Source organism: Janthinobacterium sp. TPC_1 (genome assembly GCF_056037845.1).
In genome coordinates, this window is the sequence record NZ_CP195157.1 from 4,850,244 (window position 1) to 5,079,071 (window position 228,828).

General features: G+C 62.8%; 199 protein-coding genes and 26 pseudogenes (2 of these 225 running past the window's edge). 121 read left to right on the top strand and 104 right to left on the bottom strand.

What is annotated here, in order from left to right; all coding sequences use genetic code 11:
* Both ACQVLG_RS23635 and ACQVLG_RS23640 read left to right on the top strand, forming a co-directional pair.
* Positions 1-463, top strand: partial view of an NADH:flavin oxidoreductase/NADH oxidase family protein gene (locus tag ACQVLG_RS23635; protein ID WP_474291238.1) — the 3' end only. The gene continues 788 nt to the left of window position 1, outside the view; only the last 463 of its 1,251 coding nucleotides appear in the window; its start codon lies off the left edge, out of view; its stop codon occupies positions 461-463.
* 28 nt (positions 464-491) lie between these two features.
* Positions 492-1,481, top strand: a complete 990-nt coding sequence (locus tag ACQVLG_RS23640) for an acetoacetate decarboxylase (ADC) (RefSeq protein WP_474291239.1) — start codon at positions 492-494, stop codon at positions 1,479-1,481.
* A gap of 67 nt (positions 1,482-1,548) precedes the next feature.
* On the opposite strand, the gene ACQVLG_RS23645 is transcribed toward ACQVLG_RS23640, so the two are convergent.
* The 8 genes and pseudogenes from ACQVLG_RS23645 to ACQVLG_RS23680 form a co-directional block, all read right to left on the bottom strand.
* On the bottom strand, positions 1,549-2,250 hold the full coding sequence (locus ACQVLG_RS23645) for a response regulator transcription factor (protein WP_474291240.1): 702 nt from the start codon (positions 2,248-2,250) through the stop codon (positions 1,549-1,551).
* Positions 2,251-2,257: 7 nt separating this feature from the next.
* Positions 2,258-3,655, bottom strand: coding sequence for a sensor histidine kinase (locus tag ACQVLG_RS23650; protein WP_474291241.1), 1,398 nt, complete (start codon positions 3,653-3,655; stop codon positions 2,258-2,260).
* A gap of 106 nt (positions 3,656-3,761) precedes the next feature.
* Positions 3,762-5,456 (bottom strand): ShlB/FhaC/HecB family hemolysin secretion/activation protein, encoded by a 1,695-nt coding sequence (locus tag ACQVLG_RS23655; RefSeq protein ID WP_474291242.1) that lies wholly within the window; start codon positions 5,454-5,456, stop codon positions 3,762-3,764.
* 7 nt (positions 5,457-5,463) lie between these two features.
* On the bottom strand, positions 5,464-6,864 hold the full coding sequence (locus tag ACQVLG_RS23660) for a YDG domain-containing protein (RefSeq protein WP_474291243.1): 1,401 nt from the start codon (positions 6,862-6,864) through the stop codon (positions 5,464-5,466).
* Positions 6,865-7,121: 257 nt separating this feature from the next.
* A pseudogene (locus tag ACQVLG_RS23665) lies at positions 7,122-13,490 on the bottom strand (YDG domain-containing protein); the annotation flags it as partial.
* Between the two features lie 60 nt (positions 13,491-13,550).
* Positions 13,551-14,489 carry a tetratricopeptide repeat protein gene (locus ACQVLG_RS23670; protein ID WP_474291244.1) on the bottom strand — a complete coding sequence of 313 codons (939 nt, stop codon included), beginning with the start codon at positions 14,487-14,489 and terminating at the stop codon, positions 13,551-13,553.
* Between the two features lie 28 nt (positions 14,490-14,517).
* Positions 14,518-15,363 (bottom strand): phage tail protein, encoded by an 846-nt coding sequence (locus ACQVLG_RS23675; RefSeq protein ID WP_474291245.1) that lies wholly within the window; start codon positions 15,361-15,363, stop codon positions 14,518-14,520.
* A 49-nt stretch (positions 15,364-15,412) separates the two neighbouring features.
* On the bottom strand, positions 15,413-16,678 hold the full coding sequence (locus ACQVLG_RS23680; protein WP_474291246.1) for a lipase family protein: 1,266 nt from the start codon (positions 16,676-16,678) through the stop codon (positions 15,413-15,415).
* A gap of 524 nt (positions 16,679-17,202) precedes the next feature.
* Between ACQVLG_RS23680 and ACQVLG_RS23685 the strand changes: the two genes are divergently transcribed.
* The 3 genes and pseudogenes from ACQVLG_RS23685 (at position 17,203) to ACQVLG_RS23695 (ending at position 21,196) form a co-directional block, all read left to right on the top strand.
* Positions 17,203-18,240, top strand: coding sequence for a zinc-dependent alcohol dehydrogenase (locus tag ACQVLG_RS23685; protein WP_474291247.1), 1,038 nt, complete (start codon positions 17,203-17,205; stop codon positions 18,238-18,240).
* An 83-nt stretch (positions 18,241-18,323) separates the two neighbouring features.
* Positions 18,324-19,016, top strand: coding sequence for a hypothetical protein (locus ACQVLG_RS23690; protein WP_474291248.1), 693 nt, complete (start codon positions 18,324-18,326; stop codon positions 19,014-19,016).
* A 234-nt stretch (positions 19,017-19,250) separates the two neighbouring features.
* Positions 19,251-21,196, top strand: a pseudogene (locus ACQVLG_RS23695) (FTR1 family protein).
* Between the two features lie 96 nt (positions 21,197-21,292).
* Here the strand turns inward: ACQVLG_RS23695 and ACQVLG_RS23700 are convergent.
* A complete protein-coding gene (locus ACQVLG_RS23700) occupies positions 21,293-22,945 on the bottom strand; it encodes an amidohydrolase (protein WP_474291249.1) in 1,653 nt (550 codons plus the stop codon).
* Positions 22,946-23,551: 606 nt separating this feature from the next.
* On the opposite strand from ACQVLG_RS23700, the gene ACQVLG_RS23705 reads away from it, so the two are divergent.
* Entirely contained in the window at positions 23,552-23,956 is a 405-nt protein-coding gene (locus ACQVLG_RS23705; protein WP_230537683.1) for a ribonuclease domain-containing protein, read from the top strand.
* A 114-nt stretch (positions 23,957-24,070) separates the two neighbouring features.
* Here the strand turns inward: ACQVLG_RS23705 and ACQVLG_RS23710 are convergent, their stop codons facing one another.
* Positions 24,071-24,454, bottom strand: coding sequence for a gamma-glutamylcyclotransferase family protein (locus ACQVLG_RS23710; RefSeq protein ID WP_474291250.1), 384 nt, complete (start codon positions 24,452-24,454; stop codon positions 24,071-24,073).
* Between the two features lie 84 nt (positions 24,455-24,538).
* On the opposite strand from ACQVLG_RS23710, the pseudogene ACQVLG_RS23715 reads away from it, so the two are divergent.
* From ACQVLG_RS23715 to ACQVLG_RS23760, 10 genes and pseudogenes are all read left to right on the top strand, one after another.
* A pseudogene (locus ACQVLG_RS23715) lies at positions 24,539-25,166 on the top strand (TetR/AcrR family transcriptional regulator).
* A gap of 92 nt (positions 25,167-25,258) precedes the next feature.
* Positions 25,259-26,069 (top strand): annotated as a pseudogene (locus tag ACQVLG_RS23720) (oxidoreductase).
* Positions 26,070-26,102: 33 nt separating this feature from the next.
* A complete protein-coding gene (locus ACQVLG_RS23725; RefSeq protein ID WP_474291251.1) occupies positions 26,103-27,110 on the top strand; it encodes an NADP-dependent oxidoreductase in 1,008 nt (335 codons plus the stop codon).
* A 124-nt stretch (positions 27,111-27,234) separates the two neighbouring features.
* Positions 27,235-28,392 (top strand): ABC transporter substrate-binding protein, encoded by a 1,158-nt coding sequence (locus ACQVLG_RS23730; RefSeq protein WP_474291252.1) that lies wholly within the window; start codon positions 27,235-27,237, stop codon positions 28,390-28,392.
* Positions 28,393-28,420: 28 nt separating this feature from the next.
* Positions 28,421-31,015 (top strand): ATP-binding protein, encoded by a 2,595-nt coding sequence (locus tag ACQVLG_RS23735; RefSeq protein ID WP_474291253.1) that lies wholly within the window; start codon positions 28,421-28,423, stop codon positions 31,013-31,015.
* A gap of 17 nt (positions 31,016-31,032) precedes the next feature.
* Positions 31,033-31,668, top strand: coding sequence for an Hpt domain-containing protein (locus ACQVLG_RS23740; RefSeq protein WP_474291254.1), 636 nt, complete (start codon positions 31,033-31,035; stop codon positions 31,666-31,668).
* Between the two features lie 50 nt (positions 31,669-31,718).
* Positions 31,719-32,879, top strand: a pseudogene (locus ACQVLG_RS23745) (diguanylate cyclase domain-containing protein); the annotation flags it as partial.
* An 88-nt stretch (positions 32,880-32,967) separates the two neighbouring features.
* Positions 32,968-34,218, top strand: coding sequence for an EAL domain-containing protein (locus ACQVLG_RS23750; protein WP_474291255.1), 1,251 nt, complete (start codon positions 32,968-32,970; stop codon positions 34,216-34,218).
* A gap of 20 nt (positions 34,219-34,238) precedes the next feature.
* On the top strand, positions 34,239-34,613 hold the full coding sequence (locus tag ACQVLG_RS23755; RefSeq protein WP_474291256.1) for a hypothetical protein: 375 nt from the start codon (positions 34,239-34,241) through the stop codon (positions 34,611-34,613).
* A gap of 63 nt (positions 34,614-34,676) precedes the next feature.
* Positions 34,677-35,324 (top strand): hypothetical protein, encoded by a 648-nt coding sequence (locus ACQVLG_RS23760; protein WP_474291257.1) that lies wholly within the window; start codon positions 34,677-34,679, stop codon positions 35,322-35,324.
* 9 nt (positions 35,325-35,333) lie between these two features.
* Here the strand turns inward: ACQVLG_RS23760 and ACQVLG_RS23765 are convergent, their stop codons facing one another.
* Positions 35,334-36,839: a DASS family sodium-coupled anion symporter gene (locus tag ACQVLG_RS23765; protein ID WP_474291258.1), complete on the bottom strand. Its 1,506-nt coding sequence runs from the start codon at positions 36,837-36,839 to the stop codon at positions 35,334-35,336.
* Between the two features lie 263 nt (positions 36,840-37,102).
* Between ACQVLG_RS23765 and ACQVLG_RS23770 the strand changes: the two genes are divergently transcribed.
* Both ACQVLG_RS23770 and ACQVLG_RS23775 read left to right on the top strand, forming a co-directional pair.
* Positions 37,103-38,257 carry an acyltransferase family protein gene (locus ACQVLG_RS23770; protein WP_474291259.1) on the top strand — a complete coding sequence of 385 codons (1,155 nt, stop codon included), beginning with the start codon at positions 37,103-37,105 and terminating at the stop codon, positions 38,255-38,257.
* A 225-nt stretch (positions 38,258-38,482) separates the two neighbouring features.
* Positions 38,483-39,256, top strand: a complete 774-nt coding sequence (locus tag ACQVLG_RS23775) for a ferredoxin--NADP reductase (protein WP_230537671.1) — start codon at positions 38,483-38,485, stop codon at positions 39,254-39,256.
* Between the two features lie 78 nt (positions 39,257-39,334).
* Here ACQVLG_RS23775 and ACQVLG_RS23780 read toward each other — a convergent pair whose 3' ends face one another.
* Complete coding sequence (locus ACQVLG_RS23780; RefSeq protein ID WP_474291260.1) at positions 39,335-40,981, bottom strand: phosphoethanolamine transferase; 1,647 nt, start codon at positions 40,979-40,981, stop codon at positions 39,335-39,337.
* Positions 40,982-41,191: 210 nt separating this feature from the next.
* Here ACQVLG_RS23780 and ACQVLG_RS23785 point away from each other — a divergent pair, with 210 nt between their 5' ends.
* Positions 41,192-41,767 (top strand): type 1 glutamine amidotransferase family protein, encoded by a 576-nt coding sequence (locus tag ACQVLG_RS23785; RefSeq protein WP_230537669.1) that lies wholly within the window; start codon positions 41,192-41,194, stop codon positions 41,765-41,767.
* Here ACQVLG_RS23785 and ACQVLG_RS23790 read toward each other — a convergent pair.
* From ACQVLG_RS23790 to ACQVLG_RS23810, 5 genes are all read right to left on the bottom strand, one after another.
* A complete protein-coding gene (locus ACQVLG_RS23790; RefSeq protein WP_474291262.1) occupies positions 41,764-43,239 on the bottom strand; it encodes a serine hydrolase domain-containing protein in 1,476 nt (491 codons plus the stop codon). The genes ACQVLG_RS23785 and ACQVLG_RS23790 overlap by 4 nt on opposite strands.
* A gap of 3,485 nt (positions 43,240-46,724) precedes the next feature.
* Entirely contained in the window at positions 46,725-49,946 is a 3,222-nt protein-coding gene (locus ACQVLG_RS23795) for a glycosyl hydrolase family 18 protein (RefSeq protein WP_474291263.1), read from the bottom strand.
* On the bottom strand, positions 49,919-51,028 hold the full coding sequence (locus tag ACQVLG_RS23800) for a hypothetical protein (RefSeq protein WP_474291264.1): 1,110 nt from the start codon (positions 51,026-51,028) through the stop codon (positions 49,919-49,921). Before ACQVLG_RS23800 ends, ACQVLG_RS23795 begins: the two co-directional genes overlap by 28 nt.
* Before the next feature lie 87 nt (positions 51,029-51,115).
* Positions 51,116-51,451 (bottom strand): immunity protein Imm33 domain-containing protein, encoded by a 336-nt coding sequence (locus ACQVLG_RS23805; protein WP_230537666.1) that lies wholly within the window; start codon positions 51,449-51,451, stop codon positions 51,116-51,118.
* A gap of 7 nt (positions 51,452-51,458) precedes the next feature.
* Positions 51,459-51,839 (bottom strand): hypothetical protein, encoded by a 381-nt coding sequence (locus ACQVLG_RS23810; RefSeq protein ID WP_474291265.1) that lies wholly within the window; start codon positions 51,837-51,839, stop codon positions 51,459-51,461.
* A 107-nt stretch (positions 51,840-51,946) separates the two neighbouring features.
* Between ACQVLG_RS23810 and ACQVLG_RS23815 the strand changes: the two genes are divergently transcribed.
* Entirely contained in the window at positions 51,947-52,348 is a 402-nt protein-coding gene (locus ACQVLG_RS23815) for a GFA family protein (protein ID WP_474291266.1), read from the top strand.
* A gap of 111 nt (positions 52,349-52,459) precedes the next feature.
* Entirely contained in the window at positions 52,460-52,711 is a 252-nt protein-coding gene (locus tag ACQVLG_RS23820) for a DUF3297 family protein (RefSeq protein ID WP_474291267.1), read from the top strand.
* An 87-nt stretch (positions 52,712-52,798) separates the two neighbouring features.
* On the opposite strand, the gene ACQVLG_RS23825 is transcribed toward ACQVLG_RS23820, so the two are convergent.
* From ACQVLG_RS23825 to ACQVLG_RS23860, 8 genes are all read right to left on the bottom strand, one after another.
* On the bottom strand, positions 52,799-53,668 hold the full coding sequence (locus tag ACQVLG_RS23825; protein ID WP_474291268.1) for an HvfC/BufC family peptide modification chaperone: 870 nt from the start codon (positions 53,666-53,668) through the stop codon (positions 52,799-52,801).
* Positions 53,658-54,593 carry an MNIO family bufferin maturase gene (gene bufB / locus ACQVLG_RS23830; RefSeq protein WP_474291269.1) on the bottom strand — a complete coding sequence of 312 codons (936 nt, stop codon included), beginning with the start codon at positions 54,591-54,593 and terminating at the stop codon, positions 53,658-53,660. The genes ACQVLG_RS23825 and bufB overlap by 11 nt, the downstream gene beginning before the upstream one ends.
* Positions 54,593-56,617 carry a ferritin-like domain-containing protein gene (locus ACQVLG_RS23835; protein WP_474291270.1) on the bottom strand — a complete coding sequence of 675 codons (2,025 nt, stop codon included), beginning with the start codon at positions 56,615-56,617 and terminating at the stop codon, positions 54,593-54,595. Before ACQVLG_RS23835 ends, bufB begins: the two co-directional genes overlap by 1 nt.
* A gap of 282 nt (positions 56,618-56,899) precedes the next feature.
* The gene (locus tag ACQVLG_RS23840) at positions 56,900-57,547 is read right to left on the bottom strand and encodes a hypothetical protein (RefSeq protein ID WP_474291271.1); all 648 of its coding nucleotides are present in this window, start codon (positions 57,545-57,547) and stop codon (positions 56,900-56,902) included.
* Entirely contained in the window at positions 57,544-57,888 is a 345-nt protein-coding gene (locus ACQVLG_RS23845; RefSeq protein WP_474291272.1) for a hypothetical protein, read from the bottom strand. The genes ACQVLG_RS23840 and ACQVLG_RS23845 overlap by 4 nt, the downstream gene beginning before the upstream one ends.
* Complete coding sequence (locus ACQVLG_RS23850) at positions 57,843-58,400, bottom strand: hypothetical protein (RefSeq protein ID WP_474291274.1); 558 nt, start codon at positions 58,398-58,400, stop codon at positions 57,843-57,845. Before ACQVLG_RS23850 ends, ACQVLG_RS23845 begins: the two co-directional genes overlap by 46 nt.
* An 80-nt stretch (positions 58,401-58,480) precedes the next feature.
* On the bottom strand, positions 58,481-59,299 hold the full coding sequence (locus ACQVLG_RS23855; protein ID WP_474291275.1) for a glutaminyl-peptide cyclotransferase: 819 nt from the start codon (positions 59,297-59,299) through the stop codon (positions 58,481-58,483).
* A gap of 25 nt (positions 59,300-59,324) precedes the next feature.
* Entirely contained in the window at positions 59,325-60,233 is a 909-nt protein-coding gene (locus tag ACQVLG_RS23860; RefSeq protein WP_474291276.1) for a LysR substrate-binding domain-containing protein, read from the bottom strand.
* Between the two features lie 103 nt (positions 60,234-60,336).
* Between ACQVLG_RS23860 and ACQVLG_RS23865 the strand changes: the two genes are divergently transcribed.
* Positions 60,337-60,795 (top strand): CidA/LrgA family protein, encoded by a 459-nt coding sequence (locus tag ACQVLG_RS23865; protein WP_474291277.1) that lies wholly within the window; start codon positions 60,337-60,339, stop codon positions 60,793-60,795.
* Positions 60,792-61,481, top strand: coding sequence for an LrgB family protein (locus ACQVLG_RS23870; RefSeq protein ID WP_070288450.1), 690 nt, complete (start codon positions 60,792-60,794; stop codon positions 61,479-61,481). The genes ACQVLG_RS23865 and ACQVLG_RS23870 overlap by 4 nt, the downstream gene beginning before the upstream one ends.
* On the opposite strand, the gene ACQVLG_RS23875 is transcribed toward ACQVLG_RS23870, so the two are convergent.
* A complete protein-coding gene (locus ACQVLG_RS23875; RefSeq protein WP_474291278.1) occupies positions 61,478-62,161 on the bottom strand; it encodes a TetR/AcrR family transcriptional regulator in 684 nt (227 codons plus the stop codon). The two genes, ACQVLG_RS23870 and ACQVLG_RS23875, sit on opposite strands and share 4 nt — an antisense overlap.
* Before the next feature lie 89 nt (positions 62,162-62,250).
* Between ACQVLG_RS23875 and ACQVLG_RS23880 the strand changes: the two genes are divergently transcribed.
* From ACQVLG_RS23880 to ACQVLG_RS23940, 13 genes and pseudogenes are all read left to right on the top strand, one after another.
* The gene (locus tag ACQVLG_RS23880) at positions 62,251-63,249 is read left to right on the top strand and encodes an FAD-dependent oxidoreductase (RefSeq protein WP_474291279.1); all 999 of its coding nucleotides are present in this window, start codon (positions 62,251-62,253) and stop codon (positions 63,247-63,249) included.
* Entirely contained in the window at positions 63,140-63,391 is a 252-nt protein-coding gene (locus ACQVLG_RS23885) for a hypothetical protein (protein WP_474291280.1), read from the top strand. Before ACQVLG_RS23880 ends, ACQVLG_RS23885 begins: the two co-directional genes overlap by 110 nt.
* Positions 63,392-63,470: 79 nt before the next feature.
* Positions 63,471-64,601, top strand: coding sequence for a tRNA 2-selenouridine(34) synthase MnmH (gene mnmH, locus ACQVLG_RS23890; protein WP_474291281.1), 1,131 nt, complete (start codon positions 63,471-63,473; stop codon positions 64,599-64,601).
* 5 nt (positions 64,602-64,606) lie between these two features.
* Positions 64,607-65,670: pseudogene (gene selD / locus ACQVLG_RS23895) on the top strand (selenide, water dikinase SelD).
* Between the two features lie 25 nt (positions 65,671-65,695).
* Positions 65,696-66,564, top strand: a pseudogene (locus tag ACQVLG_RS23900) (putative selenate ABC transporter substrate-binding protein).
* A 67-nt stretch (positions 66,565-66,631) separates the two neighbouring features.
* Positions 66,632-67,039, top strand: coding sequence for an ATP-binding cassette domain-containing protein (locus ACQVLG_RS23905; RefSeq protein WP_474291282.1), 408 nt, complete (start codon positions 66,632-66,634; stop codon positions 67,037-67,039).
* Positions 66,972-67,445, top strand: a complete 474-nt coding sequence (locus ACQVLG_RS23910) for an ATP-binding cassette domain-containing protein (RefSeq protein WP_474291283.1) — start codon at positions 66,972-66,974, stop codon at positions 67,443-67,445. Before ACQVLG_RS23905 ends, ACQVLG_RS23910 begins: the two co-directional genes overlap by 68 nt.
* Positions 67,446-67,456: 11 nt before the next feature.
* The gene (locus ACQVLG_RS23915) at positions 67,457-68,269 is read left to right on the top strand and encodes a PhnE/PtxC family ABC transporter permease (RefSeq protein ID WP_474295779.1); all 813 of its coding nucleotides are present in this window, start codon (positions 67,457-67,459) and stop codon (positions 68,267-68,269) included.
* A complete protein-coding gene (gene phnE, locus ACQVLG_RS23920) occupies positions 68,266-69,063 on the top strand; it encodes a phosphonate ABC transporter, permease protein PhnE (protein WP_474291284.1) in 798 nt (265 codons plus the stop codon). Before ACQVLG_RS23915 ends, phnE begins: the two co-directional genes overlap by 4 nt.
* A gap of 25 nt (positions 69,064-69,088) precedes the next feature.
* Entirely contained in the window at positions 69,089-69,454 is a 366-nt protein-coding gene (locus ACQVLG_RS23925; protein ID WP_474291285.1) for a hypothetical protein, read from the top strand.
* Between the two features lie 159 nt (positions 69,455-69,613).
* Complete coding sequence (locus ACQVLG_RS23930; protein ID WP_474291286.1) at positions 69,614-69,985, top strand: hypothetical protein; 372 nt, start codon at positions 69,614-69,616, stop codon at positions 69,983-69,985.
* Positions 69,982-70,476, top strand: a complete 495-nt coding sequence (locus ACQVLG_RS23935) for a GNAT family N-acetyltransferase (RefSeq protein WP_474291287.1) — start codon at positions 69,982-69,984, stop codon at positions 70,474-70,476. Before ACQVLG_RS23930 ends, ACQVLG_RS23935 begins: the two co-directional genes overlap by 4 nt.
* 274 nt (positions 70,477-70,750) lie before the next feature.
* Positions 70,751-71,422, top strand: a complete 672-nt coding sequence (locus ACQVLG_RS23940; RefSeq protein ID WP_474291288.1) for a hypothetical protein — start codon at positions 70,751-70,753, stop codon at positions 71,420-71,422.
* On the opposite strand, the gene ACQVLG_RS23945 is transcribed toward ACQVLG_RS23940, so the two are convergent.
* The 7 genes and pseudogenes from ACQVLG_RS23945 to cyoA form a co-directional block, all read right to left on the bottom strand.
* On the bottom strand, positions 71,423-71,959 hold the full coding sequence (locus ACQVLG_RS23945; protein WP_034788474.1) for a response regulator transcription factor: 537 nt from the start codon (positions 71,957-71,959) through the stop codon (positions 71,423-71,425). It abuts the gene before it with no gap.
* Entirely contained in the window at positions 71,935-73,299 is a 1,365-nt protein-coding gene (locus tag ACQVLG_RS23950) for an ATP-binding protein (protein ID WP_474291289.1), read from the bottom strand. The genes ACQVLG_RS23945 and ACQVLG_RS23950 overlap by 25 nt, the downstream gene beginning before the upstream one ends.
* Positions 73,283-73,996, bottom strand: a complete 714-nt coding sequence (locus tag ACQVLG_RS23955; RefSeq protein WP_474291290.1) for an SURF1 family protein — start codon at positions 73,994-73,996, stop codon at positions 73,283-73,285. Before ACQVLG_RS23955 ends, ACQVLG_RS23950 begins: the two co-directional genes overlap by 17 nt.
* Before the next feature lie 129 nt (positions 73,997-74,125).
* Positions 74,126-74,512 carry a cytochrome o ubiquinol oxidase subunit IV gene (cyoD, locus tag ACQVLG_RS23960; RefSeq protein ID WP_034748058.1) on the bottom strand — a complete coding sequence of 129 codons (387 nt, stop codon included), beginning with the start codon at positions 74,510-74,512 and terminating at the stop codon, positions 74,126-74,128.
* Entirely contained in the window at positions 74,509-75,147 is a 639-nt protein-coding gene (cyoC, locus tag ACQVLG_RS23965) for a cytochrome o ubiquinol oxidase subunit III (protein ID WP_034788486.1), read from the bottom strand. The genes cyoD and cyoC overlap by 4 nt, the downstream gene beginning before the upstream one ends.
* Positions 75,140-77,143: pseudogene (gene cyoB / locus ACQVLG_RS23970) on the bottom strand (cytochrome o ubiquinol oxidase subunit I). Before cyoB ends, cyoC begins: the two are co-directional and overlap by 8 nt.
* A 90-nt stretch (positions 77,144-77,233) precedes the next feature.
* Positions 77,234-78,217: a ubiquinol oxidase subunit II gene (gene cyoA / locus ACQVLG_RS23975; protein ID WP_230537640.1), complete on the bottom strand. Its 984-nt coding sequence runs from the start codon at positions 78,215-78,217 to the stop codon at positions 77,234-77,236.
* 217 nt (positions 78,218-78,434) lie between these two features.
* On the opposite strand from cyoA, the gene ACQVLG_RS23980 reads away from it, so the two are divergent.
* The gene (locus ACQVLG_RS23980) at positions 78,435-79,781 is read left to right on the top strand and encodes an MFS transporter (RefSeq protein ID WP_474291291.1); all 1,347 of its coding nucleotides are present in this window, start codon (positions 78,435-78,437) and stop codon (positions 79,779-79,781) included.
* Positions 79,782-79,859: 78 nt separating this feature from the next.
* On the opposite strand, the gene ACQVLG_RS23985 is transcribed toward ACQVLG_RS23980, so the two are convergent.
* Entirely contained in the window at positions 79,860-80,312 is a 453-nt protein-coding gene (locus ACQVLG_RS23985) for an Hsp20/alpha crystallin family protein (protein WP_230537638.1), read from the bottom strand.
* 282 nt (positions 80,313-80,594) lie between these two features.
* On the opposite strand from ACQVLG_RS23985, the pseudogene ACQVLG_RS23990 reads away from it, so the two are divergent.
* From ACQVLG_RS23990 to ACQVLG_RS24015, 6 genes and pseudogenes are all read left to right on the top strand, one after another.
* A pseudogene (locus tag ACQVLG_RS23990) lies at positions 80,595-84,076 on the top strand (response regulator).
* 13 nt (positions 84,077-84,089) lie between these two features.
* Complete coding sequence (locus ACQVLG_RS23995; protein WP_474291292.1) at positions 84,090-84,971, top strand: CheR family methyltransferase; 882 nt, start codon at positions 84,090-84,092, stop codon at positions 84,969-84,971.
* Positions 84,968-85,645, top strand: a complete 678-nt coding sequence (locus ACQVLG_RS24000; RefSeq protein ID WP_474291293.1) for a response regulator — start codon at positions 84,968-84,970, stop codon at positions 85,643-85,645. The genes ACQVLG_RS23995 and ACQVLG_RS24000 overlap by 4 nt, the downstream gene beginning before the upstream one ends.
* Positions 85,528-85,898, top strand: a pseudogene (locus tag ACQVLG_RS24005) (sensor histidine kinase); the annotation flags it as partial. The gene ACQVLG_RS24000 and the pseudogene ACQVLG_RS24005, both read left to right, overlap by 118 nt.
* 108 nt (positions 85,899-86,006) lie before the next feature.
* The gene (locus ACQVLG_RS24010; RefSeq protein ID WP_474295781.1) at positions 86,007-86,153 is read left to right on the top strand and encodes an ATP-binding protein; all 147 of its coding nucleotides are present in this window, start codon (positions 86,007-86,009) and stop codon (positions 86,151-86,153) included.
* A 115-nt stretch (positions 86,154-86,268) separates the two neighbouring features.
* Positions 86,269-89,043, top strand: a pseudogene (locus ACQVLG_RS24015) (hybrid sensor histidine kinase/response regulator); the annotation flags it as partial.
* Here ACQVLG_RS24015 and ACQVLG_RS24020 read toward each other — a convergent pair.
* The gene (locus ACQVLG_RS24020) at positions 89,037-92,282 is read right to left on the bottom strand and encodes a PAS domain-containing protein (protein WP_474291294.1); all 3,246 of its coding nucleotides are present in this window, start codon (positions 92,280-92,282) and stop codon (positions 89,037-89,039) included. The pseudogene ACQVLG_RS24015 and the gene ACQVLG_RS24020 overlap by 7 nt on opposite strands.
* A 100-nt stretch (positions 92,283-92,382) precedes the next feature.
* Between ACQVLG_RS24020 and ACQVLG_RS24025 the strand changes: the two genes are divergently transcribed.
* The gene (locus tag ACQVLG_RS24025; RefSeq protein WP_474291295.1) at positions 92,383-93,297 is read left to right on the top strand and encodes an alpha/beta hydrolase; all 915 of its coding nucleotides are present in this window, start codon (positions 92,383-92,385) and stop codon (positions 93,295-93,297) included.
* A gap of 146 nt (positions 93,298-93,443) precedes the next feature.
* On the opposite strand, the gene ACQVLG_RS24030 is transcribed toward ACQVLG_RS24025, so the two are convergent.
* The 4 genes from ACQVLG_RS24030 to ACQVLG_RS24045 all read right to left on the bottom strand — a co-directional run bounded on the left by ACQVLG_RS24030 (position 93,444) and on the right by ACQVLG_RS24045 (position 95,407).
* On the bottom strand, positions 93,444-93,578 hold the full coding sequence (locus ACQVLG_RS24030) for a hypothetical protein (protein ID WP_474291296.1): 135 nt from the start codon (positions 93,576-93,578) through the stop codon (positions 93,444-93,446).
* Positions 93,579-93,640: 62 nt separating this feature from the next.
* Positions 93,641-94,129, bottom strand: coding sequence for a hypothetical protein (locus ACQVLG_RS24035; protein ID WP_474291297.1), 489 nt, complete (start codon positions 94,127-94,129; stop codon positions 93,641-93,643).
* A gap of 15 nt (positions 94,130-94,144) precedes the next feature.
* Positions 94,145-94,609, bottom strand: a complete 465-nt coding sequence (locus tag ACQVLG_RS24040; protein ID WP_474291298.1) for a hypothetical protein — start codon at positions 94,607-94,609, stop codon at positions 94,145-94,147.
* A 267-nt stretch (positions 94,610-94,876) separates the two neighbouring features.
* Positions 94,877-95,407, bottom strand: coding sequence for an SRPBCC family protein (locus ACQVLG_RS24045; protein ID WP_474291300.1), 531 nt, complete (start codon positions 95,405-95,407; stop codon positions 94,877-94,879).
* Between the two features lie 130 nt (positions 95,408-95,537).
* Here ACQVLG_RS24045 and ACQVLG_RS24050 point away from each other — a divergent pair, with 130 nt between their 5' ends.
* The 4 genes and pseudogenes from ACQVLG_RS24050 (at position 95,538) to ACQVLG_RS24065 (ending at position 100,190) form a co-directional block, all read left to right on the top strand.
* Complete coding sequence (locus tag ACQVLG_RS24050; protein ID WP_230537629.1) at positions 95,538-95,972, top strand: MarR family winged helix-turn-helix transcriptional regulator; 435 nt, start codon at positions 95,538-95,540, stop codon at positions 95,970-95,972.
* A gap of 56 nt (positions 95,973-96,028) precedes the next feature.
* Positions 96,029-97,536: pseudogene (locus ACQVLG_RS24055) on the top strand (DHA2 family efflux MFS transporter permease subunit).
* 17 nt (positions 97,537-97,553) lie between these two features.
* On the top strand, positions 97,554-98,993 hold the full coding sequence (locus tag ACQVLG_RS24060) for an efflux transporter outer membrane subunit (protein ID WP_474291301.1): 1,440 nt from the start codon (positions 97,554-97,556) through the stop codon (positions 98,991-98,993).
* 21 nt (positions 98,994-99,014) lie between these two features.
* On the top strand, positions 99,015-100,190 hold the full coding sequence (locus ACQVLG_RS24065; RefSeq protein ID WP_474291303.1) for an EmrA/EmrK family multidrug efflux transporter periplasmic adaptor subunit: 1,176 nt from the start codon (positions 99,015-99,017) through the stop codon (positions 100,188-100,190).
* 73 nt (positions 100,191-100,263) lie between these two features.
* Here ACQVLG_RS24065 and fusA read toward each other — a convergent pair whose 3' ends face one another.
* Positions 100,264-102,372, bottom strand: a complete 2,109-nt coding sequence (gene fusA / locus ACQVLG_RS24070) for an elongation factor G (protein WP_474291304.1) — start codon at positions 102,370-102,372, stop codon at positions 100,264-100,266.
* A gap of 284 nt (positions 102,373-102,656) precedes the next feature.
* Here fusA and ACQVLG_RS24075 point away from each other — a divergent pair, with 284 nt between their 5' ends.
* Together ACQVLG_RS24075 and ACQVLG_RS24080 are read left to right on the top strand one after the other, a co-directional pair.
* Positions 102,657-103,022 (top strand): hypothetical protein, encoded by a 366-nt coding sequence (locus ACQVLG_RS24075; protein WP_474291306.1) that lies wholly within the window; start codon positions 102,657-102,659, stop codon positions 103,020-103,022.
* Positions 103,023-103,042: 20 nt separating this feature from the next.
* Positions 103,043-103,777: a phospholipase A gene (locus ACQVLG_RS24080; RefSeq protein ID WP_474295783.1), complete on the top strand. Its 735-nt coding sequence runs from the start codon at positions 103,043-103,045 to the stop codon at positions 103,775-103,777.
* Between the two features lie 64 nt (positions 103,778-103,841).
* On the opposite strand, the gene ACQVLG_RS24085 is transcribed toward ACQVLG_RS24080, so the two are convergent.
* From ACQVLG_RS24085 to ACQVLG_RS24105, 5 genes are all read right to left on the bottom strand, one after another.
* A complete protein-coding gene (locus ACQVLG_RS24085; protein ID WP_070218341.1) occupies positions 103,842-104,039 on the bottom strand; it encodes a hypothetical protein in 198 nt (65 codons plus the stop codon).
* Between the two features lie 152 nt (positions 104,040-104,191).
* Positions 104,192-104,440 (bottom strand): hypothetical protein, encoded by a 249-nt coding sequence (locus tag ACQVLG_RS24090; RefSeq protein ID WP_230537624.1) that lies wholly within the window; start codon positions 104,438-104,440, stop codon positions 104,192-104,194.
* 100 nt (positions 104,441-104,540) lie between these two features.
* Positions 104,541-105,464, bottom strand: a complete 924-nt coding sequence (locus ACQVLG_RS24095) for a class I SAM-dependent methyltransferase (RefSeq protein WP_474291308.1) — start codon at positions 105,462-105,464, stop codon at positions 104,541-104,543.
* A 254-nt stretch (positions 105,465-105,718) separates the two neighbouring features.
* Positions 105,719-106,369, bottom strand: coding sequence for an ankyrin repeat domain-containing protein (locus tag ACQVLG_RS24100; RefSeq protein ID WP_474291310.1), 651 nt, complete (start codon positions 106,367-106,369; stop codon positions 105,719-105,721).
* A 16-nt stretch (positions 106,370-106,385) separates the two neighbouring features.
* Positions 106,386-107,165 carry a TatD family hydrolase gene (locus tag ACQVLG_RS24105; protein ID WP_474291312.1) on the bottom strand — a complete coding sequence of 260 codons (780 nt, stop codon included), beginning with the start codon at positions 107,163-107,165 and terminating at the stop codon, positions 106,386-106,388.
* A gap of 316 nt (positions 107,166-107,481) precedes the next feature.
* On the opposite strand from ACQVLG_RS24105, the gene ACQVLG_RS24110 reads away from it, so the two are divergent.
* Positions 107,482-108,153, top strand: a complete 672-nt coding sequence (locus ACQVLG_RS24110) for a hypothetical protein (RefSeq protein ID WP_474291314.1) — start codon at positions 107,482-107,484, stop codon at positions 108,151-108,153.
* A 121-nt stretch (positions 108,154-108,274) separates the two neighbouring features.
* Here the strand turns inward: ACQVLG_RS24110 and ACQVLG_RS24115 are convergent, their stop codons facing one another.
* Together ACQVLG_RS24115 and ACQVLG_RS24120 are read right to left on the bottom strand one after the other, a co-directional pair.
* Positions 108,275-108,931, bottom strand: a complete 657-nt coding sequence (locus tag ACQVLG_RS24115) for a hypothetical protein (RefSeq protein ID WP_474291316.1) — start codon at positions 108,929-108,931, stop codon at positions 108,275-108,277.
* Positions 108,932-108,999: 68 nt separating this feature from the next.
* On the bottom strand, positions 109,000-109,386 hold the full coding sequence (locus ACQVLG_RS24120; protein ID WP_474291318.1) for a VOC family protein: 387 nt from the start codon (positions 109,384-109,386) through the stop codon (positions 109,000-109,002).
* A gap of 152 nt (positions 109,387-109,538) precedes the next feature.
* On the opposite strand from ACQVLG_RS24120, the gene ACQVLG_RS24125 reads away from it, so the two are divergent.
* Positions 109,539-109,898, top strand: a complete 360-nt coding sequence (locus tag ACQVLG_RS24125; RefSeq protein WP_230537619.1) for a hypothetical protein — start codon at positions 109,539-109,541, stop codon at positions 109,896-109,898.
* A 60-nt stretch (positions 109,899-109,958) separates the two neighbouring features.
* On the opposite strand, the pseudogene ACQVLG_RS24130 reads toward ACQVLG_RS24125, so the two are convergent.
* The 3 genes and pseudogenes from ACQVLG_RS24130 to mltG form a co-directional block, all read right to left on the bottom strand.
* A pseudogene (locus ACQVLG_RS24130) lies at positions 109,959-110,989 on the bottom strand (DNA polymerase III subunit delta').
* 15 nt (positions 110,990-111,004) lie between these two features.
* Positions 111,005-111,646, bottom strand: a complete 642-nt coding sequence (gene tmk, locus ACQVLG_RS24135) for a dTMP kinase (RefSeq protein WP_474291321.1) — start codon at positions 111,644-111,646, stop codon at positions 111,005-111,007.
* A gap of 26 nt (positions 111,647-111,672) precedes the next feature.
* Entirely contained in the window at positions 111,673-112,659 is a 987-nt protein-coding gene (gene mltG, locus ACQVLG_RS24140) for an endolytic transglycosylase MltG (RefSeq protein WP_230537616.1), read from the bottom strand.
* Positions 112,660-112,969: 310 nt separating this feature from the next.
* Here mltG and ygfZ point away from each other — a divergent pair, with 310 nt between their 5' ends.
* The 9 genes and pseudogenes from ygfZ to ACQVLG_RS24185 all read left to right on the top strand — a co-directional run bounded on the left by ygfZ (position 112,970) and on the right by ACQVLG_RS24185 (position 122,415).
* Complete coding sequence (ygfZ, locus tag ACQVLG_RS24145) at positions 112,970-113,953, top strand: CAF17-like 4Fe-4S cluster assembly/insertion protein YgfZ (protein ID WP_474291323.1); 984 nt, start codon at positions 112,970-112,972, stop codon at positions 113,951-113,953.
* A 7-nt stretch (positions 113,954-113,960) separates the two neighbouring features.
* Positions 113,961-114,251, top strand: coding sequence for a DUF4936 family protein (locus ACQVLG_RS24150; protein ID WP_474291325.1), 291 nt, complete (start codon positions 113,961-113,963; stop codon positions 114,249-114,251).
* Positions 114,242-114,978, top strand: a pseudogene (locus tag ACQVLG_RS24155) (NRDE family protein). The gene ACQVLG_RS24150 and the pseudogene ACQVLG_RS24155 overlap by 10 nt, the downstream one beginning before the upstream one ends.
* Positions 114,979-115,191: 213 nt before the next feature.
* Entirely contained in the window at positions 115,192-116,199 is a 1,008-nt protein-coding gene (locus tag ACQVLG_RS24160; protein WP_474291327.1) for a LacI family DNA-binding transcriptional regulator, read from the top strand.
* Positions 116,200-116,230: 31 nt separating this feature from the next.
* Positions 116,231-117,714 (top strand): annotated as a pseudogene (xylB, locus tag ACQVLG_RS24165) (xylulokinase).
* A gap of 2 nt (positions 117,715-117,716) precedes the next feature.
* Positions 117,717-118,667 (top strand): transaldolase, encoded by a 951-nt coding sequence (gene tal / locus ACQVLG_RS24170; RefSeq protein WP_474291329.1) that lies wholly within the window; start codon positions 117,717-117,719, stop codon positions 118,665-118,667.
* 65 nt (positions 118,668-118,732) lie between these two features.
* Complete coding sequence (locus ACQVLG_RS24175) at positions 118,733-119,668, top strand: ABC transporter substrate-binding protein (RefSeq protein ID WP_121669532.1); 936 nt, start codon at positions 118,733-118,735, stop codon at positions 119,666-119,668.
* A gap of 77 nt (positions 119,669-119,745) precedes the next feature.
* Positions 119,746-121,244: pseudogene (locus ACQVLG_RS24180) on the top strand (sugar ABC transporter ATP-binding protein).
* Positions 121,245-121,404: 160 nt separating this feature from the next.
* Entirely contained in the window at positions 121,405-122,415 is a 1,011-nt protein-coding gene (locus tag ACQVLG_RS24185; protein WP_099408562.1) for an ABC transporter permease subunit, read from the top strand.
* A 72-nt stretch (positions 122,416-122,487) separates the two neighbouring features.
* On the opposite strand, the gene ACQVLG_RS24190 is transcribed toward ACQVLG_RS24185, so the two are convergent.
* From ACQVLG_RS24190 to ACQVLG_RS24205, 4 genes and pseudogenes are all read right to left on the bottom strand, one after another.
* Positions 122,488-122,913, bottom strand: coding sequence for a GNAT family N-acetyltransferase (locus tag ACQVLG_RS24190; protein WP_474291332.1), 426 nt, complete (start codon positions 122,911-122,913; stop codon positions 122,488-122,490).
* A gap of 58 nt (positions 122,914-122,971) precedes the next feature.
* Positions 122,972-123,982: pseudogene (locus tag ACQVLG_RS24195) on the bottom strand (NADP-dependent oxidoreductase).
* Between the two features lie 62 nt (positions 123,983-124,044).
* A complete protein-coding gene (locus ACQVLG_RS24200; protein ID WP_474291334.1) occupies positions 124,045-124,347 on the bottom strand; it encodes a Dabb family protein in 303 nt (100 codons plus the stop codon).
* A gap of 127 nt (positions 124,348-124,474) precedes the next feature.
* Positions 124,475-125,656 (bottom strand): acetyl-CoA C-acyltransferase, encoded by a 1,182-nt coding sequence (locus ACQVLG_RS24205; protein WP_474291336.1) that lies wholly within the window; start codon positions 125,654-125,656, stop codon positions 124,475-124,477.
* 232 nt (positions 125,657-125,888) lie between these two features.
* Between ACQVLG_RS24205 and ACQVLG_RS24210 the strand changes: the two genes are divergently transcribed.
* Complete coding sequence (locus ACQVLG_RS24210; RefSeq protein ID WP_230537605.1) at positions 125,889-127,589, top strand: MFS transporter; 1,701 nt, start codon at positions 125,889-125,891, stop codon at positions 127,587-127,589.
* 109 nt (positions 127,590-127,698) lie between these two features.
* On the opposite strand, the gene ACQVLG_RS24215 is transcribed toward ACQVLG_RS24210, so the two are convergent.
* Positions 127,699-127,902: a hypothetical protein gene (locus ACQVLG_RS24215; protein WP_230537604.1), complete on the bottom strand. Its 204-nt coding sequence runs from the start codon at positions 127,900-127,902 to the stop codon at positions 127,699-127,701.
* Positions 127,903-128,048: 146 nt separating this feature from the next.
* On the bottom strand, positions 128,049-128,957 hold the full coding sequence (locus tag ACQVLG_RS24220) for a LysR family transcriptional regulator (RefSeq protein WP_474291340.1): 909 nt from the start codon (positions 128,955-128,957) through the stop codon (positions 128,049-128,051).
* A 98-nt stretch (positions 128,958-129,055) separates the two neighbouring features.
* Between ACQVLG_RS24220 and ACQVLG_RS24225 the strand changes: the two genes are divergently transcribed.
* The 3 genes from ACQVLG_RS24225 to ACQVLG_RS24235 all read left to right on the top strand — a co-directional run bounded on the left by ACQVLG_RS24225 (position 129,056) and on the right by ACQVLG_RS24235 (position 130,748).
* Positions 129,056-129,295: a DUF2798 domain-containing protein gene (locus ACQVLG_RS24225; RefSeq protein ID WP_474291342.1), complete on the top strand. Its 240-nt coding sequence runs from the start codon at positions 129,056-129,058 to the stop codon at positions 129,293-129,295.
* Positions 129,296-129,396: 101 nt separating this feature from the next.
* Entirely contained in the window at positions 129,397-129,795 is a 399-nt protein-coding gene (locus tag ACQVLG_RS24230) for a VOC family protein (RefSeq protein ID WP_474291344.1), read from the top strand.
* Positions 129,796-129,896: 101 nt separating this feature from the next.
* Complete coding sequence (locus tag ACQVLG_RS24235) at positions 129,897-130,748, top strand: alpha/beta fold hydrolase (RefSeq protein ID WP_474291345.1); 852 nt, start codon at positions 129,897-129,899, stop codon at positions 130,746-130,748.
* A 45-nt stretch (positions 130,749-130,793) separates the two neighbouring features.
* On the opposite strand, the gene ACQVLG_RS24240 is transcribed toward ACQVLG_RS24235, so the two are convergent.
* The gene (locus ACQVLG_RS24240; RefSeq protein ID WP_474291346.1) at positions 130,794-132,884 is read right to left on the bottom strand and encodes a 3-hydroxyacyl-CoA dehydrogenase NAD-binding domain-containing protein; all 2,091 of its coding nucleotides are present in this window, start codon (positions 132,882-132,884) and stop codon (positions 130,794-130,796) included.
* 555 nt (positions 132,885-133,439) lie between these two features.
* On the opposite strand from ACQVLG_RS24240, the gene ACQVLG_RS24245 reads away from it, so the two are divergent.
* From ACQVLG_RS24245 to ACQVLG_RS24265, 5 genes are read left to right on the top strand one after another with little or no spacing between them, the layout of a single operon-like run.
* Positions 133,440-135,137: a methyl-accepting chemotaxis protein gene (locus tag ACQVLG_RS24245; RefSeq protein WP_230537598.1), complete on the top strand. Its 1,698-nt coding sequence runs from the start codon at positions 133,440-133,442 to the stop codon at positions 135,135-135,137.
* Positions 135,138-135,140: 3 nt separating this feature from the next.
* Positions 135,141-135,965: a CheR family methyltransferase gene (locus tag ACQVLG_RS24250; protein WP_230537597.1), complete on the top strand. Its 825-nt coding sequence runs from the start codon at positions 135,141-135,143 to the stop codon at positions 135,963-135,965.
* Positions 135,962-136,492, top strand: coding sequence for a chemotaxis protein CheD (locus tag ACQVLG_RS24255; RefSeq protein ID WP_230537596.1), 531 nt, complete (start codon positions 135,962-135,964; stop codon positions 136,490-136,492). The genes ACQVLG_RS24250 and ACQVLG_RS24255 overlap by 4 nt, the downstream gene beginning before the upstream one ends.
* A complete protein-coding gene (locus ACQVLG_RS24260) occupies positions 136,479-137,084 on the top strand; it encodes a chemotaxis protein CheW (protein ID WP_474291351.1) in 606 nt (201 codons plus the stop codon). The genes ACQVLG_RS24255 and ACQVLG_RS24260 overlap by 14 nt, the downstream gene beginning before the upstream one ends.
* Complete coding sequence (locus tag ACQVLG_RS24265) at positions 136,966-138,009, top strand: chemotaxis protein CheW (RefSeq protein WP_474291353.1); 1,044 nt, start codon at positions 136,966-136,968, stop codon at positions 138,007-138,009. Before ACQVLG_RS24260 ends, ACQVLG_RS24265 begins: the two co-directional genes overlap by 119 nt.
* 6 nt (positions 138,010-138,015) lie before the next feature.
* Here the strand turns inward: ACQVLG_RS24265 and ACQVLG_RS24270 are convergent, their stop codons facing one another.
* The gene (locus ACQVLG_RS24270) at positions 138,016-139,668 is read right to left on the bottom strand and encodes a 3-(methylthio)propionyl-CoA ligase (RefSeq protein WP_268993672.1); all 1,653 of its coding nucleotides are present in this window, start codon (positions 139,666-139,668) and stop codon (positions 138,016-138,018) included.
* A 136-nt stretch (positions 139,669-139,804) separates the two neighbouring features.
* On the opposite strand from ACQVLG_RS24270, the gene ACQVLG_RS24275 reads away from it, so the two are divergent.
* The 7 genes from ACQVLG_RS24275 (at position 139,805) to ACQVLG_RS24305 (ending at position 145,290) form a co-directional block, all read left to right on the top strand.
* On the top strand, positions 139,805-141,361 hold the full coding sequence (locus ACQVLG_RS24275; RefSeq protein ID WP_474291356.1) for a protein adenylyltransferase SelO: 1,557 nt from the start codon (positions 139,805-139,807) through the stop codon (positions 141,359-141,361).
* A gap of 9 nt (positions 141,362-141,370) precedes the next feature.
* Complete coding sequence (gene msrB, locus ACQVLG_RS24280; RefSeq protein WP_099393747.1) at positions 141,371-141,772, top strand: peptide-methionine (R)-S-oxide reductase MsrB; 402 nt, start codon at positions 141,371-141,373, stop codon at positions 141,770-141,772.
* An 83-nt stretch (positions 141,773-141,855) separates the two neighbouring features.
* A complete protein-coding gene (locus ACQVLG_RS24285; RefSeq protein ID WP_474291358.1) occupies positions 141,856-142,485 on the top strand; it encodes a septation protein A in 630 nt (209 codons plus the stop codon).
* Positions 142,482-142,787, top strand: a complete 306-nt coding sequence (locus ACQVLG_RS24290) for a BolA family protein (RefSeq protein ID WP_474291360.1) — start codon at positions 142,482-142,484, stop codon at positions 142,785-142,787. The genes ACQVLG_RS24285 and ACQVLG_RS24290 overlap by 4 nt, the downstream gene beginning before the upstream one ends.
* Before the next feature lie 84 nt (positions 142,788-142,871).
* On the top strand, positions 142,872-143,654 hold the full coding sequence (locus ACQVLG_RS24295) for a peptidylprolyl isomerase (RefSeq protein WP_474291362.1): 783 nt from the start codon (positions 142,872-142,874) through the stop codon (positions 143,652-143,654).
* 110 nt (positions 143,655-143,764) lie between these two features.
* Positions 143,765-144,541, top strand: a complete 777-nt coding sequence (locus ACQVLG_RS24300) for a peptidylprolyl isomerase (protein ID WP_034756072.1) — start codon at positions 143,765-143,767, stop codon at positions 144,539-144,541.
* A gap of 68 nt (positions 144,542-144,609) precedes the next feature.
* Entirely contained in the window at positions 144,610-145,290 is a 681-nt protein-coding gene (locus ACQVLG_RS24305) for a DNA alkylation repair protein (protein ID WP_474291365.1), read from the top strand.
* On the opposite strand, the gene ACQVLG_RS24310 is transcribed toward ACQVLG_RS24305, so the two are convergent.
* Positions 145,253-145,927: a TetR/AcrR family transcriptional regulator gene (locus tag ACQVLG_RS24310; RefSeq protein ID WP_474291367.1), complete on the bottom strand. Its 675-nt coding sequence runs from the start codon at positions 145,925-145,927 to the stop codon at positions 145,253-145,255. The two genes, ACQVLG_RS24305 and ACQVLG_RS24310, sit on opposite strands and share 38 nt — an antisense overlap.
* A gap of 107 nt (positions 145,928-146,034) precedes the next feature.
* Between ACQVLG_RS24310 and ACQVLG_RS24315 the strand changes: the two genes are divergently transcribed.
* Positions 146,035-146,739 carry a DAPG hydrolase family protein gene (locus ACQVLG_RS24315; protein ID WP_230537590.1) on the top strand — a complete coding sequence of 235 codons (705 nt, stop codon included), beginning with the start codon at positions 146,035-146,037 and terminating at the stop codon, positions 146,737-146,739.
* A gap of 6 nt (positions 146,740-146,745) precedes the next feature.
* Here ACQVLG_RS24315 and ACQVLG_RS24320 read toward each other — a convergent pair whose 3' ends face one another.
* Together ACQVLG_RS24320 and ACQVLG_RS24325 are read right to left on the bottom strand one after the other, a co-directional pair.
* Complete coding sequence (locus tag ACQVLG_RS24320; protein WP_474291369.1) at positions 146,746-146,928, bottom strand: GNAT family N-acetyltransferase; 183 nt, start codon at positions 146,926-146,928, stop codon at positions 146,746-146,748.
* On the bottom strand, positions 146,922-147,641 hold the full coding sequence (locus tag ACQVLG_RS24325) for a nuclear transport factor 2 family protein (protein ID WP_474291371.1): 720 nt from the start codon (positions 147,639-147,641) through the stop codon (positions 146,922-146,924). Before ACQVLG_RS24325 ends, ACQVLG_RS24320 begins: the two co-directional genes overlap by 7 nt.
* Before the next feature lie 154 nt (positions 147,642-147,795).
* On the opposite strand from ACQVLG_RS24325, the gene ypfJ reads away from it, so the two are divergent.
* Entirely contained in the window at positions 147,796-148,686 is an 891-nt protein-coding gene (ypfJ, locus tag ACQVLG_RS24330; protein ID WP_474291373.1) for a KPN_02809 family neutral zinc metallopeptidase, read from the top strand.
* Positions 148,687-148,727: 41 nt separating this feature from the next.
* On the opposite strand, the gene ACQVLG_RS24335 is transcribed toward ypfJ, so the two are convergent.
* The 5 genes from ACQVLG_RS24335 to ACQVLG_RS24355 all read right to left on the bottom strand — a co-directional run bounded on the left by ACQVLG_RS24335 (position 148,728) and on the right by ACQVLG_RS24355 (position 154,126).
* On the bottom strand, positions 148,728-149,483 hold the full coding sequence (locus ACQVLG_RS24335; protein WP_474291375.1) for a TIGR03118 family protein: 756 nt from the start codon (positions 149,481-149,483) through the stop codon (positions 148,728-148,730).
* A gap of 139 nt (positions 149,484-149,622) precedes the next feature.
* Complete coding sequence (locus ACQVLG_RS24340; protein WP_230537585.1) at positions 149,623-150,387, bottom strand: substrate-binding periplasmic protein; 765 nt, start codon at positions 150,385-150,387, stop codon at positions 149,623-149,625.
* The gene (gene nadC, locus ACQVLG_RS24345; protein ID WP_474291377.1) at positions 150,387-151,253 is read right to left on the bottom strand and encodes a carboxylating nicotinate-nucleotide diphosphorylase; all 867 of its coding nucleotides are present in this window, start codon (positions 151,251-151,253) and stop codon (positions 150,387-150,389) included. Before nadC ends, ACQVLG_RS24340 begins: the two co-directional genes overlap by 1 nt.
* Complete coding sequence (gene nadA, locus ACQVLG_RS24350) at positions 151,250-152,383, bottom strand: quinolinate synthase NadA (protein ID WP_230537583.1); 1,134 nt, start codon at positions 152,381-152,383, stop codon at positions 151,250-151,252. The genes nadC and nadA overlap by 4 nt, the downstream gene beginning before the upstream one ends.
* A 144-nt stretch (positions 152,384-152,527) precedes the next feature.
* Entirely contained in the window at positions 152,528-154,126 is a 1,599-nt protein-coding gene (locus tag ACQVLG_RS24355) for an ABC-F family ATPase (RefSeq protein ID WP_034756044.1), read from the bottom strand.
* 298 nt (positions 154,127-154,424) lie between these two features.
* Here ACQVLG_RS24355 and ACQVLG_RS24360 point away from each other — a divergent pair, with 298 nt between their 5' ends.
* The 5 genes from ACQVLG_RS24360 to ACQVLG_RS24380 all read left to right on the top strand — a co-directional run bounded on the left by ACQVLG_RS24360 (position 154,425) and on the right by ACQVLG_RS24380 (position 158,252).
* Positions 154,425-154,673, top strand: a complete 249-nt coding sequence (locus ACQVLG_RS24360) for a hypothetical protein (protein ID WP_230537582.1) — start codon at positions 154,425-154,427, stop codon at positions 154,671-154,673.
* Between the two features lie 194 nt (positions 154,674-154,867).
* Complete coding sequence (locus ACQVLG_RS24365; RefSeq protein WP_474291380.1) at positions 154,868-155,410, top strand: DUF2939 domain-containing protein; 543 nt, start codon at positions 154,868-154,870, stop codon at positions 155,408-155,410.
* A gap of 308 nt (positions 155,411-155,718) precedes the next feature.
* Positions 155,719-156,852: a hypothetical protein gene (locus ACQVLG_RS24370; RefSeq protein WP_474291382.1), complete on the top strand. Its 1,134-nt coding sequence runs from the start codon at positions 155,719-155,721 to the stop codon at positions 156,850-156,852.
* 207 nt (positions 156,853-157,059) lie between these two features.
* Positions 157,060-157,758: a hypothetical protein gene (locus tag ACQVLG_RS24375; protein ID WP_474291384.1), complete on the top strand. Its 699-nt coding sequence runs from the start codon at positions 157,060-157,062 to the stop codon at positions 157,756-157,758.
* Between the two features lie 47 nt (positions 157,759-157,805).
* Positions 157,806-158,252 carry a GNAT family N-acetyltransferase gene (locus ACQVLG_RS24380; protein WP_474291386.1) on the top strand — a complete coding sequence of 149 codons (447 nt, stop codon included), beginning with the start codon at positions 157,806-157,808 and terminating at the stop codon, positions 158,250-158,252.
* 59 nt (positions 158,253-158,311) lie between these two features.
* Here ACQVLG_RS24380 and ACQVLG_RS24385 read toward each other — a convergent pair whose 3' ends face one another.
* A complete protein-coding gene (locus tag ACQVLG_RS24385) occupies positions 158,312-158,959 on the bottom strand; it encodes a DUF3334 family protein (RefSeq protein ID WP_474291388.1) in 648 nt (215 codons plus the stop codon).
* A gap of 481 nt (positions 158,960-159,440) precedes the next feature.
* Here ACQVLG_RS24385 and ACQVLG_RS24390 point away from each other — a divergent pair, with 481 nt between their 5' ends.
* The 5 genes from ACQVLG_RS24390 (at position 159,441) to ACQVLG_RS24410 (ending at position 163,930) form a co-directional block, all read left to right on the top strand.
* Complete coding sequence (locus tag ACQVLG_RS24390) at positions 159,441-161,111, top strand: DUF6138 family protein (RefSeq protein ID WP_474291390.1); 1,671 nt, start codon at positions 159,441-159,443, stop codon at positions 161,109-161,111.
* A 97-nt stretch (positions 161,112-161,208) separates the two neighbouring features.
* Complete coding sequence (locus tag ACQVLG_RS24395; protein WP_474291392.1) at positions 161,209-161,895, top strand: hypothetical protein; 687 nt, start codon at positions 161,209-161,211, stop codon at positions 161,893-161,895.
* 25 nt (positions 161,896-161,920) lie between these two features.
* On the top strand, positions 161,921-162,253 hold the full coding sequence (locus ACQVLG_RS24400) for a hypothetical protein (protein WP_474291394.1): 333 nt from the start codon (positions 161,921-161,923) through the stop codon (positions 162,251-162,253).
* An 84-nt stretch (positions 162,254-162,337) separates the two neighbouring features.
* Positions 162,338-162,979, top strand: coding sequence for a hypothetical protein (locus ACQVLG_RS24405; protein WP_474291396.1), 642 nt, complete (start codon positions 162,338-162,340; stop codon positions 162,977-162,979).
* An 87-nt stretch (positions 162,980-163,066) separates the two neighbouring features.
* Complete coding sequence (locus tag ACQVLG_RS24410; protein WP_474291398.1) at positions 163,067-163,930, top strand: alpha/beta hydrolase; 864 nt, start codon at positions 163,067-163,069, stop codon at positions 163,928-163,930.
* On the opposite strand, the gene ACQVLG_RS24415 is transcribed toward ACQVLG_RS24410, so the two are convergent.
* A complete protein-coding gene (locus ACQVLG_RS24415) occupies positions 163,905-164,831 on the bottom strand; it encodes a LysR substrate-binding domain-containing protein (protein WP_474291400.1) in 927 nt (308 codons plus the stop codon). The genes ACQVLG_RS24410 and ACQVLG_RS24415 overlap by 26 nt on opposite strands.
* Before the next feature lie 168 nt (positions 164,832-164,999).
* On the opposite strand from ACQVLG_RS24415, the gene ACQVLG_RS24420 reads away from it, so the two are divergent.
* From ACQVLG_RS24420 to ACQVLG_RS24445, 6 genes and pseudogenes are all read left to right on the top strand, one after another.
* A complete protein-coding gene (locus ACQVLG_RS24420; RefSeq protein WP_474291402.1) occupies positions 165,000-165,620 on the top strand; it encodes a LysE family translocator in 621 nt (206 codons plus the stop codon).
* A gap of 75 nt (positions 165,621-165,695) precedes the next feature.
* A pseudogene (locus ACQVLG_RS24425) lies at positions 165,696-166,552 on the top strand (undecaprenyl-diphosphate phosphatase).
* Between the two features lie 58 nt (positions 166,553-166,610).
* Entirely contained in the window at positions 166,611-167,180 is a 570-nt protein-coding gene (mntP, locus tag ACQVLG_RS24430; protein WP_230537569.1) for a manganese efflux pump MntP, read from the top strand.
* A 106-nt stretch (positions 167,181-167,286) separates the two neighbouring features.
* Positions 167,287-167,493 carry a hypothetical protein gene (locus ACQVLG_RS24435; RefSeq protein ID WP_070259409.1) on the top strand — a complete coding sequence of 69 codons (207 nt, stop codon included), beginning with the start codon at positions 167,287-167,289 and terminating at the stop codon, positions 167,491-167,493.
* A 247-nt stretch (positions 167,494-167,740) separates the two neighbouring features.
* Complete coding sequence (locus ACQVLG_RS24440) at positions 167,741-168,097, top strand: hypothetical protein (RefSeq protein WP_474291405.1); 357 nt, start codon at positions 167,741-167,743, stop codon at positions 168,095-168,097.
* 16 nt (positions 168,098-168,113) lie between these two features.
* Positions 168,114-168,374 (top strand): hypothetical protein, encoded by a 261-nt coding sequence (locus tag ACQVLG_RS24445; protein WP_474291407.1) that lies wholly within the window; start codon positions 168,114-168,116, stop codon positions 168,372-168,374.
* A gap of 13 nt (positions 168,375-168,387) precedes the next feature.
* Here ACQVLG_RS24445 and ACQVLG_RS24450 read toward each other — a convergent pair whose 3' ends face one another.
* Positions 168,388-168,609 carry a hypothetical protein gene (locus tag ACQVLG_RS24450; RefSeq protein WP_230537566.1) on the bottom strand — a complete coding sequence of 74 codons (222 nt, stop codon included), beginning with the start codon at positions 168,607-168,609 and terminating at the stop codon, positions 168,388-168,390.
* A gap of 146 nt (positions 168,610-168,755) precedes the next feature.
* Here ACQVLG_RS24450 and ACQVLG_RS24455 point away from each other — a divergent pair, with 146 nt between their 5' ends.
* Positions 168,756-169,472, top strand: a complete 717-nt coding sequence (locus tag ACQVLG_RS24455; protein WP_474291409.1) for an SOS response-associated peptidase — start codon at positions 168,756-168,758, stop codon at positions 169,470-169,472.
* Here ACQVLG_RS24455 and ACQVLG_RS24460 read toward each other — a convergent pair.
* The 8 genes and pseudogenes from ACQVLG_RS24460 to queE all read right to left on the bottom strand — a co-directional run bounded on the left by ACQVLG_RS24460 (position 169,469) and on the right by queE (position 178,209).
* Complete coding sequence (locus ACQVLG_RS24460) at positions 169,469-170,647, bottom strand: DUF418 domain-containing protein (RefSeq protein WP_474291411.1); 1,179 nt, start codon at positions 170,645-170,647, stop codon at positions 169,469-169,471. The two genes, ACQVLG_RS24455 and ACQVLG_RS24460, sit on opposite strands and share 4 nt — an antisense overlap.
* Before the next feature lie 14 nt (positions 170,648-170,661).
* Entirely contained in the window at positions 170,662-171,579 is a 918-nt protein-coding gene (gene ldcA / locus ACQVLG_RS24465) for a muramoyltetrapeptide carboxypeptidase (RefSeq protein WP_474291413.1), read from the bottom strand.
* A gap of 32 nt (positions 171,580-171,611) precedes the next feature.
* Entirely contained in the window at positions 171,612-172,529 is a 918-nt protein-coding gene (locus ACQVLG_RS24470; RefSeq protein WP_474291415.1) for an alpha/beta fold hydrolase, read from the bottom strand.
* Positions 172,530-172,797: 268 nt separating this feature from the next.
* Positions 172,798-173,952, bottom strand: a complete 1,155-nt coding sequence (locus tag ACQVLG_RS24475) for a hemin-degrading factor (RefSeq protein WP_474291417.1) — start codon at positions 173,950-173,952, stop codon at positions 172,798-172,800.
* Positions 173,953-174,015: 63 nt separating this feature from the next.
* Positions 174,016-176,373, bottom strand: coding sequence for a TonB-dependent hemoglobin/transferrin/lactoferrin family receptor (locus ACQVLG_RS24480; RefSeq protein ID WP_474291419.1), 2,358 nt, complete (start codon positions 176,371-176,373; stop codon positions 174,016-174,018).
* A gap of 240 nt (positions 176,374-176,613) precedes the next feature.
* Positions 176,614-177,125, bottom strand: a pseudogene (gene tadA, locus ACQVLG_RS24485) (tRNA adenosine(34) deaminase TadA).
* Entirely contained in the window at positions 177,118-177,564 is a 447-nt protein-coding gene (queD, locus tag ACQVLG_RS24490) for a 6-carboxytetrahydropterin synthase QueD (RefSeq protein ID WP_034755997.1), read from the bottom strand. Before queD ends, tadA begins: the two are co-directional and overlap by 8 nt.
* A gap of 9 nt (positions 177,565-177,573) precedes the next feature.
* A complete protein-coding gene (gene queE, locus ACQVLG_RS24495; protein ID WP_474291422.1) occupies positions 177,574-178,209 on the bottom strand; it encodes a 7-carboxy-7-deazaguanine synthase in 636 nt (211 codons plus the stop codon).
* A 291-nt stretch (positions 178,210-178,500) separates the two neighbouring features.
* Here queE and ACQVLG_RS24500 point away from each other — a divergent pair, with 291 nt between their 5' ends.
* The 8 genes from ACQVLG_RS24500 (at position 178,501) to ACQVLG_RS24535 (ending at position 186,700) form a co-directional block, all read left to right on the top strand.
* Entirely contained in the window at positions 178,501-179,400 is a 900-nt protein-coding gene (locus tag ACQVLG_RS24500) for a sensor histidine kinase (protein ID WP_474291424.1), read from the top strand.
* A gap of 89 nt (positions 179,401-179,489) precedes the next feature.
* Entirely contained in the window at positions 179,490-179,900 is a 411-nt protein-coding gene (locus ACQVLG_RS24505; protein ID WP_474291426.1) for a PAS domain-containing protein, read from the top strand.
* Positions 179,819-180,478, top strand: a complete 660-nt coding sequence (locus ACQVLG_RS24510; RefSeq protein WP_474291428.1) for a GGDEF domain-containing protein — start codon at positions 179,819-179,821, stop codon at positions 180,476-180,478. Before ACQVLG_RS24505 ends, ACQVLG_RS24510 begins: the two co-directional genes overlap by 82 nt.
* 90 nt (positions 180,479-180,568) lie before the next feature.
* Positions 180,569-180,856, top strand: a complete 288-nt coding sequence (locus ACQVLG_RS24515; RefSeq protein ID WP_474291430.1) for a type II toxin-antitoxin system Phd/YefM family antitoxin — start codon at positions 180,569-180,571, stop codon at positions 180,854-180,856.
* Position 180,857: 1 nt separating this feature from the next.
* Positions 180,858-181,190 carry a type II toxin-antitoxin system RelE/ParE family toxin gene (locus tag ACQVLG_RS24520; protein WP_474291432.1) on the top strand — a complete coding sequence of 111 codons (333 nt, stop codon included), beginning with the start codon at positions 180,858-180,860 and terminating at the stop codon, positions 181,188-181,190.
* 100 nt (positions 181,191-181,290) lie between these two features.
* Complete coding sequence (locus tag ACQVLG_RS24525) at positions 181,291-184,167, top strand: M16 family metallopeptidase (RefSeq protein ID WP_474291434.1); 2,877 nt, start codon at positions 181,291-181,293, stop codon at positions 184,165-184,167.
* Between the two features lie 185 nt (positions 184,168-184,352).
* Entirely contained in the window at positions 184,353-185,033 is a 681-nt protein-coding gene (locus ACQVLG_RS24530) for a hypothetical protein (RefSeq protein WP_474291436.1), read from the top strand.
* Positions 185,034-185,494: 461 nt separating this feature from the next.
* Positions 185,495-186,700 (top strand): M28 family metallopeptidase, encoded by a 1,206-nt coding sequence (locus ACQVLG_RS24535; protein WP_474291438.1) that lies wholly within the window; start codon positions 185,495-185,497, stop codon positions 186,698-186,700.
* A 15-nt stretch (positions 186,701-186,715) separates the two neighbouring features.
* Here ACQVLG_RS24535 and ACQVLG_RS24540 read toward each other — a convergent pair whose 3' ends face one another.
* Together ACQVLG_RS24540 and ACQVLG_RS24545 are read right to left on the bottom strand one after the other, a co-directional pair.
* Complete coding sequence (locus ACQVLG_RS24540) at positions 186,716-186,970, bottom strand: hypothetical protein (RefSeq protein WP_474291440.1); 255 nt, start codon at positions 186,968-186,970, stop codon at positions 186,716-186,718.
* Between the two features lie 24 nt (positions 186,971-186,994).
* A pseudogene (locus ACQVLG_RS24545) lies at positions 186,995-187,779 on the bottom strand (DNA/RNA non-specific endonuclease).
* A gap of 195 nt (positions 187,780-187,974) precedes the next feature.
* On the opposite strand from ACQVLG_RS24545, the gene ACQVLG_RS24550 reads away from it, so the two are divergent.
* On the top strand, positions 187,975-188,502 hold the full coding sequence (locus ACQVLG_RS24550; RefSeq protein WP_474291441.1) for an SRPBCC family protein: 528 nt from the start codon (positions 187,975-187,977) through the stop codon (positions 188,500-188,502).
* Between the two features lie 71 nt (positions 188,503-188,573).
* Positions 188,574-188,981, top strand: coding sequence for an energy transducer TonB (locus tag ACQVLG_RS24555; protein WP_474291443.1), 408 nt, complete (start codon positions 188,574-188,576; stop codon positions 188,979-188,981).
* Between the two features lie 11 nt (positions 188,982-188,992).
* Here ACQVLG_RS24555 and ACQVLG_RS24560 read toward each other — a convergent pair whose 3' ends face one another.
* From ACQVLG_RS24560 to ACQVLG_RS24585, 6 genes and pseudogenes are all read right to left on the bottom strand, one after another.
* The gene (locus tag ACQVLG_RS24560; RefSeq protein WP_474291445.1) at positions 188,993-189,955 is read right to left on the bottom strand and encodes a response regulator; all 963 of its coding nucleotides are present in this window, start codon (positions 189,953-189,955) and stop codon (positions 188,993-188,995) included.
* 45 nt (positions 189,956-190,000) lie between these two features.
* Positions 190,001-191,104 carry a hybrid sensor histidine kinase/response regulator gene (locus ACQVLG_RS24565; protein ID WP_474291447.1) on the bottom strand — a complete coding sequence of 368 codons (1,104 nt, stop codon included), beginning with the start codon at positions 191,102-191,104 and terminating at the stop codon, positions 190,001-190,003.
* Positions 191,104-192,450, bottom strand: coding sequence for a sensor histidine kinase (locus tag ACQVLG_RS24570; protein ID WP_474295785.1), 1,347 nt, complete (start codon positions 192,448-192,450; stop codon positions 191,104-191,106). The genes ACQVLG_RS24565 and ACQVLG_RS24570 overlap by 1 nt, the downstream gene beginning before the upstream one ends.
* Before the next feature lie 2 nt (positions 192,451-192,452).
* A pseudogene (locus tag ACQVLG_RS24575) lies at positions 192,453-193,856 on the bottom strand (class I SAM-dependent methyltransferase).
* A gap of 264 nt (positions 193,857-194,120) precedes the next feature.
* Positions 194,121-195,146, bottom strand: coding sequence for an AraC family transcriptional regulator (locus ACQVLG_RS24580; protein WP_474291449.1), 1,026 nt, complete (start codon positions 195,144-195,146; stop codon positions 194,121-194,123).
* Positions 195,146-196,042 carry a GGDEF domain-containing protein gene (locus tag ACQVLG_RS24585; protein ID WP_474291451.1) on the bottom strand — a complete coding sequence of 299 codons (897 nt, stop codon included), beginning with the start codon at positions 196,040-196,042 and terminating at the stop codon, positions 195,146-195,148. Before ACQVLG_RS24585 ends, ACQVLG_RS24580 begins: the two co-directional genes overlap by 1 nt.
* Positions 196,043-196,347: 305 nt before the next feature.
* Here ACQVLG_RS24585 and ACQVLG_RS24590 point away from each other — a divergent pair, with 305 nt between their 5' ends.
* Complete coding sequence (locus ACQVLG_RS24590) at positions 196,348-198,885, top strand: TonB-dependent receptor (protein ID WP_474291453.1); 2,538 nt, start codon at positions 196,348-196,350, stop codon at positions 198,883-198,885.
* A complete protein-coding gene (locus ACQVLG_RS24595; protein ID WP_474291455.1) occupies positions 198,885-200,762 on the top strand; it encodes a phytase in 1,878 nt (625 codons plus the stop codon). The genes ACQVLG_RS24590 and ACQVLG_RS24595 overlap by 1 nt, the downstream gene beginning before the upstream one ends.
* An 82-nt stretch (positions 200,763-200,844) precedes the next feature.
* On the opposite strand, the gene ACQVLG_RS24600 is transcribed toward ACQVLG_RS24595, so the two are convergent.
* From ACQVLG_RS24600 to ACQVLG_RS24610, 3 genes are all read right to left on the bottom strand, one after another.
* Positions 200,845-201,249, bottom strand: a complete 405-nt coding sequence (locus ACQVLG_RS24600) for a hypothetical protein (protein ID WP_474291457.1) — start codon at positions 201,247-201,249, stop codon at positions 200,845-200,847.
* Positions 201,250-201,743: 494 nt separating this feature from the next.
* The gene (locus tag ACQVLG_RS24605; RefSeq protein WP_474291459.1) at positions 201,744-202,664 is read right to left on the bottom strand and encodes an HNH endonuclease family protein; all 921 of its coding nucleotides are present in this window, start codon (positions 202,662-202,664) and stop codon (positions 201,744-201,746) included.
* On the bottom strand, positions 202,651-203,817 hold the full coding sequence (locus ACQVLG_RS24610; RefSeq protein ID WP_474291461.1) for an AAA family ATPase: 1,167 nt from the start codon (positions 203,815-203,817) through the stop codon (positions 202,651-202,653). The genes ACQVLG_RS24605 and ACQVLG_RS24610 overlap by 14 nt, the downstream gene beginning before the upstream one ends.
* Positions 203,818-204,288: 471 nt before the next feature.
* Between ACQVLG_RS24610 and ACQVLG_RS24615 the strand changes: the two genes are divergently transcribed.
* A complete protein-coding gene (locus ACQVLG_RS24615) occupies positions 204,289-205,167 on the top strand; it encodes an EamA family transporter (protein ID WP_474291463.1) in 879 nt (292 codons plus the stop codon).
* 156 nt (positions 205,168-205,323) lie between these two features.
* Positions 205,324-205,731, top strand: a complete 408-nt coding sequence (locus tag ACQVLG_RS24620) for a c-type cytochrome (protein ID WP_474291465.1) — start codon at positions 205,324-205,326, stop codon at positions 205,729-205,731.
* A gap of 72 nt (positions 205,732-205,803) precedes the next feature.
* Here the strand turns inward: ACQVLG_RS24620 and ACQVLG_RS24625 are convergent, their stop codons facing one another.
* A complete protein-coding gene (locus ACQVLG_RS24625) occupies positions 205,804-206,157 on the bottom strand; it encodes a hypothetical protein (protein WP_474291467.1) in 354 nt (117 codons plus the stop codon).
* 9 nt (positions 206,158-206,166) lie between these two features.
* Complete coding sequence (locus ACQVLG_RS24630) at positions 206,167-206,430, bottom strand: DUF378 domain-containing protein (protein ID WP_077404942.1); 264 nt, start codon at positions 206,428-206,430, stop codon at positions 206,167-206,169.
* Between the two features lie 319 nt (positions 206,431-206,749).
* Here ACQVLG_RS24630 and ACQVLG_RS24635 point away from each other — a divergent pair, with 319 nt between their 5' ends.
* On the top strand, positions 206,750-208,138 hold the full coding sequence (locus tag ACQVLG_RS24635; protein WP_474291469.1) for a methyl-accepting chemotaxis protein: 1,389 nt from the start codon (positions 206,750-206,752) through the stop codon (positions 208,136-208,138).
* Between the two features lie 21 nt (positions 208,139-208,159).
* Here the strand turns inward: ACQVLG_RS24635 and ACQVLG_RS24640 are convergent, their stop codons facing one another.
* From ACQVLG_RS24640 to ACQVLG_RS24650, 3 genes and pseudogenes are all read right to left on the bottom strand, one after another.
* Complete coding sequence (locus tag ACQVLG_RS24640; protein WP_474291471.1) at positions 208,160-208,684, bottom strand: N-acetyltransferase family protein; 525 nt, start codon at positions 208,682-208,684, stop codon at positions 208,160-208,162.
* Between the two features lie 7 nt (positions 208,685-208,691).
* Positions 208,692-209,266: pseudogene (locus tag ACQVLG_RS24645) on the bottom strand (helix-turn-helix domain-containing protein).
* Positions 209,267-209,298: 32 nt separating this feature from the next.
* Positions 209,299-210,198: a LysR family transcriptional regulator gene (locus tag ACQVLG_RS24650; RefSeq protein WP_474291473.1), complete on the bottom strand. Its 900-nt coding sequence runs from the start codon at positions 210,196-210,198 to the stop codon at positions 209,299-209,301.
* Positions 210,199-210,305: 107 nt separating this feature from the next.
* On the opposite strand from ACQVLG_RS24650, the pseudogene ACQVLG_RS24655 reads away from it, so the two are divergent.
* Together ACQVLG_RS24655 and ACQVLG_RS24660 are read left to right on the top strand one after the other, a co-directional pair.
* A pseudogene (locus tag ACQVLG_RS24655) lies at positions 210,306-211,389 on the top strand (YeiH family protein).
* Positions 211,390-211,495: 106 nt separating this feature from the next.
* Complete coding sequence (locus ACQVLG_RS24660) at positions 211,496-212,026, top strand: LysE family translocator (RefSeq protein ID WP_474291475.1); 531 nt, start codon at positions 211,496-211,498, stop codon at positions 212,024-212,026.
* A 112-nt stretch (positions 212,027-212,138) separates the two neighbouring features.
* Here the strand turns inward: ACQVLG_RS24660 and ACQVLG_RS24665 are convergent, their stop codons facing one another.
* Positions 212,139-212,903 carry an alpha/beta fold hydrolase gene (locus tag ACQVLG_RS24665; RefSeq protein WP_474291477.1) on the bottom strand — a complete coding sequence of 255 codons (765 nt, stop codon included), beginning with the start codon at positions 212,901-212,903 and terminating at the stop codon, positions 212,139-212,141.
* Positions 212,904-212,992: 89 nt separating this feature from the next.
* Here ACQVLG_RS24665 and ACQVLG_RS24670 point away from each other — a divergent pair, with 89 nt between their 5' ends.
* Positions 212,993-213,796, top strand: a complete 804-nt coding sequence (locus ACQVLG_RS24670) for an AraC family ligand binding domain-containing protein (protein ID WP_474291479.1) — start codon at positions 212,993-212,995, stop codon at positions 213,794-213,796.
* Positions 213,797-213,956: 160 nt separating this feature from the next.
* Entirely contained in the window at positions 213,957-216,431 is a 2,475-nt protein-coding gene (locus tag ACQVLG_RS24675; RefSeq protein WP_474291481.1) for a UvrD-helicase domain-containing protein, read from the top strand.
* A 25-nt stretch (positions 216,432-216,456) separates the two neighbouring features.
* Here ACQVLG_RS24675 and ACQVLG_RS24680 read toward each other — a convergent pair whose 3' ends face one another.
* From ACQVLG_RS24680 to ACQVLG_RS24725, 10 genes and pseudogenes are all read right to left on the bottom strand, one after another.
* On the bottom strand, positions 216,457-217,101 hold the full coding sequence (locus ACQVLG_RS24680) for a CatA-like O-acetyltransferase (protein ID WP_230537531.1): 645 nt from the start codon (positions 217,099-217,101) through the stop codon (positions 216,457-216,459).
* A gap of 37 nt (positions 217,102-217,138) precedes the next feature.
* Positions 217,139-217,339: a DUF6714 family protein gene (locus tag ACQVLG_RS24685; protein WP_474291483.1), complete on the bottom strand. Its 201-nt coding sequence runs from the start codon at positions 217,337-217,339 to the stop codon at positions 217,139-217,141.
* Positions 217,340-217,356: 17 nt separating this feature from the next.
* A complete protein-coding gene (locus ACQVLG_RS24690; protein WP_474291485.1) occupies positions 217,357-217,683 on the bottom strand; it encodes a hypothetical protein in 327 nt (108 codons plus the stop codon).
* A gap of 81 nt (positions 217,684-217,764) precedes the next feature.
* Positions 217,765-218,466, bottom strand: a complete 702-nt coding sequence (locus tag ACQVLG_RS24695; protein ID WP_474291487.1) for a hypothetical protein — start codon at positions 218,464-218,466, stop codon at positions 217,765-217,767.
* A 310-nt stretch (positions 218,467-218,776) separates the two neighbouring features.
* Positions 218,777-219,172, bottom strand: coding sequence for a DUF5071 domain-containing protein (locus ACQVLG_RS24700; RefSeq protein ID WP_474291489.1), 396 nt, complete (start codon positions 219,170-219,172; stop codon positions 218,777-218,779).
* 13 nt (positions 219,173-219,185) lie between these two features.
* A pseudogene (locus tag ACQVLG_RS24705) lies at positions 219,186-220,413 on the bottom strand (MFS transporter).
* A gap of 134 nt (positions 220,414-220,547) precedes the next feature.
* Positions 220,548-220,850, bottom strand: a complete 303-nt coding sequence (locus ACQVLG_RS24710) for a pentapeptide MXKDX repeat protein (protein ID WP_474291491.1) — start codon at positions 220,848-220,850, stop codon at positions 220,548-220,550.
* A 191-nt stretch (positions 220,851-221,041) separates the two neighbouring features.
* Complete coding sequence (locus ACQVLG_RS24715) at positions 221,042-221,818, bottom strand: molybdopterin-dependent oxidoreductase (RefSeq protein WP_474291493.1); 777 nt, start codon at positions 221,816-221,818, stop codon at positions 221,042-221,044.
* Positions 221,819-221,822: 4 nt separating this feature from the next.
* Positions 221,823-222,419, bottom strand: coding sequence for a cytochrome b/b6 domain-containing protein (locus ACQVLG_RS24720; protein WP_474291495.1), 597 nt, complete (start codon positions 222,417-222,419; stop codon positions 221,823-221,825).
* The gene (locus ACQVLG_RS24725; RefSeq protein WP_474291497.1) at positions 222,419-223,225 is read right to left on the bottom strand and encodes a DUF1223 domain-containing protein; all 807 of its coding nucleotides are present in this window, start codon (positions 223,223-223,225) and stop codon (positions 222,419-222,421) included. Before ACQVLG_RS24725 ends, ACQVLG_RS24720 begins: the two co-directional genes overlap by 1 nt.
* Positions 223,226-223,369: 144 nt before the next feature.
* Between ACQVLG_RS24725 and ACQVLG_RS24730 the strand changes: the two genes are divergently transcribed.
* The 6 genes and pseudogenes from ACQVLG_RS24730 to ACQVLG_RS24755 all read left to right on the top strand — a co-directional run.
* Entirely contained in the window at positions 223,370-223,960 is a 591-nt protein-coding gene (locus ACQVLG_RS24730; RefSeq protein ID WP_474291499.1) for a sigma-70 family RNA polymerase sigma factor, read from the top strand.
* Positions 223,957-224,604 (top strand): NrsF family protein, encoded by a 648-nt coding sequence (locus tag ACQVLG_RS24735; RefSeq protein ID WP_474291501.1) that lies wholly within the window; start codon positions 223,957-223,959, stop codon positions 224,602-224,604. Before ACQVLG_RS24730 ends, ACQVLG_RS24735 begins: the two co-directional genes overlap by 4 nt.
* Positions 224,605-224,723: 119 nt before the next feature.
* A pseudogene (locus ACQVLG_RS24740) lies at positions 224,724-226,231 on the top strand (DUF4331 domain-containing protein).
* 18 nt (positions 226,232-226,249) lie between these two features.
* Entirely contained in the window at positions 226,250-226,510 is a 261-nt protein-coding gene (locus ACQVLG_RS24745; RefSeq protein ID WP_230537518.1) for a hypothetical protein, read from the top strand.
* A gap of 66 nt (positions 226,511-226,576) precedes the next feature.
* Entirely contained in the window at positions 226,577-227,788 is a 1,212-nt protein-coding gene (locus tag ACQVLG_RS24750; RefSeq protein ID WP_474291503.1) for a tetratricopeptide repeat protein, read from the top strand.
* Positions 227,788-228,828, top strand: a pseudogene (locus tag ACQVLG_RS24755) (HupE/UreJ family protein); it runs 88 nt beyond the window's last position. Before ACQVLG_RS24750 ends, ACQVLG_RS24755 begins: the two are co-directional and overlap by 1 nt.

Consider the following 228,828-nt stretch of genomic DNA (forward strand, 5'->3'; position numbering starts at 1 on the left):
CGCCATGCACGGCCAGACCCGCGACGGCCGCACCCTGGCCCGCGAAGCGTATTTCCTGGAATTCGCCAAAGACATCGCCACCGTGGCCACGATGCCCCTCATGGTGACGGGCGGCATACGCCGCTACCAGGTGGTCGAGCAAGTGCTGGGCAGCGGCATTGCCATGGCGGGCATGGGGACGGCGCTGGCCATCGATCCGCAGCTGCCGAAAGCATGGCTTTCCGACCGGTCGGCCAGCCCCATGCTCAGGGCCATCACCTGGAAAAACAAGGTGCTGTCGTCGATCGGCTATATGGCGATGGTGAAGTATCAGCTGCGGCGTTTGAGCCAGGGCAAGCAAACCAGGCCCGATGTGGCCCCTGCCCCGGCGCTGCTGATGCAGCAACTGGAAACCAAAGTCAGGAATTGGCAGTATCGCCGCCGGATGAGCAGGCTGGCGCCCGGCGGCTTGTCGCTGAATTGATTCCAATCCAACACGAAAGGTGCAAGAAATGAACATGAAAATTGCCGTGGCTGTATCCGCATTGCTATGGAGTACCGCCGCAGCCCCGTCGTGGGCTGACAATCCTGCCGAAAACAAGCAAGTCGTCATTGATATCGCCGGCCATGACGTGCCGGTGGCGGCCGGCGGCCTGTACGACCGCTTTCGCTCGAATCCGCCGTTATCGGTGATTGCGGCGGAAGCGCCGGAGCTGGACCTGAGCTGGTTCAAGGGGATTCAAAAAGAAAAGGTCGCCATCGGCTTCGAATCGTATTCGCCGAATTTTTATTATAAAAACAGCAAAATCACGGCTGTCTTTACGGCAGACCTGGCGAGACTGAAGGAGCTGATGCCGGAAGAAATTTTGCGGGAAGTCCAGCCCCTGCAAGTGTGGCCGGGCCGGGGCGCGGTGGCGTTGACGGCCTACGCCTATGAATACTGTGACAACGACAGCTACAATGAAATTTCATTGGCGATCGTGACGACGAACAAGCCCGGCACCACCAGTTTCGGCCCTTTCACCTTGCTGGGGCAATCGCTGTCCAACGATTTCTGGGGCTATGTGCTTAAGCTGCCCGTGAACACGGAACTGGCCAGGGTGCGCGGCATCGTTGGCTACAATCTGCCCAAGTGGCTGACCGGTATCGAGCGCAAGGATACTGAAGGTCACGTTGCCTTCGAGGTCATGGACAGCGCAACGGGCAAGCTCGATTTTGTTTTTGCGGGCAAAAAACTGGGCGGCCTGTCGCACCAGGCCGAGCTGGTAACGAACAGCTTCACCAACAAGGATGGCGCCGGCAAGCTCACTTACGGCTATGCCGTTTCCCGCCAGCTCAGCCACGCATCGAGCACGAGCGCGGAAGCGGTCGACCTGAAACTGGGCGACGGCAGCTTTTCCAGCTATATCAAATCATTAAAGCTGGGGAAGCTGATGAAATATGAATACGTACCGGAATTTCAGGGCGCGCTGTATGCCCCGAAGCCACTCATGGGACATTAATCGGCCAAGAATCGGCTATTAATCGGCGAATAATCGGTCATTAATGGCCCACGGTGCCGCATTCCGGCTATGAGCATTGCGCGGGTTCCCCCTCCACCAGGGCGATCTCGCCAGCGAAGCAGTATCCGACTGAATGCACGGTACGGATGGGGATATCGACGCCGGTCCGGCTGACGATTTTGGCACGCAGACGGCGCACCAATGAATCGAGCGAGCGGCCGCTATGGTAGTCATCGCGCTGATACAGCTTGCTCAAAATCGTCTTTTTTTGTACCGGCAGACCAGGCCTGCTTGCCAGCAATTCGAGAAACATCAATTCCTTCAGACTCAGCGCCACCTGAACATCCTGGGCCAGATGCAGTTCCCACTGCGTAGAAAAGACAGTCCACCGGTCCGGGATTTCCGGCACTTCCACGCCCGCTTTCTTGACCCGCTGCGCCATGCTGGCGATTACCGCCGACAATTCGCGGCAATCCACGGGCTTGACCAGGTAATGGTCTGCGCCAGAGCGATAACCTTTGAGCTTGTCGTCTATCGCGCTGCGGGCGGTCAGGATGATGATGCCCATATTGGTATTGGCTCGCACATATTCGGCCAGCACGTAACCATCCTGATCCGGCAGGCCGACATCGATCACGGCTATCTGACAATCGCATTTCGGCAAAGCCTGATAAAACTCGGCCGCATTGCGGACGGCGATGATATGCATGCCATTCAGTTCCAGCCATTCCACCACGCTATCGCGCAAATCCTCATCATCTTCGACCAATAACACTCTAATATTCGATGGCACCGCTTTGCGCCTCCTCTATCGGCAATGGTAAGGTGATCGTCGCTGAAGTGCCGCCGCCAGGACGATTCGCCAGAAATATGCTGCCCGCATGTTGCGCAATGATGCGCCGTACCAGATACAGGCCGATGCCGCTGCCGGCGATGAAACCGGTGCGGCTGCCACGGAAATACTTGCCATAGACCAGATCGAGCTCATGTTCTGGAATACCGGTGCCATTGTCGTCTACCGTGAGGAACAATGCAGCATTATTTTTCCGCAATTGAATACTGACCAGCCCCTGTTTCGGCCCATATTTGATCGCATTATCGAGCAGATTCAACAGTGCAGTCTTCAGCAGCTTGCGGTCTCCATGAAAAACGATCGCTTGCGCATACGTCAATTCCAGTTGCGGCGCACGCTCGCTCCAGAAGTCGCTGGCTTCTTCGATGACACTGCGCAGAAAGTCCGGCATGAGAATCGGTTCGCAGACGATATCCGCTTTCCCGTCATGATGCTGATCCCTTTGCAGTGCGGTTTCTGCCACTTCCAGCAGCCGCAATACCGCGCGCTGCATTTTTTCGAGGTTGGCAGCGAAGTGCCGGCCGCTGGACTGATCTTTATTTTGCAGAATATCCAGATTGGTGCGGATGACAGCCAGCGGCGTACGGTATTCGTGCGAAAACATCTGCACGAAGCGTGTCTGATTTTCCAGCGCTTCCTGCTTGGCTTCCAATGACAGCAATAGTTGATGCTTGATGCGCTCAAAATACAGCAGCAGCAAGGCCGGGAAAAATAACAAGGTGCCGGCGAGCGGTACCAGATAAACGGTGATGATATTAATCTGGGACAGCAATGCGGCACTGACGGTTGCAGGTTTGCAGAGTAAAACGCCGAGGCGCAATACATGCGCAGCAATCAGCATCAATAAACCGGCAATTGCCATTTCGCGGGCATAGCCAAGCTTGCCGGAAGCGGCTTCAGGATTACGTGCCAATAACGTTTGCAGGCACAGTATAAAAACCAGAACCAGGCTGGCGCTGCTGAGGCAGGCACGGGAGGAAAACTCCGCTTTATTTTCTATTAATAGAAAATATAAACATGCAAACAAGGCGACAAGAAAATATGCCCAGCGGCTGATGGGTTTCCCAAAAAAAGCTCTCAGCCCGACCCACACGACGACACAGCCAGAAAACAATGCAGTATTTCCCACCATTAACAGCAAGCCTGGCGGGCGGAAAGCGTTGAGTATGATGATGGTCATTCCTGCAGCGGTCAGCACCCCGGACAGGGCCCACAGCCGCGTATAACGCTCGGTGGGTGCGGCAAAATAGACGCCTATCATCGTCGCCGAAATGCATAACTGTGTAAGGGACAAGGCAATGCTGGCTGTTTGATGATCCATGGGGACAGTTTGTTCGGGGAGCGTAAGAAGGCCGCCGGATGAATCCGCCGGCCCAGGCGGCGGCCATTAGCTTGCCTATCTTACCAGATCGGCAAGGCCCAAAAAATCAGAAACCCTTGCCCGCGACCAGCCACGCGCGCACCGACGACGGCCTGGCCAGCATGGACGGCACCGCCCCCAGGCGCGTTGCCACGGAAACGCTGGCGCGCCACTGGCCGGGGCCGGCCCAGTTCAGGCCGACACCGGCGCCGGACAGGGTCGCGCTATTCTCCGCCCGGGTCCAGGGATGGCGGTTGACCTTGACATGGGCACTGTCAACAAACGCCAGCACTTGCCATTTCCCGAACGGCATCGCCCCCAGGTCATGGCGCATTTCCACCGTGCCCACATAGCCGGTGTCGCCGGATAGTGCGCCGCTGTCATAGGCGCGGACAGTGTACGGGCCGCCGGCAGTCATTTTTTCGGCAGAATCAAGATTGCCATCGGCCCATTGCCCACTGAAGTTGAGGTACAGCGAGTCGCGCGGCGTCAGCCACTGCAAACGGGCGATATTCGCATTCCACTTGGAAAAGCCGCCGCCGGTGCGGGCGGTAGCGGCATCGGCTGCCGCCGCCGATCCATTATCGAAGCCGCCACGCCCGCTGGTCCAGCCCAGACTGGCAATGCTCATGCCGCCGCCCAGCAGGCCGTCGCGCAGATCGCCGTTCACGCTCGCGATCCAGTTATGCAAATGCCGGTCGGTACGCAGGCCGCTGACATCGATATGATCGCGCAGATTTTTGGCATCGTATTGCAATTGCGCATAAACGTTGAATTGCTTGCTGCGTATCAATGGCTGTTTCGCCCACAGGCTGGCCACCCTGGCAGTACCATTCGCATCGAGCGCCCTGGCGGTGCTGCCCAGCTTGTAATGCAATGCCGAATACGCGCCACCGATCCGGGTTCCCTGGCCGTTGAGCAAGGTGTCGTATCCCAGCCGGCCATAGTTCATGCCCTCGCCCGTGCTGACGAGGTTAGCGCTCAGGATATCGCCATGATGAAACGGGTTGACGATATTAAAGTTGCCGCTCAGGCGAGTGCGCCCGATGTAGCGGCTGCCGTAATTGTCCAGCGAAATGTTCGCCAGGGGAACCCTGACGTAGCGGGCCTCGACATCCATATCGGCCGTACCGACCGCCGAGCCCGGTTTGAGAACCGCATTCACGCCCACGCCCGGCACATCGGACAGCAGCAGCAAGGCATGATCGAGGTCGGCATCGGCGATCAATTGCCCGCCGCTGAGCGGCGCCAGGCTGGCCTGGAGCAAGGCGTCGCCGACTTCGCTGCGGTTGTTGAGCCGGACTTTGCCGTAGTGCGCCTCGACGACCTGAATCAAGATGACGCCGCCGGTAATCGACTGGACGGGAATGATGGCGCGCGACAGTGGAAATCCACGCTCCTGGTAATAGGCCGTGATGCGCCCGGCCAGCTCGTCGAGTTGTGGCAAGGTCAGGCTTTTACCTTCCTGGTCGGCAAGCAGCGCATGCAGCGTCTCGGTGGAAAACGCGGTATGGCCGGTGATGCGCAGCGCCGTCACCTGAATCGGCGGCGACGGCGGCAAGCCGGCATCGCTCTTCGGTTTTACCTCGAGCGTCGGCGCATTCGGCTTCGCGGCGGCAGGAAGCGCCGGTTGCAATTGTTGCAAGATGGATCCCGCATTCGGCGTCGTTTGCGGATCGGCGGCATAGGCATCGAGTGGCACCAGCAACAAGGCGGCGTACAGGGGCTTCATCAACATGGGTTGCTTGAATAGGGTGGTCATGTGGTTCTTATTCTGTGATGCTGGTGGCGACGAGCGGCAACTGTATGCCGCCATTTTGAATGTGCAGCATCGGCGCAGGCGTGCCGAATCCTGTCGTGGTGTTGAGCAGCGGCGCGCCGGCCGCTTCTTGCGCACGCCCGGCTTCGCCGCTCCGCTGCACCACGAGTGTCGTGGACAGGTTCAATGCCTGCGGCTGCGCCAATGCCTGCGGCGGCAAGACGGACGACTGCACTTGCGTTACCGCGCTCTGGATCTGCTGCAGCTGCGTGGCGTTGACCTTCACGTCCGGCGTGACGGGCGTGACGACAGGCGCGGCCTTGATGCTGGCAAAGGCGCGCGCTTGTCCGGTAATGATGTAATTGCCGGCATCGGCCCCGCCATAAACAGTGTGCAGATCAACGGCCTTGCCGTCGCCGGCGGCCGCGTCAGCGAACTGGCCGGTCGCGGCCAGCGTGATCACATCCGAAGCGAACTTGCCCGCCAGCATGGCATTGCCCGTATAGACCGTGGCCCCCGTGGTGGTGGCGTCATACACCTTGTCGGCCGCCGTGATGCCGCTGACCGTCATCGATGCGGGCGTAATGCTGGCGGTCAGCACCTTGCCATCGACGATATGGTAGTTGCCGGCGTCCGCGCCGCTCAGCGCGTAGCCGCTGATGGTCACGGATTTGTTGGCGCCGACATGTTTATCGGCGAACCTGGCAGTGCGCGTGCCACTCAGCGAGACGCTGTCGCCCAGCATGACACCGGAAAGACTGGCGGTGCCGTTCATCGCCGCCGCAGTCGTGGCATCGTAGACCTTGTCTGCGATAGATAAGCCCGCCAGCGACAGCTCGGCCTTGCTGATGGTGGCGCTCAAGCCTGTCGGCTGCGTGACGACGTAGTTGCCGGCGTCAGCCCCGCCCAAACTGAAACCGGAGACGCTGACCGCCTTGTTCGCACCGGCATCCTTGCTGGCAAAGCTGCCGATACCCCGCCCTGCCAAAGCGAGCTGATCCCCTGCCATCATGCCGGAATACGCCACATTGGCCGTATTCAGGGCCGCCGTCGTCGTCGCGTCATAGGTTTTGTCCATGGCGCCGATGCCGGTCAAAGTGATGCCTTTGGCCGTCACCGTATAGCTGCTGCCGGCCGTGCCGAGCGCATTGTAGTTGCCAGACAAGCCGCCATTGCCGCTGCTGCCCAGCACGAGGCCGGTGGTGCTGTCCAGCGCCGAACCCGTTTGCACGTTCTTGCTGGCCAGATTGCTGGCATCGCCGGCGCCGCCGACGCTGAAGGTCTGTCCCGCGACGCCCGTGGCCGTCAGCGTGCCGCCCGCCACCGCAGTGCTGCCGTCATAGGTCTTGCCGCCGGACAGAATCAGGTCGGCCTTGTGGATGGTGGCCGTCACGCTGCCCGGCTGCACCACGTTGTAATTGCTTGCATCCGTACCCGTCAGCGCATAGCCGCTGACGGCGACGTGCTTGCCGCTGCCGGCGTTGGCGTCGGCAAAGCTGCCGCTGCCCGTGCCGACGACGAAACGTTATCATTAAGAAAACCACTGACCGTGGCCGTGCCGCTCAAGGTCGCGCCGGTGCCCGCGTCATAGGATTTGTTCAAGGCGCTGACGCCGGACACCGCCAGGTCGGCCTTGCCGATCGATGCTGTCACGCCGGTCGGCTGCGTGACGACGTAGTTGCCAGCGTCCAGTCCGCCCAAGGTGAAACCGGAAACGCTGACCGTTTTATTCGCGCCCGCATCCTTGCTGGCAAAATGGCCGATACCGTGCCCTGCCAAAGCGAGCTGATCCCCTGCCATCATGCCGGAATACACCACATTGGCCGTGTTCAGGGCCGCCGTCGTCGTCGCGTCATAGGTTTTATCCGCTGCGCTGATGCCGGACAGCACCAATTCTGCCTTGTTGATCGTCGCCGTCACGTTTGTCGGCTGCGTGACGACGTAATTGCCGGCATCAATCCCGCTCAAGGTGAAACCGGAGACGCTGACGGTTTTATTCGCGCCCGCATCCTTGCTGGCAAAATGGCCGATACCCTGGCCGCCCAGGCTCAGGCTATCCCCCGCGATCATGCCTGAATACGCCACATTGGCCGTATTCAGGGCCGCCGTCGTCGTCGCGTCATAGGTCTTGTCCACGGCGCCGATGCCGGTCAAAGTGATGCCCTTGGCCGTCACCGTATAGCTGCTGCCGGCCGTGCCGAGCGCATTGTAGTTGCCGGACAAGCCGCCGTTGCCGCTGCTGCCCAGGACGAGGCCGGTGGTGCTGCCCAGCGCCGCGCCCGTTTGCACGTTCTTGCTGGCAAGATTGCTGGCATCGCCGGCGCCGCCGACGCTGAAGGTCTGCCCCGCCACGCCCGTGGCCGTCAGCGTGCCGCCCGCCACCGCAGTGCTGCCGTCATAGGTCTTGCCGCCGGACAGAATCAGGTCGGCCTTGTGGATGGTGGCCGTCACGCTGCCCGGCTGCACCACGTTGTAGTTGGCCGCATCCGTGCCCGTCAGCGTGTAGCCGTTGACGGCAACGCTCTTGTTGCCGCCCGCGTTGGCGTCGGCAAAGCTGCCTGTCCCCGTGCCGACGACGGAAACGTTGTCATTAAGAAAACCGCTCACCGTGGCCGTGCCGCTCAAGGTCGCGCCGGTGCCTGCGTCATAGGTTTTGTTCAAGGCGCTGACGCCGGACACCGCCAGGTCAGCCTTGCTGATTGTCGCACTCAAGCCTGTCGGTTGCGTGACGACGTAATTGCCGGCATCAATCCCGCTCAAGGTGAAACCGGAGATGCTGACCGTCTTGTTGGCGCCGGCATCCTTGGTCACAAAGCTGCCGACACCCTGGCCGCTCAGGCTCAGGCTGTCGCCCGCGATCATGCCGGAATACGCCACGTTCGCCGTATTCAGGGCGGCCGTCGTCGTCGCATCATAGGTTTTGTCCACGGCGCCGATGCCGGTCAAAGTGATGCCCTTGGCCGTCACCGTATAGCTGCTGCCGGCCGTACCCAGCGCATTGTAGTTGCCGGACAAGCCGCCGTTGCCGCTGCTGCCCAGGACCAGGCCCGTGGTGCTGCCCAGCGCCGTGCCGGCCTGCACGTTCTTGCTGGCAAGATTCGACACATCGCCAGAGCCGCCGACGCTGAAAGTCTGTCCCGCGACGCCCGTGGCCGTCAGCGTGCCGCCCGCCACCGCAGTGCTGCCGTCATAGGTCTTGCCGCCAGAGAGAATCAGGTCGGCCTTGTGGATGGTGGCCGTCACGCTGCCCGGCTGGACCACGTTGTAGTTGCTGGCATCCGCGCCCGTCAGCGCATAGCCGCTGACGGCGACGTTCTTGTTGCCGCCGGCGTTGGCGTCGGCAAAGCTGCCTGTCCCCGTGCCGACGACGGAAACGTTATCATTAAGGAAACCGCTCACCGTGGCCGTGCCGCTCAAGGTCGCGCCGGTGCCCGCGTCATAGGTTTTGTTCAAGGCGCTGACGCCGGATACCGCCAGGTCAGCCTTGTTGATCGTCGCGCTCAAGCCGGTCGGCTGTGTGACGACGTAATTGCCGGCATCGATCCCGCTCAAGGTGAAACCGGAAACACTGACGGACTTGTTCGCGCCGGCATCCTTGGTCACAAAGCTGCCGACACCCTGGCCGCTCAGGCTCAGGCTATCCCCCGCGACCATGCCGGAATACGCCACATTCGCCGTATTCAGGGCCGCCGTCGTCGTCGCGTCATAGGTTTTGTCCACGGCGCCGATGCCGGTCAAAGTGATGCCCTTGGCCGTCACCGTATAGCTGCTGCCGGCCGTGCCGAGCGCATTGTAGTTGCCGGACAAGCCGCCGTTGCCGCTGCTGCCCAGCACGAGGCCCGTGGTGCTGCCCAGCGCCGCGCCCGTTTGCACGTTCTTGCTGGCAAGATTGCTGGCATCGCCGGTGCCTGTGACGCTGAAAGTCTGTCCCGCCACACCCGTGGCCGTCAGCGTGCCGCCCGCCACCGCTGTGCTGCCGTCATAGGTCTTGCCGCCGGACAAGACCAGATCGGCCTTGTGGATGGTGGCCGTCACGCTGCCCGGCTGCACCACGTTGTAATTGCTTGCATCCGTACCCGTCAGCGCATAGCCGCTGATGGCGACGTTCTTGCCGCTGCCGGCGTTGGCGTCGGCAAAGCTGCCGCTGCCCGTGCCGACGACGGAAACGTTATCATTAAGAAAACCACTGACCGTGGCCGTGCCGCTCAAGGTCGCACCGGTGCCTGCGTCATAGGTTTTGTTCAAGGCGCTGACGCCGGACACCGCCAGGTCAGCCTTGCTGATCGTCGCGCTCAAGCCGGTCGGCTGTGTGACGACGTAGTTGCCGGCATCGATCCCGCTCAAGGTGAAACCGGAAACGCTGACCGTTTTATTCGCGCCCGCATCCTTGGTCGCAAAGCTGCCGACACCCTGGCCGCTCAGGCTCAGGCTGTCCCCCGCGATCATGCCGGAATACGCCACGTTCGCCGTATTCAGGGTGGCCGTCGTCGTCGCGTCATAGGTTTTGTCCATGGCGCCGATGCCGGTCAAAGTGATGCCCTTGGCCGTCACCGTATAGCTGCTGCCGGCCGTGCCCAGCGCATTGTAGTTACCGGACAAGCCGCCGTTGCCGCTGCTGCCCAGGACGAGGCCCGTGGTGCTGCCCAGCGCCGCGCCCGTTTGCACGTTCTTGCTGGCAAGATTGCTGGCATCGCCGGCGCCGCCGACGCTGAAGGTCTGCCCAGCCACACCGGTGGCCGTCAGCGTGCCGCCCGCCACCGCAGTGCTGCCGTCATAGGTCTTGCCGCCGGACAAGACCAGATCAGCCTTGTGGATGGTGGCCGTCACGCTGCCCGGCTGCACCACGTTGTAGTTGGCCGCATCCGTGCCCGTCAGCGTGTAGCCGTTGACGGCAACGCTCTTGTTGCCGCCCGCGTTGGCGTCGGCAAAGCTGCCTGTCCCCGTGCCGACGACGGAAACGTTATCATTAAGAAAACCGCTGACCGTGGCCGTGCCGCTCAAGGTCGCGCCGGTGCCCGCGTCATAGGTTTTGCTCAAGGCGCTGACGCCCGATACCGCCAGGTCGGCCTTGTGGATCGTCGCGCTCAAGCCGGTCGGTTGCGTGACGACGTAGTTGCCTGCGTCCAGCCCGCTCAAGGTGAAACCGGAAACGCTGACGGTCTTGTTCGCGCCCGCATCCTTGGTTGCAAAGCTGCCGACACCTTGGCCGGCCAGGCTCAGGCTATCGCCTGCAACCATGCCTGAATACGCCACGTTTGCCGTATTCAGGGCGGCCGTCGTCGTCGCGTCATAGGTTTTGTCCACGGCGCCGATGCCGGTCAAAGTGATGCCCTTGGCCGTCACCGTATAGCTGCTGCCGGCCGTGCCCAGCGCGTTGTAGTTGCCGGACAAGCCGCCGTTGCCGCTGCTGCCCAGGACGAGGCCGGTCGTGCTGCCCAGCGCCGCGCCCGTTTGCACGTTCTTGCTGGCAAGATTGCTGGCATCGCCGGCGCCGACGACGCTGAAAGTCTGTCCCGCGACACCCGTGGCCGTCAGCGTGCCGCCCGCCACCGCAGTGCTGCCATCGTAGGTCTTGCCGCCGGACAAGACCAGATCGGCCTTGTGGATGGTGGCCGTCACGCTGCCCGGCTGGACCAGGTTGTAGTTGGCCGCATCCGTGCCCGTCAGCGCATAGCCGCTGACGGCAACGCTCTTGTTGCCGCCGGCGTTGGCGTCGGCAAACGTCCCCGTGGCGGAGCCGCCTGCCAGCGAAACGATATCGCCGCCGACCAGGTCCGACGACGAAATGCCTGCCCCCGTGAGCGTGGCGGTGGTCGTGCCATCGTAGGTCTTGTCGCTGGCGGAAACGCCGCTGACGTTGATGCTCTTGGGCGTGATCGTCCCCGTCTTGCTGTCGAGGCCGTTCAGGTAGTAGTGCTGGCCATTATAGGCAACCGTGGTGCCGCCGCCAGTGAACCTGACGCCGGTGATGGTCACGGCCTTGTCGGTGCCGGCATTCTTGTCGGCAAAGCTAGCCGCCTGGCCGGCGGCAGTATCGAGCGTCAGGCCGGTGGGCATGGCCAGCAGGCTGCTGACCCCGGCCAATCCGGCGGTCGTCGTGCCGTCATAGACCTTGGGAGCAATCGAAGCGTTCAGATTGACGGCCATATAGGCGGTCAGCTGAGCTGGATTATTGATGTACGGGGTAAAGTCCGCCGGGGTGCTGTAGCTGCCGGGGTTGTAATAGATGCTGACAGTGCCGGCATTATTTGCAAGGAAAATATTGCTATCAATGGCGGAAAGGTCGTCAAAAAAGACTGTGCCCGTGCCCCTGGCGCCATTGTCGGCCTTCAGCACGATATTCACCGCCCCTTCAGCCACGATGCCTCCGCCAAGATTGCCGATTGCTCCCCCATAAGAAACATTATTCGTCAATTTGAACTGCACATTGCGATAGGCACTGAGCGTCAGCGTCGTGTTGCTGGTCCAGTTAGGGATGGTGGGATATCCAATGACGGAGTAGTCATTGCCGTAACCGATACCGTCGAGGATGATGATATCGCCATTGCCGGGCTTGCCAGGGGTACACGTCGTGCCCGTGCAACTGGCGGAAGCGCCTGTGGTCTTGATGGTCACATTGCCGTTATTGAGCGCCGTCGACAGGACGCGCGTATCGACATTGATGCCGTAGTCATTTCCCCAGATGCTGGCATTGCCGATCAGGATATCATCGGGGTCCAGCAGCCATTCCCCCGCCGCGCCATGCGGCGCCGCCGTACTGACGGAGGCGCTGGCGTTGACCTTCAAGGCCTTGCCCGAGGTCTCCACCTTGCCGCCATTGCCCGACACCGCGCCGCCACGCGCCGTGATGCTGCCATTGAATTGCGTGCTGTTATCGGACCAGACGGCGACATTGCCGCCATTGCCGCGGCTGATGGCATCGGCCTTGATCGAGGCGCCGGCGTCGACGATGGCCGTGTGCGCGCGTTGCTCGCTGCCGCTGCCAAGAAAATTGCCGCCGATCAAAGCCGTGCCGCCGCCCTCGCCTGACACATCAATCGCGCTGCCCGCCGCCAGCTTGACCGTGCCGCCAAGCACCTTCACGCTGCCGCCGCCCGCGCCGCCGCTGCCGGAAGCATCGAGCGTGCCGCCATTGCTTGCGGTGCCGGCATTGCCAGCCGTCAGCACAATGGAACCGTTGACGTTCTGCACGCTGCGCGCCTGAATAATGCCGGTGTTATTGATCACGCTGGCCACCAGCGCATCCCTGGCACCGGCCGAGAGCCAGACCGCGCCACCGTCGGCTTTGATGAGGCCGCCGTTTTCGGCCAGGTTGTTCAGCGTGCTCTGCTTGACCTGCAGATTGACCAGGCTATCGCCGGAAAACGACAGCGTGACGTCGCTGCCCGCGCCCAGCGCCGCCGCACCCGCTGCGGCGTTGATGGTGCCCGTATTGCTGACCGTATTGCCGATGAAGGCAACATAGCCGCCCTTGGCGGCATTGATCGTGCCCTGGTTGACGATGCTGCCCGTGCCGCTGCCGCTGAAATGGCGCGTCGCGCCGCCCAGGCCGGCATCGCTGATGTCGAGCGTCGAGGCCACCAGGCCGCCCACGTTGATTTGCGATCCGGCGCCGAACAGCACGCCATTCGGATTGATCAGGTAGACCTGTCCATTGGCGTTGAGCTGGCCAAAGAAGCGGGTGGCATTCGTGTCGGCGATGCGGTTGACGGCAATGGCGCTGGCCGACGGCTGGACGAAATTGACGGTTTCCTGGCTCGTGGTGTTGAAAGACTGCCAATTCAATGACAGGTTCTGGCTCGCTTGCGTCACCGTGGTGGTGGCGCCGCTCTGGCTGATGGTGCCGTTACCGGCTGTCACCTGGCCGCCTGTCGGCCCCGCCATGGCAACTGGGGTGGCCGCCAGCAAGGCGCTGAACACGAGGCTGCGATTCGCCGCCTTGCCCCGGCCCTTCGTGCGTTCCGGGACGATGACCCATGCATGGTGCACATGGCTCCAGATGAGTCGATAGATTCTGTTCATAGAGGCATGACGCATGATGGTTTTCTCTGGTTGGCGGCGCCATGCGCGGATGGCATGCCGCTTGTTATATATGTATTAATTTGCGGAAAATCGGCCCAGGTGCTCGGCGACCCGGCGGTCCAGCGCAGGCTTCCACTGTGCCGGCATGACTTGATTGACCAGTTGCGCAATCCGTTCGATCTCGGCCAGTTCCGCGGTATTTTTCGTGGTGGCTTGGGCAGCGCTGTTCCACATGTAAATCTTTGCCAGGCTGGCCGGCGTCAGCGCGCCAGTGGCCGGGTCGGGCGCGCTGTTGGCGTACAGGATGGCCACCGGCAAATAGGCCGGCGCATAGCCTTCGGAGGCCGCATACTCCAGCCATGACAGGGCCAGCGCCAGGTTGACATCGCCGCCCTCGCCCTGCCCCAGCATCACGCCCAGGCGGTATTGCGCCGGATGGTTGCGGTGTTCCGCCGCCTGGCGATACCAATGACGCGCGGCCGCCAGGTCTTGCGGCACGTCCGTGCCATCCTTGTAATAGTCGGCGATGCGCAGCATGGCCGGCACCGACCCGGCCTGCGCCGCTTGCGCGCACAGCCCCAGGCCGTGCCAGACATCCTTGCCGACGACCTGCCCGCCGATATACAGTTGACCAGCCGAACAGAGCGCATAGGCGATGCCCGCTTGCGCCGCCTTGCGGTACCACGCTTCGGCCGCCTTGCCGTCGGCCGCCTGGCCGATGCCCGCAGCCAGGCAATCGCCAAAAAACTGTTGTGCAGCGGGAATGTTGCCCTGCGCCGCCTTGCCGAACCAGCCGCAGGCGGCTGCCCCATTGCGCGCACGCCCCCATCCTTCGCGTTCGATCAAGCCCAGATTGAATTGCGCCAGGGGATTGCGGGCGGCGACGCGCGCATACTCCTTGTAGGCGAGTCCGTAGTCCTGGGTGGCCAGCGCCTTGTCGGCGCGCTTCAGCTCAGTGCTGAGGTCGCGCGGCGCGGCGCCGGCCTGTGGCGCGGCAAGCAGCAGCGCGGCCATTGTTGTAACGGCAAGAATACGCAAAGTGCTAATCCCTGTTTGGATACAGGCCATTGGAGGCCGCGATGTAATACGTCAAGGCGATAAAAGATGGCCGGATATCGATTGCATCGCCACTTCCGACGGGAAGCGTCTGGCCGCTGGCCGTTGCGGTGCCGCCGATGACGCCGTCCAGCGCCTGACCAACCGTAGTCACGGTTCCCGCCATGCCAGGCAGCGTGACCGAAACGGTGCCGCCGGTGATAGCACCGGCATTCAGTGTCGCATCGGGTGCCGCCGAGGAATAAATGTTGGAGGACGCAGAGATTGCCTTGCCCAGATAGGCGCCCGATGGCGAGGAGCCACCATTGGCGCTACCGGACACATTCATTTTCAAGTCCGCTACCGTGCCTGTCGCAACGGTACTGGGAATGAGTGCCGTGCCCGTCAGCGCAGGCAAGGCCACGCCGACCTTCAGCTTGCTCAGGTCGACGGGAACCGCGGCCAGCGCGAACGTGTGGGGCGGCAGTTGTGCAACCTTCAATTTGATCGCATTTGCACCGCCCTTGTCGCCAGCCATGTAGTCCTCGCCGTTGGCGCCGATGATGAACTTGCCGCGCAGGTCAGGCAGCTTGAACGTCGTCTGGGTAACGACGCCATAAGCGTTACCAATCAGGGAATACAGTGCCACATTGGTATTGATATACATATCGCGTCCGTCAGCCAGCACATACTGCCGATTGAAACTGCCGAAATTGTATGGCACGGCCATGATGCAGATGCTCGCCAGGACAGGGCTGTCGGAACAGGCAAAACTGTTGGGCGCCCAGGCTGCCGATACGATGCCGGCGATCAGTGCGGCGCGAGAAAAGTGTTTCTTGACTACCGATTTCATTTTTTATTTCCCCTTGATGTGAAGCAAACGTAGATGTGCAAGGCGGGCCTCAGGCTTCCTGCCCCGTCGCCAGTGGCGCCGCTGGCCGCAGCCCGCTGCCCGCATCCGGGTGAGGGATCTTTTCCAGTATTTCGACGATCTCCGCGATACGGCGCGTGACATCCTTGAATTCGCTAACGCCAGGAACAGTTGGCCCGTGCTCGATTGCCAGAAAATCCGGGCCGAGTATCTCTTCGATGTACGTCTTGACATGCTGCACCCCGGCCATGGTCAGGTACGCCGCGGCGGTGGCAGGGGCAGGCCCCGGGGGGGCGCCTGAAAATACGGCGCCCGGCAGAGCGGCGTAGAGCGTTTTCGAGGCGGTGGAATCGGCCAGGGCAAGCAGCACCACGCCATATATCTGTTCCGGCAGCTTTACCCCGCCTTCGGCATCGGAATTGCCGTAAAGGGTAGGCAATTGCAGCAGCGTGCCCAGGGCCCAGGCATGCGGCACGATATCGTACTGATTGTGGATCAGGACATTCCAGCTCTGCCAGGCTTTGCCGCCCGCGGCCTGGCGCGGAAAGGCATCGGCAAAGCGCCTGGAAAAGCTGGTATTGCCGGGAGAGGCGCCCGCGGTCGGATAAACCCGTACCCGCTCGAATCTGGACAAGGCGCCGTGTTCCTTCAGGTACAGGGCAAAAGTCGGCGCCAGCGCGCCGGCAAGGCTATGCCCGGTGAAGATCATGCGCGTCCCGGCGCTTGCCGTGCCATTGAGCTGCCCGATAAAATCGGCAAGGCTGCTTGTTCCATGGGCGGGATCGGTCGGCGTCAATGCGGCAATGTGCCGCACGCCAGTCGCCGTGCCTTTGGAAATGAGCGGCATGGCGGAATTGGGCGCAGCGGCAACGGCAAACGGCATGGCCGGATCATATTGCGCCCAGCTGACGGTGGACGACACCGTAAAATCCTCCACGATCCAGTCGTAGCCGGAGATGAAATTGGTGGCCGCAATGGCAACCACATAGGCTGCGGCTGTCGTTCCATCCTCGAACGCGACTTCCGGATTGTAAAAGACAACGGCGGCATTCTCTGCCACCCGGGACTTCGCGCCGCGCCAGACCGCCGGCCCCCAGACGATTTCCCAGCCAGTCCCCAGGCCTGCCGAGACCACCGGCTCAGGCAAGGCGGCCTGGATATTGGCCGCCAGCTGGGCTTCCAGCGGGTCGCCATGCGTGCCCGGAACATAGCGGTCCCTGGCGATATAGTTGGAAGCCAGATTCGATAATAAGGACAGGGCAAACGTCTGTTGAAAAACATCAAAATGTGCTGACATGGTCTCTTTCTATGCCAAGAACTTCGTGAATAAGACGGTATTCGCCGGGTAAAAAATCATGCTGTTTTTATATGCGGCTTTCATTGCGGTGCCCAGCGAGTTCTTTTGATTTATTTTTATCGCCAGCCAGGGATGGAAAATCGGCTTGAATAATGTACTTTTTATCTTTCCATTATCTTTCCGTCCCTGATTTGCTTAGTATAGTGACTCCGTTACTTAAATAACAAACCACCAATACCCACCAGAAGTGACCAATTGTGACGGTGGCCGCCTCCTTCCCATTGGCAGCCGCGCGGTGCCGTCCCTTGGTCGGCGCCATCCGCTCGGCGGCATAGTGCGTACGCTGTTTTAAATAAGGGGAATTTATCCGAAACCGCATTCGGGGCATTGAATGTGGCGCGTTTTAATATATTGATGTAGATCAATCTATTTTCGAATTGCATGCAGCAAAATGTGACCATACGCAAATGTCTGTTGAACAGACTATGGCAGCACTATGCATGATCAACTTGATAAGGAATGATATGACACCCACAACCATGAAAGCCGCCGTTGTCGAGCAACTGGGCCAGCCGCTGGTGCTGCGCGAGGTTCCGGTGCCGGTGCCCGGTCCCGGCCAGATCCTGGTCAAGACGGAAGCGTGCGGCGTGTGCCACACGGACTTGCATGCGGCGCGCGGCGACTGGCCCGTCAAGCCGACGCCGCCGTTCATTCCCGGCCACGAAGGCATCGGCCTGGTGGTGGCCGTGGGCGCGGGCGTGACGGAAGTGCAGCTGGGCGACCGGGTCGGCGTGCCCTGGCTGTACTCGGCTTGCGGCCATTGCGAACATTGCCTGGCAGCCTGGGAAACCGTGTGCGCCGAGGCGCAGTTCGGCGGCTACACGAAGAACGGCGGCTTTGCCGAGTACATCCTGGCCGATCCGCGCTACGTCGCGCACATTCCGGCCGGTCTTTCCGCCGTGCAAGCGGCACCCATCATCTGCGCCGGCGTCACCAGCTACAAGGGCATCAAGGAAACGGGCGCGCGGCCCGGCGAATGGCTGGCCGTGTCCGGCATCGGCGGCCTGGGCCACCTGGCCATCGAATACGCGCTGGCCATGGGCTTGCGCGTGGCGGCCGTCGACATCGATGAAGGCAAGCTGGAGCACGCGCGCGCCCTCGGCGCCGAAGTCACCATCAACGCCCGCCAGGGCGACCCCGTGGCGGCCTTGCGCGAAGCGACGGGCGGCGGCGCGCACGGCGTGCTGATCACGGCACCGTCGCTCGACGCCTTCCAGCAAGGCGTGGCGATGACGCGCAAGCGCGGCACCTGCGTATTGGTCGGCTTGCCGCCGGGCGACTTCCCGACGCCGCTGTTCGACGTCGTCGCCAATTGCGTGACGATACGCGGCTCTTTTGTGGGCACGCGCCAGGACATGGCCGAGGCGCTCGCCTTCGCCGCGAATGGCAAGGTCAAGGCCGACGTAGAATTGCAGCCGCTGTCGGCCATCAACGAGGTCTTCAGCCGGCTGGAACATGGCAAGGTCGCCGCGCGCGTGGTGCTCGATTTCAGCGCCAACTGAGCGGCACGCCAACTGCGCCGGTGTGTCGTGCGACGGCAATTAAATTTTTGTTACTATAATTGCATATCATAAAGGACACACCGATGAAAATATCTCTTGCTGGCTTGCTGGCCTGCGCCGCCCTCGCCTTCTCCGCCCCCGCCAGCGCGGCCGAACCGGCCGCGTCCTCCCTGCCCGGGCATTATTACCTGCAAGGCGTCATGGAAGTAGGTTCCGAACTGCTGCTGAAAAAGGACGGCAAGTTCGAATGGATGCTCAGTTACGGCAATACCGACGAGCAAGCCAGCGGCGAGTGGCGCGTTGCCGGCGACCTGGTGACCCTGGTGGCGGGCAACGGCGGCCAGGAGCCGCAGTTCCGCCTGTTCGAGGAAAACGAAATGCGCATCCAGAAACCCGCCGAAGCGGGCCTGTGGGTAGCCATCGTCGGCTTTCCCCAGCTGGGGCCGATGGCCGGCGTGGAAGTGAAGTTCGAGGCGCAAAGCGGCAAGACGGCCACGGCCGTCAGCGTGGCGAACGGCGACGCCATCGTGCGCATGCCGGCGTCGGAGCGCTGGGCGCGCGCCGGCTTGCGCCGCCAGGGTTCGAAGGCCGGCTATCAATGGCTGGCCGTGCCGCCCGAACGCGCCAGGGACCGCCTCGCCGCCTTCGCCGTCACCGACGCCAAGTGGCTCCAGGGCCAGGCTTTCCAGAAGCTGGCCTTGCGCGTCGTCAAGGGCGGCCTGAAAGTCGACGATGCGGACAATGGCCTGGCCAGGGGCCTGTACACCAAGCAGTAGCCTGAAACGGCAATCCCGGCCAGACCGCCACGGCAACTGGCCGCGCACGTCCACCACGACCTTCATCCTCTCCTCCCTGCCGGCCGGCGCCAGGCCGGCGCCAGGCCGGCGCGCCGCACGGCCGGAATCGACCATTTCCACGCGCAATTCAGTCCGCGCGCACCCGCGCGCCGTTGACACTGCGCACCGTCTGTCCTATAGTCGCCGGGTTAACAAGAAATGAGAATGAGAATCATGTTCATTAAAATACGGAAATGGCTCGCCTGCTATCCCCTGGTGGCCGCTACCCTGCTGCTGGGCGCAAACGCGCAGGCGCAGGCGACGGATCCTGGCGCCGGCGCCAAGCAATTGTGGCAATTGATCGATTATGTTGCCGTCGATTACAGCGGTGCCGTCGAGCACGGCAAGGTGGTCAGCGAAGCGGAATACGCGGAAATGCTCGACTTTACCGATAACGCGCGGCAACGCAGATCGCCGCCCTGCCCGCCCACGCTTCACAGGCGGCCATCGCCGCCGCCATCGCGGACCTGCGCAAAGCCGTCGTCGCCAAGGCGGACGGCGTGGAAGTCAAGCGCCTGGCGCACCACGCGAACGGCTTGCTGATTGCCGCCTACCCGATCCCCGTGGCGCCGAAAGTACTGCCCAACCTGATGCGCGGCGCGGCCCTGTATGCGGCCCAGTGCGCCTCCTGCCACGGCGTGGCCGGCGGCGGCGATGGTCCGCTGGCGGCCAGCCTGGAGCCGAAGCCGATCGCCTTCACGGATGCCGAGCGTGCCCAGTCGCGCAGCGTGATGGCGCTGTACCAGGTCATTTCGCAAGGCGTGGCCGGCACCTCGATGGCCAGTTTCGGCCAGCTGTCCGAGAACGAACGCTGGGACCTGGCCTTCTTTGTGGGCGGCATGTCGCACGACGCGGCGGCGCACAGCCACGGCGAAAAGCTGTGGCAAGACGATCCACGGGCCAAACAACTGTACGCGGACCTGGCCGCCGTGACGACCGTGACGCAGGAAGCGGCGGCCGCCAAGCTGGGCGCGGATGAGGCGCATGCGCTGACGGCGTACCTGCGCAGCCACCCGGACAAGGCCGAGGCGCACAAGCCCGCGGGCCTGGCCCTGTCGCGCCTGCGCCTGGCCGAAAGCCTGGCCGCCATGCGCGCGGGCGACCGCGCGGGCGCCACGCGCCTGGGCCTGTCGGCCTACCTGGACGGTTTCGAGCCGATCGAACCGATGGTGGGCGCGCGCAACAAATCCCTGCTGCTGGCCGTGGAAAACGCCATGCTGGCCTACCGTTCCGCCGTTGCCAAGGGCACGGTGGCCGACGCCGAGGCGGCCGGTGAAACGCTGCAGCAACTGTTCAGCCACGTGGAAGCGGAACTGGGCGACGCCAAGGCCGACCCGATGACGACTTTTGTCGGCGCCCTGACGATTCTGCTGCGCGAAGGCGTGGAAGCGCTGCTGATCGTGATCGGCATCATCGCCTTCCTGCGCAAGGCCAAGCGCAGCGACGTCATGCCCTACGTGCATGGCGGCTGGATCAGCGCGCTGGTGGCGGGCGCCCTGACGTGGGTGGCGGCAACCTATCTGGTGACCATCAGCGGCGCCAGCCGCGAGGTGAGCGAAGGGCTCGGTTCCGTGTTTGCCGCCCTGGTCCTGCTCAGCGTGGGCCTGTGGATGCACCAGAAGAGCAGCGCCGGGCGCTGGCAGGAATATTTGCACGAGAAACTCACGGCGGCCATGACGCGGCGCTCCGCCTGGGGCCTGTTCGCCCTGGCCTTCATCGCCGTCTACCGCGAAGTGTTTGAAACCGTGCTGTTCTATTCCGCCCTGGCGGCGGACGGCAACGGCGGCGCCCTGCTGGGCGGTTTCCTGGCGGCCATCGTGCTGCTGGTGGTGATCGCCTGGGCCTTGCTGCGCACCAGCGCCCGCATGCCGATTGGCAAGTTCTTCTCGTGGACGTCCGCCTTCGTGGCCGTGCTGGCCGTGATCCTGATGGGCAAAGGCGTGGCCGCGCTGCAGGAAGCGGGCTGGGTCGGCGTCACCCCCGTCGATTTCATGCGCATCGACTTGCTGGGCATCCTGCCCACGGCGGAAACCCTGCTGGCGCAGGCGGCCATCCTGGCCATCATCGCCACCGGCTACGGCTGGAACCGCTACTCGGCAGGCAAGCACAAGCTGGCCTGAGCTTGAAGCTTCATCCCTGAAACGCGCCGGCACGGGCGTTTCCGCCAGCCCCCGATCGCTGCCTGCAGCCATCGGGGGCTGTTGCATTGCGGCCGCTTACTGCGCCATGGCGCCCGACGACTTGTTGTTGCCGTGTACTTTCACTCCCGCCAGCCAGGTCTCCTCCACCGCGATGTCGCGCAGCTTGCGCACGCTTTCGTCCAGCGGGTCTTGCGCCAGAATCACCAGGTCGGCCCGCTTGCCGGCTTCCAGCGAGCCAACCAGGTGATCGAGGTGGGAGTGCCAGGCGGCATCGAGCGTGACGGCGCGCAAGGCCGCCATGCGGCTCAGGCACTCGTCCTGGTTCAGCACCTCTTTCCCTGGTGCGGCTTCCATGGTGCGGAACACGGCCTGCTCCATCATGCGCAAGGGCCCCAGCGGCGAGACGAAATGGTCCGAATGCAGGCTGATGCGCATCCCGGCATTCAATGCCGACTGGCAGCGGTCCAGCATCTGGACCCGCTCCTGGCCAAAAATGGTGCGCTGGAAGGTGTGTCCCCAGTAGCCGACGTGACCGATGAGGAAACTGGGGTTCAGTTGCAGTTCCGCCATCTTGTCGATTGCCGCGTCATCCAGCAGCGATGCGTGTTCCACGCGCAGCCGCAGCTGGCGCCGCTTTTGCGCCTCCTCTTCGCTGAGGATGCCCGGCCGTGGCGTCAAGACCTGCCGGTAGCTGTCCAGCACATAGTCCACCGCCTTGTCGCCGTTGGCGTGCACCAGCACGGGCCAGCCGTGCCCCACCGCCTTGTCCAGCATGCTGGTGAACACGGATGTCACGGGATAGTTGCTCAGGCCAGTGTCCGGCACCCCGGGCACGGAGTGCTCATGCGCACAGGCATAGGGTTCGTTCTGGTAGCCCGTCAAGCCCTGGTTCGAGCCATCCGCGATCAGCTTGATCGCCTTGATGCTGAAACGCTGGTCGCCGTGGCTGTCCAGGTCCGGCGTGTAGTGCTGCAGCCACTCGTCCAGCGCCTGTTCTTCGGGTTTGGTAAACAGCGCGGCGCCGATGCGCACGGGCCCGAGGAGGGCCGCCAGTTTCAGCAGGCCGATTTCCAGCTGCGGGTGCTCGGTGGCACCCAGGCCGGCATCGAATACGGTGGTAAGGCCCATGGCGGAAGCGCTGTCCAGCACCTGCTTCAGGCTGGCCACGAATTCCAGCAGCCTCGGTTGCGGCGCGGCCTGCAGCGCCTTGGCGATGTTGATCTCGGTCAGCACCCCGGAAGGGGTGTCCGTGATGCCAGCCGCGTTCAGCGCAGCGGTATTCAGATAGGCAAGGTGGCCGGACGAGTTCATCAGCAGGATGGGCACCGTGCTGCTGAGCGGGTCCAGTTGCGTGACGGTGATGTCTTCCCAATCGAGCATCAGCGACGGATCGACGCCGAAACCGAGCACCCAGGGCTTGCCACCCTTGTCTTTCGGCAGCGTGTCCGGCTGGTCCAGCGCTTTGCCGATCTGCCGGCTGATGCTGTGGAAACTGTACTCCGGATCCAGCTCCTGTTGCCGCGGGGGCTGCTGGAAGGGCGTGAGCGGCAGCCAGCTCCTGTACAGCGCGCTGGGCAGGACGTGCATGTGGGGTTCGACGAAGCCAGGCAGCAAGGTGCGGCCATCCAGATCCACCTCGCGCAACGCATGCGCCTGCATGGCCTGGCGCACGTCGTGCAGCGTGCCCGTGGCAATGATGGTGCCGCCGGCGATACCCAGGGCCGCCACCCGCTCGCTGCCGCCGCCGGCCAGGGGTGTGAATGATACCGTTATGGAAGATGGTGGCGTGCGGCGCCAGTGTCAGGGCGTGCCGGGAATACGCTTGTTGAAACGCCGCATCCAGTTCGCTACCGGGTGCGGTGTCCGGCAACAGGCCGGCGGTCCATGCCGGCAGGTGAGGCAGGTTGCAGCAGGCGCAACCGAGGTGCTCATGGCTCATGCAGATTCCTATCAGAAGTAAATGATTAACGAGAAAAGAATGAATGCATTCTTGATTCAAAATCTCTATAACTTCCTCATAGAATAACGAATTGACAATCAAAAAAACTCAAACTTTGTCACGCCCATGGAAATAACCACCGCTGACTTCGTCAATCTCCCCGCACCTTATTTATTTTTCTCCGCATTTTCCATGCCACCTGTTTTACCATTCGCTCCGCTCCCGTCCAGTTTCTAGCAAGCGGAAATGAAAATATTTTTCAGCACGTGACAATTGGATAGTAATATTTTCAAAAATTTAACTATATTCGATATTGCGGCGATGCTGCCGTTCGCCGGACACTGGCTGTATCACGAACTATTTCCATTGCATGCACCACTAACGAAAGTTTATCGATGAACGCTCAACGCACAACAATCTGGTCGCTGGGTCTTATTGTGGCAGGCGCCCTGTTATCTTCCCATGCCTATGCGGCGAAAATCCCCGACTGCGGCAAACGGGAACCGAGCAAAACCCTGCCCACCCCGAAAAACAGCGAATATGACGCCTACCGCAATGCGAAGGCGAGCGCGGTGGCCGGTGGTGCGGGCAATACCGTCTTCAATAACAATGAAGGCCGCCTTCCCGCCGCCGGCAAGGACGAGGTTTATTATGAATACTATCTGGGTATCGGCGGCGATGGCGGGGCCGGCTCGCATCGCGCCGTATTGCTCGTGCAAACACCGGCGGGCAAACGCAAGCTGGTCGAACGCTATTACACGCAGGACCACTATGCTTCCTTCTGCAGCCTGAAAAGCTAATCTGTTGATTTAAAAATCAGCGGCGCGCCGGAAAAATAGCGGCTGCCGCTTGATTCTCCGGCGCATTAAAATTGAGCCATTCGACTGCCTGCATGATTCCCCCCCTGCACTGCCTCACCGCGGCGCATCGCGCGCATCCACATAGGCCCAGGCTTGCATGCCCGACGCCAGGGTGACGCGCTCGCGCCGGTAATCGGCCACCTCGTAGCCGTCCGCCTGCCGCAATTCCTCAAGCGAGACAGCCAGCACGGCGCCCGGCACGCCATCCGTCGCTGCGCCGCGCGAGGCGATCGGATGATGCGTCTTGCCGCTGGTCGCCACCACCTGCGCATCAGAGATGGCCAGCAATGCCAGACGGTAGCCGGGCAAGCGGTCGGGCCGGCTGTCCAGCAATCGGCCGAAGGTGGCCAGTTGCACCTCGGGCTGCTGCAAGGTGCCGTAGGAAAACAGCTGTTCCGTCGCTGCCGCTGGAATAGTTGCCATTTGAATAGTTGCCATCTGTCGCTCCTGGTCGCATGTCGATAGCGTCTATCGTAGCGCCTTTTGCCGGCACAGGTCCTGCGCGGTTTTGAAAACTGCGATATGATGACCATCATGCAGAAATCATCCAACAAATCATCTGACAAGAAACCTTCGGCGCAAAGCCGCAAGGAAGCCACCCATGAACGCATCGTCGAGGTGGCCACGCGCGCCATCCGCCGCAGCGGCTATGCGGGCACGGGCGTGGCCGACATCATGAAGGAAGCGGGCCTGACGCACGGCGGCTTCTATGCGCACTTCGCCTCGCGCGACGCGCTGCTGGCCGAAGCGGGCGACCGCGCTGGCGCCGAAGCGGTGGCGCTGGCGGCCAGGGTGGCGGCTGCCGCCCCGCCCGGCCAGGCGCTGCAGGCCATGCTGGCCGCGTACCTGTCGCCCGCACACATCGCCGCCATCGAGCTGGGTTGCCCCGTGTCGGCGCTGGGTTCGGAAATGCCGCGCCAGGCGCCCGAGGTGCGGCGCGCCGCCACCATCCACATCAAGAATGATGATCGACCTGTTCGCGCGCCAGTTGCCGAACTGGGGCCAGCCCGAAGCGCACGCGCAAGCGATGGCGACGGTGTGCGCCATGATCGGCACCACCATCCTGGCGCGCGCCGTCGACGAGCCGGCCCTGTCGGACGCCCTGTGCGCCGCCACCCTGGCGCAGTTTCAAGATGCAAACCAGCCGTAACGCCCATGGCCCGGGTTCGCCCCGGGCTTTTTTTTCAAACTACAATATGACGATCATCATATTTTGTACTCTCCACCAGTGAAGGAACTGCCATGAACAACAAGAAGATTGCCCTGGTCACCGGCGCCTCGTCCGGCATCGGCGCCGCCTCGGCCCAAGGCCTGGCGCAAGCGGGCTACACGGTGTACGGCACCAGCCGCCGCGGCGACCAGGCGGCCGCATCCGGCCATGCGATGCTGGCGCTTGACGTCACCAGCGATGCCTCGGTCGCCGCCGCCGTGGCCGAGGTAATACGGCGCGAAGGCCGCATCGACCTGCTGGTGAATAACGCCGGCTTCGGCGTGGCCCCGGCGGGCGCCGAGGAAAGCAGCATGGCGCAGGCGCAAGCCATCTTTGACACGAATTTCCATGGCGTCGTGCGCATGACCCTGGCCGTGCTGCCGCACATGCGGGCCCAGGGCGGCGGGCGCATCCTCAATATCGGTTCCGTCGTGGGCTTCCTGCCCATGCCCTACGGCGCGCTGTATGCGGCCACCAAGCACGCCATCGAGGGCTACACGGAATCGCTCGATCACGAAATACGGGGCTGGGGCATCCGCGCCAGCGTCATCGAACCGGCCTATACGAAAACCACGTTCGAAGCCAATCTGCTGGCGCCCGATAGCCCGCTGTCCGCCTACCGGCAAGTGCGCGCGGACGTCACGCGCCGTCTGCAAGCGCTGATGGCCGGCGCCGATGGCCCTGGCGTCGTGGCCGATACCGTCCTGGCGGCGGCGCGGGCAAGCCGGCCGAAATTGCGCTACACGGCCGGGCCCGCTGGCGGCGCGCCTGCGCCTGATGCGCCGCTTCCTGCCCGCCGCGCTGATGGACGCGGGCTTGCGCAAGGACCTGCGCCTGGCCTGAGCGCCGCGCCTTTCACTATCCGAAGAGAACATCATGCGAGCATTGCAACTCAAACAATACGGCGGCCTCGATCACGTGGCGTTTGCCGACCTGCCCCGCCCCGCGCCCGGCCCCGGCGAACTGCTGGTGCGCGTGCACGCCGTGGGCCTCAATCCCATCGATAACCTGATTCCCAGGGGCGACTTCAAGCCGATCTTGAAAATGCGGCTGCCGGCCACCCTGGGCAGCGACCTGGCCGGCGTGGTGATGGAAGTCGGCAGCGGCGTCACGCGTTTTCAAGCGGGCGACGCCGTGTATGCGAGTATTTTCGACACGCCGCACGGCAGCCTGGCCGAATTTGCCGTCGTGCCGGAGCAGGCGGCCGCGCTGAAACCGGCCAGCCTCGATTTCGTGCAGGCGGCGTCGATTCCGATGGTGGGCTTGACGGCGTGGCAAGCGATGCACGAGCGCATGCAGCTGCGGCCGGGCCAGAAAGTGTTCATCCCGGCCGGTTCCGGCGGCATCGGCACGTTTGCCATCCAGCTGGCCCGGCACCTGGGCGCCCGCGTGGGCACGACCACCAGCACGGCCAACGTGGAACTGGTGCGCGGCCTGGGCGCCGATGAGGTGGTCGACTACACGCAGCAGCCGTTCGAGGAAGTGCTGCGCGATTACGACGCCGTGCTGGGCACGGTGCGCGGCGACGGCCTGGAAAAGGCCTTGCGCATCGTCAAGCCTGGCAGCCGCGTCGTCTCGCTGATCGGCCCGCCGGACGCCGCTTTCGCCCGCGCGCGCGGCATGAATGTGGTGCTGAAACTGGTGTTCGGTTTACTCAGCCGCAAGATCATCGGCCAGGCGCGGCGGCGCGGCGCCAGCTACGCCTTCCACTTCGTGCGTCCCGACGGCGGCCAGCTGGCGCAGATCGCCGCCCTGCTCGACGCGGGCACCATTCGCCCCGTCATCGACAAGGTGTTTACTTTTATTGAGGCGAAACAGGCGCTGGCCTACCTGGCGCAGGGCCGCGCACGGGGCAAGGTGGTGGTGCGGCTGCCCGTGCCTTGAACGCGCTGCGCCGCAATGGCATTGGGCGCCGTGATTATGTGTGAGTTTTGCGTTGGCAATTTCGGCCATACTCGTTGTCAACCCTTTACCTATTGATACCGGTCAACTTCAATAAAGGTAGCTCATGCGCTGTTTCCGGGAATGCTGCTGGTTCGCTATCGCCCTCGCCGCCGGCTCCGGCCATGCCGCCGAACCGGGCGTGACCGATACGCACATCCGGCTCGGCATGGTCAACGCACAGACGGGCGCCGCCTCGGGACTGGGGCGGGCCATGCTCGACGGCGCGACGGCCGTGTTCCAGGAAGCGAACCGGGGCGGCGGCATCCATGGCCGCAGCATCGAGCTGGTGGTGGCCGACGATGGCTATGATCCGGACCGCGCCATCAGCGAAACGCTCCGGCTGGTCGAGGAAAAACAGGTATTCGCCCTGTTCGGCAACGTGGGCACGCCCACCACCAACGCCGTCATCCCGATCATCGAGGAAATGAAGGTGCCGCTGGTGGGCGCATTTACGGGCGCGATGACCCTGCGCCGCCCCGTGGTGCATGAAATTATCAACTTCCGCGCCAGTTACGACGATGAGTCCGATGCCCTGGTGCAGTATTTCACCAGCCGGGGCATCCAGCGCTTCGGCGTGCTGTACCAGGACGACGGTTTCGGCAATGCCGTGCTCGACGGCACGGTGCGCGCCCTGCAGCGGCGCGGCATGGAACTCGTTGCCAAGGGCTCGTTCCAGCGCGGCACGACGGCCGTCAAGGCGGGCCTGGCGGCCCTGATCGGCCACGACCTGCAGGCGGTGGTCATGGCCGGTCCCTACACGCCGGTGGCCGCCTTCGTGCGCGAGGCAAGGCAGGCCGGGCTGAAGGCGGCGCTGGCCACCGTCTCCTTCGTCGGCACCGACAGCCTGCTGCAGCTGCTGGGCACGGAAGGCAACAACATTGTGATTTCGCAAGTGGTGCCCCTGCCGGAAGACCGCACGCTGCCGATTGCCGCCGACTGCGCCGCGCTGCTGGCCCGGCACGTGCCGGCGGCCAGGCTGTCTTTCGTCAGTTTCGAAGGCTGCATCTCGGCCACCCTGATGGTGGCGGCGCTGCGCCGCGCGGGCGCGGGCCTCACGCGCGAGCGCCTGATCCAGAGTTTCGAAACGTTCGACCGGCTCGATCTGGGCGGCTTGCGGGTCACGCTGCAACCCGGCGACCACCAGGCGTCGACGGCCGTTTTCCTGACCCGCATCGCCGACGGCAGGATCGTCCCGGCGAACCTGGCGCCTGCCGCGAAGTGATGCGCGCCCCCCTGCCCTGGAACCCGGCATGAAAATCAGGACCAAGCTCATCATCAGTACCAGCGTCCTGCTGGCGGGCGTGGCGGCCATGGCGGCGGCCGGCCTGCTGCTGGTGAAAGGCATCGAAACCCATGTCCACGGTTTGACCGACGAGACGGTGCCGCTGTACACGGACGTGTTGCGCCTGCGCTATACCGTGCAGGACATGGCCTCGGACTTTTTCGAGCTGGGCAAGGCGGAAGACCTGGCGCAGCTGGAGCAGGTGTCGAACAAGATCGGCGCCAATATCCAGGCCGCCGAGCGCCTCAGCGACGATTTGCGGCGCCATGGCGAATCGCAGGCGCCGCGCTACCACGCGGCCTTCGAACGGGAATTCCAGCGCATGCGCGTCGCCGTGCGCAAGCGCCTGGAAAACGAGGCCTATTACAAGGCGCAGGCGACGGAGATGCGGCAAGTGCTGGCGCAGATCAAGGCCGCCGCCAAGGGCGCGCGCGGCAAGATCCGCCTGGTCGACAGCCAGGCCCAGGCCACGGCCGCCGAGGTGCAGCTGCAAAGCCAGCGCCTGAACCAGAATGCCCGCTACCTGACGGATTTGCGCAAGAGCATCCACGACATGCAGATCGCGCTGGCCGAGACGGAAGCCGTGAAGAACCGTTTCCGCATCGCCCCCCTGCGCGAGCGGCTGACGGCGGCCGTCGCGCACCTGGCGGGCACCAGCGAGCGCGACATCAGCCCGTCCCAGCTGGCGCTGCGGGCGAAACTGCTGGCCACGGCGCGCCAGATGCTCGATCCCGCCGCCGGCTTGCTGGCCCTGCGCGCCGGCCTGCTGGCCGAAGGCGGCGCCGGCGCGGCGCGGCAGGCCGCCTATCTTGCGCTCAAGGAGCAAACCAGCGCCGCCCTGGCCACTGCCCACCTGCGCCTGGCCGAGGAGCTCGACCCCATCGAACTGCAGCTGGCCATCGGACGCGACCGGCTGGCCGAGGCCGGCCGCTACATGCACACCTCGGCCCGCATCGAGGATGCCAGCGGCGAAATCAACCTGGCCGTCGACGCCATCAGCATCGACGTGGGCGAAGTCATGCTGGCCACGGCCGCCGCCGACGTCGCGCGCCTGGGCCGCGATATCGACCGGCGCATCAGCGCCCTGCACCGCGACATGGCGACCATGCAGACCTTGCTGCAAAGCATAGGCCAGCTGGGCTTGCTGGCCGAAACGCGGACCGTCAACACCTACCTGGACGCCGTGGAGCGCTCGGGACGGCGGCTGGTGCAGGCCAAGGGCAGCGTGCTCGACAGCCAGACGGCGCTGAACGACGTGATCGACCATGTGCGTGCCTTCGAGCGCGAACAGGCCGCCTATTCCGCGCAGCAGGTGGCGCGCATCACGGGGCAGCAGCAGGAGGCGGTGGCCAAGGTGCGCGATGGCGTGCGGCATGCCTTCATGCTGATCCTCGGCATCGCGCTGGTCCTGCTGCTGGCCTGCGTGGCCATCACGGGCCTGATCAGCGCGTCGATCGCCAGGCCGCTGGCGCGCCTGTCCTACGCCATCGCGCATATCCGCGACGGCAAGGCGCTGTCGGTGCGCGTGGCGCAGCATGGCAGCGATGAACTGGGACAGCTGATCATGGGCTTCAACGGTATGCTTGAACACGTGGAACAGCGCGACCTGGCGCTGACGCAGGCCAAGGCCGAGGCCGATGCCGCCAACCGGGCGAAATCCGAGTTCCTGGCCAAGATGAGCCACGAAATCCGCACGCCGATGAATGGCGTGCTGGGCATGACGGAACTGCTGCAGCGCACGGAACTGAGTCCCACGCAGCAGCGTTTCGTGCACACGGTGCACCGCTCGGGCGAAAGCCTGCTCAGCATCATCGACGACATCCTCGATTTTTCCAAGATCGAGGCAGGCAAGCTGGTGCTCGAACACATCCCCTTCGACCTGCGCCAGGTGATCGACGACGTGGTGGCGCTGTTTGCCAACGGCATCGAACGCAAGGCCATCGCATTTACCTGCCGCATCGCGCCCGACGTGCCGCAGCACGTGCGCGGCGACCCCGTGCGCCTGCGCCAGATCCTGACCAACCTGCTCAATAACGCCACCAAGTTCACGGAACGGGGCGAAATTGCCGTCGACGTCAGCTGCCCCGCCGCCGGCCAGCTCCGGCTGGAAGTGCGCGACACGGGCATCGGCATGACGCCGGAAGCGGCGGCGGCCGTCTTCCAGCCCTTCCAGCCCTTCCGCCAGGCCGACAGCACCACCTCGCGCAAATACGGCGGCACGGGGCTGGGCCTGGCCATCATCAAGCAGCTGGCGGAAATGATGGGCGGCAATATCGTGCTCGAATCCGTGGCGGGCCAGGGCTCCAGCTTCGCCGTCACCGTCGTCGTGGGCGCGGTGGCGCCCGGGGACGCGCCGGCGGCGCCGATGAAGCCCGCCCTGCCCGCCGCGCCGGACGGCGCTGGCGCAGCGCCGGCGCCGCTGCGCATGCTGCTGGTGGAAGACAACGCGATCAACCAGGAAATCGCCCTGGCCATGCTGGAAGATACCGCTTACCAGGCCACGCCGGCCGACAACGGCGGGCGCGCGCGCTGGCCCTGTGGGAGCGCTACCCCTTCGATGTGATCCTGATGGATTGCCAGATGCCGGAAATGGACGGCTTCGAGGCGACGCGGCGCCTGCGCCGCATGGAAAGCGAGCAAGGCCGCAGCCGCACGCCCATCATTGCCCTGACGGCCAATGCCATCTTGGGCGACCGCGAACTGTGCCTGGACGCGGGCATGGACGACTACCTCGCCAAGCCGTACACGCGCGCCGCCCTGCTGGCCGTGCTGGCCCGCTGGCGCCCCGCATCTTCCGTACCGGCGGCAGCGGAGACGCCGGCGGCGCCGGCGCAGGCCGCCCCGGCGGCGGCGAGCGATGCAAGCCCCATCCTCGACGCGGCCGCCCTGCAAAACCTGCGCGCCATGCGGCGCCCGGGCCGTCCCGACGTGCTGGGCCGCATCATCGACCTGTTCTACAGCGACGCCCCGCGCCTGCTGGGGCAGCTGGAAATGGCCGCCGGGGCCAGCGATGCCGCGGCCCTGCAGCTGGCGGCGCATACCTTCAAGTCCAGCTGCGCCAACATTGGCGCGCTGGGCTTGTCCGCCACTTGCCGTGAAATCGAACAATACGCGCGCAGCAACGACGTCGGCAGCGCGCTGCGCCATATCCGCGGCATCCAGCAAGAACTCGACCGTGTCCTCGCCGCCCTGGCCCTTGAAAAGGAAGCCCTATGAATACCGCACTCCCTCCGCACGCCCTGATCCTGGTGGTCGATGACGACGCCATGACGCGCCTCCTGGTGACCGAAGCGCTGGAGCCGGAAGGCTTCCGCATCGAGGAAGCGGCCAGCGGCCTCGATGCGCTGGCCGCCTTCCAGCGCGGCGTGCCCGACCTGGTCCTGCTCGACGTCGCCATGCCCGGCATGAGCGGCTTCGAATGCTGCGCCCAGCTGCGCCGGCTGCCCGGCGGCGCGCACGTGCCCATTGTCGTTCTTACCGGCAACGACGACGATGACTCCATCAAACAGGCGCTGGAAGCGGGCGCCAGCGACTTTATCTCCAAGCCGATGCAATGGCGGCTGCTGGCGCACCGGCTGCGCTACCTGCTGCGCGCCAGCAGCGCGCTCACCGAGTTGAGCCGCATCCAGGAAAGCCTCAGCCACGCGCAGGCGCTGGCCCGCCTGGGCAACTGGGAGTACCGGCTCGCCGACGGCGACGGCTACTGGTCGCCGGAACTGTTGCGCATCCTGGGCCTCGATGCCGATTCCGGCCCCACCAGCTTCGAGCGCCTGCTGCAATGCCTGCCGGAAGACCAGCGGCCCCTGCTGCTCGACGCCTTCATGGAACTGCATGCCAGCGGCACCGGCTACAGCCTGGAACACAAGGTGCTGCAGCCGGGCGGCGGCGAGTGCATCGTCTTCCACCAGGCCGAGGCCGTGCGCCAAGGCCGGCAGGTGCTGCTGATGCGCGGCACGGTGCAGGACATCACGGAACGCAAGCTGCAGGAATGGCGCATCGAATACCTGGCCAACCACGATGCGCTGACGGACTTGCCCAACCGCCAGCTGCTGAACGACCGCATCGGCCAGGCCATCGCCCACGCCCGCCGCACCCGGCTGCACCTGGCGACCCTGATGCTGGACCTCGACCGTTTCAAGTTCGTCAACGACAGCTATGGCCACCCCGTGGGCGATGCGCTGCTGCAGGAAGTGGCGCGGCGTCTGCAGCACGCGGTGCGCGAAGGCGACACGGTGGCCCGCCAGGGCGGCGACGAGTTCGTCATCCTGCTGACGGACTTGCCCGATAGCGACACGGCCGAGGAGATCGCCAAAAAGGTGCTGGCCGTGTTCGCCGAGCCCTTTTTGCTGGGCGAACATACCTTGCACGTCAGCACCAGTATCGGCGCCAGCCTGTTTCCCTGCGACGGCGACAGCGCCGACATCCTGTTGAAGACGGCCGACGCGGCCCTCTACAGCGCCAAGGACAAGGGCCGCAACGCTTACCAGTTCTACAACCACAAGATGGGCGTGCTGCTTGGAAGAGCGGGCCGAGATCGAACACGCCTTGCACCAGGCGCTGGCGCAGGGCGAGCTGGAATTGCACTACCAGCCCAAGGTCAACCTGGTCAGTGGAAAAGTCTATGGCATGGAAGCGCTGCTGCGCTGGCGCCGGCCCGGCATCGGCATGGTGCCGCCGGACCGCTTCATTCCCCTGGCCGAGGAAGCGGGCATGATCATTGCTATCGGCGAATGGGTGCTGCGCACGGCCTGCGCGCAGCTCGGCGTCTGGCATGCCTACGGCTTTACGCACCTGACGATGGCCGTCAACGTTTCGGCGCGCCAGTTCCGCCAGGTCGACATGCCGCAACTGGTGCGCGAAGTGCTGGCCGACAGCGGCGTGCCGGCCGACTGCCTGGAGCTGGAGCTGACGGAGAGCGTGCTGATGCAAAACCGCGACCTCGTGGTGAAGGCGCTGGAACAGTTGAAGGAAATCGGCGTCACCCTGGCGCTGGACGACTTCGGCACCGGCTATTCCAGCTTGTCCTATCTCAAGCAATTCCCCATCGACGTGGTGAAGATCGACCAGTCGTTCATCCGCGACGTGACCGACAGCGAGGACGGCGCTTCGCTGACCCGTTCCATCATCGCCATGGCCAAGTCGCTCAACATGAGCACGGTGGCCGAGGGCGTGGAAACGGAAGGACAATTGGCATTTCTCAATACCAATCACTGCGACGCCATGCAAGGCTATTACTTCAGCCGCCCCCTGCCGGGCGCCGAGATGGACAAGCTGCTGTATGCGGGTACCCATTTGCCGCCCGACAACTGCCATGCGGAAGTGCCGCAGCGCGTGCTGCTGCTGGTCGACGACGAAGAGCATATGCTGTCCGCGCTGCGCCGCTCGCTGCGCAAGGAAGGCTACCAGATACTCAGCACCACCAATCCGCAGGAAGCGCTGGAACTGGTCGCCTCCAACGCGGTGGGCGTGATCCTCACGGATGCGCGCATGCCTGGCATGTCCGGCAACGAACTCTTGCGCCGCATCAAGGGCATCTATCCGGAAATCGTGCGCGTGATGCTGTCCGGCTATCCTGAATTGCATTCGGTCACGGCCGCCATCAACGAAGGCTCCGTGTACAAATTCATCACCAAGCCCTGGGACGAAACCTTGCTGAAGGAGCATTTGCAGGAAGCCTTCCTGCGCTTCGAATCGGGCGTGCAGCGGCCGCCGCTGGGGCCGCCGATGGGGCCGCGTATCGTCCAGATCAGCAACCGCGCCGCCTAGGCGCGCCGCCAGGAGCCATGATGCAGGAGCAACTGTTCTTCGCAGGCTTGCGCGCCCTGGCCGAAGCGGCCTTTCCCAAGCATTGCGCCTGCTGCGGCCGCGTCTTCGCCACGGCGGACGAGTTCATCGGGCAGACGCAAGCGATGCGGCAGGATGTCTCGGGGCTGAAACAAAGTTTCGATGACAACAACGTCGCCATCGTCGAGGTCTACCGCAATTGCCTGTGCGGCTCGACCCTGATGGATTTCTTTTCGGACCGGCGCGACACGTCCGAGGCATCCCGGCAGCGGCGCCAGTTATTCGAACAATTATTGCATCTATTGCAAGAAAAAGGCATGGAGCGGGCTGCGGCGCGCGCCTATCTGCTGGAAGTCGTGCGCGGGCGGTTGCCGTGACGGCGGTGCTTGCCTATATGATACCGCCTGTACACACTGACAGGGAAAGGCAGGCGGCGGAGAATGACAACGATCACCGGGCGATTGCGGGAAGCCGGCTTCGATGCCGGACAGGCCGATACATTGGCGCAGGATATTAAACAGAAGAAATATGGCCCCTTGCTGCAGCAGTTGCTGCTGCGCGGCCTGTGGGCCGACGTCGTCGACGACAGCTTGCCGCAGCCGCAGTGGATAGCACGCTGGCGCGACCTGGGCGAGTCGGATTTTCCCTTCATCAACGCCCCTGCCCTGCAGCGTTTGCTGGACGCGGGCGTCGACGTGCACGACTTGACGGACGTCGTGCGATCCGTGCAGGTGTTGACGATCTACAATATTGCCCAGCTGATCGACGAACCTTGCCGCGACCTGGGCTACGACCTGGAAGCAACACCGGACCTGGCGCTGGCGGCCGTCGACGACGGCGGCGCCCTGCACCGCTACGGCAGCCTGCACGACGCGCTGGAGGAAATGGACCCGGCGGGCCGCCACGGCCAGCCCCGCTCGCTTGAATTGCGCCGGTTCGGCGGCTTGCCGGACGATCTGCAGGCGCAGCTCAGGGACTTGCTGGCGAAACAGGCGTGGTCGCAGGCGGCCGTGCTGTGGAAGCGCGCCGTCGGCGGCGAGCTGGCGCACTGCCTGGCGGCCATGCGGCAGCTGGCGCGCCAGCTGTAGCAACCGGTATTACCAGTAGCCGAGCACCTTCCACCACGTCGTGCCGACGACGGCAAAGATCAGCAGTTCCACCACGCACATGATGAAACCGACTCTCCACCAGTTGCCCATCGTCACGAAGCCGCTGCCGAAGATGATGGGCGAGGTGCCCGTCGCGTAGTGGGTCAGCGTCATCATGATGGCCGAGCCGGCCGTCATCATCAGCATGAACGGCACGTGGTATTCGGCCGGGATCAGGTGCAGGCCCACCGTCAGGAAGGCCAGCAGCATGGCGCTGATGTGGGCCGTCGTGCTGGCAAAGAAGTAATGCGAAAAGACAAACACCAGCACCAGCACGCCGGCAATCGGCAGCCAGTCCATGCCGCTGGCGACGATGGCCGCCTTCATGCCGGCCGAAAACCAGGCGATCACGCCCGTCTTGTTCAGCTGCTCGGCCATCATGACGAGCGCGCCGAACCACACGAGGGTGTCCCAGGCGCTCTTTTCGGACAGCACGTCGTCCCAGTCGATGGTGCCCGTGATGATCAGCACGAACAGGCCGACAAAGGCGACCACCGTTGCATCGAGCGAAAACGCGGGGCCGAACAGCATGGCGGGAACGTTGGCCCACAGCAAGAGCAGCAAGCCGAAGGTGCCCAGCATGACTTTTTCCGGCGGCGACAGCGGCCCCATGCTTTTCAGTTCCGACTTGGCGTAGGTGACGGCGTCCGGCGTGGCCTTCAGTTCCGGCGGCGACAGCCAATAAATTACCAGCGGCATCAGCAGCAGGCAAACCAGGCCCGGCAGCAGCATGCACAGGGCCCAGGTGGTCCACGTCAGGTGAAAACTCTGGCCGCTGGCCTTGGCCACGAAATCGACCACCAGCGGGTTCGGCGCCGTCGCCGTGAGGAACATGGCCGAGGTGATCGGGTTGGCGTGGTAGTTGACGAGGGCCAGATACGTGCCCACTTTCTTTTCCGTGCCCTTGGCCGGATCCGAATCGAAGGCGTTGGCGATCGATTTCATGACGGGGTGGACGATGCCGCCGCCGCGCGCCGTGTTACTTGGCGTAAAGGGCGCCAGCACCAGTTCGCAAATCGCCAGGCCATAGCCGATGCCCATGGTGCGCTTGCCCAGCAGCGAGATGAAGAGCAGACCGATGCGGCTGCCCAGCCCCGTTTTCTTGAGGCCGCGCGAAATCAGGATCGCCACGACGATCAGCCAGATCAATGGATTCGAAAAACTGCTGAGCGCATCCGTGATGGCGCCCTTGGACGAGGTCGACGTCACTTGCGACAAGGACACGATGACGATGGCCATCATCGCCATCACGCCGATGGGCATCACTTTTAAAATGATCGCCAGAATCGTGGTGAGGAAGATCGCTACCAGGCCCCAGGCCTTGGGCGTCAAGCCTTCCGGTGCCGGCAGCAATAACATGCCGACCAGCAAGGCGGTGCAGATCAGGGCGGGGACGAGGCGGAATGGGACGGCTTCCTTGAAATGCAGGAACATGTCGCGCACTGTTTTATACATCTTTATGACCTTTCGCTGTGGGTCGGGCATCGTGGCGGCCGGAATCGTGCACGCAGATTCATGGGCTGGCAGGCACGAGAAACCGCGCCCGCAAGATGATAGATGCCCAACAATTCTGTTCGGCAATATCATACACGCAAGGCTGCGCCGTCCCTGCCCCATTGCCGCGTTCGCTACCGACTATCTGTAAAATCGTTGACCGGCAAGCGACATATGTCACATAATTGCCCCATTAGTCGCCAGACGGACGGACAAGGAACCCATTGATTACCCGCAACCACCATATCGACGCCTTGCGCGGCGCCGCCATCCTGTGCGTGCTGCTGCTGCACTTCGCCCTCGCCTACGGCCTGAAGAACAGCCCGCTTGAAATCCTGCCCGCCTGGCTGCTGCGCGCCGCCTACCAGGGCAATTACGGCGTGACCATGTTTTTCGTCATTTCCGGCTACCTGATCACCTCGACTTCGCTGCGCCGCTGGGGCGACCTGGCGCGCATCGACCTGGCCGCGTTCTATCTGTATCGCGTCGCCCGCCTGCTGCCAGCGCTGCTGCTGGCCCTGTCCCTGATCGTGCTGCTCGGTGTGCTGGACGTGCCCTTCTTTGCCAACTCGGACGACGGCAAGGACTTGCCAGCCAGCTATTTCGTCATCGCCATCGCTTCCGTGCTGACCTTCTGGCACAACGTGCTGATGCAAAGCGCCGGTTACTTCAATTACTGCCTGAACGTGTACTGGTCGCTGTCCGTCGAGGAAATGTTTTATCTGCTGCTGCCGCTGTCGTGCCGCTTCCTGCGCCGGCGCCAGGCGATCATGCTGCTGTGCGGCGCCGCCATCGTGGCCGGCCCCGTGTACCGCAGCCTGCACGCGGATAACGAGATTGACTTCATGTACGGCTACCTTGCCTGTTTCGACGCCATCGCCATCGGCTGCCTGACGGCCCTGCTGACACAACACTGGCAGCCGGGCGCGCGGGCCGGGCGGTTCCTGCGCTGGACCGCGGGCCTGGCCCTGGCGGTTCTGTACGTGCGCGGCATCGGCGGCCATGAAGTCTTCGGCTTCAGCGCAATCGCACTGGCCAGCGCCGCCTTCATCGCGGGCGCCACGGCGGTCCCGGCAGCCAGCCAGGGCCGCCACGGCCCGCTGCAATGGCTGGGACGCCGCAGCTATGAGCTGTACTTGTTCCATATCATCGTGCTGGCCGGCATGCGCAACGTGGTCGACAAGGCGGGCCTCGGCTACGCGGAACGGCTGCCGTGGCTGGCGCTGTTCCTGGCAGCGACGGCGCTGGCGGCCGCCCTCGTGGCCCGCCATGTGTCCGACCCGGCGAATGCCGCCCTGCGACGGCGCTTCGGGCGCCGCGCCACGGCCGCGCCGGCATGCGCTGGCGGCAGCCCTGGCGCGGCACCCCGAAAAAACTGAGCCAGGTCAAGAGAGCGCATGCCCGCGCCCCGTTTCGGGGCCAATTCCAGCCCCGCCTTGCCATTCGCACTATAATGTCGGCACCGCGTGCGGCAGCAATGGCGGCGATAGACGGTAACAATTTCGTGTGGAGGCCAGTACAATAGCGTCTGGGCCTACACAGGGTTTCACTTTTGCCAGCAGTTGCCAGCAACTAACCATTTTTTTGACCGCCCAACAAATACTATGAGTTCGATGAATGAAGAGCGCGTTTTAAGCGTGCACCACTGGACGGATACCCTGTTCTCCTTTACCACCACGCGCGACCCGTCGCTGCGTTTCTCGAATGGCCATTTCACCATGATCGGCCTGCGCGTCGATGGCAAGCCATTGCTGCGCGCCTACAGTATCGCCAGCGCCAATTATGAAGACCACCTGGAATTCTTCAGCATCAAGGTGCCGGGCGGCCCCCTGACGTCGCGTTTGCAGCACTTGCAAGTGGGCGACACCGTCATCGTCGGCCGCAAGCCGACGGGCACCCTGGTGTCCGACTACCTGCTGCCGGGCAAGCGCCTGTACATGCTGTCGACGGGCACGGGCCTGGCGCCTTTCCTCAGCATCGTGCGCGATCCGGACATCTACGAGCGCTTCGACGAATTGATCCTCGTGCACGGCGTGCGCCAGGTCGACGAGCTGGCTTACCACGACTTGCTGGAAGAGCACCTGCCGAAGCATGAATTCCTGGGCGAAATGGTCAGCGACAAGCTGCGCTACTACCCGACCGTGACGCGCGAAGACTTCCGCAACATGGGCCGCATCACGGAACTGATCGAGAACGGCAAGCTGGCCAAGGACCTGGGCGTGCCGGAACTCAATCCTGCCGAAGACCGCGTGATGATCTGCGGCAGCTCGGACATGCTGCGCGACCTGAAAGAAATGCTGGAAGCGCGTGGCTTCAAGGAAGGCAATACCTCGACGCCTGGCGACTTCGTGGTCGAGCGCGCATTCGCCGAGAAGTAATCGGCAAAGTATCGGCAACATCCCAGGGGCCCGGCCCCGCCGCTTCCCGCGGCGGCGCCGGGCCTTTTCATTGCGCGCTCAACGGGCCAGCGCTGCCCCGCGCTGGTACTGCAAGCCATTCATGAAGCGCTGCACGGGCGTAAAGGCGCTGCTGAGGATATCGTCCTGCGCCGCGTAATAGCGCGTCTCGATCTTCAGCAAGCCCAGCACGGTCGCGTCGAGCTTGTCCGTCTGGTAGGGACGGCTTTCCAGCGCGGCGCGCGCGGCCGCCGACTGCGGCGTTTGCTGGTTGTTCCAGATCAACATGGGAATTTCATAGCCGCTCTTGTCCGAGGCGGAATGGCCCGCGTGATTGCGGCTGTAGCCCACTTCCTGCCCGTGGTCGGAAACGAACAGCAGCGAGGCGGCGCGCCCGGCCTTGGCTTTGTCGGCCATGCCGATCAGGGTGCCCAGCACGTAATCGCCGTAGCGGATGGCGTTGTCGTACTCGTCGCGCTGGTTGCGTATCCAGCTGGACCTGCCCTGGCTGGCCATCTGCGCGCTGACGGCGTCGTGCGCCCGGTCGAAATGCGCGAAACGGCTCGGGTAGCGCATGTCATAGCTGGGATGCGCGCCCAGCAAGTGCACGACGATCAGCTTTTTCGGCGCCGCGTCGCGCAGCGCATGGGCAAACGGCTGGAACAGGTTGCCGTCAAAATTGTTTTCGCCGCGGCCAGTGCCGTAATTGATGAAATCGCTTTCATCGGCCTGGCCCGCCAGCAAACCTATCCAGCCATCGTTGCGCGTCTGGTTCGACACCCAGAACGTCTTGTAGCCGGCCGCCTCGGCCAGCATCAGCAGATTCGGCTTGGCCATCCACGCATCGGGGTTGCCGATATCGGCCGGCGTGAGCATGGTCATCATCGATTCCACCGTGCTGGACGCGGGCGAAATCACATCGTTAAAAACCAGCAGCTTAGCCCGCATGGCGTCGAGCTGGGGCGTGGTGGCGCGCGGGTAGCCATACAGCGACATCGAGGCGCGGTTGGTGCTCTCGCCGATCACCAGGATGACGGTGCGGGCATCCTCGCCCGCATAGCGCACATGCCAGTCGCGCGGCGCGGCCATGGCCGCCGTCAGCGCATGCTGCATCGATTTCATGGCGTCCAGCTGCGCGCTGTACTGCTGGTAGCGCAGCGGCCAGAACAGGGCCGGATTTTCGCGCCGCATGGTGGTATTGACGTGCAAGGACACGAGAAAGACGGCCATGAAGACGGCAAACCCTTTTTGCGGCCAGCCTGGAGCAGCATGCCCGCGCGCCGCCTGCCAGCGCTGCAGATAGCGGTCGCCCAGCAGCACGGCCGCCGTCACGAGCACAAACCAGGCGGCCGCTTGCGCCAGGGCGGCGCCGTTGTGCAGGAAAAACTCGCCCGTTTCGGCTTGATCTGTCGCAAACATGGCCTGCAAAACCGCATTCGGGTTCGGGCGCATGCCAAAATAGCCGCGCAAGAAGCCTTTTACGGCGGCGTCCAGGTAAAACACGGGCACGACGACGCGCACCAGCACGTTGATCGCACCGGCGCCGGCATTGCCGCGCCACGCCTGCAGCACGCCGCCCACGCCCAGCAGGAATGCCGCCAGCAAGGCGCTCAATTTCAGGCATTCATTCGCGCTCAATTGATCGAAGAGGAAGAAAAGCAGCAGGCCAGCAATGCTTAACAGGACACGGCAAAACAGAATCAGCATGGAGGCGTCAGAGAGTGAACATGGGACAGGGACAAGCCCGCGCGGACGGGCCAGCGATTGTAGCGTAGTCCCTTGCAACTTGTGCAATCATTTCATGCGCGCTCCTGACAGAAATTGTCAGTGCTTTTTATTATGATTTCGGCACCAGCTGGCCAGCCAGCCTGTATTACTGTATTCATATCGATATCTCCACCTGCGACAGGACTTTTCATGACACGTGCCATTACCATACTGACCGAAAACTTTGCCGATTGGGAAACCGCCCTGCTCAATTCCACGGCGCGCCTGTACTACGGCTTTTACACGCAGTTCGCCACGCCGGGCGGCTTGCCCGTCACTTCGTCCGGCGGCATGCTGGTCACGCCGCAACTGGCGCTGGAAGAGGTCAATCTCGATGAACTCGATTTGCTGATGGTGTGCGGCGGCAGCCATTGGCAAAGCGGCAAGGCGCCCGACCTGGGCCCTCTGCTGCGCGCCGCCCGCGACAAGGGCGTGGTGCTGGCCGGCATTTGCGACGGCACGCGCGTGCTGGCGCAGGCGGGCGTGCTCGACACCGTGCGCCATACGTCCAACAGTGCGGACAACCTGCTGCAAACGGGCTATGCGGGCGCGGCCCTGTACCAGGACGTGCCGTGGGCCGTGGCCGACCAGCGCATCGTCACGGCACCGGGCACGGCGCCCGTCAGTTTTACGCGCGAAGTGCTGCGCAGCCTTGGCATTCACGACGACAACCTGACGGCCTACCTGGCCATGCACGGGTCCGAGCACGGCCAGGCGGAACGCTAATCGGGGGCCAGCACGCGCAGGCGCGCCACAGCGTGGGCGTTGCCCGGGTCCAGCTCCAGCGAACGCCGGTAATGCGCGATGGCCGGCGCCGTGGCGCCATCGGCCTCGTACGCTTCGGCCAGGCTGTCGTGGCCATTCGCCCCTTGCGGGTACAGCCGCACGCCCAGCTGGAAGACGGCGAGCGCCTGTTTCGGCTGCTGCCGGCCCAGCAGGCGGTAGCCCCAGGCATTCAGGTCGTCTTCGGCGGGTTCAGGCAATCCATGCTGGCGCCGGATGGCCGCCAGTTTCTGTTCCAGCCCGTCAAAGCCGGTACTGGCCGCCTTGTTGCGCAACAAATGCGCGGCATACGCGCCGCCCCGCTGCTGGCGCAGGGCGGGAACATAAAAGCCGGCGACGGTGTCGATCAGCTGTTCCGGCTGGCCGCCTGCCAGGTTGCTGAGGATAATGATGGCCAGGCCATCGTCCGGATACACATAAAAGGCCGAGCGGCCGCCGCCGATGCCGGCCACGGCGCGGTGCGCAGCGCGGCCGATGCTGGGCCAGCCCAGCGCCCACGGCGCCGGCTTGCCGTCGTTCAGGCTGGTCGGCTGCCACAGCTTCTCCACGCTGGCGGGCGCCAGCAAGCGTCCCGACTGCAGCGCGATGAGCCAGTTCGCCAGTTCGCCCGCATTGCTGTTGATGCCGGCCCCGGCGCGCATGAACACGGGGAAATCCTCGATCACGTTGCGGTAACCGTTGCCGCCCCGCTCCAGCACGTAGGAACTGGCCTTGCCCACGACCACGTCCTTCGCGTCGCCGAAGCCGCTGTGCCGCATGCCGGCCACGTCGAACTGCCGGCGCTGGATGAAAGTGGTAAAGGGCTGGCCGCCCTGCTGCTCGATCAATTGCGCCAGCAACACGTAATTGGTCTGGTTGTAGCGGTAGCGCTGGCCTGGCGGCGCTTCCACGGGCAGCGCCTGCACGGCCGTCCACGCCGCAGCGGCGTCGTCCGGCTGCGGCCCCACCAGCTTGCCGCTGCGCTGGTCCAGCACATCGGGCAAGCCGGAGCTATGGTTGAGCAACTGCGTCACCGTCACGGCTTGCCAGGCTACGGGCAACCCCGTCAGGTACTGGCCGATGGGCGCCGCCAGGTCGATCTTGCCCTCCTGCACCAGTTGCATCACGGCCACGCCGGCAAACGCTTTCGTTGCCGAATTGATGGAAAACAGGCTGGCGTCCGTCACGGGCACCTGGTATTGCAGGCTGGCCAGGCCGAAATTGCGCTTCAGCACGACCTTGCCGCCCCGGATCACGGCCAGTTGCAGTCCTGGAATCTGGCGCTCCCGCATTTCGCTGCGCACAAAGGCGGCGATATCGCGCTGGACCTGGCCTTGCTGCTGCGCGGCGGTCAAGGCGCTGGCGCCCGTGGCGGCTGGCGGAAATGCCGTGGCGAGCGCCAGGACCAGGGCGGCGGATGAAAAATGGACACGCATCGGACGGCTCTCTCTCGTAATCTGGATCATGCTGGGCAAGCGGGCCTGCCGCGCTGGCGCGGCCCGGACGACAAAGCGCCGCATATCCGGCCAAGCCGGACATGCGGCGCATGGCGGCCCTGACGGGCCACTATTGCAAAATAGCACTATTGCAAATAAATGTATAGACGGGGATACGCCAGCCTGTCTACGTCAACGCTCCCTCCCCCTGCAGCCTGGGCGCCGGTTCGGGATCCAGCGCTCCCAGCAGTGGCGGCAGCACGCTGCGCTGCAGCATGGCGCGGTGCGCCAGCGCGCGTTCCAGCAAGGCATGCGTTTCCTGGCGCAGCCGGTCGACCAGGGGATCGCGCCCCACATCGTCGGCTTCGCGGCCGGCACGCGCCGCCAGGGTGGCGCGCAGGCGCGCGCGCGCCGTCTCGGCACTGGCCTGGCCCGCTTGCAGCATGGCCGCTACGGGCGGACTGAACTGGTTGCCTTGCGCGCTGCTCGCCAGGCTCGTCTGGCTGGCCAGATAGGCGCCCAGGCGGCCCGACGTCCAGATCAGGCTCAGCGTTTCCGACATGGCCGTCTCGGCCAGGCCCGCCAGCGCCATGAACTGGATCAGGCGCGCCACGCTGCCGTCGAGCGCCGCCAGTTCCGCCTTCGCATCGGCCGCGATGCGGCCGTTGTACTGCGCGATCCAGCGCTGCTGCACGGGCTGCACCGCGCGCTGTATCTGCACCAGCAGGCTATTACCGATGATCAACAACTGGCTGTCGACCACCTGTCCCGCCACCAGGCGCAGCTGCGCCACCGGCTGGCGCGCGCCGCGGAAGGCCACCCACAGCGTGACTTGCCCCTCGTCGCTGGCCAGCGACAGGTCGGCCACGCGCAGGACGTGGGCCACGGCCAGCACGCGCTGCAGCTTGACGGCGCGCCAGCCCAGGCTGGGACTGGTCAGGAAGCGCGACATGCTGCCCAGGTGGCTGGCGCGCTCGGCCAGTTGCGTTGCCGCAACACTCTCCACTTCCAGTTCGGCCAGGTCGAGCACGGGCACGGCGTCGAACATCAAGCCATGCAGCAAGGCCGCGTCGCCCAGCCGGCCTGGCGGCAGCCGCCAATCCTGGCTGCCCTGCACGGGAATGATGGCGCGGCAGCGCGCCGCCAGGCTCGCCAGCGCCTGCACATAGTCGTCGAGCAAGCCGTCGAGGAACGGTTGATTGTCGGCAAAATCGCTGAGAAAGCCCTGCAGCGTTTCCGACGGTGCCACGATCAGCTCGTCCAGGTCGGCAATCATGCCCTGCGGATGGTCGGAAAACTGCATCAGGTGTTCGGAGACCCATAACAGCCGGCTGGCCAGCGTCTTGCCATAGGCGGCAGAAAAATACACGCGCTGGCTGGCTTCCTCGGCCCCCGTACTGCGGCGCACATAAAAATCATGGCAGTCGCCGATGCGGTTGATGCTCACCTGCCCGGCCTGGCGCGATGCCACGCCCGCCGGCAGCGGCCAGGCTTGCAGCCAGCTGCTGTCGAGCGTGTCTTCCAGCTTCCGGCGCGGCAGGCCCAGCAGCTTGTTGCGCACGCCGTTCACCAGGCGGTTGCGGTAGTCGGCCAGGCGCGCGGGGTCGTCGGCCAGGCGCGGGCCGTCGGCCGCCGCTGCCGTCGCCCCGTGCAAGCTTTCCGTTTCGGCGTTGGCGATGGCGATATCCATCGTCGCATAGTCATCCATCAGGCTGACGGTCATCATTTCTTGCAGGTAATGCAAGTCGCTGCCCAGCCTGTCTTCGATCAGGTCGAAACGGCGCTCGACGCTGTCGAAGCCCCGCTGCATGGCCAGCAGCACCTGCGCCGTGGCTTGCCGCGTCTCGGCGCGGCCGGCGGCAAAGCCTTCGTCCATCTGCGCCGACAGTTCCGCCATCTGGCGCCCCAGTTCGCGCCCCAGGCCGTCGATCTTGTCCTCGATGCCGTCCAGGCGGTTGTAGATGCCGGCCTGCATCGATGCCAGCTGCTGCGACATGGCGGCCAGGCTTTCCTGCAAGGCCTTGCCCACCTCTTCGATCTGCTTGCTCAAGGCCTTGTACATTTCCTCCATCGGGTCGGGCGGCGGGCCGAAGATGGCGCACTGCACGATATTGAACGCGGCCATGCCGATGGAAAACATCATCGAGATGCCGCCGCCCTTGCCGATCGACCCGAGCCCCTGCATGGCGCGCATCTGTTTCCAGCCATAGGCGATGGTGGCCACGGCGATGCCGATCTGCACGATGCGGTTGGCCCACGTCAGTATGGTCTTGGCCACTTCCGCAAACTTGCCCGAGATCACGCCCTTGTCGTGCAGCCAGTCGAGCGCCGAGGCGCCATAGTGGGCGATGCTGTCGGCCAGCAGCGCGTAATCCTGCATCTTGCTGAGCTTGCGCTGGGCCGCCTCCAGCTGTCCCTTGAGCTTGGCCTGCTGCTCGAGCTGGCGCAGGCGCTGCGGGTCCATGTCGCGCTTGCGGCGCAGGCCGTCGACTTCGCCGATCGCCTTGCTGCGCGCCGCGAGCGCGTCCTTTTCCACGCCGTCGAGCCGCGCATGCTCGTGCTCGAGAGCGTCGTCATACAGGTCGTCGGGCAACAGCTGATCGTCGCGCATGCCCGCCGGCAACTTGACGTCGATACCCGCCTTGCGCAGCTCGGCCGCCGACATGCCGAACGGCTTGTTTTCCAGGTCCCGGACCAGCTCGCGGCGCGCGCGGGTATTGCTCAGGGTCGCATCGGCCTGCGCCGCATTGCGGGTCAGCTCGTCGATGCGCGCCGTGTACGGGCTTTTCAGCAGGCGCTCGTCTTCCTGCGCCTGCAGCTTGCTGTCGACCAGCATATTGTTTTGCCACGTCTGCACCATGAATTTCATCTGCGTGGCGCGCACGCTCTGTTCCAGGCGCCGCCTGCGGCTGGCTTCTTCGTCGACGTCGGGCGCGGGCGGCACGGCCGCCGCCCCGGCCGCCGCGAGCACGCGGCGCACGGGGGCATTGCTGCTGCGTGCCGGCAGCGGCGTGACGGCGTCCGTCTGCTCCGGCAGCGCCGTCGGGTCCTGCGCCAGATAGGGCGGATCTTCCGCCCAGCTGAACCACTGTTGCGCATACGCATTCACATCGCCTTGCGGTATCCAGGGCGCAGGCGCGCGCAGGGCCAGCAAGGCAGCGGCGGCGGGCAAGGCCAGGGCGGCGCCCTGCGGCGTCGTGCACGACCACAGCAGCAATTGCTGCATGGCCAGGCCGGCCATGGCCGCGCCGCCGGAAAATTCCCCCAGTGCCGTGTACGGATCCTGCACCGCCGCCAGGTCGGAAGCGACCAGCCGGCGGGCGTCCAGCTCCTGCTGGTGATAGTCGCGCACGACCACGCCCATGCCGCTGACCAGGGCATCGGCCGCGGCCCCCATGGGCGCGGCCATCCACGGCGCCATGTCCAGCAGGGCCGTCACCTCGTTGGGCAAGCCCTGCACGGCCAGCCCGGGGCGCAGCACGGGATCATCCCAGCCGTTCGGCGTCAGGGCGTCGCGTCCGGCCTGCATCAGCATGCGGTAGTGGGCCGGGGCGCGCCGGGACAGGGGTTCCTGCGGCGCACCAGCGGGCGCCGGCCAGCCCAGCTCCACCAGCGCGGCGTAATGCAGCAGCGCCAGGTCGCAGACGGCCGGTTCGCTGACGAGGCGGTAGGCGTCCGGACGCTTGGGACGCGCGGCGGCGGCCACCAGCTGGCGGCACTCCTGGCGGCGCAGGCCGCGCCTTGTCCGGCGCCGTCCAGACGGCATCGATGGCGGCGATGAAGGCGTCCGGGTCGGCATGGCGCTGGCCCAGCAGCTGCGCCAGCACCTGACGCAAATCCTCGCCCACGCCCTCGGCCTGCTTGCAATCGTCGGCCCGGGCGCCGTCCGGCACCAGCACGTGCATCAGGCAGGTATCGCCTTCCCCGCGCGCGGCCGCCAGCAAGGCAGCGTCGATGGCGTAATCCTGCACCAGGTGCTGCACTTGCCGCGCCGTTTCCGGCAGCACCGGCGCCAGCGCCGTGGCGATCAGGGTGGCGAGGCGCGGATTATCGCTCAGGAAGGCCGCCGTCGCGGGCGCGATCGGCGCGCCCGCCAGAGGCAGGTCGGGCAGCAGGTAAGGCGTGCTGGCCAGCAGTTCCGGCGGCAGCAAGGCGGCCAGCACGGGCTCGTTCAGCAAGGCGCTCGTGCGTTCGGCGTTGCCGCCGCTCCACAAAGGGGCGCCGGCGGCCGTCAGCTGGGGCACGATGGCGCAGTGCTGCGCGCGCAAGGCCGTTTCGGCCACGCTTTCCTGGGCGCCGCTGGCCGCATCGGTGGCCTGCAGGTCGGGCGGCGCGCCTTCCGCCAGCGCTTGCGCCATGCCGGCCTGGTTGCCGGCGGCCGCCAGATGGTGCAGCCAGGAACGGCCGTCGTCCCCGTCGCGCCAATTCCAGCTGGGCTGGAGACAAGCTTGCGCGCGCGGCCAGCTGCGTGCCGCCAGGTAGCGCAATTCGGCCCCCCTGGCGATCACCACGTCGCCGTTGTCCAGCACGGCAGCCGCGTCGGCCGAACGGCTACCGCTCAGTCTCTGCAGCATCACATAACCATCGCCGCGCCGGCCCCAGAACATGTACGCGCCGTCGCTGATGCTGAGAAAGCCGCCCTGCGGCAGCGGCAGCAGCGCCCGCCCAACCTGCTCGCCGTCGCTGAGCGCGCTCCACGCGGCGGGCTGCGGCCGCTCCGGCTGCAGCGCCGCCGGGCCATAGGCCTGGTAATTGCCGTACGCCGTCAGGGCCGCCACGGCGCCGTCGGACAAGACGCTCAGGAAGGCGATGGCGCCCCAGTCTTCCGGCTTGGAACGGGGCACGGCCGCCTGCAATGCCAGCTTGCCGCCCTCGATCTTCCACACGGCCACCGAAGGCATTTCATCGCTGCGCGTGCCGCCGCTCAGCAGCAAGCCGCCCGGCAGCGCGACGAGCGCGTTGGCCGCCAGCGGCATGGGCGGCGACACCTGCCATGCCTGCTCGCGCAGGACGGGCGCCGTGACGGTGCGCAGCGCCGTGCCGTCGAAGAGCAGCGCCTGCTCGCCCCAGCCAGCAAGCAAGCTCCCCGCCCGCGGCGCCAGCCCGGCAGCGAGGCGCAGGACGGGCGTCTTGCTGTCTTGTACGTCGATGCGTGCCAGGTCGCCATTTTGCTGCAGCACGAGCAGGCGCCCCGATGGCAAGGCCAGCAGCGAGACCGCGGGCGCGGCCAGATGCCAGGCGGATCTGGTTTCCCACTCCCACGGCGCGACGGCACGGTTGGGCGCCATGATCTGCACGGCGCCGTCCGCCAGGGCCAGCGCCAGGCGTCCTCCCGGCAGGGCCGCCATCGCCAGCACCCCGGCGCTGACCGTCATGTCGCGGCTTTCCAGCGAGGCGCCATAGTCGCACCCCACGTTCCACAGGGGCCGGGCCGGCAGCGCCGTGCCTTCTTTGGCCGCGCGCCGGTACAGGCTGAAATCGGGCAATTCCCGCAGCTCAGGCTGCGCGGGCGGGCGTTCCTGGCGCAGTTCGTCGCCGATGGCGCGCAGCAGCGAGCGCGGGTCGCTGGCCGGCAAGTCGCCCGACAAGTCCCAGGCCATGACGCCGCCCAGCGATTCCGTCTTGGCATAGCGGATCTTCTCGCGTATCGACGCGGGATCGTCATACGTCACGGAAATGGCCGGCTGGCCATCGCGCGCCGGCACGTACAGATACGGCGCCCTCGCCTTCGGATGCAGGCCGGGCGCCACGAAATTGGGAAACTTGTCGGAGCGGCTGCCCAGCTTCATCTGGCTGGCGATATGGCTGTACAGATAGGTGCCGGGCTGGTCGGCGAACTGCCCTTCAGCGGGGCCATCCGTGCGGCAATTGATGCCCAGGCGCGCGTCGGGGTCGCGCTGGCCGCCCGCTTCCGGCACCACTTTCACGCCGCGCCCGTAGATGGGCAGGCCCAGCGAGAGCTGCTGGCGCGTGAAGCACAGGCGGTCGGCATAGCCGAGCATGGTGGTGAGCGTCTCGCGCACGCCGCTCGGCTGTTCGCCCGCGCCCGCGTCCGAAGCGGGCAGCATGGGCGCGTTGAAATCGGAGTATTTCAGCCATGGCCCGCCGTAGTCGTACGTCATCATGTGGATGGTGTCGACCAGCCGTCCGATGGGGCGCCAGTAAGTGTCTGTGCCGGACGGCAACGTTCCGCTGTCGATCAGACGGATCTTGGGCGCCGCGGCCGGCGAGGCGATGCCCAGGTAAATCTTGCGGCGCTCGGGGTTCAAGCCGGGGTTGGCTTCGGCGGCGCGCAGCGCCTCGAGGATGCGCACGTAGGCGGGGCCGTCCTCCTTGCCCGGATACTCCCAGTCGATCTCGATGCCGTCAAAGCCCATCAGCACCACGCTTTGCACCATCGCCTCGGCAAAGCGCCGGGCCTTGGCCGGGTCGGTGCCGACCATGCTGAACAGCTCTGCCGACGGCTGGATTTTTTGCTGCAAGGCGGCCGCAAGCGCAAGCTGGATACGCACGCTGTATTCCGCCGGATAGTCCTGGCGCCTGCCGTTGCCGACAATCGCGCTGCCAAGCACCAGGGCGACATTCCCCCAGTACCCGCTCAGATACTGCGTCAAGAAGCCCTTGCCCCAGGCAAAGCGCGTGGCTGTCGCGCTGGGTTGCAGCACGCTGCCGTTCACCGTCAGCGGCTGCCACAGGCGGTAGTACATTTCGCTCCCGTCCTCGCCCTCCTGACGCGGTACAGGCTGATCGTGACACCGTCGTTGAGCGGCACATCGCGCGCCGCCGACTCCTGCATCTCGCGCAGGGTGACGCAGTCGCCCACGTCGAATTCCACCACCTTGGGCCAGCCGCCGACGATCAGGTGCACTTTCAGGTCGGGATTGAGCTGTTTCATGAACTGCAGCGACGACAGCTGCCAGTCGTCGCCCCAGGGATCGGAACTGGCCGGCGTGCCGTCCAGGTTGATCGTAAACATGCCGTATGACAGCTCGTTGATGTTCTGGAACGGCACGTCGCGGATGAAGACGTCGCGCTGATAGCCGAAATAGTTCGCGTAATAGCCGAGCGAGCGGCGCGAGAAAGCGGCGGCCGAGACGAGGCCGCGGCAGGACTGGTCGATCACGCGGCTGCGCTTGTCGCCCATGCTCGCTTGCAGCAGGTCGAGCGGCACTTCCAGCCAGTCGCTGCTACCGTCAAGCTGGACGCGGATCGATGGCAGGCGGGTCAGGCCATCGATCGAGGAGCGGCAGACCAGGTATTTGAAACTGCTGACATATGACAGGTCGCGGCCCAGGTTGGCCGGGATCACGGCCGGCTTGCGCAGATAGCGGACCTGGTAGACATATTCCGGCATGCCGCCCGGGTCCATGCGGCCCGCTGCTTCCGTGCCGACACTGACCACGGCCACATAGTCGCCGCCCTTGTAGCTCACCGCGCGCGAATATTCCGCCGGATGCTCTTCCGACGAGGCCAGCGCGCCCCATGGCGCAAAGAACACGTCCGTGGCGGCGATGGCCCGCTTGTCCAGCGGACCTTCGTGCTTGTTCATTTCCTCCAAGAAAAACTCTTGCTTCTTCGCCGGCCAGTCCTTCTCTTCTATCTTTTTCGCCGCCATGATGGCATCGAGGCTGTTTCCGCCCACGACCGTGCCGATGGCGATATTCAGGGTGATTTCCAGGCTGGAAATGTAGAGCTCCTGCTGGCTGGCGTTCAGCAACACGATCGTGTCGACACCGTTGCGCTTGTGGAACTGCCATTTCAATCCGACTTCCGCGGTAGACTTTTTCATCTCGGCTCCGTATCCAGGGAGATTAAGGAAATGAAAGTCTAGTCCACAAGAAATATTTATAACTGAGCAAAACTTACAGGCACAGGCCTAGTCCGCCGCCTCCAGCCACACATCCTCGTACCCTTCCCGGTCGAGGATGAACCTGGCGCCGCTGGGCAAGGCCAGGTAATCGAGCACCTGCGGCAGCATCTCGTGCAGGTGTTCCGCGTGCAGGGGCTGGTAAAAGCCGCTGGCGTCGTCGTGTTCGCCGCAGTGGATGAACCAGCTGATGGTGCCGTTTTCGGGCAGCGCGACGCGCGTGCCGTAGATGGGCGAATGGGCCAGGCTGCCGATGGCCAGGGCCACCATGGGTTCGGGCGCTTGCGCCGGCAAGCCGAATTTGTCGCAGATGCGCTGTTGTGTTTCGCTGATCGGTACGGTCATGGTGCTTTCAGGATCCAATATATCGGTAATGGAGGCGCAGCGCGCCCTCGTGGCCGGACATTTCCAGGTGCAAGATCGCTTCGCCCGGCTTGCCGTCGGCCAGCAAGCGGCATTCCAGGCCCAGCGGGCCGGCGTCGCTGGCATATGCGTCGACGGCGGGACGGCCGCCCTGGCCCGGCACGAACGCCTGCGCCAGCGGCGCCAGGGACAGCGCCTCGTTCGCCGCAAAATAGCTGTCGAGCATCTCGATGATTTCCCCGGCAACCGCCGGCGACAGGGCCCAGTCGCGTTGCAGCGCAAGCGGGTCGCGCCCGTCCAGCGTCCGCACGAAGGCCGCGGCCTGCGCGTAGGCCTGCTGGCGCAGGCTGTCGGTAACGGCCATTTCCATGCTGCGACTCCTTGTTCTTGAACAGGCGCCATTATAGTGCGCGGCCCTGCAGATGTCGCCATGCCGGCAGTTGCATGACAGTACGGCAACCCTGTACAGTAGGCGGAATGAAAAAAACCTACCATGGCAGTTGCCACTGCGGCGCCGTGCGTTTCGCGGCCGAAATCGACCTGACGGCCCCGAGCCTGCGCTGCAACTGTTCGTTCTGCCTGAAAGTGCGTTGCTGGGCTATCCTGGTGCCACCCACGGCCTTCCGCCTGCTGGCCGGTGAAGGGGACCTCAGCGAATACCGTTTCGGCGCACGCCGCGAGCGCCACTATTTTTGCCGCCACTGCGGCGTGCGCCCATTTGGCCACGGCGATTCTGCGCGCAGCGGTCCGTTTGTCGGCATCAGCGTCAGCTGCCTTGATGACTCTTCGGCGGCCGATCTGGCGCGGGTGCCCGTCACCTTTGTCGATGGCTGGCACGACGACTGGGACACGCCTCCGCAGGAAACGCGGCATTTGTAAGGGAGGTACGACGGCAGGGAAAAGAAATGTGGGCGTGCCATGTCGCATGGCGGCCAGATTAGCATGCGCTGCCCGTTGTCTGGATCGGCATTCTGGGCGATAATTACGCCCATGAACGATACCACTACTACCTTACCCCCATTGCCCGATCGCCTGTCGATCGACCCGAGCAGCCCTTACCACGTTGCAGCCGTGTTCGAAAACGACGTCGGCATCCGCTTCAACGACAAGGAACGCCTTGACGTGGAAGAATATTGCATCAGCGAACGCTGGATCAAGGTCGCTTCCACCAAGTCCCTCGACCGCCGCGGCCGTCCGCTGCAGATCAAGCTGAAGGGCAAAGTCGAAGCGTTTTACCGCTAAGCAACACTCAGCAACACCTGCGGTTATCGCTGCAGTTGTCATCGAGGCCGATTTGCATCGGCCTTTTTTGCGTCCGCCGCTTTCCGCTCACGCCTCGCCGCTGAAGACCAGCCCGGCCGCGGCCGCCATCGGCAGCCACAGCATGGCGTCGGCCAGCACCTCGTCCGGCGCCCTGCCGCTGGACTGCGCCGCCTGCTGCGCGCACTGCGCCAGCGTCGCGCCCCCGCCCAGCGCCTGCAGCCAGTGAAATTGCCAGGACTGCAACTCGTGCATGGCAAGCCGGTAATGCATGCGCGAAATGGCCACGTAGGCGGGACTGGCCTGCGGCTGGGCCGGCATGGCGTCATCCGCCGCGGCCTGTGCCTGTTGCCAGAATGCACACAAGGGAAACGACAGGGCCAGCAGCCGCGCGCACGGCGCCAGGCGCCATGTCTGTGTATTTCCCAGCAGCAAGTCCAGGCCGGAAGGCAGCATGGACGGCGCCAGCTTTTCCAGGCCCGGCGCCCTGCCCGCCTCGCTGCGCGCCCGCTCCAGCCGCGCCAGTTCGACGGGAAAGCGCAAGACCGGCCCCTGCGCGCCGGCCGCGCCCTGGCTGGCGGCGAGAAAATCGGCAAAGCCGCCGCCCAGGTCGTACAGGGTGGGCGACGCGGACGGGTGGCGCCAGACATAGGCGCGGGCAAAGAACGCGAACAACTCGTCGCCCATGACCTTGCGCAAGACGGGATAGTCGGCTTGCAGGCATTCGAGCAGGCGCTGCACATAGCCATCCGCATGGATGTGCAGCGGCGCCGGCCCGCCACGCGCCCGTTTCAGCACTTGCTCCTGCGTCAGGCCGTGGCGCTCGCTGGCCAGCTGCGCGCCGCGCGCCACGCCGCCCGGCGCCGTCATGGCCGTCAAAAACCACGCCTGCAATTGCGCCAGCGGGGCGCGGGCATCCCCATCGGCGCTACGGGGCATGGGCAGCCTCCAGGTGAAAGCCCAGCGGCGCCGACACGGCGGCGGCAATCTTGGCCGTGGCGGGCGCCGCGTCGGAAAACTCCCCCCGCCCGGCCGCGCGCGCCTTGTCCAGTTCAGCCAGCAGCTGCGGATAGGGCGGAATGTCCGCATCCCATTCCAGCAGGGCCGACACGCCGCCCGTCAGCTGCTGCACCAGCGCGTACAGGCGCCAGACGGCGGCCGGCACGGGCGCGTCGTGCGTGTCGATCAGCACTGCGCCGCAGACGGTGGGCCCGGCCAGGTGGATTTGCACGATGTGGTCGTGCGGCAACTGGCGGATGTAGGCGGCCGCGTCATAGCCGTGGTTATGCGCGGAAACGTGGACATTGTTGACGTCGAGCAAGATTCCGCAGCCCGTCTCCTCGGCCAGGCGGCCCAGGAATTCCCATTCCGGCATGCAGGACTGGGCAAACTCCACATAGGTGCTGGGGTTTTCCAGGATCAGGGGCCGGCCCAGGAATTCCTGCACTTGCCGCACTCTTCCCGCCACGTGGCGCAGGCTGGCCTCGTCCAGCGGCATGGGCAGCAAGTCGTGGCTGTTGAGCGAGGCGGCGCCCGTCCAGCACAGATGGTCGGAAATCCACGCGGGGCGGATCTCGGCGGCCAGCTGGCGCAGCTGGCGCAGGTAGGCCAGGCTCAGGGGATCGCTGCTGCCGATCGACAGCGACACGCCGTGCATGACGATGGGCACCTGCGCCGCCACCTGCTCCAGCACGTGGCGCGCATAGCCGTGGTTGCCGATGAAATTTTCGCTGATGATCTCGAACCAGTCCACCTGCGGACCGTGTTCCAGGATGTGCGCGTAATGGGGCGGACGCAGCCCCACGCCCAGGCCCAGGTTCGGCAGGCCCAGGCGCGGCTGCACCCCGTGCGGGACGCCCCGCATCAGGTCGACGGCGGCAAGGCCAGGCGCAGGTCCGTGGGCGCCGGCGGCGCGCCCACCGGCGTGCCGCGCGCGGCCATCACCTTGCCGTAGGCTTCCCAGGCCTTGTCGTAGACATTGTCGCCGAGCGCGAAGCTCATGCTCTGATCCAGCGGAATGCTGTGGTGGTCGGGCGCGGGACCGAAATCGTACAGGGTCATGGTGGCGGGCTCGGGCGGATCCTTCTTCGTGGTGTTCGGATACAGCTGCGAGGCCGAAATCGGCACGGCGCAGCCGCCGAAGCCGCCGCATTTGTTGTCGCTGGGCGCGCTGTAGACTTTATCGTCTTCCGGCGGCGGTGGCGGCACGTAGCACTCGGTGCCCGGCGCCGCGGCAGCCTTGACCGAGTGGCCGCAGGACGAGCCGCCCGTGTCGGGCTGGGCAAAGCCGCAGCCGCCCTGGGCGTGGCAGCCGTTGGAACCGCGGCAGGTGTGGTAGACGGCCAGCGCAGCGCAGGTGGACGACGCCTCGCCCTCCAGGTGCATGCCCTGGCAGGCGTGGTACAGCACGCCCTTCTCGACCAGCGGCACGCCCGTCGCCAGGTTCGGCGCCTGGCCCAGTACGGCCCAGCAGATGGCCATGCGGTCGCCCGCGCCCACCATCGACGGATACGGAAACTCCAGTTTCTGCTTCAGCCAGTACTGGTCCAGCACGGAAGTGATGCCATAGATGGCGCCCGTGGCCACCGTGCTGAGCATTTCCAGGGTGCCGCTGCTGTCCTTCAGGCGGTTCAGGGCGCCCGCCACGGCAGCGGGCGCGGGGATGTTCTTCGGCGCGGTGGCCGGGTTGTAGCGCTCGTTGGTCAGCATGGCCTCGCTCCAGCGCCCGCCTTCCTTGTGCCAGGCGGCCCAGGTTTTCACGGGCAGCATGGCCTTCACCTGGCCGAAGCGCTCGTAGTGGTCGTAGGCGGCGCTGTCGTGGCGCGCGGCCGCATCGCGCGATTCGGCGTCCTTGCCATTGTTCGCGTACGACGGATAATCGCACTTCAGGGCGGCCAGGTCTTCGCGGTAGTCGGGCTGCACGGCCTTCAGGCGCATGGCCGCGTCGCGGCGGTAGCGCTGGATGGACGTTGCGCTGCCCTCGCCCTGGTCCGTGATGGCCGCCATCATGTCGATGGCCTTGTTGAACGAGCCCGTCTGGCCGCCATCCTGGTCCTGCGGGCCGAAACAGGTGTCGAACTTGGGAAATTCCGCCCGTGCATGGCCCTGCACCTGGCTGTTGAACATGTCCTGCTGCACCGAGCCGTTGACGAACAGCTTTTGCCACAGGGTCTGGCCATCCATGTATTCGATGCTGATATAGCGCGCGTAGCACTCATACATATAGCCGATGGTGCCGAACAGGGGCAGATCATGCACGTGCTTGCCCGGCGTCCAGCCCACGAACGGCACCTCGGGGAAATATTTGGTGTGGTCGTGCGCGTCGAACTTCGCCAGGTGGGCCCGCGCCTGCTGTTCCGGCTGCTCGATGGCGAGGAACAGGTCGCACTGGTTGGCGTTCAGCTCTTCCAGGTTGACGCGCACGTGGCTGTAGTCGGCCGTATCGCGCAAGTCGACGATGTGCGGGATCAGCGTGCAGTCCTTGCCGTAGCAAGTCCAGCCGTGGTCTTGCGATTGCAGCTCCGAGCCCGTGAAGCATGGCGCCGTGCCGATGGCCGTGGCCAGGTTGGCCGCCATCTGCAGGTGCAGCATTTCCTGGATGAAGACGCTGAAGATGATATTGAAGGCCTTTTGCTCCGCCAGCTCGGGCCGCGCCGTGGTGCCCATGCCCGGCCACTGGCGGCCTTCATAATAGGTGATGCCTTTCGAGTTGATCTGGTGCGTGCCCTGGATCGAGTACATGGTGGCCATGTACAGGGGAATCGTGAACAGCTCGACGCTGACGGCCGCCTGGGCGATGGCGCGCACTGCCGCCGTATCGGTGGCCAGCATGTCGAGCGGACGGTTGCTGATGGCGGCCTGGGTGCTTCCTAAAACGGGCATTTTCATTCTGTATCTCCACAGGAAGGATGCGTTTCGGATATCGGGCCGGATCCGCGCCATCTGCGTGCGCGGGTCCCGGCACAGAAATCATACGCCTGAGAAAGATATTTTTGCGACAAGATTTATGCGCTGGCCGCGGTATTGATCTGCGTCAATTCAGCCGGGTTTTCAGCGTACAAATAAGCGTTTTACGCCGTCATTCGATGACAATTGAATAGAATCGGCAAAACGCGCGCGTGTATAAGCGCCGCACCGTCCAACGCCGGCGCGTGGCTTGCATGGTGATAGTCAGGCGGCCGGCGGCGGCTGGTAAGCGCAAAAGCCGGGCCACTGGTCGCGGCTGTCGCACACTTTCAGGCAGCCTTTATTGTCCTTGAAGGTGGCGACCACCTTGATGGGGAAGCCGTATTTTGGCGTGGTGGCCAGGAAGGCGGACGGGCAGCTTTGCTCGTTGCTGAAACGGAAAGTGATTTCTTCGCGGCGGCCTTTGCGCTCAAAGCCCAGCATGAAGGTTTCATTGCTGTTCCACTGCGCCTTGCCCGGCACGCGGAAGCGGTAGCGCGGGCTGCCCGGCTGCTGGCCGTCAAGTTTCTGGCCGAAGACGCGGCTGCTGGCCGTGGCCGTCTCGACCTTGGCGATCGGATACGGCACGGCAAACATGTAGGTGCCGGCAAAACCCTGGTCGAAGCCGAGGCCCTTCTGGTAGAACGGCACGACGATATGCGGCGCGCCCCCGTATTCCACGGTATTGCGGGCCGTCACGCGCGACGTCAGCTTGTCATCGGGCGCTTGCCCGAAGACGACGTCCACTTCCACCAGCGCCTGGCTCTTGTCGATGTCTTGCGCCAGATAGTCCCTGGGGGCGATTTCGCTGTGCACGCAGCCGGCCAGCAAGGTGGCGGCGAGGCAGCCGGCGATCAGTCTAGGTATGCTCATGGCTGTTTTCCTTCCGGCGGCGCGGAAGCGAGGCCCAGTCCCGTCACTTGCCAGCCGCCCTTGCCTTGTTTCCATTGAAATTGCTGGCCGAACCAGGCCAGCTCCAGCTCGCGCCGGATGCGGTTCGAATCCGTGCGGCCCTGGCGCGCCTTGATGGCGGCGCCCGCCTGCGCGGAAGCCGTTTCCGAGATCGGTTTCAGCCAGCGTTGATAGGTGTCTGGCGGCAAGGCCAGCACGCCGGCCACGCCGTCGTCGCGCGTGGCGACGATGATCCCCACCTTCGTCAGCGCATTCGTCAGATACGCGCCGCGCCGCCCGTCGGGCGAGACGGAGACCAGCATGGCGGGCGCGTAATCGCCCGTGACGCCGCCCGGCACGTCAAACCACAGCAGCTCGCCCGTGTCCGTATCGAGCGCGCGCGGCCGTCGCGGGCAAACAGCAGCATCTCGGGACGGCCCGGCTGCGGCACGCCCCATTCGGGGTCGCGCTCCGTGCGCACCATGCTGTCGCGCTGCAGGGGGCTGATGGGACGCATCAGCGGTTCGCCATTCTGCACGCCGATGAGGATGGTACCCTGCCCCGTATAGCCCTTGGTAAACGCCAGCAGCATGGGCTGGCCTTCGCGCCTGGCCTTGAGGGGCCGTACTTCCACCACTTCGCGCGCGCCGCCGGGCCAATAGCCGTGCTTGCGGAAAGTCAAGGTGACAAGCGGGTCGTGGCGGTCGTGCGTGACGACAAAGTCGCCGTATTGCTGCATCACCGGCACGTATGGCGTTTGCGCCTGCGCGGCGGGCAACATGGCGGCAGCCAGGGTGGCGGCAGCCGCCAGGCGGTGTAAAGGAAAGAACAGCATGGCATCCTGTGAAGGTCGCACTGGGCGAAGGACGCCATCATAGACGATTCCTCGCCAGCAACACTGTCCGATAGGAAACATCAGCGGCGCTGGATTTCGATCAGCTCGATCTCGAACAGCTTGGGCCACAGCTTGCCCGTGACAAACAAACGCTTGCCCCGCGCATCCCAGGCGATGCCGTTGAGCACGGCGTCGGGATTGGCCGTGCCCCGCTGTTCGGGCGGCAGCAAGCCCGTCAGGTCGATCCAGCCGACGACTTTACCGCTGGCCGGGTCGATGCGGGCGATTACGTCCGCGCCCCACACATTGGCAAACAGTTGCCCGTCGACCATTTCCAGCTCGTTCAGCCGGTCGATGGGGCGGCCCTCGGCCTTCACTTCGAAGCGGCGCACCTCGGCCATGGTTTTCGGATTCAGCACGCGGATGGCCGAGGTGCCATCGCTCATGTAGACGAACTTGCCATCGCTGGCCAGGCCCCAGCCTTCGCCCTGGTAGCTGAATTTGCGCTTGAGTTTGAACGTTTTCAGGTCGAACACATAGCCGGTCTGCGAAATCCACGTCAGGCCCAGGATTTCATCGCCCACGTCCGTGATGCCTTCGCCGAACACATTCTTGTCGAGCATGCTTTTCTGCAAGACCTTGCCCGTCGTCAATTCCACCTTGCGCAAGGAGGACTGGCCATTCTGGCCCGTGCTTTCATACAGATGCCCATCCTTGAACAGCAAGCCCTGCGTGAACGCCTGAGGATCGTGCGGATAGGTATTCTTGACGAAATAGCCATACACGGGAATGGCGGCCTGGGCGTAGCCCATTTCACTCATCAGGCCCACGGTGCATAACAATCCCAGCAGCAATGAGCCGGCCGTGCGTTTGAGTCTGGTTTTACCTACGTTCTTCATATGCTTGGCGGTGATTGGCGAGCGCCTATTGTAATCGCCCGGGCTGCTCCATGTGCGCCCTGACGAGCTCCAGCCAGGCGCGCGCCGCGAACGACAGCCGCCCGCCCCGGCGCCAGGCCAGCATCAAATTCCACTCCACGGGCGGGCCATCCAGGGGGATGACGTCAAATTGCGCGGCATCGAGCGTGTCGCAATACATCTTTGGCAGCAGGCAGATGCCCACGCCCAGCCGCACCAGCGAGGCAATAAAATCCCACTGGCCGCTGCGGCCCGTGATGCGGGGCGCGAAACCGGCCCGCTGGCAGGCGTCCAGCACAATGTCGTTGAGGGCAAACGCGGCGCCATAGAAGATGAAGGGGCTGTCGGCCAGCTCGGCCAGGGCGACGGCAGAGCGGCCCTGCCACGGCGAGCCGGGCGCGGCCAGCAGACACAGCGGCGAGCGCACGAGGGGCAAGGCTTCGAAATCCTGCCAGGTGGCCGCATTGCCCGGGTAGTCGAGCATGGTGCCCAGTTCCACCGTGCCGGTGCGCAAGTCGCGCTCGATGGCCTGCGTGCCGCTTTCATACATTTTCAGCTCGATGCCCGGATAGCGCTGGTGGTATTCGGCCAGCCACGGCGCCAGGGTCGAGTGCGTCTGCGGCGACACGCCGACCCGCAATTCTCCCCGCTCAAGGTGTTGCAAGTCGCGCAACTCCACCTTCAGTTCCGCGTGCAGGGCCAGCAGTTCATGCGCGCGCGACAGCACCACCTTGCCCGCGTCCGTCAACGTAAAGCGTTTCCCGGCGCGGTCGAGCAAGGCCAGGTCCAGCGACTGTTCCAATTGCTGGATCATCTTGCTGACGGTGGGCTGCGTCACGTGCAGCTTGCTGGCTGCGCGCGTAAAACTGTTCTGTTCGACCACTTCGACGAAGTAGCGCAGGGAGCGGATATCCATGATGCATTCCAAAATCGAATGATAATCATGAGTTTAAGTCATTTTATCTTTTGATGTTGGGTCTCTACAATGAAACCTTCCTCCTGCCGCTTGAAAGCCCGCCGTGAAAGCCGTCCCTTGTTCCACCACCGCCCCACTCTCCATCCCTGCCTGGCGCCAGCCCGCGCAGACCTTGTGGCAAGTGGGCGTGCTGATCGCCGCCTGGTGGCTGGCCGACGCGGCCGCATCCGCCCTGCACTTGCCGTTTTCCGGCGGCGTCGTGGGCCTGTTCGTGCTGGTAGCCCTGCTGCTGGCGGGCTGGGTGCGCCCAGGCGCCATCGAACTGGGCGCGAACTGGCTGCTGGCCAACATGCTGCTGTTCTTTATTCCGCTGGTCGTATCCGTGGTGCAATTTACGCAACTGTTGAAGTCGCAGGGCTTGATGCTGTTCGTAAATATCGGCCTGGGCTTTGCCAGCGTGATGCTGGCCACGGCGTTGACGGTGGAATGGGTGTGCCGCTATGAACGCAAGTTGCGCCTGAACAAGCTGCTGCGCCAGAGAAAAGCCCGGGGGCAGGCATGAGCACCCTGCTGCTGTCGCTGCTGTTCTTGCTGCTGACCCTGGTGCTGTTCTATGCCAACCAGGCCGTGCACCGCCGCCATCCGCATTTTCTGCTGACGCCCGCCATCTGTACCTCGGCGATATTGATCGTCATCGTGCAGGCGACCTCGACGCCGTTCGCCACGTATTTCGGCGAGACGCGCTGGCTGCCGTGGCTGCTGGGCCCGGCCACCATCGCGTTTGCGCTGCCAATCTTCCAGGAGCGCAAGCTGATCCGCAAGCATTGGCTGGCCTTGTCACTGGGCAGCTGCGCCGGCATCGTCGCGTCCGTGGCCGCCACCCTGCTGCTGGACCGGGTATTTGGCGTGCACGGCGACATGGCGCGCAGCCTGCTGGCCCGTTCCGTCTCGACGCCGTTCGCGCTGGAAGCGTCGCGCCACATGGGCGGCTCGGCGCAGCTGACGGGCATCTTCGTGGTGATGACGGGTTTGTTCGGCTTGATGCTGGGCAAACCGTTATTAAAACTGCTGCCCTTGCGCATGCGCATCGCCCGTGGCGCCCCGTATGGCGCGGCCGCGCACGGTTTTGGACTCTCCGTGGCGCGCCGCGTGGGCACGGAAGAAGGCGCCGTGGCCAGCCTGACGATGATCTTTTCCGGCGTCGTGACGGTGCTGCTGGCGCCGCTGCTGGGACATTTGCTGGGCTAGCGGCCCGCTTGCAGCGCCTGCAAGCCATGCACGATCAGGTCGATGCCCGCCAAAAAATCCGCGCGGTCGTCGTGCGCGCGCAGCTGGCCCGCCACCTTGCGGGCAAACGGAAACGCCTGCGCGTCGAGGCGTGACCAGGCGCCCGCCAGGGTGTCGAGGAAATGCGCGCGCTCCAGGCCCTTTTCACGGGCGATGACGGCATTGGCCGCATTCTGCCCGCTTACGCCCAGCAGATAATTGAGCAAGGCGCATGCCGCCATCCACTGCCGATCCTGCGGCACGCCCAGCGCCTCGACCTGCCGGCCCAGGCGCTCCAGGATGCGCACGGTGGGCAGCTGGCCCGGCGCGCGCGACAGGGCCGAGCCCAGCCACGGATGCGCATCCATGGCCTCAAACATGGCCAGCGCCACGGCGCGGATGCCCGCCTGCGGCGTATCGCCAGACGGGGCGGCCTGCATGGCGCGGGCGACGATGGCGTCGCTGGCGGCCGTGAACAAATCATCCTTGTCGGCCACGTGCCAGTAGATGGCGCCCGCCCCCGTCGCCAGGCGCGCGGCCAGGGCGCGGAACGTCAGGCCGCCCTCGCCCGCTGTGTCGAGCAGGGCAATGGCGGCGTCGATGATGGTGTCGCGCGTCAGCGAGTCGGCGCGTCGTGGTGGGGTCGCTACGGTATGGGGCATCGCCTATCTTGACACAGATGGCGGCTTGCCGCAAAATTCCTATGGAACATCGTTCCATTGTTATTTTGAAAACCATCTAAAGGATCACCATGCATATCGCCATCATCGGCGCAGGCCTGGGCGGGCTGATGCTCGCCCGCGTGCTGCACGTCCACGGCATCGCCGCCACCGTGTATGAAGCGGACGCGTCGCCTCAGGCGCGCCGCCAGGGCGGCATGCTCGACATCCACGAAGATACGGGCCAGCAAGCGCTGCGGGCGGCCGGCCTGCACGACGCCTTCCGCGCCCTCATCCACGCGGGCGGCGAAGCGAGCCGCGTGCTCGACCAGCATGGCACGGTCTTGCACGACGAGAGCGACGATGGCACGGGCGGGCGTCCCGAAGTGCCACGCGGGGAACTGCGCCGCATCCTGCTCGAAGCCTTGCCTGAAGGCTGCGTGCGCTGGGGCCACAAATTGACCAGCATCACAACGCTGGGCGGCGGCCGGCACCTTTTACAGTTTGCGCATGGCGCCACGGCGGCCAGCGACCTGCTGGTGGGCGCGGACGGCGCCTGGTCCCGGGTGCGGCCGCTGCTCTCCAGCGCGCAGCCGGCCTACAGCGGCATTGCCTTCATTGAAACGTATCTGTTCGACAGCGACCGCCGCCACCGGGCCAGCGCGCACGCCGTGGGCGCAGGCGCCCTGTTCGCGCTGGCGCCGGGCAAGGGCATCCAGGCCCACCGCGAAGCCGATGGCGTGCTGCATGCGTATGTGGCCCTGAGTAAATCCGAAGAATGGCTGGCCGGCATCGATTTTGCCGCCCCCGCCCGCCCGGGCAGCCATCGCCGCCCAGTTTGCCGGCTGGGCGCCGGCCCTCACGGCCCTGATCACGGAGGCGGACACGCCGCCCGTGCCCCGTCCCGTGCACCTGCTGCCCGCCGGTCACCGCTGGCAGCCAGTGGCGGGCGTGACCTTGCTGGGCGACGCGGCCCATCTAATGGCGCCGGCCGGCGAAGGCGCCAATCTGGCCATGTTCGATGGCGCCGAGCTGGCGCAGGCGCTTGCCGCGCAGCCGGGCGACGTGGCGGCGGCCCTGCTGGCGTATGAAACGGCGCTGTTTGCGCGCAGCAGCGTGGCCGCGGCGGAGTCCGAGCGCATCCTGCGCCTGTGCTTTGACGACGACGCCCCGCACAGCCTGGTGCGGTTCTTTACGGCCATGCAAGATGGCGGCCCGGCACCCGAAGGGTGAACGGCGGCGCCAAAGCCCCACGCCAGCGGCCTTTATCGGGGATAATACGTCTTTCCCCATTCCAAGCAGCCGCGCCACGATGAAATACCCCGCAGTCCTTCCCTTCAGCGACATCCTGCCACGCCTGCATGAATTCGACGCCATCATCGACGTGCGCAGCCCGTCCGAATTCGCGGAAGACCACTTGCCGGGCGCCATCAACCTGCCCGTGCTCGACGACGAGCAGCGCGTGCGCGTCGGCACCCTGTATAAACAGACCAGTGCCTTCGAAGCGAAGAAGCTGGGCGCGGCGCTGGTGGCGAAGAATATCGCGCGGCATATCGAAGATGGCTTCCTCGGCCATCCGCACGAATGGAAGCCCCTCGTCTACTGCTGGCGCGGCGGCAACCGCAGCGGCGCCATGGCGCACATCCTGGCGCGCATCGGCTGGCCCGTCACGCAGCTCGACGGCGGCTACAAGGATTACCGGCGCCACGTGAACGCCGAGCTGGCCACCCTGCCCGAGCGTTTCGACTTCATCAACGTGCTGTGCGGCCCCACGGGCAGCGGCAAGAGCCGCTTGCTGCAAGTGCTGGACAAGCAAGGCGCGCAGGTGGTCGACCTGGAACAACTGGCGGCGCACCGCGGCTCCGTGCTGGGCGGCTTGCCCGAAGAAGACCAGCCATCGCAAAAGGCGTTTGAGAGCGCGCTGTGGCAGCAATTGCGCCAGTTCGACCCGGCATTGCCCGTGTTCATCGAATCGGAAAGCAAGAAAGTGGGCCGGCTGCGCGTGCCTGACGCCCTGATGGACAAGATGCGCGCGGCCGCCTGCACGGACGTGCGGCTCGATACGGCACAGCGCGTGCAATTGCTGATGCAGGACTATGCGCATTTCGTCGGCGACGCCGCGCAGCTGAACGTGCAGCTGGCCCTGTTGACGCAGCTGCACGGCAAGGAGAAAATTGCACACTGGCAGCAACTGGCGACGGCGGGCCAGATGGCCGAACTGGTGGAAGAGCTGCTGGTCCAGCATTACGACCCCGTCTACCGGCAATCGATCGCCCGCAACTTCAGCCGCTACGCCCAGGCGACGCCGCGGTCTTGCCCGATATTTCAGAACATGCCTTTGAGCAAGCCGCGCGCGCGTTGTGTGCTATCGTCGGCGAACCCCGTACCGCCAGCGCCGCGTGATGCCTGGCTTGCCACCCAATTACTTATTTCAGCAGGATGACGACCATGTCCGATAGCGCAGCAACATCCAATACCCCCATCCGATTGACCGAATTTGCCCATGGCGGCGGCTGCGGCTGCAAAATTGCGCCCGGCGTGCTGGCCGACATCTTAAAGGGCAGCGGCGGCTTTCCCCTGCCGAAGGAATTACTGGTCGGCATAGAAACCTCCGATGACGCGGCCGTCTACCAGCTCAACGACGAGCAGGCGCTGATCGCCACGACGGATTTCTTCATGCCCATCGTCGACGACCCGTTCGACTTCGGCCGCATCGCCGCCACCAACGCCATTTCCGACGTGTACGCCATGGGCGGCACGCCCATCATGGCGCTTGCCCTGGTGGGCATGCCGATCAACAAGTTGCCGGGGAAACCATCGGCCTCATCTTAAAGGGCGGCGAAACCATCTGCGCCCAGGCCGGCATCCCCATCGCGGGCGGCCACACCATCGATTCCGTCGAACCGATCTACGGCCTCGTCGTGCTGGGCCTCGTGCACCCGTCGCAGGTGAAGCGCAACGCGGGCGCGCGCGCCGGCGACAAGCTGGTATTGGGCAAACCGATCGGCGTGGGCATCTTGTCGGCTGCGCTGAAGAAAAATGCGCTCGATGCGGATGGCTACGCTTCCTTGATCGGCAACACCACCAAATTGAATACCCCGGGCAAGAAACTGGCCCTGCTAGACGGCGTGCATGCGCTGACGGACGTGACGGGCTTCGGCTTGCTGGGCCACACGCTGGAACTGGCGCGCGGCGCCAAGTTGCAGGCGCGCATCGCCATGGCTGACGTGCCGCTGCTGCCGCAAGTGCAGCAACTGGCGCAGAATGGCAACATCACGGGCGCCTCGGGCCGCAACTGGCAGGGCTACGGCGCGCAAGTGGCGCTGGCCGACAGTCTAACTGCCATCGACAAGGCGATCCTGACGGACCCACAGACGGCAGGCCCCCTGCTGGTGGCGTGCGCGCCGGAAGCCGTCGAGCAAGTGCTGGCGATTTTCCGCGCCGAAGGCTTTGGCGACGCCGTCGTCATCGGCGAGATGCAGGATGGCAATACCGGGGTTTCCGTATATTAATGAACAATCTTTCAAAGGCAGTCCCATGACCACATTCTCCAACAAGTTCCCCGCCATCCTGGCCACCGTCGCCGCCACGCTGGCCATCCACAGCGGCCTGGCGCAGGCGCAGCAAGTGCTGCGCGTATCCGCCATCCCCGACGAAGCGCCGACGGAATTGCAGCGCAAGTTCAAGCCGCTGGGCAATTACCTGGAGAAAAAGCTGGGCATGAAGGTGGAATTTACGCCCGTCACCGATTACGCGGCGTCCGTGGAAGGCTTGATCAATCACAAGCTCGACATGGTCTGGTTCGGCGGTTCACGTTTGTACAAGCGAACGTGCGCAGCGGCGGCAAGATCGTGCCGCTGGTGCAGCGCGAGGAAGACACGAAATTCCGCTCCGTGTTCGTGACCACCAGCAAGGACATCAATCAATTGTCTGACCTGAAAGGCAAGAACTTCACGTTCGGCTCGGAATCGTCGACCTCGGGCCATTTGATGCCGCGCTATTACTTGCTGGCCGCCAAGATCAACCCGGACACGGACATGAAGCGCATCGCGTTTTCCGGCGCGCATGACGCCACCGTGGCGGCCGTGGCCGGCGGCAAGGTCGATGCGGGCACCTTGAACATTTCCGTGTGGGAAAAGCTTGTCGAAGCGAAAAAGGTCGATCCAGCCAAGGTGCGCGTGTTCTACACGACACCGGGCTACTACGATTACAACTGGAGCGTGCGCGCCGACATGAATCCCGTCGTGCGCAAGAAGCTGACGGACGCCTTCCTGGCGCTGGACCCTTCCACGCCTGAAGGCAAGGAAATCCTCGAACTGCAGCGCGCCACCAAGTTCATCCCGACCAAGGCCGAGAACTACAAGGATATCGAAGCGGCCGCGCGCGATGCGAAGCTGTTGAAGTAATTGCTGAAACTTGCCGGATGACGTCCTGCGGACGCATCCGGCACACTCCCCCATACCGAAACATCGCATGACATTCCAACTTCACAAGGTCTGCGTCCACCACGCGGGCGCCGCCGGCAATGCGCTGGCCCTGCGCGAGCTGGACCTGGACGTGGCCCAGGGCGAACAGATCGCCCTGATCGGCCCTTCCGGCGCCGGCAAGACCAGTTTGCTGCACACGCTGGCATGCGCGCTGCGTCCCGAATCCGGCACCTTGGACATCCTGGGCATTTCTCCTTGGCAAATCGGCAGCGCCGAGCGCCACGCCTTGCGCGCGCGCCTGTTTTTGGCGCCGCAAACGCCGCCGCTGCCGCCGCGCCAACGCGTCGTCAACGCCGTGCTGGCGGGCCGCTTGCCGCAATGGAGTTGTGTGGACGGCCATCCGTTCGCTGGTCGCGCCCGTCGACCCGCGCGCCGCATGGGAAGCGCTGGGTAAATTCAACCTGCAGGATAAACTGTACGCCAGGGTCGACCGCCTGTCCGGCGGCGAACGCCAGCGCTGCGGCATGGCGCGCGCGCTCGTGTCGGATGCGCAAGTCTTTCTCGTCGACGAACCGCTGTCCGCGCTCGACCCCACCCTGGCTTTGCAAACGATCCATGTGCTGCAGGCGGAAGCGACGGCGCGCAACGCCACCCTGATCTGCAGCCTGCACCAGGTGGAGATCGCGCGCGCCTGCTTTACGCGCATCGTCGCCTTGCGCGACGGCAAGATCGTCTTCGACTTGCCCGGCGCCGAGGTCAGCAACGCCATGATCGCCGAACTGTACCGCAACAAGGCCGATCCTGCGCCCCAGTTCGAATCGGTGGCAGCGAAACTGGACGCCGCGAGGCCCCTTTGCTGAAGAATACCGCCATGCCGCGCGACCCCGCCTGGCGCGGCCGCCTGGCCATCACGGTCGTGGCCCTGCTCGTGCTGTGGCCGATGCTGGTGCAGGCCGAATTCAAGCCGTGGATACTCTGGGATGCGCAAAGCCTGGCAGCCACCTGGCAATTCATCGCCAGCTTCGTGCCGCCCGCCCACTCGCCGGAATTTTTGCAACTGGTGGCCACGTCCGCCTGGGAAACCATCGCCATGGCCACGGCCGGCATGGCGCTGGCCATGCTGGGGGCCATTCCCCTGACCTTGCTGGTGACGGAGCGATTGTCGATTTCGCGCATCGGCAGCGGCACCGTGTCGCCGCTGGCCGCCAGCGTGCGCCATGGCGTGCGCGCGCTGCTGGTGCTGCTGCGCAGCGTGCCGGAACTGGTGTGGGCATTACTATTAGTACGCATCGTGGGACTGGGACCGACGGCGGGCGTGATCGCCATCGCGCTTACCTATTGCGGCATGCTGGGCAAGGTGTACTCGGAAATCCTCGAATCGTCGGATGCCGCCGCCTGCAACGCGCTATTGAACAACGGCAGCGGCAGATTAAAGGCCTTGCTGTACGGCGCACTGCCCGAATCGGCCGCGGAACTGGTGTCGTACACGATCTACCGCTGGGAATGCGCGATCCGCGGCTCCGTCGTCATGGGTTTTGTCGGTGCGGGCGGCCTGGGCCAGCGCATGGATGAATCGATGAAGATGATGGCCGGCAATGAATTGGCCACCATGCTGATGGTGTTCGTGCTGCTGGTGGCGGGCGCCGACGCCGTGTCCGCCATGCTGCGCCGGAGGCTGGCATGAAGACGGAACCGATGTTGCCCGTCCCTGCTCCCGTGCGCTGGTCGACCTGGGCCTTGCTGGCCGGTTTGCTGCTGCTGATCATCGCCAGCTTTGCCACCCTGCCCCTGAAATGGGGAGAATTCTTCAGCGCCGACGCCGTGCGCACGACAGCAGACTTCCTGCACGGCTTCGCCCCGCCCGAGCTGGCCAGCCCTTTCCTGATAAAAGTGGGCATTGCCACCTTTGAAACCCTGGCCATGTCGGCCATCGGCACGGTCATCGCAGCCGTATTGGGCGCACTGCTGGCCCTGCCTGCCAGCGGCCGTTTTGGTCACTTGGCGCGCAACGCCACGCGTGGCGTGCTCAACGTGCTGCGCTCGATCCCGGAGCTGGTGTGGGCCTCGATTTTGCTGATCGCCGCCGGCCTGGGGCCATTCGCGGGCACCCTGGCCCTTGCCCTGCATACGGTGGGCGTGCTGGGCCGATTGTTTGCCGACGCGTTTGAAAATTGCCCGCCCTTGCCGGCGGCCACCTTGCGCATCAATGGCGCCCGCCCCGCCGTGGCCTTTTTGTACGCGACCTTGCCGCAGTGTAGCCCGCAAATGATGTCGTATACGCTATACCGCTGGGAAAACAATATCCGCGCCGCCGCCATCCTCGGCGTCGTCGGCGCGGGCGGCCTGGGGCAGATGCTGAAATACCATTTGTCGCTGTTCCAGATGCAGAACGCCGCCACCGTCATCGTCGCCATGCTGCTGATGGTGGCCGCCGTCGATGGCCTCAGCTATCTGCTGCGCCGCGCCATGACCCGTTAATTTTCACTTTTTACAAGGAATGCCCATGTCAGGCTGGTGGACGATTATCTCGACAGAAACGCCGGAGCAAATGGCCGATATGACGAAAATCAACAAGGACGCGTTTCTCGCCAGCTGGGAAGCGGGCCTGTTCGGCGCGGACTGGATCGCGCAATTGTGCCTGCAAGGCAAGGCGAGCCAGCTGACGTTCAACGGCTTTCCCAACCGCTACACGGCCTCGGCGGACGTCATCGCGCCCCTGCTGATGGCGGGCATCGCCGAAGCGCAGGAGGGCGAGTTTCCGCAAGATACGCTGACGGGCTGGCCCGGCAGCATCACCGTGCATCCGCAGCGTATTGCCGCGTGCGCGCCCGGGCAACTGCTGAGCATTGAAGTGTGGGACCAGTCTTAGATCGCACGCAAAAAATACGAATGCGCAAGCCCGCGTACCTGTTAATATTGCCAAATACTTAAATGGCGGGCGACGCATGGAGCGTAGCGCCACGCCATTCAAGCATATGTGACGTATTTTCCTGCACCGCAGGCCACTTTTGCATAGGCTGTCAACACCATGAAAAAACTGCTCCTGGGCGCCCTCGCCGCCTGCTGCTCGCTGCACGCCGCCGCCGCCGCCCCCGTCGAAGACTTCATCGGCACCTGGAAACTGGAACGCACCACCGTGCCCAATTATGTCGTCATCAGGCAGGAAGGCGAGCGGCTCGTGGTGCTGCGCTATGCGCGCAATGTCCTCACCAACAAGATCACCGAGCGGCGCTTTCCCGCCAGCTATGCGAACGGCGACATCACCATCGCGGCGGGCGAGACAGTCATCGAGGCGCGCAGCGTGAACGACGTGGCGACCGTCAAGATGCTGGCGGAAGCGTACAAGAAGATTTCCTCGTCCACGGCCATGCCCACCAGTGAAGAAATGTCACAGATTTGAACCGTATCGTCATCCGCCCCACCAGCGCCGCCGATTGGCCGGCGCTGAAATCCACGCGCCTGGCCGCCCTGTTTGACGCCCCCACGGCCTTTGGCGCCAGCCACGCCAGCGCGGCCGCTTTTTCGGACGCCGACTGGCAGCAGCGCGCCGTCAGCACGCCGCAGCGCACCTTTTTCCTCGCCTTTGACGGAGAACAGCCCATCGGCCTGGCCGCGCAGGTCGTGGCTGGCAATGGCGAGTGCCATCTGATCGCCATGTGGGTACATCCGGAATACCGGGGCCTGGCCGTGGCGCAAGGCCTGGTCGACGCCGTGAAACGATGCGCGGTCGGTAACGGCCACGCGCGGCTGGTGCTCGACGTGGCACCGGAAAATGCCCGCGCCGCCGCGTTTTACCTGAAACAGGGCTTTGTCTTCTTGCCGGAATGGGAAGCGCTGGAAAGCCATCCGCATATCCAGGTGCAGAAGATGGAATGGCGGGCGCCAGCATAATGGCGTTATTGTCGGCCGGAATTTGCTATGTATCCGGCCAGTCTGCGGCCTGGACATATCTTGCCATCGAATCCGGGAAAACAGCGGTTTCAAGCACTTCATTCATCCCAATTGACGCTCTGTCTTAAAAACCTGCTCATGCCGGTGTTTTTTTCTACACTCGCGTTTTCATTCATGAATAGAAAGATCAGGTATGCGTGCCATTAAAAGAGCGGGGCTTTTGCTGTGTTTGTGCGGTGCTGCGGCGCAAGCTTGCGCTGATACGGAACCAGCCGTGGAACAGGCCGGGCAGGATGCGGCGGCGTCCGTCAACGTGAAAGGCATCCGCGACCCGGACTGGAAGCCTTACAGTGCCATGCTCAAGGGCGTCAAACGCTTCGAGGAAAAACATGCGCTGGCGCCCGGCGCCGAATTGCGTTTCATCCTCGAGCCGCGCCGTCCCGACGTCGACATGCACGCCATCGCGCTGCGGCTGGAAAGCGACGAGGCGGGCATGGCGATACCGCTGGGCGAGCGCAACATCTTCAGCTTGCCCGTCGAGCAGGGTCCGCTGTATGACAAGGCCGAGCTGACCGTGAACCGCAAGGCGGGCTCGGTCAGGTGGATACCCTACGTCAGGAGCGCGGCGACCAGCGACACCATCCGCCGCCTGGGCGACCTGCGGCTGGCCTGCGAAGTCCATTGGGCCATCGACAAGGAAACCTTGCCTTTCGCCATGCGCACGGCGATGGGCGCATTGGGCGGGCCGTGCAATTTCGTGTCGCAAAAGGGAACCTACAGCTTTTCGGAACCACGGCGCATCACGGCGGCAACGATCAGTTTTAATGGCAAGAGCGCGCCCGTGCCCTTTAGCGGCACGTCGTTCACGCCGCCGTTGCGGGAGCAGGACTGGAGCGACGACAGTATGATCGAATTGGCATTCGACAACGACCAAACTGCGCAGTGACTATTTCACCCGCTGCTTTTCCAGCTTGCGCGCCAGGGTGCGCCGGTGCATGCCCAGCCTTCTCGCCGTTTCCGAGATATTGAAATCCGTCTCGGCCAGCATTTCGTGGATGCGTTCCCATTCCAGGGTCTTGATGTTGGTGGCGCGATTGGTCAGTTCGATGTCGGCGTTGCCGGCCACGTGGCCGAAGGCCGCTTCGATGTCGTCCGTGTTCGATGGTTTCGCCAGGTACTGGCAAGCGCCCAGTTTGATGGCTTCGACGGCCGTGCCGATGCTGGCGTAGCCCGTCAGCACGACGATCAGCATTTCCGGGTCGTGCTGGTGCAGCATCTGCACGCAGGCCAGGCCCGAGGTATTGCCGTTGAGCTTCAAATCGACCACGGCGTAGTCGGGGCAATGCTGCTCCAGCAAGGCGCTTGCCTCGTCGAAATTGGTGGCCAGGATGACCTGGTAGCCGCGCCGCTCGAACGAGCGGCCCAGGGTGCGGGCAAACGCGGCGTCGTCTTCCACGATCAGTAACAGACGGTCATCCTGCATGGTGGTCGTTTTTCTCTTTCCAGTTTGATGGCCGCCAGCGGCAAGGCCAGGTGCACCACCGCCCCGCCCTGCACCCGGTTGCGGGCAGTCACCGTACCACCCAGGGTACGCGCAACATTCACCACCAGGAACAGCCCGAGGCCGCCGCCGGGCTTGCCCTTGCTGCTTTGATACGGTTTGCCCAGGTGCGTCAGCATCGACGGCTCGAAGCCGGGGCCCGCATCGGTAATGACCAGATGCAGGGCGTCCGCTTCGCGCGTCGCTTCGAAGCGCAGCCACTCGGGCGACGCTTCCAGCGCATTGTCGAGCACATTGCAGATGGTTTGTTTCAGGGTCGAATCGAAGACGACGGGTACGTCGTGCTCGATGCGGTTATCGTACTCGAAACCCTGGATCGGGCGGCTGCTGCGCCACTCGTCCACCAGGTCGTTGAGGAAGGTATTGATCGTCGTTTTCACGGAAGATTCCCCGCGCGCCTCGCCCGCCGACAATAAAATGCCGCTGACGATGCTCTTGCAGCGCTGCAACTGTGCCTGCATTTCCGTGATTTCTTCCAGCAATTCGCTGTTCTTGCTCAGTTCCGGCATGCGGCGCCAGTCGCCGAGGATCACGGACAGTGTCGCCAGCGGCGTGCCCAGCTCGTGCGCGGCGCCCGAGGCCAGCAAGCCCATGCGGATGATGTGCTCTTCTTCCGCCGCGCGCTGGCGCAAGTCGGCCACCTTGGCGTCGCCGGCGCGCTGGTTGCGGTTGATGCGCGTAATAAACAGCACCAGCAAGGCGGCGTTCAGCGCAAAGCAGATCAGCAAGCCCTGCACGTACAGGCTGGAAAAGCCCCGCTCCGGGTCGATCGGCAGGATCAGGGGGCCGGGCAGCAAGGCCAGGCCCGCCAGGCACAGGCTGGTAATGGCCACCATGATCCAGGTCGACCACACTTCCAGCAGCACGGCGCTGAGGATGACTTGCAATAAGTACAGGAAGGCAAACGGGTTGCTGATGCCGCCGCTCAGGTAGAGCTGGGCCGTCAGCACGGTCACGTCGACCAGCAGGGCGAGGAACAGGGCCGTGTTGGAGACGGGCTGGCGTTCGTGCCAGCGCAGCAGGCTGGCCAGATTGAAGGCGATCAGGCAGGACAGCACTTCGAGCATGTAGGGCACGGGCAAGGCGATGCCCAGTCCCACGCCCACGCCGAAAATCGTGCTGATCTGGCCGATCACGGCCAGCCAGCGCAGCTGGATCAGCAGCTTCATGTTCTGGTGGCCGGCCGGATGTTCCATCTCGGCCGCCACGGTGCCGCGTTCTAAGACCTCGCGGTTGGGCAGGATCTCAATCCTGCCCGGCATGGTCGCTTTCTTGCGATGGATCAAGCTTCTTGCCACGTGCGCGGCGGCGTTTGTCCTCGCGCACGATCCACCACGTGATACCGGCTACCATCAAGGCAAGCGCGAACCACGTCAGCGCATACACGAGGTGGCTGTTGTGGAACGAAATCACGGTCAGGCCGCCGACGGGGGCGTCGTCACTGGCCGTTTCCGACTTTTCTTTCGCGTCAACAAAATATGGCGCCACGTTGGCGAGCATGTGCGAGGCGGCGATGGCGGCCACGTCGCGCGAATACCAGTGCTGCGTGGCAGGACTGTTTTCACGCAGGAAACCGCCGCCCGTCTCGCTGATGCGCAGCAAGCCGTCGACCTCGACGATGCCGGGCGGCGTGCCGGCGCCGATGCTGGCGCGCTTGGCCACGAAGCCGCGGTTGACGAGTACGGTGCTGCCGTCGGCCAGGCGCAAGGGCGTGATTAACCAATAGCCGCTGCCCAGTGCCGTCGTTGCCTGCACCAGGGTATTGAAAATGGGGAGATAGGTACCGGAGAGTCGCACATGGCGGTATTCATCCGTTTGAGGCGTGATACTGGCCCAGGCTGCGGGTCCAGGTGCGTCCGTTGCGGGCGCATGTACGCGTTGTTCGACGCGCTCGATCAGGTCAAGCTTCCAGAAGAGGCGCTTGACTTGCCAGGTTTCCCAGGGCACAGAAACCGGCAAACAAGATCCCCGCCAGCAAGGCTAGCGCAATTTTTGAATAATGCACAGCCATGCCGCGTGGGCCTGGCGCGGCATCTTGCGATGCGGCGCCAGGGGCGCGCCCGGTGCTGTCTGGGCGCGTTTGACTCATCATGGAGCCGTTTTCGTATGCATGTACTCAGGCATCAGATCCGGCATCATGTTGTGGTTCATGTGGTACATGACCCACAGGGAACCGGCCATGGCGATGCCCACGATCATGATCGTGAAGATCAGCGCCATCATGTTCCAGCCGCCTTCCGACTTGGTGTTCATGTGCAGGAAGTACACCATGTGCACCACTACTTGAACGGCCGCGAACGCCAGCAGGACCAGGCCCATGGTGCCCGAGTTGGTGATGGCTTTCGTCATCACCAGCCAGAAAGGAATGGCCGTCAGGATCACCGACAGGATGAAGCCGATGGTGTAGCTTTTCAGGCTGCCATGATCGTGGTTGTCATGGTGGTGGCTATCGCCGTGTGTGTGGTGGTCGCTCATGGCAGCACTCCCATCAGGTAGACAAAGGTGAAGACGCCGATCCAGATGACGTCCAGGAAATGCCAGAACAGCGACAGGCACATCATGCGGCGGCCGTTTTCCGGGGTCAGGCCATGCTTGTTCAACTGGAACATCAGGGTCACGAGCCAGATCACGCCGAACGTCACGTGCAAGCCGTGGGTACCGACCAGGGCGAAGAACGACGACAGGAACGCGCTGCGCTGCGGACCGGCGCCTTCGTGGATCAGATGAATGAATTCATACATTTCCAGCGACAGGAAGGCCAGGCCGAACAGGCCCGTGATGCCCAGCCAGACCAGGGTGCTGCGCAATTGCTTGCGCTGCATGGCCAGCATGGCGAAGCCGTAGGTGATCGACGACAGCAGCAGCATGGCCGTGTTGACGGCCACCAGCGGCAGGTCGAACAGCGCGGCGCCCGTCGGGCCGTCCGCATAGCTGCGGCCGACCACGGCGTACGTGGCGAACAGACAGGCGAAGATCAGGCAATCGCTCATCAGGTAGAGCCAGAAACCCAGCAAGCTGCCGTTTTCCGGGTGGTGCTCGCGCACAAAGTAGCTGCGCGTGCTTGGTGCGGCGCCAGCGGCGCCGGTGTTATGGGCGATGGTATCAGACATGGCTGCTCAGCAATTTAGTATAAGCGTCTTCGGTACGGATGACTTCTTCCGCAGGAATGTAGTAATCGCGCTTGTAGTTAAAGGTATGGACGATGATGGCAATCATCATGATCACGAAGCCGGCGGCGGCGACGAGCCACATTTGCCAGATCAGGCCAAAACCGACCAGTGCGGACAGTGCGGCGATCACGAAACCAGCCCAGGTGTTCTTCGGCATGTGGATCTTCGTGAAACCGGACGTCGGACGCTGGTAACCGTGTTTCTTCATGTCAGTCCATGCATCGAGTTCGTGCACTTGCGGCGTGAAGGCGAAATTATAGTCTGGCGGGTGGCGACGACGTCGACCATTCCAGCGTGCGGCCGCCCCATGGGTCACCGGTCACGTCGCGCAGGGCGTGACGGTTGCGGTAGCTGACGAAGAACTGGATCAGCATGGAAGCGATACCCAGGGCAATCGAGACGGCGCCAAACCAGGCGATGATGGTCCAGATTTGCAGCGATGGATCTTCAAAGTGGTTGACACGGCGGGTCACGCCCATCAGGCCCAGCACGTACAGCGGCATGAAGGCCAGGTAGAAGCCGACGAACCAGAACCAGAACGAGCACTTGCCCCAGAACGCGTCGAGCTTGTAGCCGAAGGCTTTCGGGTACCAGTAGTTAATTGCAGCAAATACACCGAACACCACGCCGCCGATAATCACGTTGTGGAAGTGGGCAATCAGGAACAGGCTGTTGTGCAGCACGAAGTCCGCTGGAGGTACGGCCAGCAAGACGCCGGTCATGCCGCCGATGGTGAAGGTGACCATGAAGCCGATCGTCCACAGCATCGGCAGTTCAAAGCGGATGCGGCCGCGGTACATGGTAAACAGCCAGTTGAAGATCTTCGCGCCCGTCGGGATCGAAATGATCATCGTCGTGATGCCGAAGAAGGAGTTGACGCTGGCGCCCGAACCCATGGTGAAGAAGTGATGCAGCCATACCAGGTACGACAGGATCATGATGACGCAGGTGGCGTACACCATCGAGGCGTAGCCGAACAGGCGCTTGCTGCTGAACGTGGCGACCACTTCCGAGAACACGCCGAACAGCGGCAGGATCAGAATGTAGACTTCCGGGTGACCCCAGATCCAGATCAGGTTGACGTACATCATGGCGTTGCCGCCCAGTTCCGTCGTGAAGAAGTTAAAGCCGGCAACGCGGTCCAGCGACAGCATGGCCAGAACAGCCGTCAGCACCGGGAAGGCGGCGACGATCAGGATGTTGGTGCACAGAGCGGTCCAGGTGAAGACGGGCATTTTCATCCAGGTCATGCCAGGCGCGCGCATCTTGACGATGGTGGCGATCAGGTTGACACCGGACAATAGCGTCCCGACCCCGGCAATCTGCAAGGACCAGATGTAATAGTCTACCCCCACGTCCGGACTGCCGACGATGCCCGACAGCGGCGGATACGCCAGCCAGCCCGTGCGGGCGAATTCGCCGACGAACAGCGAAGCCATGACCAGGGCGGCGCCCATGGTGGTCATCCAGAAGCTGAAGTTGTTCAGGAATGGGAAAGCCACGTCGCGCGCGCCGATTTGCAGCGGCACCACGTAGTTCATCAGACCCGTCACGAAAGGCATCGCGACGAAGAAGATCATGATCACGCCGTGGGCGGTGAAGATCTGGTCGTAGTGATGCGGTGGCAGGAAGCCGGCATTGTCGCCGAAGGCGATCGCCTGCTGGGTACGCATCATGAGCGCGTCGGCAAAGCCGCGCAGCAGCATGACCAGGCCCAGGATCATGTACATGATACCGATTTTTTTATGGTCGATACTGGTGATCCGTCGCGCCACAGGGTACCCCAGACGCGGAAATACGTCAGTGCCGCAACGAGTGCGATACCGCCCAGGGCGACCATTGCAAAGGTCGCCAGCAGGATAGGTTCGTGAAATGGAATTGCATCCCAAGTCAGACGGCCGAATATAAGCTTCGTCAGATCAATATGGTCTAGCATTGTTACTCTCAGAGAAAAAAGGGAGGCGCCAGGCAAGCGGCGCCAGTATCTGCAGCGCCACTACGATGCGCTGCGGGATTCATGCAGTGGTTACTTGGCTTGAACGCCCTTTTCCACGACTGCATCGCTAGCGACTACTGCCGTTACGGCCGCTACCGGGCTTTTTGCCATCGTCAATTTGTATGGCTCGACCGGCGTCACGCACAGGGCGTCGGAAACGATGGTGCGGTTCAGAATTGCCTTGTACAGATCGTTAGGCACGGCGCTGTAGCGGCGCACCGGATCGCGTTCGCTAGGCTGGGCCAGCGACAGGTAGTCGTCGCGGTTCAGCGCGCCGCCACCGGCACGTGCCGATTCCACCCATTTGTCGAAGTCCGCATCATTCACGCCGTGGAACTTGAAGCGCATGCCCGAGAAACCGGCACCGCTGTAGTTCGCGGAGAAGCCCTTGTAGACACCAGGCTTGTTGATGACGGCATTCAACTGCGTTTCCATGCCCGGCATGGCGTAGATCTGACCTGCCAGTGCGGGGATGAAGAACGAGTTCATGACGGACGAGGCGGTGATCTTGAAGCGGATCGGGCGGTCGACGGGCGCGTACAGTTCATTCACGGAAGCGATGCCTTGCTCCGGGTAGATGAACAGCCATTTCCAGTCCAGCGCCACGACTTCGACGATCATCGGTTTGTGGCTGGCAGGAATCGGGCGGTTGGCGTCGATACGGCTCAATGGGCGGTATGGATCGAGGGTGTGGGTACTGATCCAGGTCAGCAGGCCCAGCACGATGATGATCAGCAGGGGCGCGCCCCAGATGATCAGCTCGAGGCGAGTCGAGTGGTCCCAGTCCGGCTCGTATTTGGCCGCGGTATTGTTTTTTCTATAGCGCCATGCAAACAGCAGGGTCAGGGCGATTACCGGAACGATAATCAACAGCATCAGCAATGTCGAGATGACAATCAGATTGCCTTGCTGAACTGCGATGTCGCCAGACGGATTCAGTACCACCGTATTGCAACCAGCCAACAATGCGAGAGGTAAAAGAAGCAGTCCGCGACGAACTTTTAATGAAAACATACAGGAAAGTCCAGTACAGGGGATGAAGATATGGTACTGTATTCTCACTGGAGCGCGTTGGCAATTGGACGTTTTGTCCTACCCCTTGCTCGGATTTTCACTTGGTGGTTGAGGAGTTTTCCTACAGCTATCTATTGAATAGTCCTACTCCGGGCGTGAGACACCCGGGGTAAGTTACGCGTTGGCCGAACTCGAAACTATATTGGAGACGATCATCATGTCCAGCACGCGCACACACAGCGGGGACGTACCCGCCGACTTTTCCCCCCACTCCCTGCGCGACGCACGCGGGGCCGGCACGGTCGAATCGCATATCGACCCCGGTGAGATCGCCGTCGGCGTGATCATCGGCCGCGCTTCCGAATACTTTGACTTCTTTGTCTACGCCATCGCTTCGGTGCTGGTGTTTCCGCGCGTCTTCTTCCCGTTCGAAGAACGCCTGGAGGGCACATTATATGCTTTCCTGATCTTCTCGTTCGCCTTCATCGCCCGTCCGTTCGGCACCGTGATCTTCATGGAGATCCAGCGCCGCATGGGACGCAGCGCCAAGCTGACGTTCGCCCTCTTCCTGCTGGGCGTGTCGACGGCCGGCATCGCCTTCCTGCCGACCTACGCCCACCTGGGCTTTGCCGCCATCGTCTGGCTGTCCGTGCTGCGCATCGGCCAGGGCGTGGCGCTCGGTGGTTCCTGGGATGGCTTGCCGTCGCTGCTGGCCCTGAACGCGCCGGAAAACAAGCGCGGCTGGTACGCCATGCTGGGCCAGCTGGGCGCGCCCGCCGGCTTCCTGATCGCCGCCGGCCTGTTCTGGTTCATGCTGACCACCCTGACGGATGAGGAATTCCTCGACTGGGGCTGGCGCTATCCCTTCTATGTGGCCTTCGCCATCAACGTGGTGGCCCTGTTTGCCCGCTTGCGCCTGGTGTCGACAAATGAATATGCGCGCCTGCTCGACGAACGCGAACTGCAGCCCGTGAGCGTGTTTGAAATGGGCCGCGGCCAGGGCCGCAACGTGCTGATCGGCGCCCTCGCCGCGCTGGCCAGCTACGCCCTGTTCCACCTGGTGACCGTGTTCCCGCTGTCATGGATTTCCGTCTACCAGACGCGTTCCGCTTCGGACTTCCTGCAGATCCAGATGCTGGGCGCCATGCTGGCCGCCGTCGGCGTGGTAATTTCCGGCTTGCTGGCCGATAAAGTGGGCCGCCGCACCACCCTGGGCGTGCTGGCCGTGCTGATCGCCATCTTCAGCGCCTTCGTGCCGACCCTGATGGGCGGCGGCAATACGGGCCAGGACGTGTTCATCCTCGTCGGCTTCAGCCTGCTGGGCTTATCCTACGGCCAGGCAGCCGGCGCCGTGACGGCCAACTTCCCTGCCCGCTTCCGCTACACGGGCGCGGCCCTGACGTCCGACCTGGCCTGGCTGGTCGGTGCCGGCTTCGCTCCGCTGGTGGCGTTGGGCCTGTCGGCCAACTTCGGCCTCGCCTATGTCAGCTTCTACCTGCTGTCGGGCGCCGTCGCCTCGCTGGCCGCGCTGAGCCTGAACCGGGCGCTGGAAATCCGCGACTGACATATATATAGTGGGTAGCGCACACCGCACTGAAAAAACGCCGGCACCGTCCGGCGTTTTTTCATACCTTGGCCAGGCTTACTGTATCGCCAGCTGCCGGCCGCCCGTGCCCTCTTTCTTCGGCAAGTCCAGCAGCAGCACGCCGTTTTCGTAGCGGGCCTGCGCACCGGCCTCGTCCACCTCGTGCGGCAGCACGAAGCTGCGGTAGTGCTGGCCGTACTCGCGTTCGCTGCGCACGGTCTTGCCGCCGCCGTCGCGCGTCACTCTTTCATCCTTGAGTTCGGCACTGATGGAGACGCGGTTGCCGTCGATGGAGACCTTGATATCGTCCTTGTTGACGCCTGGAATGTCCGCCTGCACCTGATAGGCTTGCTCGGTTTCGGAAATGTCGACGCGCATGCGCGACGTGCCCCCTTCACGCAGGCGCAAGGCGGGCGCAAAAAAGTCATGCATGAATTCTTCCATGTCGCTGAACGGGTCGAAACGTGCCAGCGGGTTTTGCGTATCGCGACGGATCAATTGATTAGCCATGATGTCCTCCTGCAAAGGCTGGTTTGCACACGGCGGCCGTCCGCGGGGACGCCGCCACCTCCTGCATCTTAGGATGCGAAGCGCCAATCTCGTTGATCTGCCTCAATCGTGGCAAGCTTGATTTTTTCGCTACTTTGCTCTGTGCGTTGCCGCGCTTTGCACAGCCTTGCAAGTCGGCAATTGAGCGCAAGGCTGTTATGCTAGCGCACACTATGCTTGACCACCAGAAAACTTGCATTTCAATTAAAATTGATTTTTTCGCGACAGCCTTACACGGACATGATGAATACCAAGACCCCGATCGACTCCTTCAGCTTTCGCCGCATCCTCGCCCGCAACGTCACCTTGCCGCTGGTCATCGGGGTCGTCACCGCCCTCGTGTTTGTCGGCCTGATCGCCTACCTGCTGTCGGCCCTGCGCTCGGTCGAGCATTCCGAACGGGTGATCGGCAACGCCAACGAAGTCATGAAGCTGTCCGTCGACCTGGAAACAGGGATGCGCGGCTATCTGCTGACGGGCGATGAAACGTTTTTGGCGCCATATAAGTCGGGCAAGGCAAAGATCGCCGTGGAAATGAGCACCCTGCTCGAACTCGTGTCCGACAGCCCCATCCAGGTGGACCGCTTGCGCCGCATCCGCGCGCTGCAAGGCCAGTGGATGGAGTAGTACGCGGAAGCAGTGATCGGCCAGCGCCGCAATAACCAGGAATTCCTCGCGCGCGTGCGCCAGGGCGAAGGCAAGCTGGAATTCGATGAAATCCGCCGCGAATTCCTCACTTTCCTGTCCATGGAGCAACGGCTGCGCCAGGAACGGGCCGACACGGCCGAAGGCCGCACCATGCTGGCCGTGGCGGTATTCCTCGTCCTCAGCCTGGGCATGTCGGGCTTGCTTGCCTATCTGGGACGGCGCGAACTGCTGCGCCTGTCCGATATCTACAATGAAGCGCTGGAACAGCGGAGCAAGGACAACGACGTGCTGCAGGAACAGGCGTGGCTGCGCACGGGACAGACGGAGCTGGCGGCCCACACGAGCGGCCAGCTGGGCCTGCCGCAGCTGGGACGGCACGTGCTCGATTTCCTGGCCCACCGGCTGGAAGTGGCCGTGGCCACCCTGTACGTCGTCGATGAAGACGGCAGCCTGCGCCGCACGGCCGTGTACGGCTTCAACGAACAGGGCGTGAAGGAAAAACAGGTGTTCAAGCTGGGCGAAGGCCTGGTGGGCGAGACGGCGCGCGAAAAGCGCCTCAAGCATGTGCAGCAAGTGCCCGAGAATTATCTGACCGTGACGTCGAGCCTGGGCAGCGGCGCACCGCTGGAACTGGTTTTGGCGCCCGTCAACAATGAAGGCGTCGTCAACGGCGTCATCGAACTGGGCTTTACGCATCCCGTCAGCGCCCGCGCCAAGGAATGGCTGAACCTGATTGGCGCGAATATCGGCACCTCGCTGGAAGCGGCCCTGTACCGCCAGCGCCTGCAAAACGTGCTGGAAGAAACCCAGCAATTGAACGAAGAGCTGGAAGTGCAGCAGGAAGAGCTGCGCACGGCCAATGAAGAGCTGGGCGAGCAGTCGCGCGTGCTGGAACAGTCGCAAGCACACCTGGAAGAGCAAAAGGCGGCGCTGGAGCAGTCGAACGAGCAGCTGGCCGTGCAAGCGCTGTCGCTGGACCAGAAAAACATGGCCATCGTCGAGGCGCACGCCCAGCTGGAAGCGCGCGCGGACGAGCTGCAGCGGGCCAGCCGCTACAAATCCGAATTCCTGGCGAACATGTCGCATGAGCTGCGCACGCCGCTGAACAGCTCGCTGATCCTGTCGAAGCTGCTGTCAGACAACAGCAGCGGCAACCTGACGCCGGAGCAAGTGACGTTTGCGCAAACCATTTATTCGGCCGGCAATGACCTGTTGACCCTCATCAACGATATCCTGGACATTTCCAAGGTCGAGGCGGGCAAGCTGGAATTGACGCCGGACGCCGTGCCCTTCGACGAGCTGCTCAGCAGCATGAAGATGCTGTTCGGCGCCCAGGCGCAGCAAAAGAAACTGGTATTTGACGTCAAGGTGGCGCCGGACACGCCGCCGTCCTTCGTCAGCGACCGCCAGCGCCTCGAGCAAATCCTGAAGAACCTGCTGTCGAACGCCATCAAGTTTACGGATGCGGGCACCGTGTCCCTGCACGTGAGCGCCGATGCGGCCGGCCAGGTGCGCTTCCAGGTGCAGGATTCGGGCATCGGCATCGCCGACGACCAGCAGCACAAGATTTTCGACGCCTTCCACCAGGCGGACGGCACCACCAGCCGCCGCTATGGCGGCACGGGCCTGGGCCTGTCGATTTCGCGCGACCTGGCCGCCTTGCTGGGCGGCAGCATCGAGCTGGCCAGCACGCCGGGCCACGGCAGCACGTTTACATTGGTGCTGCCGGCCATGATGCCGGAACGGGCGGTGGAAACAGCAAGCGCGCCCGCCGCCGCGCCGCAAGCGCCCGCAAAAACCGCCGCCGCGCCGAAGGCGGCGCCCGCCGCCAAGCCCGTGCCGCTGCCCACCTTCCAGGATGACCGCGACAGTGTGCCCGCCGTCAAGACGGGCCAGCGTTCCGTGCTGGTGATCGAGGATGAACCGTCGTTTGCCGGCATCCTGTTCGACCTCGCGCATGAAATGCAGTACCGCTGCCTGGTGGCGCACGGCGCCGATGAAGGCTTGCGCCTGGCGGAAGAATTCCTGCCCGACGCCATCCTGCTCGACATGGGCTTGCCCGACCGCCCGGGCTTGCTGGTCTTGCAGCAATTGAAGGAAAACCCGCTGACGCGCCACATTCCCGTGCACATCGTCTCCGGCAACGACCAGATCCAGGAAGCCATGCAGCTGGGCGCCATCGGCTACGCCACCAAGCCGCGCACGCGCGAACAGCTGAAGGAAGTGTTCCGCAAGCTCGAATCAAAATTCACGCAGCAGATGAAGCGCATCCTGCTGGTCGAGGACGACGAACGCCAGCGCGAAAGCGTGGTGCACCTGATCAGCGACGACGACGTGGAAATCACGGCCGTGGCGCTGGGCGAACAGGCGCTGGAATTGCTGAAGACACAGATTTTCGACTGCATGATCATCGACTTGAAGTTGCCTGATATCCAGGGCAACGAATTGCTCGAACGCATGGAGCATGAAGAGCTGTCTCGTTCCCGCCCGTCATCGTCTACACGGGCCGCAACCTGAGCCGCGAGGAAGAGGCGGATCTGATGAAGTATTCGCGCTCGATCATCATCAAGGGCGCCCGCTCGCCCGAACGCCTGCTCGACGAAGTCACCCTCTTCCTGCACAAGGTGGAATCGGAACTGTCGAGCGAACGCCAGGGCATGCTGCAGCAGGTGCGCAGCCGCGAGCGCGTGTTTGAAGGCCGCAAGATTTTGCTGGTGGACGACGACGTGCGCAACATCTTTGCCCTGACGAATGCGCTGGAACAGAAAGGCGTGGTGGTGGAAATCGGCCGCAACGGCTTCGAAGCCATCAGCAAGCTCAACAGCGTGGACGATATCGACCTGGTGTTGATGGATGTCATGATGCCGGGCATGGATGGCCTGGAAGCGACGCGCCTGATCCGCGCCGATGGCCGCTACAACAAGCTGCCCATCATTGCGATTACGGCCAAGGCCATGAAGAATGACCAGGAAGAATGCCTGCAGGCGGGCGCCTCCGACTACCTGGCCAAGCCGATCGACCTGGACCGCCTGTATTCACTGCTGCGCGTGTGGATGCCGAAGATGGAACGCATGTGATGGAGCGATACTGATGTCCCTGCGCACCACGGACGCGCAACTGCACGCGCTGATGGAAGCGATCTATCAGCGCTACAGCTATGATTTTCGCGACTACTCTTTGCCCTCGCAACGCCGGCGCCTGAATCAGGCGCTGGAGCGCTTCCATTGCGCCGACCTGCCCGCCTTGCAGCAGCTGGTGCTGGACGACGCGGCCGCCTTTGGCAAGCTGCTGCAGATTTTGACCGTGCCCGTCACGCAAATGTTCCGCGACCCGGCGTTTTTCCTCGCCCTGCGCGAACACGTCGTGCCCGTGCTGAAAACCTACCCGTCACCGACCATCTGGGTGGCCGGCTGCTGCACGGGCGAAGAAGCGCTGTCGCTGGCCATCATGCTGTACGAGGAAGGCTTGCTCGAACGCAGCACGATCTACGCCACCGACATCAATCCGCAAGCGCTGGCCACGGCCGCGCGCGGCGTATACCCGCTGCACCGCATGGCCGACTACGGCGACAACTACCTGGCCGCGGGCGGCCTGGGCCAGCTGGCCGAGTACTACACGGTCGAGCATGCCACGGCGCGTTTCCAGCAGCACTTGCTCGACAGGATCAACTTTGCCGACCACAGCCTGTCCACGGACAGCGTTTTTATTGAAACGCAATTGATTTGCTGCCGTAACGTGCTGATTTACTTCAACAAAACCTTGCAGGAACGGGCCCTGGGCCTGTTCCACGATTCACTGTGCCACCGGGGTTTCCTGGGCCTGGGCAGCAAGGAAAGCACGCATTTCACGCGCTTTGCCGCCGACTTCGAACCCTTGCCGGGTCCCGAAAAGCTCTACCGCAAGCGTGCGCCGTCGCACGCCGCTTCCCATTACGCTGGACGGCACATGCCAGGAATGAAACATGATGAATGAAACAAAGCACCAAACTGCTGATCGTCGACGACTTGCCGGAAAACTTGCGCGCGCTCAATGCGCTGATCCGCGAGAGCGACCGCAGCGTCTACCAGGCCTCCTCGGGCGAAGAAGCGCTGGCCCTGCTGCTGGAGCACGATTTCGCGCTGGCCATCCTCGACGTGCAGATGCCGGAAATGGATGGTTTTGAACTGGCGCAATTGATGCGCGGCACGGAAAAGACGCGCCACATCCCCATCGTCTTCGTCACGGCGGCCGGCAAGGAAATGAATTTTTCCTTCCAGGGCTATGAAAGCGGCGCCGTCGATTTCCTGCACAAGCCGCTCGACATCAATGCCGTGCAAAGCAAGGTCAACGTTTTTGTTGCCCTGCACCAGCAGCGCAGCGAGACGCGGCGCCAGGTGCAGGCGCTCGAGCACAGCCGCCAGCAACAGGAAGCGTTATTGAAAGAATTACGCGCCACGCAGGCAGAGCTGCAGCGTTCGCTGCGCCTGCGCGACGAATTATGTCCATGGTGGCGCACGAACTGCGCACGCCGCTCAATACGCTGTTCCTGGAGACGCAGATGCGCACCGTCAACCTCGAACGGGGCAACCTGGCCGCCTTCGAGCCGGAAAAACTGGGCAAGATGGTGGCGCGCGACGGGCGGCAAATCCGCAGCATGGTGCGCCTGATCGATGACATGCTCGACGTGTCGCGCATCACCAGCGGCAAGCTGTCGATCCGCCGCGAAGCCGTCGACCTGACCAGCCTGGTGCGCCGCGTGGCCGACGACCTGGCGCCGTGTGCGGCCGCCACGGGCAGCGTGCTGGAAGTGCTGGCCTTCGAAGCCATCCACGGTTACTGGGATGCCTTCCGCGTCGAGCAGATCGTTGTCAATCTGATCAGCAACGCCGTGCGCTACGGCCAGGGCCAGCCAGTGGAGATCAGCCTGGCGCACACGCAGAACAGCGCCGTCATCGAAGTGCGCGACCATGGCATCGGCATCAACGCGCGCGACCAGGAACGCGCATCTTCGACGCCTTCGAGCGCGTCATGCACCAGGACCGCACGGGCGGCCTGGGCCTGGGCCTGTTCATCACCAAGCAGCTGGTCGATGCGCATGGCGGCGCCATCACCCTGCAAAGCCAGCCCGGCAATGGCGCCCTGTTCAGCGTCACCCTGCCGCTGGCCGGCAGCTGAGGCCCCCATGAGCAGCACACCCGCCTCCAGCAGCCAGACCGGCGCCAGCGCCGTCGCCTTTCTGTTGCAGCTGGAACGCCGGCTGCGGCTGCTGCAAGACACGGGCGACATCCTTTCCCTGTCGGCGCAGCTGCTGGGACAGCGCCTGGGCGCCCAGCAAGTGGCCTGTTTCGATATCGACCAGACCCTGCAATGCCCTACCCTGCAGCATGCGTGGAGCGACGGCCTGGCGCCCGGTGCCGCCGGCGAATATTTCCTCGGCGATTATGCGGCCCGCCTGGCCGAGGCGCTGGCGGCCGGCCAGGCGCTCGCCGTCAGCGATGATGTGGCGAGCGACCCGCGCACGGCCATGCCGGCCGCGCTGGCCACGTTTGCGCGCCTGGGCATCCGCGCCTTCCTGAATATTCCCATTGCCAAGGAGGGCCGGCTGGCGGCCCTGTTCGTCGTGCACAGCCGCGCGGCGCGGCTGTGGCATGCGGACGAGATCGAACTGGCCGTGCAAGTGTCGGAACGGGTCTGGTCGACCATTTTGCGGGCGCAGGCGGAAGCGCGGCTGCGCGCCCTCAGTGCCAGCATGGAAACGCAGGTGGCCGAGCGCACGCGCGAATTCGGCCGCACCTGGAACGTCAGCCCCGATTTGCTGGGCGTGCTCAACCTGGACGGCTATTTCGAGCACTCGAACCCCGCCTGGCAAGCCACGCTGGGCTGGTCGGCGGAGGAAATCCGCACGACGCGCTTCCTGGAACTGATCCATCCCGAAGACTTGCCGCGCACCCATGCGGCCTGGGAAGCGGCCAACCAGGGCCAGCCGGCGCTGCGTTTCGAAAACCGCTACCGCCACAAGCTGGGCGGCTGGCACTGGCTGTCGTGGGTGGCCGTGCCCGAGGGAGAGAAGGTGTATTGCAGCGCGCGCGACATCACCGTGGAAAAGAAGCTGGAAGCGGAACTGGCCGCGCGCAACAGCGAGCGCGAGCGGCTGTGGCGCAGCGCGCAAGACCTGATGGTGGCCATCGATGCCGACGGCTGCTTTGCCGCCGTCAACCCGGCCTCGTCAGCCATCCTGGGCTGGCTGCCCGAGGAAATGCTGGGCCGCAGCCTGTTCGACTTCGTGCTGCCCGAGGATGCCGCCGCCACGCGCCAGGCCTTGTTGCAGGTAAGCAAGGAATCCATCCCCAGCTTTGAAAACCGCTACCGGCACCGCGAGGGCGGCCACCGCTGGCTGTCGTGGGTGGCCGCAAGCGAAGGCGACCTGGTGTTCGCCACCGGGCGCCACGTCACGCTGGAAAAGGAAGCGGAAAGCACCTTGCGCAGCATGCAGGAATCGTTGCGCCACAGCGAAATGGCGCTGCTGCAATCGCAAAAGCTCGAAGCGCTGGGCAAGCTGACAGGCGGCGTGGCCCATGATTTCAATAATGTCCTGCAAATTATCTCCGGCAATCTGCAGTTGCTGCAGCTTGGCCTGGACGACGACCCGCTGGCCGCCAAGCGCATCGCCAGCGCCTCGGCCGCCGTGGAACGGGGCGCCAAGCTGTCGGCCCAGCTGCTGGCTTTTGCGCGGCGTCAACCGTTAAAACCGCTGGTAACGGACCTGGCGCAGCTGCTGCGCGCCACGGAAGACCTGCTGCGGCGCGCCACGGGCGAAAGCATCGAGACGCGCTTGCTGCTGGCCGACGACTGCTGGCGCGCCCTGGTCGATCCGCACCAGCTGGAAAACGTCATCCTCAACCTGGCCATCAACGCGCGCGACGCCATGGCCGGCCAGGGCCAGCTGACCATCGAACTGGGCAACAGCGTGCTGGACAGTGCCTACGCGGCCCGCCATGCGGACGTGGCGCCCGGCGACTACGTGCAGCTGGCCGTCTCGGATACGGGCACGGGCATTCCCGCCGAGCTGCTGGACAAGATTTTCGAACCGTTCTTCACGACCAAAGGCGAAGGCACGGGACTGGGCCTGTCCATGGCGTACGGCTTCCTGCGCCAGAGCGGCGGCCACCTGACGGTGGACAGCGTGCCCGGCCATGGCAGCACCTTCCGCATCTACCTGCCGCGCTCGCTCGAAGCGGAAACGGAACTGCCGCTGCAACTGGGCGGCCCCGTGCTGGGCGGCAAGGAAACCATCCTCGTCGTGGAAGACGACGTGCAGGTGCAGACGACGGTGGTCGACATGCTGCGCGGCCTCGGCTACGCCGTGCTGCGCGCCAGCGATGGCGAAAGCGCGCTGGCCATCGTCGGCAGCGGCGTGCCCATCGACCTGCTGTTTACGGACGTGGTGATGCCGGGCAAGGTGGCCAGCACGGAACTGGCGCGCCAGGCCCGTGTGCTGCTGCCGAAGCTGGCCGTGCTGTTCACCTCTGGCTACACGCAGGACGCCATCATGCAGGGCGGCCGGCTGGAACCGGGCGTGGAACTGTTGAGCAAGCCCTACCGGCGCGAAGACCTGGCGCGGCGCATCCGCCACCTGCTGGCCAACCGCCAGCACGTGACGGCCCTGCACCAGTACCGCGCGCAACTGGCGCCGCAGGCCGCTCCGGCGCGGCCGGAGGGCAGGCATATCCTGCTGGTGGAAGACAATGCCGATGCGCGCGCCATGACGGGCGACCTGCTGGCCATGCTGGGACACACGGTGCTGGCCGTGGGCACGGCCGAGGAAGCCCTGCCCCTGCTGGCTACGCCGGGACTGGAACTGCTGCTGACCGATATCAGCCTGCCGCGGATGTCGGGCGCCGAGCTGGCCGCACGGGCGGCGCGCGAACAGCCGCAGCTGGAAGTGGTGTTTTCCACGGGCCACTCCCCCGCCAATTCCGGCGTGCTGGACCCGCAGGCGCGCTTTCTGGTGAAACCCTTTACCGTCGAGCAATTGCAGCGGGCCTTGCTGCCGCCAAATCAGTAGACGTCGAGCCGGCGCGCCTTCAGTGCGCCGGCCAGTTCTTCCAGGCCGAACGGCTTGCGCAGGAAACGCGCGCTGGCGTCCTGCATCAGGCTGGCTCCCCAGTCGTGCCCGGAAGCAAACACCACCTCCAGCTGCGGCCAGTGCGCGCGCGCATGGCGCGCCAGTTCCAGGCCGGACATGGTGGGCAGGCTGATGTCCGTCACCAGCACGTCCAGGCCCGGCATGGCCAGGAGCGGCATGGCCGCTTCCGCGCTGGCCACGCCATGCACGGTGTGGCCCAGCATATTGAGCATTTCCGTGGTCATTTCGCGCGCATCGTCGTTGTCTTCCACCAGCAGGATGCGCCGCCCGGACGGGTCGGGCGCGCCCACCAGGCGGCGGTCGGCCAGCAGGTGGCGCAGGCGCCGCGCCAGGTCTTCGCGCTGGTAGGGCTTGCTCAACAGCTCGACACCCGGGTCCAGCCGCCCGCCCTGCATGATGGCGTTGTGCGTATAGCCTGACGTAAACAGCACGGCCAGCTCGGGCAGCAGCAATTTCGCCTGCTGCGCCAGCTCCTTGCTGCTGACGGGACCAGGCATGACGACGTCCGTAAACAGCAGGTCGATGGCCACGCCCGTACCCAGCAGGGCCAGCGCCGAGGCGCCGTCGTCCGCATGCAGCACGTCGTAGCCGAGGCCGCGCAGCATGTCGACCACCGTGTGTTGCACGGGAGCATCGTCTTCCACCACGAGGATGGTCTCGCCGCCGCCCAGCACGGGGCCCGTCAGGCCCGGCGGCGGTTCGGCCAGCTTTTCCAGCGAGCGCGGCAGATATATCTTGAAGGTCGTGCCGGCGCCGGGCGCGCTGTGCACCTTGATATGGCCCGCGCTCTGGCGGATGAAGCCGTAGGCCATGGACAGGCCCAGGCCCGTGCCCTCGCCTTCGCGCTTGGTGGTGGTAAAGAACGGCTCGAAAATCTGGTCGATCACGTCGCGCTCCATGCCATGGCCCGTGTCCGTGATGGTCAGCAGCACATATTGCCCTTCCAGCACATCGGCATGCAGGCTGGCGTAGGCGGCATCGAGCGTGACATTACTCAAGGTAAACGTGAGCCGGCCGCCCTTCTCCATCGCGTCGCGCGCGTTGATGGCCATGTTCAACAGCACGTTTTCCATCTGGTTCGGGTCGACCAGGGTATGCCACAAGCCTTCGCTGATGAAGGTTTCCTCGGCAATCGCTTCGCCCAGGGCGCGGCGGATCAGCTCATGCATGCGGCGCAGCAGCCGGCCCAGGTCCGTCACCAGCGGCTTCAACGGTTGACGCCGCGCAAAGGCCAGCAGTTGCGACGACAGCTTGGCGCCCCGTTCGACGGCCGAGGCCGCCGAATCGAGGCGCCTGGCCGCCTGCGGATTGTCGGACACCGTCAGTTTCAGCAGTTGCAGATTGCCGGAAATGATTTGCAGCACATTGTTGAAATCGTGGGCCACGCCGCCCGTCAGCTTGCCGATCGATTCCAGCTTCTGCGCCTGCAGCAAGGCTTGCTCGCTGCGCACCAGCGCCAGCCGCGCCTCCTTCTCGTCCGTGACGTCGCGGCCGATGGCGTGGATCAGCTTTTGCGCCGGCACGGCCGTCCAGGAAATCCAGCGGTAGCCGCCATCGCGCCGGCGGTAGCGGTTTTCCATGCGCAAGGTAGGCGCGCCGTGGGCCAGGCGCGACAAGTCCTTCAAGGCCGCCATGCGGTCGTCGGGATGCACAAGGCTGATGAAGTCCATGCCCAGCGATTCGATTTCCGGCCGGTCGAGGATCTTGCTCCAGGCGGGATTGACGGCGATGATCATGCCGGCCAGGTCCGCCACCAGCATGATGTCGGTCGACAGCCGCCACATGCGGTCGCGGTCGGCCGTGCGGTTGGCCATTTCCACTTCCAGCGAGGAATTCAGGTAGGCCATCTTTTCCAGCACGTTCTTCTTCTGTTCCTGCACGTCCGTATTCGTGCCCACCCAGCGCAGCACCGTGCCTGCCTCGTCGAACAGGGGCAAGGCGCGCGCCAGGAACCAGCGGTAGGCGCCGTCGCTGGCGCGGCGCATGCGGAACTCGTGTTCGTAGGCGCTGGCGGTGGCGACGGCCCGCTCCCAGCTTTTTTGCGTGGCCTGCACGTCGTCCGGGTGCACGCACTGGCGAAAACCGGTGGACACGAGCGACTTCATCGATTGCCCCGTGTATTCGCACACCTGTTGGTTGACCCAGTAGGTGGCGCCGCTGCCATGCGCCAGCCAGGCCTGGTTGGGCATGGTCGAGGCCAGCGAACGGAACTGCGCTTCGCTGTCGAGCAAAGCGTTGCGCGCCTGCCAGTGTTCGTCGATATCCTCGCAGGAGCCGTACCATTTCACGGGCTGGCCCCGCTCGTCGAGCCGGCAGTAGGCGCGCGAATGCACCCAGCGGTAGCGGCCGTCCTGCCGGCGCACGCGCATTTCCTGGTCCAGCGGCTGGCCGCTGCCCACCGCTTCGCTCCACGCCGCCAGTGTACGGGGCACGTCCTCGGGATGGATGGCATCGAGCCAGCTGGTAGCGAGGCCGCTGCCTCCCGTCCAGTCGCGCCAGCGCTGCGCCACATAGTCGAGCTTGCCGTCGAGGTCGGCCGTCCACAGCACTTGCGTGTTCAGCTCGATGGCGTAATGGAAGTGTTCGCGGCTGTCGTGCAGCGCTTTTTCCAGCTGGCCCCGCTCAATCACATGCGCGGCCACGCGCGCGGCCAGCGCCAGCAATTCGATCTCGGGCTGGGTGGGATGGCATGGCGCCTGGAAAAACAGGCCCAGCACGCCCAGGATATGCCCCTTGGCGCCGAAGACGGGAGCGACCCAGCAGGCGCGGTAGCCGTGCAGCATGGCTTCCTTGCGTCCCGCGCTCCAGTGCACGTCGCGCGTGATGTCACCGCAATACACGGGCGCGCCGGAAAAGGCGGCCGTGCCGAACGGGGACGGCTGGTCGCCGCCGTGGCGCAGGGCCAGGCACAGGTCTTGCGGCAGGCTGGGCGCGGACAAGCCGCAAAAGCGGTCGGCCTCGTCGATGAGCACGAGGCAGGCGTGCGCGCCGCCCTCGGCCAGGTCTTGCAGCGCCAGCAACAAGTGTTCCAGTGCATGGGCCAGGTCGGCGCCTGCCGCGATGCTGCCCAGCGCACTATGCTCGGCGTCCAGCAAGGAAAGAATGTTGTTTGCGTGCACCGTGTCGATAAGGGGAAAACTGATGCCGAAATATACCATGGGGCAACGCTCTTGCAGGAGGAAAACAGCATGCCGCTTGATCTCTGCCGCCACGCGGCCCTATGCTACAGTGTTGCTCTCTTCTCAAGCGAATCCCAGCATGCCTACCTCCTTGCCGTCTTCCCTGATCGCCACCGCCCTGCTCACCTCCGCCCAAGGCGCCGTCGCCGTCCCCATGAGCCTGGACGACTACCTGGCCCTGAACGGCCCCGCCCCCACGGCGCAGATCGCCTATGGCCCCGCGCCATCGCAATACGCGCAGCTGTTCCAGCCCGAAGGCAGCGGCCCGTTCCCCGTCGTCGTGCTCGTTCATGGCGGCTGCTGGACGGTGGCCTTCGGCGGCATCAAACAGATGCGCAACGTGGCCGGCGCCCTCGTCGCGCAAGGTATTGCCGTGTGGAATGTGGAATACCGGCGCGTGGACGAGCCAGGCGGCGGCTATCCGGGCACCTACGAAGACATACACGCGGCGCTCGACAGCCTGCAGCAGCACGCGCCCCGGTACCAGATCGACACGCGCCGCATCGTCGCCATGGGCCACTCGGCCGGCGGCCAGCTGGTGCAATGGATCGCCGGCAGGGAAAAGCTGCCCAAGACCAGCCCCCTGTACCGCGAACAGTATCTGCCGATCAAAAATATCCTGAGCCTGGGCGGCCTGGCCGACCTGCGCCACGAGAAAGACTTGATCAAGACCAGCTGCGAACGCGACATCGCGCAACTGGCAGGCAGCGCCAGCACTGACCGCCCCGACATCTACAGCGACACCAACGCCGCCGACCTGATCCCCAACGGCAGCCGCACCGTGCTTGCCACGGGAGAATTGGACACCATCTCCCCTCCCCGCGTCGCGCATGACTATGCGGCCAGGGCGCTCAAGGCCGGCGACCATGCGGAAGTGCTGATCTTGCCTGGCGCCAGCCATTATGACGAGATTGCGGCGACGTCGAATGCTTGGGGGATGATTTTGCCGGTGGTGCGGGAGATGCTGGGGATAGTGGGTGGAAAGCTGCCGTAAATGGGGCATCATCCGCCGCAAACCTCACCCCGCATGTGCTATGTGATCAGTTACAATTAGAAGGAATAGCGTTTAGCGTCAGAACGAAAGTTTCCAGCATGAGAGTAGTGAAAATTTGGGACGCAGATATTTATCGGGACGGCGAATCATATGGCTTTTACTTTGATGCCGATGATGGCCACTGGTACGAGTTGTTCATGCAAACCACTGCGTTCGATGACGATAAGTGCGCCACGCACCGTCCTCCCGTCGTTTACTTGGAAGGTTGCAATAGTGGACATGTAGTTCAAAACCTTTCATGGGATGAAGCAAAGGTCTTTATCAAAAACCTGTCCTACAACAATCATCGCTTCAGCGAATTATCGCTCATCATTGCAAATGAAGGCCGCGAACTTACCGACTGAGATTGTCCGTCACCCATTTCGATCACCACTCGTGGCCTGGAATTTAATTCAACTATAAATTTTTCAACAAGACTGCGATCCTTTTCCGTTTTAATACTATGCTTTAAAACTGGCGCCACATAATAAACGAGCAAATCAGAATCATTGGGCTTATTTGTTACAACTTCCTTCACGACGGAAATTAAATTTGGCAAAGACATGAATGAAGCAAATACTTCATATGGTTTCGAGTTGGCGAATGGGATTTTCTTGAGGTAAAAGCGAGCCAAGCGCAATTGATCATTTTTCTTCCATGAACGATGGCCCATAACTTTAAAAGCTTCCCCGTAGTTCTCAGCTTCTATTGGGAAAGTCTCCATAAGATAACTTGCAGCATCCTCCGATGCTAAACTTTTGAGCTTGGTTTCAAGTTTAGTTTGGTTATTCATACAAACCTCCGACCTTCAATATTTCAGAAATAGCCCAAGAGGCAACTTGGCATAACATGCCATTGTTTCCGATGGTTGATAATGACCAGAGTCATTCTTCCAGTGAACAATAGTTCCGCGCTTTGGGCCCATGTTATTCGCAAAACGAATCGACCCAGCATAAGCCACATCATTACCTCCGCTAAGCCCAAGATGCGTTGAGTAATCAAAGTTGCTATTCTGCCGTGCCACACGGACAATTCCATCTGACATGGTTACAAAATCGTATCGCCCAGATGGGGTGATTTTTATTCCATTTACGCTCTTTAACCAATATCGGCCATCAGCATCCTGGCTCAGAAATCTAAGAATATTCTGTAGAACGACCGCATCTCCAGGCCTTAGATTACTGAACATGCCTGCACGAGTAAGGTTTTGTACTACGGAGGAAATTTGTTTCTCCCAATAATAAGCATCGTACGTAAAGCGTGCTTTTATCAATAGTACCTCGAACGTGCCAAGACCGCCTAGCGTTGGCACATATACTATCTATTCGACATCTGATTCCTTAGTAGATTCATCAAAACTGGCAACGACAGCAAGAACTCACCCCCGCCCCAAACCAAGGCTCCCCGGGCCCAGCGGGCCTGAAAAATGGCCAGGGCAAGGCGCGCGGGCGAAGACAGTACGCATGTACGGCGAGCCCAAGCAACGCAGCCATGGACATTTTCTCAGGCCCGCGGCTCTGGCCCGCCATTCAATACAAACTTACTGAACACGCGCTAGGTACTGCGCCAGCTGGGCGAAGGTAGCCTTGAACCCCTGCGTCATCGACTCATGCCCTTCCACAAAAGTCCGATGCTGCTCATCCGTCGCCTTGTGCGGCGTCGACCGCAAGGTCATCGTCGTCTTGCCGTTTTCCTCGGTGAGGGTCATGACATTGAACGATTCCAATGGCCAAGTCGCGCTGACCGGATGCTGCACGGCATTACCCTGCTTGTCGGCGAACGACAAAATCGAAACGATGCGTTCAGGCGCTTCGATGGCCTGGTAAGTGAACTTGCCCCACATCTCATAGCCATTGTCGGCGCGCATGCCGTAGTGGAAGACACCGCCGGGCTGCAAGTCCAGCGCCAGCACGCTCAATTCGAAGCCGACGGGGCCCCACCATTGGGCCAGGCGTTCCGGCTCCACCCACGACTGGAACACCAGTTCGCGCGGCGCGTCGAAAGTTTGCGTGATGACAAAGTCGCTGCTGTCGCGGTGCTGGCCGTCCTGCTTCTGTTTTTCCGTCGTCATGCTGTCTCCTGATGGTGGTGGGCTGACTGTTAATGTAACAGCGGCGTAGACAAACGGGAAGGCCTGTACGCCTGCCAAAGAGGCATGCTAAAATATTAGTTAGACACCTAACCATTAGACGACTCACCTTATGATTTCTATCGAAGAGCGCTTTTCCGCCGCGCTCCACAAGACGGCGCGCGGCTGGCGCCATGCGATCGACCGGCGCCTGAAAGACCTGGACCTGGGGCAAGCAAGCTGGATGTGCATCGCCATGATCGCCAAATCGCCGCAGCCGCCCTCGCAAAGCGAGCTGGCGCACCAGTTGGGCGTGGAAAACCCCACCATGGTGTCGATGCTGGACCGGCTCGTGAAATCGGGCTTCGTGCAGCGCCAGCCGTCGGCAACGGACCGCCGCGTGAAACTCGTCGTGCTGACCGAGGCGGGCCTGCAAGTGTATGACACCGTGCGCAAGGAAGCGGACGGCTTCCGCAAGGAGCTGCTGCAGGGCATTGACCCCGATCAACTGCGTGCCGCCACCGAACTGCTCGAAGGCCTGCAGGCTGCCACGGAGAAGTTTGCGTGACTTCCGTGACGGCAGCGGCCCTTCCAGCCTCGCAAGACCCCACGCTGAACCGGCGCATGATCACGATTTCGATCATGCTTGCCACCATCATCCAGGCGCTCGACGGCACCATCGCCAACGTCGCCCTGCCCCACATGCAGGGCAGCCTTTCCGCCTCGCAAGACCAGATCACCTGGGTACTGACCTCGTTCATCGTTGCCGCCGCCATCGCCACGCCCCTGACGGGCTGGCTGTGCGACCGTTTCGGCCAGAAAAACACCTTTCTCGTCTCCGTGGCCGGCTTTACGCTCGCCTCCGTGCTGTGCGGCCTGTCCGGCACCCTGTCCGAGATCGTTGCCGCCCGTTTGCTGCAAGGCGTGTTCGGCGCGGCGCTGGTGCCGCTGTCGCAGGCGGTCTTGCTCGATATCAATCCGCGCGAAAAGCACGGCTCGGCCATGGCCATCTGGGGCATGGGCGTGATGATCGGCCCCGTCCTGGGCCCGACACTGGGGGCGGCTGGCTGACGGACAGCTACAGCTGGCGCTGGGTCTTCTTCATCAACATCCCCATCGGCGCCATGGCCTTCTATGGCATCTGGCGCTATATCCGCAAGGACCCGCCCAACCGCCGCATGAATTTCGATATGTTCGGCTTTGCCACCCTGAGCCTGTCCATCGGCGCGCTGCAGATGCTGCTGGACCGGGGCGAGCAGAACGACTGGTTTTATTCCACGGAAACGTGGATCGAAGCCATCGTGCTGGCCATGAGCCTCTGTTATTTCATCGCCCACACGGCCCTGCGTCCGGCCGGCAAGTCCTTCCTCGACTACCGCCTGCTGAAGAATTCGAACTATGTGAGCGGCTTGCTGTTCATCTTCATCGTCGGCATGGTGCTGTTCGCCACCCGCGCGCTGACGCCGTCGATGCTGCAAGGCTTGATGAACTATCCGGCGGCCATTGCCGGCCTGGTGACGGCGCCCAGCGGCCTGGGCACGATGCTGGCCATGCTAATCGTCGGCAAGCTCACGGGCAAGATCGATACGCGCATCCTGCTGGGAGTGGGCTTTTCGATCACCGCGTTTTCGCTGTGGCAGATGGCCAATTTCACCCTGGACCTGGTGCCGAAGACGGTCGTGTGGAACGGCATCATCCAGGGCATCGGCCTGGGCCTCGTCTTCGTGCCGCTGAGCGCGGCCACGTTCGCCACCCTGTCGCCGCAGATGCGGGCGGAAGGCACGGCGATTTACAGCCTGGTGCGCAACATCGGCAGCAGCATCGGCATCGCCCTCGTGCAAACCTTGTTGGTGCGCAATACGCAGATCGCCCATGCGTCCCTGACGGAACACATCAATATTGCCAACCCTGCCCTGCATGACCCCGGCATCGCCCAGGTGTTCGACCTGGGCACGAGCACGGGCATGGCGGCGCTGAATGGCGAAATCACGCGGCAGGCGTCGATGATCGCCTACCTCGACGACTTCTGGCTGATGATGTGGCTGACCATCCTCGTGCTGCCGCTCTTGCTCCTGATCAAACCACCAAAGAAGAATGCGCCCGTCGTCGTCGACCACGCGGCCATGGAATAACCCTCATGCACACACCGATGAAACTCTCCCTGCGCATATTGGCGCTCAGTCTATCCCTGGCCGGCTGCGCCAGCATGGCGCCCGACACGCAACAGTTGCCGCAGCAAGACCTGGCCACCGTGCAACTGGCGGCCGACATCCACCTGGCCAGCGAAGGCTGGCCCGCCGCCCAGTGGTGGCGCCAGTTCCAGGACGATCAGCTGGACCAGCTGATCGAACAGGCGCTGGCCGCCAGCCCGAACCTGGCGGTGGCGAATGCCCGCATCGGCTCGGCCCTGTCCGCGTTTGACGCACAGCATGCGGAGCGCGGCCCCAGGGTAGACCTGGGCGCGAACGCCAACCGCCAGCGCTATTCGGGCAATGGCCTGATGCCCGCCCCCATCGGCGGCAATTACTACAATGAAATCACGGTGGGCGTGCAAGCCCATTACGACCTCGACTGGTGGGGCAAGCACAAGGCCCAGATCGCCGCCAGCCTCGGTGAAGTCAATGCGCGGCGCGCCGAATACGCGATGGCGGAACAGATGCTGGCGGCCGAGATCGCCCGCCACTATTTCAGTATGCAAAACGGCTGGGCACGCATGGACAACCTGCATGCGCTGGTGCAACTGCAACAGCTGCTGGTGCTGGACAAGGAAAAACGCATCGCCAACGGCCTCGGCGTCAGCGACGACCATCTGTCCGCGCAAACGCGTTTGAGTCTGCTGCAACAGCAGATCGCCCTGCTGGAAACGCAGGTCGTCACGGAACGCGAAGCCTTGCGCGCCCTCGTCGGCGGCGACAGCTCGGCCTTGGCCAGCCTGCAGCCGAAACAGGCGCAGCCGCTGCCGCATGCGCTGCCCGGCAAGCTGGGCATGGAATTGCTGGCACGCCGGCCAGATTTGCAGGCGGCCCGCTGGCGGGTACAGGCGGCCATGAGCAAGATCGAGGCGGCGCAGGCGTCGTTCTACCCCGATATCGACCTGGGGGCCTCGTTCGGCCTCGATGCGATCAGGCTGGGCAAGCTGCTGCAATCGGGCAGCCGCACCCTGTTCATCGGCCCGGCCCTGTCGCTGCCCCTGTTCGACAGCGGCCGCCTGCAGGCCCAGCTTGCCGGCGCGCGCAGCGAACGCAACGAGCTGATCGCCGACTACAACCAGAATGTCTTCAATGTCGTGCGCGACGTGGCGCAGGCTGGCGCCAGGGTGCAAGGCGTGGAAAACCAGCTGCGGCTGCAGCAGGAAAACCTGCGCGCCAGCGAAGCCCAGTTGCGCAATGCGAATGCGCGGCTCAAGCAAGGCCTGGCCGACCGCGCCACCCAACTGAACGCGGAAATGACCGTGCGCGGCCAGGTGGACCTGGGCATGCAGCTGCAAAACCAGCGCCAGGACGCGGAAATCGGCCTGACCGTGGCGCTGGGCGGCGGCTACCGGGGCAGCAGCGATTTTTCCGCCAGCGCCAGTACCGCCAAACAATAACCATCGATTACGGAACACATCATGAGCAGTGAAACCACAGCAAGCACCGCCTCCGCACCCACCGACAACCCCGGCAAGCGCAAGGCCGTCCTGATCGCCATCACGGCCGCCTTTGTCGTGGCGGGCGCGGCCTGGGCAGCTTATTATCAATTAGTGCTGGCCAGGGAAGAAGTCACGGACAACGCCTATGTGGGCGGCAACCTCGTCACGCTGTCCGCGCAAGTGACGGGCAATGTCGACGCCATCCGCGCCGACGAGACGCAAATGGTCAAGGCGGGCGACCCGCTGATCACGCTGAACGCCATCGATGCGGACCTGGCCCTGAGCCAGGCGCAGGCACGGCTGGGCAACGTCGTGCGCCAGGAGCGCGAACGCTATGCCAGCGTGGCGCAGTACGACGCCGTCATCGAGCAGCGCCGCCTGGCGCTGGCCACGGCGCAGGGCAACCTTTCTCGCCGCGCGCCGCTGGCGGCGGATCACACGATCTCGGGCGAAGACCTTGTCCATGCGAAACAGGCCGTCGATGACGCGAAAGCGGCCTTGATGGTGGCGCAGCGCCAGGCCGAATCCGCCAAATCGGGCGTGGCCGGCGTCAGCCTGGCCAGCCATCCGGCCGTGCTGTCGGCCCGTGGCGACATGCTGCAGGCGTGGCTGGCCGTGCGCCGCAACGCAGTCGTCGCGCCCGTCTCGGGCTATGTCGCCAAGCGCAGCGTGCAGCTGGGCACGCACGTGACGCCGGGCACGCCGCTGATGTCTATCGTGCCGCTCGATCAATTATGGGTCGATGCGAACTTCAAGGAGTCCGAATTGCGCAATATCCGTGTCGGCCAGGCGGCCACGATCGAAACGGATTTATATGGCAGCAAGGTGGTGTACCACGGCAAGGTGCTGGGCATGTCGGCCGGCACGGGCAGCGCGTTTTCGCTGTTGCCGGCGCAAAATGCCACGGGCAACTGGATCAAGGTGGTGCAGCGCGTGCCCGTGCGCATAACCCTGGACCCGAAGGAACTGGCCGCCCACCCGCTGCGCATCGGCCTGTCGACGACGGTGACGGTCGACACCAGCCACGGCGAAGGGGCAACGCTGGACCAGCCGATGGCGGCATCGACCGTCTACACGACCGAGGCGCTGAGCCAGCCCGTGGACGAGGCGGAGAAGATGGCGGACGCCATCATTGCGCAAAACCTCGCACACTAGACCCAACTGCGACGACTGGGGTCGTACCCTGCAGGGTACGACCCCGGCATTTGCCATTCGGGTTTGATGACATTTACTTCGCCTTCCCCGCCGCGGCCACCTGGTCCAGTATATGCTTGGGCACGGCCGCATAATGCTTGAATTCCATCGTGTACGTGGCGCGGCCCTGGGTCAATGAACGCAAGGTTGTCGAGTAACCGAACATTTCCGCCAGCGGCACCAGGGCCTTGACGATGCGCCCCGCGCCGCCGGGGATGTCGTCCACGCCCTGCACCATGCCCCGCCGGGCCGTCAAATCGCCCATGACGTTGCCCATGAATTCTTCCGGCGTTTCCGCCTCCACCTGCATCATCGGTTCCAGCAGCACGGGCGACGCTTTGCGCATGCCATCCTTGAAGGCGATGGAGCCGGCCATGCGAAAGGCGTTTTCATTCGAATCGACGTCGTGGTAGGAGCCGAACGTCAATGTCGCCTTGACGTCGACGACCGGGTAGCCGGCCAGCACGCCCGCTTTCAGGGTTTCGGCGATGCCCTTGTCGACGGCGGGAATGAATTCGCGCGGCACCACGCCGCCCTTGATGGCGTCGACGAACTGATAGCCCGTGCCCGGCTCCAGCGGTTCGAGTTTCAGCACCACGTGGCCGTACTGGCCCCGTCCGCCCGATTGCTTGACGAATTTGCCCTCGATATCGTCCACCGTGCGCGTGATGGTTTCGCGGTATGCCACCTGGGGCTTGCCCACGTTCGCTTCCACGCCGAATTCGCGCCGCATGCGGTCGACCAGAATTTCCAGGTGCAGTTCTCCCATGCCCGACATGATGGTCTGGCCCGATTCCTCGTCCGTATGCACCCTGAACGACGGGTCTTCCTGCGCCAGGCGGTTCAGGGCGATGCCCATCTTTTCCTGGTCCGGCTTGGTCTTCGGTTCGACGGCCTGGGAAATCACGGGTTCCGGGAAGATCATCTTTTCCAGCACGATGATGTGGTCGATGGCGCACAGGGTGTCGCCCGTGGTGACGGCTTTCAGGCCCACGGCGGCGGCGATGTCGCCCGCATACACTTCCTTGATTTCCTTGCGCTCGTTCGCATGCATCTGCAGGATGCGCCCCAGCCGCTCGCGCGCGCTCTTGGTGGGGTTGTAGACCATGTCGCCCGAGTTCACCACGCCCGAATACACGCGGAAGAAGGTCAATTGCCCCACGAACGGGTCCGTCATGATCTTGAAGGCCAGCGCGGAAAAATGCTCGTCGTCGGCCGGATGGCGCTCCACTTCCTTGTCGTGCTCGTCGTGGCCCATGATGGGCGGCACTTCCAGCGGCGACGGCAGGTATTCGATGACGGCGTCCAGCATCGCCTGCACGCCCTTGTTCTTGAAGGCGCTGCCGCACAGCATGGGCACGATTTCATTGCGGATGGTGCGCGCGCGCAAGGCCTGCTTGAGTTCCGCTTCCGTGAACGTGTCGCCATTCAGGTAGCGTTCCGTCATCTCCGTGCTGGCCTCGGCCGCGTGCTCGACCATATGCTCATGCCATTCCTGCGCCTGCGCCTGCAAGCTGGCGGGAATCTCGCCATAGCTGAACTGCACGCCCTGGCTGGCGTCGTCCCAGGTGATGGCGCGCATTTTCAGCAAGTCGATGACGCCCGTGAAGTGCTCTTCCGCGCCGATGGGCAGCTGGATGGGCACGGCCACGCCCTTCAGGCGCTCGGCAATCTGCTTGCGCACGCGCAAGAAATCCGCGCCCACCCGGTCCATCTTGTTGATGAAGGCGATGCGTGGCACGTGGTATTTGTTGGCCTGGCGCCAGACGGTTTCCGATTGCGGCTGCACGCCGCCGACGGCGTCATAGACCATCACGGCGCCGTCGAGCACGCGCATCGAGCGCTCGACCTCGATCGTAAAATCCACGTGGCCGGGCGTGTCGATGATGTTGATGCGGTGTTCGGGGAAGTTGCCGGCCATGCCTTTCCAGAAGGCCGTGGTGGCGGCCGAGGTGATGGTGATGCCCCGTTCCTGCTCCTGCTCCATCCAGTCCATGGTGGCGGCGCCATTGTGCACTTCGCCGATCTTGTGATTGACCCCCGTATAAAACAGGATGCGCTCGGTGGTGGTGGTCTTGCCGGCGTCGATATGGGCGCTGATGCCAATGTTGCGGTAGCGCTCGATAGGTGTTTTGCGGGTCATCACAATCTCCATGGCTAGCCCGGCACGCCAGTGTTTGCACCGGTTTTCCAGTGTAGCAGACATCGATTTGGACGGCACGGGGGACTAGTTTTTACCATGCGTACAACACTGTTCCCCCCGCGCACGGCTGGCGCACGGGGCAATCGAGGTATTCCGCTATACTTTCAAAACTATTAATCCAACAAAGATTAATCAGGATCAAGACGCACGGTGATTTATCGTGCAAGGCGACGCCGCCGGCATGCAGCCCAGGTGCGCACCGAATGACATGCCCCACTCAGCCTATGACCATCCAACTAAGAAAAATAATCCTCTCCTCCCTGCTGGCGTCGCCAGCGCTGGCCATGGCCGGCGAACTGGAACAGCAAATGCAGCGTTGCGCCGTGCTCGGTGACGCCAGCGCCCGCCTGGGCTGCTTCGACACCCTGGCCAAGGCGGCGGAAAAAGCCACCATCGCCGCTGGCGGCGACCCTGCCACGGCTGCCGTCACCCTGGCAGCAGCCGCCGAGGTCGCCCCCCTCACGTTTGTCAGCCCGCCGGGCGTGGCTACGCCGGACGCCGTCAACGCCGCCATTCCCGCCATCGCGCAGGCTGGCGCGCGGCGCCGCCGGAAGCACCGATTTCGCGCACCCAGCAATCGTGGGAACTGAACGACGCCTCGAAGCGCGGCCTGTTCAACTTCCGCCCGCACCGCGACACTTATTTGCTGCTGGCCAATTACAGCGACGCCTCGAACGATGAACCATTCCAGGATTTCACGCCGGGCGGCATCAAGAGCCAGCATGTGGAACTGACCTTCCAGCTGAGCTTCAAGATGAAGCTGCTGGAAGACATCGCCGGCACGCCCATCGACATGTGGTTCGGCTATACGCAGCAAAGTTTCTGGCAGGCGTATAACCGCAAGGCATCAAGCCCCTTCCGCGAGACCAATTACCAGCCGGAACTGATGCTGATCTTGCCGATCAACAAGAATTTCGCGGGCCTGGAATTCAATTACCTGAACCTGGGCCTGGTGCACCAGTCGAATGGCCAGACCTCGACCCTGTCGCGCAGCTGGAACCGCGTGTATGCGGAACTGGGCGTGGAAAAAGACAACCTGGCGATCACGGGCCGCGTCTGGCACCGCCTCGACAATAGCGCGACCGACAATGACAATATCGACATCACCGATTACATGGGCCATGGCGACTTGCGCGTAAGCTACCGCAACAAGGGGCACGAGTATGCCGTGACGGCGCGCCGCAATTTCAGCAAGAAGCATGGTTCCATGCAGGCCAGCTGGGCTTTCCCATTGAAAGCCAACCTGAAAGGCTATCTGCAACTGTTTTCCGGCTATGGCCAGAGCTTGATCGACTACAACTATTCGCAAAAGTCGATCGGCGCCGGTTTCATGGTCGACCTGTAAGCGGCACAGCAAACAAAAATGGCGCCGAGGGCGCCATTTTTTATGGGAAATCCAGAAATCCAGTTCAGTGCCGCCCGCCGCCCAGCACGCGGGCCGGCAGCATGACGATGGCGCGCAGCAATTCGAACACGCCTTCCACGCCGATGCCGATCAAACGGAATGGCAGCAACAGCAGCCAGGCCAGCGGATACAGCACGAGCGCCAGCAAGGCCAGGGGCCAGCACACCAGCAAGAGCAGCAGCCACAGCACGAATCCCAGCATCGCGTTCCCCCTCAAATGAAATGTGCGGAGCAAGCCGTGCTTGCCCCGCTACCGTGACACCACTATAGTAACGCGCCGCCACGGCGGCAACGGCCATGCGATGAACTGCACAATGCGGGGATGAACGGTGCAAAAACGGGAATGGACGGGGCTTACTGGCCGACGCAAATCACTTTCGTGACGTATTCATGCGCATTCGGCTTCTTGTTGGCGGCCCATTTGATGGCCTGGTTGGCCTCTTCGATGGTCAGGATGGAGGCCTTGTCCTTCGACTTGATGAAGGATACGCCTTCAAACACGCCTTCCTTGCTGCGCATTACCTTGGCAAACACGGGCGGTTTGGTCTCGCCGTCGCTGATTTTATTCTGTTGCACGAGGTAACGCTGATCGATCTGTTCCATGATAGTAAAACTGTCCAGTGGGTAAAAGACGGAATATACCCTGAATGGACAAACGCCGCAGGACGAAATCGCTGCGGCGTTGCCTTTACATCAATGATACTCAGGCGTAGACGGCGTTCTGCGTGGCAGGCTGCAGGTTGACGTCATAGATGACCTGCGCGCGGATCGACGCTTCCAGCGAAGGGATCGAGCCACCCGCGCGGTACTGGAAGCTCACTTGCAGCACGTCGCCCGCCTTCACGGCCACCGGCGTGGCCAGCGGCAAGCACATGTAATGGTTCAGCCAGTCGATGGTGGACGAGCGCTCGGGCACCACGGCCAGGATGTTCTTGGTGACGAAACGCAGGGCATTCAAGGTGCCGCTGCGCTCGACGACGAACTTGCCGTCGAAACCGAACACGCTGTCCGTCGGCTGGCTGAAGTCGATGATGCTGTAGACGGACGGCGGCGCCAGTTCCAGCACGCCCGGATGGATGGCCGTGGTTTCCTGGAATTGCACGATGGGCGCATAAAAGCCCTCGAAATCGTATTCCTGCTGCATCGGCTGCACGGCCATGATGACGGCTTCGGGCAGGAAGATGGGCAACGGGCCGCCGAAGCGGGCCAGGTAGCGGCGCTTGAACGATTCGATCACTTCCACCTGCTTTTCGCGCAGCATGCCGACATGGATCATTTCGCAGATGACCACGTCGACGGGCTCGGGCGGCAGGTATTCGAAGGCGTCCGCGTGGACGACTTCCACCTTTTCACCGTTGGGATTGAGCGCCAGCATCTTGCGCGCTTCCTTGACCATGTCCGGATTGAACTCCACGCACCAGACCTTGTCGGCGCGCGCGGCCGCAAACCACGACAGCACGCCCGTGCCGCCGCCCAGCTCCAGTACCTTCATGCCGGGTTTCACCGCGTAATCGATCGCCGACTTGAACCCGTGCATGCGGTTCTGGTCCATCAACATATTGTGGTGGTAATGGACGGGGATAAATTGCCCCAGGTAACAACTCTCGATTTCTCGTTCATTCAGCATGTCTGTCCTCTTGGAGTCTGGCTCCGATGGCCGATCGGTTTTGTCATTCCAGAAAGCAGTGATATCGCACGGGCTGCGCGCGGGGCGGCGACAATACAGCCGGCGCCTGACGGTGGTGGAATGGCCCATGCGAAAAATCTCCTGATTAATGCGACACGATCATTATCGTTAATCGCCAGGGAGAACAAAGGGCTGAGGTGAGAGGCAATTCCATGCCAGTTTTGGCGCTGGCATGAAAAATATTAATACAAAGACTACTTTCTGGCAGCGCGCGCCTTTTGCGCCGCTTCGATGATGGCAACCACGCCCGGCTTGTCGCCGGCCTGGGCAAACTGCACGGCCGTCCAGCCATGGTCGCTCTTCAGGCTGGCGTCCGCGCCCCAGGACAGCAGCAGCTTGACGGCGCCCTCCTGCCCTTCGCGGGCGGCAAACATCAGCGGCGTGATATTGGCAGGCGCGCGCGCGTCGACCATGGCGTCGCGGTCGAGCAATATCTTCACGATGGGCAAGTCACCGGCCGAGGCCGCGTAGTGGAGCGCCGTCCAGCCGCTCTGGTTGACCTTGGCGCCCTTGGCCAGCAAGGCGTTCACCGCGTCCAGCTTGTGTTTATATGCGGCCATCATCAGCGCCGTGTTGCCGTTGGCCGAACGGGCCTCGATATCGATGCCGGGGGCGTCGAGCAGCAGCTTGAATACCTTGTCCGCATCGTCGCGCAAGGCCAGCACCAGCGGTATGTCGCCCCGCTGCGCATCGGGCTGGTTCGGATTCATGCCGTCAGCCAGCATGCTGCGCACGCCGCTGTCGTTGTTGACGGAGACGGCGCGGAAGAAGGCGTCCGGTTCCGGCGCCGCGTAGCTGCTGCCAGCGCAGCACAGCAGCATCGCCAGCGCGAGTTTTTTCATCATAGTCAACCTTAAGAAGTTACGGCAACTGATTGAATAACTTGAAGAAATTATCCGTCGTCTGTTTCGCTACCTGATCCAGCGGGATGCCTTTCAGGGTCGACAGGTACTCGGCCACGTGGGCCACATAGCCCGGTTCGTTCATGCGGCCGCGGAACGGCACGGGCGCCAGGTAGGGCGAATCCGTCTCGATGAGGATGCGCTCGAGCGGCACTTCCAGCGCCACGGCCTGCAAATCCCTGGCGCTCTTGAACGTGACGATGCCGGAAAACGAAATATAGAAACCCATGTCGATGGCGGCGCGCGCCACTTCCAGGGATTCCGTAAAGCAATGCATGACGCCGGCCACGCCGCCATCGGCCACGCCCGCGCCCTCTTCGCGCATGATGCGTATCGTGTCTTCGCTGGCCGCCCGTGTGTGGATAATCAAGGGTTTACGGGTGATTCTTGAAGCTTTGATATGCGTGCGGAAACGCTCGCGCTGCCATTCGAGGTCGCCCGTCAGGCGGAAATAGTCGAGGCCAGTCTCGCCGATGGCGATGATCTTCGGGTGGTCGGCCAGCCGAACCAGGTCTTCCACGGACGGTTCAGGCGTGTCCTCGTAATCGGGGTGGACGCCGACGGAAGCAAAGATGTGCGGATACTGTTCTGCCAGGGCCAGCACCTGCGGGAAGTCCGGCAGGTCGACGGACACGCACAAGGCATGGGTCACCTTGTTCTCGGCCATCTTGGCGAGAATCTCGGGCATGCGAGCAGCCAGCTCGGGGAAATTGATATGGCAATGGGAATCGATATACATAAGGTGGGATTGTACCGGAGGGAGCGGAATCTGGCAGGGAGGGAGAAGGAAACCCCTGCAATGGCATCGATATGTCGCTTGCCGGCCGGTAGATTATCGGATTTGGGCAGCAGTTTACCCTAAAAGAGAAAAATACGCAGCTAGGGAAGTATAAATTATTTCAGCATTTGAGAAATCACACCTTACAATAAAAAATCATACTAGCAATTTTCAAAAATCTTAAATCACTCAGATTCTTAATGTACTTGAGAAAATGTTTTGCAGTTCAAGAATTATTGCATTACACTGAATGCCTAAATTTTACTTTTTTAATATCATGCCTAACCCCATCCTGCAACACGATACTCAAAAATCTCTCATAACAGCGACGACAGCGTCATCGACTGCCGCAATGGCAAGCAAAACAGAAGATAAGATGGCCAGCTCTAAGCCCATAGTTACTGCGGAAATAAGAGTCCCTTCTCAGCCGATTGAGATAAAGATCGACACGCCAACTGATTATATTTCTGCAGTACTGACGCCCCTCGTTGTTGCAATATCAGCCGTTCTAATAGCATGGCTAAATCAAAAAAATGCTATTAGGAGCACAGAGGCACTACAAAAGCTTCAGCTTCGTAGTACTACAGCAAATTTCCGACAAGCATGGTCGACAGATTTTCGGACATTTTGTGCAGAGTATATCGGCTCCGTCACTCAACTTTATCTTAAAAATATAGATGACACTAACTTCTTAGTATCACCTGCAGCAAATGAGCTACATACCAGCAAGACCACTGCTCGGGCCTCAATAAGAATGATGTTAGACAAGAGCAAGCCTTACACTACTGAAATATTGGCAATTATGGATGATGTCGAGGATGCTCTATTCGATGCGCATCCGATCGAGCCTAAATCGCCCTTACCATACCTCACAAAGTTTGTAGATAAAGCACAGCAAGTCCGTGAACTTGCGTGGAGCGATATTAAGAGGGACTTACACCACGAATAATGCCATGCAACTTCGGGTGGAAGCACCCTGTCTTTCATTTTTTTGATAGTCCTATTATGCAAGAAAGCGTGAAAGAAAAATTAAAACAACCGATATGATAGTGGAACACCTTGCATAGCCCTCAGGGCCCTGCAATAAAATTCAAAAGTGTCACACCAATCGGTGAGGTGCAACTCTGCGACAATCCACTGCCGCTCATTGTTGAATTTAGTCCTTCGACACTCACTAAGCCTCGAACATACAAGTCTTTCCACAATTGGTTATATAATGTTTTTTGTCCACGCAGTGACGGAATATTATCTTCCAAAACATTAGCAAGACTACCAATAGAAATACCATCCGGTGCGACTGGAGACTGAGCAAACGCAAGAATTCGAAAATGCATTTCTGAAAATTCATCAATGAACCTTAACAGAAGATGTTGGAGCACCTCCTCCGGCGCATCCCCGGTCGCAATATGAATAATTGCATTTTTGAGGGCATCTAATTTTATTTGCTGATGAGTACGAATGGCCGCAGATGAAGCATACATAACGGCGGTTATAAATTGGTCATTTTCCTGCAATTTCGAGATATCCACCCCATTCTCTTCCAGTTCAAGAAGCCTCTTACCTACTTGCTCCATCCAAGCGGTTCGGCGACGCTCTAAAGGGGGCTGGACTAATAATTGGAAGATTTCGACCGCAGGCCCTCCTACAATTGGAACGACAGAAAGCCCAGCCTTAACTAGAGCATGGGCGACGTCACCTTTTGAAGATTCAGGTACATCCACTGACATAACATTCCTTTCCATCTTCAAAATTAGCGCGACGTCCGATTGTCGCCGCAGCCAACCTCAGTCCTCACCTACTGTCCCTCCGGCGGCTGCCACAGCTCCACCTTGTTGCCCTCGGGATCGATGACCCAGCCGAACTGGCCATATTCGGAATCGGGCACCTTTTCCAGCACGTTGCAGCCCTCGTCGCGCAGGGCTTGCAGCAGCGCGTCGAGGTCGTCGACGCGGTAGTTGATCATGAAGGAGGCCTTGCCGGGTGCGAATTGCTCGCTGTCCCTGGCCGCGACGGACCAGATGGTGGTGCCGGCGCTGGGTTTGCCGTCGGCGTCCGTCCAGGTGAAGGCGGCGCCGCCCCACGGCTGCACGTCCAGGCCCAGGTGGCGCTGATACCAGGCGCGCAGGGCGGCCGGGTCTTGCGCGTGGAAAAAGATGCCGCCAATGCCAGTGACTCGTTTCATGCACGCCTCCGTTGCTGTCCAATTCCTTGACTGTAACACCGGGCCCGGGAGGTGGCAATCAGACATGGACGATAGGCAAAACCGTTATCAAGATGTATAGTTGCTTGCCGGCGCGCAGCCATGGGGCGGCGTGCGGATACCTGGAGTGTTGCATGTTGAAAGTTGCCCGTCCCCTGATACTGACACTGCTGGCCTGTCTGGCGCAGACGGCGCATGCCCAGGACAAGCGCGACCTGCCCAAGCCTGCCGCCGATGCGGGCCTGTGCCAGCCCGTCTGCGCCTCGGCGCGCCAGGATTGCCGCGCGCAGGCGCAAGGCGCGACGGAAAACGATAGCAGCCCCATCTTGTCGATGAAGCCCAGCAGCAATCCCTACGTCGCGGCCGGCAGGAATGTCGACGCGCAAGCGGAGCAGCTGCGCCCCACCGAAGCCCAGGCCTTCCGCGCCCGGCGCGCCGAACGCCAGCAAGCGTGCGAAGTGCAGTACCGCAGCTGCACGCGCGCCTGCGGCTAAGTTCCCAGCGCGCCAAGAACCAGACAATCCGGATTAACTTGGCGATGCAAGTACTTGATTTTATTGGCAGCTTGATGCGTAGTCGAGCAACATGTCTTCCAGGAACAGCTTGGGCGACAAGGGGTGCTCGGCAATCGCGCGGCGCTCGTTCGCGGCCTTGATGGCGGCCATCAGACGGCTGACGTTGATGCGGCCTGCCAGCGCTTCCAGCTCGCGCCGGTGGCGCGGGTAGTAGCGGATGGTGCCGGACAGCTTGACGGAAAACACGTCGTACAGCCAGCGCTGCAAGGAGGCCACCAGCGGCGCCAGCGGCGCCTTCTGCAATTTGTCGGCCGCCTTCAGGGCCGCTTCCACGCCCGGATTGGCCAGCACTTGCAGCAATTGTTCCGTTTCCTCGCGGCCACCCGATTCGGACTGGGCCAGCGCAGCCAGCGGCGCGCCGCCCTGCTCGCGCAGCCAGCTGTCCGCATCGTTCAAGCCTTGGGCCTTGAGCCAGGTCAAGGCTTGCTCGTGGCTGGGCATGGGCAAGGCAAATTTCCTGCAGCGCGACAAGATCGTCGGCAGCAAACGGTCCGGCTGCTGTTCGATGCCAGCAGGAACAAGGTGCCCGGCGGCGGCTCTTCCAGGGTTTTCAGCAAGGCATTTGATGCGGGCGTGTTGAGCGCCTCGGCCGGGTACAGCACCACCACGCGCAAGCCTTGCCGGTGCGTGGAAATGTTCATGAAGTCGGCCAGGTTGCGGATCTGCTCGATCTTGATGTCTTTCGACGGCGTCTTGCTCTTGGCGCTTTTCTTCGCGCCCTCGCCCTCTTCGCCGTCGTCGGCCACCTCGTCTTCCAGCGCTTCCGGCCGCACGCGGCGGTAATCGGGATGGTTGCCCTGGCTAAACCAGCCGCACGAGGCGCAGGCGCCGCAGGCATGGCCGTCGGCGCGCACGTCTTCGCACAGCAAGGCTTGCGCGAAATGCTCGATGAAGTCGGCCTTGCCGATGCCTTGCGCGCCATGGAACAAAATGGCGTGCGGCATGCGCGGGCGCAAGGCTTGCAACTGCTGCCAGGCGTCCTGTTGCCACGGATAGAGAGAACTGGTCATATTATTCTTTGTCAATCAACGTGTTGCAACACTTTTCTCAAGCAATACATCAAGCAGCTTTGCCAGCTGCACCTGGATCTCGGCAATGCTTTGCGTGGAATCGATGATGCGGAAACGTTCGGGGAACTGCGCGGCGCGGCGCAGGTATTCGTTGCGCGTGGCGGCAAAGAAGTCCGATCGCTCCTGCTCGAACTTGTCGAGTTCGCGCGTGGAGTCCAGGCGGGCACGGGCAACCTCCAGGGGCACGTCGAACAGGAACGTCAGGTCTGGCTGCAGGTGCGGATGCACCCACGCTTCCAGTTGCTCCATCTTGCGCAAGTCCATGCCGCGCCCGCCACCCTGGTAGGCGAAGCTGGCATCGGTAAAGCGGTCGGAAATGACCCACTCGCCCCGCGCCAAAGCGGGGGCGATGACTTGCGCGATGTGTTCGCGGCGGCTGGCGAACATCAGCAGGGCTTCAGTTTCCAGGTGCATCTTTTCATGCAGCAGCAGTTCGCGCAGCTTTTCGCCCAGGCTGGTGCCGCCCGGTTCGCGCGACGAGACGAGGCTTACGCTCCGCTGTCGCAGGTAGTCGGTCACAAAGCCGATATGCGTCGACTTGCCCGCGCCATCGATGCCTTCGAAGGTGATGAAGCGCGGTTGATAGTGTTGTGTCATGAAACTTCTTACTTAATCAGGTGAAATTACCGCTGGTACTGGTTCACGGCGCGGTTATGGTCGGGCAGGTTGGCCGAAAACTGGCTGGTGCCGTCGCCGCGCGCGACGAAATACAGCGCCTGCGTGCGCGCCGGGGCCAGCGCCGCCGTCAGCGATTGCGCGCCAGCCAGGGCAATCGGCGTGGGCGGCAAGCCGCCGCGCGTGTAGGTATTGTACGGGGTGTCCGCTTCCAGGTCGCGTTTGCGGATCTTGCCCTGGTAGTTGTCGCCCATGCCATAGATCACGGTCGGGTCCGTCTGCAGCAGCATGCCGGTCTTGAGGCGGTTGACGAACACGCCGGCGATCATGGCCCGCTCGGATTTCTGTCCCGTCTCCTTTTCCACGATGGACGCCATGATCAGCGCCTCGTACGGGTTTTTATACGGCAAGGCCGGATCGCGCTTGTCCCACGCTTCGGACAGGCGGCCGATCATGGCCGCGTGCGCCTGCCTGAAAATCTGCATTTCGCTGGCGCCCTTGGCGAACAGATAGGTGTCCGGGAAGAACAAGCCTTCCGGCAGCACATATTCCGGACTGATCTTCGCCATCAGTTCCTTGTCGGACAAGCCCACGGTGTCGTGCTTGAGGCCGGGATGGCTGGCCATGGCCATGCGCATCTGCCTGAAGGTCCAGCCTTCGATGATGGTCAGCGACTCTTGCGCGAACTCGCCGCGGGCCAGCTGCGTGATCAGGCGCTGCGGCGTCGTGCCCGGCTTCAGCTCGTAGGAACCGGCCTTGATCTTCGAGGTCTTGCCTTCGATGCGCGCCAGCATGTTGAACAGGATGGGCACGATGGGCACGCCCGCGTCCGCGATCTGCTGGCCGGCCGCATGGGCGCCGCTGCCGGGCGCGATCGTAAACGGGATCGCTTCGCCTTCCGTGGTGATGGGCTGCTGCGCCCAGTACACAAAAGTACCACCGACGCCGATGGCGGCGATGACCGAGCTGACTACAAGTTTTTTAAAGAAAGCCATTGTTCCGATTCTTGTGATGCGGACGCTGATGGCCAACGTCCGCTTGTTATGATCGTTCATTTGTGAAGCAAGTGCGCGGAAAGCGGCGCCAACACTGGCAATCTTGCCGCTGCCGACGCAATCTGCGCGACATCACTATAATGAACCCGTAATGATAATGCTTAATCGCTGATCTAATGGAAATTATGAATAACTGGAATCAATTTTTAACCGCCCAAGGCGCCCGCCCCGCTGCCATCGATGGCGCGCCTGACGGCACCTCCCCCATCGCCGCCGTCCCTATTGCCGATTTCGGCCAGTCCCTGACAGTGTGTCCCAGCTACAAGACGGTTTTGTCGCGGCCATCACGGACCAGGGCTTGATCGGCCTGAACGGCGACGAGGCGGCCAGTTTCCTGCATGGCCAGCTGACCAACGACGTGGAACACCTGAACCAGGAGCAAGTACGCCTGGCCGGTTACTGCACGCCGAAAGGCCGCCTGCTGGCCAGTTTCCTGATGTGGCGCAACGCCACCACCATTTATCTGCAACTGCCGCGCGCCATACAGCCGGCCATCCAGAAGCGGCTGCAAATGTTCGTGCTGCGCGCCAAGGCCAAGCTGCACGATGCATCGTTTGATGCAGCGAACCAGGTCGTCCTGGGCCTCGGCGGCACGCAAGCCGGCGCGGCCCTGTCCGCTTGGTTCCCCGCCCTGCCCGCCGCGCCGTTCAGCAAGGTCGAGCACGCGCTGGGCACCCTGCTGCGCGTGGCCGATGCCTTCGGCAGCGCCCGCTATCAATGGCTGACGTCGGCCGCCACGGCGCGCGACGTGTGGCCGCAATTGGCGGAAAAACTGGCCAAGGGCGGCAATGACGCCTGGCAACTGTCCGAGATCCACGCGGGCATCCCGCAAATCACGGCCGCCACGCAAGAGCAATTCGTGCCGCAGATGGTCAATTTCGAGCTGCTGGGCGGCGTCAATTTCAAGAAAGGCTGCTACCCGGGCCAGGAAATCGTCGCGCGCAGCCAGTACCTGGGCAAGCTCAAGCGCCGCACCACCCTCGTCAGCATCGCCGATGCATCCGTCGTGGCCGGCGGCGAACTGTTTGCCGTCAGCGACCCCGAGCAGCCTTGCGGCATGGTCGTCAACGCGGCGCCGAACGGCGTGGGCGGCATCGACGCCCTCGTCGAAATGAAGCTGGGGGCAATCGAAGAAGGTTCAAGCGCCGCCGGCGCCGTGCGCTACGGCTCGGCCCAGGGTGCGGCCGTGCAGTTCCTGCCCATGCCTTACGTGCTCGACGCACTCGACTTGTGAGAATGCCATGAAAGATTTGTACATTTATTATCAGGTCAAGGAAGAGCACGCCCAGGCGCTGGAAGCCCGGGTGCGCGCCTTGCAGGCGAAACTGGCGGCCGCGTCCGGCGTGGCGCCGCAGCTGAAGCGCCGTCCCGAGGCCAAGGATGGCTTGCAGACGTGGATGGAAATCTATCCCGTCGTCGGCGAAGGCTTTGCGGACTTGCTGGCCAGCGCGGCCGATGAGGCGGGCTTGCTGTCATTGACGGCCGGCGCGCGCCATACGGAAGTGTTCATGGATTTGCCCCCATGTGCCTGATCGTTTTTGCCTGGAAAGTCAATCCGCACATCCCGCTGATTGCCGCCGCCAACCGCGACGAATTCTACGAACGCGCCAGCGCCCCCGCCGGGGCCTGGCCCGAACACCCGCAAGTGTATGCGGGCCGCGACCTGCAGGCGGGCGGCAGCTGGATGGGCATCACCCAGGCCGGCAGCGGCAGCTCGCGCTTTGCCGCCATCACGAATATCCGCAGCCCGCAAGACGCAACCCGGACGCCCCCTCGCGCGGCGCCCTCGTGGCCGACTACCTGGCCGGCAATATGTCGCCGCAAGACTACATCGCGCAAATCCGTCCCGGCTGCAAAGCCTACAACGGTTTCAACCTGGTGCTGGGCGACGCGGACACCCTGATCTGGTTTTCCAACCGGGGCGACGGCGATGCGCGCAATGGCCAGCCCTTGGAGCCGGGCATCTACGGCCTGTCGAACGCCCTGCTCGACGCGCCGTGGCCGAAGGTGCTGAAGACCAAGGCCCAGTTCGCCAGCCTGCTGTGCCAGGGCGCACCCGACGAAGCGTACTTTGACATGCTGGCCGACACCACGCGCGCACCGGACTTCCGCTTGCCGGACACGGGCGTGCCGCTCGACCTCGAGCGCGTGCTGTCCGCCGTCTGCATCGAAACGCCCGGCTACGGCACGCGCACCTCCACCGTCGTGAAACTGTTCCCGGACTCTCCCGGCGAATTGCACGAGCTGGTGATTCAGTAGGTCAATACTGGGGTCTGGCCCGCCGGGTCAGACCCCATGCACCACCGTCTCCCCTCTCCGCTTCACCCTCGCTTGTCTCCCTAAAAAATTGGCGCGCACAAAAAAGAAAGCGCTTGCGCAAGCGCTTTCTTTTGTTTACGATAGATTCCAACGTGGCGACACAGCCGCACACTATCGCAGCACACAATAAGAATAAAACCATCAGGAGACACCATGGCCACCATGGAAGATGTAGCGCGGGCGGCGGACGTATCGCTGTCGACCGTTTCGCACGTACTCAACGGCACCCGCAAGGTCAGCCCGAAAACCGTCGCCGCCGTCAACGCGGCCATGCAGCAGATCGGCTATGTGCCGAACATGCTGGCGCGCGCGCTGGCCGGTTCCTCGTCGGGCACCATCGGCGTGGCCATTTCCGCCTTCACCAATCATTACTTCAGCGAAACCGTGCGCGCCATCGAGGCGGCCTGCACGCGCCATGGCTTGATGATGCTGTTTTCCGATACGCATGACGATCCCGAGCAGGAACTCAAGGTGGTGCAGAACTTGCACCAGCGCCGCGTCGACGGCATCGTGCTGGCACCGTCGGGCGATGCGCACAACCGCGCCCTCGACTACTTGACCAGCAACAAGATAGCCTCCGTGCTGGTCGACCGCATGTCGCCCCAGCCTTTCGACCAGGTGGGCGTGGAAAACATCGAGGCGACGGCCGAACTGGTCAGCCACTTGATCGCGGCCCACGGCCACCGCCGCATCGGCTTCATCAGCGGCGCACCGGGCCTGTCGACGACGGACGAGCGTATCGACGGCTACCGCCTGGCCTTGCAGCGCGCCAACATCGCGTTTGACCCGGACCTGCTGCGCTCGGGCGATTCGAACCTGGAGCGCAGCGGCGCGGCCACGCGCGAACTGCTGGCCCTGCCCGCCGGACAGCGCCCGACGGCCATCGTAGCCGGCAATAACCTGATGACCATCGGCACCATGCACGCCTTGCGCGATGCACACATTGCGGTACCGCAAGACGTGGCGCTGGCCGGCTTCGATGATTTCGACTGGGCCGACTACTTCAGCCCCCGCCTGACCGTGATGGCGCAGCCGCTCGAAGAGCTGGGCGCCATGGCCGTCGACCTGTTGATCGACCGTATCGCCAACCCGGGCCGCGCCCAGCACGTGCAGCGCTTGTCGCCGACCTTGCGCGTGCGAAATTCCTGCGGCTGCCCCTGACCTTTCACTGTAAATCAACATGCATCCAGCGATTTCCCTCGGTATCGACCTCGGTACCTCCGAACTGAAAACCGTGCTGATGGACGGCACCGGCGCCGTGCGCGGCCAGGCGTCCGTGCGCATCGATACCAGCCGCCCGCAGCCGGGCTGGTCCGAACAGGCGCCGCAAGACTGGTGGGCCGCCTGCGTCAACGCCTTGACCCAGCTGCGCGCCGGCTGGCCGCAGGACTATGCGCACATTGCCTGCATCGGCCTGTCGGGCCAGATGCATGGCCCGTGCTGCTCGACAGCAACGATGGCGTGATCCGCCCCGCCATCCTGTGGAACGATGCACGCGCCGAAGCTGAAGCGGCGAAGCTGGCGCGCGACTATCCCGCCTACCCGGACGTGACGGGCAGCCTGCCCATGGCGGGCCTGACGGCGCCAAAACTGCTGTGGCTGCAAAAGCATGAGCCAGCCGCCTTTGCCGCCATCGCCTGCCTGCTGTCGCCGAAAGACTATCTGCGCCTGCGCTTGACGGGGATCAAACTGACGGACATGTCCGACGCGGCCGGCACCCTGTGGCTGGACGAGGCCGCTCGCGCCTGGTACGCCCCCATGCTGGCCGCCTGCGGCCTGACGCCGGATCAGATGCCGGCGCTGGCCGAAGGCGACGCGGCCACGGGCACGGTGCTGCCCGCCGTCGCCGGCCAGCTCGGTTTACCTGCGGACGTGGTGGTGGCGGGCGGCGGCGGCGATAATCCCGTCTCGGCCGTGGGCATCGGCGCCGTCAACGGCGGCGACAGTTTCATTTCGCTCGGTACCAGCGCCGCCATCGTGTCCGTCACCGACAAGCCGCTGGGCAACCCGGCCGGCGGCGTGCACAGCTTTTGCCACGCCCTGCCCGGCCGCTGGTATGCGATGGGCGCGATCCTGTCGGGCGCCAGCTGTCTGCGCTGGGCCACTGGCGTGCTGGGCCAGCCCGACGAGGCCGCCCTGCTGGCGCTGGTGGAAAGCGCCCTGCCGCTCGACGCGCCCGTCGCGCCATCCGCGCCCTTGTTCCTGCCCTACCTGTCGGGCGAGCGCACGCCGCATAACGACCCGCAGGTGCGCGGCGCCTTTTTGCAGCTGGGCCACGACAGCACGCCGGCGCAGCTCGGTTACGCCGTGCTCGAAGGCGTGGCCTTTGCCTTGCGCGACGCCATGGCGGCCGTGATCTCGACGGGTGCCGTCGTTCCCCACTGCATGCTGGTGGGCGGCGGCGCGCGCAGCCAGTACTGGGCGCAATTGCTGGCCAATGTGCTGGGACGCGAAATGCGCACCCTGCACAACAGCGAACTGTCGGCCAGCCTCGGTGCGGCCAAGCTGGGCTTTGCCGCCATCGGCCAGCGCCAGCTGCTGTCCACCGGCTTGCCCATCAAAAACACTTTCCTGCCCGATGCCGCGCACAGCGCAGCCTTGAGCATCCGTTACGGCCGCTACCGTAGCCTGTTTCCAGCCGTGCAAGCTCTGCACCAACTCAGTGATAAGGAATAGCAATGAATCAGCTGCAACAATTGAAGCAACACAGCACCGTCGTCGCCGACACGGGCGACTTTTTGCAACTGGCGCGTTTCGCGCCGCAAGACGCCACCACCAATCCGTCGCTGATTTTAAAAGCCGTGCTGCAGCCCGATTACGCGCCCTTGCTGGAAAGCACGGTTGCCGTACATAAAGCGGCGTCGCTCGACGATATCGTCGACCAGGTGCTGGTGCGTTTCGGCCTGGAAATCTTGAAAGTGGTGCCGGGCCGTGTGTCGACGGAAGTCGATGCCCGCCTGAGCTTTGACCGCGACGCCACCGTCGCCCGCGGACGCCGCCTGATCGCCCTGTACGAGCAGGCTGGAGTAAAACGCGAGCGCGTGCTGATCAAGGTCGCCGCCACCTGGGAAGGCATCCAGGCCGCGCGCGAACTGGAAAAAGATGGCATTTTTTGCAACCTGACCCTGCTGTTCGCGTTTTGCCAGGCCGTCGCCTGCGCCGATGCGAAAGTACGGCTGATTTCGCCATTCGTGGGCCGCATCTACGACTGGCATAAAAAATCGCTGGGCGCGGCATGGGACGAAGCGGCGCGCAGCCTGTCCAACGATCCAGGCGTGCAATCGGTCACGCGCATCTTTAATTACTACAAGCAACATGGCATCGCCACGCAAGTGATGGGCGCCAGCTTCCGCAACGTGGGGCAGATCACGGCCCTGTCCGGCTGCGACTTGCTGACCATCAGCCCGGACTTGCTGGCCAAGCTGGAAACGGCCGACGCGCCATTCGAGCGCGCGCTGGGCGGCGACCTGGGCGCGGCGCAGCCGGCCGTCACCTACGACGAAGCGGCTTTCCGCTACGCCTTGAACGACGATGCGATGGCGACCGAAAAGCTGGCCGAAGGCATCCGCGGCTTTGCCGTCGATGCGGGCAAGCTCGATGCCATGATCGATAAATTACGCAGCCAATAAGTTTGCACCCGGTTTTTCACCCGTAGCACCGTTTGTTTTTACAATAAAAACCCTTGGAGATCCTCATGAAAAAAGTCATTACCGCCACCCTGCTGCTGTCCGCCGCCTGCGGCGCCTTTGCCGCCGACAAACCGCTGAAATCAATCGGCGTGAGCGTGGGCGACCTGGCCAACCCGTTCTTCGTGGCCATCGGCCGCGGCGCGGAAGAAAGCGCGAAAAAGCTCGGCGGCCCCGGCGTGAAAGTCACGACTGTTTCCAGCAAGTATGACCTGAACACCCAGGTGGACCAGATCGAAAACTTTATCGCCAACAAGACCGACATCATCATCCTGAACGCCGTCGATTCCAAAGGCATCGCGCCGGCCATCAAGAAAGCGCGCAATGCGGGCGTGGTCGTGATCGCCGTCGACGTGGGCGCCGTGGGCGCTTCGGCCACCGTGATGTCCGACAACACCATGGCGGGCGACGTCTCGTGCGCCTACCTGGCCAAGCAGATCGGCGGCAAGGGCAATGTGGTGATCCTCAACGGCCCACCGGTCACGTCCGTGATCGACCGCGTCAACGGCTGCAAGAAGACCCTGGCCGCCTTCAAGGACATAAAAATCCTGTCCGACAACCAGAACGCGGGCGGCAGCCGCGACGGCGGCATGACCGTGATGTCGAACCTGCTGACGGCCCATCCAAAGATCGACGGCGTGTTCGCCATCAACGATCCGACCGGTATCGGCGCCGAACTGGCGATCAAGCAATCGAAACGCACGGACGTCAAACTGATCACGGCCGTCGATGGCGCGCCCGATGGCCAGAACGCCCTGAAAAACAAGGCCGGCCTGTTTGCCGCCACCTCGGCGCAAAACCCGTACCGCATGGCCACCGATGCCGTGCAGATGGGCTACGACATCATGAACGGCCGCACGCCGAAGCAAACCATGGTGCTGTTGCCGACCCCGGCCATCACCAAGGAAAACGTCGCCACCTACACGGGCTGGGTGAAGAACTGATCTGCCTGACCTGAACCACGCGGCGCCGCCAGCCTGCGGGCAGGCGGCGCCAGTTTCACCAGCAAGGAAGGACAGTCATGAGCGACGATATTATTTTTGAAATGCGCGGCATCGAGAAGCGCTTTGGCGCCACGCGCGCGCTGCGCGGCGTGCACCTGACGGTGCGCAGCGGCGAAATCCATGCCGTGATGGGCGAAAACGGCGCCGGCAAGAGCACCCTGATGAAAATCCTGTCGGGCGTGTACACGCCGGACGCCGGTGAGATCATCCTCGACGGCAAGCCGATTCGCATCCGCAACCCGGGCGAGGCCCGCGCGCTCGGCATCAACCTGATTTACCAGGAACTGAGCGTAGCCAGGAACATGACGGTGGCGCAGAACGTCTTCATGGGCAGCGAACCGCAAGGACCGTTCTGGACCGTCAAGGGCGGCGAGATGCGCGCGCGCACGAATGCCATCCTGGCCGACCTCGGCTCCCGCTTCGACGCCGATACCATGGTCTCGACCCTGTCGATCGCCGAGCAGCAGCAGGTGGAAATCGCCCGCGCCCTCGTGCACGAAAGCCGCATCCTGATCATGGACGAGCCCACTGCCGCCCTGTCCGACCGGGAAACCGAACAATTGTTCCGCATCATCGAAGAACAGCGCGACAAGGGCCTGGCCGTGCTCTACATCAGCCACCGCATGGCCGAGGTGGAACGCCTGGCGCGCCGCATCACGGTGCTGCGCGACGGCGCCTATGTGGGCGAACTGGGCAAGGATGAGCTGGATCAAAAGAAAGTCGTGCAAATGATGGTGGGCCCCCCGCCGACGACTTTTATTCGCACCAGCGCCGCACGACGCGGGGCGCCGAGCGCCTGCGCGTGGCAAACGTGGGCGGCGGCAAGGTCAAGCCCGCCTCGTTCAGCCTGCATGCGGGCGAAGTGACGGGTCTTGCCGGCCTCGTCGGTGCGGGCCGCACGGAACTGGCGCGCCTGATCTTTGGCGCCGACAAGAAACAATCGGGGCAAGTATGGCTCGACGGCCAGGAAGTGCACATCCAGCGGCCGCTGGCGGCGATTCGCCACGGCATCGGCTACCTGCCGGAAGACCGCAAGAGCCTGGGCCTGTTCATGCAATTGTCGGCCATGGAAAACATGTCGATGAATATCCTGTCCAAGCATGCAACGGCGGGCGTGGTCAACCGTGGCGCCCTGACCCAGCTCACGCGCGAGGCGATTGCCAACCTGAACGTCAAGGTCTCCGGCCCGGCCGGCATCGTGGGGGGACTCTCTGGCGGCAACCAGCAGAAAGTCTTGCTGGCGCGCTGGCTGGCCATCGCGCCCAAGGTCCTGATCCTCGACGAACCGACGCGGGGCGTGGACGTGGGCGCGAAGAGCGAAATCTACAAGATCATCCACCAGCTGGCGGACGCGGGCACGGCCGTGCTGTGCATTTCCAGCGAACTGGCCGAGCTGGTCGGCATCTGCGACCGCGTGATGGTGATGTGCGAAGGACGCCTGACGGGCGAAGTGACGGGCGACGATATCACGCAGGAAAACATCCTTGCCTATGCCACCCAACTGGAAGCGGCATAAAAACACCTATCAAAACCTACTGCGCGTCGCGGGTCGCGGTTTCCGATGCTCACTGTGCATTCGCACAGTTCCGCGTCTCAACCACAACCCACTTCCGCTCGCTACGGTTTTGTTAGGCGTTTTAAGAATACGCCTTAAATAATCATTCAGGAGACTCATGATGACAACTAGTACCACCCGCGGCGCCGCGCGCGCCGGCGAACCCTTCAATGCCTCGAACCTGATGCGCCGCCTGGGCATGTTGCCCGTGCTGGTCGTGCTGTACCTGGCCATGTACGGCCTGACCGTGTATTTCTCGGCCGACGGCACGTCGACGTTCATGACCAGCAACAACACCATGAACATCTTCCGCCAGGTGTCGATCAACATCGTGCTGGCGTCCGGCATGACTTTCGTCATCCTGACCAGCGGCATCGACCTGTCCGTCGGCTCCGTGCTGGCCGTCTCGGCCGTGGCAGGCATGCTGATGTCGCTGTCGGCCCAGTTCGCCGGCTTTTCGATTCCCGCCTTCCTCATCGTCGGCCTGCTGCTGGGCGCTCTGAATGGCGTGCTGGTGGCCCTCGTCGGCCTGAACCCCTTCGTCGTGACCCTGGGCACCATGACGGCCTTGCGCGGCGCCGCCTACCTGCTGGCGGACGGCACCAGCGTGCTGAACACGGAAATCCCCAGCTTCGAATGGATGGGCAACGGCAGCTTCCTGGCCGTGCCCTGGCTGATCTGGCTGGCGGCCGCCGTCGTCGTACTGACGTGGTTTATTTTGCGCAAGACCACCCTGGGCCTGCATATCTACGCCGTCGGCGGCAATATCCAGGCGGCCCGTTTGACAGGGATCAAAGTCGGTCTCGTGTTGATGTTTGTCTACACGATCAGCGGCCTGTTTGCGGGCCTGGGCGGCGCCATGTCGGCCAGCCGCCTGTACGCGGCCAACGGCAACTGGGGTACCGGTTATGAACTCGATGCCATCGCGGCAGTCGTGCTCGGCGGCACCAGCCTGATGGGCGGCGTCGGTTCCGTCTGGGGCACCGTCATCGGCGCCTTGATCATCGGCGTGATGAACAATGGCTTGACGATCCTGGGGCTGTCGTCGTTCTGGCAGTATGTGGCCAAGGGCGTCGTGATCGTTTTAGCAGTCATTCTGGATAAATGGCGCCAGTCGCACGCGCAGAACTGAACCCTTAAGCCATGAACTGCCGGGGTCGGACCCTGTAGGGTCCGACCCCAGTCCTTGCTCCTGGGTTAACGCTTAAAACTGCAGCCGCATCTCCACATGCGCAATCCCCGCCTCTTCGAATTGTTCCCCCTGCTGCACGAAACCGTGGCGCGCATAGAATGGCGCGGCCACGGTTTGTGCGTTCAGCACCACCGCCAGATCACCGCGTTCGCGCGCCTTGTCCATCAGCAAGGTCAGGATGGCGCCGCCCACGCCCGTGCCGCGGCCCGGCTGGCGCACGGCCATGCGGCCGATGTGGCCATCGGGCAATAAGCGGCCCGTGCCGATGGCTTGGCCCGCATCGTCGTAGGCGACGGCGTGCAGGCAGACGGCGTCCATGTCGTCGAGTTCGATCTCGGCCGGCACTTTCTGTTCATCAACAAAAACTTCAAAACGGATGGCGGTGGCGTCAAGGCCCAGGGTGGCCCAGTCGCCGAGGCGGATGGTGTGCTTGGTCATGGTAGCGAGTAATAAGAGACGGGCCGTGATTGTCGCACGGCCCGCCTCTCCTGGGGGACTAGCCCAGCTTGACCAGCTGCTTGCCGAAGTTGCGGCCTTTCAACAGGCCGATGAAGGCTTCGGGTGCGCTGGCAAGGCCATCGGCCACGGATTCGCGGAATTTCAGCTTGCCCGTCGCCACCAGCGTTCCCAGCTCCGCCAGTCCCTGCGGCCAGAATTCCGGCTGCTCCGAGACGATGAAACCGCGCACGGTGAGGCGGTTGGTGAGGATCAGGCGCGCATTGTCGAGCGGCGTCGGTTCGCCGTTGTAGCCGGCGATCCAGCCGCACACGGCCACGCGGCCGAACGCGTTGGTGCGGGCCAGGGCCGCGTCGAACACGGCGCCGCCCACGTTTTCAAAGATGGCGTCGATACCGTCCGGCGTGGCCGCCGCCAGGTCCGCTGCCAGGTTGCCCGCCTTGTAATCGACGCAGGCATCGAAACCCAGTTCATTCACCACATACGCGCACTTTTCCGCCCCGCCCGCGATGCCGACGACCCGGCAGCCTTTCAGTTTCGCCAACTGGCCAACTGGCCCACGACGCTGCCGACGGCGCCGCTGGCGGCCGACACGACCACGGTTTCACCCGCTTTGGGCGCCATGATCTGGTTCAAGCCATACCAGGCCGTCATGCCTGGCATGCCGACGGCGCCCAGGTAGGCGGACGCGGGGATATGCGCCGTATCGACCTTGCGCAGCATCGTGCCGTCCGACACGGCCACTTCCGTCCAGCCCAGGGTCCCCACCACCGTGTCGCCCTCGGCGAATTTCGGATGCTTCGATTCCAGCACCACGCCTACCGTGCCGCCGATCATGGTTTTCATCGAGCGCCTGCGGCGCCGCATAGCTTTTATTGGCGCTCATGCGCCCGCGCATGTAGGGATCGAGCGACAGGAACTGGTTGCGCACCAGCAATTGCCCATCCGTGATGGCGGGAATGTCTTTCGTTTCCAGACGAAAATGTGCCGGCTGCACTTCCTCATTCGATGCGGGGCGTGAGGCGAGGACGATGCGTTGGTAGGTGGTCATGAATGCTCCTTATTGGATGAACAAGCTGAACCCTAAAGCGAAGGGCTGGGGTAATTCAATCATTAAATCTCATAGTCCATACACTGCCGCGCTTCGCGCACAGCCCCAAAAAACGGCTTAATCTTCACGTGCTCGGGATGGTTCTGGTAGGCGTCGAGCGCTGCACGGCTGGCGAACTCGCTGTACAGGACAATGTCGTAGGTCGCTTCCAGGCCGGGCTGGGCCACGGCTGCCTCGAATTTCAAGATGCCGGGCACCAGGTCGGAGCAGGAATCGAGCAGGGCTTTCAGTTTCAGGGCGTTCGTGGCGCGGTCGGCGCCTTCGGCGTGGTCTTTGAGTTTCCAGAAAACGATGTGCTTGATCATGGCGGCAGGCTGCTTGTTTATTAATGAAGCATTACTGTACCCGCTATCGGCGTGCCTTGCAGAAAGTGAGCAGCAAAAGAAAACGGGCGGCCCTGGAAGCCGCCCGCAGACTGGGTTCACGCAAACATTACAGCACTTCGAACAGGCCGGCCGCGCCTTGGCCGCCGCCGATGCACATGGTGACCACCACGTATTTGACGCCGCGGCGCTTGCCTTCGATCAAGGCGTGGCCCGTCAGGCGGGCGCCCGACACGCCGTACGGGTGGCCGACGGCAATCGCGCCGCCGTTGACATTCAGGCGGTCCATGGGGATGCCCAGGGTGTCGGCGCAATACAGCACTTGCACGGCAAACGCTTCATTGAGTTCCCACAGGCCGATGTCGGCCACCGTCAAGCCCGCCTTTTTCAGCAGTTTCGGGATGGCGTAGACGGGGCCGATACCCATTTCATCAGGTTCGCAGCCTGCCACGGCAAAGCCGCGGAAGATGCCCAGCGGCTGCAAGCCTTTCGCCTCGGCCACTTTCGCGTTCATGACGATGGCCATCGAAGCGCCGTCGGAAAACTGGCTGGCATTGCCGGCGCTGATGACGCCGCCCGGGATGGCCGGGCGGATCTTCGCCACGCCGTCATACGTCGTCGTGTCGGCACGGATGCCTTCGTCGGCGGCAATCGTCACTTCGCGCGACACCAGCATGCCGCTGGCCTTGTCGGCCACGCCCATGATGGTGGTCATCGGCACGATTTCCGCGTCGAACAGGCCGGCCGCCTGGGCCGCGGCCGCGCGCTGCTGGCTTTGCGCGCCATAGGCATCCTGGCGCTCGCGCGAAATCTGGTAGCGCTTGGCCACGGTTTCCGCCGTCTGCAGCATGGGCCAGTACACTTCCGGCTTGTGCTGCTGCAGCCAGACGTCGCGGTACATATGCGTATTCATTTCATTTTGCACGCAGGAAATCGATTCCACGCCGCCCGCCGCATAGATATCGCCTTCGCCCGCGATGATGCGCTGCGCCGCCAGGGCGATGGCCTGCAAGCCAGAAGAACAGAAGCGGTTGACGGTCATGCCGGCCGTGGTCACGGGGCAGCCGCCGCGCAAGGCCACCTGGCGCGCGATATTGCCCCCCGTGGCCCCTTCGGGAAAGGCGCAGCCGACCAGCACGTCTTCCACTTCTTCCGCCTCGATGCGCGCGCGCTCGACGGCCGCCGCCAGCACGTGGCCGCCCAGGGTGGCGCCATGCGTCATGTTGAACGCGCCCTTCCAGGACTTGGCCAGGCCCGTGCGGGCGGTCGATACGATGACGGCTTCATTCATGCTGTGTCTCCTTGTAGGAATGTTATGTGGTCAATGATGCTAGCTCGGAAGCAGAATAGCACATTTAAGTACGGTCGTTCGCAAAGTTGCAATGGCCGGTAATTTGTAAGCTTGGCGTAAGTTTCAAGCAAGCATGACGTAAGGTTCGGAGAACACACTCGCCCCAAGCTGTTGCAAGAATGGTCAAAAAGACCTCGGCACCAGTTCACTATAAAACATAGGGAGACAAACCATGGCATCACCATCCGGCTCGGCCGACGTACGGAAAATTTCCACCAAAGGAACGCCGATTACGCCCGAGGAACGCAAGGTCATCTTTGCGTCCTCCTTGGGCACCGTTTTTGAATGGTACGATTTTTACCTGTACGGTTCGCTCGCATCCATCATCGCCAAGCAATTCTTCATCGGCGACCCCACCACCACCTTCATTTTCGCGCTGCTGGCCTTTGCCGCCGGCTTCATCGTGCGTCCGTTCGGCGCGCTGGTCTTCGGCCGTCTGGGCGACATGATCGGCCGCAAGTACACCTTCCTGATCACCATCCTGATCATGGGCGGCTCCACCTTCATCGTCGGCTTGCTGCCGGGCCATGCGTCCATCGGCATCGCCGCGCCGATCATCCTCGTCATCCTGCGCATCCTGCAAGGCCTGGCGCTGGGCGGCGAATACGGCGGCGCAGCCACCTACGTGGCCGAGCACGCGCCAGAAGGCAAGCGCGGCGCGTTCACGGCGTGGATACAGACGACGGCCACCCTGGGCTTCTTCCTGTCGCTGATGGTCATCCTGGGCACCCGCCTGGCGACGGGCGAGAAGGATTTCGAGGCATGGGGCTGGCGCATTCCCTTCCTGGTCTCCGTCATCCTGCTGGGTATTTCCGTGTGGATCCGCCTGGCCATGAATGAATCGCCGGCGTTTTCCAAGATGAAGGCCGAGGGCAAGACCTCGAAAGCCCCGCTGACGGAAGCGTTCGGCAAGTGGAAAAATCTGAAGATCGTCATCCTGGCCCTGATCGGCCTGACCGCCGGCCAGGCCGTCGTCTGGTACACGGGCCAGTTTTACGCCCTGTTCTTCATGATCCAGACCCTGAAGGTGGACCTGGCCACGGCCAACGTGCTCGTCGCCATCGCCCTGCTGCTGGCCACGCCGTTCTTCCTGTTCTTCGGCAGCCTGTCGGACCGCATCGGCCGCAAGTACATCATCCTCGGCGGCTGCCTGATCGCCGCGGCCACCTACTTCCCCATCTTCAACGGCCTGACCCACTTTGCCAATCCGCAACTGGAAGCAGCACTGAAGAACTCGCCAGTGGTGGTGGTGGCCGATCCCGCGTCCTGTCACTTCCAGTTCAACATGACGGGCACGAAGAAATTCCCATCGTCGTGCGACATCGCCACCGGCTTCCTGTCGAACAGCTCGGTCAACTACACGAAAGAAGCGGCACCGGCCGGCTCAATCGCCAAGGTACGCATCGGCACGAAGGAATTTACGTCGTTTAACGCCGTCATGACGCCGGACGGCCTGAACTTCGATGCGGAAAGCAAGGCCCATGAAGCAGCGTTCAAGAAAGAAATCGGCGCCGGCATCAAGGAAGCGGGCTACCCGGCCAAGGCTGATCCGGACCAGATCAACAAGCCGATGGTCGTGCTGCTGCTGTTCATCCTGGTGCTGTACGTGACCATGGTGTACGGCCCGATTGCCGCCATGCTGGTGGAAATGTTCCCGACGCGTATCCGTTACACCTCGATGTCCCTGCCCTACCATATCGGCAACGGCTGGTTCGGCGGCCTGCTGCCGACCACGGCCTTCGCGCTGGTGGCCTTCAAGGGCGACATCTATTATGGCCTCTGGTATCCGATCGTCGTCGCCCTGGCGACGGTGGTGATCGGCACCCTGTTCGTCAAGGAAACCAAGGACAACAATATCTACGCCGACGATTGATCCGGCGCAAGCCCCGGCCGCATGGCCGGGGCCCGCAATGCAAAACGCCGCTGACTGGTCAGCGGCGTTTGTTTTTTAAGCAGCGTATGCGGCGCAGGCGGCGGCAGGCTTACTTGTCGCTCTTGCCCTTTTTCACCTGGTCGCGCTGCTGCACGTATTCCTGGTAGCTGGTCTGGTTGCGCTTGCGGCAGGCATTGCGGTCGTCGAAATTATTGAGGCTGTTGCAATACTCGCCGATCTTGTCCCGGTTTGCGTCATACAGTACTTCACAGCCGCTCATGGCCAGCAAGAAGGGAAGGATCAGATATTTCATTGCTACTCTCATGGATAGGGACGAATTGCGCGAAAAAAACACCAGATTGCCCGCTGGATAAGCGTGCAGCTTTATCTTAACGCGATCCTGGCGAAAAGTACAAGCGCTCGGTATTACTTAATAGAAAGGATTTCCGGCGCAGCGCACTAGCCGGCCCCGTCATCCCCGTTCAACAGCGGATTGGCCGCCGCAAACGCCGCCAGGTGCTCGAGCAGCACGCGCACGCGGGCCGGCAGGTAGCGCCGCTGCGTCCACACGGCATACACGTGGCGCGGCTGCGGCATCCAGTCGGGCAGCACGCGCACCAGCGAACCGCGCGCCACTTCGTCGCGGCATTGCAGCAACGGACACAGCAGGATGCCGATGCCCGCATCGGCCATCTCCACGGCCAGGCGCATTTCATTGACGCGCAGGCGCGCCTGCGGTTCGATCACCATTTCGGCGCCGTCGCCGGGCCGTCGCAAGCGCCACGAGCGCAGCGGTTCGGCCACGATCAGCTCGTGCTTTTCCAGTTCCTGCAAGTCGCGCGGCACGCCCGCGCGCGCCAGGTAGGCGGGCGCGGCCACCATCACCAGCGCGGCGCTGCCCAGGCGGCGCTGCATCAGCGAGGAATCGTCGAGCGCGCCCACGCGGATGGCCAGGTCGGCGCCGCTGCCCACCAGGTCTTGCAGCAGGTTCGACAGTTCCAGCTCCAGGCGGATGTCCGGATACTGCTGCATGAAGCTGACCCAGGCGGGCGTCAGCAAGCCGCTGGCAAAGTTCACGGGCGCCAGCACGCGGATGCTGCCCGAGACGGCCGACAGGCTGGCGTCGAGCTGCTGCGTCGCTTGCCGCAGCGCGTGCACGAGGGGACGGCACTGCTCGTAGTATTGCCAGCCTTCCGCCGTCGGCTGCAGGCGGCGCGCGCTGCGGTTGAGCAAGCGGTAGCCGAGCTGGCTTTCCAGCTTTTGCAGCCGGCGCGTAACGGTGGCGGCGGGCAAGTCTTCCTTGACGGCCGCCGCATGCAGGCTGCCTGCCTCGACAATGGCGACGAACAGGGCGAGATCATCTAGCATGATTGCATTTTCGGAATTTGAAATTAAAAATATGGCTCTAGTATAGATTGCTGCAAGTCGTTACGCTGGCATCTTTCCAACTATTTTGAAAGCATGCCATGTCCGATGCCCTGCGCCTGCGCTGCACGTTCGCCTTCCTGATGTCGCTGCTCATGACCCTGCTGATGAGCGCCTGGGTCACCTGGCTCAATATCGGCCTGCAGGCGGACTTCCTGCCCCGCTGGCGCCATGCCTTCTTTGCCGCCTGGCCCGTGGCCTTCTGCGCCGTGATGCTGTTCGCGCCCCGCGTGCAGCTGATGAGCCGCAGTATCGTGGCGCGGCTGGCCAGCCGCCCTTAACCGGCAGTCGGCCAGCAACAGTATCACTCGGTCACTCCCGCCCACGGCCGCCCTGATCCGGGCTATGCTATGGCCGTCCTTGTTTTTACAGCGGAGTGCCGATGCTCGATCACGTTTCCCTCACCGTCAGCGACCTGGAACGCGCCGAACGCTTCTATGACGCCGTCTTCGCCGCGCTGGAGGTGCCCAAGGTGGGCAGCGACCATGCCAACGCCTGGATAGGCTACGGCGAGCGCAGCGACGCGCAGCACCCCGAACGCAGCTATTTTTCCGTGCGCCTGGGCCCTCAGCCCGACGACGCGCCGCGCCGCCACTGCTGCTTCAAGGCCCCCTCGCGCGCGGCCGTGGACGCGTTCTGGCAGGCGGGCCTGGCGCATGGCGGCATCGACCTGGGCGCGCCCGGCCTGCGCCACTATCACGCCAGCTATTACGCGGCCTTTCTGTTCGATCCGGACGGCAACCGCATCGAAGCCGTCTGCCATCGCGCCGACGCCGGCTGACAGGTGGGGAAATCCCCTTCTGTTCGGCATTTCCACTTCCATATGGTTTTGCCTATAATGGCTGGCACGCCATACCGGGCAGTGAACCAAGAAGGAGCTTCATGCATCATCTATTCGTCGGCCGCCCCGCGCGCACCATGCTCCTCTCCAGCGCCGGCTTGCTGCTGGCAGGCATGTTTTTTTCCGGCTGCTCGCTGTTGCCATCGACCCCGGCCACGCCAGGCATTCCCGCCACGGCCGCCCTGCCCGACGCCAGCATCGCCTACGCCCTGAGCGGCCAGGGCGGCTTGCCCGTCGTCTTCCAGTCGGCCATGGGCGACGGCAAGGATGTGTGGGCCAAGGTGGTGCCGGAAGTGGCAAAGCAGCACCGCGTGCTCGCGTACGACCGTCCCGGCTACGGCGACAGCAAGAAGACCACCACGCCGCGCGACCCGTGCACCATCGCCGCCCAGCAGCGCGCCCTGCTGGCGCAGGCGGGCCTGAAACCGCCGTATGTGCTGGTCGGCCATGGCCTGGGCGGCCTGTACCAATATGTATATGCCAGGCTGTACCCGCAGGACGTGGCCGGCCTGGTCCTGCTCGATCCCACGCATCCGCAGCAATGGAGCCGCCTGCAGACGGACGCCTCCACCTACGCCATGCTCGTCAAGACGCGGCGCAAGCTCATGTTCAACAGTACGGAATCGGCCGAATTCGATGCCCAGACGCAATGCCTGCAACACGTCGACATGAGCAGCCCGCTGCGCGTGCCCGCCATGCTGCTGGTGCGGGACAAGTTCGGCATCGAGGAAATGGGCTCGTTCGAGAACGTCGTGCGGGCCCAGGAAAAGGATTGGCAGCGCCTGTCCGGCGCGCCAGCCATCGAGCGCATCACGGGCGCAGGCTACTATATCCAGAAAGACAACCCCGTCATCGTCAACGAGGCGGTCAAGATGGTGGCAAAGAAGAAATAAAAAAAAGGGCAGAGAAATCTGCCCTTTTTGCATTCAGCACCTGAATCAGCTATTGAACCCCTTGCCCTCGCCCGCCAGCTTCACCAGCAGCGGCGCCGGCGTCCACGCTTCGCCGTGGCGGCCTTTCGCGTAGCCGGCGATCGTATCAAGCACGTTCGGCAAGCCGACCGTATCCGCATAGAACATGGGGCCGCCGCGGAACAGGGGGAAGCCGTAGCCCGTCAGGTACACCATGTCGATGTCCGAGGCGCGCAGGGCGATGCCCTCTTCCAGGATGCGCGCGCCTTCATTGACGAGCGCATACACGAGGCGTTCGACGATTTCCTGGTCGCCGATCTTGCGCCGCGCCACGCCGATATCGGCCGAGTGCTGGACTATCATGGCATTGACCTGTTCCGAGGCATACGCCTTGCGGTCGCCCGGCTTGTAGTCGTACCAGCCGGCGCCCGTCTTCTGGCCATAGCGCCCCAGTTCGCACAGCAGGTCGGCCGTCTTCGAATACGTGACGTCCGGTTTTTCCACGTAGCGGCGCTTGCGGATGGCCCAGCCGATGTCGTTGCCGGCCAGGTCGCCCATGCGGAACGGCCCCATGGCGAAGCCGAATTTCTCGACCGCCTTGTCGACCTGTTCCGGCAGACAGCCTTCTTCCAGCAGGAAACCGGCTTGCCGGCTGTATTGCTCGATCATGCGGTTGCCGATGAAGCCGTCGCATACGCCCGAGACGACGCCCGTCTTCTTCAGCTTTTTCGACAGCGCCAGCGCCGTGGCCAGCACGTCCTTGCCCGTTTCCTTGCCACGCACGATTTCCAGCAGTTTCATCACATTTGCCGGGCTGAAGAAATGCGTGCCGATCACGTCTTGCGGGCGCTTGGTGAACGCGGCGATCTTGTCCAGGTCTAAAGTGGACGTGTTCGAGGCGAGGATGGCGCCCGGCTTCATGACGGCGTCGAGCTGTTTGAACACGGTTTCCTTCACGCCCAGCTCTTCGAAGACGGCTTCGATGACGATGTCGGCTTGCGCGATGTCGGCATACGCCAAGGTGCCGCTGACCAGAGCGATGCGCTGCTCGGCCTTGTCCTGCGTCAACTTGCCCTTCTTGACCGTGTTTTCATAATTCTTGCGGATGGTGGCCAGGCCCTTGTCCAGCGCTTCCTGTTTGGTTTCCAGCAGCATCACGGGGATGCCCGCGTTGGCGAAGTTCATGGCGATGCCGCCGCCCATGGTGCCGGCGGCGCCCACGATGGCCGCGCTGGCGATCGTGCGCACGGGCGTGTCGGACGGCACGTCGGGCACCTTGCTGGCGACGCGCTCGGCAAAGAAGGCGTGGCGCAAGGCTTTCGATTCCGGCGACTGCACCAGCTGCATGAACAGTTCGCGCTCGTACTTCAAGCCTTCGTCGAATTTCATCGTCACGGCGGCCGCCACGGCATCGACGCATTTGAGCGGCGCGGGGAACGGGCCGGACATGGCTTTGACCGTATTGCGCGAAAACTGCAAAAAGGCTTCGTGGTTCGGGTAATCGACCTTGCGCTCGCGCACTTTCGGCAGCGGGCGCACGTCGGCCACTTTCGTGGCGAAGGCCACGGCGGCTTGCAACAGGTCGGCGCCAGGGGCGATGACTTCGTCGAACAGGGCCGTGCCGGCCAGCTTTTCCGAGGCCACGGGCGTGCCCGAGACGATCATGTTGAGGGCCATTTCCAGGCCCAGCACGCGTGGCAGGCGCTGCGTGCCGCCCGCGCCGGGCAAGATGCCCAGCTTGACTTCCGGCAAGGCCATCTGCGCGCCGGGCGCGGCCACGCGGTAGTTGCAGCCCAGCGCCAGCTCCAGGCCGCCGCCCATACAGACGCTGTGGATGGCCGCCACCACCGGCTTGGTGGATTGCTCGACGACGTTGATCAGGGTGTGCAGGGTCGGTTCCGTGAGCGCCTTGGGCGAATTGAATTCCTTGATATCGGCGCCGCCCGAGAATGCCTTGCCGGCGCCCGTGATGACGATGGCTTTGACGGCTTCGTCGGCCAGCGCCTGGCGGATGCCGGCCACGGCGGCCGTGCGCGTCGCCAGGCCCAGGCCATTGACGGGCGGATTGGCGAGGGTAATGACGGCAACGGCGCCGTTCACTTGATATTCAGCACTCATGTCTCTTCCTTATTGGTTTTGCTCAACGTATGAGGTGGTTGCAAGGGATGAAGCTTTACTATACCGCATAAAAGAACGCTCGTATTATTTTTATCGTTTTCCGCTACGGCATGCATTGTTCGCCATGGTACCTCAACGTTTGAGGAAAGATTCTGCTGCAAGCAGCAAGTTCCAGTAGAAGCTATCACTTGAATATTCATTTTAATAATAAAACCATAACAATAATAACATCGTTTTATTATGCGGAAGAATGCGTTTGTTATATGCCGGCAGGGGACAATTGCGACAGTTTTTACATTATTTATTCCCGCCTCTTGTTTTTCGCCAAACGCTGGGGAATAATAAAATTATTGATTCAAATCAATACTCTACAATTTATCTACAATAAGGCAAACCGCAGGACAAACACGGGCGGCCGTTCATCACGCACATTCTCACCGATTATCACCCTGCATCGCCCCATGCGATAACATCGCTGCCTTATATGAATAGCAGAAAAAATAATAACAGCAGCCTTATCGCTCCCATTCCTCTTCTCACACCGAAGGAAACATTATGGACGCAGCCAGCCATGTCAGCCACTCCCAGGATCTGGACTTACAAGCGATAAATACTGCACTGAACCGTGTCCAGGCCGTGATCGAATTCGAACTCGACGGCACCATCCTGCATGCGAATGACAATTTCCTGCGCGTGCTCGGCTATACCCTGGCCGAAGTGCAAGGCAAGCACCATGCCATCTTCTGCGACCCCGAGTATGTGAAAACGGATGAATACAGCAACTTCTGGGCCAAGCTGGGACGTGGCGAATTCGACCAGGGTGAATACAAGCGCCGCGCCAGGGATGGGCGCGAAGTGTGGATCAACGCGTCGTACAACCCCATCCTCGACGCGAATGGCAAGCCGTATAAAGTCATCAAGTTCGCTACCGACGTCACGGCCATGAAGACGCGCAACGCCGAATACGAAGGCAAGGTCAGCGCCATCGGCAAGGCGCAGGCCGTGATCGAATTCGACATGCAGGGCAATGTGCTGGACGCGAACGACAATTTCCTCGCCGTCATGGACTACGACTTGAGCGATATCCAGGGCGAGCACCACCGCATGTTTTGCGAACCCGAGTATGCCAGCAGTGCCGAGTACAAGAAATTCTGGCAAAAACTCAACCGCGGCGAATTCGACGCGGGCCGCTACAAGCGCCTGGGCAACCATGGCAAGGCGGTGTGGATACAGGCCACCTACAATCCCATCCTCGACCTGAACGGCAAGCCGTACAAAGTGGTCAAGTTCGCCATCGACATCACGGAACAGGTGAACCTGGAAAACAGCATCCAGGCCAGGGCCGCCAGCGACAGCCGCAAGGTCGATGCCCTGCTCAAGTCGGTGGCGCGCGCGGCGCAGGGCGACCTGACCGGCAATATCGTGCCCGAAGGCGACGAGCCGATCGACCTGCTGGCTGGCGGCATCAGCAAGATGATCGTCGACTTGCGCGGCGTGATCGGCACCGTGGTGTCTGCCGCGAACGGCTTTGCCGACGCCTCGCACACGATCGCCGAGCGGGCCACGGGCGTGGCCGTGGGCACGCAGGCGCTGGGCGCCACGGTGGAAGAAATGAACGCCTCCATCGACGGCCTGACGTTTTCCATCAATTCCATCGCGGAAAACACCTCGAATGCCGACTCCCTGGCAAAAGCCACGCAGCAGGAGGCGGAAGCGGGCGCGCGCGCCGTCGCCAAGTCGATCGAGGCGATGGACTTGATCAACCGCTCGTCGGAAGACATCGGCGAAATCGTCAAGGTCATCAGCGAGATCGCCAACCAGACGAATATGCTGGCCTTCAATGCGGCCATCGAGGCGGCGCGCGCGGGCGAGCACGGCCTGGGCTTTTCCGTCGTCGCCGACGAGGTGCGCAAGCTGGCCGAGCGTTCCTCGCAGGCAACAAAAGAGATTTCCAAGCTGATCAACGAATCCGTCAAGCGCGTCTCGACGGGCAGCGAAATCTCTCGCCAGGCCAGCGACGCCTTCGACAAGATCGTCTCGGGCGTCGCCAAGACCACCCTGGCCATCTCCGATATCTCGAAGGCGGCCAACGAGCAGCTGCTGACGGCGCGCGAAGTGTCGACGGCGATCCAGTACATCGCCGAGGAAACGGAAAAGTCGGCCGCCAACTGCGACAGCATCGCCCGCTCCACAGATGGGCTGAACGAGCGCGCGGGCAGCCTGAACCAGACTGTCTCCGGCTTCGTGGTGTAGGCCATGAGCCACGCGGCCACCTTGACGCCCGAGGTGCTGATGACCCTGATCGCGCTGGTGCGCCAGCATACGGGCATCGCCATGACGGCGCGCAAGAGCGTCTTGCTGGAACGGCGCTTGCAGCCACGGCTGCAGGCGCTGTCCCTGCACAGCTACCAGGCTTACCTGGACCGCGTGGCCAGCGACCACGACGAGGTGGCCCATTTCATCGACCTGGTGACCACCAACGACACCCTGTTCTTCCGCACGCCGCAGGTCTGGGATTACTTCCGCGACCGCTACCTGCCCGCCTGGGCGCGCGCCCATCCCGATGGCTGCCTCGCCATCTGGTCAGCGGCCGCCGCCAGCGGCGAGGAACTGTATTCGATCGCCATGCTGTGCGAGCAATTCAGGCTGCAGGCGCCCGCCTTCCGCTACCAGATCCTGGCCAGCGACATTTCGCAGCAGATCCTCGGTGCGGCGAAGGCCGGCCAGTACAGCGGCCGCTCCGTCGAGCGCATCCGATTGTCGCACCCGGACTTGCTGCGCAAATATTTCTCGCCCGCGCCGTATGGCGTCCAGGTCAACGACGAGCTGCGGCAGCACGTGAGCTTTGCGCAGCACAATCTGCTCGAAGCGCTGCGCCCGGCGCGGCAATTCGACCTGGTGTTCCTGCGCAACGTGCTGATTTATTTCGACGCCGAGCACCAGGAAACCGTGCTGCGCCAGGCGCGCCTGAGCCTCAAGGATGAAGGACGGCTGATCCTGGGCGAGTCGGAAACCATCGCCCGGCTCGGTACCGGCTATCAATTCGAATTTCCCATGATTTACAAGGCGGGCAGCGCATGAGCATCATCATCGAACATGGCCTGCCGCTGCACCATGTTGGCATGGGGCAACTTAGCGTGGGCACGCCGGGGCAACAACTGCAAGCGCTGCTGGGCTCCTGCATCGGCATCGGCTTCATCTGGAAGAATGGCCCCTGTTGCGGCCTGGCCCACTGCCTGCTGCCGGAAGCGCCGGGCGCCGACAGCAGCCTGGGGGCGCGCTATGTGAGCCAGGCCGTGCCTTCGCTGCTGCGCCTGATGGGCGTGCGCCAGGCCGATTACGCCGATATCGAGGTGGTGCTGGCGGGCGGCGCCAGCATGTTCGGCCCCGCCCACGTGCATGGCCGCCTGCAGGTGGGCCGGCAAAACGCGGAAGCGGCGCAAAAATACCTGGCCCAGTGCGGCTTGCACGTCGGTTTTTGCGCGCTGGGCGGCCGCCACGGGCGCCAGTTGCTGATCGATTGCGCCCGGCACAGCTATGCCGTCACCGAGGTGGTGGCGCCACCCGAATTGATACCACGCAAGGAAGGCGCATATGGATATGCATGAAGCGACGGGCTTGCAAGCGCAGGGCGCAAGCGACACGGCCACCGAACTGTTCGGCTCCTTCCACCTGGGCGAGGATGAATTCGCCCTGCCCGCCAGCTGCATCCGCGAAGTCGTCAATTACCCGGCGAAAGTCACGGCCCTGCCCCTGTCGCCCGCGTATCTGGAAGGCATGTTCACCTTGCGCGGCAGCGTCATTCCGGTGGTCAACCTGGGCCGGCTGTTCCGCGCCGACGCGCCGCGCGCCGTGGCCACGGACAAGATCGCCATCCTCGACTTCCAGCAAGTGCTGGTCGGCATCGTCTTCCAGGATACGGGCGAGATCCTGCGCGTGCCCGCCAGCGCCCGCAGCGCCCTGCAGTACGCGGCCGGCGACAGCCACGCCGTCATCGCCGGCACGATTTTGCTCGACGGCGGCGCGCGCCTGCTGCAAGTGCTCGACCCGCACGCCCTGCTGCGCATCGAAAACGTGCCCCATGTGCTGGCCCTGCAGGCAGGCGACGGGCGCCAAACTGAGCACGGCCCGCTACCATGCGCAAAGCGAACGCCGGCAGTGCGTCAGCTTCCATGCGGCCGGCGCCACGTTCGCCTTTGAAATGCTGGCCATCCAGGAAATCATCAAGGTGCCGGAACTGCACAGTTCCCTGCTGAATAGCGCACTATGCCTGGGCCGCATGCATTTTCGCGGCAGCCAGGTGGCCGTCGTCGATTTCGGCGCCCTGCTGCAAGCGCACACGGAGGCCAGGGAGGCCACCGTGGATCAGCGCATCATCGTCGTGCGCCTGGGCGACACGACCGTGGGCTTCCTCGTCGATTCCGTCGACAGCATCGTGCATTTCTTTGGCGACGAGGTGCTGCCGATTCCCCTGCTGAGCAAGGCGCGCGCCGCCATGTTTGCCGGCTGCATCACCAAAGAAGGCCTGGGCGACATCATTTTCCTGGACCACAAGGAAATCCTGTCGCAGGCGGAAATCGTCGAAATGCGCGACGGCCACGCGCGCCTGTATCCGGCCGACACGGAAACGGCCAGCGCCGCCACGCGCAAGGCGCAGCGCCGCGTGTACATCACATTCACGGTAGAAACCCCGTTCGCCGTGGAAATCGGGAAAGTGCGCGAAATCATCGACTTCAGCGGCGCCATCACGACGCCGCCGGGCATGCCGGCCTGCATGCTTGGCATGCTGAACCTGCGCCAGCAAATGATCAGCATCATCGACCTGCGCCAGCTGTATGCGATGCCGGCGCTGCCGGACGCCAGCAGCGGCAAGATCCTGATCGTGGAACGGGGCGCCGAACGCTATGGCTTCCTCGTCGACCATGTCGATAACATCATGACCATTTCCGACAGCCAGCGCTTTGCGGCGCCGCAAATCATCCGCACGGGAGAACATGACGATCTGCGCAGCGAAATGGATGAAATGATCGACATCGGCACGGAGGCGCAGCGCCAGACCCTGTCCGTCTTCCAGTGCGATCATCTGCTGGAAAAGCTGGGGTCGGCGCTGCCGCAAGCTGCCTAGGCCGCTTTACATGCCTGGCAGCTGGTGCCCCTTGAACTGCTCGCGCAGCTTGTTCTTCTGGATCTTGCCCGTGGCGCCCATGGGCAAGGCGTCGATGAACAGCACGTCGTCGGGCGTCCACCACTTGGCGATCTTGCCTTCGAAAAACTGCAGCAAGGCGTCGCGCGTGACCGTCATGCCGGGGCGCAGCACCACCACGAGCACGGGACGCTCGTCCCATTTCGGGTGGAACACGCCGATGCAGGCCGCCTGCAGCACGGCCGGGTGCGCCATGGCCAGGTTTTCCAGGTCGATGGTGCCGATCCATTCGCCGCCCGACTTGATCACGTCCTTGCTGCGGTCCGTGATCTGCATGTAGCCGTCCGCGTCGATGGTGGCCACGTCGCCCGTGGGGAACCAGCCGTCCTGCAGCGCCTCGCCGCCCTCGTTCTTGTAGTACGAGGAAATGATCCACGGCCCTTTCACGAGCAAATGGCCATACGCCACGCCATCCCACGGCAATTCCTTGCCGTCGTCGTCGACGATCTTCATGTCCACGCCGTAGATCGCATGGCCCTGCTTTTGCAGGATCTTGCGCTGCTCTTCCTTCGGCAAGTCCAGGTGCTTGGTCTGCAAGCCGCCCGCCGTGCCCAGCGGCGACATTTCCGTCATGCCCCAGGCGTGGATGACCTCGATGTCGAACTTGTCGATCAGGGTATCCATCATGGCCGGCGGGCACGCCGCGCCGCCGATCACCGTGCGGCGGAAGGAGGAAAATTTCAAGTCATTCTGCAAGGCGTGATTCAGCAAGCCCAGCCAGACGGTGGGCACGCCGGCCGAAAACGTCACTTTTTCCGCCTCGAACAATTCATACAGCGACTTGCCGTCCAGCGCCGCGCCGGGGAACACCATGCGCGCGCCGGACAGGGGCACGGAATACGGCAAGCCCCAGGCATTCACGTGGAACATGGGCACGACGGGCAGCACCGTGTCCGAAGCGCGCACGTTCAGGGCGCTGGGCATGGCCGACGCGTACGCGTGCAGCACGGTCGAGCGGTGCGAATACAGGGCGCCCTTGGGGTTGCCCGTCGTGCCCGACGTATAGCACAGGGTGGCGGCCGAGTTCTCGTCGAACAAGGGCCACGCGTAATCGTCGGAATGCGTGGCGATCAAGTCTTCATAGCACAGCAGGTCGGGGATGGTGCTGCTGGCGGGCATGCGGTCGCGGTCGCACATCAGGACGAAATGGCGCACAAACGTGCAGTCGGCGGCGATTTTTTCCACCACGGGCAAAAAGGTCAGATCGAACAGCAAGACCTGGTCTTCCGCATGGTTCGAGATGTAGGCGATCTGGTCGGGAAACAGGCGCGGGTTAATCGTGTGCAAGACCGCGCCCGAGCCGGACACGGCATAATAGGCTTCCAGGTGGCGGTAGCCATTCCAGGCCAGGGTGGCGACCCGGTCGCCCATGCCGACGCCGAGGCCATGCAGGGCATTGGCCAGCCGGCGTGCGCGCTGGTGGCAATCGCGGTAGGTGTAGCGGTGCATATCGCCCTCCACCCGCCGCGAAATGATTTCGCTGCCGCCATAATGACGCGCTGCAAACTCGATAATGCTGGAAATCAGCAGGGGCTGATTCATCATCTGGCCCATCACTGGACTCAAGGGAAATGCCGACATCGTGTCTCCTGGGGTGGATACTCGGTTATTGTTGGAATCTAAAGATTTTTCCTAGTTTCGTACGGTCGTGCGGAAATCGTCAACGCATTTCGATATTGCGGTGCAGCATGGAATTTTTGATTCCGTTTCCAGCCGCATGGGCGCCCTCCGCACGCCTTGGCGCCGTGCGGTAAAATCGCATTCCAGGCTGGCGCCATCTGCCAGCGCACCTACCTTGAATGGAATTGCCATCAGCGCTACTACCTTACCACTGGATAATGCCTTTGCGGCCTTGCCGCCCGCGTTCTATACGCGCTTGATGCCCACGCCCCTGCCCGCGCCCTACTTTGTCGCGGCCAGCGCGCCGGCGGCAAGCCTGATCGGCCTCGATGCGGCGCGCCTGGCCGAGCCCGGCTTTGTGGCACTGCTGGCCGGCAATGCCGTGGCCGAGCGCTCGCAGCCCCTGTCGGCCGTGTATTCGGGCCACCAGTTCGGCGTCTGGGCCGGCCAGCTGGGCGACGGCCGCGCCATCTTGCTGGGCGATATCGCCACGGCAAACGGTCCGATGGAGCTGCAGCTGAAAGGCGCCGGCGCCACGCCGTATTCGCGCATGGGCGACGGGCGCGCCGTGCTGCGCTCGTCCATCCGCGAATTCCTGTGCTCGGAAGCCATGGCCGCGCTCGGCATTCCCACCTCGCGCGCGCTGGCCATCATGGGTTCGCAGCAAGGCATCATGCGCGAAACGGTCGAGACGGCGGCCGTCGTGACGCGCATGGCGCCCACGTTCGTGCGCTTCGGCTCGTTCGAGCACTGGTTTTACCGCAAGAAGCCGGACGAGCTGAAAATCCTCGCCGATTACGTGATCGACGGCTTCTATCCCGCTTTGCGCGCTGCAGCAAATCCATACCAGGCCTTGCTGGCCGAAGTGTGCGTGCGCACGGCGCACATGATTGCGCAATGGCAAGCCGTCGGCTTCATGCATGGCGTCATGAACACGGACAATATGTCCATCCTGGGCCTGACGCTCGATTACGGCCCCTTCGGCTTCATGGAAGCGTTCGACGCCGAACACATCTGCAACCATACGGACCAGCAGGGACGCTACTCGTATGCGAACCAGCCGCAGGTGGGCCACTGGAACTGCTATGCGCTGGGCCAGGCCCTGCTGCCGCTGATCGGCGAAGTGGAACTGGCGCAGGCGGCGCTGGACAGCTACCAACCCGCCTTCGCGGACAAGATGAATAGCTTGCTGCGCGCCAAGCTGGGCTTGCAGACGAACCAGGACGACGATACGGCCCTGTTCGACAGCATGTTTGCGCTGATGCAAGCCAATCACGTGGATTTCACGAATTTCTTCCGCGCCTTGTCTACACTGCAGGTAGCGGCGCCCGAACATGACACCATGCTGCGCGACATGTTCATCGACCGCCCCGCCTTCGATGCGTGGGCAGCGACGTACCGCGCGCGCCTCTTGCTGGAAAACAGCGCCGATGCCGAACGGCAAGCGGCAATGAACAGCGTCAACCCGAAATACGTGCTGCGCAACTATCTGGCGCAAGTGGCCATCGAAAAGGCCCAGCAGCAGGACTACACGGAAGTGGCGACATTGCTGGAAATATTGCAAAAGCCATTTGACGAACAGCCCGAACACCAGCACTATGCGGCCGTGCCGCCCGACTGGGCCAGCCACCTTGAAGTCAGCTGCTCATCCTAAGGAGTCATTATGACCACGAATAAAGTCAAGAAAACCGACGCCGAATGGCGCGCCATGCTCGACTCGATGCAATACGAAGTCACGCGCCACGCGGCCACGGAACGCGCATTCACGGGCAAGTTCTGGGACCACCACGAACACGGCGTCTACACCTGCGTCTGCTGCAACACGCCCCTGTTTGCGTCGGATACGAAATTCGACTCCGGCTGCGGCTGGCCCAGCTATTTCCAGGCGCTGGACCCGGCGAACGTCACGGAAATCGTCGACCGCAGCCACGGCATGCTGCGCACGGAAATCGTCTGCGCCGTCTGCGACGCCCACCTGGGCCACGTCTTCCCGGACGGCCCGCCGCCGACCGGATTGCGCTATTGCATCAATTCGGCATCCTTGCGCTTCGATCCGCAGCCGTGAGACACAGGATCGCCTGGGAGCAACTCGGTTGCTCCTAAGCCATTCCTAAGATGATTTTAATAAGACCAGTGTAAAGTCTCGCCATGAAATTTCTATTCGACCTCTTCCCCCTGATCGCCTTCTTCGCCGCCTTCAAGCTGGGCGGCATGTATGAAGCGGCCACGCACGATTTCGTGCAGCAATATTTGTCCGGCTTCGTGTCAGGCGGCCTGATCAAGGCTGACCAGGCGCCGTGGATACTCGCCACCCTCGTCGGCATCGTCGCCACCGCTTGCCAGGTCAGCTATCTGCTGTTGCGCGGGCGCAAGGTGGACGGCATGCTGTGGCTGTCGCTGTTCATCTTTGTCGTATTCGGCGGCGCCAGCATTTACCTGCATGACGATTTCTTCCTGAAATGGAAGCCGACCCTGATCTACTGGCTGTCCGGCCTGGCCCTGTTGATCGCCCACGTGGGTTTCAAGAAAAACCTGATCCGCAAGACCATGGAAGCGCAAGTGCAATTGCCCGATGCCGTCTGGAATCAGTTGCTGGCCGCATGGATCATTTTCTTTGGCGCCATCGGCGCACTGAATCTGTTCGTCGCCTTCGTGCTGTACAAGGGCGACATGGCCGCCTGGGTCAGTTTTAAAGCATTCGGCGCGACGGGCATTTTCTTTGCCTTTATCGTGGCGCAAACCCTGTTCCTGGCAAAACATATCAAGGAAAACGCATGATGAGCACCACCAGCACCGAAAACACCGCACCGGAAACGCGCATGCAGCGCATCCGCACCCGCCTGGAAACGGCACTTTCCCCTCTGGAATGCGTGCTGGAAGACGACTCGGCGCGCCACCGGGGCCATGCGGGCGCCGCCTCGGGCGGAGGCCATTACAATCTACGCATTATTTCTAGCCGATTTGAGGGGCTCAGGCTCGTCATGCGCCATCGACTGGTGTATGATTCCGTGCACGATATGATGCATAATGAGATACATGCATTGGCGATTGTGGCCCTGGCGCCGTCCGAAGTAGTGTAAGGATGGCGTTTTGGCGTACCCGAGCCATGTGATGGATTTCTTCCCATGCGTTTTTTACGAAACTTTCCCTAACAGGATTTAATAATGACTTTTAAGCCAGCCCGCTTGCTGATCGCACTACTCGCCGTTGTCGCGGTACCTGTTTTTGCGCAAAATGTTGCCGTTGTTAATGGCAAGCCTATCCCATCGTCGTCGCGCGTTGATGCAGTCGTCAAGCAAGTCGTCGCCCAAGGCCAGCAACCGGATTCGCCGCAATTGCGCGAAATGATCAAGAAGGACTTGATCGGCCGTGAAGTGCTGATGCAAGAAGCGGAAAACAAAGGTTTCGGTAAAGATGCAGCCGTCAAGCAGCAAATCGAGAACGCGCGCCAGGCCATCGTCATCAACGCCCTGGTCGGCGACTACCTGAAAAAGAACCCCGTCAACGACGCTGAAATCAAGGCGGAATACGACCGCTTCGTGGCACAGACGGGCGACAAGGAATACCACGTGCGCCACATCCTGGTGGCCACCGAAGCGGAAGCGAAAGACATCATCGCCAAGCTGAAAGGCGGCGCCAAGTTCGAAGACCTGGCCAAGCAATCGAAAGATGCGGGCTCGGCCGACAATGGCGGCGACCTGGACTGGGCAGCCCCATCGTCGTTCCCGAAAGTGTTCTCCGACGCCTTCGTGAAACTGCAAAAAGGCCAGGTCACGGACACCCCGGTGCAAACGCCTAACGGTTTCCACGTGATCAAGCTGGACGACACCCGCGCGGCAAAACTGCCGACCCTGGAAGAAGTCAAGCCACAGATCGCCGAAGCGCTGCAGCAAAAGAAACTGCAAGCGTATCAGGAAGAAATGATCAAAAAAGCGAAAGTTCAGTAAGAACTGACCTCCCCGGCGCCCTTTTCGGCGCCGGTCGTGTATTCTGCGCCTGAACACGCACTGCGCGACAGTCGCGCGTATCGATTTTTAGTATATTTTTAGGAATGAACATGATTTTGAAGCCAGCCCGCCTGATCTTAGCCCTGGTCGCCGTCGTCGCGATCCCTGCATTTGCGCAAAACGTAGCTACCGTGAATGGCAAGGCCATCCCATCGTCGCGCGTTGACCAGGTCGTCAAGCAAGTCGTCGCCCAAGGCAAGCAAGCCGATTCGCCGCAATTGCGCGAAGCCATCAAGAAAGACCTGATCGGCCGCGAAGTGCTGATCCAGGAAGCCGACAAGCAAGGCTACGGCACGCGTCCGGAAGTCAAGTCGCAGATCGACAATGCCCGTCAAAGCATCATCATCAACGCCCTGCTGGCCGACTACGTCAAGAAGAACCCTGTCAAGGACGCTGAAATCAAGGCCGAGTACGACAAGTTCAAGGCCCAGGCCGGCGACAAGGAATACCATGCACGCCACATCCTGGTCGCCACCGAAGCGGAAGCGAAAGACATCATCGCCAAGCTGAAAGGCGGCGCCAAGTTCGAAGAACTGGCAAAGGTATCGAAAGACGGTTCCGCAGCCAATGGCGGCGACCTGGACTGGGCTAGCCCAGCTTCGTACGTGAAGCCATTCTCCGACGCCATGGTGGCCCTGAAACCAGGCCAGGTCACGCAAACGCCGGTGCAATCGCAGTTCGGCTTCCACGTGATCAAGCTGGAAGAAACCCGTCCGACGAAACTGCCGGCTCTGGAAGAAGTCAAGGGCCAGGTAGCCGAGTCGCTGCAACAGAAGAAACTCGCCGCCTACCGCGACGAACTGATGAAGAAGGCCAAGATTCAGTAATATTGGATCGGCATGAAAAAGCGCTCCCTGTGAGCGCTTTTTTTACGCCTGAAAGAAAGCGAGATGCCATGAATCTACATCAAGAACTAAAAATCGCGCTGGAAGCGGTTGCCGAACCGGGCCGCGCGGCGCCGATGCAGGCGTATATGCGCGACCAGTTCATATTCCTGGGCGTGGCCGCGCCGCAGCGGCGGATGGCCGCCAGGGACTTGCTGGCGGGCTTGCAAGGCGTGGGGGCCGAGGTGCTGCTGGAACATGCACAGCTGCTGTGGCAGCAGCCCGAGCGCGAGTACCAGCACGTGGCGCTCGACATGCTGGCCCTGCACTGGCGGCAATTGGACGTCGAACATATTCCCGCCCTGCTGGCACTGGCGCGCCAGCGCGCCTGGTGGGACAGCGTCGACGGCATGGCGGGCATCGTCGGCGAGGTGCTGCAGGCGGAACACCGGCGCAGCGGCGATGGCCATGCGCACATGGATGGCGCCTTGCAGCACGCGGATTTCTGGCTGCGCCGCATCGCCATGCTGCACCAGCTGGGCTGGCGCGCCGATACGGATGCCGCCTGGCTGTTCGATGCGGCGCTGGCGCTGGCCCATGAAGACGAGTTTTTCATCCGCAAGGCCATCGGCTGGGCCCTGCGCGATTACGCGCGCCACGCGCCCGAAGCCGTGACGGCGTTTGCCGGCGCGCACCGCCGGCAACTATCGCCGCTCAGCTACCGCGAAGCGCTGAAGCACCAGCGACCTTGAACGCCTGTCCGCCCAGCAGGCGCAGCGCTGCATCGATGCGGGGCGCCGCATCCCAGGCCGGCACGGGCGCCAGCAAGCCCAGCGCCATCTGCCGCAGCGGCTCGGCGATCACCATGGCCAGCAGCAAGCCGGCCATTTCCGCTCCATCCTGCAGCACCAGATGGCCGCGCGCGGCCTGGCGCTGCAACCATTCGGCCAGCATCGCCGTGCCCCGCTCGATGCCGTTGCGCTGATACACGGCCAGCAAATCGGGGCGCGCGGGAAACTCCGTGCATAGCAGGCGGAACAGGCCGACGGCATCCGCCGTCAGCACGCGCGCCGCCATCACCTGCAATATCTCCTTCAATAGCGGCAAGACGTCGCCAAGCGCGGCCGCATCGTGCGCCATGGCCGGCAAAAAGGCGTCCGTCCAGCCGCGCACCACCAGCGCCACGAGTTCTTCGCGGTTGGCCGCATATTGATACAGCGACTTTTTTGCCATGCCCGCGTGGCGCGCCACCGCTTCCATGGTCGTGGCCGCATAGCCTTCGTTCAGCAGCAGCCAGGTGGCCGCCTGCACGGCTGCCTCCAGCGCCTCCCCGTGCGGGCGCGCCGGGCGGCCACGTCCGCGCAAGGCCTTGCTCTCTTCTTCCCGCATGCCATCTCCAAGCTTGATTGATGGGCAATTTTACACTGAAACATATTTAGGAAACGTTAAGCGTTTCTTTAATATATAATTGGCTCATCCCAACAAAGGAGAACGACATGACGAGCGACACGCACAATGAATTCCCATGGAGCATCACCGGCACGGGCAACTTGCTCGATCCGTTTCCCCTGCCCCTGGAAACGGGCATCACGCGCCTGGAAAATGGCTGCCTGCTGGTGGCGGCGCGCACGGAACTGCAAGGCTGCAGCGGACGCATGCTGGATTGGTGGTTCACCTTTTTCGAGACGACGCAGCACATCAAGTGGTGGCATCCGCACGATCACGTGGCCCATCACGGCTGGAACAAGGCGTGGAAAAAGGGAGAGAGTTACTACGGCGCCTCGATCGAGGCGGTGGAGTCGCTGGGCGATATTCCGCCCGTGAAAGCCAAGCTGAAGTTCCATGATCCGAAGGAAGTCTTCGATCCGGCGCAATTGCAGCAGGCCAGGGACAGCGGCGCCCTGTCGGCCGCCATCTGCGCGCGCATCGGCTTTGGCGATTACGTCGTGCTCGACCCGAACGGCGATCCGCTCGATGGCGAAATGCTGCACCTGACGCGCGACACGCCCACGGGCTGCGTGCTGCGCAGCCGATTCTTACTCGGTCGCAACAGCCTCAATCCCGTGCGCGACGTGCCCGACGTGCTGGGACTGAATTTGCTGCGCCATTGCTACAGCGAATTTACCTATCTGTCGCGCTTTTTGCCATCGCTGTATTACGGCGAGCACGCCAACGGGGAAAAGGCGCCGCTGCCCTGGTAGGCTGCCTTACAGCCGCTTGTGCATGCGCGCCAGCGGCAGTTGTATATCGCCCGGCAAGTCCAGGTGAAAATCTTCCGTGACGGCAAAGCCGCTGGCCAGGTACAGGGGCACGCCGGGCAAGGTGGCGGCCAGTTCCAGTGCCGTAAAACCGCCGGCCCGCGCCTGGCGTTCGCAATGGCGCATCAGCATGCTGCCCAGACCCTGGCGCGCCGCGGCCGGCTCCACGAAGAGAAGGCGCGGATGCGGCCCGGCTGGCTGGCCGGGTCGAGCAGCGGATCCGGCCCGCTCTTGGCGCGGTCGGCGCCGTACAGGGTGGCGCGCCGGCTCCAGCCGCCGCAGGCCAGCATGGCGCCGTCGCGTTCGATGACGAAATACGTCCGGTCGGCAACGAGCTGCGTATCGACGCCGAACACGTGGCGCGTCACGGCCTCGGCCTGCTCTTCACTATAAAATCCCGCGCTCAGCACCATGCCGGAACGGGCGATCAGCGCATTCATGGCAGGCACATCACCAGACAGCGCCACGCGCAGGCTGGTCAGGGCGCCAAAGCTGAACCAGGCGCGGCTGATACGCCCCTGCTCCACTTCATACGTCGCCACCAGCTCCTGCGCGGAAACACCGTCCGGCGTGTCGCCATGGACGATTTCATGGTCGATCACCAGCTTGCCGCAGGCGATACGGTTGAGCAATTGCGCCCGGGGCCGGCTGGCGGCGAAACGGGCCGTGAAGCGGGGGCCGATCTGCGCGCCGCCTTGGGCCAGCAAGGTATCGGGATGCTGGAATTGCTGTGCGTCATCGGCGTAGATGGCCAGCAAGGCCGGCACGTCGTGGGCATTGTAGGCATCCAGTTGGGCCTGAACCACCGCGACGGGAGAAATGCGTGTATCGTTGGCAAGCGCCATGCGTGTACCTGTTGTGGAGTGGGTGAAAAGTTGCAAAGGGTAACATTGTCGCCCCTGTCGCGGCGTGGTTTACTGCGATAATAACAAGATTCGTCGCAAGAAGCATATGCAGGCGTCACCAATCAATCGCACAATCGCAGCAGGAGTAAAGATCATGAAATGGGAAGGCAATCGCGAAAGCGACAATGTGGAAGACCGCCGCGGCGAAGACGGCGGGGGCGGCAGTGGGGGCGGCTTCGGTTTTGGCGGGCGCTCGATCGGCATCGGCACCATCGTCATCGCCCTCGTCGGCTCGTATGTGCTGGGCGTCAATCCCCTGACCTTGCTCAACCTGCTCAGCGGTGGTGGCGGCCAGATCAGCACCCAGCAAAGCCAGGCGCCTGCGGGCCAGGCACCCGCAAACGACGAGATGACCCGCTTCGTGCGGACCGTGCTGGCCGATACGGAAGACACGTGGGGCGCCCTGTTCAAGGCCGAAGGCGGCAGCTATGTCAAACCCAAGCTGGTGCTGTTCTCGGGCAGCATCCCGACGGCCTGCGGCACGGGCCAGAGCGCCAGCGGCCCCTTCTATTGCCCCGGCGACCAGAAAGTCTACCTGGACCTCGATTTCTTCAATCTGATGCAGCAGCGCTTCAAGGTCTCGGGCGAATTCGCGGAAGCGTACGTGATCGCGCATGAAGTGGGACACCACGTGCAAAACCTGATGGGCCTGTCCGAAAAGGTCGACAATGCGCGCCGCACGCAATCGGAGCGCCAGGCCAACGCCATGTCCGTGCGCCTGGAGTTGCAGGCCGACTGCTTTGCCGGCGTGTGGGCATTCCACGCGAACCAGGACCGCAAGATCCTGGAACAAGGCGATGTGGAAGCGGCCCTGAAAGCGGCCACGGCCATCGGCGACGATGCGCTGCAGCGCCAGGCGCAAGGCCATGTCGTGCCGGACTCGTTTACGCACGGCACCTCGGATCAGCGCGTGCGCTGGTTCAGCAAGGGCATCGAGAGCGGCCAGATCAGCCAGTGCAACACCTTCGAGGCGCGCCAGCTGTAAGCATGGCCAGCCCCGTGCCGCCCCGCGGGCGCACGGGGACGTTACTTCACATCGATGCGTCCGTATTGCCCGTGCGCCTCGTCATCCGGCCCGGCCGCATAGAACAGGGTATTCAGAGGCTGATTGTTGAGGCCATTGCCGAAGGCAATCCCCCACAAGCCATCGATCACCAGCGGCGTGCCGTCAGCCTTGCGCAGCGGACCGCCGGCGGCGCCCGTGGACGGGTCATAGGCATTGATCTTGCCGTCGCCAAAATTCCCTATCAATAACATATTGCTGGCCGTGCCGAAATCGGCCGGCGCCAGCGCCATGCCCCAGGGTGCATTCAAGGCCCCGCCGCTCACCAGCCGCTTGAGCAGTGTGCCGCCCGTGTCATACACATTGACGATGCCGAGGCCCGCGCCCGCCTCCTCGTCGTCGCCGCTGGCCTCGCGCATGGCATAGGCGACATAGATGCGCTCGCCGATGGCCTGGATGCCGAACGGCGCATAGCCGGCCGGCAAGCTGGGGTCGCTGAAGGCGCCAGGCAAGCTGACTCTGGCGAAATTGGCATCGAAGACGTCGACGCGCCGGTTATGGAAATCGGCCGCATACAGGTAATTGGCGTTCGCATAACGCGAGATGGCCAGGCCCTTGTAGACGCTGCCGTCGGCGCTGCCGTCGAACACGACCAGGGCCGTCGTCGGGCTGACCGTGGGAGACCAGGCCGAGATGCTGCCGCTTTCGCTGGCGAAGATGAACGGGCTGGGCGCCGTCACGCCGTTCTGGCTCAGCCAGGATGACGGCGAGACAGGCATAAAGAATCTGCTTGCTGGTATGCGTTTTCATGGCGTTCCCCTTCTGCGCGATGGACAGAATTGCGCTGCCTGTCATCAGGGTATAACCAGGCCGAGCAGGACGCTTGAGGCGTGTCAAACACAGGGAAGATAGGCCGTGTCAGGGCATGCCGACGTCGTAGCGCTTGCCCAGCCGTTTCAGTTCGCCCGTCTCGATCAGGCTATTCAATTCCTGGTCGAACTGCAGGCGCAGCTTGTCGAAAGCAGGCGAGCGGGGATAGGCGAAATAGCCGTTTTGGATTTCTATGACTTTGGGCAAGGGTTTCACCTGGCGGCCATAGCCGAGCCGGGCAATCACGGGGTCGGTATTGCGGCGGTTGCTGACGAAGACGTCGACGTGGTTGTGCACCAGCATCTTCAAGCCATTTTCCACATTGTTGGCCACGCTGACCTGCAAGCCGGGCCGGACTCTTTCCCAGTCCGCGCCATAGGCCCAGCCATTGAGCAGCACCACCCGGCGCTGCTTCAGCGCCGCGTAGTCGCCATCCCAGCCGAAACTGGCGTCCTGGCGCGTATAAAAGACCATCTGGTCCTGGTAAAACGGCTTGTCGGAAAACGCCATGCTGGCGATGCGCTCGGGCGTCTTGTAGGGGCCGATCAGGATATCGGCCTGCCCCTGCACCAGCATGGCTTGCGCGCGCGCCCACGGCACCATGCGAAAACGCACGGTATTGCCCGTGCGCGCCGCCAGCAGGCGCAGCAGTTCCGCGCCCAGGCCGCCATACTCGCCGCTGTCCTGGTACTCGAAGACGCGCTCGAACTGCGCGCCCACGGCCAGCAGCTCGCGCGCCTGCGCGTGCAAGGGCACGGCCAGGGCCGGCCACAGCAGCGCCAGGGCCAGCAGGCGCCGCCCCGCTCCTCTCATCAGCCGACGATGCGCAAGGAGTAATCGGTGGCCTGCACATCCTTGGTCAGGCTGCCGATCGAGATGCGGTCCACGCCCGTTTCGGCAATGGCGCGCACGGTGTCGAAGTTAATGCCGCCCGACGCTTCGAGCAAGGCGCGGCCGTTGGTAAGGGCCACGGCCTCGCGCATCATGTCGTTGCTGAAGTTATCGAGCAGCACGGAGACGGCGCCCGCGTCGAGCGCTTCCTGCAATTGCGCCAGGGTTTCCACCTCGATTTGCACGGGCACGCCCGCATCGAGGTTACGCGCGTTTTCCAGGGCCTGGCTGACGCCGCCGGCGGCCGCGATATGGTTTTCCTTGATCAAAATGCCGTCGTACAGGGCCAGGCGCTGGTTCTTGCCGCCGCCCACGCGCACCGCATACTTTTGCGCCAGGCGCAGGCCAGGCAGGGTCTTGCGCGTGTCCAGAATGGCGGCTTTCGTGCCAGCCACCACGTCGACATAGCGGCGCGTGGCCGTGGCCACGGCCGACAGCAGCTGCAGGAAATTGAGGGCGCTACGCTCGGCCGTCAGCAAGGCGCGCGCCGGCGCCTCAATCGTGCACACGACGCTGTCGGCCGTCATCATGTCGCCTTCGGCGTAATGCCAAACGATGTCGATGCTGCGGTCCAGGCTTTTCATGATGCCTTCGAACCAAGGCGCGCCGCACAGCACGGCCGCTTCGCGCACGATGACACGGGCCGTGACGATGTGGTCGGGCGGCACCAGCTCGCCCGTCAGGTCGCACTGGCCCACGTCTTCCAGCAAGGCGGCCAGCAGATTGCCCTCGAACGCGCGCGCCAGGGCGGGGTCAAAGGGAGCGAAAGAATTGACGAGAGTACTCATGCTGGACCGATTCCTTGGAACAATTTAGTTTCTTTAGCCAGGTCCGCGCCTGGCTGCAAGCCTGCCTTCTTGGCGGCGGCGAAGTCGAGCATGCGATTGATCGAACGCACGGCCAGCTGGCCGACGGCGGGATCGACGTGGATTTCGTTGTGCATGTTTTCCAGCGTTTGCGCCAGGTTCAGCAAGCCGTTCATGGCCATCCACGGGCAGTGCGCGCAGCTTTTGCACGTGGCGCTGTTGCCGGCCGTGGGCGCCTCGATGAAGCGCTTGCCGGGCGCGGCCGCGCGCATCTTGTGCAGGATGCCGTTGTCGGTGGCGACGATGAAAGTGTCCGTGTCCATGGTTTGCGCTGCCGCAATCATTTGCGACGTGGAACCGACCATGTCGGCCAGCGCCACCACGTTGGCGGGCGATTCCGGATGCACGAGCACCTTGGCTTGCGGATACTCTTCCTTGAGCAAATCGAGTTCGATGCCCTTGAATTCGTCGTGCACCAGGCAGCTGCCTTGCCACAGCAGCATGTCGGCGCCCGTTTCCTTCTGGATGTACGAACCCAGGTGCTTGTCCGGTGCCCACAGGATTTTCTTGCCCTGCGCATGCAGGTGGGCCACGATGTCGAGGCCGATGGACGACGTCACCATCCAGTCCGCGCGCGCTTTGACGGCCGCGCTGGTGTTGGCGTAGACAACGACGGTGCGGTCCGGATGGGCGTCGCAGAAGGCCGTGAATTCGTCCACCGGGCAGCCGAGGTCGAGCGAACAGGTCGCGTCGAGGTCAGGCATCAGGACGGTTTTTTCGGGACTGAGGATCTTGGCCGTTTCGCCCATGAAGCGCACGCCGGCCACGACCAGGGTCTTGGCCGGATGGTCGCGCCCGAAGCGGGCCATTTCCAGCGAGTCGGAGACGCAGCCGCCCGTGGCTTCCGCCAGGTCTTGCAGGTCAGCATCAACGTAATAGTGGGCAACGAGCACAGCTTCGCGCTCGGTCAGCAGGCGCTTGATGCGCGTGATCAGTTCGGCTTTTTCAGCCGGGGATGGCGTCGCTGGCGTGCGTGCCCAGGCGTGGGCAGTGCAGCTGGCTCCGTCTTGCGGGTGTTCGTACTCGACGGATTTGATGGCTAAAGTTTGCATGGCTGTGTCAAACAAAAACGGGATAGACCGGCACGATTGCAATAAAGCAGGTGCGCCGGAACGAAATAACCGCGGCGCGTCGGTGTGGTGCTGCCGGATGGGCGACTGGCGCGCCATCCGGCATTTACTATACCAAGCTAGATATTAATCAATACCTTGGCTCTTCAAATAGTCTTCGTAGTTGCCGCGGTAATCGACCACTTCATCTTCCTTGATTTCAATGATGCGGTTGGCCAGCGAAGAGACGAATTCGCGGTCATGCGACACGAAGATCAGGGTGCCCGCGTATTTTTCCAGCGCGATGTTCAGGGATTCGATCGATTCCATGTCCATGTGGTTGGTCGGCTCATCGAGCATCAGCACGTTGTGGCGGCCCAGCATCAGCTTGCCGTACATCATGCGGCCCTTCTCGCCACCGGACAGTACCTTGACAGCCTTTTTCACGTCGTCGCCGCCGAACAGCAAGCGGCCCAGGATGGAGCGCACGGCCTGGTCGTCGTCGCCCTCTTTCGTCCACTGGCCGATCCAGTCGGTCAGGTTCGTATCCTTGGCGAAATCTTCCGTCGGATCTTGCGGCATGTAGCCCACGTTGGCGTTTTCCGCCCACTTCACGCGGCCCTGGTCCGGCTGCAGGCCGGCGATGTCGCCCGCGATGCAGCGCAGCATGGTGGTCTTGCCGGCGCCGTTGGCGCCGATGATGGCGATGCGTTCGCCCGCTTCGACCATGATGCTGAAATTCTTGAACAGCTGGCGATCAAAACCTTTCGAGATGTTCTCGACTTCCACGGCCAGGCGGTGCAATTTCTTTTCGCCGTCGAAACGCACGAACGGATAGGCGCGCGACGATGGCTTGATGTCGTCGACCTTGATCTTTTCGATCTGCTTGGCGCGCGACGTCGCCTGGCGGGCCTTCGATTTGTTCGCGGCGAAGCGGCGCACGAACTCCTGCAGTTCGGCAACCTTGTCTTTCGCTTTCGCGTTGTTGGCCAGTTGCTGGTTGCGCGCCTGGGTCGAGGCGAACATGTATTCGTCGTAGTTGCCCGGATAAATCTTCAGGGTGCCGTAATCCATGTCGGCCACGTGGGTGCAGACCTGGTTCAGGAAGTGACGATCATGGGAAATGATGATCATGGTGGAGTTGCGCTCGTTGAGCACGTCTTCCAGCCAGCGAATCGTGTTGATGTCCAGGTTATTCGTCGGCTCGTCGAGCAGCAGGATGTCCGGGTTCGAGAACAGCGCCTGCGCCAGCAGCACGCGCAGCTTCCAGCCTGGCGAGACATTGCTCATCGGACCTTGGTGCAGGTCGATGGCGACGCCGGCGCCCAGCAGCAGTTCGCCGGCGCGCGATTCGGCCGTGTAGCCGTCGTATTCGGAAACCTTGCCTTCCAGTTCGGCGGCCTGCATGTAGTCGTCGTCCGTCGCTTCCGGGTTCGCGTAGATCGCGTCGCGTTGCTGGATGGCGGCCCACATTTCCGTGTGACCCATCATGACGACGTCGAGCACGCGCATGTCTTCAAACGCGAACTGGTCCTGGCGCAACTTGCCCAGGCGCTCGTTGGTGTCGAGCATGACGTTGCCGCCGGAAGGATCCAGGTCGCCGCCCAGGATCTTCATGAACGTCGACTTGCCGCAGCCGTTCGCGCCGATCAAACCATAGCGGTTGCCGTCGCCGAACTTGACGGAGATATTCTCAAACAATGGCTTGGCGCCAAACTGCATCGTAATGTTAGCTGTAGAAAGCATTAGTGAGGTCTTTATCCAGTGAAAACAGGTAGTTAGGTACTTTTCTCCCATTATACAGTACGCACCCCCTTCCCTCTATAGCGCCCCGAGGAAACCGCCAGCGGCGGCTAGCAGCAAGGGCAACGCCGCCATGCCGATCAAGGAAGGCGTCACACCGATGGCCGATATTTCACTCAAACAACCCTACCATCCGCTCTCGCAATATTGCCAAAAAAAATATCATAGCAAATGAGCCATGTTTTGCTACAATCAACTCACCCTCTTCAACGAATGTGTATCATCACGAAAGGTAATAAGCATGAAATTGTTTTCTGATTTTTGTTATTTGTTAATCAGTATTTCTGCATTGTCGCTGGCTGGCTGTGCCACCCCCGAACCTGCCGCTGAAAATGGCGCGCCCAAGCTCGCTGCCCGCAAATGCAATGCCAGCGTATCGCTCGGCACCATGATTGCCAAGAATTGCGGCGACACCACGGAAGCAAGGAACATTGACCCCAAGGAATTCCTCGACGCGATGCAGTCCCCTGGGACAATTCAAAGCAAATAATAGTCCGCCCTGCATCAGACCGCTGCGCTGGCACCCCGCCTCTCCAGGCCGGACGTGGCAAGCGCATCGCTTGCCCCCCGATAACGCCCTGCGACACAACCGTGTCCGCAGCACAGGCCATCATGGCCCCGCGCCGCCATGCACGCAGTAAAATGGCACGGCGCCCCCATCACTTACCACCGCACAGGCATCACTTGAAAAAAACTACCATCGCCGCCGTCGCGGCCGCCATTGCCATCGCCGCCACCGTCTACGCGTCGCCGTACTATGCCTTGCACCAGATCAAGACCGCCCTGGCCGAACGCAACGCCGAGGCTCTGGCCGCACACGTGGACTTCCCCGCCCTGCGCGCCAGCGTCAAGACGCAGCTGGAAGCCGGCATGGCCCGCAGCATTGAAGCGACGGCCGGCAGTGGCAATCCGCTGGCTGCCCTGGGGCAAAGGGTCGCCAGCGCCATGCTGGGCAAGATGGTCGACGCCATGGTCTCGCCCGCCGGCGTCGTCGCCCTCGTCAACAAGAGCGCCGTCAGCCCGCAAACGGATGCGGATGCCGATGCCCCGGCCGAGGGCGCGCGGAAAAAGGCCGATTATTCGGCAGGCTATGCCGGCGTGAACACCTTCATCGTGCGCGCCAAGGATGGCGATGCGCAGCAAGGCGCGCTTGTCCTGCTGCGCCATGGCGTGTGGGGCTGGAAGCTGAGTTCGATCGAGATTGCGTCGGCGATGGCCGGGAGGTAATGGAAATGTTTGGAATTAGGCACTGGATAGCACGCAACTTGCACCTCTCGGAAGGCGTGCCACATCCGCCCCATGCACGCCTAATTCAGCACGCGCCCCACCGAAAAGTATATTTTATAAATTGAAAATTGTGACAAAGCGAGTATTTTTTGCAAGAAAGAAGCGATATATTGATTAAATAGACGTAGCTCACAATCGCCTAACCTTCTAAAGTAGTGTTTTAGTGCACATCTTTTACTCACGCACCATTTAGAAAATTAATGGTCGCTGAAGTTGTGAAGCATATTTTCTCACCATATAGAGGAAACATGGAAACCGCCGATCGAACAAAACTGCTCCCGCGCCTCATGGTGACGCTACTTGGATCATTAATTACAAGTGGATGTTCTTTTTCAAATGGAATTATGAAGACCTATCCAGCAGCAGAGGATTTTGAAGTCAGTTCATTGGCTAGCGCAAAAAAGATAAGAGTCCATCTTTGGGCAAGCAACAATTCTGTAGTCGGTGGCACAACAAATACAGGAAATTCAATTGGGCCATCTATTCCCGAGCTAACTGCAGAAGTTTGGTGCATAACCAGGAATAAGACAAACATTACAGAACCAATCCCACAGGGCTGCAAATACATTACCCTAATAGAAAGTGCGCAAGACAAAGCAAATGATGTCAGTGGCGTAACGGACTTTTTTAAAGCCTGCGATGACGAGGCTGCCAGCCCGCCAATTTGCAAAACTGCACGCAACCGTTTACATTCATACTTAATGAAAATTGCCAAGAAAAATTGCAGCACTTATCTACAAGATGTTTTTACGGTAAAAACCACCGCAGATGGAACCTCTGGATTTCTCAAAGATATGCTCAGCGGAGGAGCGATCACGGGGGCAGCGTCAGGCTCACCTCCGGTAGCCGGAGGCTTGGCCTTGGCCAATCTACTAGTCGGCTCATATGACAAAGTCAATCACTCATTGTTTATGGGTGAAACTGCGCCAGTACTTGTGCTGGCAATTGAGGCAGCACAAGAGATCTACCGCACGGATAAAAGCAATTCATGCTCGGAGGTAAATCTAGATGGGACAAGCAGTTATGGAAACTGCGACGTTCACAAGGTTTTCTCTTTCATCCAAGGATATTCAGATCAATGCTCGTTGAAGGCCGGAATTGCTGTTCTTAATGCCGCAGTAGGCGTTAAAAATGTAAAAGAAGTGTCGGAAAGAGCTAAAATAACCGCGGAAGAAGCAAAGGATGCTGCAAAAAAGGCCTCAGCTGCCGCAGAATTGGCTGTACTAAGATCTGCGAGTGCCCTGAGCGGCGCTGACAAAAATGGACTGAATATTTCTATTAAAGCCATAGAAGATGATCAGAAAAAATCTGTTGACAGAATTGCCGAACTCGAATCTGCGCTAAAAGTACTACAGGAACGTAATGTACTTCAAAACCAGTAGATGAACATCCCTCATCTTCACGTTTAGAAGAAAATAGTATCTCAATGCACCCTTCACATTCCACAAAAGGGCTAGGAGTCGATCTTCATCTCTTCGTTGCCGTGCGCTCATACGCAGATCTACTACAGTTTAATGCCAAAATGTGTATCATTTCCCCCACCAAAATGTGCGACGCCCGCCGAGCAAAATGAGTACCCATGAGGATGTATGCTGACACAAGATGTTTTAATAATAACTATCGCGCTACTCTTCGCCAATACCGCGCTGGCCGCCAGCCCCCCTGATACAGAGCGGAATCCGCGCACTACTTCCGCCGAGCGCACCCACTCCATCGCCTCGCGCATGCAAGCGGAAACGTCCAGCGCCGCCGATCCCGGCGCGCCCGCGCCGCTGCCCGTGCCCAGCGACATTTCGCTGGCAGAACTGGAGCGCCGCCTGGCGCTGGGCCAGGCGCAAAGCGCCGAAAAGCACTGGAGCAGCGCGCTCGACCCGGCGGTATTGACGGCCCTGGCGCAACAGATGGGGTGCCGCGATATCGTCGGCGTGCAACCGTTCGGTTTCCCGCTGGACCGGACGCAGCCTGCCGTCCTGAGCGGCGCGCACCTGCTGGCCCGCTGCCCGGAGCGGGCTTACGTGACGATCACGGCGATGTCGATGGCGGGCAAGGCGGGCAAGCGCGTCACCCTGAGCCCGCAGGCGTTCAGCCACACGGTCGATGGCAGGCCGGCGCGGCGCCTGTATTACAAGGCGCCCAACGGACGCCAGAAGGAATCGCTGACCATCATCGATGGCAGCTATGCGTATGCGCTCGAATACTGGTCGCTCGATGACAGCCAGCAGAGCGGCATGGTGGGTATGCGCCGCATGGAAACATTGACGTTGCCGCAACAAGCCGGGCAAAATTAGTCAAAATACTGTATATTCATACAGTTATCGACCATTTCCTGTCCGCCATGCCCGCCAACCCGCACCACGCCTTGCCCTACACCATTTCCGTCAGCGCCACGATCGACGCGGAAGTCGAGCAAACTATCCTCGACGGCTTGAACGCCTATAACGATGCCATCACCGGCTATAGCGACAGGCAGGTATTGAGCGTGGTCGTGCGCGACCGCGACAGCCAGCGCGTGCTGGGCGGCGCCATGGGCCGGACCTCGCTGGGTTTGCTGTTTCTCGATTTGTTTTATTTGCCCGCCACCTTGCGGGGGCTGGGCCTGGGCAGCCAGGTACTGGCGCAATTCGAAGAGGAAGGACGCCGGCGCGGCTGCGGCTCGGCGGTGCTGTACACCATCAGTTTCCAGGCGCCCGAATTTTACGAGCGCCGCGGCTGGCGCCGCTTCGGCGAGATTGCCTGCAGCCCCGAAGGGACGAGCCGGGTCTTCATGAGCAAGAGCCTGTAGGCTGCATATGGCAGCGGCCGGCGGCAAACCTGCCGCCAGCCGCTGCCGGAGACATCCGCTTACATGCCCAGCGACTTGAGCAGGTCGGCGTTGTCGTCGTCTTCCGGCTCCGCCGCAGGCGCGGGGACCGTTTCCCGTTCGCGGTTCGCGTATTCGCTATCCATCAGCGAATCGGCGTCGACTTCGCGCGAATCGAAATCGTGCAACTTGATGAACTCGGTACGGTCGATCGCCAGTTCCAGATAGAAAATATTGTTCTTTTCCGTGTAGAAAGTGACGCGGCGCATTTCCGGCCGGTCCAGCGGCGTGTCGACGCTGAGCATCACCTGCTTGTTCAGCACCAGCATCTTCGGCTGGCTCTGGGTGATGTTCGTTTGCAATTCACGGCGCACCTTGCCCGTGAAATCGCCCACGATCTGGTTCATCAGCTCGCCCATGATGTTCGACACTTCGTCCGAAGTGTAGAAGCTGGCCAGCTCCGACTTCGGCATACCCATGTGCAACATGTAGCGCTCGTAGATTTCCATCGCCGTATCGGCGGCAAAATTGAGCACCACCAGGCCCGTGAAACCGCCATCAAACATGACGAAACAGCCGATGTCCGGCTTCAGGCCCGTCTTGGTGATGCGCTGCACCATGCCTGAATAATTGACCTTGCTTTGCGTTGCAACGTTGAGCACCCGAACCACCGAGTTGCACAAACTCATCAACAAATCTTCTGTACCGTACACACAACATCCTTTTCTGCATCCATGAGCAACCTCTCCTACTATTTTAAAGATGACAGCACTGTTCCCTGCCCGCCGCGAGCCGAAACACGACCGTTTCGCTCAGCAAGCGGACGACTTCACCTTTGCATGCCTGACCTTGCGTGGCAGTGCGCGCCGCATTGCCGCGGACGTGGACCGCCCTCTTACCTTTTTCTGTATAGAAATAAGTATCAGATGCGCAGAATACCCAGATGTAACATTTCCGTCCAGCCATACCTGCATTTACTTGATGATCTGTGCAGAAATACAAAAGCGGCGTTGCCATACGCCGCAAAGCGGCCAGGCATGCAACATTATGCGAAAGATCACGCTCTTCGCCCGCCCCGGACACCGTTGCGCGCGCCGCGCCGGGGCGGCATGTTTTATACTGCCGCGCATCAATAGCGCAAACGCAACATGAATGGAGAGGCAACAGACGATGAGCACACTGCAAGAACAGGCAACGGCGGAAATGACGGCGGCAATCGAAGCGTGGTTTGCCGAGCGCCTCAAGCGCACCGACCTGGAAGCCGCCGTGAAGCGGACAACCTTGCAAATGGGAATCTTTAACGATTTCCTGCTCGACTACAAACCGGGACGCACCACGGCCGACGATTTCCATCTGGCCGATACCGGGGATGTCGCACCGAGGACGCCATCGCGCCTCGATGAAGCCGTCGTGCGCGACAGCATCGCGCCCCGGCTGGCCGCCCTCGTGCGGGCGAAGCTGGAAACACTGGCCGACACGCCCTTCGTCGATTACCGCTTCAGCTTTCGCGGCAAGTTCCAGACGGCGCAGGGCATGCTGCACCTGAACCTGCTCGAGTATGTCAACGCAGGCAAGCGCCAGACATTGCTGGAGAACATACGCGCGTATGTCGCGCAAAAACTCGAGCACGGCAACCGTCCGACGAAAAAGCTGGAAACCTTCTTCCTGGCGCGCCACCTGCTCGATCCCCACCTGTTCCCGCAACCCGATATCGCCTGGACGATCACCCAATTCGAGCGCATCGAGCAACTGAACAAGTCACGGCCACAGGCGCTGGCAGAACACCGCAGCGATATCATCCAGGCCGTGTCGGCGTGGGCGGAAAAGCAGTTCCTGCCACAGTTCTATGATATGCAGCAATCAAGCTACCGTGCCACCGAATACACCTTGAAAACGGGCGCGGCGCTTGACAAGCAGGCGCTGGCGCCCATCGACCTGCTGCTGTACGGCGCCGTCATGATCTTGCGCCATGAACCGAGCTATGCCAAATCGACAGGCCTGAAATTCCTGGAAATCGCGCGCGAACTGGGCAGCGAGCGGGCCGTGCGCATGCTCAAGGAAGGCAGCAGCACTTTCGCGCCCGACGCCATCCACCTGAAAAATGCCCAGCTGGAATGCCGCGCCAACGACGTGTTTGCCACGATCACCATCAGCATCGCCCGCGAAGAGGAAGGCGCGTATGCGCAGGCGCTGGCCTTCATCACGCACCTGCTGAACAGCGGTTTCCCGAAAAGCTGCCAGATCAAGCTCAAGTCCAAGGTCAAGGAATATCTGCCCTTAAAAGGGCTGGCCCGCTCCGACACGCACCGTTTCTTTGCCAATGCCCTCGCCTGGCCCGCCCTGCAGCCGCAGTTGGAAGCGTATGCGCGCGCCGCCATCGAGCAATTCGAATTCTATGCCGACACGGAAGGCGAAAAGAACTGCATGCCCGGCAGCTACGCCACGTTCGGCCTGGGCTTGCTCGATGCGCGTTATTTCCCGCTGGTGCAGCACTACATGGCCAACGTCGACGAGGAACACCAGTCCGTGCAGGACCAGTTCACGGCGGCCTTTGCCGAAAAGCATGGCGTGACGACGGAGTCCGCTCCCGTGCTGGCGGCCTGCCTGCGCGCCTGCACGGATAATGCCAAAGTGAAAATCCAGGCGGAACTGGAAGATGTGGAGAAACTGGAGCTGTTCTGCCAGCAACTGCAGGGGCTGGACGGCTATCTGGTCGAGCACATGCTGTATCCCATCTGGGGCAAGCTGGAAAAACTGGCCACTTTGGCGCGCAAGGCCCAGGGCCGGCGCAAGGAGCTGCTGCTGGCTTTGCTGGAAGCGGCGAGCAAGACGCACGCCTAAAGTGTGCAACGTTATGACTTTCACCATCTATAATGCGCGCGCCAGAGTTGCTATAAAGCATCTTTTGGCGCCTGACATCGAATCGTGGAGAACATACATGCACCAAACAGTAGCAACATCGCGTACCGCCCTGCTGGCGGCAGCCTTTACCGCCGTGGCGCTGGCGCAGCCCGCCATTGCCGCCGACACCGCCGTGGTACTGGCGCCCGTCGACGTGGCGAACCTGTACATCAAGACCATCATCAACCACGATGAAGCGAGCGTCGCCCAGCTCAACGCCTACCTGCGCCCCACGCGCCTGGCGGGCCACCAGAGCGCCGAATACGCGTCGTACAGCGGATTGAAGGAGACGGATGCGAAATTCCCGACGGAAACCGGCAAGCTGATCGCCGACCTGTTCCCCGCCGCCATGCGCGCGGCCGTCACGCCGGCCGCCGAACAGCTGACCGCGAACATCATCGCCGCCAAGAATGGCGCCGCGTGCCAGGCCACCAAGGCCGACCCCGTGACGGTGGAAAACGGCATGCAGACGGCCGTCGTCAGCTTCGAATGCCAGCTCGTCAAGGTTCCCGTCGCATGGGCGCCTGCCGCACAGCAACTGGCGAAGAGCGGCTGCAAGGTCGAGCAATGCAAGGCCGGCCTGCAAAAGATCGCCGCCACCTACACCAGTTCGCCGAAGCAGACCTGGCGCGCCGCGTTCGCCGTCAGCCGCGAAAAGGACTCGGAAGCGTGGCGCAACGATTTCGCGCGCGAAACTTTCGATGAAATCTGGGAATACCTGTAATCCTTCACTCATCTATGGACTGCCGGTGGATAAACCCAAACTGACACCCGTCGCCCAGCCGGCGGGCCTGGCCTTGCTGCGCCTGCTCGACCCCGACCATGTGGAAGGCGCCGTGGTCGCGCAAGCGCTGGCGCAAGACCTGGCCAGCCTGCACGGCAAACAATTGCTGGCGCTGCTGCGCCGGCTGCGTGCCGCCCAGTCCAATCAGCAGGATTATGCGGGCGCCAGCCCGGCGCAAGCCGAACAGCAGTTCGGCGCCGCCATCGCCGCCGTCAAGGCTGAGCTGGCCACGCGCCCGCACATTCCCAACAAGCAGGAAGCCAAGGCCCTGCGCCAGGCGGCGGCAAAGAAGCGCTGAACGGGCCTGCGGTGCGCGGGCGGGCACGGCCCGCCTTCTATAATCGGTGACGATACCTTGTTTCCCGCACTGAAAGGACTCCCCATGCCCACATCAATCTCCCGCCATGTAGCCGGTTGCGCCGTATTGGCCTTTTCCGGTTTGGTCGCCATGCAGGCCGTCCATGCCGAAGAGACGGGGCCCATCGATGCGCGTGCCGTGTGGCAGGAACGCTCGCTGTCAACCTGCCGCAGCGGGCAATCGCACTCCGCGCCCGACGTCTGCATGTTGCGCACCATGCAGCGTACCGGTGCGCACCCGCAAGCCATCGCCGCCGCCAGGATGCTGGTCAGGGCAAACATGGCAGGTTACATCTCTGCCTGGCGCCCGCTGGACAAGGTGGCGCTGGCCACCGTCACCTATCCGTTTCGCGCCAACACGAATGAAAGCACCTTGCTGATCGGCAGCGATGGCGCCGCCATCGACGTCGACGAGCACTCCGTGCGCGAGGAAGACCGCGCCACGCCTGCATGGCAAGCGTTTACGGCCGCCCACCCGGATGCCATGCCGTTTGCGCCCGCCGAGTTCGTCGGCAGCACGGCGACGGCCGATGGCGGCCAGAGCGTGCTGTTTTCCACGCCCCTGATCACCTGCCACGCCTGCGCCGACGATGGCGCGCTGCTGGTCGCCTACACGATCGACAAGGCCGGTATCGTGCTCGAGCGAAAACTCTTGACGATCAAGTAATGCTGCACCAAAGATAAGATAAAATTGCTTGGTGGCATGTCTATACGAGTACATGCCATCGATCCAACTTACTTATCACAGGAAAACATGCGCCGCTCTTGCCTTGCACTGCACCTCACCGCCGCCCTGCTGCTGTCCAGCTCCTTCCACCTCGCCACTGCCGCGCCCGCCGCTGCCGCTTCCTCCAGCGCAGCCACGCCGCTCGTCATCGGCGAAAGTTTCAGCATCGATTCGCAGGCGCTGAAAGAAAAACGCCACATCAATGTGTACATGGCGCGCGCCTGGGATACGCCGCCCGACGCGCCCTTGCCCGTGCTCTACATGCCGGATGGCGGCGTGGCCGAAGACTTTTTGCACGTGGCCGGCTTGCTGCAAGTGTCGGTAGCGAATGGCACCATGCGCCCCTTCATGCTGGTCGGCATGCAAAACACGCAGCGCCGGCGCGACCTGACGGGGCCGACGGACAGCGCGACAGACCGCAAGATCGCTCCCGTCGTGGGCGGCGCGCAAGCCTACCGGGCCTTCATCCGCGACGAACTGATGCCGGAAGTCAAGCGCCGCTACCGCACGACGGGCGAGACGGCCATCGTCGGCGAATCGCTGGCGGGCCTGTTCGTGGTGGAAACGTATCTGCTGGAACCGCAGCTGTTCGACCATTACCTGGCCTTCGACCCCAGCCTGTGGTGGAATCATGGCGCGCTGCCGCGCCAGGCGGCGGAGTTGCTGGCCAAGGGCAAGCCAGGCAAGCACAGCCTATACCTGGCGTCCAGCAGCGAAGCGGGCATCGCCGTGGAAGTACAGCGCCTGGCCGACGTGCTGGCAAAACAGGCGCCTTCCGGCTTGCAGTGGCACCAGGAAAAGATGCCGACCGAAACCCATGGCACCATCTACCATCCGGCAGCGTTAAAAGCGTTCCGCGCCGTGTTCAAGCCGGCCGCCGCGCCCCAGTAAGCAGGACGGCTACGCCACCGGCAGCGCCTGCCCCATCTGCTCGCGCAGCCAGTGCAGCAGGCAAGGTGGTGCGGCGCGCGTCGCCGTCGAACGGCAGCGGCGACAGCAGGAAATAGCCGCTGCCGTCGCGCCGGAAACCCAGGGGCGCGACCAGGCGCCCGCTGTCGATATCTTCGCGCGCCATGAAGATGGAGCCGATCGCCACGCCCAGGCCGGCGCAAGCCGCTTGCAGGCTCAGGTAGAAATGCTCGTAGGTCTGGCTGTCGCCGTGGCCGTGGCTGCCGTCGTCCGCGCCGGCGGCGCGCCAGTGCGTCCAGGCGGCCGGGCGCGACGCCGTGTGCAGCAAGCGCTGCGCGGACAGGTCCAGCCGGCCTTGCCGCAGCAGGGCCGGCGCGCACACGGGCGCAATCCATTCCTCGCACACCTTTTCCGCATGCAGTGCCCCATCCCACGCAAAATCGTTGCGCCGCAGCGCCACGTCCACCGCATCGCGCTGGAACGCCACCGGCCCGCCCGAGGCGAACAGGTGCAGCGGCACGTCGGGATGGCGCTGGTAAAAATCGCCGAGGCGCGGAATCAGCCATTTCATCGCAATCGTCGGCTCGCACGACACCACCAGCGGCGCCGGGCGCGCCGGCTGGCGCACCGCATCGAGGGCGGCGTCGAGCCGTTCGAACGCTTGCTGCACGGCATCGCGCAACTGCGCGCCAGGCACAGTCAGGTAGACGCCGCGGTTACGGCGTTCGAACAGGGCCGTGCCCAGCGACGTTTCCAGCAGGCGGATTTGCCGGCTGACCGCCCCGTGCGTCACGTGCAGCTCCGCGGCCGCCTGGACGAAGCTGCCCAGCCTGGCGGCCGCCTCGAAGAAACGCAAGCTACCGAGTGCTGTCTGCCTGCTCATGATCTGTCATTTTTTCTCACACATATCGGCAAGATATCATCGTTTTTCATCGTCCGCCATTATACGGATAATGCGTCTTCCGGCCACCGGCAAGGGCGAAGTGCCTTGCCATACAGGCGATGAATACTCACCGATTGCCATGCGGCCGCCATTCTCCAAGGAAGATACATGATTGCATTGCTTGCCGTTGCATTGATTACCCTGCTGGCCGCCATCGTCCCCGGCCCCGATTTCGCCATGGTCACGCGCAACAGCTATCTGCATGGCCGCCGCGCCGGCTTGCTGGCCGCGCTGGGCATCGCGCTGGGCGTGCAAGTGCACGTGTTCTATACGATGTTTGGCGTAGCGCTGCTCATCGCCGGTTCGCCTGCGCTATTTACGGCGATCAAGCTGGCCGGCGCCCTCTACCTGGCCGTGATCGGCTGGAACACCTGGGCCAACCGCGCCGGACTCGTCATCGACCTGCACGGCGACGCCTGCGTGCCACGGCATCAAATCTTGCTCAACGGCTTTCTGACGAATGCCCTGAATCCGAAAACGACCCTGTTTGTCATCAGCACCTATACGCAGGTGGTGCAGCCCGGCACGCCATTGCGTGTGCAGTTCGGCTATGGGCTGTGCATGTCCGCCATCCACCTCGCGTGGTTTGCCCTCGTGGCCATCTTTTTCTCGCAAGCAAGTTTTCGTTTGCGCATGGTCAAGCACCAGCGCACCATCGACCGCCTGATCGGCGCGCTGCTGATGGCCCTCGGCGTGCTGCTCGCTTGCGCCAACATGGACAAACTGTAATGGCGCGCACGGCTCAGGCGCGCAATGGGCCGGGTAAAATCGGCGGCCCTGCGTTTCCATCCAAGTCCCTTCCCCATGAGCTTTTTGCAACTATTTATCCTTTCCATCGTCCAGGGTTTCGCCGAGCTGCTGCCCGTATCCAGCTCCGCCCACGTCATCATGGCGGAAAAGCTGATGGGACTGGACCCGACCTCGCCCGAGCTGACCATGCTGCTCGTGATGCTGCATACGGGCACCATGTTCGCCGTCATCGTGTATTTCTGGGCATCCTGGCGCGCCACGTATTTCAGTTCGGCCGGTGCCTTCCGCAGCAATGTGCTGCTGCTGGCGGCCGCCACGGCCCTGACGGGCGTCGTCGGCTTCGGCTTGCTGAAAGGCATTACGCACGTCATGAGCAAGGATGCGCCCGGCTTTGAAATCGAGCACCTGTTCGGCAATGCGAAACTGATGGCTGCCGCCCTGGCTGCCGCTGGCGTGCTGATCATCGTCTCGTCGCGCCTGCAGGCGCGCCAGCATGGCACCTTGTCCATCGGCAAGGCGATGGTGATCGGCGCCGTGCAGGGCCTGTGCCTGCCCTTCCGCGGCTTTTCCCGCTCGGGCGCCACCATTTCGGCCGGCATCGCCATGGGCGTGCCGCAGCGCCGCGCCGAGGAATTCAGTTTCGCCCTGGCCGTCGTGCTGACGCCGGCCGTGCTCGTCAAGGAAGGCTGGCGCTTCTACCAGGCCGTGGCAAATGGCAGCCTGGACCATCTGGAACACGGCAACAGCGTGCTGCACTTGCTCGGCCCCAGCCTGCTGGGCATGCTGCTGTCGTTCCTGGCTGGCTTGCTGGCCCTGCGCTGGCTGTCGCGCTGGCTGGAACAGGGGGCCGCTGGCATTTCTTTGGCGCCTATTGCCTGCTGGCCTCGCTGGTGGTGCTGTACGTAGGGTAAAATCGCCGGGTTTCTAGTTCATACATACATCCCAGCCAGGTTTTACAGAAAGCCAACGATGAATTTCGCCGCCACCGCCGCCCTCTCGCTTGCCATGTCCACCGATGCCTTCGCGGCCGCCGTGGGCAAGGGCGCCGCCCTGCACAAGCCGCAATGGCGCGAGGCGCTGCGCACGGGCCTGATCTTTGGCGTCATCGAAGCCATCACGCCCCTCATCGGCTGGGCCCTGGGCAGCGTGGCCGCGCCCTACGTGGAAGCGTGGGACCACTGGATCGCCTTCAGCCTGCTGGGCATCATCGGCCTGTTGATGATACGCAATGCCCTCTCCGACGCCGACGAGGAAGAAGCCCCCGCGCAATCGCACTCGTTCTGGGTGCTGGCCGTCACGGGCCTGGCCACCAGCATCGACGCCATGGTCGTGGGCGCCGGCCTGGCCTTGCTGGGCGCCAACATCGTCGTCACGGCCGCCGCCATCGGCTTTTCCACCTTCGTCATGGTGACCCTGGGCGTGATGCTGGGCCGCGTACTGGGCACCATCGCGGGGCGGCGCGCCGAACTGGTGGGCGGCCTGGTGCTGATCGTCATCGGCTGCGTGATCCTGTACGAGCATATCGGCCATCCGGCCTGAGGAAGGGACGACCGACAGGCGCGCACGGCATCAGCGCCGGCGTGGGCGGCAGCGCGCTTTGTGCTACATTGAATACTCTGCATTCCTGTCTCGCAAGGTGACCATCATGGAAACTCTGGAGCTGCTTTTTGCCTCGCTGGTGCGCGAGACGGCCGAGTCGATACGCGACCACCACGTCCCTTTTGCCATCAAACACGACGAACGCGCGTATTTCGAGTGGATGGATGGGCATCCGATCAATGGCTATATCCAGGAAGCGTATCGCGAGATCGAAGAAACGGCCCAGCAGATCCGCGCCATTCGCGCTGGGTGATGACGGCTGGGTGATGACGCTTGCCGCAAGCTACTGCGCGGGGCGCTTTGCGGCCTGCGATGCTCACCGTACTCATGTACGGTTGCGCTTCTCGGCCACAAATCACCGCCGCTCGCTACGCTTGCAGCAAGCGTCGATACGCTAGTTGAATGCGTTCAAGGGCCGTATTGATACAAATCAAACACTCTGCTGTTCGATACGCTCAAAAAGGTCTGAGCCACCACAATCAGGTCTGGAGGCGGGAGACATGGATCAGGAACAAAGACACCAGATCAGGGGCTATGAATTTCATGTGGCGGGGGCGCTGGAGAAGGATGGGCGCTACCGGGGCATGATTTTGATCAGCAAGCGCGGCGATACGCTGCAGGTGTACGCCAAGCCCGTGCTGATTGAAACGCCCAGCAGTTTCAAGTCCGTGCATGCGGCCTTGATCGAGGCGTCGGCGTATGCCCAGGAACTCATTTATAACGGCGCCATCAAGGCGCTGCTGCCGGCCGAGCGCCACTGGCGGATACACAGGCTGGTACGCAGGCGCCGCAGCCGCCGGATTTCGTCGGCAACTGACGCTGGCAAGCTCATCCGGCCGCCCTGGACGCGCGTATAATGACGCGCTTTCCCGGATGAAAACGCAGAATATGGAATATGTGAATTTGCCGCTGGTCTTCCTCGTCGGCTGCGCCCTGATCGCCTTGCTGGCCAAGAAGAATGGCTATTCGTGGTACCTGCTTTTCTTTGCCATCGCCGTACCCCCGCCCCTGTTGCTGCTGGCCTTGCCGCATGCGGTGGGCGCGGAGGCCGCCACGCTGACCTCCGTACGGCTGGGTACCGCCCTGCTCTTCCCCGTGGCCGGCTTGCTGCTGGCCCTGCGGCGCAAGCGCTGACCGGCAAGCTGCGTCAGCGCGCCTGCATGCCATCGGCCAGGCGCCAGCCGACGGACAGCGCCAGTTGCTGCGCCTCTTTTTCGTTGCTGCAATCGTCGTAATCGCAGGTATCCGCATACGCCCCGCACGCCTGGTTCTGGCTGATGTACGAGCCGACCCAGCGGCCATCGCGGCGCTGGCTGGCCGTGGCGCTGATGGTAAAACCTTTGTGGATGGTGGGATTTTCAAAAGGCATAATTCCTCCGATGCAAGAATAGCGTCAGGAACCTGACTGGCTTCCACTGTGCGCCTTGCGGCCGCCCAGGTCTGTACGTTTGACCACACTCACGAAAAGGGTGTGCGCCGCGCTCATGCCAGCAAACGATCGGGTATGATTTCCCCATGTGTGGACGATTCGATCAAAATGACACGGCGCGCGTGCTGGCGTCGTCCTTCGGCTGGACCGACGCGGTGTTCGACAGCGAGGCCGAGCCGCACCTGAACGTGTCGCCCGGCACCTACCGGCCCGTGCTGCACATCCAGGATGGCCAGCACCGGGTTGACGACGTCTTCTGGGGCTACCGTCCCGCCTGGGCCGCGCAAGCCGTGCCGGCGCCCGGCAAGAAAAAAATCCCCATCGCCATCAATGCCCGGCTGGAAAAACTGGCCGGCGCCTACTGGAAACCGCTGCTGCGCGCGGGGCGCGGCATCGTCTGCGTCGATGGCTGGTATGAATGGACAGGGGGAAAAGGCAGCAAGCAGCCGTGGCACATCCACCGCCGCGACCGGGCGCGCCTGTTCCTGCTGGCGCTGGCCCAGTTCGGGCCGTACAAACACAACCGGGAAGAAGCGGGCTTCGTGCTGGTGACGGCCGACAGCCTGGGCGGCATGGTCGATATCCATGACCGCCGCCCCGTGGCCGTCAGCCGGGAAGACGCGCACCGCTGGCTCGACCCGCAGCTGTCGCCAGAGCAGGCGCTGCACCTGGCGCGCACCTGCATGCTCGACGCGGACCTGTTCGAATGGCATACGGTCGACAATCCGCTGGTGCCCTCCGCCAGGGCCAAGGCGCCGCCGCCGGCCGCGGCGCAAAGTACATTCGACTGGGGTACGGATTAAGGCAGGCGCGCCAGCCGGCGCCACAGCGCTTCCATCGGCCCCTGGCGGAAGTGCCGCAGGCAGTAGCGGCTCAGCAGCACCTGCCCCGCCATGATCGCCAGGGCCAGGCCCAGCATCTCGATGGGGCGCAGCGTGGCGCCCCAGCCCAGCCCAGGCCCCTGCAGCAGCCAGGTACCGATCAAGGATTGCAGCAGATAATTGCTCAGCGCCATGCGGCCCACGGGCGCCAGCCACGACCCCAGCCAGCGCAGCAGGAAGGGGCCGGCCAGCATCAGCGCGGCCACATAGCCGGCCGCCAGCACGGGGCCGCCCGCGAACAGGCCCACTTCGAACAGGGCCGTGTCGAACACGGTTTGATATGGATCAGCCACCTGCCAGGCGATGGCGCCCGCCGCCAGCAGGTTGAACGGCAAGCCCGCGCCCAGCCCCACGGCGCGCACGCGGCGCCACAGGCGCTGGTGGCGCTGCGGCTGCGTCAGCCAGCCGCAACGCACGGACAAGATGCCCAGCAGAAACAGCACGATGATATGCGGCAGCATGACGACCGAGGACAGCACGGAGACGAGGAAATCGTTCGCGCGCAGCCTGGCCACGGCCCACGCGCCGCCTTGCGTGTAGGTCGCGTAGCGGGCGGCGAAGTTTTGCAAATCCTGCGCCGTGTCCGGCGCGCCGCCCTGCTGGCTCACGGGAATGAGCAAACACATGAACAGCAGAAAACCGCCCGCCACCAGCCAGGCGCGGTTGCGCACGCGGCTGAGCCTGGCGGATGCCAGAGACAGAATCAGCATGCCGGCCACCGCATATGAGGTGAGCACATCGCCGCTCCAGATGAGGAAACCGTGCAGGAGGCCGAACACGAGCAGCCAGCGCAAACGGCGCCGGTAGGCCGCTTGCGCCGCGCCCCAGCTGCCCAGCTGGCGCCGCAGCGAACGTGTCTGCAGGGCAAATCCGGCGCCGAACAGAAACGCGAAGATGGGATAGAACTTCAATTGCGCCAACGCCGCCACGCCGAAAATGACGAGCTGGTCGAGCACGGGCGGCTGCGCCGGCAAGGTGCCGTAGCGCAAGGACAGGCTGCCCCAGGCAAACGACCAGATATTCACCAGCAAGATGCCAAACACGGCCAGGCCGCGCAGCACATCGAGCTGCAGCAGGCGTCCGGGTTTGGCGCTCATGGGACCGAGGGCGCTCAGGGGCGCGCCAGGGTCGGGTAATCGCCCACCTGCAGGCTGAAGCCGGACGCATCCGATTGCAGCCGCGCCTGGCCGCCGAACGGCAAGGTGACCCGCCGGCGGATGTGGCCGAATTCCAGTCCCGTCAGCACAGGCACGGGCAGGCGAGCGCGCACGTAGGCCAGCATGGCGTCGAAATCGTAGCCCTTGTCCATCGGGCTCAATTTATAGGCGGAAAAGTCGCCCAGCACGACCGCATGCTGGCGTTCGAACACGCCCGCATGCAGCAATTGCAGCAGCATGCGCTCGACCCGGTACGGGTGTTCGTTGACGTCTTCCAGGAACAGGATGCCGCCATCGACCTGGGGGAAATATGGCGTGCCGAGCAAGTGCACCAGCATGGCCAGGTTGCCGCCCCACAAGGTGCCCACCGCCTCGACCTGCGGATTGCCGGCAGACACGCCCGTGACCGTGTGCATGGGACCGGCCAGGCATGACCACAGCTGGTCGAGCGTAAATTGCTCTGGCTCGTCGCGCGTAAAATCATCACAGACCATGGGCCCGGCAAAGCTGGCGCGGCCCGTCTTGGCCAGCAAGCCCATGTGGAAGGCCGTGAAGTCGCTGTAGCCGACGAACAGCTTGCCACTGTCCGCCATGCGCTCGAAATCGATGTCGGGCAGGATGCGGCTGATGCCGTAGCTGCCGCGCAAGGCGAGCACCACTTGCACGTCCGGGTCGGCGGCTGCCGCATTGAGCTGCGCCAGGCGGCCCGCATCCGTGCCGCCGAAGCGCTGGAAGCTGTGTTCAGGGTCGTAGTAATTGTGGACGGTGGCGCCTTGCGCCTGCAGGCGGGCGATGCCGCGCGCCACGGCCGCGTCATCGGGCGCGCAACCGCCCGGCGCCACGATGGCGATGCCAATTTCAGGTGTCTTCAAAATGCCCGTGCCTTCAAAAATGGTGGGCGCGCCTAGGCTGGCTGGGAGCGCATCTGGGGCGCCATCTTACCTTGCAGATGCACATCGATCAAGGCGAGCAGGCGCTCGATCAGCTGGGGCGGCATGTCGTGCCCCATGCCTTCGATCACTTCCAGCCGCGCGCCCGGAATCAGCGCCGCCGTATCGATGCCGCAGGCGACGGGGATCAAGGGGTCGGCCGCGCCATGGATCACCAGCGCCGGGCAACTGATGCTCGGCAACAAGGCCGTGCGTTCGCCCGAGGCGGCGATCGCCACCATTTGCCGCGCCACGCCTTCGGGGCAGCTGCCCCGCTGCAACGCCGCTTCGATGCGCTGGTACAGCAGCTTTTCCGAGACGGGATAGGCGGGACTGCCGATGACGCGCACGGTGGCGGCCATGTGCGCCATCAGTTCGGCGCGGCTGGCATTGCGCTTCGGCCGTTGCAACAAGGCGTTGCGCGCCGCCCGCGTGGGGCCGGGCAAGCCGCGTCGGCCGCTGCTCGACATGATGGAGGTCAAACTGAGCACCTGCAGCGGCGCGCGCGCCGCCATCACTTGCGCGATCATGCCGCCCATCGACACGCCGATCACATGCGCCTGGGCAATGCGCAAGGCCGCCAGCAAACCCAGCGCGTCGTCCGCCATGTCATTCAAGGTGTAGGAAGTTTTCAGGGGCCAGCCCAGCAGGTTTTTCACGTAGGCCAAGGGCAGATACGGTTTGCCCGCCAGCGCCATCTTGCTCGACAGGCCGCTGTCGCGGTTGTCGAAACGCAGGACGCGAAAGCCCTGTTCCACGATGCCTTCGACGAAGTCCGCCGGCCAGGCGATCAGCTGCATGCCCAGGCCCATGACCAGCAGCACGCACGGATCGTTGGGGTCGCCGTGGCTTTCATAAGCTATGTTGAGGCCGTTCGCCATGATGGTTGCCATGATTGCCTCTCTTCAGGAACCAGCACGCAGACACGATCGCTGCGGCCTTGCAATCAGCATACCACTATTGTGCTTCAGACATGAGACCGGCACGCGGCACCCAGCTGAAGTGTTGCTCTGCTCGCACATGACATAACCTACTGCGCGTCGCGACTTGCGGCCTGCGATGCTCACCGTACCTAAAGTACGGTTGCGCTTCTCGACCACAATTCGCTTCCGCTCGCTACGGCTCTGTCACGTGCTGATACTCATCAACTTGCAAAAAACCTTATTTTGCCTTTGGCAGACTATCGGCCAGGTCCACCCAGCTTTGCGGCTGCGGTTTGCCCCGCTCGCGCACGCCGAAGAAGGAGACCACTTGCGTGCCGTCGTTGTCGAAGAATTCGACGGAAGTGACTCCGCCGCGCTTGACGATCCAGCCGCTGCGCAGGGCCGTGTCGCGGATGTGCAAATTAAAATCCGGGTCGAGCACGTTGAAGAAGCCGCCGGCGGCCATGGTTTTCTCGATCTTGCCGCTGTAGATCTGCGTCAAGCCTTCATTGCCCAGGAACACCATGATGGCGACCTTGTCCCTGGCCGCGTTTTCCAGCAGGGTGCGCAGCGCTTGCGGCGTCACGCGCTCGACCACGCCGGCCGGCGCCAGACGCAGGGCCTGTTCGCGCGACAGGTGGAATTCGCGCATGATTTGCGCAAACTGGTGCACGTCCGTCATGTCTTTCCAGGCCAGCTGAAATTCCTTGACGTCGATTTCGCTGTCCGGCTTTTCCGCCGCTTTCGGCGCCACGGCCAGCACGTTCAGCTCCGCGCTTTGCTGGGGCAGGCGGAAAGTCGCCACCAATTTATCGTAGACGGCCACGCCCGGCTCGTTGCGCAGGTATATCTTGTGCACGGCCGTGCCGTTGGCGTCAAAAAACTGCAGGCTGCGCGTCGGCTTGCCATCGCGGCCTGCTTGTTCTACCGCAAATGCGTATTTCCAGTTTTCAAAGTGGAAACGCAGGTCGATCTGGCCGCCCAGGTAGCCGCCCGCGATATTGCGCTGGCGCGCTTCCGTTTCCGGGTCCTTGGCGTCGGCCTGCTCGGACTTGTCGCCCGCCTGCTTGAATTTGCTGGCGACGCCCGTCGTTTCGATGACGCCGTTTTCATTGCGCGTGATCGCTTGCACGATGCCCAGGTCCAGCGCGGCGCGCATGATTTCGCGCGGCTGGTTGCCGTCCGCCTGCAGGCGCGTGACGCCCTTGCCGATGTTGGTTGCCAGCAATTGCGCTTCGGATACACCCAGCGCGCGCGCCGCATCGCGGATCTGCAGCTTCGGCTGCTCCGTGCGCAAGGTGGACCAGCGTTCCGCCAGGGTGGCTGGGGCCGCATATGCGTTTGCAATCAGCAGGCTGCCTAGCAGGGATAGAACGAGTTTGGATAACTTCATAGAGAGACCATTCAATCAAACATGGAAAAAAAAAGAGGGCAGGCGCCCCTCCCCGGTAAAAATTTAGAAGTTCACGCTGAGGCTGGCGGCGACGTTGCGGCCCGGCCTGGCGTAGCGCTCGATCTCGGCGCGGCTGGCAGCCGTGGTGCCGGCGGCCAGGCTGCGCGCGGCGGCGTAATCCCAGTACTTGCGATCCGTCAAGTTGTACACGCCGACGATGATCTTGGCGTTCTTGTGCACGTTCCAGTAGGTCGACAAGTCGAAGATGGTGTACGACGGCACCTTGAAGAGCGGCGCGGTCGAGCCCATCAGCAAATCGTTCGGCGCCTGTTTCTCGCCGGCATGCAGCGCCGTCAGTTCCAGGCCGAACAACTTGTTCGCATGGTCATAGCCGAAGGTCAGCGCCGTCTTGGCCGGCGCTACCGAGGCCAGGCCGCCGCTGTCGCCCGTCAAGGTATTGAAGGAGCGGCCCTTGGCCACGCCCGTGGCCAGGTCGACGCGGTAGCCCTGCATGGCGGGCAACCAGGCGCCCAGCTCCGCGCGCAGGCTCAGCTCGGCGCCCCAGGTGCGCGCATTGCCAATGTTTTCCGGACGGAACAGGCCCAGGGTGAGGGTCGGGTAATTCACCGGATCCAGCTCTTGCGCCACGTACTCGATCATGTTCTTGTACTCCGTCTGGTAGACGGACGCCTGCATGCTCAAGCCCCTGGTCACGTCGCCTTTCAACCCCAGTTCATATGCCTTGCTGGTTTCCTTGCCCAGATTCGGATTGCCCAGCACGGCATAGCCATTACCCGTGCCCGTATAGCTGATGGAATCATAGGTACCCGTGCGTTCGATCGCCGTCGGCAGGCGCGTGCCGCGCGTGAACGTGGCGTAGGCTTGCATTTGCGGCAGCACTTCCACGGACAGGCTCAGGCTCGGCGTGAAGTAGGAATCGCTCTCCTTGCGCACTTCCTTGGCCGCATTCGGCACGCCGATCAGGTAGTTCTGCAGGTTTTTCGGCTCCAGCTTGCGGTAGTCGGCACGCAGGCCCGGCGTCAGCACGGCTTTCTTGCCGCCCAGGTCGAAACTGAGGTCGTCGCGCACGTACAGGGCCAGCTTGGTGACATCCATGTCGGCCATGCGGTTCTTGCGCGTGATCTGGTGCTCGCCCGTGGCGATGAGGGTGCGGTCTTCCATCCAGGGCCGGCGCGATTTGGCCTGTTCCAGCTGCACGCCGTACAGCAGCGCGTTGTCCGCGTTGAGCTGCTTGAACGCTTCCGAACTCAGGCCGATGCTGTCATTCTTGAAGCTGGTGTCGATGGCGCGCTGGGCATTGCCGCGGTAGACATAGCGCCCCTTGCTCTTGTCCTCGATCTTCGCATTCTGCAGGTAGACTTTCGAGGTCAGGCGGTCGAACAGGGCGAAATCCTTCAGCACCACCTCGTGGCCCAGGCTGACGCGGGTGCGCTTGGTGGTGGAATCCTGCTGCACGCCGTCCGGGTACATGGCGCTGACTTTATTGTTGAGGTCGCGCTTGTTCTTGCGTTCGAACATGTCGACCGTCAAGTCCAGCTTTTGTTCGCCCGGCAAGGCCCACACCAGCTTCGACAGCAAGGCGTTCGAATGCCAGTCATCCGGGTTGACGGTGGCGCTGCCGCGGCTGTCAAGCTGCTCGCCGTCGCGGTGCACGTACACGGCCAGGCCCTGCAGATTGGCGCCGATTTTGGCGGCGCCCGTCAGGGTGTGCGCATTGCTGCGGTCGGCCGTGGCGCGGCCATACTTATACGCCACGTAATGGTCCACCCCTTCGCCCAGGAAATCCTCGGGCGACTTGGTGATGAAGGCCACGCCGCCGCCCAGGCCGGGATTGGCGCCGCTGACGGCCGTCGTGCCCGAATCGATGCGCACTTCGCGGAAAGTTTCTGGATCGAAATAATCGCGGCCCATGCCGAAGGCGTTCATGTTACTGCTGTCCGGCTTGGGTGACGCGTCGGGCAGGGAAATGCCGTCGAGTTCCAGGCTGACCCGGTTGCCTTCCAGGCCGCGGATGTTGTAACCGGTGTTGCCCGCGCCATCCCACATGCCGCCGCCGCCCGAGGCCGCCATTGGCGTACTGATCAGCGGCTGATAGCGCACGATGCCGGCCATGTCCGTCACGTTGCGGCGCTCCAGGTCGTCGCTGCGGATCACCGTCTTGGTGCCGGCGCGGCGCTCGTAATCCTGTTTGGCGTTGACGACGATTTCCGGGAAGACAGGCAGCCTGGCCGGTTCCTGGGCTGCCGTGCCCGCGTTGATGGCGGCCGTTTGCGCCACGGCAGGCAGCAGCGGTGCGGCGAACAAGCCCAGCAAGGCGGCGCGCAGCACCAGGTTGTGGCGGCGGGCAGGAACGGGAGATACGACGGGCGCAGCGGAACGCTGCAGAAGCACTGTAGTCATGATGATCCGGTTTAAGAGTGGAGGCTGGCTCTTGAACCCGGATCGATAACGAAAGTGTTAACGATGCATAAGGAAAGTTTGCTGGCGAAAACAATACTGTAACACGAATCATTCTCATTTGAGAATGGCAAAGTCGTCTAGACAGATGTTATTTCGCAACAATTATAAAAAATGCCAGCCGCGGTGGCTGGCATGGCTGGCACGCGGGACAAGGCCATGACGGCCCTGCCTGGGCCGAAATCAGGCCGGAGGATGGGCCAGCTTGCGCGCTTCCGCCTGCGCGCGGCGGCGCTCGGCAAAGAAACGCTTGAGGAAAGCGCCGCACTCGTCGGCCAGCACGCCCCCTGCGATGGCCGTCTGGTGGTTCAGCGCCGGCTGCTCGAACAGGTTCAGCACGGAACCGCAGGCGCCCGTCTTCGGGTCGCCCGCGCCGTACACGACGCGCGCCAGCCGTGCATGCAGCATGGCGCCCGAGCACATCACGCACGGTTCCAGGGTCACGTACAGCTCGCAGCCGGGCAAGCGGTAGTTGCCCAGCTTTTCGGCGGCCGCGCGCAAGGCCATCACTTCCGCGTGCGCCGTGGGGTCGTGGCGGCCGATGGGCTGGTTGTAGCCCACGGCGCGATGACTTCGCCATCCTTGACGACGACGGCGCCCACGGGCACTTCACCCAGGTCCCACGCGTGCTGGGCCTGTTCCAGGGCCAGCTGCATATAGCGCGCGTCCTGCGCGCCAGCGTGCGTTTCAGTCATCGGTCACTTCTGCCCAGCAATTCGGCGTTTCATGCAGCACCAGCTTATGCAGGTGCAAGCCCGTGCCGAAATGGTCGGTAAAGGCCGCTTTCAGGATGTCGAAGGCGATGCGCGCCAGGTTTTCCACGGTCGGGATGCGGTCGATGACGACGGTTTTATGGTCGGGTAGGCTGGCCAGGAAATCGCGCACGGCCGTGTCCTTCTCGTAGACGAGGAAGGCGTGGTCCCAGACGTCGACCAGGTGCTGCTTGGCCAGCGTCTTGACGTCGGAAAAGTCCATGATCATGCCGTTGTCGGAATTGCCTTCCGCTTCGATGACCTTGCCGACCAGGGTGATTTCCACCGTGTAGCGGTGGCCGTGCAGGTTGCGGCACTGGCTTTTGTGGTCGGGAATGCGGTGGCCCGCGTCGAATTCGAGCTTGCGTGTGATAGTCAGCATATTGTTTTGTTAAGGTATTTGCAGGAGTTTATGGGTTTGCAGGCTCAGCTTCCACTTCGGGTTGCTTTTGCACGTCTCGATGGCCAGCTTCATGTTGTGCGCGGCCAATGGACCATCCATGGCCTGCACGAAGAAGTTCTCGAAATCGAGCCCTTCGTAGGCGGCCAGGTCTTGCTGGAACTGGGGGATGACGACCTTGATTTCGTTACCCTTGTGGACGACCAGTGTCGAACCCATCTTCGGGCTGACGCAGATCCAGTCCACGCCGGCGGGCACGGGCAAGGTGCCGTTGGTTTCGATGGCGATGGTAAAGCCCACCGCGTGCATGGCGTCGATCAGGGCAGTGTCCAGCTGCAGCAGCGGTTCGCCGCCCGTAAACACCACATATTTGCTGGCGGTATAGCTGGCCGGCCACAGGCTGTCGATCAGCGCGGCCAATTCCTGCGGCGTCTTGAACTTGCCGCCCAGTTCGCCATCGGTGCCGACGAAATCCGTGTCGCAGAACTGGCACACGGCCGTGGCGCGGTCGCTTTCGCGGCCCGTCCAAAGGTTGCAGCCGGAAAAGCGGCAAAACACGGCGGGACGGCCCGCATGCGCGCCTTCGCCCTGCAGGGTGTAAAAAATCTCTTTGATGCTATAAGTCACTGTATTTCCTAAGAGCTGGCTGGCGTCATCGCGCAGGGCGAACGCATCGAGGCCGGCGCAGCGCACCGTCACCGCAAAAGCCGATTGACAACCCTCTATTATATGCCGCCACGACACTTTCCGTGCAAATGCCGTGCCTGCCACCCGGCGGCGCGGCATCCAGCGGCAAGAAAGCCACAATGACGGGCAAAACTGCACGGCTTTTGCGTTTAGACAATATAAATAGCCCAAAGTTAATATATTTTCTGTAAGAACATTGCCTGACGGAAAACATTTTTGGGGAGCATGGACATGGTGCAACGCTGGATACGCCCGCCGTACCGCCGGAGCATTCTGGCCTGCCTGGCGGCCGCCGCTCTCGCATCCCTGCACGCGGGCCATGCCGCCGGGCCGATGCTGCAGGCGGGCACGCCCTCACCTTCGATGCTGGCCTGCGCCATCCTGTGCGGCGGGCTGGCGCTGCTGCTGTGGCGCCAGCACCGGCTGGCGCAGCGCCTGCGGGCGCTGGAACAGCTGCGCGCGCAGGCCGAGCAAGAGCGCCTGGCCAGCGGGCAGCACAAGGCACGGGAACAGGAGCGCCTGCGCATCGGGCGCGACATCCACGACGACCTGGGCCAGCACCTGCTGACCCTGAAAATCGACCTGGCCATGCTGCAAACCAGCACGCCTGACGCGGATCCCTTGCTGGCACGGCAATTGGCCATGATGGCGCGCAATGTCGACCTGAGCATTGCGGCGCTGCGCTGCGTCATCCACGACCTGCGCCCGCCCGCCCTCGACGCCGGCCTGCAGGCGGCGTGCGACGGCTTGCTGGCGGATTTCAAGCGCACCACGGGCATCGATTGCAGCTGCGACTACCAGCTCGACGCCGCCGCCGGCAGCGCGCACGGCCCCTTGCTGTATCACGCGCTGCAGGAAGCGCTGGCGAACATCGCCCGCCATGCGCGCGCCACGCATGTCCAGCTCTGCCTGCAGCAAGCGGGCGACACGCTGGCATGCCGCATCAGCGACGACGGTGTCGGGCTGACGGGCTCGCCGCCACGCCTCGGCTGCGGCCTGTCCGGCATGCATGAGCGCGTGGCCGCCGCCGGCGGCAGCCTGCACATCGAAAGCCACAGCGGCGCAGGCACCACCCTGAGCCTGTCGCTGCCCCTGCCAGCCAGCCACGACGAGGCGATGCTCCATCGCTGAAAATATTGCTCAAGATCAACACCATCGGCCTCGCTGCGCTGCATCATGGCCAACGAGCCCGCCCCATTCACCCCAAGAAGGATGCTTACATGCCGGATAGCCACGCACCTGCCAGCGCCTCGCCCTATGATGAAGCCCAGGGTTTTGCCGTCAAGATGATGGAATTGCTGGTGGTGCCCACCTTTGTCCTCGACGTGCATGGCCAGGTGATGATCTGGAACCGCGCCTGCGAACAGCTGACGGGCGTGCCGGCCGCCGAAGTGCTGGGCATGCGCGAGCCGGGCCGCTGCTTCTACAACGACGAGCGCCCCACCCTGGCCGACCTGCTGCTGGCCGGACGCGGCGGCGACCTGCGCGCCCTGTACGCGCAGCAGCAATACCGCAGCAGCACGGGCAACAATCTGTGCGCGGAAAACTGGTGCGACATGCCGCGCACGGGGGGCGGCGGCGCTACCTGGCCGTCGATGCCAGCCCCATCTACGGCAACCACGGCGAACTGATCGCCGTCGTCGAAACCCTGCGCGACATGACCGATGAAAAGCGCGCGCAGGCGGAACTGCAACGCCTGGCCACGCGCGATGGCCTGACGGGCCTGGCAAACCGGCGCTGCTTCGACGACACCCTCCTGGCCGAGTGGCAGCGCGCCCAGCGCCAGAGCCAGCCCCTGTCGCTGCTGATGGTCGACGTCGACAATTTCAAGGAATACAACGACAGCCACGGCCACCAGGGCGGCGACCTGTGCCTGCGCAAGGTGGCCGGCGCCGTGGCCAGCGAAATGCGCACGAACGACCTGGTGGCGCGCTACGGCGGCGAGGAATTTGCCGTCATCTTGCCGAACCAGTCGCTCAAGGGCGCGGCCATCGTGGCCGAACGCATCCGCCAGCGCGTGGAGCGGCTGCAACTGCCGCGCAAGCGTCCCGACGGGGCCTGCGTCACCGTCAGCATCGGCGCCGCCACATCCCTGCCCGGCCCCGGCACGGAACTGGGGCAGCTGATCCACACGGCCGACTGCGCCCTGTACCGCGCCAAGCACCTGGGCCGCAACCGCATCAGCCTGCCGGAAACGACGCTGACGTAAGCGGCAAGTGCCGGCATCAGGAAACACGACCAAATTTGGTGTATATTTAGTCCTATCCCATTCACATGCACATTCAATCGCGGAGCCGCCATGGAACTCAAGGAACGCATCAAGCCGATTTCCTATTTGAAGGCCAACACGACGGAAATCGTCAGCAGCTTTGACGCGGGCCAGGATGAGCCCCTCATCATCACGCAAAATGGCGAAGCGAAGATGGTCGTGCTGTCCATGCACGCCTACCAGGAAGGCAAGCGGCAGGCCCAGCAGATGCAGGAACAGCACGCGTTCATGAAGCTGATCGCCATGGGCAACCAGGAAATCGTGCGTGGCGACGTGCTGTCCGAAGAAGCTTTCCTGGCCAGCCTCGACCAGGCTTGAGATGACGCGCATCGTCGTGCTGAACAGCGCAGCAGCCGATTTCAGGGAATTGCGCAGCGACTTCCAGGCGCGCCATGCGGCGGCGGCCTGCGAGCAGTTCAGCTCGGACTTTCGGCAACTCCTGGCCGATCTGAAGATCTATCCCGACAGCGGCGCGCCCATCGAAGAAGCCCGCGACCTCGGCCTCGACGTGCGGCAGCGCCTGTGCCACGACATCCGCGTCGTGTACCAGCATGAGCGCGCGCACGGCATCGTGTATATCCGCATGTTCCTGCCGACCCGGCGCGATTTTCTGACGCATCTGACGGCGCGCATCCTGCGGCCCGACTTCTAGACATCTTTCCTCGTTGCAACTCGTGCCCCTATGCACGGCGGCACGAATATTCTATGCTGCGGCGTTGCACTTTCATAACATCCAAAAAGAAGGAGCCCCCGTGTCAAGAATCATGCCTGTTTTATTACCCGCTTTCGCCCTGGCCCTGTCGGCCATGGCCGCGTCGAACCTGGGCGCCGCGCCCGTCAAGCCGGCCGCCACCCACGGCGCTGCCGCCGCCAAGGCCGACCTGCTGCCGTTCAAGGCAACGGAAAAGACCCTGGCCAACGGCTTGAAAATCATCATCGTGCCGACCGGCTTTCCGAACCTGGTCTCGCTGCAGATTCCCGTGCAGACGGGTTCGCGCAATGAAGTCGAGCCGGGCAAGTCCGGTTTCGCGCATTTTTTTGAACACATGATGTTCCGCGGCACCAAGGCGTATCCGCCCGAGAAATACCAGGAAGTCATCACCCGCGCCGGCGCGCGCCAGAACGCGTACACCAGCGACGACCTGACCAATTACCACACGACGTTTGCCAAGCAGGACCTGGAAACCGTGCTGAAGGTGGAAGCGGACCGCTTCCAGCACCTCGATTACGCGGAAGACGCGTTCAAGACGGAATCGCGGGCCGTGCTGGGCGAATACAACAAGAACAGCGCCAATCCCGTGTCGAAACTGTTCGAAGTGATGCGCGACAGCGCCTACACGACGCATACCTACAAGCATACGACGATGGGCTTCATCCAGGACATCGAAGACATGCCGAACCAGTACGCGTATTCGAAGCTCTTCTTCGACCGCTGGTACCGTCCCGAACGCACCACCATCATCATCGCCGGCGACGTGGAGCCGCAGCAAGCCATCGCGCTGGTGGAAAAGTACTGGAGCAGCTGGCAGCGCGGCAAGCAGCAGGCGGCCGTACCCGTGGAACCCGCGCCACGCGGCCCCGTCTACAAGCACGTGGCCTGGCCCACGCCGACCCTGCCGTGGGTGGCCGTGGGCTTCCATGCGCCCGCGTTTTCCGTCAAGGACAAGGACCAGGCCGCGCTGGCGACCTTGCTGTCGCTGTCGTTCGGCCGCACCTCGCCGCTATATAAACGCCTGGTGCAGAATGAACAGAAGGTCGATCAATTGTTCGACATGACGCCGGACCGCGTCGACCCGCCCCTGGCCGTGCTGGGCGCGCGCGTGAAAAACCTCGCCGACGCCGTCTACGTGCGCGACGCCATATTGGCCACCGTGGCGCAGCTGCGCGACACGCCAGTGAGCGAAAAAGACCTGGCGGACGCCAAGTCGGCCGAAAAATACGGCTTGATCCGCTCGCTCGACAACACGGAGCAGATCGCCGGCACCCTGGCCTCGTTCGTGCATTTCGACCGCTCGTACGCCACCATCAACCAGTACTACCGCCTGATCGACACGCTCACGCCGGCCGACCTGCAAGCGGCCGCGCGCAAATACCTGACGGACGACGGCCTGGTGGTGACCACCCTGTCGCACGAAGCCATGCCGGCGGCCATCGCCGCCACGCCGAAACTGGCCAGCCTGCTGCCGGCCGCGTCAAATGCCAAATTCGACGTGCTGGTGCAAAAGTCCGCGCTGCCGCAGATCCGCTACAAGCTGCTGTTTACGGCCGGTTCCGCGCAAGACCCGCAAGGCAAGGAAGGCCTGGCCGCGCTGACGGCCGCCATGGTGGCGTCCGGCGGCTCGTCCGAGCGCAAGATCGACGAAATCAACCAGGCCCTGTTCCCGCTGGCCGGCAGTTTCAGCCAGCAGACGGACAAGGAAATGACGACGTTTACGGGTTCCATCCACAAGGATAACTGGACGCAGTTCAACGCCATCGCCCTGCCCCTGCTGCTCTCGCCCGGTTTTCGCGAAGACGACTTCCGCCGCCTGAAGGATGCGCAGCGCAACGCGCTGCTGCTGGACCTGAAGGACAATAACGAAGAGGAATTTGCCAAGGAACGCCTGCAAACCAACGTGTATGCGGGCACGCCATACGGCCACCCCGTGCTGGGCACGGTGGCAGGCATCGACGCCATCACCCTGGACGACGTGAAACAGTTCTGGAAGACGGCGTACGCGCAAGGCGCCGTCAAGGTGGGCATTTCCGGCGACGTGTCCGACGCCATGACGGCCTCGCTGACGCAGGCGCTGGCAAGCTTGCCGGCCGGCCCAGGCCTGCCGGCCACCGTCAAACCCGCGGGCCGCAAGGCGCAGGGCCTGGAAGTGGAAATCATCGAGAAAAACACGCGCGCGACGGCCATTTCCTTCGGCCTGCCGCTGGACGTGACGCGCACGCACCCGGACTTCCCCGCCCTGTGGCTGGCGAAGACGTGGCTGGGCGAACACCGCGCCTCGAATTCCTATCTGTACCAGCGCATCCGCGAACTGCGCGGCATGAACTATGGCGATTACGCGTACATCGAAGCGTTCCCGCGCGGCATGTATCAGTTCTTCCCGAACCCGAACCTGGGCCGCAAGGCGCAGCTGTTCGAAATCTGGATCCGCCCCGTGGCGCCGGACAACGCCCACTTCGCCCTGCGCGTGGCCCTGACGGAATTGGGCAAGCTCGTCGACAACGGTCTGACGCAGGACGATTTCGCCACCACGCGCGACTACCTGATGAAGAACGTCTTCGTCATGACGTCGACGCAAGACCAGCAGCTCGGTTATGCGCTCGATTCGCAATGGTATGGCACGCCGGAATTTACCAAGCTGATGCGTGATGGCTTGTCGAAACTGACGGTGCAAGACGTCAACCGCGCCATCAAACAGCATCTGTCGGCAAAGAACCTGTCCGTGGTGATCGTCGCCAAGGATGCGGCCGGCTTGAAGGAAAAGCTCGTCAGCGACGCGTTCTCTCCGATCAAGTACGATGGCAACAAGCCGCAAGCCTTGCTCGATGAAGACAAGGTCATCGGCGCGATGAAGCTGAACATCAAGCCGGCGGCCGTCACCGTCACGCCGGCGGCGCAGGCCTTCGCCAGGTAAGTTTGTGCCAGATCAACCTCGTCCGATGCAGCTTGCCGGATGGGGTTGACCTGGCATTCGGCGCGGCCAAACCCGCCTTCATTCCGCAAATCCCGGCCTTGGTCGGAAAGTAGCATCTTGGCGATCTGGTTATCCCCATACTGTTTTTCGACTCTTCCCGAGTGAAAACCCTGACAAGGATAACCATGCACCTGTTCCATCCCCACCTTTACGCCACCTGCATCCTCGCCGCTGCCGCGCTGCCGGGCGCCCTGTACGCGCAAGTGCCGGCCCTCGCCGGGCAATGGCAATTCCAGACGGCAACGGGCACGACCACGACGAATGGCGTCGAGGCCGACCTGATCGACACGGGCATACTCGACATTACCGAAGAACAAGGCGGCATGCGCGCGACGATCGCCTGGCTCGACGAACGGGGCCAGCTCACCGCGCCGCGCACGGTGCACGGGACAACCGGCCCCGCCGGCACCGTCTTCCGGCATGCCGGCAAGCGCGTCAGCACGGGGCGCAACGGCAAGGAGGTCAGCACCGAAGTGACGATACGCTGGACCTTGCAAGCCAGGGGCGACGTGCTGAGCGGTGAACGCCTGGTCGAAACCGATGAGAACGAGCCCAAGCCCGTGAGCGGCACGCGGCTCAGGGAACGCTATGTGGCGCCCACGCTGCCGGCGCCAGCGCTGGCAGCGGCAGCGGCAGGCAAGGCCGCGCGCGGCCCGTCCACGCCGGCCGAGCGCATGCGCGTGGTGCGGATGGCGAACGAGGCGCAGGGCGACCCGCTGGCCGTGCAGCAGCGCGACGGCGCCTGGCTGGGCGCATGGATCGAGGCCATTTCCCGACCTCACGTTCGACGACAGCATGCCCGATGACTGGCTCAGCACCGCCCCCGCGCCGGCCACGCGGGCGGCATTGCGCTTCCAGTACCTGGCCAGCGCGATGGCCTTCCAGATCGAACACCCGGAACAGGCGCGGCAGCAAGGGGAGCGCGACCTGGCGGGCATGCAGGGCGTGCTGCGCGCCTACGAAACGCTGCTGCGCCAAAATAAGCTGCACCGTTCCGCCAAGCTGGATGCGGCGCTGGCGGCGCGCCGGCAAGGTACATTGCCCGCCTTCCTGGCCACGCTGTCCGGCAGGGATGCCCGCATCGAAGCGGCGCAATCACGCTCCGGCGACGCCACGGCGCGCAAGATCGTGGCGCTGGGCACGAGCGAGCCGCGCGCGATGGACTGGCTCGACATCCTGAGCAACCGCTTCGGCGGCCGCATGGCCGGCAGCGATGCCTACACGCATGCGGCGCAATGGGCGCGCATGCAATTGCAGCAATGGGGGCGTGCAGGCCGAACTGGAAGAAGCGGGCCAGATGCCCGCCGGCTTCAACCGCGGTCCCTGGTCGGGCAGGATGGTGGCGCCCCAGGATCAGCCCCTGCGCGTGGCGACGCCCGCCTACTCGGCCGGCACGCGCGGCGTGCAGCAAGGCCTGGCAATCATGGGGCCGGCTACCCTGGAAGAGGCGCAGCAGCGCGCCGCGCAATTCAAGGGCAAATGGGTGCTGATCGGCGGCGAAAACAGCGGCGGCGGGCGCGATGGCAGCGCCATCCACAAGCCCAGGGCCATCACCCGGGTGCTGATGCAGGCTGGCGCCCTGGGCACGCTCCAGTCCGGCGAAGAACCGCTGTATGCCGCCAGCGCGGCGCCCGCCACCTGGGCCTCGCTGCCGACCTTGCCGGACATCAAGCTGGCCGCGCCACAGTACGCGGACATCCGCCAGCGCCTGGCGCGCGGCGAAGCCGTCACGCTGGAATTTGATATCCGCAACTGGTTCTACCCGGGCCCCGTCACGTATCACAACGTCGTCGCCCGCATTCCCGGCACGGAAAAGCCCGGGGAAATCGTGCTGATCGGCGCCCACCTCGACAGCTACGATGGCGGCACGGGCGCGGCCGACAATGGCGGCGGCGTGGCGGCCATGCTGGAAGCGATGCGCCTGCTGGCGCTGTCCGAAGCGAAGCCGCGCCGCACCATCATGTTTGTCGCCTTCGGCGCGGAGGAAATCGGCCGCAAGGGATCGTTCGCGTTCGCCGAGCGGCATGCGGGTGAAATGAAGAACATCGTCATGATGCTCAACCGCGACGGCCGCCCCGGCGCCATCGACGGCATCGCCGTTCCCACGGCCTGGCAACCCGTGTTTGGCCGGGTGGAACAGACCTTGCAAGACGTCCACCCCGTGTTCGGCTTCGCCGCGACCGTCAACGATGTGCCGCGCGACGCCAGCAAGGCGATGAATGCGCGGGCAGGCAGCGATGACGCCGTCTTCAGCCTGCATGGCGTGCCGACGCCGAAATTTAGCGTGCTCGGCAATTTCGACTACGGCCGCGTGCATCACACGGTGCTGGACACGTATGAGAACGTGCTGCCTTTCAGCGCGGCGCAGCAGTATTCGGCCATCGCCATCGCCTTGACCGCCTACGAGGTGGCGAATGCGCCGGAAGAACTCAGCCGGAACGGCTACTATCGCGCCGCCAAAGCGGCACAGTAGCCTCCCCCACCCGCGTCACTCGAAGGGATTGGCCACCGACGTCACCTCGGGCGGCGGCAGCTGGTCGGGCAATTCCTGCTTTTCCAGCTGGGCCACCACGTCGCCCAGCAGTTTTTGCAGCTGCTTCGCCAGGGCCAGGCCCGGCTTGTCCAGGGTCAGGTCGATGTCGCCGCTGAGGCTGATGCGGTCGACCCGGTTTTCGATGCTCAGATTGCCGATTTCCAGCACATCGCTTTCATTGGCATACGGGACGAATTTCTTTGCGCACATGGGATTTCCTTTTCGACGGTCTTGTTATTTCTTGGACTTGCTATTGATCTTCGGCAAACTCAGCATGCGCAGTTTCTGCTGCCGCGTCAGCGACGGTAACAGATCGATGCCTATCCTGTCTTCCAGTTGCGCGATGCTCAGCACTTCATACGCCTTGGTATCGACGTTTTCGATGAAGTAGGCGGCGCCGGCGCGCTGGCGCGGGCTGTACACGGCCTTGTACAGGTGGCTGGGCACGATGACTCTTCCCACCTTGCGCAAGTTGCCGCCAATAAAGGCCGGTCCCGTGATCACGTACAGGTCGCCCTCCTTCTTCGCCATCTTGCGCACGGCGCCCTCGATGCCGGCCCACACATAGCGGTTGTTGCGTGAGTCTTGCGGCACCATATTGGCCAGGGTAAAACTGTCGCGCTGGCTCTGGCGGTCCGGCATGTCGCCGTTCGGCGCCATGTGGCCACGGTCGAAGCCGCTGCGCGCATAATCGGCCAGCTCCGCGCGCTGGGCGGCGGGCAGCTTGCGTTCGCATGGAAGGAGTTTTCGCGCGACAAGTCCTGCGCCGCTTCCAGGTTGTTCGCCGTCAAGTGCTCGGCCGACCACAGCGGCGTGCGCGTAATCCCCGAATGCATCACGCCAAACACGTTGTAGCACAGCTCTTTGGTTGCCACGTCCAGCTTGGGGTTGGTGATTTCCGGCTTGCGGCCATCGACGTAATGGGCAGGACAGGCATCGGCATGCGCCAGGTTCGCGGCAAAGGCGGACGCCAGCACGCCGCACGCCAGGGTCAGCCTGGTGATCGATCGATGAATCATATTTCCCTCTGAAATCTTTGCAGGCCAGCATTCTAGCGGACGCCGGCTCCCGCCACAAACCGGCACAACCCTGGCGTGCAGGCGGCCCGGCGGCGCGCTGGCGCAAATAAAGGCCAACTAGCAGCGCACGGCCATTCATATCTGCTAAGATTGCCTTGATTCGTTCGCATCGACCATTCAAGATTTGGAGAGCATATGATCAAAAAAACCCTGCTGCTGATCGTTGTCGTCGTCGCCGCCATCCTCGGCTATGCCACCACCAAGCCCGACACCTTCAGTGTCCAGCGCGAAATCACCATCAAGGCCCCGCCCGATAAAATCGCCGCCCTGATCACGGACTTCCATTACTGGGCCGCCTGGTCCCCGTGGGAAAAGCTCGATCCCGCCATGCGCCGCACATTTACGGGACCGGCCAATGGCCTGGGCGCGCAATATGCGTGGCAAGGCAACGACAAGGTGGGCGCCGGCCGCATGGAAATCACGGAAGCGGCCCAGCCCGAGCGCACCGTCATCAAGCTGGACTTCCTGAAACCGTTCGAAAGCCACAACACCACCACGTTTACCATGACACCCGAGGGCGACAGCACCAAGGTGAACTGGACCATGACGGGCCCCAGCCCTTACGTCAGCAAGGTCATGACGGTGTTCGTCAGCATGGACAGGATGATCGGCAAGGATTTTGAAAAGGGCTTGAACAACCTGAAGGCGGCGTCGGAGCGCTAAGCCTGCCCGCAGCAAATGGAAACAGGGCCCGCGCGGCCCTGTTTTTTTGCAATTTCATTGTAGGAGTCCCCTTGAAACCTCTCAGCCTAAGCGGCCGCCTACTGGCACCTCTCGTGCTCGCGGCCTGCGCCGGCACCACCCATACCCATGCTGCGCCCGCCACGGCCCCGCCCGTTACCGCTGACGCCTTGGGTCTTGTCAAAGCGGCCGTGGTAGATATGCGCAACTGCAGCAAGGCGAAATACCCACCGGCTACGCTGCCAGAGGTGGCGCAAGGCACGACTTTTCTGGCCTTGCTGATCGACACCGATGGTGCGGTGCTGGAATCGCAGCTGGAACGTAGTAGCGGCCACCCCCAACTGGACGAAGCGGCGCGCGCGGCCCTCAGCATTTGCCGTTTCACGCCAGCGCAACAGAACGGCCAGCCAGTGCAGCAATGGGCCACCGTCGCTTACGTATGGGAACCAGAAACCAAATAGGCGACGCCAGCTTAGAACTGCTCGATCCAGGCCGCCAGGTGGTCGGGCGTGAGGGCCGGCTCGGCCTGCACCACCTTGCCTTGCAAGCCCAGTTCCGTTTTGCTCAGCTGCAAAGACCAGCCGCGCCGCGCCAGCCACAGCAAGCTGGCCAGCCAGAAAGCGTGGATGGACGAGACGGGCGTGGTGGTCGGTGTTTCCAGGAATTCCGTCAGCAGGCGTCCATCGAGGAACAGCGCCGTGCCGCCCTGGTTTTGCAGCGCCGCGCCAAACACGGGCAGCAGCATGTCGATCGCCTGCTCCACGCCGCGCCCCGGATGCTCGCGCTCGAGCGTGTCGAGCTGCTGGCGCACGGCGGCGGCAAAGGCGGTGCCGCGGAAGGCTTCCGAACTGACCAGGTCGGCATAATCCATCAGCAGCCAGTCCGGCTCGGGCGGCGTGACGCCGGCCGTCAGGGCCGCCGACAGATACGCTTCCACGGGCAGCTGCTGTTCCGGACCGGCCAGGCTGGCGCACAGCGCGTACAGGGTGCCGATGCGGTTGGCGACGGCTTGCCGCTGGCGCACCATCAGCTTTTCGCGCAGCAATTGCGCGTGTTCATTGCGCAAGCGCGCCAGTTCCAGCGCCTGCTTGAGTTCCATGCGCAGGGCCGCGATATCCCACGGCTTCTGGATGTAGCGGTGGATCTGCCCCTGGTTGACGGCTTCCACCGTGTGCTCAAGTTCGGAATACGCGGTGGTCAGTATGCGCACGATGTGCGGATGGCGGTCCCAGCAATACGACAGCAGCTCGTTGCCGTAGGCGCCAGGCATGCGCTGGTCCGACACCAGCACGGCGATGCGGTCAGCCTGCTCGTCAAGGATGCGCTTGCCTTCCTCGACGGAGGTGGCCGTCAGCACGTTCGCCAGCGGCGCGATAGCGCGCTGGAAATATTTGAGGGCGTTGGCCTCGTCATCGACATAGAGTATCGTCGGCAAGCCTTGTGCCGGCTCAAGCTGAGCCGGCAAACGCAGAGATTGGCGTCAATCATGCTCGTTCCTTATATGTACTGGAAAATTCAGGGTGACCGTGGTGGCACTGCCAAACTCGGTGGCGATATCGAGGTTGCCGCCGAACGACTGCATCATGCGGTGGCAAAACACCATGCCCCAGCCCTTGCCTTCGCTGCCGCTGGCACTCACGGGGTCGATCAACAGCTGTTCGACGATCTCGGGGGCGATGCCGGCGCCGTTGTCGCGCACCGTGATGCGGCCCGCATCGATGCGGATGCCGATAGCCGGATGGGCTTGCTCGCCGGCCGAGCGCAAGGCATTGCCCAGCACGGACGACAGTATCAGCGCCACGCAATTGGGCGATTCGGCAATGGCAAAATCCTCGCCCTGCTCGACCGTGATGGCGGCGCGCTGGGCCGTGCTCAGGGGATAGCTGTCGAGCAAGGCGGCCAGCAGCTGGCGCGCGCTGCCGGCGCGGCGTCCGCCCTGCATGCCGGGCCCGGCGCTGGCCAGGCGCACCGTGTCGACAAAGCTGGCCAGCACCGACAAACAATAGCGCGCATTGTCATGCATCAAGGCGGCCGCTTCGCTGATCTCGGCCTGCGGGGCGGCATCCGCCTGCGCGCGCCGTTCGATGCCGCGCGCGAAATTGGCGATGGCCGCCAGCGGCGTGTTCAATTCATGCGCGAGGAAAGCCAGCGATTCCTCCATCGCCACCAGGCCCTGGCGGCGCGCGGCGCGCTCGCGCCCCGTCTGCACGGCCAGCTGCAGCGCCGTTTGCATGGCGGCCAGGTCGAGCGGCTTTTCCAGCAGGCGGAACAAGGTGCCGCCGTTGATCAGTTCCAGCAGCACGTCCTTGTCCGCATACGCGGTGACCAGCATGCAGACGATGTGCGGATAGCGCTGCGCCACTTCCTGCAGCAACTCGCTGCCCAGGCGGTCCGGCATGCGGTAATCGGTGACGAGCACGTCGATGTTGGCGGCCTCATCTTTCAGCAAGGCCAGCGCCGCATCGACGCTTTGCGCCGTCAGCGTCAGCACGCGGTAGCGCTGGCCGACGGCGCGCTCGAAATACTTGCAGGCGAGCGCTTCATCGTCCACGTACAGCACGCTGGCGCGGCTATCGCTGTCCATTAACGGCCCTCCCAGTCGGAGCGCTGCAAGTCGAAATTCATGCTGGCCCATGCACCCAGCTCGCTTTCGGCGGAGAGGGTGCCGCCGTGGCGCTCGATCACGCCATAGCTGATGCTCAGGCCCAGACCCAGGCCCTGCCCCACTTCGCGCGTGGTGAAGAACGGTTCGAACACGCGCGCCAGGTTTTCCGGGGCGATGCCGGGGCCGTTGTCGCGCACGCTGATGCGCAGGCGGTTGTCGTCCCAGTGGGCCGTGATGCGGATCTCGTACGGCGGCGCATTGCCCTTGCGCATGGACAGCACGGCATTGCCCAGCAAATTGATCAGTACGCCCACGATGGCCGCCTCGTCGCCGCGCACCAGGGTGTCGACCGGCAAGTCGTGGCTGATGCTGACGTTCTTCGTTTCGTGGCCGACGAGGCGGATGGCCGCATCGAGCGCGCTGCGGAACTGGAAGTGGCCCGTTTCCAGCTGGTTGCCGCTCTTGCGGTAGGCAAAGGTTTTTAAATCGGACACGATGTGCTGCACGCGCAGCATGCCCTGCTTGGCGTCGGCCAGGCATTCGCTGACCAGCGCGCTTTGCTTGGCGGCCGGGTCTTCGATGGCTACCTCGATGGCCATCATGCAGAAATTCACGGGGTTGTTCACCTCGTGCAGCATGCCGGCGGCCAGGGTGCCGATGGCAGCCATTTTCTCCTGTTGCAGCATCTGCCCCTTGATATCGGCCAGGCTTTTATTCGTTTCTTCCAGCTGCGTGTTCTTTTGCGCCACTTCCGCCTTCAGCTGGAACAGCATGAAGCGGGCGCGCTCATTGAAATAGGTAAACACGGCGCTGATGCTGGCGGACATGATGAGGAACAGGCAATTGACGACAAACGTGCCCGGCAAGTCGAAGCCGCCCGCATGCCAGGCGCAGGCGGCGGCCACGTACAGCAGGCAGGAAATGGCGCCAAAGACCATATTTTGCCACAGGCCGAAGGCCAGCACGATGCCCGACGAATAGATGGCCAGGGTCATGCCCACGTAATAGATCGAGGTGGCGCCTTCCGTCACGGCGATCATCCAGGCGATCATGATTTGCGGCAGGATCAGCCACACAAACGTCAGCCCCTGGATGCGGTCTTGCGCCCAGCGCGTGCGCATGGCCAGCACGACGCAGAAGATCAGCACGGACACGAGGATGCGCGCGCTGGTAAATGCCGACTGTTTATCGGGATACAGGGCCGAATCGAGGCCCATGCCCAGCAGGATCAGCACAATGCCCGTGTAGGCCCCGCCGCGGCTGAATTCCAGGCGGAAGTCGCGCAAAACGGCCGTGTAGCCGGCGTGCAGGCCTGGGGTATCCATCATCAAGGAATGCTCACTTCCGCAAACACATTCACGCCCGTGGCGTCGACATAGAGTTTTCGGGTCCGTCGCATGTTCGGGCAGCAAGGCCGACAAGCCCGCTTCATTGCGATATATCAAATGCCATTCCAGCAAATGCTCCATGCCAAACTTGCCCGGATTATCGGCGTGCACATTCGTCACCAGCAGCCGCCCGCCCGGGCCCACGCGCGAAGCGAAGTGCATCAGCAGGCGCGCGCACACCTTGTCGGACAGATAATCGAACAGGCCGGCGCAATACACGGCGTCGAAACTGCCGGGCAAACCCGTGGCGCCCGAACCGTGGCGGCGCTTGAGCAGGTTGTGCACGGAGTCGTGCACATAATCGATCTCGACCACTCTTCCCGTGCGCTGCATGATGGTGGTCAGGCGCGCGCGCGTCCAGTCCAGCGTCTCGCTGCTGAAGTCGACCAGCTCGAAGGCCAGCCATTGCGCATCGGGGCACGTTTCCAGGAAACGCTGCACCTCGATGGCGGGGCCGCAGCCCACGTTGAGCACTTTGTACACGCGCCCGCGCCCGGCGGCGCGCGCGCGCGCGCCGCCTTCTGCGACAGGAATTCCGTCAGGATATCGATGCGGTTGCGGTGCGCCGTCGCCACGGCCGCCTGCAGGAAGGCCGCATTGACGATCTGAAAATACGTGCTCGGCCCCTGGCGCGGATCGTCCAGCAGCTGGTTGACCATCTGGTAATCGCCCGCATAGCCGAGCGGCTTGGTAAACGTGCGGAAAACGAACGGTGCGCGCAGGATCAGCGGGTGCAAGGCCGCCTGGGCGAAGGCGCGGTGCGCTGGCGCCCGCTCTTCCTCGACCAGCGACGCTTCCACCTCGAGCTGGCGCAAGTACAGCTGGGTTTGCTCCATCAGCGGCAAGGCCAGCTCGTCGAAGATGTCGGGGCGCAGCCGGCCGTTTTCCTTCGGCAAGGAGTCCGACAAGTCGACCTGCTCGACCCAGCGCGCCACTTCCGACAGGAAGGCGCGCATTTCGTTGACGACGATCTGGTAATCGCGGCGGATGCGGAAGCGCTCGCCCCAGCCGGCGACAAAGGCGCTCGATTCTTTCAATACGGCGCCCTTGACGACGACCACGTCGCTCAGCTCGCGCCACTCGTCGATCAGGGTGACGGACACGATGGCGGTCAGGCCCGTGTTGACGCTGCTGATGACGACGGCCTTGCCCACGTAGGCGTTCTTTGCCCCCATGCGCACGGTCACGTCATTGAGCACCTCGCTGACCTGCACAATCGAGTATGGATTGTAGATTTCCATGACCAGCGAATTGCGCTGCAAGTTGAAAATCGTGCCGCGCACCGCCTCACCCTGGGTGTTGCGGAAACTGACGACTGGATCGATCTGCGATTGTGAATACACGATTGAGCATTATCAAGTTGCCCGGTTCCCGGCGCACCACACTGGTGACGCCAGTTTCCAGGCTGGGTTAAGGCACGGCACACCGGTCGTCTGCCGCCGGCTCCGCCATCAAGATGGCGGCGTTGCGGCGTCGTGGGACGCCTGGCCGGATCGCCTCAAAGCGCGTCTGTCCGCTCTCTGAACGAGTGTACTATGGATGTGGCAGAACGGGCAATTGTTCCCTCAGGAACGACCCACCATGGCGCTGGCGCGCAACGCCGGCGCTCATCCCGCCACGAACAATGCCAGCGCGTGGCGCAGCAGCTGCGGCGTTTGCCCCGTCCAGCGCTTGAACGAGCGGCGGAAGTTGGTGGCATCATGAAAGCCGAGGTAGGCGGCCACGGCGTCGTTGTCGTAGCCATGCGCCTGGAACAGGTAGATCGCCTTGTGCGCGCGCACCTGGTCCAGCTCGGCCTGGAAATGCGTGCCATGGCGCGCCAGATGGCGTTTCAGGGTGGCGGGACTGACGCCGAATTCCTGCGCCGTGCGCTCCAGGGTCGGCGCGCAGCGGATGTTGGCCAGCAGGTAGTCGTACAGCGCACCGAGCAGACTGGCGGCAGGCACGGGCGCCTGCGCCGCCGCGCGCAAGGCCAGCGCGGCGGCCGTCGCATTGCCGCGCGGCCAGGGCTTGTCGAGCCAGCTGGAATCGATGAGCATGGCGTCCACCTGGCAATCGAAACGCAGCGCCTGGCCCAGGTGCACTTCATGCTGCTCCACGTGACGGGGCCGCGCGCGGTTGAAGCAGAAGCGCCACGGCAGCGCCTCTCCAGCCAGCCAGCGGCACATGGCCGCCAGCGCCGTCATGTGCATTTCCACCAGAAACGGCAGTTGGCTCGGCGCGCCGAACGCATCGACCCAGTACAGCACGTGCAGCTCGCCCGCTGCGCGCAAGCGCGGTTGCAGCAGCGGGCACAGCATGGTATGAAAATCGCACAGGATGCTCAAGGCCTGGCGCAGATTCTGCGCCTGCAGCAAGGCATGGCTGGCCGCGCCGTAATGGCCGGGCAGCATTTGCTGGCCCAGCATGAAGCTGGTGTCGGCACTGTCGAGGCCGCGCGCCACGTTGGCCAGCAATTGCAGGTATTGCGCGGCGCTGACCTGGCTTTCCGCGGATGGCAGCGCGCCGCCGTCCAGGCCCGTACCCTTGAGCAAGGGCGCCGTGGCCAGGTCGCGGCTGCGCGCATAGTCGAGCACCAGCGCCGGCTGGTGATGGGCCGCGATGCTGGGGTCGCCCTGCTGGTTCAGCGGCATCAGGCAGGCGCGGCGCTGGCCGAACGGGGCTGCGGCGTTTCCACAGCCCGGCTCAGCTCGGCCAGCACCACTTCCGGCACGCCTTCGGTGAGCGAGCAGGCATGCCGCAGGCTCAAGCGGATTTCGCGGTTGTCGTTGGCATGATGGCGCATCTGCCCCACCATGGCACACAGGTGGCGCGCCCGCACGGCCGCATCCTCGCGCGACACGCCCGGCATCAGCACGGCAAAGCGGTCGCCCGCATAGCGGCACAGCAAATCGTCATTGCGCAAGTTCAGCAGCAGCATATGGCCCACGGCTTGCAGCACACGGTCGCCTTCGCGGTGGCCGTATTCGCGGTTAATCAGGTGAAAGCTGTCGATATCGAGCAAGACCAGCGCGCAATCGAGGCCGGGGCGGCGTTCCTGCTCCAGGCGCATCTGCGTGCGCAAATAGCTGGCGTCGGCCAGCTGCGTGATGCGGTCGAAGGCGCGGTGGTCGCGGAACAGGCGTTCGCGCTTTTGCAGGTGTTCGTTCAGGCGGAACTGTTCCTGGCGCCAGTAATACATGCCGATCGTCAGCACCAGCATGCCGAATGGAATCAGGGCTTCCAGCCAGTTATCCCACACGGCGCTCTTATCGACGGCAAAGAATTCATCAAGGCAATCGGCCCAGGAGCCCAGCATGATGGCGCACAGGCCGCCGGCGATCAGGCTCGTCACCAGCCCCCGTGGACGGCTGCTGAGGGTAAACAAAAACCAGATGCCCGCCATGACGGCCGTGCCGCCTTCGCAGACGATATCCATCCACTTCCAGATGGCAAACGGTTTAAGGTGCCCAAGTGTGGCATACAGGAAAAAGAACAGGGGCAATGCCAGCGCGGCGGCAATCAGACTGTTACGGTGCAACGGCAGCATGTGGGGAACCTTTAAAAGTGGTGCTGTCGCCACGATAGCGCCCGCCCATGACGGCACGATGACATGCCCCGCGCCCGTGCGGCAGGTGCAAACGGCTCAACATGCGCAACGCGGCGCAGGCAAATCCGGCAAGCCATTGCCCATGCGCCCTGCGCCGGCGGGTCATTTCAGCTCATGGCGGCCGCATTCCGGCCGCAAAGCGTTCACCAGCCGTTGTTTTCAGAGTGGCAAGCCGGCCCCTGTCACGCAACCGTCATATTTGCTGCCTAGAATCCGCCCGGTTCCTTCCCCCAACCGAGCCCTTCATGAAAACCATGCACACATCGTTCCCCTCCCCGCTGCGCCTGACGGCCCTGTCCCTGGCCCTCATGGCCGTCTTCAGCGGTCAAAGCCATGCGCAAGCGCAAGATGCGGATGGCCAGCCGGCCGCCACCGTGGTCGTCAGCGGCCAGCGCGCCAGCCTGCGCAACGCCATCGCCGCACAAGAGAAAGCCGACAACATCATCAGCGTCATCAGCAGCGACGATATCGGCGGCTTGCCCGATAAAAACGCGGCAGAGGCGCTGGCCCGCTTGCCGGGCGTGTCCGTGCAGCGCGACCAGGGCGAAGGCCGCTACATCACGGTGCGCGGCCTGGGGCCTGACCTGAACGCCGTCACCATCAACGGCGCGCTGGTGCCGTCGCCGGAAGCGGGCCGCCGCGCCGTGGCGCTGGACATCCTGCCTGCCGGCCTGATCCGCACGCTGGAAGTGTCGAAAACCTTGCTGCCGGAAATGGACGCCAACTCGCTGGGCGCCACGGTCGAAGTCAAATCGCTGTCCGCCTTCGACTTGCCGGGCAAGCTGCTGTCGGCCAACGTGGCCGCCAGCCACGATGAAAAGACGGGCAAGACCAGCCCCAGCGGCGGCGCCCTGTGGGCCCAGCGCTTTCTCGACGGCAAACTGGGCGTGGCCGCGGGCCTGAGCGCGGAAAAGCGCTCGTTCGGCTCCGATGACGTGGAAACGGGCGGCGCCTGGAGCAAGGGCAAATTGTCGGGCCTGGAACTGCGCGACTACCTGCCCGTGCGCAAGCGCGGCGCCCTGGCCGTCAACCTCGATTACCGTCCGGAAGCGGGCAACAGCTGGTTCTTGCGCTCTTTTGTGAGCGAATTTTCCGACGATGAAGTGCGCGACCGTTTGACCATCAGCAATATCACGGGCGGCAGCCTGGCCGAAGGCCAGACGGCCAGCGCGCGCGCCGAGCGCCGCATCCGCCAGCGCAAGTACACGCAGCAAGTGCGCTCGCTGGTGCTGGGCACGCAGCAAAAATCGGGCGACTGGACCCTGGACGTGAAAGGCGGCCTGAGCCGCGCCACGGAAGACACGCCGGAATCCTTGAACGACGGCCGTTTCCGCGGCCTCAGCAACTTTAACGGCATCAGTTTCAATGGCACTCAAGAACCTGTCTTGAGCGGCCCCGCTTCGCTGTACGACCCGGCCAGCTATGCACTGAACGCCATCACCCTGCAAAAGCGCTATTCGAAAGACAATGAACACCATGCACGCATCGACCTGGCGCGCAAGTTCGACATCGCCACCCTGAAATTCGGCGCCAAAGTCAGCCGCCGCGAAAAAACCAATGACACGGATCAATGGGCGTACAACAGCAGCAAGGCTTCCAGCGGCAATTACTGGGGCGCCGGCGCCACCTCGATGAGCGCCTTCGTGCAGGGCCACAATCTCGACTACGACCTGGGCAACATCGGCGTGGCGCTGGATCCGGCCCTGATACGCGCCAGGGTCGCCGGACTGGACCGCGACAAGGCGCGCCTGGCCACGGAATCGATCATCAACGATTACCGCATGCACGAAGACATCAACGCCATGTATGTGCAAAACAGCTATGACTTCGACGCCTGGCACATCCTGGGCGGCGTGCGCGCCGAACGCACGAGCTTTGAAGCCGCCGGTTCGCAAGTGGACAGCACCGGCGTCGCCACGGCCTTGAAGCGCGAACGTTCATACACCAACTGGCTGCCGAACCTGCAAGCCCGTTATGACGTGGATCAAAAAACCAGCGTGCGGGCCGCGTGGACGCAAGCCGTCGTGCGCGCCAACTTCAGCCAGCTGGCGCCGGGCATCAGCCTGGCCAGCAATACGGAAGCCGTGATCGGCAATCCGGACTTGAAACCTTTGAAAGCCAACAACCTCGACCTGGGCATCGAGCGCGTGCTGGGCAACGACGGCGTGATGTCGGCGTATGGTTTCTACAAGGACATCAAGAATTTTACGTACACGACGAACCTGGCCGGCACGGGACAATGGACGGGCTACACGACGGCGACCTCGTATGCGAACGGCGACGCGGCAAAAGTGAAAGGCATCGAACTGGCCTACATGCAGCCGCTGCGCATGCTGCCGGCGCCGTTCAATCGTTTCCTCGTCGGCGTGAACGGCACCCTGAGCACCTCGAGCGCGCAAATCGGCCGCTTCGACAAGGCGACGAACAAACAGATGAACCGCGACATCCGCCTGCCGGGCCAGTCAAACCAGGTGATGAACTTGATGCTGGGCTATGAAACAGGCCCGGTCAGCGCCCGCCTGGCCCTCAACTACAAGTCGCCCTACCTGCTGGAAATGGGCAACGATATCCTCGACCCAAGCCAGGACCGTATCGTCGACAGCCAGAAACAGCTCGATTTCTCGCTGTCGTACCAGATCAACAAGCAGTTCCAGGTGACGTTCGAGGCAGCCAACCTGAACAACGAGAAATACTATGTCTACCAGGGCACGAAGCAATATAACGTGCAAAATGAACAATACGGCCGCACTTTCAAAGTGAGCCTGAAAGCCAGCGCCTTCTGATGATGATTCTCAATAACATGAAAAAAACCGTACTCTGCAGCGCTTTGCTGGCTGCCTTCTGCCTGGGCGCCAGCGCGCAGGCCGCCCCCGCCAACGCCTTGCCTGCCTTCACGCAAGAGGCGGAAGAACTGGCCCGCCTGCCCGGCGGCGGCTGGCTGGCTTTGGACAAGCACGGCTTGCGTCTGTTCAATGCGGCCGGCCAGGAGCAGGACCGTATCGCCGTGCGCGCCAAGCAGCTCGACACGCGCCTTGACGGAAATCAAGTGCTGGCCGTTTTCCTCGAAGCGGACACGCAGCGCCCGCTGCCCGTCTCCGTCGACGTGCAAGCCGGCAAGCTGGTCAAACTGGCGCCGTTTCCCGTGCCCACGTTTTCCGTGGAAGCATCGTGTTTGTACCGCGATGCGCAGCAGCTAGCTCATCTGTTCTTGATCGGCAAGGATGGCCAGGCGGAACAGTGGGTGATGCAGGGCGAGCAGCGCAGCCTGGTACGCAAACTGGCCCTGCCGCCGCACGCGAAACATTGCCGCGCCGACGATGGCGCCCAGCGCCTGCTGGTCAGTGAAGCCAACATGGGCGTATGGGCGTATGACGCCGAGTCCGAAGGCATGGGCAAGCGCGAAGTGGTGGCCCTGCGCAAGCCGTACGGCCAACTGGACGGCGGCGCCGGCGCCCTGGCCGTGCTGCCGGGCGGCGTGGCCGTGCTCGACGGCAAGGCGGACAAGCTGCACCTGTACGCCCATCAAGGCGGGCAGTGGACAGCCCAGCAGCCGCAAGCAGTCGCCTTAAACGTGCGCAAGGGCGACAGCCAGCTGGCGCTGGACAAGGACTCCTTGCTGCTGCGCGGCAAGAACGGTTGGCAGGCGCGGCCTTTGAAATGGGCTGGCAAGCCGGAAACGCAGCCTGCGGTGGCCATCATCGCCCCGCAGGCGCAGACGGAACCGATGGCGCGCCAGGGCGACGCGGCCGACGACCCGGCCATCTGGCTGTCCAGCAACCGGGCCGATGCGCGCATCCTCGGCACCAACAAAAAGCAGGGCTTACTGGTCTACGACCTGCACGGTAAACAGACGCAGCTGCTGGAAGTGGGCCGGCTGAACAACGTCGACGTGCGCCAGAACATCCAGTTGGGCGGCCGCAAGGTCGACCTGGCCGTGGCCACGCAGCGCGACGACAACAGCATGATGCTATTTACCATCAATGCCAGCGGCGAGGTGGCGGAAGCGGGCCGTTTTGCTACCGGCCTGAAAAGCATCTACGGCATGTGCTTGTACCAGCCAGCGGCCGGCGGCGTGCAGGCGTTCATCAACGACAAGGACGGCACTTTCCAGCAATACAGCATCGGCCTGGAAGACAACAAGTTCAGCGCCACTCTGTTGCGCAGCTTCAAGGTCGCCACGCAACCGGAAGGCTGCGTGGCCGACGACGCCAACGCCCGCCTGTTCCTGGGCGAGGAAACGCGCGGCATCTGGACCACCTCGGCCGACGCCGCCAAGCCGGACGCGCTGTCCATGGTCTTGCCCGTGGGCGCAAACCTGGCGGCGGACGTGGAAGGCATGGCCATCTACCGCAAGCCCGGCGGCGCGCCCAGTACGGGCTACCTGATCGTCTCCAGCCAGGGCGACAGCAGCTACGTCGTGCTCGACGCGCAAGCGCCGTATAAAGTGCGCGGCCGCTTCAAGGTGGGCTTCAACTTGTCCGCAGGCATAGACGGCACCTCGGAAACGGATGGCCTCGACGTCACCTCCGCCAACCTGGGCGGCGCCTATGCACAAGGCATGCTGGTGATCCAGGACGGCTACAAGCGCCTGCCGGACGGCCCGCAGAACTTCAAGTATGTGGCGTGGGGGGATGTGGCGAAGGCGTTGGGGCTGGAATAATCAGACTGGAGCGGGGCCGCCCCCGCCGGAGGAATGCGTTTCAATGGGGCGCATTCCAATCCCGCGGAGCCCGACCCCGATACTATCTGCGCGGCATATCGATATGAAATGGCAGGCGCTTGCCGCACAAGTCCACCATGCCCGACACAAGCAGGCGTCGTGCCGACAATTCAATGATGTTGACGGCCGATACGTCACCGTAGTCCATCATATAGATACCCGATTCCTCTGCATCGGGATACAAATCCAGCATCCCGATCGAAAGTGCTCCTTGCGGTATGCGCAAGCCGTGCAGGAAAAACGCCGGCGGATACAGCGCCCACGACCACTCCGCATCATCGGGCTCGGTCAAGCACATAAACACATCGTCGTCGCCATGGATGTCGATGTTTAGCTCCAGCATGCTGCTGCCATGGGCTTCCAGGCTAATGTTTGATTTTGCTATATCCACTGCAAAATTGGTGTCGCCGATACTAAAAACAGTCATTCAATATACTCCCGATTTACAGGTAAATATGCGGTGCGAAAGGCGGCAAGGAATGCAGGGCAGTCCAGTCGGTCAGCAAGCCAGAAAATGAGCCAGCATTCATGGCTATCGTGCCGATGCCTTTGAAGCATGTTAGCGCCACCATTGTCAACGCACGCCGCAATCGCGTCAAAATTTACCGCTTTTAATCATGCCGGAGAATGCAAGAAATGGCCGCCCACTCCGAAAAAAGACAACGTTCTAGTACCCATAACAGTCCATCGCAAGACGGCGCTGAGCAAAGTAAAAAAGTCATACTGCAAGAATCCATTCTAGAAAAATACCAATCTTGAGAAAATTAGCTAGAGATAATTTTATCTTCCATAGAAAACAATAAAAATAAATTTATTTGCAAAAAAATATCACAAAAATCACGAATGAAATTTATTAAATCAAACCCAACAATACAACATTGACTTATATGGAATAAATGCATCCATAATTTCCACTTCACTTTATTTATACTGAATATTACAATAGGGGCGAAGCCATGGATAGCTCTCTACTTTTTCAACAATATGCTTTTTCAAAAAAAAATACGGTCTGCGTTTTTCCATATAAGCAACCACACTAGGATTTTGCAGCAAATAAGCTATCTCGTTACAAATTCTTAAAGATAGCATTCCTCCAGAATTTCCATACAATTCTTGCAACCTTACAAGACTAATAAATTCCTCAGTTTCAATAACATTTGAAACTATCTTTATATTTTCTCCATCAAGTTCGAATGTAATTTTATCCCCATGCTGGGTTATTAATGGAGAGTGATGATTTTTAGGTAGTCTATTGCTCTTTCTTTTATTGCATGGAAGGCAGCAAATTAACAGATTATCGTTATTCGTTGACAGAAGTGGGAACGATGTTCGGCTTAAATAATGCTCTATATTAACTAACTCCGAATTCAGGATAGTAGTAGCATCACAATAAGGGCACACCTCAATATTTGATGAGTTTATTATATTTTCAATATAATCGGTTCGTGAAAAATTAATAATGCCAATTTCTGCAAGTGCTTGCTTATCAAAGAGAAAAAAATATGCGAGCTTTGAAAATATTATTTTTATTTCTGGTGGCAATTTATGCGTTTGCGGCAGAGTTTTATTACCTAAATCATCGCAAGCATCCTGATATTTTTTCTGCAACGATAATTTTTTATATGGCTTCGCATACCATTTTTTTAGTTCTTCGGATATTGAAGTCTCTTCCTTATTTTCGTCATACTTCACCTTTCGTTGATACAACTGAAAAGCAGGAAGATGGATTTCAGCTGCAGCAAGGGTCGTTTCATCAAGCGCGACTCTAAGTGGAGCCATGATCTTAGAGTCGAACAAGTCCAATACTTCATTATTCTTTTCTGCCTTATTAATTTTCCACATCTTTATCTTTCAGTTTCAGTGCCGCAAAAATTTTCATCGGCCCAAATGCAAGGCGATCAATAATATCATTTAACTCATGAGAATCTGCCTTTCTGATCAATTTTAGATATTTTTTCTCCAAATCGTTTAAAATAGAATTTCGATCATAAATTGGATCGATTATCTCATTTTCACTTCCCAATACTGCGCGACTTATATGTGATAGCTTCCCTTGTTCCAGGACAAAGAGTTGCGTAGACTCTACGGCACCAGCGATTGAATGATGATGCGTTGTAATTAACGTGGCAGAGTTAAATCTTGCCATAACCTTTTCAATCAAGGAAATTATTTGCTTACACCATCTTGGATCCAAATGTAATTCCGGCTCTTCAATTAACAGCAAAACTGACTTCCGGCTCGCACTGAGCAAAGATGCCATCCGATATATGAATATCTTTTGCCCTGAGCTCATGTTTGACAAACATAACTCATGATCAAAAGATGTAAGAAAAATTATATCATTTACATAAATTTCATCTCTGTCCTCAAATTTCTCCACCGCCTTACTTTTTTTGAATTCACCAATTTCAAAATTTCGACTGGCGGACGTTTCTTCAGAATAAGCGCTAATTTGGCGCACTCCTGTCGTGGTTAAAATTTTATGAATAATATGATTCCTGTTAGATTTTAACTGATCAGCCAATCTAGCAAGTCCCTTAGATATAGTTCTCCCCCGGAAGTGATTTTTCCCATAACAATCTCCAATGTTAAAATATTTAACAGGATTAAGACCCGAGTAGTTATATGGTCTATTTTTAAATTCATTATGAATAGAGAAAGCCGAAACAATTACCTCCGGGATAAGAATTTTCTCCTGCGCCATAAAATCTTTCTCATCAGTCTCCAATTCGTTCACATAATATTTATTCTTATTATTATTTCTTATAATTTTTACATCTAAATTATTTATACAATACCAAATCTCAGCATCAAACCTATCTCCATTATTATTATTTATTCCGCGAAATATTTCAGAAATACAGCGCAATACCGTAGTTTTACCTGACCCATTCTTTCCTATCAGGACGGAGATGCCGGGAGAGTCATCATCGAATTCCAAATTCAGATTCTCGATTATATTGAATTTCTTAATAATAATTTTTTTTATTTTCATGATTATTTATTAGGTTAGTTATTTCCATGAATGAAAATATTTTTATAAATAGCAAAAATCCTGTCAGTCTGAATATTTCCCAAATAATGAATTTTTTCCACTGAGTATTGGTGCTCCAGTAAAATTCAGAATAAGGAAGAACTCAGTTTTTTATCTATAAGCAACGACCTCTTTTGGCCGAAGTCAACCCACACTACCTGCAATGACTAGTTCACTTAGCGAAATTATTACCATAGGTAGGGCATGGCAACTCCCGAAGTATTAAGAATAAAAAAGGTAAAGGCTGTTCAATTAAGAGCAGCTACTTCTAGCCATTAGTAAACAATTTCACAACTGTAACGCATTTTGCAACATGATATCCAAAAAAGAAGCCGCGATACACCAGTCATGTCAGTAACTTCCCATTTAAAGTTTCGCCACTTACCAATCTGCCAGCGACTGCAGGCCTGTTGCGTATTAAAATACCGCCCCATGACCTCCCCCGCCTCGACCTCCCCCCTGCCCGATAGCGTCCTGCTCCCTTCCCTGGCCGTATTGGGAGGGCAGATTTCCGTCAATCTGGGGGCGGCGATAGCGAAAAACCTGTTTCCCGTCATCGGGGTCGAGGGGATTACGGCGTACCGGGTGGGGTTTTCGGCGCTGATACTACTGGCCATCTTCCGGCCCTGGCGCTACCGGCTGACGCGCAAGGATGTGCTGAATTTGCTGGTGTACGGTTCCGTGCTGGGGCTGATGAATTTGCTGATTTACCGGGCGTTTGCGCTGATACCGATCGGTATTGCGGTGGCCATCGAGGTGACGGGACCGCTGGCCGTGGCCATGCTGTCGTCGCGCCGGCCCCGCGACTTATTCGCCGTCGCTTGCGCCGTGTTTGGCTTGTATTTGCTGCTGCCGCTGCAAGGCAGTCCAGGCAGCCTGGACCCCGTGGGCGTAGCCTACGCGCTGGGGGCGGCCCTGTGCTGGGCCCTGTACATCATCTTCGGCAAGCGCGCCTCGACCTTGCAAGGTGGCCAAGCCGTGGCCTGGGGCATGACGGTGGCGGCCATGGTGACGGTGCCCATCGGGGTCGCGTATTCGGGCACGGCCCTGCTGGCGCCATCGATTGCCTTGATGGGCCTGGCCATTGCCATGCTGTCCAGCGCCCTGCCGTACTCTCTGGAAATCTTTGCCTTGCGCCGCTTGCCGCAAGGCGTGTTCGGCATGTTCAGCAGCGCCGCGCCCGCCGTCAGCGCGCTGGCCGCCATGGCCGTGCTGGGAGAACTGCTGAGCCTGACCCAGTGGCTGGCCATCGCCTGCATCGTGTTTGCGTCGGCCATGGCGGCGCTCGGCGCACAGGGCGGCAAGCGCTAGCGGTATCGAGCCTGTCCCGCTGTGCTGACTGCGCCGCGCCCGCGCTTGGCCGCCTGGCATGGTTGCATCACATGGTTGCATCACTGACGGGCAGGTTTGGATGACCGCCTGTAAAATGCGTCATTGCTTGCCATATTGCACACTTCCGCCTCACCGATGACATCCACATTTCTTTTTCGCTGGTTCTCCCCTCTTGCCGCTGCAGCCCTGCTGCTGGCGCCCGCCGCCATGGTAAATGCAGCAGCTCCCGCCGCCTTGAAAGGCAATGCCGAAGCGGGCAAGGCCGCGTTTCGCAAGTGCGCCTCCTGTCACCAGGTGGGGCCTTCGGCGCGCGGCGGCTTCGGCCCCAAGCTGACGGGGGTGGTCGGCCGCAAGGCTGGCGCCACCACCGACTATAAATACTCGGCAGCCATGAAGAACGCGAATATCGTCTGGACCGAGCAAAACCTGGCCGGCTTCCTGCAAGCACCGAGCGATTTCATTCCTGGCAATAACATGCGCTTCTGGGGCATCGGCAATGCGCAGCAAGTGGCCGATCTGCTGGCCTACCTGCGCACGCAGTAATCGCGTGAAGTAAGCGGATGTAACCAGCGCGCATGCATGCACGCGCACACGGCATCAAGTCCTGACGCCAGATCAAGCTCCCAGCGCTTGCAACACGCCCTTGCGCTTCTTGTGCGCCGCTTCATAGTCGCGCAGGCGCCGTAGCTGGGCGGCGGACAAACCGTCCAGCTTGTCGCGGATCTGCGCCACCGTCAGGTGCTGGTAGCCGGCGATGGGCAGGTCTGACGCTGGCGCATCCGAGGCCGGGCTGCTGGCCTTTTCCCGCTTCGGCGCCTCCCGCGTTTCCCCGCCCGCCTGCGCCCTCTGCTTGTTCACGATGCGGGCCGCAACCTCGTCCTCGCGGCCGGGATAGCGTCCCTCCTGCCTGAACTCCTTTTCCAGCTTCCTGAATTCGCGCTCGCGCTTGGGACTGGCACCGACAGGCATTTGCTTCCCCTAGGGCTTGGCCGGCAGCTTGCGCACGCACAGATAGATGGAATACAGCGCCGCCAGCCCCACCAGCACGTACACGCCGCGCGAAGCCGTCGACATGGCGCCCAGGATGCGGGCCACGATATCGATATCGAACAATCCCACCAGCGCCCAGTTCAAGCCGCCCACGATCAGCAGGATCATCGAGATCCAGTCGACCACGTTCAGGCGCTTGGCCGACATTTCCTGTTTTGCCGCACCGTCCGATCCTGCCTGGATATTCGCCATCTCAACCTCCCTTGGAAAAGAAGAATGACCCGCCGCCGGGTCCGTGCAAGAAACAGTGTAGGCGCAGCACCGGCACGCGCCAGTCGGACGATGCCGGGTATGGGAGTAGGAGGACTCTGTAATAAGACCGGTGATTTTATCTGGCAACAAACCATGCTGCTGTTGCTAAACAGGCAGGGACTCATTCCAATATGGAAATATTTATAGATTACTTAGTACCGCACTGCTACACTCATTTCACCCCAGCAACTTCAGGGGCAAGCGCCGCGCCCTGCCGCCGCAGGGGACACGGCCACCACGGGACAACAGCTGAGGGGACATGAATATTTCAAACATACGCATCGGTATCCGCCTGACCACAGGCTTTTTGCTCACGTCGCTTTTACTGGCCGTGGTCGTCGGCATCAGCACCTGGCAGCTGTCGACGGTGAGCGGGGAAATCGACAGCAGCGTGAACCAGCGCTATGCCCGCATCGCGCAATTGCAGGCCACGCGCAACAGCACGCAGGAACAACCCGCCCTGCGCGAACTCGACCAGCAGATCGCCACGCAATCGGCCCTGATGCGCTCGACGGCCGAGGCGGCCATGGCCCGCGCCCACGATACGAGCATGCTGATCATCGCGCTGGGCCTGGTCGGAGGCGTGCTGAGCCTGGCGACGGCCTGGTTCATCAGCAGCGGCATCGTGCGCCCCTTGCGGCACGCCGTCAAGGTGGCGCGCAAGGTGGCGGGCGGCGACTTGAGCGAGCATATCCGCGTCGATTCCAGCGATGAAGTGGGGCAATTGCTGCAAGCGCTGAAAGACATGAATGCGAGTTTGATCAATATCGTGGGCGAGGTGCGCGGCGGCACGCACGAGATCGCGGGCGCGTCGGGAGAGATTGCGGCCGGCAACCTGGACCTGTCGCAGCGCTCGCAGGCGCAAGCCAGCTCACTGGAACGCACGGCCGCCTCGATGGAAACGCTGACGGGCACCGTCAAGCAAAATGCCGATAACGCACGGCAAGCCAATCAGCTGGCGCAATCGGCCGCCGACGTGGCCGGCAAAGGGGGCACGGTGGTGGCGCAAGTCATCGATACCATGAGCTCGATCAATGCGTCGTCGAAAAAGATCGTTGACATCATCGGCGTCATCGACGCCATCGCCTTCCAGACAAATATCCTGGCCCTGAACGCTGCCGTGGAAGCGGCACGGGCCGGGGAACAGGGGCGAGGTTTTGCCGTCGTGGCCGCGGAAGTGCGCACCCTGGCGCAACGCTCGGCCGGTGCGGCGCGGGAAATCAAGCAATTGATCGGCGACTCCGTCGAGCGGGTCGACGCTGGCGCGCGCCTGGTCGATACGGCGGGCGCCACCATGCGCGACATCGTGGCCAGCGTACACCGCGTCACGGACATCATGGGCGAAATCAGCATGGCCAGCGGCGAGCAATTGTCCGGCATCGAACAAGTCAATGCCGCCATCGTGCAGATGGAACAAGTGACGCAGCAAAACGCGGCCCTGGTGGAACAGGCATCGACGGCGGCAGCAAGCATGCAGCAGCGCGCCACCCTGCTGTCGGGCACGGTGGGCATCTTCAAGCTGAGCCGTGACCAGCTTCCCGCCCAGGCGGCGCACGGCATCAGTCTGGTGGCCGTTCAGGCTACCCAGGTGGTCTCCGCGCCGGCAAACCGGCCTGCCGCAAGCGTTAGAGCGCGGCTGAAAGCCTGAGTTCCCCGCCTGAGTTCCCCGCTACAGCTGCTTGTACATGATGGTGGTGGCGTCCAGCCGGCCGCCGGCCGGCGCCAGCGCGTAGCCGGGGATGCTGCCCGCCACCACGTAACCGAGCGACAGATACAGCGGCTCCGCATGGTCGCCACTGCGCGTATCCAGGGTCAGCAGGCTGCGCGGCAAGCGGCGCGCCTGTTCTTCCAGCGCCCCCATCAGTTGGCGGGCGATGCCGTGGCGGCGGTAAGCGGGCGCGACCAGCAGCTTGCGCACTTCGGCCCGGTGCGCCTGGTTGGGATTGGTATCCCAGTCCAGCTGCACGGCGCCCGCCACCTTCCCTTCCACCTCGGCCACCAACAACAGACGCACGCCGCGCGTGACGGCCGGCAAGACGTTATCCGTCCAGAACGCCTGGCTGGCTGCCACGTCGAAGGGCAAGATAAAACCGATGCTGGCGCCGTCGTGCACGCACGCCTGCAGCAAGGCGCCCAGTTCCGGCAAGCGTTCGAGAATATCGGCGGATGAAAAATGGCGTAGCGATGCGGGCATGGCGACCTCAGACGAGAAAGAGAAAATAGCGGGCGCCGCTGCCGGCTGGCGTCGTAAATGCGCTGGCGCCATGCAACTGGTAGCGCAGGCAATCGCCGGGCATCAAATCGTGGGAGCGGCCATCGACCGTCACGTTGAGCTTGCCCTCCTGCAGCAGCAGATGATGTTCCATGCCGGGCCGGGGCGAGGCGGCATAGCTGATCGTCACGCCCGCACCGAGCTCGCATTCGAGCGCTTCGCCAGCCAGCGCGCGCGACGGCGGCGAGACGGAGCGGCGGACAAAGCCGGTGTCCGGGTCCGTCCACACGGTTTGCTCAGCCCGCCGCAACAAAGGCGGAAAAAATCGTCCTCGACCATGCGCAGCAGGCGCGACATGGCCAGGCCATACGCGGTGCACAGCTTGCCCAGCACGGCTGTCGTGGGGCTGACTTCGCCATTTTCCAGGCGCGACAGGGTAGCGCGGCTGACCTGGCTGGCACTGGCCAGCTGGTCCAGCGACCAGCCCCGCTCCACGCGCAACTGTTTTAATCGCGCCGCCAGACGCTGTTCCGTATCGTTCTCTGCGAGTGTCGAATTTTCCATATAAGGGAATTTATTCCATATATGGAAAAACGTCAAGCCATGCGCGACGCGTGGCGGCACAGCTCCAAAAATCCCGTCAAGCGGGACGAGAGGATTTTCTTCGATTGGCGGATCAGGTAAAAATTGCGTTCCAGGGGCGGCAGCATGGTGTCCAGTTCCACCAGTTGCCCGCTGGCCAGCAGATCGGCCACCACCACCCGCGACAGGCAGGCGATGCCGAGGCCGGCCGCCGCGCCATACTTGATCGCTTCCGAGTTGCTGAACTCGCCCGCGGCGCGCAGATAATGCAGATACGGCACCAAGGCTTGCTCCACGGCTTCGCGCGTGCCCGAACCCGCCTCGCGCAGCAGCCAGCCCGCCTGGTTCAGCTCCGCAAAGCTGAGCAGATGCCGCACTTGCGCCAGCGGGTGCGCGGGCGCGGCCACGATCAGCATCTGGTCCGTCAGCCACGGCTCGACCAGCAAGCCCGGCTCATGGCACGGCCCTTCGATCAGGCCGATATCGACACGGAACTCCGCCACGGCGGCAGCGATGTCGGCCGTGTTGGCAATCGTCACCTGCGGAATGCTGCGCCCGTACTGCTGCGCCGCCTGGGCCAGGATCTGCGGCAGCAAATAAATGCCGATCGTCGTGCTGGCGCCGATCTGCAGGCTGACGGGCACGGACGGATCAGCGCCCGCGAACTGGCGCTCGATGCTGGCGGCCCCGTCGCGCATCTGCCGCGCCTGCGGCAGCAGCAGACGGCCATTGTCGTTGAGCAGCAATCGCTTGCCGACCCGGTCGAACAGTTGCGCGCCCAACAAGGTTTCCAGCTCGTTCAGGGCCGCGCTGGTGGCCGATTGCGACAGCGCAATCTGCTCGCCAGCCGCGCTGGTGCTGCCCGTGTCCGCCACGGCCAGGAAAATCTGCAGTTGCCGTAACGTTAGCGCCATCTCATATACTCACTTAATAGGTTAAACATACAAAAACAATCCGTTTTACCATTTAATCGACGAACTGTACAGTCATGCCATACGAACCAAGAACCATGGAGTACGGCATGTCTTCACTCTCTACAAGCAACACAACAAGTTTCAGCGACCGCTATGGCCGCCTCCTGCCGGGCCTGCTGCTCAGCGGCGTGATCGCCTGGGGCGCCATTGCGCTGGGCAAGCTGGAATGGATGCAAAGCCACGGCATGAGCGCCCTGACCCTGGCCATCATGCTGGGCATCGTACTGGGCAACAGCGTGTATGGCAGCCTGGCACCCGCCGCAGCGCGGGCGTGGCCTTTTCCAAGCAGACATTATTGCGACTCGGCATCATCCTCTACGGCTTTCGCTTGACCTTCCAGGATATCGGGCAAGTGGGCCTGGCCGGCATCGCCATCGACGCGCTGGTGCTGGCGTCCACGTTCGGCCTGGCCATGTTTCTCGGCACCAAGGTGTTCAAGCTGGAACGCAACAGCGCCATCCTGATCGGCGCGGGCAGCTCGATCTGCGGCGCGGCGGCCGTGATGGCGACGGAACCCGTCGTCAAGGGGCGCAGCGAAGATGTCACCGTGGCCGTCTCCACCGTCGTGGTGTTCGGCACCATCGCCATCTTTTTGTACCCCTTGCTGTACCAGCTGAACCAGGGCTGGCAGGTGCTGGGCGCCACGCCCACGGCGTTTGGCGTGTACATCGGCTCGACCGTGCATGAGGTGGCGCAAGTGGTGGCGGCCGGCAAGTCGATCGGGCAAGAGGCGGCGAATGCGGCCGTGATCGCCAAGATGGTGCGCGCGTGATGATGCTGGCCCCGTTCCTCGTCATCCTGTCGGCGGTGCTGGCGCGCGGCAAGGCCCAAGGTGGTAACGGCGGCCACGACAAGGCGGCCAAGCTGGCCATTCCCTGGTTCGCCTTCATTTTTATTGCCGTGGTGGCCTTCAATTCGCTGGGCTGGCTGTCGGCCCCGGTGGTAGCCGCCATCACCGACATCGATACGGTTCTGCTGGCCATGGCCATGGCGGCCCTGGGATTGACGACGCATATGTCGGCCATCCGCCGCGCCGGCATCAAGCCCCTGCTGCTGGCCGGCCTGCTGTTCTGCTGGCTCATCGCCGGCGGCGCCGCCATCAACCACGTGGTCGCCAGCCTGCTTGCCTGAAGCCGGGCCTGATTCCGGCGGGGCCGCTGACGCGGGAGCCGAAAACTTCGTACAATACAGGTGTTTTGACTCCCCAATCCGGCTTCGGCCCCACCCAGGAACACCCATGCACCTCTCGAACTGGCTGCTTTTCTGCAGCGTCGCCCTGCTCGTCACGTTTTCTCCCGGCCCGGCCGTCTTGCTGGCCATCTCGAATGCCATCGCCGTCGGCCCGCGCCGCGCGATGATCAGCAGCATGGGCAATGGTTTTGGCTTGTTCATCATTTCCGGCGTGGCCATGGCCGGCATGGGTGTCGTGCTGGCAACCTCGGCCACGGCCTTCATGCTGCTGAAACTGGCTGGCGCCCTGTATCTGGTGTTCCTGGGCATCAAGCAATGGCGCAGCAAGGCCAGCATCGTGGCGGAAGCCCCCGCAGTGCAAGGGGCGGCGAATCCAAATTCTTTCTGGAAACTCTTCCGCCAGGGCTTGACGGTGGCGCTGACCAATCCGAAAGCCATTTTGTTCTTTTCGGCCCTGTTCCCGCAATTCATCACGCCGGGCGAACCGGTGGCCATCCAGTTCACCGTGCTGACGACCTCGTTTGTGGCCTGCGCCATGCTGGCCCACTTGTTCTACGCCAACCTGGCGCGCCGCTGAAAACCCAGCTGGCCACGCCGGGCCGCGCCAGGCTGTTCAACCGTATCTGCGGCGGCGCCTTCGTGCTGCTGGGCCTGAGCCTGCTGCGCCTGCGCGCCAAGACGGCTTGACGTCACTGCGCCGATAGAAATGCCTCGATGCTGGCCGCCAGGGCCAGCGGCGTTTCATTCATCGGATAGTGTCCCGCATTGCCCAGCACTTCAAGCCGGGCTTGCGGGTACCACGCCAGATACGTGCGGCGCATCAAGTCCGCATCAAAACGGGGATCGTGTTCGCCCACCAGCGCCAGCAAGGGCAGGTTCGGCGCCGATCCTTGCACTTCGCCGCTGAAATCCGTTTCGCTCCACGCGAGAAAATAGGCGGCGAACGCGGCCGGATCCGAACTTTCCCACGAATATTGCGCCTTCCAGTCCAGCCATGCGGCCGGCAAGCGCCCGCCCGTGCTGCGGTCGATGATGGCGCGCCGCGCCTGCTGGTTGCCGCTGGCGTCGAGAAACAGCGCGCGCGCCGGCGCATCCATGGCCACGCCGCAACTAGGCACGGGCGCCACGGCCACCAGTTTGCGCAAGCGCAAGGGCGCCAGCAAGGCCAGCCGTTCCAGCGCCATGCCGCCCATGGAGTGACCGACCACGCTAAAGGTGGCAAAGCCCAGCGCATCGGCCAAGGCCAGCGCGTCGCGGGCGACTTCATCCATTGAATACTCGCCCGCCGCGCCGCGCATGCCGCCATAGCCGCGATTGTCCATGAAAACGTAGCTGAAGGCGCCGCCGTCGAGGGCCGCTTCCATCGGCGCGAACGCGTGCGCGTCGCCAAACCAGCCGTGCAGGACGATGACGGCGTGGGGACCATGGCCCACGCGATGATAGCTATTGTGCATGTTCACTCCTGAAAAAGAGTGGATCGTAAGGGGAAACAGGACGGCCCGCCTTCGATAGCAGGTCAAATACTGTAGAATGCGGGCCATGGATGATTTTTATACGGAAGTGCCGCGAACAACTGATCGCCACCGCGCGCGACCATGCCCCTGGCGAACAGTTCCCCAGCCACAGCCATGCGCGCGGGCAATTCGCCTATGCGGCGCGCGGCGTCATCAGCGTGCATACGCCGCAAGGCAACTGGCTGGTGCCGCCGCAACGGGCTTGCTGGGTGCCGGCCGGACTCGTCCACGGCATGCGCATGCATGGCGCCGTGACCATGCACAACGTGTTTATCGCCCCGGACGCCATCGCCAGGATGGGCTTGCCACCGGATTGCCAGGTGCTCGATGCCACGCCGCTGCTGCGCCAGTTGCTGGCCGAAGCGGTGACGGTGGAGGCCATGTATGTGGAACAATCGCGCGCCGGACGATTGATGGCCTTGCTGCTCGACGAGGTCGCCGCCATGGCCCCCCTGCCCCTGAGCGCGCCCCTGCCCCAGGACGCCAGGCTGGCGCGGCTGTGCTTGCAATTGCTCGAACAGCCCAGCCTGGACAGCGGCCTGGACGCGATGGCGGCGCGCGGCAGGCATGAGCCGGCGCACCTTTACGCGGCAATTCCGCGCCCAGACGGGGCTGGCCTTTGCCCAATGGCGCCAGCAAGCATGCCTGCTGGCCGCCATCAAGCGGCTGGCCGAGGGGCAAGCCGTCACCCGGGTCGCGCTCGATCTCGGCTATGCCAGCCCCAGCGCCTTCACGGCCGCCTTCCGCCGCGTGCTGGGCCGGGCGCCCAGCGACTACCTGGGCTGGACGGCATGAAGACCACGACCGCACGCAGAAAATTTCTGCATAGCTGAGCTGAACTCGCTGTCCCGGAGAGGGACTAAGCAACATGGTAAGCAAGAAAGCTTCCATTGCTGCATCAACAAATGATGAAAATAGACACATATATTTCCGAAATACAATATTTGTGGGCTTTTATCCTATGCTCCCGGCATATTTCCACCAGCGCCCAGCATGAACATACTCAATGAAATACTGGAATTCCTGGGCCTGATGACTATCGGGCATCACAGCACCTTATTAACACAGGAGCAGAGAAGCATTGAACGCGTCCATGGCACAGCTTTGGCCGAAGGCAAGGCCGTGGCATATCAGAATGGCTTTGAAGCAGGACGAGCGCATGAAGCTGACGTGCAAGCGGCAACGCTGGCGGCAGAGAAAGAACGCCAGGCGGAATGCCAACGCCAGGCCGAGGAGGCGCGCAAGAACTGGCTGGTGAGTGGCATGCCCCTCGGATTTACACCGTGTATCAGCGGTGAATTCAAGACGGCGGTGACTGCGCGCTTTCCCCATCCGCCCACAGCAGACCAGTGGAAGATGATCCTGGCTGATGACCCCGCCACCTACGTCATTGCCGGTGCTGGCTCGGGCAAATCCACATCGCTGGTCTTGCGCGTGATCGCGCTCAACCTTTACCTGGGCATAGACCGCAACCAGCTCTCCGTGTTCACCTTCACCAAGGCGTCTCGCTTCGATTTCATCGAAAAGCTACAGGCAAGCTTGTCAAAATGGCACGTCCAATTATCGGAACAGGAGGCAAAGCGCATGGTGCGCACCTTTCATTCCATGGTGCTGACGATGGCACGCGAAAGCATGCCGGTACGCCCCAAAGTGCTTGAGTTGCTGGATCGGGAGAAAAAGGGCGAAGTCGACGCACTCGACGTTGAAAACATGCTGGAGCTGACAGAATCGGACGACCTGCAAGACGAGAGCGACAATGAGGATGCCTTCCCGGCTATGCTGAGCGAGGAGCCGGACGACACGCCAACGCTGGACGACTTGCTCGGCATCGCCTACGAGCGGGCCTTCAATCAAGATCAAGTTTTTTACGCTATGGCGATCCAGCTTTACAAACTCAGCCTGACCCAGGCTCGCCAGGCGACCGATGCCAAGACGCACAGCAACATCAAGTGGATCAACGATATCGATCAGAGGATGACAGCCGCCCTTGAACACGCCTGGCGCCACGATATCGCCCCCGGCATCTGGCCGCTGGACGGTATCGATGCCGGCCTCGCCGCCATCGACGTGTCGCCGCAGGCGAACAAACCCTTCTGGGTGAATGGCTACGTGCCGCAAATCGGCGCCCACATTATTCTGGGCGGAGCCGAATTTTATGCCAAAGCAAGCTCCAACAGCATTCCGTCGGCCACCGCGATCTACACCAAACGCAAGGTGCTGGCGGGTATCAGCGACAAGCCCTTGCTTTGGATTGATACGCTTGAGCAATTACAGGAGCTGAGAATCCAGCTGGGCTGGCTGGCCGCCCATGCGGAAAAGCGCGCCGGCAAACTCACGTTCAAGATGATCGCACCAGGTGACTTCAAGAAAAAGCCGATCACCAAATGTTTTCATGGCATGGCGCAGTTTGTGGAAAATCTGGGCTTGCCGGTAGCTGCTACGCTCTCCAGCGCCATCGCCAGCCCGCAAAACAAGCTTGGCGGCGATGCCGTGTTCATGCAGGCCACGGCGCGTTTCTGGCCCTATTTCGAAGCCGTGCTGAAGGAGCGCGGCATCTGCACATTCAATCAGCTCTTTGCGCACTATTCCGAAGATCATCCAGAAAATTTTGCTGCGGTGCCACTGCACGTGCTCGGCACCATGCGGCATCTGATGGTGGATGAGTTCCAAGATGTATCACCACAGATTGTCAAATGGATTAGAGGTTGCCAACGAGAACTAGTCAGGCGTGACATGGCGGGCTCCCTCACCTGCGTCGGTGACGACTGGCAATCCATATATGGCTGGCGTGGCAGTTCGCCGGACTTCTTCGTCCAGTTCAAACAGCACTTCCCTGCGGCCAAGCATGGCAAAGTCATCTTGAAGGAGAATTTCCGCAGCAGCGACTATCTGATCCGCTGCGCCGAGTCGGTGCTGGTCGGCGTGCCTGGCATGGAACCGAAAACCTGCGTGGCCGAGGGTAAATGGGCCGATGCCAACCTTCCGGTACAGATTCATGGCGTGAAAGGCGAGCTGCCACTTGAGGCAATCCGGCTATATATCGGCATGGAAGTTGCGCGCACCGAAGCCTGCGAGGAGCGCCCCATGCTCGTATTATCACGCGAGAAAAGACATCTCGAAAAGCTCAAAAGGGTATCACGCCGCGATTGGGGCAAGGCAGTCAAGTTCATGACCTTCCATGGCGCCAAGGGATTGGAAGCACAATCCATCGTACTGCTCGGCGATTGCCACTACACGGGTTCCACGCCATCGAAAAATTTCTTGTACCAAAAAGCAGGCCTGGGCAGCTATGACGAGGCGCAGCGAGCGGAAGCGCGCCGACTCGCCTATGTCGGCATCACGCGGGCCATGGAAAAGTGCCGTTGGTTCGCCGTCAGGAAAGACAATGGCGCGATCGCCAGCCTGCCGGCTTCCGGTCCCTATGTCACGTTCGCCACTATCGATGCCAAGCCGCCGAACACAGCCTGAACGCATCGAAGGACAGGCCGCAACGCTAGGCTGTAATGATGGCGTCGATGCGCCGCGCCAGCGCCTGCGCCAGCTTCTGCACGTGGTAGCCGTCGACGAAGCCGTGGTGGGCCTGCGCGGAAAACGGCACCAGCATGCGGCCGTCGTCCTGCGCGGGACCGAACTTGCCCCAGGTAAATGTCGGAATGTCGGCATCGCGGTGGCGGCAGATCGGGTGTTCGATGGCCCGCATGTCCAGCCACGGCAGGCAGGTGATGTAGATGTTGTCGCGCCGTTCGCGCTCGCTCAATTCCTCGCCCGTGTTGATCAGCGCGGGGCTGGCTTCGGCAAGGCGCTTGGCCTCCAGGCTGCGCGCGATGAATACATCGAGCTGGTCTGTCATGCTAAAACGCGTGTAATTGAGATTGTCGTCGCCGTTGATGACGGTGTAGGATGCGGGAAAGTTGTCTATCCGGATCACCTCATCCCGGTAGATGCGGTACATGAAATTGTCAATGTCCTTGACCGTATTCAGGAGGCAAAACAGGAAGAAGTGGAACACGGGCATCTGCTGCGCCTTGCACCAGGGCCGGAAATCCGGCACGTCGAGCATGAAGTTGATATTGACGAGGGGATTCTCGAACGCCCGGAACAAATCGTAGCGGTCGCGCCGCTTTGCAAAATTTTTCATGCGGCGAGTGTAGACGATGAGAGTGCTGGCGGGCAAGTCATGCCGTATCCGCTTGCCAGTAAGTTGCCAGGCTTTCATGGGCGGCATAGGCATGCATACCGTCGTCCAGCTGCGCCACGAACGCCAGAAAGCGCACGATGGCGGCCCTTTGATCCCCATCAAGCGCGGCGTATTGCGCGAGCGCATAGGAGCGCCGCGCCAGGTTCTTTTCAGGCGGACAGAGCGACGACACGGTCATGCCCGCATCGTCTCCTGTTATTCGTCACTGCGACTTGACGGCTTGGCGCGCAGATCCAGAAAAACATGCCCCAGGATTTTTCTGCCGTGGATATCGACGATAACCGTCAGATAAGTATCATCGCGGGGAACGGGAATGCCGATATGTTGAAACTTTCCATCCGACGACTCATAAATATGCGCGACCTGCCAATCCCAATCCGCGGCATCGCCAAAATCATTCCCGATGAGCAGATCGGCATATGCCCAAAGATCGACGACTTCCCTGGCATTTTCAGTCACCTTCAGCATAGGCGCATGAAACGTTTTTTGGTATTCGTCATTCGACAGTAAATGTGTTTTCATTTTTTATCTGCATTTGGCCGCCGGCCGGGATAGCGCGGTCGCCAGCCTCCCCGTATCGGGAGGCATATTTGCGCCGGAATGTTACCAGGCCTGATTCATCTCGTCGTCCAGCATATTGGCGAACAGGTCGAAACTCAGGATACCCGTGCCGATGCATGAAAACACCGTGGCGCCCGCCGCATCCTTGATCGTCAGTTTCTCGGTCCAGTCATTCTGATTCATGCACTTCAGGCTGGCGCCAGGCCAGGTGACGCCGTCCACATGCAAGCCCTGCGCCGACAAGGCCAGTTCCTGTGTCTTGACATTCAGGAAATTGCCGAACAAGCGCTTCTTGTACACGTCGCCACTGCTGATATAGCGGAAAGTCACGCGTTCGCCGTCCGCCAGCTTTTGCTTCAAGACGGGCATGCGGTATTCCAGGTAACGGGAACGAAACGCGTCCATGAATTCGTCAAAGCGCTTGAGTTCCCCGGTAGCCCATACCCATGGCTGGTCGGCGCCCGTGCGGTAGGCAAGGTTATTGATCATGCCCGTCATGGCGGTGGAGCCGCCGGCAAACAGATACAGGTCCTCGATATCGGCAAAGGCAGCGTAGCTGCGAATACCGTCCAATTCATGCACCACACCGTCTTCATGCAATTCAAAACGGCTTTTCCGCCGCTTGAGCATCACCGCGCGCATGACCAGCACCAGCAATGCGAGCAGCAATAGAAAAGCCGCCGTGCCATAAAGAATAGTCAAATTACTGTGCGTGCCCAGTTTGGCGCCATTGCGCAAGGTCATGGCCTGAGAGTCAGTCAGTGTCTTCTGGGGCAAGGTCGTGCTCAGGTACAAGACAAAACCTGCCACTGCCGCCAGGATCGCTGCAAACACCGCAAACAGCATCGGCACCGTCTTGCCATGAGAATATACAGCGAGTGCTTTATTGGTTTGCGGGATACTAAAATTGCCCATGTAATCTTCCTGTTAAATGATAAGAGGGTTTCAAAACCCGGATGCCGACATATATTCGGGCCGGATTGTCTCCTATCTATTGCAGGAATGGCCACACGCACGCACATTCAATACTGATGTACTCCAATAATGACCCTGATTATTGGCCGGCCACCGTGATGATCTGGCATTGCAGAATGTCCCGGGCCGCCTCGGCCACGCCTTCTTCCAGCTCGGCAGCCGTTGGCGCCAGGGCGAAGCGCTGCAATTCCCCGTCCACGGCGGCAGCCAGTCCGGAGGAATGGCGCACGATGCCCAGCAGAACAATGTACTTCCACTGTTCATCGTCGCTGGCCAGCACCGTTCTGATATGGGGAGCCAGGCGCGGACCGATGCCGGCCAGAAAAGGCAGGAGGATGGCCGCCACGGGCCAGTTCGCGTCCTGCACCCACTCGAGGATCCGCGGCATGGCGGGACGCAGTTCTTCCCAGCGCAAGGCCGTCAGGGCTTGCGCGTTCCGCGTATCGTGTTTATCGCGCGGCAATGGCAGACTCATGCGAGGCGTCCCATCATGCGGCGCCACCGTGCGCCAGGCCCCGCTGCACTTTCCACGCCAGCGGCAAGGTCAGCAGCAGTACCGCCGCCAGCACCGTCAGGGCCGTGGGCACACTGGTATGGTCGCCCAGCGCGCCGAACAGCACGGGCGCCAGCGCCCCGCCGCCGATGGTACCCGTGTAGAACAGGGCGAACGCGTGCTCGCGCTTGCCCGGCTCGGCCAGTTCCGGCACCACGCCGTACAACACGGACGAGGTGCCGTTCAGCGCCAGCCCCAGCAAGGGCAGCATGGCCATGACGCCGGCCAGCGGCAGCCACAGGGCCGCGACGATGAGCACGGAAGTCATCGATTCCGTCAGCCAGCCACACGGTTTTCATCATGCCGATGCGCGCGCCGAGGTAGCCGCACAGCAACTTGCCGAAGGCACCGCCCACGAACAGCAGCGATAAGGCCACGCCGATGCCGGCCGTGCCCGCGCCCTTGCTTTTCAGCAAGAATGGCAAGAAGGTGAGAAATCCCATGCGCACGGCGCTGTCCAGGGTGCCCGTGGCCAGCAGCGCGCGAAAACTCCCTTTCGAACCGCTGCCGGCGATGGTCTTGCCCGCCTTTTTCGTCCCCGCCTGCAGTTCGCCGGGTTTCGGCAGCAGCCACCACAGCAAGCCGGCGGCCGCCAGGCCAAGCAATCCCAGCAGGGAAACGCCGGTCTGCCAGCTGCACACGAGCAGCAGCAAGCCCATCAGGGCGGGAATCAGGGTCTTGCCGATATCGCCGGCGAAATTGTATTGCGACAAGGCCTCCTTTACGCCGCCGCCCGCCTCGTGCGTGTCGGTGACGATGGACGAGGCCAGCGGATGCTGCTGCGTGCTGGCGCCCAGGCCGCCCAGCAGCAAGGCGATCAGCAGCACGGCCAGGCCGCCCGCCTGCCCCGCGACCAGGTAGGCGGCGCCGGCCAGCGCCGTGCCGCCCACCAGCATGCGTTCGCGCCCCCAGCGCTTCGCCAGCCGGCTGGCCAGCAGCTGGAAACCGGCCATCATGCCCGAATACGAGCCGCGCAAGAGGCCCACCATGGCATAGCTGATGGCAAACTGCGCCTGCCAGATGGGCAGCAGCACATAGATCACGTCCGTCAAGCCGTCATGCACGGCATGCGCGCTGCAGGCGGCAAACAGCGAGCGGCGGCGGATCGATTTATCGGAGGAAGGTACTTCGGGGGACAGCGTGGCAACGGACGGTTCGGTCATGACTGTGCATGCGGGAAATCAGGAGGCATCCAGCTTACACCAATTAGCAACTTCGCATCCTGAGCCAGCATGGGTGAACGCTGGAAAACGCGCGCGGCCTGGCGCCATCGCGTTGACGGCGCCAGGCCCCTGCACTACTTGCCCATCGCATCCTTGGCCATGCCATCCTTTTTCATTTCATCCTTCTTCATGCCGTCTTTCCCCATGGCATCTTTTACCATGGCATCTTTTGCCATGCCATCCTTGGCCATGTGATCCTTCTTCATGTGTTTCTTGGCCATCGGCTTGTGCATGCCGTCCTTGCCCATCGCATCCTTGTGCATGGCGTCGGCCGAGGCGTCCTTGGCCATGGCGTCTTTCTTCATGGCATCCTGGGCAAACGCGGCGCCCGACAGGAGGATGGCGGAAGCGATGATGGCGGTGATGGTGGTTTTCATGATATGTCCTTGTCTCAGTGTTGGATGGGCGAGATTGCCCGGTGGTAAAACTATTGCTGTGCTACAGGGTGCTGCTTGCTGCCGAATAGAAGGGAGGCCGGGAGGTGGTCAGGGCCAGGCGCATTGCCGCAGGCAGTACGACTAGTACGACAAGGCAATGCAACGCCGCCCTGGCCGGCTCCCCGGCCTTCCTAGGAGCCGCCGAACCAGTTGTAGCCCTGATTCTCCCAATACCCTCCCGGGTAGGTATTCGTGACGAAAATGGCCTGGATGTGCTTGGGGTTCTTGTAGCCCAGCTTGGTCGGCATGCGCAATTTCATCGGGTAGCCGTATTTGGGCGGCAATTCCTGGCCGTCGTAGGTCAAAGCCATGATGGTTTGCGGATGCAGGGCCGTGGCCATGTCGATGCTCGTAAAATAATCGTCGGCGCACTGGAAACCCACGTATCTGGCCGTCGTGTCGGCGCCGACCCGCTTCAGGAAATGGGAAAACGGCACGCCGCCCCACTTGCCGATGGCGCTCCAGCCTTCCACGCAGATGTGGCGCGTCACCTGCGTTTCCTGCGGCAAGGCGCGCAGCTGCGGCAGGGTCCACGGCTTCTTGTCGGCGATCAAGCCGCTCAATTCCAGGCGCCAGGCGTCGCCATCGACCTGTTCCACCTCATCCTCGCCGTAATAGGCGTTGAAGGGAAACGGCCGCGTAATCATGGAGTCCGGATACGTGGGCGCCAGTTTATTCGGATCGAACAGCCAGCCCTGCACCCGGTCGTTGAAGCGCGACACGGCCGTCAAGGCTGTCTCGATGCTGGACGGGTCGCTGGCGTTGCAACCCGTCAGCAAGGACAGGCCGCCCAGGGTCAGGCTGCGCTGCAAAAACAGGCGGCGCGACGGCTGTTTGATCTGGCGCAAGGCGTCGGCCAGCATGGCCTGGCCCTGCGCTTGCACGAGGATGGTTTTTTTCATGCTCATCTCCTTAGCGGCCGCGCAGCATGGCGACCAGGGTGCGCGGCACCAGCGCCACCATCAGCAGGTGCACGCACACAAAACCCGTCAGCAGCGCCATGGCGATGAAGTGGACCCTGCGCGCGCTCTCGTAGCCGCCCAGCAACTCGCGCAGCAGCGGGAATTGCACGGATTTCCACAGCACCAGGCCGGACAGCACCAGCACGATGCAATCAAACATCACGAACAGGTAGGCGGCGCGCTGCACCATGTTGTAGCGGCGCGGGTCCGCATGGGCCAGCTTGCCCTGCAGCGTGGCGCTGAAATCGGCCAGCAGCGCTCGCGGCGAGAGGGGAAAGAACTGGCGCCGCAGCCGTCCCGAGACGATGTTAATCACCAGATACAGCAATCCATTGCCCACCAGCAGCCACATGGCGGCGAAATGCCATTGCAGGGCGCCGCCCAGCCAGCCGCCCAGGGTCAGCGCGCGCGGCAGCTCGAAGGGGAAGAATGGCGCCGCGTTGTAGATGCGCCAGCCGCTGGTGGCCAGCACCACCACGGCCACGGCGTTGAGCCAGTGCGTCAGGCGCAGCCAGGCGGGGTGGATCACATTCATTTGCCCGTTCATCACAGTGCTCCCTTCGCGCACGATGCCGTGCTGACGGCTTGCAGGATGGCGCTGCTGTCGGCCCGCTGCACGAAAGCGACGACTTGCAGGTTTTCCGGGCGCCAGCTGGCGGGCAAGTGCACTTCGCGGCGCAGCCGGGCGCGGCCTTGCGCCAGCGCAACCGGCCCCAGCCACAGGCGCACGGCCGCATCGTGATGCAGGGTGGCGCCCCGGTTTTCGCCGCGCAGCACGGTCGAGACGATGGCGCTTTCGCTGATGGCCACATACAGCTGGCCGCCGGTGCGCGCGTCCGGCGCGCTGGCATTGGCTTCCAGCAATAATTTCCCGCCCGGTCCCGGCGTGGCGGACAGGCCGATGGCGACGGGCGCAGCGGTCGCGTTGATGCGGCCGATGGCGGCCGGCAGCTGCGTATCCCAGCCGCGCAATTCCGTGCCGCCCACGAAAAACTGCGGCGTGTAGGCCACTTGGCGCGGCTGGTGGCGCAGCAGCTCGGCCTGGCGCGCGTCGAATTGCGGCTGCGCCAGCGGGTCCGTCCAGCCGATCTGGTCCCAGTACGTGACGTGCAGGGCCAGCGGCACGATCAGGCTGGCCGCCCCCGCTTCCTTGCGCAGGGCGTTCAGGCGCCGGTCGGCGGGCGGGCAGCTGGAGCAGCCTTCGCTGCTGTACAGTTCCACCAGCGCCGCCGTCCGCGCACCGCTTTTGACTTCGCAGCGCTGGCCGGACGCCAGCTGCGCGTACGCAGGTGCCGTCGCGGCCCACAGGCAGAGCGGAACGAGGCTGGCGGCAAGGCGGTGCTTGATGTACATGATGACTACCCGTTATAGTGAATGAAGAAACGTGAATGAAGAAACGTGCTTGCCTGTCAATTCGCCGCGCTGGACGGATTGGTTACAGCCGCCAGCAAATAATTCGATATTTATTTTTTTCAACGCCTGTCACCAAAGGCCCGCATGCAACGAATACCTGTCAGTAAGCAGTTGCATGGCGCGGAATTGCGGCTGCATGGCTTGATGCTGCGCGGGCTCGATGGCGATGCGGCGGCGTATCGCAGTTTCTTGCAGGCAACCAGCGCCCATTTGCGCGCCTTCTTGCGGCGCCGCCTGCAGCGCTGGCCGGACGAGGTGGAAGACCTGGTGCAGGAATGTTTATTAGCCATCCACAACCAGCGCTTGACGTATGACACGGGCGTGCCGCTGACGTCGTGGATCCATGCGATCGCGCGCTACAAATTGATCGACTGGCTGCGGCGGCACGGGCGGCGCGAGGCGCAGCACCAGCCGTATGACGAGGAAGACGATGCGCAGCAACTGTTTTCCAGCGCCGATGCCGAGGCGGCCGAGGCCAGCCGGGACCTGGGCAAGCTGCTGGCCACCTTGCCGGCGCAGCAGCGCGACGCCATCGTGCATACCAAGCTCGACGGCTGGTCCGTGCGCGACACGGCGGCCGCCATGGACATTTCGGAAGCCAGCGTCAAGGTGGCCGTGCATCGCGGCTTGAAGGCATTGGCGGCCCATTTGAGGACTGAAGGAAACGCATCATGAAAACCGATGACTTGATCGCCATGCTGGCCAGCGGCCCCGACGTGGCCGCCGCGCCGCCCCCGGGCGCCCGCTTGCACGCCCTTGCCACCCTGGGCGCCGGCCTGCTGGCCAGCGTGGCCCTGATGGCCATGCTGCTGGGCGTGCGGCCCAACCTGGAACAACTGGCCCAGCTGCCCGACTTCTGGATCAAGGTGGGCTTCGTCGTGTGCCTGTGCCTGGCGGCCTGGCACGTCAGCCGCCGCCTGTGCGTGCCGGGCGCCAACACAAGCGCCCTGCCCCTGCTGGTCGCCCTGCCCCTGCTGCTGATGTGGGCGCTGGGCGCCATCATCCTGAACGAAGCGCCGCCCGAACAGCGCGCCGAACTGTTCTGGGGCGCCACCTGGCGCAGCTGCCCCCTGCTGATCGCCATGCTCTCGCTGCCCATCCTGGCTGCCGTGCTGCGCCTGATGCGCCAGCTGGCGCCCACGCGGCTGCGCCTGGCGGGTGCCGCCGCCGGTTTTGCCGCGGGCGGCCTGGCCGCCCTCGTCTACTGCCTGCACTGTCCGGAACTGGCCGCCAGCTTCGTCGGCTTCTGGTACGTGCTGGGCATGCTGGTGCCCACGGCCATCGGCGCGGCCATCGGCCCGAAAGTGCTGGCCTGGTAAGCCAATGACATCCTTTTCGAGGCAGTGAATCCGTTTTCTCCCCCCGTGCGTATAAGCCAGGCAGCCTGCAGTTTCTTGGACTTGCCTGTCAACGCAAACACAAAATCGGGAGAATCGAAATGTCTTTGTCACACTCGAAAACCGCACTGGGCGCCGCACTCCTGGGCAACCTGCTCGCCGTTTCCTTCACTTTGGCCATCGCGCCAGCCGCCCATGCTTCCAGCCACCGCGAAGCGCCGTTTATTACGCAAAATCCGAAAGTCGACGGCACCGACTTTTACATGTTCCGCAGCTATGAAACGGGCCGCGGCGCCTACACCACCTTGGTGGCCGACTACCTTCCCCTGCAAGACGCCTATGGCGGCCCGAATTATTTCACCATGGACCCCAACGCCTTGTACGAAATCCATATCGACAACAATGGCGACGGCAAGGAAGACCTCACCTTCCAGTTCCGCTTCACCAACACCATCAAGGATGACAAGTTCACCGTCGGCGGCAAGAAAGTCTCGATTCCGCTCGTCATCAACGGCGGCGCCATCGATTCCGTCAACCCGCCGGGCCTGAACGTGCGCGAAACCTACACCGTGACGGTGGTGCGGGGCGACCGCCGCAACGGCACGCGCAGCAGCGTCACCAATGCCAGCGGCGGCGGCAGCGTGTTCGACAAGCCCGTCGACAATATCGGCAACAAGTCCATCCCCAACTATGCCGCGTATGCCGCGCAGCACGTCTACACGGTCAACATCCCCGGTTGCGCCGCGCCGGCACGCCTGTTCGTCGGCCAGCGCAAGGACCCGTTCGTGGTGAACCTGGGCGAAACGTTTGACTTGATTAACATCAAGGCGCCCGCCACGGAATTTGCCGCGAATGCGGAGTCCGCCGCCAGGGACGACCTGGCGCGCAAGAACGTCACGGCCTCGAAATGGAAGTGCCGACCGCCTGCCTGACGGCCGGCAACGACCCCGTTATCGGCGGCTGGACCACGGCCAGCCTGCGCCAGGGACGCTTGCTGAACCCGGCACCCGGCGCCATTCCGGCATCGAAGGAAGGCGGCGCGTGGGTGCAAGTGTCGCGCTTGGGCATGCCGCTGGTAAATGAAGTGGTGATCGGCCTGAAGGACAAGGACCGCTTCAACGCCAGCAAGCCGTCGGGCGATGCGCAATTTGCCGACTACGTGAAAAATCCCACCGTGCCGGCCCTGGTGGAGGTGCTGTTCGGCTCGGCAGGCGCGAAGGCGCCCACCAACTTCCCCCGCAACGACCTCGTGGCCGCCTTCTTGACGGGCATCAAGGGCGTGAACCAGCCCGCGACGGTCGTCGCCTCTGAAATGCTGCGCCTGAACACCTCGATCGCGCCCACTGCCCCGGGATCGCAAAAACGCCTGGGCGTGATCGATGGCGACAGCGCGGGCTTCCCGAACGGCCGCCGCCCCGGCGACGACGTGGTCGACGTGGTGCTGCGCGTGGCCATGGGCAAGCTGTGCACCCTGAACATCGGCTGCGCTCCGGCCGACGCGCCCGCTGGCAGCCTGCACTTCACGGACGGCGCCTTCCTCGATGAAACCTACTTCACGGCAGGCTTCCCCTACCTGAAAAACCCCATCGCCGGTTCGCCGCAGATGTAAGCCAACGAGGAGAATGCGATGAAAAAGCTCCATGCACTCGGCGCCCTGGCGCTCACGGCCCTGCTGGCAGGCTGCGGTGGCGGCGGCAGCAGCCACGGCGGCGATAACGGCGGTGATAACGGCAGCGGCGGCACCACGCCGCCGCCCGTGACCATGCTCGACGCCTTCTATACAGCCGTCAGCAACGTCATCGCGAACACCGGCGATGACAAGGAAGGCGTCGCCACCGACGCCATCATGGCGACGTCGCCGGAAGACACGGAAGCGGTGCCGCTGTAGCCCCTGCGGGCGCCGGGGGAGTCCGCTCGCCGGTGCCCGCATCAATGACTGTTGATGGCCTCCACCATGAAAACACCGATTTCCCTGCTGTGCGCCTGCCTGCCCCTGCTGGCCTGGGCCGCGCCCTACACGCCGAAAGACGGCGGCGCCGTCATCGAACAATTGCCGCGCCGCGCCGACGCCACGCAGAACGAGCTGCGCGGCCTGCGCCAGCAACTGAATGCCGCCCCGCATGACCTGGTGCTGGCAACCGGCCTGGCGCAGCGCTACATTGCCCTGGCGCGCAGCGAAACGGACCCGCGCTACCTGGGCTACGCGCAAGCGGCGCTGTCGCCCTGGTGGCGGCAGGCGGCGCCTCCCGTTCCCGTGCGCCTGCTGCGCGCCACCATCTTGCAAAGCACCCACCATTTCGGTCTCGCCCTGCAAGACCTCGACGCCGTCATCGGGCAGCAGCCGCACAACGCCCAGGCCTGGCTGACGCGCGCCACCGTGCTCACGGTGCAGGGCGATTACGCGCTAGCGACAGCGGCCTGCGGCCGGCTGTCGGCCTTGACAACGCAACTGGTCACCGTCACCTGTATTGCCAATATCGCCAGCGTCACGGGCCGGGCCGCCGGCAGCGAGCGCTTGCTGGACCTGACCCTGCAGCGCAGCGCCGGCGCGGCGCCCGAGCTGGAAAGCTGGGCCGCCACCCTGCTGGCGGAAATGGCCACGCGGCGCGGAGATTCAGCGCTGGCCGAAGCGCGCTACAAGACGGCGCTGGCGCGCCAGCCGCGCGACAGCTACCTGCTGGGCGCCTACGCCGACTTCCTGCTGGACCGGCAGCGTCCGCAGGACGTCGCCAGGTTATTGCAAGACCAGCAACGCATCGATGCCCTGCTGCTGCGCTACGCGCTGGCACTGCAATCGCTGCCCGGCCGCCAAGCGGCATTCGAGGCGGCGAAGGCGGAGCTGGCGGCCCGCTTCACCGCCGCCATGCAGCGGGGCGATACCGTGCACCAGCGCGAGCAAGCGCGTTTCGCCCTGTTTCTGCAACAGGATGTGCCGTCCGCCCTGCGGCTGGCGCAGCAGAACTGGGCCATCCAGAAAGAAGTGCCCGACATGCGCATCCTGCTCGAAGCGGCCCTGGCCGCGCGCAACTACGCGGCGGCACAGCCTGTGCTGGCCTGGATCGCCGCCAACGGCGTGGAAGACGTGGCCCTGCAGCGGCTTGCCAGGCAGCTGGGGCCGCAGGATGGGCAGAAAGTCAGTGTTACCAGGAAAGCGGGGGTACTGTGATGTGTGCTGTAAAGCGCTGCCTGTTCATCCTGCTGCTATGCGCCTGGCTGGCTCCCGCGCAAGCCCACAAGCCCAGCGACAGCTATCTGAGCCTGGCCGTGCACGGCCAGCGGATCGAGGGGCAATGGGATATCGCCCTGCGCGACCTCGATTTCGCCATCGGCCTCGATGGCAATGGCGACGGCGCGCTGACCTGGGATGAAATCCGCGCGCGCCACGCGGCCATTGCCGCCTACGCGCTGCAGCGCCTGCAGCTGGCCAGCGGCCAGGGCGTGTGCCCCTTGCAAGCCGCCGAACAGCTGATCGACCATCATACGGACGGCGCCTACAACGTGCTGCGCTTCCGGGCCACTTGCCCGGGCGGCGCCGCGCCGGCCAGTGTGGCCATCGGCTACACCCTGTTCGCCGACCTCGACCCGCAGCACAAGGGGCTGCTCAAGATCGATAGCGGCGGCACGACGCAAACGGCCATCTTCGACCCGGATCGCCCGCGCCAGACGATTTCCCTGGCCGCGCCCGATCGGCTGGCGCAGTTCGGTGCGTATGTGAAACACGGCATCTGGCATATCTGGATCGGCTACGACCATATCCTGTTTTTGCTGTCGCTGCTGCTGCCGGCCGTGCTGCTGCCGGGCTTGCGCGAACAGCAGCACGGCCTGAATGCGGCGTTTATCGACGTGCTGAAAGTCGTCACGGCGTTCACGCTCGCCCATTCCATCACCCTGAGCCTGGCCCCTGTCCGTGGTGTCGCTGCCGTCGCGCTGGGTGGAGTCGGCCATCGCCGCTTCCGTGATCCTGGCGGCGCTGAACAACCTGCTGCCCCTGTTCCGCGGCAAGCGCCCCGTGGCCGCCTTCGCCTTCGGCCTGATCCACGGTTTCGGCTTTGCCAGCGTGCTGCGCGACCTGGGCTTGCCGCAGGGCTCGCTGCTGGCCAGCCTGCTGGGCTTCAACGTGGGCGTGGAAATCGGCCAGCTGGCCATCGTCGCCGCCTTCTTGCCCCTCGCCTGGCTGCTGCGCAAGACCTGGCTGTACCGGCAAGT

Coding starts and splice junctions, on each gene's coding strand:
- ACQVLG_RS23640 (WP_474291239.1), top strand. CDS start 492: ATGAACATGAAAATTGCCGTGGCTGTATCCGCATTGCTATGGAGTACC.
- ACQVLG_RS23650 (WP_474291241.1), bottom strand. CDS start 3,655: ATGGATCATCAAACAGCCAGCATTGCCTTGTCCCTTACACAGTTATGC.
- ACQVLG_RS23655 (WP_474291242.1), bottom strand. CDS start 5,456: ATGACCACCCTATTCAAGCAACCCATGTTGATGAAGCCCCTGTACGCC.
- ACQVLG_RS23670 (WP_474291244.1), bottom strand. CDS start 14,489: ATGGCCGCGCTGCTGCTTGCCGCGCCACAGGCCGGCGCCGCGCCGCGC.
- ACQVLG_RS23675 (WP_474291245.1), bottom strand. CDS start 15,363: ATGAAATCGGTAGTCAAGAAACACTTTTCTCGCGCCGCACTGATCGCC.
- ACQVLG_RS23680 (WP_474291246.1), bottom strand. CDS start 16,678: ATGTCAGCACATTTTGATGTTTTTCAACAGACGTTTGCCCTGTCCTTA.
- ACQVLG_RS23685 (WP_474291247.1), top strand. CDS start 17,203: ATGACACCCACAACCATGAAAGCCGCCGTTGTCGAGCAACTGGGCCAG.
- ACQVLG_RS23690 (WP_474291248.1), top strand. CDS start 18,324: ATGAAAATATCTCTTGCTGGCTTGCTGGCCTGCGCCGCCCTCGCCTTC.
- ACQVLG_RS23705 (WP_230537683.1), top strand. CDS start 23,552: ATGAACGCTCAACGCACAACAATCTGGTCGCTGGGTCTTATTGTGGCA.
- ACQVLG_RS23710 (WP_474291250.1), bottom strand. CDS start 24,454: ATGGCAACTATTCAAATGGCAACTATTCCAGCGGCAGCGACGGAACAG.
- ACQVLG_RS23725 (WP_474291251.1), top strand. CDS start 26,103: ATGCGAGCATTGCAACTCAAACAATACGGCGGCCTCGATCACGTGGCG.
- ACQVLG_RS23730 (WP_474291252.1), top strand. CDS start 27,235: ATGCGCTGTTTCCGGGAATGCTGCTGGTTCGCTATCGCCCTCGCCGCC.
- ACQVLG_RS23735 (WP_474291253.1), top strand. CDS start 28,421: ATGAAAATCAGGACCAAGCTCATCATCAGTACCAGCGTCCTGCTGGCG.
- ACQVLG_RS23740 (WP_474291254.1), top strand. CDS start 31,033: ATGCCGGAAATGGACGGCTTCGAGGCGACGCGGCGCCTGCGCCGCATG.
- ACQVLG_RS23755 (WP_474291256.1), top strand. CDS start 34,239: ATGCAGGAGCAACTGTTCTTCGCAGGCTTGCGCGCCCTGGCCGAAGCG.
- ACQVLG_RS23760 (WP_474291257.1), top strand. CDS start 34,677: ATGACAACGATCACCGGGCGATTGCGGGAAGCCGGCTTCGATGCCGGA.
- ACQVLG_RS23765 (WP_474291258.1), bottom strand. CDS start 36,839: ATGTATAAAACAGTGCGCGACATGTTCCTGCATTTCAAGGAAGCCGTC.
- ACQVLG_RS23775 (WP_230537671.1), top strand. CDS start 38,483: ATGAGTTCGATGAATGAAGAGCGCGTTTTAAGCGTGCACCACTGGACG.
- ACQVLG_RS23780 (WP_474291260.1), bottom strand. CDS start 40,981: ATGCTGATTCTGTTTTGCCGTGTCCTGTTAAGCATTGCTGGCCTGCTG.
- ACQVLG_RS23785 (WP_230537669.1), top strand. CDS start 41,192: ATGACACGTGCCATTACCATACTGACCGAAAACTTTGCCGATTGGGAA.
- ACQVLG_RS23790 (WP_474291262.1), bottom strand. CDS start 43,239: ATGCGTGTCCATTTTTCATCCGCCGCCCTGGTCCTGGCGCTCGCCACG.
- ACQVLG_RS23795 (WP_474291263.1), bottom strand. CDS start 49,946: ATGTACTACCGCCTGTGGCAGCCGCTGACGGTGAACGGCAGCGTGCTG.
- ACQVLG_RS23800 (WP_474291264.1), bottom strand. CDS start 51,028: ATGAAAAAGTCTACCGCGGAAGTCGGATTGAAATGGCAGTTCCACAAG.
- ACQVLG_RS23805 (WP_230537666.1), bottom strand. CDS start 51,451: ATGACCGTACCGATCAGCGAAACACAACAGCGCATCTGCGACAAATTC.
- ACQVLG_RS23810 (WP_474291265.1), bottom strand. CDS start 51,839: ATGGAAATGGCCGTTACCGACAGCCTGCGCCAGCAGGCCTACGCGCAG.
- ACQVLG_RS23815 (WP_474291266.1), top strand. CDS start 51,947: ATGAAAAAAACCTACCATGGCAGTTGCCACTGCGGCGCCGTGCGTTTC.
- ACQVLG_RS23820 (WP_474291267.1), top strand. CDS start 52,460: ATGAACGATACCACTACTACCTTACCCCCATTGCCCGATCGCCTGTCG.
- ACQVLG_RS23825 (WP_474291268.1), bottom strand. CDS start 53,668: ATGCCCCGTAGCGCCGATGGGGATGCCCGCGCCCCGCTGGCGCAATTG.
- bufB (WP_474291269.1), bottom strand. CDS start 54,593: ATGCGGGGCGTCCCGCACGGGGTGCAGCCGCGCCTGGGCCTGCCGAAC.
- ACQVLG_RS23835 (WP_474291270.1), bottom strand. CDS start 56,617: ATGAAAATGCCCGTTTTAGGAAGCACCCAGGCCGCCATCAGCAACCGT.
- ACQVLG_RS23840 (WP_474291271.1), bottom strand. CDS start 57,547: ATGAGCATACCTAGACTGATCGCCGGCTGCCTCGCCGCCACCTTGCTG.
- ACQVLG_RS23845 (WP_474291272.1), bottom strand. CDS start 57,888: ATGCTGGTCTCCGTCTCGCCCGACGGGCGGCGCGGCGCGTATCTGACG.
- ACQVLG_RS23850 (WP_474291274.1), bottom strand. CDS start 58,400: ATGCTGTTCTTTCCTTTACACCGCCTGGCGGCTGCCGCCACCCTGGCT.
- ACQVLG_RS23855 (WP_474291275.1), bottom strand. CDS start 59,299: ATGAAGAACGTAGGTAAAACCAGACTCAAACGCACGGCCGGCTCATTG.
- ACQVLG_RS23860 (WP_474291276.1), bottom strand. CDS start 60,233: ATGGATATCCGCTCCCTGCGCTACTTCGTCGAAGTGGTCGAACAGAAC.
- ACQVLG_RS23870 (WP_070288450.1), top strand. CDS start 60,792: ATGAGCACCCTGCTGCTGTCGCTGCTGTTCTTGCTGCTGACCCTGGTG.
- ACQVLG_RS23875 (WP_474291278.1), bottom strand. CDS start 62,161: ATGCCCCATACCGTAGCGACCCCACCACGACGCGCCGACTCGCTGACG.
- ACQVLG_RS23880 (WP_474291279.1), top strand. CDS start 62,251: ATGCATATCGCCATCATCGGCGCAGGCCTGGGCGGGCTGATGCTCGCC.
- ACQVLG_RS23885 (WP_474291280.1), top strand. CDS start 63,140: ATGGCGCCGGCCGGCGAAGGCGCCAATCTGGCCATGTTCGATGGCGCC.
- mnmH (WP_474291281.1), top strand. CDS start 63,471: ATGAAATACCCCGCAGTCCTTCCCTTCAGCGACATCCTGCCACGCCTG.
- ACQVLG_RS23905 (WP_474291282.1), top strand. CDS start 66,632: ATGACATTCCAACTTCACAAGGTCTGCGTCCACCACGCGGGCGCCGCC.
- ACQVLG_RS23915 (WP_474295779.1), top strand. CDS start 67,457: ATGCCGCGCGACCCCGCCTGGCGCGGCCGCCTGGCCATCACGGTCGTG.
- phnE (WP_474291284.1), top strand. CDS start 68,266: ATGAAGACGGAACCGATGTTGCCCGTCCCTGCTCCCGTGCGCTGGTCG.
- ACQVLG_RS23925 (WP_474291285.1), top strand. CDS start 69,089: ATGTCAGGCTGGTGGACGATTATCTCGACAGAAACGCCGGAGCAAATG.
- ACQVLG_RS23930 (WP_474291286.1), top strand. CDS start 69,614: ATGAAAAAACTGCTCCTGGGCGCCCTCGCCGCCTGCTGCTCGCTGCAC.
- ACQVLG_RS23945 (WP_034788474.1), bottom strand. CDS start 71,959: ATGCAGGATGACCGTCTGTTACTGATCGTGGAAGACGACGCCGCGTTT.
- ACQVLG_RS23950 (WP_474291289.1), bottom strand. CDS start 73,299: ATGCCGGGCAGGATTGAGATCCTGCCCAACCGCGAGGTCTTAGAACGC.
- cyoD (WP_034748058.1), bottom strand. CDS start 74,512: ATGAGCGACCACCACACACACGGCGATAGCCACCACCATGACAACCAC.
- cyoC (WP_034788486.1), bottom strand. CDS start 75,147: ATGTCTGATACCATCGCCCATAACACCGGCGCCGCTGGCGCCGCACCA.
- cyoA (WP_230537640.1), bottom strand. CDS start 78,217: ATGTTTTCATTAAAAGTTCGTCGCGGACTGCTTCTTTTACCTCTCGCA.
- ACQVLG_RS23980 (WP_474291291.1), top strand. CDS start 78,435: ATGTCCAGCACGCGCACACACAGCGGGGACGTACCCGCCGACTTTTCC.
- ACQVLG_RS23985 (WP_230537638.1), bottom strand. CDS start 80,312: ATGGCTAATCAATTGATCCGTCGCGATACGCAAAACCCGCTGGCACGT.
- ACQVLG_RS23995 (WP_474291292.1), top strand. CDS start 84,090: ATGTCCCTGCGCACCACGGACGCGCAACTGCACGCGCTGATGGAAGCG.
- ACQVLG_RS24000 (WP_474291293.1), top strand. CDS start 84,968: ATGAAACAAAGCACCAAACTGCTGATCGTCGACGACTTGCCGGAAAAC.
- ACQVLG_RS24010 (WP_474295781.1), top strand. CDS start 86,007: ATGCACCAGGACCGCACGGGCGGCCTGGGCCTGGGCCTGTTCATCACC.
- ACQVLG_RS24020 (WP_474291294.1), bottom strand. CDS start 92,282: ATGGTATATTTCGGCATCAGTTTTCCCCTTATCGACACGGTGCACGCA.
- ACQVLG_RS24025 (WP_474291295.1), top strand. CDS start 92,383: ATGCCTACCTCCTTGCCGTCTTCCCTGATCGCCACCGCCCTGCTCACC.
- ACQVLG_RS24030 (WP_474291296.1), bottom strand. CDS start 93,578: ATGTCCACTATTGCAACCTTCCAAGTAAACGACGGGAGGACGGTGCGT.
- ACQVLG_RS24035 (WP_474291297.1), bottom strand. CDS start 94,129: ATGAATAACCAAACTAAACTTGAAACCAAGCTCAAAAGTTTAGCATCG.
- ACQVLG_RS24045 (WP_474291300.1), bottom strand. CDS start 95,407: ATGACGACGGAAAAACAGAAGCAGGACGGCCAGCACCGCGACAGCAGC.
- ACQVLG_RS24050 (WP_230537629.1), top strand. CDS start 95,538: ATGATTTCTATCGAAGAGCGCTTTTCCGCCGCGCTCCACAAGACGGCG.
- ACQVLG_RS24060 (WP_474291301.1), top strand. CDS start 97,554: ATGAAACTCTCCCTGCGCATATTGGCGCTCAGTCTATCCCTGGCCGGC.
- ACQVLG_RS24065 (WP_474291303.1), top strand. CDS start 99,015: ATGAGCAGTGAAACCACAGCAAGCACCGCCTCCGCACCCACCGACAAC.
- fusA (WP_474291304.1), bottom strand. CDS start 102,372: ATGACCCGCAAAACACCTATCGAGCGCTACCGCAACATTGGCATCAGC.
- ACQVLG_RS24075 (WP_474291306.1), top strand. CDS start 102,657: ATGACCATCCAACTAAGAAAAATAATCCTCTCCTCCCTGCTGGCGTCG.
- ACQVLG_RS24085 (WP_070218341.1), bottom strand. CDS start 104,039: ATGCTGGGATTCGTGCTGTGGCTGCTGCTCTTGCTGGTGTGCTGGCCC.
- ACQVLG_RS24090 (WP_230537624.1), bottom strand. CDS start 104,440: ATGGAACAGATCGATCAGCGTTACCTCGTGCAACAGAATAAAATCAGC.
- ACQVLG_RS24095 (WP_474291308.1), bottom strand. CDS start 105,464: ATGCTGAATGAACGAGAAATCGAGAGTTGTTACCTGGGGCAATTTATC.
- ACQVLG_RS24100 (WP_474291310.1), bottom strand. CDS start 106,369: ATGATGAAAAAACTCGCGCTGGCGATGCTGCTGTGCTGCGCTGGCAGC.
- ACQVLG_RS24105 (WP_474291312.1), bottom strand. CDS start 107,165: ATGTATATCGATTCCCATTGCCATATCAATTTCCCCGAGCTGGCTGCT.
- ACQVLG_RS24110 (WP_474291314.1), top strand. CDS start 107,482: ATGCCTAACCCCATCCTGCAACACGATACTCAAAAATCTCTCATAACA.
- ACQVLG_RS24115 (WP_474291316.1), bottom strand. CDS start 108,931: ATGTCAGTGGATGTACCTGAATCTTCAAAAGGTGACGTCGCCCATGCT.
- ACQVLG_RS24120 (WP_474291318.1), bottom strand. CDS start 109,386: ATGAAACGAGTCACTGGCATTGGCGGCATCTTTTTCCACGCGCAAGAC.
- ACQVLG_RS24125 (WP_230537619.1), top strand. CDS start 109,539: ATGTTGAAAGTTGCCCGTCCCCTGATACTGACACTGCTGGCCTGTCTG.
- tmk (WP_474291321.1), bottom strand. CDS start 111,646: ATGACACAACACTATCAACCGCGCTTCATCACCTTCGAAGGCATCGAT.
- mltG (WP_230537616.1), bottom strand. CDS start 112,659: ATGGCTTTCTTTAAAAAACTTGTAGTCAGCTCGGTCATCGCCGCCATC.
- ACQVLG_RS24150 (WP_474291325.1), top strand. CDS start 113,961: ATGAAAGATTTGTACATTTATTATCAGGTCAAGGAAGAGCACGCCCAG.
- ACQVLG_RS24160 (WP_474291327.1), top strand. CDS start 115,192: ATGGCCACCATGGAAGATGTAGCGCGGGCGGCGGACGTATCGCTGTCG.
- tal (WP_474291329.1), top strand. CDS start 117,717: ATGAATCAGCTGCAACAATTGAAGCAACACAGCACCGTCGTCGCCGAC.
- ACQVLG_RS24175 (WP_121669532.1), top strand. CDS start 118,733: ATGAAAAAAGTCATTACCGCCACCCTGCTGCTGTCCGCCGCCTGCGGC.
- ACQVLG_RS24185 (WP_099408562.1), top strand. CDS start 121,405: ATGACAACTAGTACCACCCGCGGCGCCGCGCGCGCCGGCGAACCCTTC.
- ACQVLG_RS24190 (WP_474291332.1), bottom strand. CDS start 122,913: ATGACCAAGCACACCATCCGCCTCGGCGACTGGGCCACCCTGGGCCTT.
- ACQVLG_RS24200 (WP_474291334.1), bottom strand. CDS start 124,347: ATGATCAAGCACATCGTTTTCTGGAAACTCAAAGACCACGCCGAAGGC.
- ACQVLG_RS24205 (WP_474291336.1), bottom strand. CDS start 125,656: ATGAATGAAGCCGTCATCGTATCGACCGCCCGCACGGGCCTGGCCAAG.
- ACQVLG_RS24210 (WP_230537605.1), top strand. CDS start 125,889: ATGGCATCACCATCCGGCTCGGCCGACGTACGGAAAATTTCCACCAAA.
- ACQVLG_RS24215 (WP_230537604.1), bottom strand. CDS start 127,902: ATGAAATATCTGATCCTTCCCTTCTTGCTGGCCATGAGCGGCTGTGAA.
- ACQVLG_RS24220 (WP_474291340.1), bottom strand. CDS start 128,957: ATGCTAGATGATCTCGCCCTGTTCGTCGCCATTGTCGAGGCAGGCAGC.
- ACQVLG_RS24225 (WP_474291342.1), top strand. CDS start 129,056: ATGTCCGATGCCCTGCGCCTGCGCTGCACGTTCGCCTTCCTGATGTCG.
- ACQVLG_RS24230 (WP_474291344.1), top strand. CDS start 129,397: ATGCTCGATCACGTTTCCCTCACCGTCAGCGACCTGGAACGCGCCGAA.
- ACQVLG_RS24235 (WP_474291345.1), top strand. CDS start 129,897: ATGCATCATCTATTCGTCGGCCGCCCCGCGCGCACCATGCTCCTCTCC.
- ACQVLG_RS24240 (WP_474291346.1), bottom strand. CDS start 132,884: ATGAGTGCTGAATATCAAGTGAACGGCGCCGTTGCCGTCATTACCCTC.
- ACQVLG_RS24245 (WP_230537598.1), top strand. CDS start 133,440: ATGGACGCAGCCAGCCATGTCAGCCACTCCCAGGATCTGGACTTACAA.
- ACQVLG_RS24250 (WP_230537597.1), top strand. CDS start 135,141: ATGAGCCACGCGGCCACCTTGACGCCCGAGGTGCTGATGACCCTGATC.
- ACQVLG_RS24255 (WP_230537596.1), top strand. CDS start 135,962: ATGAGCATCATCATCGAACATGGCCTGCCGCTGCACCATGTTGGCATG.
- ACQVLG_RS24260 (WP_474291351.1), top strand. CDS start 136,479: ATGGATATGCATGAAGCGACGGGCTTGCAAGCGCAGGGCGCAAGCGAC.
- ACQVLG_RS24265 (WP_474291353.1), top strand. CDS start 136,966: ATGTGCTGGCCCTGCAGGCAGGCGACGGGCGCCAAACTGAGCACGGCC.
- ACQVLG_RS24270 (WP_268993672.1), bottom strand. CDS start 139,668: ATGTCGGCATTTCCCTTGAGTCCAGTGATGGGCCAGATGATGAATCAG.
- ACQVLG_RS24275 (WP_474291356.1), top strand. CDS start 139,805: ATGGGCGCCCTCCGCACGCCTTGGCGCCGTGCGGTAAAATCGCATTCC.
- msrB (WP_099393747.1), top strand. CDS start 141,371: ATGACCACGAATAAAGTCAAGAAAACCGACGCCGAATGGCGCGCCATG.
- ACQVLG_RS24285 (WP_474291358.1), top strand. CDS start 141,856: ATGAAATTTCTATTCGACCTCTTCCCCCTGATCGCCTTCTTCGCCGCC.
- ACQVLG_RS24290 (WP_474291360.1), top strand. CDS start 142,482: ATGATGAGCACCACCAGCACCGAAAACACCGCACCGGAAACGCGCATG.
- ACQVLG_RS24295 (WP_474291362.1), top strand. CDS start 142,872: ATGACTTTTAAGCCAGCCCGCTTGCTGATCGCACTACTCGCCGTTGTC.
- ACQVLG_RS24300 (WP_034756072.1), top strand. CDS start 143,765: ATGATTTTGAAGCCAGCCCGCCTGATCTTAGCCCTGGTCGCCGTCGTC.
- ACQVLG_RS24305 (WP_474291365.1), top strand. CDS start 144,610: ATGAATCTACATCAAGAACTAAAAATCGCGCTGGAAGCGGTTGCCGAA.
- ACQVLG_RS24310 (WP_474291367.1), bottom strand. CDS start 145,927: ATGCGGGAAGAAGAGAGCAAGGCCTTGCGCGGACGTGGCCGCCCGGCG.
- ACQVLG_RS24315 (WP_230537590.1), top strand. CDS start 146,035: ATGACGAGCGACACGCACAATGAATTCCCATGGAGCATCACCGGCACG.
- ACQVLG_RS24320 (WP_474291369.1), bottom strand. CDS start 146,928: ATGCTGATGCGCCATTGCGAACGCCAGGCGCGGGCCGGCGGTTTTACG.
- ACQVLG_RS24325 (WP_474291371.1), bottom strand. CDS start 147,641: ATGGCGCTTGCCAACGATACACGCATTTCTCCCGTCGCGGTGGTTCAG.
- ypfJ (WP_474291373.1), top strand. CDS start 147,796: ATGAAATGGGAAGGCAATCGCGAAAGCGACAATGTGGAAGACCGCCGC.
- ACQVLG_RS24335 (WP_474291375.1), bottom strand. CDS start 149,483: ATGCCTGTCTCGCCGTCATCCTGGCTGAGCCAGAACGGCGTGACGGCG.
- ACQVLG_RS24340 (WP_230537585.1), bottom strand. CDS start 150,387: ATGAGAGGAGCGGGGCGGCGCCTGCTGGCCCTGGCGCTGCTGTGGCCG.
- nadC (WP_474291377.1), bottom strand. CDS start 151,253: ATGAGTACTCTCGTCAATTCTTTCGCTCCCTTTGACCCCGCCCTGGCG.
- nadA (WP_230537583.1), bottom strand. CDS start 152,383: ATGCAAACTTTAGCCATCAAATCCGTCGAGTACGAACACCCGCAAGAC.
- ACQVLG_RS24355 (WP_034756044.1), bottom strand. CDS start 154,126: ATGCTTTCTACAGCTAACATTACGATGCAGTTTGGCGCCAAGCCATTG.
- ACQVLG_RS24360 (WP_230537582.1), top strand. CDS start 154,425: ATGAAATTGTTTTCTGATTTTTGTTATTTGTTAATCAGTATTTCTGCA.
- ACQVLG_RS24370 (WP_474291382.1), top strand. CDS start 155,719: ATGGAAACCGCCGATCGAACAAAACTGCTCCCGCGCCTCATGGTGACG.
- ACQVLG_RS24375 (WP_474291384.1), top strand. CDS start 157,060: ATGCTGACACAAGATGTTTTAATAATAACTATCGCGCTACTCTTCGCC.
- ACQVLG_RS24380 (WP_474291386.1), top strand. CDS start 157,806: ATGCCCGCCAACCCGCACCACGCCTTGCCCTACACCATTTCCGTCAGC.
- ACQVLG_RS24385 (WP_474291388.1), bottom strand. CDS start 158,959: ATGAGTTTGTGCAACTCGGTGGTTCGGGTGCTCAACGTTGCAACGCAA.
- ACQVLG_RS24390 (WP_474291390.1), top strand. CDS start 159,441: ATGAGCACACTGCAAGAACAGGCAACGGCGGAAATGACGGCGGCAATC.
- ACQVLG_RS24395 (WP_474291392.1), top strand. CDS start 161,209: ATGCACCAAACAGTAGCAACATCGCGTACCGCCCTGCTGGCGGCAGCC.
- ACQVLG_RS24405 (WP_474291396.1), top strand. CDS start 162,338: ATGCCCACATCAATCTCCCGCCATGTAGCCGGTTGCGCCGTATTGGCC.
- ACQVLG_RS24410 (WP_474291398.1), top strand. CDS start 163,067: ATGCGCCGCTCTTGCCTTGCACTGCACCTCACCGCCGCCCTGCTGCTG.
- ACQVLG_RS24415 (WP_474291400.1), bottom strand. CDS start 164,831: ATGAGCAGGCAGACAGCACTCGGTAGCTTGCGTTTCTTCGAGGCGGCC.
- ACQVLG_RS24420 (WP_474291402.1), top strand. CDS start 165,000: ATGATTGCATTGCTTGCCGTTGCATTGATTACCCTGCTGGCCGCCATC.
- mntP (WP_230537569.1), top strand. CDS start 166,611: ATGAATTTCGCCGCCACCGCCGCCCTCTCGCTTGCCATGTCCACCGAT.
- ACQVLG_RS24435 (WP_070259409.1), top strand. CDS start 167,287: ATGGAAACTCTGGAGCTGCTTTTTGCCTCGCTGGTGCGCGAGACGGCC.
- ACQVLG_RS24440 (WP_474291405.1), top strand. CDS start 167,741: ATGGATCAGGAACAAAGACACCAGATCAGGGGCTATGAATTTCATGTG.
- ACQVLG_RS24445 (WP_474291407.1), top strand. CDS start 168,114: ATGAAAACGCAGAATATGGAATATGTGAATTTGCCGCTGGTCTTCCTC.
- ACQVLG_RS24450 (WP_230537566.1), bottom strand. CDS start 168,609: ATGCCTTTTGAAAATCCCACCATCCACAAAGGTTTTACCATCAGCGCC.
- ACQVLG_RS24455 (WP_474291409.1), top strand. CDS start 168,756: ATGTGTGGACGATTCGATCAAAATGACACGGCGCGCGTGCTGGCGTCG.
- ACQVLG_RS24460 (WP_474291411.1), bottom strand. CDS start 170,647: ATGAGCGCCAAACCCGGACGCCTGCTGCAGCTCGATGTGCTGCGCGGC.
- ACQVLG_RS24470 (WP_474291415.1), bottom strand. CDS start 172,529: ATGGCAACCATCATGGCGAACGGCCTCAACATAGCTTATGAAAGCCAC.
- ACQVLG_RS24475 (WP_474291417.1), bottom strand. CDS start 173,952: ATGAAGTTATCCAAACTCGTTCTATCCCTGCTAGGCAGCCTGCTGATT.
- ACQVLG_RS24480 (WP_474291419.1), bottom strand. CDS start 176,373: ATGACTACAGTGCTTCTGCAGCGTTCCGCTGCGCCCGTCGTATCTCCC.
- queD (WP_034755997.1), bottom strand. CDS start 177,564: ATGCTGACTATCACACGCAAGCTCGAATTCGACGCGGGCCACCGCATT.
- ACQVLG_RS24500 (WP_474291424.1), top strand. CDS start 178,501: ATGGTGCAACGCTGGATACGCCCGCCGTACCGCCGGAGCATTCTGGCC.
- ACQVLG_RS24505 (WP_474291426.1), top strand. CDS start 179,490: ATGCCGGATAGCCACGCACCTGCCAGCGCCTCGCCCTATGATGAAGCC.
- ACQVLG_RS24515 (WP_474291430.1), top strand. CDS start 180,569: ATGGAACTCAAGGAACGCATCAAGCCGATTTCCTATTTGAAGGCCAAC.
- ACQVLG_RS24520 (WP_474291432.1), top strand. CDS start 180,858: ATGACGCGCATCGTCGTGCTGAACAGCGCAGCAGCCGATTTCAGGGAA.
- ACQVLG_RS24530 (WP_474291436.1), top strand. CDS start 184,353: ATGCACCTGTTCCATCCCCACCTTTACGCCACCTGCATCCTCGCCGCT.
- ACQVLG_RS24540 (WP_474291440.1), bottom strand. CDS start 186,970: ATGTGCGCAAAGAAATTCGTCCCGTATGCCAATGAAAGCGATGTGCTG.
- ACQVLG_RS24550 (WP_474291441.1), top strand. CDS start 187,975: ATGATCAAAAAAACCCTGCTGCTGATCGTTGTCGTCGTCGCCGCCATC.
- ACQVLG_RS24565 (WP_474291447.1), bottom strand. CDS start 191,104: ATGGACAGCGATAGCCGCGCCAGCGTGCTGTACGTGGACGATGAAGCG.
- ACQVLG_RS24570 (WP_474295785.1), bottom strand. CDS start 192,450: ATGGATACCCCAGGCCTGCACGCCGGCTACACGGCCGTTTTGCGCGAC.
- ACQVLG_RS24580 (WP_474291449.1), bottom strand. CDS start 195,146: ATGCCGCTGAACCAGCAGGGCGACCCCAGCATCGCGGCCCATCACCAG.
- ACQVLG_RS24585 (WP_474291451.1), bottom strand. CDS start 196,042: ATGCTGCCGTTGCACCGTAACAGTCTGATTGCCGCCGCGCTGGCATTG.
- ACQVLG_RS24590 (WP_474291453.1), top strand. CDS start 196,348: ATGAAAACCATGCACACATCGTTCCCCTCCCCGCTGCGCCTGACGGCC.
- ACQVLG_RS24595 (WP_474291455.1), top strand. CDS start 198,885: ATGATGATTCTCAATAACATGAAAAAAACCGTACTCTGCAGCGCTTTG.
- ACQVLG_RS24600 (WP_474291457.1), bottom strand. CDS start 201,249: ATGACTGTTTTTAGTATCGGCGACACCAATTTTGCAGTGGATATAGCA.
- ACQVLG_RS24605 (WP_474291459.1), bottom strand. CDS start 202,664: ATGTGGAAAATTAATAAGGCAGAAAAGAATAATGAAGTATTGGACTTG.
- ACQVLG_RS24610 (WP_474291461.1), bottom strand. CDS start 203,817: ATGAAAATAAAAAAAATTATTATTAAGAAATTCAATATAATCGAGAAT.
- ACQVLG_RS24615 (WP_474291463.1), top strand. CDS start 204,289: ATGACCTCCCCCGCCTCGACCTCCCCCCTGCCCGATAGCGTCCTGCTC.
- ACQVLG_RS24620 (WP_474291465.1), top strand. CDS start 205,324: ATGACATCCACATTTCTTTTTCGCTGGTTCTCCCCTCTTGCCGCTGCA.
- ACQVLG_RS24625 (WP_474291467.1), bottom strand. CDS start 206,157: ATGCCTGTCGGTGCCAGTCCCAAGCGCGAGCGCGAATTCAGGAAGCTG.
- ACQVLG_RS24630 (WP_077404942.1), bottom strand. CDS start 206,430: ATGGCGAATATCCAGGCAGGATCGGACGGTGCGGCAAAACAGGAAATG.
- ACQVLG_RS24635 (WP_474291469.1), top strand. CDS start 206,750: ATGAATATTTCAAACATACGCATCGGTATCCGCCTGACCACAGGCTTT.
- ACQVLG_RS24640 (WP_474291471.1), bottom strand. CDS start 208,684: ATGCCCGCATCGCTACGCCATTTTTCATCCGCCGATATTCTCGAACGC.
- ACQVLG_RS24650 (WP_474291473.1), bottom strand. CDS start 210,198: ATGGCGCTAACGTTACGGCAACTGCAGATTTTCCTGGCCGTGGCGGAC.
- ACQVLG_RS24660 (WP_474291475.1), top strand. CDS start 211,496: ATGCACCTCTCGAACTGGCTGCTTTTCTGCAGCGTCGCCCTGCTCGTC.
- ACQVLG_RS24665 (WP_474291477.1), bottom strand. CDS start 212,903: ATGCACAATAGCTATCATCGCGTGGGCCATGGTCCCCACGCCGTCATC.
- ACQVLG_RS24670 (WP_474291479.1), top strand. CDS start 212,993: ATGATTTTTATACGGAAGTGCCGCGAACAACTGATCGCCACCGCGCGC.
- ACQVLG_RS24675 (WP_474291481.1), top strand. CDS start 213,957: ATGAACATACTCAATGAAATACTGGAATTCCTGGGCCTGATGACTATC.
- ACQVLG_RS24680 (WP_230537531.1), bottom strand. CDS start 217,101: ATGAAAAATTTTGCAAAGCGGCGCGACCGCTACGATTTGTTCCGGGCG.
- ACQVLG_RS24685 (WP_474291483.1), bottom strand. CDS start 217,339: ATGACCGTGTCGTCGCTCTGTCCGCCTGAAAAGAACCTGGCGCGGCGC.
- ACQVLG_RS24690 (WP_474291485.1), bottom strand. CDS start 217,683: ATGAAAACACATTTACTGTCGAATGACGAATACCAAAAAACGTTTCAT.
- ACQVLG_RS24695 (WP_474291487.1), bottom strand. CDS start 218,466: ATGACCTTGCGCAATGGCGCCAAACTGGGCACGCACAGTAATTTGACT.
- ACQVLG_RS24700 (WP_474291489.1), bottom strand. CDS start 219,172: ATGAGTCTGCCATTGCCGCGCGATAAACACGATACGCGGAACGCGCAA.
- ACQVLG_RS24710 (WP_474291491.1), bottom strand. CDS start 220,850: ATGAAAACCACCATCACCGCCATCATCGCTTCCGCCATCCTCCTGTCG.
- ACQVLG_RS24715 (WP_474291493.1), bottom strand. CDS start 221,818: ATGAGCATGAAAAAAACCATCCTCGTGCAAGCGCAGGGCCAGGCCATG.
- ACQVLG_RS24720 (WP_474291495.1), bottom strand. CDS start 222,419: ATGAACGGGCAAATGAATGTGATCCACCCCGCCTGGCTGCGCCTGACG.
- ACQVLG_RS24725 (WP_474291497.1), bottom strand. CDS start 223,225: ATGTACATCAAGCACCGCCTTGCCGCCAGCCTCGTTCCGCTCTGCCTG.
- ACQVLG_RS24730 (WP_474291499.1), top strand. CDS start 223,370: ATGCAACGAATACCTGTCAGTAAGCAGTTGCATGGCGCGGAATTGCGG.
- ACQVLG_RS24735 (WP_474291501.1), top strand. CDS start 223,957: ATGAAAACCGATGACTTGATCGCCATGCTGGCCAGCGGCCCCGACGTG.
- ACQVLG_RS24745 (WP_230537518.1), top strand. CDS start 226,250: ATGAAAAAGCTCCATGCACTCGGCGCCCTGGCGCTCACGGCCCTGCTG.
- ACQVLG_RS24750 (WP_474291503.1), top strand. CDS start 226,577: ATGAAAACACCGATTTCCCTGCTGTGCGCCTGCCTGCCCCTGCTGGCC.